Here is a 227,997-nt window from a genome sequence, read left to right as displayed (position 1 = left end):
TAGAGCAGGCCCAGGCCCATCGTGGTGCTGTCGGTGAGGGCGACGTCGGGTGCGTCGGCGCCCAGGTAGGCCGCGGCGGCCTCGCGCACCACCTGCTCCCTGTTCTCGCCGTGCAGGTAGGCGTCGGTGTCGGTGTCGAGGCCGCGCCGGTGCTCCTCGATCGCCCGCCGCACCTGGGCGGGATGGGCGGCGAGGACGTAGGCGGCGAACTGGGCGTAGGAGGGGTCGAGCGGGAACTGGGCCCGCACCGACTCCCAGCTGGCGGGGTCGAACGACGGAGGCCGTGACGCGGTGGGGGCGGCGGGTTCTTCGCCCGGGGTGCAGCCGGACAGCGCGGCCCCGGCTCCGGCCAGGAGTCCCGCGCCGAGCAGCCCTCGCCGCCCGACCCGAGGTCCGCGCTCGCCCATCTGGCACCCCTCGCCGTCGTCCCGCCCTGTGCCCCTTCCTATCGTGATCATGCCCGCCTGCCAAGAGGGCGCGGCGGATATTAAGATCTACAATGTAAAGGCGTCGGGCCGGGTCGAGAAGGATCGCACCGCTCGCGGACGCGACCTCCTCAGCTCTGCATGGCCGCGACCTGGCGGATCAGGTCGGAGACCCGGACGACGCCCATGCAGCGCCCCACCTCGTCGGTGACGACCAGGTCGTCGTAGACGCGCTCGGCGTCGCGGCCGGCGACCTGCATGGCGGCTATGGCGGGGGTGGTCCTGGGGACCGTGCGGGCGGGGTCGGCCAGTCGTCCGGCGGCCTTCCTGCCGTGCAGGGCGTGGCCGAAGCGCCCGGCGATCGACAGCAGGAAGCGACTGCGGTCGAGGCTGCCCTTCGGGCGCTGGTACTCGTCGACGAGGATCACGCTGGTGATGGACGGCTCGCTGCCGAAGGCGTCGATCACGGCCTCGGCGGTGGCGTCGTAGGGGAGGGTCACCGCGGGCAGCAGGAACTCGTGGACTCGGGGCCCGAGGACCAGCCGGGAGGACTCCTGCTCGACGACCGGGAGCGGTACGTGCACCCGCCCCGACGGGCCGGGGACCAGCAGAGGGCCCTGGGCCAGCCGCACCCCCCAGCCGCGGATCGCGGAGAGCTGCGCCTCGTCCCTCACCCCCGGGGCCAGCACGTGCGCCCCCGTCCCCCGCGCGAGCCTCGCCAGGCCTTCGCCGATCGCGGTGCGACGCGGGTCGTGGGGAACCTGGGCGATCAGGTCCGGTGAGATCACCGCCAGGTAGGGCGCCGCGTCGGCGACCAGGTCCAGCGGGACGTGCCCGGTGCCCAGGTCGCCGACCGCGATGAGGTAGCCGATGGCGCGCAGGCCGTCCAGCCCGGTGAGCAGGGAGCGGCGCTCGAACTGGGCGAAGTCGCCTCGTACGGTGAGGATCACCTCGCGGGGCCGCCGGCCTGAGGCGCGCAGGGCCTCGTGGAGCGGCGCGAGTGCGGCCGAGCCGCCGATCACCGCGGCCGCCGGCAGGGTGAGCACCAGGGGGAGCAGGATCTCGCTCGCGGCGACCTCGCGCACCGTCTGGACGGTCGAGGAGATGTTTCCGCGGCTTCCGCCGTCGGCCTGGAAGGCGATGACGCCTCCGGTGTCGAGATCGACGACAGGCGTGACACCCGTGCCTGCCGCGGAGGACTGCGGGACGGCTCGCGCTCTGGTGGTCACGTTCCGAGCATGGGGCATCCTTTAACGGTGCATAAGTAACGCACTGTGATGTTCACCGACTTTTCGCCGTTCGTTGGACTTGACCGGGGGGATCGTGTGTCCGGCGAGGTCGGCCGGTAGTGTCGCGTTCCATGACGTCGCGACCGGCCAAGGGGGGAGGCCGCTGGGTCTCCGTGGCGCCCGAACGCCTGAACCGCTGGATCGACGGCTTCGTCGACCGGCACGGTCCGCCGAGCGTGACGGCCTCGGCCTCCGTCGTACGCCTCGACGGCGCGGACGGCGCGGTCGCCGAGTGCCAGGTGCCGTTCCCTCCGCTCACCGGTGCCGGGGGTGGCCCGATCGCGCGCCTGGTCACCCACGTGCGCACCGAGCGCAGGATCGGTGTGTTGCTCGTACGGCTGGGCGGCCACGCGGCGGGCATCTTCCAGGGCGAGGAGCTGCTCTCCTCCAAGGTCGGCTCACGGCAGGTCCACGGGCGCAGCGCGGCGGGCGGCTGGTCACAGCGGCGCTTCGCCCGGCGCAGGGAGAAGCAGGTGGACCAGGCGCACGAGGCGGCGGCGGAGGTGGCGCTGCGCGTCCTCGGCCCGCACGTGGGTGAGCTGGAGGCCGTCGTGCTGGGCGGGGACCGGCGCGCGATGGACGCGTTGCGTCCCGACCGCAGGCTCGCCCCGGTCTTCGCGCTGGAGACCGAGCCCTTTCTGACGGTCCCCGATCCTCGGCTGGTGATCCTCAAGGACACCCCCGCCCAGTTCCGCGCGGTACGCATCAGGGTGAGCGACCCCCTCTGACCGGGCGGATGTGGCCGGGCGTGCTGCGAGGCGGGTGCGGTGAGCGGATCCCGCGTGAGCGGGCGTCGCGTGAGGGGACACTACGGGGGCCGTGAGGCGGGTGTGGTGACAGGGAGCAGGCGTGAGTGAGGGCGGGACCGGCTCTCGCGCGAGCCGGTCCCGCTTGAGCTGGACTCACGTAATCGTGGAGAAGCCGGCCGGTGCCGCGCCGTACACTGATCGGTATGCGCACTCCCGATTGACCGTCGTCCCCATGAAGGCGAGACGGCCGAGCCGAGAGCCGGGAGACACAGGGCGCGGCGGGTTCGGCCACAGTGATGTGAGCCTGTGTATTTCCTGCTGGGAGTGTTCTCCAACCATGATCGTAGCTTCTGACATCGAACTGCGGGCCGGGGCCCGGTTGCTCATCGAGGGCGCGTCCTTCCGGGTGAACCCCGGTGACAAGATCGGGCTCGTCGGCCGGAACGGGGCGGGGAAGACCACGCTGACCCGGGTCCTCGCCGGAGAGGGATCGCCCGCCTCGGGCACGGTCACCATCAGCGGCGAGGTCGGCTACCTGCCGCAGGACCCTCGTACGGGTGATCTGCACATCCTCGCCCGCGACCGCATCCTGTCGGCGCGGGGGCTCGATCAGGTGCTGCGTGAGCTGCGTGAGGCCGAGCTCGGCATGTCCTCGGCCGACGACCGCACGCGGGACCGCGCGGTCCGCGCCTACGGGCGCCTGGAGGACCGGCTGCACGTCCTGGGCGGATACGCCGCGGAGTCGGAGGCCGCCTCCATCGCCTCCAGTCTGGGGTTGCCCGACCGGGTGCTCGGCCAGCCGCTGGAGACCCTCTCCGGGGGGCAGCGCAGGCGGGTGGAACTGGCCAGGATCCTCTTCAGCGGGGCGGAGACTCTCCTGCTTGACGAGCCGACAAACCACCTAGATGCGGACTCAATCGGGTGGCTTCGTGATTTTTTACGATCTCACCAGGGCGGCTTGATCATTATCAGCCACGACGTCTCGCTTCTTGAAGCGACGGTAAACCGCGTCCTGCACCTCGACGCCAACCGCGCGGTGATCGACACCTACAACGTCGGCTGGAAGGCCTATCTGGCCCAGCGCGAGACCGACGAGAAGCGCAGGAGGCGTGAGCGGGCCAACGCCGAGAAGCAGGCCTCGGCCCTGATGTCGCAGGCCGACAAGATGCGGGCCAAGGCCACCAAGGCGAAGGCCGCGCAGGACATGCAGCGTCGTGCCGAGCGGCTGTTGTCGGGCCTGGAGGTGGAGCGGCGCGGCGACAAGGTCGCCAAGCTGCGCTTCCCTCAGCCGGCCCCGTGCGGGCGCACCCCGATCATGGCGGAGGGGCTGTCGAAGTCGTACGGCTCCCTGGAGGTCTTCACCGACGTCGACGCGGCCGTCGACAGGGGGAGCAGGGTCGTCATCCTGGGCCTGAACGGCGCGGGCAAGACCACTCTCCTGCGGATTCTCGGCGGCATCGAGGAGCCCGACACCGGTGCGGTCAAGCCGGGACACGGGCTCAAGCTGGGTTACTACGCGCAGGAGCACGAGACGATCGACCCCGAGCGCACCGTGCTGGAGAACATGCGCTCGGCCGGGGGAGAGCTTCCCGACGTGGAACTGCGCAAGGTTCTGGGCTCGTTCCTGTTCACCGGGGACGACGTGGACAAGCCCGCGAGGGTGCTGTCGGGCGGGGAGAAGACGCGGCTGGCGCTGGCCACGCTGGTGTTGTCCGCGGCGAACGTCCTCCTCCTCGACGAGCCCACGAACAACCTCGATCCGGCGAGCAGAGAGCAGGTTCTTTCGGCGCTAACGTCCTATTCTGGGGCAATTGTGCTTGTCACGCATGATGAGGGTGCTGTAGAGGCTCTACGACCCGATAGGGTGATCTTGCTGCCTGACGGAGTTGAAGACGCGTGGAGCGACGAATTTTCCGATCTTGTGGCACTTGCCTGATCTTAATTTGAGCGGGTACGGATCTTTTCCCGTGGAGTAGGTAGCCGATCTCGCTGAAATGACTGATCATGGCGTGTGTAACGCTGCGGAAGTCTGGCACTACAGGAGGTACTCGTGGCCGAGACTCTCAAGAAGGGCACCCGGGTTACCGGGGCCGACCGTGAAAAACTGGCCTCCGATCTCAAGAAGCGCTACAGCGCGGGTGAGAGCATCCGCGCCCTGGCCGCTTCGACCGGTAGGTCGTACGGGTTCATCCACCGCATCCTGAGCGAGTCCGGTGTGACTCTGCGCGGGCGCGGTGGCGCCACCCGAGGCAAGTCCAAGCGCTGACCCCGCCTCGGAACGCGCGACCGCAGCCGCCGTCCCCCACGCTGACGCCGCCCCCGCCCGATCCTGTAGAACCTCATTCTGGGGAATCGATAGGCTCGGGCGAGGCGGATACCGAAGGTGGGAGAACAGGCGATGGCGGAAGCGATGTTCGGGGGGAGTGCGGAGGAGATCTCTCTCGAGGAGGTCGGTCTGCGCTGCGAGGTGGACGGCGAGATCGCGACGATCACGCTGGACCGTCCTGAGAAGCGAAACGCTCAGACGTTCGCTACCTGGTCGGCTCTGGCTCATATCGGTGACGGCCTGCCGCAGCAGGTGAGGGTCGTCGTGATCAGAGGTGAGGGGCCGTCCTTCTCCGCGGGGATCGATCTGAGGATGTTCACACCGGAGGGAGTTCCTGGGCAGGGGGCGTTCGCGTCCTCCGCGACACTCGACGAGGCTTCTTTCGCCGAGCGGGTGGCGTTGGCCCAACGGGGTTTCCTCTGGCTGAGGCGTCCCGACATCGTCTCCGTGGCGGCCGTTCACGGCCACGCGATCGGTGCGGGATTCCAGCTCGCGCTCGCCTGTGACCTGCGGGTCCTGGCGGACGACGCCAAACTGTGCATGAAGGAGCCCGCCCTCGGGCTGGTTCCCGACCTGACCGGCACCAAGCCGCTGGTCGACCTGGTGGGCCTGTCCAGGGCTATCGAGATCTGTCTGACCGCCCGCGTCGTGGGGGCGCGGGAGGCGGCCAGGATCGGCTTGGCGGAGCTGGTCGTCGCGCCCGACGAGCTGACACAGGCCGTGCGCGACCTGACCGACGCGCTGCTGGCGACCGACCGCGACGCCGCGACGGCGACCAAGCGGCTGCTTCAGGGGGCTTCGGGGCGCACGCTGGCCGAACAGAGCGCGGCCGAGGCGCGCGAGCAGGCCAAGCGCGTCAAGGCGCTCTTCGGGTAGGCCGTCCCGCCCAGGGGGGCCGCGGGCGTCCGTCCCACGACGGTTCCCCGCCAGACCGGCGGTGCCCGTCTCGGGCCGAGGGCGCCCACCTTGGACTGTCGGTGCCCGTACCAAGCCGACGGTGCTCGTTCTGGGGGCCGCGGCGCCTGTCCCGAACCCGTGGCACCCGTCTTCGACTCGCCGCGCCCGTTCCACGTCGGGGCGCCCGCCGAAGGACGACGGTGTTCGCCCCGAGCTGACAGGGGAATGATCGCGCTTCTCCCGGTGCTCGCATCGGCAGAGGAGGCCGTATGGCGATGATGGGTGGGGGACTCGGTCCCCAGGCGATGTTCTCGTTCCGGCGTGACAGGTCGGTGACCAAGCAGCGTCTGGCACCGGGCACGGTCAGACGCATCGCCCGCTACGCGCGCCCCTTCTCGCGGCACATCTCCGCCTTCCTCGCGCTGGTCGTGGTCGGCTCGGTGATCGTGATCGCCAACCCGCTGCTGATGAAGGCGATCATCGACGACGGCATCATCCCCAAGCGCGAGGGGGTGGTGATCGCCCTCGCAGTGGTCATCGCGGGCCTGGCGGTCGCCGACGGCGCGCTCACCCTGGCCCAGCGCTGGTTCTCCGCACGAATCGGCGAGGGCCTCATCTACAACCTGCGCACCGAGGTCTTCGACCACGTCCAGCGCATGCCCGTGGCCTTCTTCACCCGCACCCAGACCGGTGCCCTCGTCTCCCGGCTCAACACCGACGTCATCGGCGCCCAGCGCGCGCTGACCAGCACCCTGTCGTCGGTGGTGTCCAACGTGGTCATGCTGGTGCTGGTCCTCGGCGCGATGCTGGTGCTCTCCTGGCAGATCACCCTCGTCGCCCTCGTGCTGTTACCGATCTTCATCTTTCCCGCGAAGTGGGTCGGCAGGAAGATGTCCGGGCTCACCCGCGAGCAGATGGAGCTCGACGCGGAGATGAGCACCATGATGACCGAGCGGTTCAACGTCGCCGGGGCCATGGTCGCCAAGCTGTACGGCCGCCCGGCCGACGAGGCCGCCGCCTTCGCGGGCAGGGCGGGGCGGGTGCGTGACGTCGGCGTCACCGTCGGCATGTACGGGACGGTCTTCCGCGTCGCGCTCGGCCTGGTCGCGGCGCTGGCCACCGCCCTGGTCTACGGCGTGGGAGGCGTGCTGGCCGTCTCCGACGTCTTCGAGATCGGCACCCTGGTGGCGCTCGCCGCCCTCCTGATGCGCCTGTACGGCCCCCTGACGAGCCTGTCGAACGTGCACGTGGACGTGATGACCGCGCTGGTGAGCTTCGACCGGGTCTTCGAGGTCCTCGACCTGAAGCCGATGATCGCCGAGAACCCCGACGCCCGGCCCGTTCCCGCCGGCCCGGCCTCCGTGGAGTTCGACGGCGTCCGGTTCGGATATCCGTCGGCCTCGGAGGTGTCGCTCGCCTCGCTGGAGGCGGTGGCCCGCCCCGACACCGGGCCGGGCCAGGAGGTGCTGCGCGGAGTCACCTTCACCGCCCACCCCGGCGAGATGGTCGCCCTGGTCGGCCCCTCGGGCGCGGGAAAGACCACCATCACGGGTCTGGTCTCGCGCCTCTACGACGTCGGCGAGGGCGCGGTCCGCGTCAACGGCCTGGACGTGCGCGACGCCACCCTGGCCTCTCTGCACGACACCGTGGGGGTCGTCACGCAGGACGCCCACCTGTTCCACGACACCATCGGGGCCAATCTCCGCTACGCCAGGCCGGAGGCGACCGACGAGGAGATCTGGGACGCCCTGCGCGCCGCCCAGATCTCCGACCTGGTCCTCGACCTCCCCGACGGCCTGGAGACCGTGGTCGGCGACCGTGGTCATCGGCTGTCCGGCGGCGAGAAGCAGCGGCTGGCCCTGGCGAGGCTGCTGCTCAAGGCGCCCAGCGTGGTCGTCCTCGACGAGGCCACCGCGCACCTCGACTCCGAGTCCGAGGCCGCGGTCCAGCAGGCGTTGAAGATCGCGCTGGCCGGACGCACCTCGCTGGTCATCGCCCACCGCCTGTCCACGATCCGCGAGGCGGACCAGATCCTGGTGGTCCAGGACGGCCAGGTGGTCGAGCGGGGCCGCCATGAGGAGCTTCTGGCCATGGGGGCGATCTACGCCGAGCTCTACCGGACCCAGTTCAGCCACACCTCCTGATGCCCGGCGCCGCGTCGCCGAGTGGATCTTCCGGTACAGATGGTGTTAGATCATAAGAACGTGGACGACCGGTTGAAACGCGATGACCTGACCGACGACGAGTGGGCACGGCTGGCGCCGTTGCTGCCCGCTCACGCCCGGCGGGGAAACCGGTGGGCCGATCACCGCACGATCATCGACGGGGTGTTCTTCCGTAGCAGGACCGGCTCTCCCTGGCGCAAGCTGCCGGAGGCCTACGGCAACTGGAAGACCGTCTACAACCGGCACCGCCGGTGGTCGGTGGACGGCACCTGGGAGACGATCCTGGACACGCTGCGGACCGGCGAGGGTGCCCCGACCTCCGGCACCTGTTCCACGGCCGTCGCGGTCCCCGTGCGCCGGCCGGGGGACATCCGGCCCGGCGCGACGTTCGAGATCCCGAACTGGTGACCGCGCCCCGAGGCCCGTGGCAACCGGCCGGACGGCGGCGACGGCAGGGGGCGGCCGTGCCCGGTCGCCGGCAGGAGAGGTTCGCCGCCGGAGTGCGCACGACGGCTCCGGCTCGCCCGGCGAGCCGGAGCCGTCCTCGGCCGGGGCCGACGTCAGGATGACGCGTAGCCCAGGCGGGTGAGCTCCTCGCGGGCGACCTTGGACACCAGTTCGGCGTCCTGGCCGCGCAGGCGGGTGCGCCAGACACCGACCTTCGGCACGCTCCTGCCCAGCAGGGCGATCTTCGGGACCCGCGTCTCCAGGAAGTGGCAGAGCCCGTCGAGGGACTCGGAGGGGGAGGAGACCAGATCCTCGTAGCGCAGGGTGAGCATCTGCTCCCGGGGCAGCTCCTGGTGGAGCGAGGCCGACAGCCGCACCGCGCTGCGCCAGCGCAGCGCGCACTTGCCCGCCGTGGGCATCGCCTTCCAGCGCTCGCGGTGCTCGCCGGAGTTGACGCCGAGGAAGGGGTTGGGAAACTCCGTCTCGTCGCTGAGCAGAGCCGGCTTGAACCACCTCAGGGACTCGGGGTCGGCCAGCATGTCGGCGGCCACGTCGCGGCCGTCCCTGATGAGCTGGACGAAGCGGGCGTCGGGGAAGGCCTGCAGCAGCACCGAGGCACTGTAGAGCAGGTCGGGGCTCGCGTCTCCGAAGCGGACCACGGAACCCGGGGCCGCGCAGGGGCCCGCCCCGGTCACGCCGCCCGCCTCCCGGCAGGTGGGCGGGCACTCCCCGCAGGCGCCGGGGACGATCTGCCAGGACTCGGCCAGGGCGTCGCGGAGCACGCGGGTCGCGCCCATGCCCCGTCCCGCGATCGAGGGCCGCCGGGCGAAGGCGTAGACGACGTGCGCCACCGCCGCCCGCCCCATGGTGACGTGGAACCCGGGGGAGCGTTTCAGGGCGCGGGCCAGCAGATCCGCGCCGGAGTGCGGGGCGGCGAGCACGAATACCGGCCTGCGGACCTTGATGCCGTTGACCACCAGGATGTGGGGCGGAGGTCGCATATGAAAGCCCAGTGTGGCACCGTTTGCGGAGTGAACGAACCGGCTGCCGGGATACCGGTCCCGCCTCCGCCTCGTCCCGGCGACACGGTGGCTGTGGTGGCCCCGTCCGGACCTCCCGATTCCGAGCGGCTGGCGCGCGGCGTTCGCGTCCTGGAAGGGCTCGGGCTGAAGGTCGTCATCGGCGCCCACACCCTCGACAGGGACCGCTACCTGGCGGGCTCCGACGCCGCCCGCGCCTCCGATCTGCTGGACGCCTGGTGCGATCCCGCGGTGAGCGCGGTGTTCTGCGCCCGCGGCGGTTACGGCGCGACCCGTCTCCTCGGTCACCTCGACTGGGACGCCATGCGGGCCGCCGGTCCCAAGGCGCTCGTCGGCTCCAGCGACATCACCGCCCTGCACAGCGCGTTCGCCGTGGAGCTGGGCCTCGCCTCCTGGTTCGGGCCGATGCCGGCCTGCTCCACGATCAGCGACCCCGAGGGACCCGAGCCTCGCACCTTCGAGAACTTCACGGCCGCGCTCGCCGGAGCCCCGCCGACGATCACCGGCGACCGGGTGATCGTTCCCGGCGACGTCACGGCGCCGGTCACCGGCGGCAACCTCAGCCTGCTGGCCGCGCTCTGCGGCACTCCGTACGCGCTGTCGGCGCGGGGCCGGATCGTCCTGCTGGAGGATGTCGCCGAGGCGCCGTACCGGATCGACAGGATGCTCGTCCAGCTGCTGCAGACCGGGGCACTCGACGGGGCCGCCGGGTTCGTCCTGGGGTCCTGGGTCGGCTGCGGCGACCCCTACCCGGTGCTGGAGGAGCTGCTCGCGCCGCTCGGGGTGCCCGTTGTCGCAGGGCTTCCGATAGGGCATGGAGAGCCACAGTTCTCTGTATTGCTCGGGGCACTTGGTGCTATTGATGCAAAATCGTGCTCTCTGGCCTACTCAACAGGGGGCGTCGGCAAGGCACTCTAGGTGCGAACCTAGGAGGAAACCGGCAGAGGGGGCGCACGCGTGAGATTGTTCCGGCGGCACCGTGACCGGCGGACCGAGACGCCGAGGCGTCCGGTCGAAGAGGTCGATCTCGACTCCCTGCTCGCCCTGGTCGCGGACAATCTCGGCTACGCCTGCTCCTTCGACCCCGGCGGCGGGACCCTCACGCTCACCGGCCCGCGCCGGGTCGTGGTGCGCCTGGCCGGGCTGCGCGCCGAGGCTCTCAGGCGTTCCCGCGAGGACTGGCCGGTGATCGTCTCCGCTTACCTATCGCACACCCTGGCCACGGTGGACGAGCCGTTCGACGCCTGCGACCTGGAGCAGGTACGCCCGCTGCTGCGCACCCGCATCCAGCTCGACGACGACCTGGATCCGGCCCGCGTGGTCGGGCGCCACCTCACCGCCGACCTGGTCGAGGTGCTCACCGTCGGTGACGGCGACGCCGGGCGCCCGGTCCGCCCCGAGGAGGTCGGCTGCTGGCCGATCGCCGCGGCCCAGGCCCTCGACCTGGCCCTGGAGAACGCGCGCGGGGACGAGCGGCTCTCGGTCACCGAGGGTGATCTCGGCGGGGTGGCCGTGCGCAGGCTCACCGGTCCCACCGAGGGCGCCGCCGCCCACCTCCGCAGGCTGGGCGACTACCTGCCGGTTCCCTCCGACGGGGTCCTCGTCGCCCTGCCCGACCCGGCGACGCTCATCGTCCACCCGGTCGAGGGCATCGGCGTGGTCCGCGCGATCGAGCGGCTTCGGCTGTTCGCCCAGCGGGAGTTCGACATGCGCGCCGGGGCGCTCAGCCCTCAGGTCTACTGGTGGCACGCCGGCCGTCTCTCCCTGATCAGAGCCGACCTGGTCAGTCAGGACGGGCAGACCCGGCTGGTGGTCGCGCCCCCGCCGGACTTCGCCCGCGTCATCGCCGCCTTGGCCGTCCGCCCCGACGGCGGCATCGGCGGCTGATCCCCGCGAAGACGGTCACCCGCGCCCGGCCCTTCGCGTTCCGGGGCCCTCTCGCGCCGCGGCGGACCGTGCGGGAGACGGAACCGGCGCGGTCGCGAGAGGATGGGGACGCGACCGCCCCGCCTTTCCGGTCCCCGAACGTTTCCTTTCGTGCTCCGACCGTCGTCGCCGGATGCGGAATGATGGGATCTGGATCTACGAACGCCGTCGGAACGCCGGTGTCGGGACGCGGAGACCCCGGGGTTGTCCGGTCCGCGCGGCGTGAACCCCCTCGCGCCGCTTGACCGCGACGTGAGGGGAGAGTCTCCGGTCGATCCGGCCGGGGAGGAGTTCAAAAGGAGTGGACATGGCGCAGTGGTGCCTCGGTGTCGATCTGGGGACGAGTTTCTCCGCCGGGGTGATAGCGGCGGAAGGACGCTTCGACGTCCTGGAAGTCGAGGGAGAGCGGCGCATTCCCTCCGCGGTCATGCTGGACGAGCGGGGGGCGCTCGTGGCGGGCAGGGTCGCCCAGCGGGGCATCGCGACCAATCCCGAGCGTGTCGAACGCAACCCGAAGCGCTATGTCGGCCGGAAGCGGATGTTGCTCGGAGGCGTCCCGGTGGACGTGGCCGACGCCCTCGCGGCGCTGCTCGAACCGTTCGTCAGTGAGGGGCGTCGGCGGTTCGACGGCGCCGACCCCGACTGCATCGCGCTCACCCACCCGGTGGCCTGGGGTGCCGACCGCAAGGCGGTGCTGCTGGCGGCGGCGAGGAAGGTCGTGAGCGGGGTGCGGATCGCGCTCATCGACGAGCCCGTGGCCTCGGCCCGATACTTCGCGTCCGCGGGGCGGGCGGTCGGCGGGTCGCGGCTCGCCGTCTACGACCTGGGCGGCGGCACGTTCGACGCGGCCGTCCTCACCGTGGACGGCGGTGACTTCGCGGTCGTCGGCGAGCCGGGGGGCAGCGACGAGATCGGCGGCGAGGGTTTCGACGAGCAGGTCTTCGCGTTCCTCGGCGCCCAGATCGAGCGGATCGACGCCGACTGGTGGCAGCAGGTGACGACCAACCCCGAACGTCGCTACGTCAGCTACGCCGCCGACCTGCTCAAGATGGCGAGGGAGGCGAAGGAGACGCTGTCGAAGTTCGACACCTCCTCCCACTACGTGGTGGGCATCAACGAGGACGTGCACATCACCAGGGCCGACCTGGAGGATCTCATCGGTGAGGACATCCGCAGGACGGTGGACATCCTCGACGAGACGATCCGTGGCGCCGGGGTCGAGATGGACGAGCTGGCCGCGGTGTTCATGACCGGCGGGCCCAGCAGGATGCCGCTGGTCCAGAAGGCCGTGCGTGAGCGCTTCGGCGAGCGGGTCAGGACCTACGACGACCCGAAGATCGTGGTCGCGTACGGCGCCGCGCAGCTGGCCTGGAAGCTCAAGGTCGAACACCGCGAGCCGGGCAAGGGCTCCGCTCCCGCCACCGGCGGCCATCCGGTCTCGCCCGCCACCGGCGGTCATCCGGTCCCTCCCGGTGCCGGGCGGCTCTCCGGCGCGGGGCAGCGGTCCTTCCCCGGCCAGGTGGCGGATTCCCCGGTCCTCGCGGGTGGCGCCGCCCTCGGGGCCGGGGGCAACCTGCCTGGCACGTCGGTCGCCGCCCCGGCCGCGGCGCAGCGGGCCTTCACCGGCCCGGCGAGCGGTGCCACCGGGGACCACCGGGTGCTCGCCGGCCCCGGGGGCAGCGCCACCGGCGGCCACCGGGCCGTCACCGGCTCGGCCGCGGGTACGGGGGGCACGCTGGGCGGGCCCACCGTCCAGGGGATCGAGAAGGTCATGGACGCCGTGCTCGAGGCGCGGGCCGAGGCGGGCCGGGTCTTCGTCCACCAGGCGTTCGAGAGCGGCCACCTGCTGCGCAGGCTCGACGGTACCGGGGGCCGCCACGACAGGGAGTTCCGCTTCGGCAGGCTCGTGGAGTGGGCCGCGTCCGGTGAAGGTGTCGTGGCCGTGGAACAGGTGGGGCCCGCGCAGGTGCTGGTCCGCACCCTCACCCCCGACCTGGCCGTTCGCGCCACCCACCCGGCACAGATGTGGGACGACCCGACCGTGATCGTTCACGGCCGTACGGCGTGGGTCTTCTTCAACTCCCGGCAGCCCGTCCCGGTCGACGCCACGATGGGCCTGCCCTGGGGGGAGACCGGCAGCCTGGCCGTGATCGAGCTCGACCTGGGCGGGACCTTCGCGTTCCAGGCCCCCCAGCCGCGCGAGCTGGGCCCGTACGCCCAGTGGTTCCTCAACGAGGACAACAGGCTGCGCCGGCTGCTCGACCAGGAGGCACCCAGCGGCAGCGAGCCGTCGCCCTCGGTGGGCGCGCCGGGCTGCACCGTGGTGCTCGGGCAGTTCAGCAGCAACAAGCCGATGTTCCAGAACAGGCACCAGGACTTCAGGCCGTGGCAGGTGCTGTGCCTGGTCGACCCCGGCGGTGTCGTGCGCCCGACGGTGCGCGAGCCGGGGCGGAGCTGGCTGCATCAAGTGGTCCTGCACCGGGGCAGGTGGTTCACCTCCGGCTCGGCGGGGCTGGAGGCCGACACCGCCGACGGCAGGACCAGGCTGATCATGCCGCGGCCCCGGGGCGGCGCGCTGCGCTGGTTCCCGGCGGGCGATCAGATCTACGCGGTCGGCACCGACCAGGTGAGCCCCGCGAGGGGCTGGTCGGTCGGTATCTTCGACCAGCGCTCCCAGACGCTGGAGTTCCTGATGGGCAAGCAGTCGGCGACCCTGGCCGGCCACCTCACCTCGCGGCATCGCTGGGAGCGCCCCAGGTTCGTCGCCGACGGCGACTCGATGTGGATGACCATGCTGGACGCGGGGCGCAGCAGGCTGCTGCACATCACCCCGGCGGGGGCGCGGGAGGTGCACCGCACGCCGGGGGTGTTCGAGCCGGTCGCCCGGGTTCCCACCGGCCTGCTCTGCCTGCACCGCCCCGCCGACGCGACCGGCGCCACCCGCGACCAGCCCGCCACCCTGGTGCACCTGCCGCTCTGATCGTTCGCGGCCCCCGGCCGGACGGGACGAAGACCGCCGCGGCGGCGTCGCCCGTCGTTCCGGCGGCCACCGGAACGACGGACGGACGGCGGGACGATCCCCGGCCGCGATCACGCGACCGGGAGATGCCCGGTCAGGTCGCGGCGGGCACCGGCCGTTCCGCGCCCAGGGCGGCCACCGCGGTGGCCAGTTCCTTGCGAAGCTCCTCGCCGCGCTTGGTGAGGGTGCCGATCGCGGCGATGCGATCCTCGCCCGACTTGCGAGCCTTGAGGCGCTCGGCGGCCGAGCGGGCGGAGGCGGACTTCAGCTCGGCCCGCCTGGTCTCCAGCTCCCTGCGGCGCCGTGCCAGGCTCTCGTCCGCGGTCTGCTCGACGCCCACCCGCCAGGTCGCCACCATCCGCTCCAGGTCGAGCGTCATCTCCCTGGCGACCACCGAGAACTGGTCGCGCAGTGCTCCCCTGATCGCCGCCTGGCTGCGCTGCACCTTCTCCATCGAGCGCCGCCCCATGAAGATGGCCGCCCCGATGGCCGGGGCGACGAGGATGAAGCCCACCGGGCCGAGCAGGGCCGTGGCGAATCCGCCCAGGGACAACCCGATCGAGGCCGAGGGCAGCACGTCGCGGACCAGATCCACACTGCCGGGGTCGTCCGCGGCGAGATCGCCCCTGACCTGGACCTGCGAGAGGCTGGGCATCGCGCGCCCGTCGGTGGCCAGGTCGACCGGGTCGAGGCCGAGATCGCGGGCGAAGGCGTCCAGCGTGGTCCTGGACAGCTTCTCCACGTCGTAGACGATCTGCGACCACGCCGCCTCCAGCGAGCGCTGCACGCTTTCCGGTAGTTCCGCCATGTACTGGTCGATCTGGGCCTGCTTTTTCAGCGTGGCGATCGTGTTCTCGTACGGCTGGCGGATCTCGGACACCCGCGCCGCCACGATGCCCGCCACCTCGCGCCCGAGGAAGGTGTTGGCCACCGCGCCCGCCCTGCGGCGCCCCGCCAGCTCGGCGAGCTCCGCCAGGCCGGCGTCCACCTCGGCGAGCCGGGCCGTGACGTCGCCCTCGTCGTCGGAGCCCGCGGCGACGTCGTCCTTCGCGCCGGTCGCGAGCGAGGCCAGCACCGACAGCGCGGCGGCGACCACCGTGGCGCCCCGCGCGGAGTCCCTGCCCTCGGCGAAGCCGCGCAGGTACCGCTCCAGCACGTCCATGCCACTGCGCGCCCGCAGCGTGTCGGCGCGCTCGGTGCGTCCCTCACGCCGCTTGGCCTCCGCGGCCTCGGCGAGCTTGGCGCTCACCGGGATCCACGGCGCCTCCAGGAGCGGGGCGAGCGTCGCCGCCCTGCGGGGGTCCGCCGCGATCGCCTCGTTGACGAAGGTCGCGAGGCGGGTCTTGTTCTCCTCCTGCAGAGCGCGCCAGTTGGCCGAGTCCTCCACCTTCGTCAGGACGAACGCGATCGCCTGGACCCGTTCGGCGGCCTCGGCGAGGAACTCCAGCTCGTGCCTGAGCACCGGCTGGTCCTGCGCGCTGAGCGTGAACAACAGCGCGTCGGCCCGTTGCAGCATGGCCACCGTCACCTGCCGGTGGCCCACCGTCAGGCTGTCCACGCCGGGGGTGTCGAGCAGCCGCAGACCGTCGAGCAGCGGGTTGTCGAGGGTGATGTCGACACTGACGACGTCGCGACGCTTGCCCGCGTCGCCGCGCATCGAGGCGTAGTCGGGGATCGACTCGATGGTGATCGGCATCTCGACCGGCCCCGCGTCGGTGCCGCGGTGCACGACGGCGGCGAGCCGGGGGCCGCGCCGCAGCGACAGGAAGCAGTTGGTGGCGACGTCGGCGTCGACGGGCAGCAGGTCGGGGTGGGACACCAGCGTGTTGAGCAGCCGGCTCTTGCCGCGCTTCTGTGCCCCGGCGACCACGATGTCGGTGCACTCGTCCTTCCATCGGCCCGCGCACGCGGCCAGCACCTCCGCGAGGTCCTTCCTGCCGCACTGCCCGGCCAGCGCGTGGACCTCGTTGGCGTAGCGCAGCAGCCTGGCCACGGGGCCTGCCGGGTCGGGGGTCGTCATGGTCGTGCTCTCCTGTCGGGGATGGTCGGGTGTCGCGGGGGATGGGCCGGGGCCGTACTCAGGAACCGTCGCCGTAGTGCGACCAGATGGTCTCGTACGCCTCGCACAGCGTCTCGGCCGCCCGCCGCTGCCGCAGGGAGAGCGGCCGGTGGGTGAGGGTGCGGAACCGGGCACTGAGGGCGGCGGCGTACCCCGCGACCTCGGCGCGCGGTGCCCCGGGCGGCGCCCCGAGCTGGGTGGCCAGCTCGGATCCGGAAAGGAGGAGTTCCAGGGCCCGCCGGTCGTCGGCGGGGACCATCGGGGAGGCCCGCAGCGCCTCGATCGCGGCGGGGTCCACCCGGACCACCGGGAGCGGTTCGGCGCCCCCGGCACTCGCGGAGGACGCCCGCCCGTCCCGCGCGGCCCCGTTCGACGCCTCCTCCAGAGCCGCCTCCTGTAGAGCCACCTCGTCCAGCGCCGCCGAGACGAGGTCCTCCAGGACGGTCAGCACGTCCCTGGCCCGGTGCCCGCCGGTCCTGCCCTCGCTCATCATGGCGAGGGTGCGCCAGCGCATCGCCGCCGCCGTGGCCGCGGCGGCGATCTCCGCGGCCGGGGCTCCCGCGGGCAGGCCCAGCTGTCCGGCGGGGTCGTCGTGGCGGGCGAGGCGCAGGAGCTCGGCGGTCATCTCCTCGTTCAGCACGAGCGCGCCGCGGCCGAGCGCCTCGGCGGCGGTGAAGATCCGCAGGCCGCCCAGGGAGGTCGCGATCGGCCGGTTCTCGTCGAGCTGGGCCGCCAGCGCGTCCAGGGTGGCGCGGTCGGCCCCCATCGCGGGTGTGCGGGCGATCGCGCGAAGCCGGGTGAGCGCGTCGAGTGCCTTCAGCTGGTCGGCGCGGCGGGCGAAGTGGGCGATGCCCGCGGCCACCGAGCCGGTCGCGGCCCGGCCGGCGGAGGAGTAGCCCGAGCGCTCCAGCAGGTGGGCGGAGAGCGCCTCGGGGTCGGCGGATCCGGTCGCGCGCACCGCGTCCACCGCGCTGGTGATGCCGTAGCGGTGCAGCCGCTCCACCAGCCGGTGCCGCACCTCGGCCGGTACGGGCAGTTCGGGCGCCGAGCGGAAGTCGTCCAGGTCCAGGAGGTAGTCCTCCAGGTCGTCCTCGTCGAGCCCGGCCAGCGCCGTGAGGGCCTCGGCCTCCTCGGCACCGAGCGGGCGGGCCCGCGCGGTCTCGGCGAGCAGGCCGATCACCGGGACCACGTCGAAGACGGAGGTGCGCAGGTCCGCGTACCCCTTGGCGGCCAGCCGCCTCGCGGTCGGCCACGGGTCGTCCTCGTCGCCGCGCCGGTCGATCTGGCCGAGCACGGCGAGGGTGTTGACACAACTCATTCCGCAGGCGTCGGTGAGCCCGCGGAACTCGGCGAGGGTGGTGTCGTCGAATTTCTGGACGTAACGCAGCACGTAGATCATCGCCTGCGCGCGGTCGTCCTCGTCTCCCGAGCCGAACAGCATGCTTCTGGCCGCCCGTTCGTTGGCGGCCGTCACCGTGTTCATACCGGGGGTGTCGACGATGGTGATCGTGCGTAGCGACGGCAGGTTCAGGGTGACCCGCAGGCGTCGGATCCCGGCCACGTCGACGCCGAACTCGGAGGGGAGCCGGTGCCCCGGCAGCAGCCGGGAGTGGGCCACCCCGCCGTCGGTGAGCTCGATCGTGATGTGGCCGTCGTCCTCGCCGTACTCGTACTGGGTGACCACGAAGGTGCACTCACCGGCGTCCACCGGGGCGACGGGCAGCCCGAGCAGCGCGTTCACCAGCGTCGACTTGCCGCTGCTCACCGCGCCCGCCACCGCGACCCGCAGCGGCGCGTCGAGGCCGGCGCGCACCTGCCCCACCCGCTCGCGCAGCTCGGCGCCGGAAAGCCTGGCCGAGGTGGTGTCGCACAGGCGGCGCAGCAGGTCCGCCGGTCCGGTGTTCACACCTCACCGTCCCGGCCGCCCGGCGTGTTCCCGCTCTCGGCGGGCGTCGCCCGGACCGGGAACGGGGGAGGGAACGCGGGTCGCGTCCTCATCGCAAGCCTTCCTCGTCGGCCCGCCCGTGTGACCCGGATCCGGGTCCCCTCTCGGTGAGATCACACGGGCTCGTGCCGTTCTCTTTCGGTCAGACGGTCGGGAAGGGGCCCACGGTCTCGGTGTAGTCGGCGACCCCGTCGCCGTTCAGGTCGACGCGGGTCTCGTCGATGTAGCCGTCGCCGTCGTGGTCGAGGTAGACGACGTCGGTGACGCCGTCACCGTCGATGTCGTAGCGCTCCTCGTCGGCGAGACCGTCACCGTCGACGTCGATCAGCTGGGCGTCGGTGCTCCCGTCGCCGTCGTAGTCGACCAGATCGGTGGTGGTCACGTCGAAATCGCTCATTGGTTCGTTCCTTTCCGGTGGTGTTACATCGGGTGAGAGTCACGATCGCACCGGATTGTTGCAGCCAGATCCCAGATTTCTTAGCAAATTTCCGAAAAGTCGGCTGTCCGTCACGACTTATTCGGAGCAAAAGGGATGAATTGGGATGAAAGGGCTTGAGGGGTGTCGGCTCAGCTGAGCGCGCGGGCGGCGTGGATCAGCGGAACGTGGCTGAACGCCTGTGGGAAGTTGCCGACCATCCGGCCGTATCGGGGGTCGTACTCCTCGGCGAGCAGGCCGACGTCGTTGCGCAGTGCCAGCAGGCGCTCGAACAACTCGACGGCCTCGTCCTTGCGGCCGATCATCGCCAGGGCCTCGGCCAGCCAGAAGCTGCACGCCAGGAACGCGCCCTCACCGCCGGGCAGGCCGTCCACGTCGTTGTCGGGGGAGACCGGGTAGCGCAGCACGAAGCCGTCGACCATCAGCTCGCGCTGGATCGCCTCCACCGTCCCGACCACGCGGGGGTCCTCAGGGGGCAGGAAGCCGACGATCGGGATGAGCAGCAGGGCCGCGTCCAGCTCCTGCGAGCCGTACGACTGGGTGAAGGTGCGGCGCACCGGATCGAAGCCCTTGTCGCAGATCTCGGCGTGGATGCGGTCGCGCAGCTCCTTCCAGCGCGCCAGCGGGGCGGACTTGCCGAAGGACTCCACCTGCTTGATCGCCCTGTCGACGGCGACCCAGCACATGACCTTGGAGTGGACGAAGTGCCTGCGCGGGCCGCGGACCTCCCACAGCCCCTCGTCCGCGTCCTCCCAGTGCTTCTCGACGTAGGCGATCAGCTCGTACTGGAGGGTCCACGCCCGGTGATCCGCCTCAAGGCCCGAGATGCGGGACAGGTGCAGGGAGTTCATCACCTCGCCGTAGACGTCCAGCTGGAGCTGGTCGACCGCGCCGTTGCCGATCCTGACCGGCCGGGAGTTCTCGTAGCCGGGCAGCCAGTCGAGCTCCTGCTCCGTCAGCCTGCGCTCCCCCGCGACGCCGTACATGATCTGCAGGTCCTGGGCGCGGCCCGCGATGGCCCGCAGCAACCAGGACCGCCACGCGCCCGCCTCCTCCAGGTATCCGGCGCCGATCAGGGCGTCCAGGGTCATGGTGGCGTCGCGCAGCCAGCAGTAGCGGTAGTCCCAGTTGCGGACGCCGCCGAGGTCCTCGGGCAGCGAGGTGGTCGGGGCGGCGACGATGCCGCCGGTGGGGGCGTACGTGAGCGCCTTGAGCGTGATGAGCGAGCGGACCACGGCCTCGCGCCACGGCCCCTGGTAGGTGCACCCCTCGACCCACTCGGCCCACAGCGAATCGGTCTCGGCCAGTTGCTCGTACGGGTCGATCTCGACGGGCCTGGGCTCGTGCGAGGGGTGCCAGGTGAAGACGAACGCCATGCTGTCGCCCTCGGAGACCTCGAACTTCGCCCGGTGGGCGTAGTCGCCGCCCTCCAGTGGGACGGGGGAGTGCAGCCACACGGAGTCGGGTCCGCCGATGGCCTGCAGGAGGCCGTCGCTGCGGCGCACCCAGGGCACGATGCGGCCGTAGTCGAAGCGGACGCGGATCTCTGTGGCCATCCGCACCGTCCCGGACACGCCCTCCACGATCCTCACCAGGTCGGGGTTGGTGTGCCGGGTGGGCATGAAATCGGTCACCCTGACCGTGCCGTCCGGGGTGTCCCACTCGCTTTCCAGGATGAGGGACTCGCCCCGGTAGCGGCGCCGGGTGGCGCGCGGCCGCTCGGCGTGCGCGGGACCGATCCACCACTGGCCGTTCTCCCTGTCGCCGAGCAGCGCCCCGAAGCAGGAGGGCGAGTCGAAGCGCGGCAGGCAAAGCCAGTCGATGGAGCCGTTCCGGCCGACCAGGGCCGCCGACTGCATGTCGCCGATGAGAGCGTAGTCCTCAATCCACATGCCTCGACGCTAATGCCTCCGCACGGTCTGTGGCGGCCTCCGGAGAAACCGGGCGCCCGGCCGCGTCCTGGGCATGAAGAACTGGGTCAGCGGCCCGATGGCGAGGGCGAAGACCAGCGTCCCCACCCCCACGGTCCCGCCGAGCAGCCAGCCCGCCACCAGCACGGTGACCTCGATGACGGTGCGCGCCAGGCGGATGGACAGGCCGAGACGGTTCAGTCCGGTCATCAGGCCGTCGCGTGGCCCGGGGCCGAGCCCGGCGCCGATGTAGAGGCCGGTCGCCGCGCCGGTGGCCACGACGGCGAGCAGGAGGTAGGTCCAGCGCACGGCGAGCGCGTCCGGGGTCGGTAGCAGCCACATGGCCGCGTCGGCGAACAGCCCGAGGAAGACGACGTTGCTGAGGGTGCCCACGCCCGGTCTCTGCCGCAGCGGGATCCACAGCAGCATGACCAGGGCGCCCACAATGATGATCCAGGTGCCGATCGAGAGGCCCATGTGAATGGAGAGCCCCTGATGGAAGACGTCCCAGGGGCTGCCGCCCAGCCGCGACTCGATCTGCAGGCCGACACCGACGCCGTAGAGGGCGAGGCCCGTGTACAGGCGGGTGAGCCGGTTGGGAAGGGAGGCGACGGTGGACAGGGAGAGTTCGCTCATGATGGCGTTAATCGTCCAGTCCACGTGGCCGGATTGAAAGGGCCAATTTCGAGAAGTGGTTTTATGATGGCCACCATGGACCGGTATCTCAGCGGTACCCAGCTCGCCCGCCTCCTCGCGATCGACCCCGCGGCCAGGCCGTACTACCGGGCCCTGGCCAGGACCGTGCGGTCGCTGGTCCTCGACGGGCGACTGCCCGTGCGGGTGCGCATGCCCGCCGAGCGGCACCTCGCCGAGGCCCTGGGCGTCAGCCGCACCACCGTGACCTCGGCCTACGACCTGCTCCGCGAGCAGGGATACCTGGAGAGCAGGCAGGGGGCGGGGAGCTGGACCGCGCTGCCCGACGCGGGTTCGCTGGGCGCCGACAACCCGTGGATCGCCGCCGTGGACGACGGGCTGCTGCCGCTGCACGCCGCGGCCCCGAGCGCGATCTCGTCGCTGCCCGACGCGATCGCCGCCGCCGCCGGCCAGTATCCCCGCTACACACTCGGCATGGGCTACGACCCGGTCGGGATCGCTCCGCTGCGCCAGGCGATCGCGGCCCGCTACACCGCGCGCGGGGTGGCCACCCGGCCCGAGCAGATCCTCGTCACCACCGGCGCCCAGCAGGCCATCCACCTGGTGACCGCGATGCTGCTCTCGCCGGGAGACCCGATGCTGCTGGAGTCGCCCACCTACCCGCACGTCATTGGCCTGGCCAGGATGCGCGGCGCCAGGATCGTCCCGGTCGGCGTGCCGGACGAGGGCTGGCGTGACCTGGACCTGCTGACCTGTGCGATGCGCCAGTCGGCCGCCCGCCTCGCGTACGTCATCCCCGACTTCCAGAACCCGACCGGGCATCTGATGGACGACACCGCGCGGGCGGCCCTGGCCGCCGCGGCGAGGCGGTACGGCACCACTCTGGTGGTCGACGAGAGCTGGGGCGAGCTCGCGATCGACAAGGGGCCCGAGGTCACGCCGCTGGCCGCTTTCGACACCGACGGCAGAGTGATCACCATCGGATCGGCGTCCAAGCTGTGGTGGGGCGGGTTGCGCATCGGCTGGATCCGCACCACCGCCGCCACGGTCCGTCACCTGGCGATGCTCCGCGCCTCCGTGGACATCGCGAGCCCTCTCTTCGAGCAACTGGTGGTGGCCGGATTGTTCGAGGACATCGAGGAGGCCAGGACCGAGCGGGCCCGTCTCCTCGGCGCCTCCAGGGACGTCCTGGCGGCGGAGCTGGCGGCGCGCATGCCCGACTGGAGCTTCACGTTGCCCGCGGGTGGCGGCTCCATCTGGGTGCGGCTCTCCGGCCCCACAGCCACCGCGCTCGCCGACGCGGCCGCCTGCCAGGGGGTTCGTCTCGCCCCCGGCCGGTGGTTCGGCGTGGACGGCACCCTGGAGGGGAGACTCCGCCTCCCCTTCACCCACCCACCTCAGGTCCTCGTCGAGGCGGTGCGGCGCATCGCCGAGGCCAGGATCAGGGGCGCGTACGGCACCCGGCCCGCCGAACCCCTCACTCCGGCCCTGTGAACGGCCCTGTGAATCCCCGCGAGGCGGCGAGTGGGCCGACGGGGCACTCTGCGGCAGGGCGGGGCGCGCGGCTCACTCCGAGGTGACGCCCCTGGCCAGCGGGGCCCGCAGTTTCAGCCGCATGGCCGCGATCCGCAGCCCGAAGGCGAGGAGTGCGGCGGACAGCGTGGCCGGCCAGCCGTGCAGGGCGAGGGTGTAGAGCGACGCCATCAGTGCCGAGCCGAGCATGGCGGGCACCGCGTACAACTGGCGGTCGTACAGCAGGGTGGGGATCTGCCCGGCGAGGATGTCGCGCAGGATGCCGCCGCCGACCGCGGTGGTGACCCCGAGCAGGACGGCGTGCAGCGGGGTGAGGCCGAAGTACATCGCCTTCTCGGTGCCGACCGCGCAGAACAGGCCGAGTCCCGCGGCGTCGAAGACGTTCACCGCGGGCATCACCCGCTCGACGTGCGGATGCCAGAAGAACACGATCACCGTGGCCACCAGGGGGACGACCACGTAGCCGACACTGGAGAAGGCCGCGGGCCGTACGTTCAGGATCAGGTCGCGCAGGATCCCGCCGCCCAGCGCGGTGATCTCGGCCAGCACGGCCATGCCCACCACGTCGAGCCGCCTGCGTACACCGACGAGGGCGCCCGAGAGGGCGAAGACGAAGATCCCGACGAGATCGAGCACCATATTCACAGATAAATCATCCCATGACCGGACATATGGGCTTTCCGTGGGATCGAAGGGGCCATCAGCGTGGCGGAGCCGTGCTCGGCGTCCGATGCTCGCGCATCATCGCATGCAGCCTGCCGGCGAACGCGAACAGCACCAGCGACGCCACGATGGAGATCGTGGCGAGGGTGAGGAAGTACGCGGGCTCCGACATGTGGTTCCTCAGCCGCCCCGTCTGCCCGCCCACCGCGTCGCCCACCGAGAAGGAGAGGAACCACAGCCCGAGCATCTGACTCTTGAACGCCTCGGGGGCGAGCTTGGTGGTGACCGAGAGCCCGACCGGGCTCAGCGCCAGCTCCCCGAAGACCTGGACGAGGTAGACCAGCACCAGCCACCACACCGAGATCCTCCCGGCCTGGGCCAGCATGGCGGCGAGAGCCATGATCATGAAGCTGAGGCCGTTGATGAGAAGTCCCAGGGAGAACTTGTGGGGAGCGGTCACCCGGTCTCCCAGCCGGACCCAGAGCGCCGCGAAGACCGGCACGAAGATCATGATGAACAACGGGTTGAACGCCTGGGTGGTCGCCGGGGTGATCGACAGGCCGAAGAGCGACAGGTCCGTGTTGTTCTGGGCGAAGAACAGCAGCACGGACGGGGCCAGATCGTAGATCATCCAGAAGACGGCGGCGGCGGCGAAGAGCCAGACGTAGGCCTTCATCCGGGAGCGCTCGTCGTCGGTCAGGTTGTGGCTGCCCAGCAGGATGTAGCCGAAGTAGAGGACCGGCACGGCCACGATGAGCAGCGTCATCACCAGGGCGAAGGTGTCGAGGCTGAAAGTGCCCGAGGCCACCCACGCGGCCAGGGCGCCACCCGCCACGAGGACGGCCGCGACGAGGGCGAGGGCGAAGTGCCGGCGCTCGCGCGAGGTCAGCCGGTGGCCGGGCCGCTCGCCCACGCCCATGAGGTGGCGCGCGCCCAGCACGTACTGGGTCAGGCCCAGGGCCATCCCGACCGCCGCCGCGCCGAAACCCAGATGCCAGCGGTCGCCCGTGGCGAGCCGGCCGACGACGATGGGGGCGACGAAGGCGCCGATGTTGATGCCGAGATAGAAGATCGAGAAGCCCGCGTCCCTGCGCGCGTCGTCGTTCGGGGGGTAGAGCTTGCCGACCATCGTGGAGATGTTGGGCTTCAGCAACCCCGTCCCGGCGATGATGAGGAGCAGGCCGAGCGCGACGAAGACGCCGCCGCTGACCGGGACGGCCATGCTGATGTGGCCGAACATGATGACGACGCCGCCCCACAGCACCGCCCTGCGGGCGCCGAGTATCCGGTCGGCGATCCACCCCCCGGGCAGGGCGACGAGATAGATGAGGGCGCCGTAGATGCCGATGATCGCCTGGGCGGTCTGCTGGGTCAGCCCGAGGCCGCCCGTGGCGGGGGAGGCGGCCATGAAGGTGGCGAGGATGGCCCGCAGGCCGTACCAGCTGAAGCGCTCCCACATCTCGGTGCCGAACAGCGTGGCGAGGCCGCGCGGGTGCCCGAAGAAGGTCTTCTCGCGAACTCGTCTCCCCGATGGCATGCGTCCCCCCGAACGTCATCGCGTGATCAGAGGCTAACTCTACGTACATCCCCTGCCCGCGCGGGAAAGACGGCGGTGCGACGGGGCGTTTCTTCTTTCTCGCAGGGGTTGTCCGAGGGGAACGGCGTGTGGTGCGATGCATGCCACTCGTGCAAGTGAACACTTTCAGGAGGCACGTCATGGCCGGTGTCCTTGAGGAGCGTGCGGCGATCGAGCGGGAGATCGCGGGCCGTACGGTCTGCGATCAGTTGAAGGAGGCGGCCGAGAGCAACCCCGACGCGCCGGCGTACTCCGACCCGGTGGAGGGGGGCTGGTCGACCCTGACATACTCCCAGGCCAGGCAGCGGGTCCTGGAGATCGCGGCCGGTTTCGCCGCCCTCGGGCTGGAGCCCGGCGAGGCGGTCGCGCTCATGATGGTCAACCGCAGCGAGCACGTGCTGGCGGACCTGGGCGCGGTGCACGCCGGTGGGGTGTCCTGCTCGGTCTACTCGACCTTCGCCCCGGAGCAGGTGGCCTTCGTGGCCGGTGACGTCGGGGCGAGGATCGCGGTGCTCGGCGGACCGGCCGACCTGGCCAGGTGGGAGCCGGTCCTGGACGAACTCCCCGGGCTGCGCAAGGTCATCGTGCTGGAGGGCGCCCCGGCCGGCGACCGCTTCCTCTCCTGGGACGACTTCCTCGCCCTCGGCCGCGAGACGCTCGCCGCCGACCCCGAGGCCGTCGACGCCCGCTGGCGGGCGGTGACCGCCGACGACGTTCTCACCGTCCTGTACACCTCGGGCACCACCGGCAACCCCAAGGGCGTGCCGCTCACCCACTCCAACGTGTTCTTCGAGGTCGTGGCCACCACCCGGATGGCCGACCTGCCCAACAACGGCACCCAGATCTCCTACCTCACCTACGCGCACATCGCCGAACGGGTGCTCAGCCTCTACCTGCCGCTCTTCAAGTTCTCCCACACCCACTTCTGCACCGACCTCACCCAGCTCGGCGCCACCCTCGGCCAGGTCAAGCCGGTGCTGTTCTTCGGCGTGCCACGCGTGTGGGAGAAGATGATGGCCCGCCTGCAGGCACTGCTGGCGACCCAGCCGGAGGAGCAGCAGGAGGGCGTGCGCGGGGCGATGGCCGCCGGGCTCGCCTACGTCGAGGCCAACCAGTACGGGCGCACCCCCTCGCCCGAGGTCCTGGCCGCCTACGAGCAGGCCGACGCCGCCCTGCTCTCGATCATCCGGTCGATGATCGGTTTCGACAACGCGGGCTGGCTCGCCACCGCGGCCGCGCCCATGCCGCTGGAGGTCCAGCGCTTCTTCGCCGGTCTCGGCCTGCGGATCCTGGACGTGTACGGCATGACCGAGACGACCGGCGCGTTCACCGCGAACGCCCCCGAGCGCTTCAAGCTCGGCACGGTCGGGCAGGCGGGTCCCGGCGTCGAGGTCAGGATCGCCGAGGACGGTGAGATCATCACCCGCAGCCCGGCCAACACCCGCGGCTACCTCGGGCGCCCCGAGGCCACCGCCGAACTCCTCGACGAGGACGGCTGGCTGCACACCGGAGACGTGGGCTCCATCGACGAGGACGGCTTCGTCAGCATCGTCGACCGCAAGAAGGAGCTCATCATCACCTCCGGGGGGGAGAACATCTCCCCGGCCAACATCGAGAACCACCTCAAGGAGCACCCGCTCATCGGCCAGGCCCTCGCCTACGGCGACAGCAGGCCGTACCCGGTGGCGATCCTCACCCTCGACGGCGAGGTGGCCCCGGGCTGGGCACAGGCCAACGGCATCTCGTTCACCACCCTGGCCGACCTCGCCGAGCACCCCGACGTCCTCAAGGCCGTCGAGGGCGCGATCGCCGCCGCCAACGAGAAGCTGGCCCGCGTCCAGCAGGTCAAGCGCTGGCGCCTGCTGCCGGTGGAGTGGACGGCCGAGAGCGCGGAGCTCACCCCGAGCCTGAAGCTCAAGCGCCGCGTCATCCACTCCAGGTACGCGGAGATCATCGACGGCATGTACGAGAGCTGATCGCGGGCCGTCCACGAGCCGCCCGGCGCCCGCCGTCGCCGGGCGCCGGGCACCCTCCCTCCCGGGCGCGGGGCCCTGCCGGAGAACGGTCACGGCGGCCGGTCCCCGCTTTGCCCAACGGGGCGTGTGTCCTCTACCTGCTTGTTACCGGCGGCCTCCTAGCGTCCTGATCATGACGATGAGAGTTCTTCTCGCCTCCCTGGCGGCCGGAGCAGCGACCCTGCCGGTACCGGCAGGAGCCCCGGTTGCGGCCGTCGAGGACCTGACGATCCGCTCGGTGACCTTGCGCCCCGCGACCCCGGTGGTCGGGCCCGCCGACTCCGTGCGCATGGTGATAGAGGTGGTGGCCCGGGGGGTCACCGGCCCCGAGGGGGTGAGGATCAAGGTCGAGCCCGGCGCGCCTCCCGCCTCGGCGCACACCTCCTTCCCCGTCACCGCGTCCCGCCCGGGGACGCCCGCGCGGCCGGGGCCCGGCCGGGGCCCTGCCCTCGCGCCCGGTCCGGTGCCCGGCCCGGCCTCCTCCGCCCGCCTCGCCCCCGGCGCGGCCGGGGCGACGAGCCAAGAGGGCGGCTCCCGCCCGGCAACGGGCTGGGAGACCTGGCGGTTCGCCCCGGAGAGGAGCCTGAACCGCTGGTACCCGGCGGGACCCTGGACGGTCTCGGTGACCGCCAAAGGCGCGGACGGCGCCGAGGTGACCGGGTACACGGGCTTCCTGCTGAAACGCCTGACCAGGTTCGGCGGGGTCGAGGCCGTCAGAGAGGGTTCGGGTGTACGGGTGACGGGCGTGCTGAACAGGGTCGATCCCCAGGGGGACCTCGACTACGCGCCCTTCCCCGGCCAGCCCGTGGAGATCCTGCACCGGCCGGGGGAGAAGGCCCAGTGGAAGAAGGTGGCCGGTGCCACGACCGACTCCCGGGGACATTTCACCAGGGCCGTGGGCGATCGCACGGGTGGTGAATGGCGGATCCGCTTCCAGGGCACGAACCACTACGCCCCGAGGCTGGGCATCGTCCACCAGGTCTCGCGCTAGGGGTGTCTCCCGTAGGCGCCGCACCGGTGAGGGTCAGGCCAGGGCGTGCACCGCCGCGCCGAACAGGGAGGGCATCCGCCGGGCGGCCGGGACGATGAGCCGTCCCGCCGTCCGGTACCTGCGGGTGCCCACCAGCGCCCCGGTGAGCAGCCGGTGGCGCCGGGACAGCCGCAACCAGGCGGCCTCGTACGATCCGGGGGTGCCGGCCCGCAGGCAGTCCACCAGCAACCGCGCGGACGTCAGCGCGAGCGACACCCCCTCCCCGGTGAGCGCGTCGACGTAGCCGGCCGCGTCGCCGACGAGCAGCACCCGCCCGGCCACCCGGGCGCGTACCCGCTGGCGTAGCGGCCCGGCCCCGCGCACCGGGGTCGCCGCCGGTCCCCGCAGTCGTTCCAGAAGTGCGGGGAAGTCCGCCAGGTGCTCCGGGTAGCCGCGCCGCCGCGAGCTCAGCACGGCGACGCCCACCAGGTTCTCGCCCACCGGCGTCACGTACGCCTCGCCGTCCGCCGCCCAGTGGACCTCGACGAAGTCCGTCCACGGCGCGACCGGGTAGTGCCGTCGCAGCCCGTACCTGCGCGGCCCGCGTCCCGGCAGCTCCAGCCCGAGCAGGGCGCGCAACGGGGAGTGCAGGCCGTCCGCGGCCACCAGCCATCGGGCACGCAGGCCCGCGGCCTCGACCCCGTCGCCGTCCTGCCGTACGCCGTCCACCTTGCCGGGCACGACCTGCACGCCCAGCTCCCGCGCACGCAGGGCCAGAGCGGCGTGCAGCGCGGTCCGCCGCACGCCCAGGCCGGACCCGTCGCGGAACGCCGCCTCCACCTCGTGCCGCCGGTCCAGGTAGCGGATGCCGCGCAGCGGCCTGCCCTCGACCCGAACTCCCAGCGCCCCCAGGGCGGCGGTCCCGCTGGGCATCAGCCCCTCACCGCACGCCTTGTCCACCGGGACGGCGCGGGGCTCGACGACGACCGCCTCCATCCCCGCCATGGCGGCGTGGATGGCGGTGGCGAGACCGGCCGGGCCTCCGCCCGCGATCAGGACGTCGATCACGTCGGTGTCCCGCCGGCGCCCGGCGGAGCGTCGGTGACCGGCGCGTCCTTCGACGGCCGGGTTCCCGCCCCGGTGGACAGCGCGGTGGACGGCGCGGTCAACGAGGTCGTGACGGGTGGCGCCGCGGCGAGTGAGGCCAGGGCGTCGTTCTCGCAGCGGATTCGCACCACCATCAGCGCGGCGTTGAGCACGGTGAACACCAGCGCGGTGACCCACGCGCTGTGCACCAGTGGCAGCGCGGCACCCTCGACGGCGACCGCGACGTAGTTGGGATGGCGCAGCCACCGCAGCCGGTAGGGGCCGCGCTCCACGAGCGTCAGGCCGGGCACGACGATGACCTGGGTGTTCCACTGCGGGCCCAGGGAGGTGATGCACCACCAGCGCAGGCCCTGCGCCGCGACCACCAGGACGACCATCGGCCAGCCGAGAGCGGGCACGAAGGGCCGGTCGGCGAGGCCCGCCTCCAACAGGCATCCGGCGAGCAGGCCGGTGTGCAGGACGACCATCCACGGGTAGTGTCCCTGCCCGGACATCACCCCGCCGCGCGCCATGCTCCAGCGCGCGTTGCGGCGGGCGACGACCAGCTCGGCGACGCGCTCCAGGCCGACGAGCAGCACGAGCAGTGGATACCAGGACGACAGATGCCAGGACATCGGGCTCCTACCAGCGCAGCAGTACGAGTTCTGAGCAGAAGCCGGGCCCCATCGCGAGGAGGAGCCCCGGCGTGCCCGGCGGCGGTGGCCGCAGGGCGAGCGTATCCCGCAGGACGTGCAGGACGGAGGACGAGGACAGGTTCCCGATCGCGGCGAGCGAGCGCCAGGTGAGGTCCAGCGCGTCCTCGGGAAGCCGCAGCGTCTCCGCCACCGCCTCCAGGACCTTCGGGCCGCCCGGGTGGCAGACCCACGCCGTCACGTCCTCGACCCGCAGGCCGTGGTCGCGCAGGAAGCCGTGCACGTCGTCCGCCAGATAGGTGCGCACCACGTCGGGGACGCTCGCGTCGAGCACCACCCGAAAGCCGGTGTCGCCGACGTGCCAGCCCATCACGTGCTCGGAATCGGGATACAGGTGGCTGCGCGAGGCCACCACCGTCGGTCCCGCCATCGCGACCGGCGCCTCGGGAACTCCGTACGAACCGGCGGGCTCGGGGAGCAGCCGGTGCGTCACGGGGGAGGACCTCACGAATCCCGAGACGGATCCCGAGGACGCCGACGGGATGGAAGGGCTGGACAGGGGGAGCCTGTGGTGCGGGGCGGGTGCGCTGTTCGGCGGAGATGACCCGGCGGGCCCGGCGGGCCGCGTCGTCGCGGACGCGCCGCCCGCCCCGGTGGCGCGGGAGGTCGCGGACGGCCCGGAACGCCGTGGCCGCCACCCGTCTCCGCAGGCCACCACGGCCGTCGCCCCGTCGCCGAACAGGGCGCTCGCGACCATGTTGGCGATGGAGTCGTCACCGCGCTGCAGGGTGAGGGAGCACAGCTCGACCGAGAGCAGCACCGCCAGGTGGTCCGGCCAGCCGCGCAGGTAGTCGTGGAGGCGGGCGACACCCGCGGCTCCCGCGACACAGCCCAGGCCGAAGACCGGCATCCGCTTGACGTCCGGGCGCAGCCCGAGCCGTCCGGCCAGCCGGGCGTCCACCGAGGGCGCCGCGACACCGGTCACCGAGGTGAAGAGAATCATGTCCACGTCCTCGGGGGCGGCCCCCGCGTCCTCCAGCGCCCCGCCCACCGCCTCGGCGCCGAGTTCCACGGCCGTCTCCACGAACGCGTCGTTGGCCGCACCGAAGCCGTCCAGCTTGGCGTACCGTTCGAGCGGCAGCGTCAGGTGCCGTGACTCCACCCGCGCGGAGGCGTGCAGCCTGTCGAGCAGCCGTCGGCTGGCCCCCTCGGGAAGGCACGCTCGCGCGAACGCGTCGGTGATCTCTGACTGGGAGTGGCGGTTCGGCGGGAGCGCACCGCGGACAGCGATGATTCGCGTCATTTATTGACCCCCGGCTCGCGAACAGCGGACACCTCCCTCTTGCCCACCTGCTGTGTACTGCATGCGTCACGAAGTCCTCTGTGCCCGTTTTCAAAGCGCTCAGGTACGGCAGGGAGTCGCGTTCGGGCTTCGTGAGGTTCCCGCCTACGATCGACGGGTGACGACGAGCGGTCCATCGCGCCTGGGTACCCGGCCGTTGCTCCGGGCCGTACGGGGGTTGTCGCTGGCCTGTCACCCGGGGCCGACCGTCGCGGTCACCGTCCTGGTGACCGCGCTGGCCGTCGCGAGCGGGCGCGACGCGGCCGGGTGCGTCCTGGTGGCGGCGGCCGTGTCGACGGGGCAACTCTCGATCGGCTGGTGCAACGACGCGGTCGACGCGGCGCGGGACGCCGCCGCTCACCGCACCGGCAAGCCGGTCGCCTCCGGCGCGGTGAGCGTCCGTACCGTGTGGGTCGCCGCCATCGCGGCGCTGGTGCTCTGCGTGCCGCTCTCCCTCGCCTCGGGGCCCGCCGCCGGCGCCGTCCACCTGGTCGGCGTCGCCGCGGCGTGGGCCTACGATCTCGGGCTCAAGGCGACCGCGCTGTCCTGGTTGCCGTACGCGGTGGGGTTCGGCTCGCTGCCGGGGTTCGTGACCCTGGGCCTGCCGGGACATCCGTGGCCCGCCTGGTGGGCGGTGACGGCCGCCGCGCTGCTCGGCTGCGGAGCGCACCTGGCCAACGTGCTGCCCGACATCCCCGCGGACCTCGCCGCCGGGGTGAGGGGCTGGCCGCAGAGACTCGGCGTCGCTCGCGTCCGCGTCCTGATCCCGGTGCCCCTGCTGGCCGCGACGGTCCTGCTCGTGCTGGGGCCCCCGGGCCCTCCGGGCGCGGGCGGCTGGGCCGCCCTGGCCGTGGCGGGGGCCCTCACCGCCGGAGGGCTGGCACTGGGCCGGGGCTCTTCACGCGTTCCCTTCGCCGCGGCGATCGCCGTCGCCGCGGTCGACGTCGTCCTGCTGCTCGCGCGCGGCACCGCCATCACCGCACTCTGACCGGCCCGCACCCGGCCCTCATCCGGCTCGTCGGCTCCCGGCAGGCTCGCGTCCTGGTCCGTTCCCGAAGAGGTCCGGCCGAGGCGACCGTCCCCCTCGCGGTTCAGCGAGTCGTCGCCGGTGGCGCGGACACCGGGTCGTCCCAGGAGATCCGGTAGTCGTGTATCCAGGCCAGCGCGTTCCTTCTGTCCACCTGCCGCATGATGGCGGGGAGCGTGAGGTCGCGGAGAAAGGCGCCGACGGCTCCCGGCGCCTTGCCGCTTCCGTTGCGTTTGCCGTGCGCCACGATCCGTTCCACCCTGGCCCGCCGCAGTCTCTCGAAGGCGGCGAACGCCTCAGGGGTGGCGGGGATGTCACGCAGGCACTTGGCCAGCACCACCGCGTCCTCGATCGCCATGGACGCCCCCTGGCCCGACGAGGGTGAGGCCGCGTGCGCGGCGTCACCCAGGATCACCATGCGTTCGTTGAACCACTTCGGCACGGTCGGGAGATCGTAGGTGTTCCAGCCGGCCGGAATGTCGTCCGTCGCGCCGATGATGTCGAGCATCGGCCCGGTGTCGTCCCTGAACAACTCCATCAGCATGGCGCGCCAGCGCTCGGGGGTGAGCGCCGCGAGTTCCTCGGCGGTGGGCTCGACAGGACTCGGAGGGTTGGCGAACCACCACACCTGCCCGTCCGGGTGGGGAAGGTAGCCGAAGAAGGCACGCCTGCCGAAGATGAAGTGGTTCGTTCCCGGTTCGCCCGGCACCTCGACGCCGTCCGCGAAGCCGCCCGTGTTCAGCAGTCCGACGTGCCGGGCGCGAGGTGCGCCGGGGTCGATGACGGTGCGGGTGCGCGAGCGGAGGCCGTCGGCGCCGACGAGCAGGTCGCCCTCGGCCGTGCCTCCGTCGGCGAAGACCGCCCGTACCCCGTCCGCGGTGACCGAGGCGTCGGTGAGGCGCTTGCCGTAGTGGATCCGCACGCCGCGCCGTACGGCCTCGTCGCGCAGCGCCAGGTAGAGGTCGGCGCGCCTCAGCGTCCGGCTGGGCTGCCGGGTGGAGGCGAGCGGCCTGCCTCGGCCGTTGAGCATCAGCATCCGCGAGGAGTCCATGCCCAGGTCGCGGACGAGGTCGTGCAGGTCGAGGAGGCGCAGGGCCTCGATCCCGTTGACCGCGAGTGTGAGGAAGACGCCCACGCCTTCCGATCCGCGGTCGTAGGCCTCGAAGACCTCGGAGTCCACCCCGGCACGCCGCAGGGCCATCGCCGTCACCGGCCCCGCGATGCCCCCGCCGATGATCAATGCTTTCTTAGTCATAAAATGACTATACATAGAATAACTATTGGATGGCGACCCCTACGATGTTCGCCATGTCTACGAGGCGATCTCCCCTGGCCATGGCGTTGCTCTCCCTGGTCGTCGAGGCGCCGATGCACGCGTACCAGATGCAGCGTCTGATCAGGGAGCGGCGCAAGGACGACGTGGTCAACGTGGCGCAGCGCAACAGCGTGTACCAGACCATCGACCGGCTGTTGCGCGACGGGCTCATCGCGGTCCGCGAGACCTCGCGCGAGGAGAACCGCCCGGAGCGGACCGTCTACGAGCCCACCGACGCGGGCCGCGACACGCTGCGGCGGTGGATGCGGACGATGCTCTCCGAGCGGGCCCGAGAGTTTCCCGAGTTTCCCGCCGCGCTCGCCTTCATGCTCGTGCTGCCGCCCGAGGAGGTCCGCGCCGCGCTCGAGGAGCGCCTGACCTCTCTGCGGGCGCGGCTGTCGGAGCTGGAGGCGGACCTGGCCGAGGGGGGGAGGTTCCTGCCCCGTGTCTTCCTGGTGGAGTCCGAGTATCAGCGGGTCGTGCTCGGGGCCGAACTCGACTATGTCCGCGGCCTCGTCGCCGACCTGCGCGCGGGCCTGCTCGACTGGGACTATCGCATGTAGTGCCGGAACCGGCGGGCATGCGGCCTCTTCGGCGCCTCTGCCGGAAAACACGTGCCCGTGGCCGGGGGAGTCTGCCCGGGTCCTTGCCGACGCCGTTCTCCTGGCCACATGTGGCCATCTCATTGCCGCCGGAAAAATGTGGTGGAAGTGTCGTGATTCCTCCGAAAAGTAACCGGGAGATCACCATGAGTCAATCCACGCACCTGACCCCCAAGCAGGCGCGGATGGCGGCCGTGCAGGCGGCGATCGGCAAGACGAAGATGAGCACGGCCAAGCTGTGGAACCCCTGGCCGCAGCTGCTGGACGACGACGTCGTCATCAAGAAGCTGGAGGTCTCGGCCGGTGGTGGGAACGTTCCAGAAATCATTCCCGACGGCCAGCAGTTCTCCGACCTCAAGCCCGTGCGCCTGCCGGCGATCGGCAGGGAGGCGGGACTCGGCGGGCCGGTGACCCAGTCCACGTTCGCCGAGGCGCGCGAGAAGATCAAGAGCAAGTACGTCGCGACCGGGCGGGCCAACTACCGCGGACTCGCCAGTGCCAACTGCACGCTCTTCGCCTGCTGCGTCATCGGGATGCTCGCGGACCAGCCCAAGCTGCTCGGCTCGGGCGTCAAGGTAGAGCTGGTCAACTTCCGCGACACCACAGGGGGCGCCGGCCACGCCTACGTCGTCGTGGGACGCGGTGAGGGCGATGTGGGCGACATCAAGTCCTACGGGTCCGACTGCTTCTTCGTCGACCAGTGGTACGCCCGCCACAAGAGCGGCACGCCGGGCGTCCAGGGAGTGAAGGACGCCGTTCCCGGTGAGTCTCCCAACCCCTTCTGGGACCTCGATTTCTACGCCTTCATGAGCGACGAGACCTCCCCGGTCGTGAAGCTCACCTTCACCAGCGACGAACTGCCCAAGCTCGGACTCTGACCCCCCGGGCGCGTCCCGCCGTCCCCGTCACCGATCGGGGCCGGCGGGCGCGGCCGTCACGTTCCTCGCCGGCCCGCCCGGCAGACGCCGGGTCCCGCCGGTCACCGGCGGGACCCAGGAGGCGCGGGGTCAGCCCTTGTAGTTGAACACCTGGCGCAGTGTGTGCTGGACCGTGACCAGATCCTCCTGGTCCGCCATCACCTGGTCGATCGGCTTGTACGCCTGTGGGTGCTCGTCCACCAGGGCGGCGGCGCGGTCCGCGTTCCAGGTGCGGCCGCGCATCGCCTCGGTGAGTGAGGCGGCCGTCAGCTCACGCTTCGCCCGGCTGCGCGACATCCTGCGGCCGGCTCCGTGTGAGCAGGAGTTGTAGGACATCGGGTTGCCGAGCCCGCGCACGATGTACGAGCGCGTCCCCATGGAGCCCGGGATCACGCCCTCGTCGCCCGTGTCGGCCTTGATGGCCCCCTTACGGGTGATCCACAGGTCCTTGCCCTCGTGTGTCTCCCGCTGTGTGAAGTTGTGATGGCAGTTGATCGTCCGAAGCCGCCGCCCCTTGCCGACGACCCGGAACAGGGCGTCGCCCAGCACCTTGTCCATCCGGGCACGCGAGGCCATGGCGTAGCGCTGGGACCACAGCATGTCCTCGATGTAGGCGGTGAACTCCGGTGTGTTCTGCACCAGGTAGGCCAGGTCGGGATCCTCCAGGCCGATCGCCTGCTTCCTCATCAGCTTCTTGGCGTCGACGATGTGCTTGGTCGCGAGCAGGTTGCCGATGCCGCGCGAGCCCGAGTGCAGCACCGTCCAGACCCGGTCACGTTCGTCGAGGCAGACCTCGACGAAGTGGTTACCGGAGCCGAGGGTGCCGAACTGCAGGGACACCTTCTTCTCCTGCTGGGAGGTGAGGTCGGTGTGCGGGCGGCCGAGGTCGCCGAGCGCGCGGTCCATGGACGGGTCGTCGTGGCCCTTGCCGACGCCGGCGGGAATCCGCCTCTCCACCAGCGGCATCAGCGCGTCGAGGGTGTCGGGGAGGTCGGCGGCGGTGAGCGTGGTCTCGGTCGCGACCATGCCGCAGCCGATGTCGACGCCGACGGCGGCCGGGATGATCGCTCCTTCGGTGGGGATCACCGATCCGACCGTCGCGCCGATGCCGACGTGCGCGTCGGGCATGAGGGCGACGTGTCCGGAGACGATCGGCAGACGGGCGGCGCGCGCAGCCTGCATGATCGTACCTTCGTCGATCTCGCTGGCCCACGACACCAGGTTCGGTGCGGGCTGGTTCGGCATCATGATCTCCTTGGTTGCGAGATCCAGTTTGCCCACGTTCCTCATGAGATCCCACCCATTTTATCGGGCGCCGTAAGTCATGATCGTGCGGCATGTCAGGAATCAACCGTCATATGGTGATGTTGGAACAACGAGGCCCGTTGGGGCCGGAAGAGAGGGCGGCCTTAAGCTGGTCCCCTGTTCCGGCAGGTGAGCGACTGATGAGAGGTGGCGTCCGGTGTTGCAGGATTCTTTCGGACGCGTGGCGACCGATCTGCGGGTGTCCCTCACCGACCGATGCAACCTGCGCTGCTCCTACTGCATGCCACCCGAGGGCCTCGAATGGCTGCAGAAACCCGACCTGCTGACCGCCGACGAGATCGTCAGGCTGGTCACCATCGGGGTGGAGCGACTCGGCATCACCGAGGTCCGCTACACCGGTGGCGAGCCGCTGCTCCGCCGCGAGCTGGTCGACATCGTGGCCCGCACCACCGCACTCGACCCCGCCCCGCAGGTCTCGCTCACCACCAACGGGATCGGGCTGAGCCGGCTGGCCGCCTCCCTGGCCGGCGCGGGTCTGCACCGGGTCAACGTCTCCCTCGACACCCTCGACCGCGAGACCTTCAAGAGGCTCGCCCACCGCGACCGCCTGTCCGACGTCCTCGAAGGGCTGGAGGCGGCCGACGCCGCCGGGCTGCGACCGGTCAAGGTGAACGCGGTGCTGATGCGCGGGATCAACGACCACGAGGCCGTGCCGCTGCTGCGTTACTGCCTGGAGCGGGGCTACGAGCTCCGGTTCATCGAGCAGATGCCGCTCGACGCCCAGCACGGCTGGCGCAGGGAGAACATGATCACGGCTGATGAGATCCTCGCCACGCTCAAGGCCGATGTCGCCCTCACCGACGCCGACTCGGCGGAGCGCGGCAGCGCCCCGGCCGAGCTGTTCCTCGTCGAGGGCGGCCCGGCCAGGGTAGGGGTGATCGGCTCGGTCACCCGTCCGTTCTGCGGTGCGTGCGACCGGGTACGGCTCACCGCCGACGGTCAGATCCGCAACTGCCTGTTCGCCACCGACGAGTCCGACCTGAGGGCCGCGATGCGCGCGGGTGCCGGTGACGACGAGATCGCCGAGCGCTGGCGATCCGCGGTCCGGATCAAGAAGGCCGGTCACGGCATCGACGATCCGACCTTCCTGCAGCCGTCCCGCCCGATGTCCGCCATCGGCGGCTGAGGTCCCCGCCACAGAAGACCCGGAGGTGTCCGATGACCGCCCGTCACGACGCCTGCATCCTGGCGGGCGGTCTCGCGCGAAGGCTCGGCGGCCGGGACAAGCCGGGCCTGCGCGTCTCCGGCCGCCCGCTGGTCGAGTCGGTGGCCGCCGCCGTGCCCGGCGCGGGACGGCTGATCGTCGTCGGGCCACCTCGCCCCGGACTGCCACACGCGATCTTCCGGCGTGAGGACCCGCCCGGTGGTGGCCCGGTCCCGGCGCTGCGAGCGGGCCTGGCCGAGGTGAACGCGCCATGGGTGGTGCTGCTCGCCGCCGATCTTCCGTTCCTGACCGGTGAGCACGTGCGGATGCTGCTGGACGCCGCAGGGGCGGGTGCCGCGGGGACGAGCGGGCCGGGGGCCGTGCTCATCGACGACGGCGGGCGCGAGCAGTGGCTCGCCGGGGTGTGGCACACGCGGAGCCTGGCGCGGGCGCTCGACCGCTACGAGGGGCGGTCGTTGCACGGGCTGCTCGCCCCGCTCCGCCCGGTCACGGTTCACCTCACCGGGCAGCCATGGTTCGATTGCGACACCATGGACGATCTACAGCGGGCCCGGACGGCGGAGCCGGGCCCCGGCGGAGCCGCGGATTCCGGTGACGGCCGCGAGAGCGACGACGGCATGGGACGGACGCGACCGCGGACGAGGAGCGAGAGTTGAACGTGCTGAAGGAATGGACCGCGCTGGTCTGCCAGGAGCTGGGCATCGACCCCGCGACGGTGGACCGCGACGAGGTGCTGGATCTGACCAGGGAGGTCGCCCACGGGGTGGCCCGGCCGGCCGCGCCGCTCACGGCCTATCTGCTCGGGGTGGCCCAGGGGGCGGGTACGGCGCCGCCGGACGTCGTGGAGAGACTGACCGCGCTGGCGCGCAGCTGGGAGCAGGCGACAACGGAGACACTGGGTGACAAATAGCGCCAAAGAAAAGGCGCTTCGTTGTTAAAGTCTGAGAAAAGGGCGACGCCGGGTGGTTACGGGGGCAAACCACCCGGCGTCGCTTCATCGGCGTTCCGACGGGGGCCCGGAACGCCGGCAACAGTGCCCCGACGGGGGACCAGGGCACTTGGCTAAAGCGTACACCTACTACCCTTGGAGTGCGTCAAGACTTAGTCACGACCCGATCTCGCGTCGGTGGCGTGGAATCTGGTTTTGTCCGGAATCTTCCACGTCAGGGGCATGCGGGACCCCGCGCGGCGGCCCATTGGCCCCGATCACGGCAACGTATGGTAAAAAGATCGCCCCGGCGAAGAGCAGCAGCCGGACGGGCATCGGGGCGGGCACCGTGAAGGCGAGGACCAGGCAGATCAGCCGGATCCCCATCTTGATGAAGTAACTCTTCTCGCGCCTGCCGATGTCGGCGCTCAACGAGGGTTGGGCGTCCGTCACCTGATGAACCACCGGACGTCTGCGCCATCCCTTCACGATTCCCAATCTAGGCCTCATATCGGCTGGGTGCGAACGGTCATGTAACCATGGCTTTCCGGGAAGAAGCAGAGGATGACAGATCGAACGTACCGGGTGACCGAGATAGTCGGCACTTCGGGGGAGAGCATCGAGGCCGCCGTACGCAATGGGGTCCGCCGGGCCTCCCGGACCCTGCGCCACCTCGACTGGTTCGAGGTGACCGAGATCAGGGGGCACATCGAGGAGGGGGAGATCGCCCACTTCCAGGTCGGCATGAAGATCGGGTTCCGCCTGGAGGACGACTGAGCCTGTACGGCGGCTGCCGAGCGACGCAGACTGCGTGATTGACCTCTTCTCCTCCCTGGAGGGAGGGGATTCCCCACGGTCACCCGTGAGGGTTCCTGTTTCGCCGCCGGTTGCCCGCGAGGAGGATTCCCCTTTGAGGTCTTACACCGGCTCCACAGGCGTTTTACCTCTCCGCCAGCCCGGCGGCGAGGATGTTCTTCGCGGCGTTGACGTCCCGGTCATGGACCGCGCCGCAGGCGCACACCCAATCGCGGACGCCCAGCGGCATGGACCGCTGGAGGGCGCCGCACGCCGAACACAGCTTGGACGAGGGGAAGAACCGGTCCACGACCAGCAACTCCCGCCCATACCAGGCCGCTTTGTACTCCAGCATCGAGCGCATCTGGCGCCAGGAGGCGTCGGAGACGGCGCGAGCCAGGCTGTGGTTTTTCACCATGTTGCGCACGGTGAGGTCTTCGATCACGACCGTTTGGTTCTCACGGACGAGACGAGTGGTGACCTTGTGCAGATGATCACGGCGACGGTCGGCGATGCGGGCATACACGCGGGCGAGGGCGAGTTTCGCCTTGGCCCGGTTCGCCGACCCCTTCTCCTTGCGGGAGAGGTTCCGCTGGGCCTTGGCGAGTTTGCGCCGGTCGGCCCGCTCATACTTGGGGTTGACGATCTTCTCTCCAGTCGACAGCGTCGCCAACGCCGTAATACCCGCGTCCACCCCGACCGCATTGGTCGTCGGGTCAAGCGGCCGGACGGTGTCTTCGCACAGGATGGAGACGAACCAGCGGCCCGCCGCGTCCTTCGACACCGTCACCGTGGACGGCTCGGCCCCTTCAGGCAGTGGACGCGACCACACGACGTTCAGCGGGTCGTTCGTCTTCGCGAGGGTGAGCTGCCCGTTCTGCCATCGGAAGGCGCTGCGGGTGTACTCGGCGCTGAGGCGGGACTTCTTGCGGGACTTGAACGCCGGATACTTCGCCCGTTTGGCGAAGAAGTTCGTGAACGCCGCCTGAAGGTGGCGCAATGCCTGCTGAAGCGGCACCGAGGAGACCTCGTTCAAAAACGCGAGGTCGTCGGTCTTCTTCCACAGCGTGAGCGCTGCCGACGACTCCACATAGGAGACGCGACGGCCTTCCAGCATGTAGGCGCGGGTGCGTTCTTCGAGGGCCTTGTTGTAGACCAGGCGCACGCAGCCGAACGTCCGGGCAAGCTCTTCGGCCTGCTCAGGGGTCGGGTGGAAGCGGAACTTGAACGCCCGCTTCACGATCTGCGCCACGTCTCACACTCTAAAGCAAGATCAGCTAAGAGTGGACGCGTATTCGATTCCGGGTCCGTGCGGCATCGTGCCGGGTTTCCTCTCCGGCCTGGAGGCCGGAGTATCCACGCGGGAGGTATTCGATGAAGGAGACTCGGGCCGCGCGGGCGGGAAGGCCGCCCGGCCCGGCGGGAACGGCGGTACGTGCCGCGCTGGCCGTCGCGCTGATCCTCCCGACCGGCTGCGCCGTCCCGGAGGGCGGTGTGCCCGCTGCCACCGGGGCCGTCTCGCCGACCACCTCCGTTACCGGCGCACCACCGGTCCCGTCCACCACCGGTGCCGGGCCGCGGACCGAGGCGGAAGGGGAACCGCTGCTGCGCCAGAGCGCCACCGACGTCGCGCGGACGATAGACAGCCTCCGCAGGATCGACGATCTACCGCTGTACGAGATGACCTTCCACGGCTCGTACGACCGCGAGGCCCTCCTCGGGGAGAAGGAGCTGGCGGGACGCGCCGACGGCTGGGCCTGCTCGCTGTTCGCCCTCGGTGGCGACCGGCCGCTGTTCGGCAGAAACTTCGACTGGGACCCCAACCCGGCGCTGATCGTGCACGCCGACCCGCCCGACGGCTACGCCTCGGTCTCCGTCGTCGACCTGTTCCATCTGATCGGAGGCTCCACCCCGCCGGACCTGTCCGCCGCGCCCGCCCGCCGCAGGATGGCCCACGCGGTGCTCGCCCCCTTCGATGGGGTGAACGAGAAGGGCCTGGCCATCGGCATGGCCACGTCGCCCGAGGGCGGGCTGCCCCCGGCTTCTCCCGACCGCCCCGACGTCGGCAGCGTGCGCGTTATCAGGATCATGCTCGACAAGGCGGCGACCGTGGACGAGGCGTTGGCGATCATGCGCCGTTACGACGTCGACTTCACGATCGGGCCGCAGGTCCACTACCTCATCGCCGACGCGGCGGGCAGATCGGCCGTCGTGGAGTACGCCGGGGGCAGGCTCAACGTGATCGACGACCGTATGCTCACCAACTTCGGCATGACCGGCACCTCCACCGCCCAACGCCGGGCCGACCCCCGCTACCGCGCGCTCGCCGAGGGACTGCCCGCCGCCCGCGACTGGCGCGACGCGATGGGCCTGCTTCGGAAGGTGGCCCAGGCCCACACCCGCTGGTCGGTCGTCTACGACCTCACCGACGCCACCGCCCGCGTGGTGGCGGGCCGGCGTTGGGACACGGTGCACACCGTCCCGCTCGTCCAGCGCTGAACGGCCCGCCCGGTACGGGAAGGTGCGGGGAGGGGGAGCCGGACCTAGCTGGCCTGGCTCACCGTCGACATGTTGAAGTCGGGCACCCGGATCGGAGGCATGATCGCGCGGTTGAAGTAGTCGCTCCACTCGCGCGGCAGGGTCTGCTCGGAGGCGCCGATCTCGCTGAGGCGGCGGAGCAGGTCCACCGGGCTCTCGTTGAAGCGGAAGTTGTTCACCTCGCCCACGACCTCGCCGTTCTCCACCAGGTAGACGCCGTCGCGGGTCAGGCCGGTCAGCAGCAGCGTCTGCGGGTCGACCTCGCGGATGTACCACAGGCAGGTGAGCAGCAGGCCGCGCTCGGTGGAGGCGATCATCTCCTCCAGAGACCGCCCGCCCTCGGGTCCCCGCATGATCAGGTTGTCGACGGCCGGGGTCACCGGCAGACCGGTCAGCTCGGCCGAGTGCCGGGTCTGCAGCAGGTTGGCCAGCCTGCCACCGGAGATCCAGTCGGTGGCGGCGAGCGGCAGCCCGTTGTCGAACACCGAGTTCTCCCGGCCGGAGGCGTGCGCCACCACGAACGGCGAGCACTCGACGCCCGGCGCCGACGGGTCGCTGTACAGGCGGATCGGCGACTCGGAGAGGACGTCGCCGACGCGGGTGCCGCCACCGGCCCTGGAGAAGACCGTACGGCCCTCCATCGCGTCGCGCGCTCCGGCCGTCCAGTACAGGTAGGTCATCAGGTCGGCGACGGCCGTCGGAGGCAGCAGCGTCTCGTACCGGCCCGCGGGCAACTCGACGCGGTTCTTCGCCCACTCCAGGCGCTGGGCGAGCGAGGCGTCCAGGGCCGCCACGTCGACGTCGGAGAAATCGCGGGTGGACACGCCGGTCCACGCCGAGCGCCGCATGTCGGAGGACTTGGCGTTGAGCTCCAGGCGGCCGGTGGGCTGGGTGTGCCGCAGCCGGGCGCCGGTCGAGGTGCCCACGAAGGTCGTCGTGACGGTGTGTTCGGCGAACCCGTACAGCCTGCGCCCGCCCGCCTCGGCCGTGGCGAAGGCCTCGCCCAGGGCGGGGGCGAAGGCGCCGAACACCCCGATCGAGGTCGGCTCGGCGGGGGCGTCCCAGTCGGCGGAGCGGGTGCCCTCCAGCAGCGGCCGGGCGTCCTCGGACGGCCGGGCGTCCTCCGCGGCGTGGTCGGCGGCGGCCACGACCTCGTCGAGCCCGTCGGGGCGGACCGCCGCCCGCGACACCACGCCCACACCGCGGCCCACGATGGAGATCACGGTCAGCTGTGAGGAACGGGACACACCGTTGGTGGTGAGGGTGTTGCCCGCGAAGCGCAGGTTGGCACTCGACCCCTCCTCCACGATCACGACGTTGTCGTCTGCCGTGGAGAGCTCAAGAACCCTCTCGATCATCTCCTGGGGAGTCATTCCGCTCCTCTCCTGCCGGACCGCACGGCCGACACCGTCTTCCGTCCGCTCGCCGCGCGTGCTCAACTGCCACTCTCCTGGACGGTGTTGAGGACGCGTACGCCGCGGAAGAGCGCCGACGGGCAACCGTGGCTGACCGGGGCGACCTGGCCAGGCTGCCCCTTGCCGCAGTTGAACGCCCCGCCCAGCACATACGTCTGCGGCCCGCCGACCGCCGCCATCGAGCGCCAGAAGTCGGTCGTCGTCGCCTGGTAGGCGACGTCGCGCAGCTGCCCGGCGAGCCTGCCGTTCTCGATCAGATAGAACCGCTCACCGGTGAACTGGAAGTTGTAGCGCTGCATGTCGATGGACCAGCTCTTGTCGCCCACCACGTAGATGCCCCGGTCGACGCCGGAGATCAGCTCCTCGGTGGTGGGGCCGTCGGGCGCCGGGCGCAGCGACACGTTGGCCATCCGCTGGATCGGGGTGTGGCCGGGGGAGGCGGCGAAGGCACAGCCGTTGGAAGCGCCCAGCCCTTTCAGCAGCGCCATCCTCCGGTCGAGCTGGTAGCCGACCAGGATGCCGTCGGAGACGATGTCGAACTCCCTGGTCGCCACCCCCTCGTCGTCGTAGCCGATCGTGGACAGGCCGTGCTCGACGGTGCGGTCACCGGTCACGTTCATCAGCTGCGAGCCGTACACCAGCGTGCCGAGCTGATCGAAGGTGGCGAAACTCGTCCCCGCGTACGCCGCCTCGTAGCCGAGGGCGCGGTCGAGCTCGGTGGCGTGCCCGACCGACTCGTGGATCGTCAGCCACAGGTTCGACGGGTCGATCACCAGGTCGTACGGTCCCGCCTCGACGGAGGGCGCCCGAAGCTTCTCCTCCAGCAACTCGGGGATGCGCGCCAGCTCCTTGGGGAAGTCCCAGCCGGTGCCGGTGAGGTATTCGTACCCCCGGCCGACGGGCGGGGCGAGCGTCCGCATCGAGTCGAAGCGGCCGTCCAGCACCCGCGTCGCCCTCAGCTGGGGATGGACGCGCACCCGCTGCTGCGTCGTGGAGGTCCCGGCCGTGTCGGCGTAGAACTTCTGCTCCTTGACCTGTGTCAGCGACGCCTGGACGTGGTCCACCCCGGGATCTCGCAGCAGGGCGCCCGACCAGTCGGCGAGCAGCGCCGCCTTGTCGCGCATCGGCACCTCGAACGGGTCGACCTGGTAGGAGGAGACCCAGGTGACGTCGGAGTGGACCGCCTCCGGCGCCAGCTCGACGGGCTCGCGGTTGACCGCCGCCGAGACGACCGCCACCTCCACCGCCTGCTCGGCGACCCTGACGGCCGCCTCGGGGCTGAGCTCGATGCCTCCGGCGAAGCCCCAGGTGCCGTCCTTGACGACCCGTACGGCGTAGCCGAGGGTGTCGGCGTCGATGGAGCCTTCCAGCGCCGCGTCGGAGAGGCGCAGGGTCTCCCCGCGGACGCGCTCCAGCCGGAAGTCGGCGTGCTCGGCGCCCAGGTCCCGGGCGCGCTGCAGGGCCGCGTCCGCGAGCCGGCGCAGAGGCAGGGCGAGGAAGTCGGAGTCGATCTGGCGCATGTCAACGATCCTAACCCTGTGATCTTGTCCTTCCCGGACAAGAGGGTTACCCTCCGGTAGCCGATACCGTCTGACCATGGCTCGATCTGTTCTCGTAACCGGCGGCAATCGCGGCATCGGCCTCGCGATCGCCCGCGAACTCGCTCAGGCAGGCGACGACGTCGCCGTGACCTACCGTTCCGGACAGCCTCCCGAGGGCCTCTTCGGCGTACGCTGCGACGTGACCAGCACGGCCGACGTGGACGCCGCCTTCGCGAAGGTCGAGGCCGAGTACGGTCCGGTCGAGGTGCTCGTCGCCAACGCGGGCATCACCAGGGACACGCTGCTGCCGATGATGAAGGAGGAGACCTTCACCGACGTCATCGACGCCAACCTGACCGGTTCCTACCGGGTCGCCAAGCGCGCCACCCGCGGCATGCTGCGGCTCAAGCGCGGGCGCATCGTGCTGATCTCCTCGGTGGTCGCCATGCTGGGCTCGGCGGGGCAGAGCAACTACGCCGCCTCCAAGGCCGGCATGATCGGCTTCGCCCGGTCGGCCGCCAGGGAGCTGGGCTCGCGCAACATCACCGTCAACGTGGTCGCCCCCGGCTTCGTGGAGACCGACATGACGGCCGAGCTGGACGAGGCGTACCAGGAGCAGATCCGTAAGAACATTCCCCTGGGCCGCTACGCCGCCCCGGAGGAGATAGCGCGCGTGGTCAGGTTCCTGGCCGGCGAGGACGCCGCCTACATCACGGGGGCCGTCATCCCCGTTGACGGCGGCCTTGGAATGGGGCACTGACGTGGGAATTCTCGAAGGCAAACGGCTTCTCGTCACCGGGGTGCTCACCGACGCCTCCATCGCCTTCTCGGTGGCCAAGCTGGCCCAGGAGGAGGGCGCGCAGATCGTGCTCACCGGGTTCGGCCGGCTCAGCCTGGTCGAGCGGATCGCGAGGCGACTGCCGGAGCCGCCTCCGGTGCTGGAGCTCGACGTCACCAACCCCGAGCACCTCGACTCCCTGGCGGAGCGGGTCGGCGAGCATCTCGGCGGCCTGGACGGGGTGGTGCACGCGATCGGCTTCGCGCCGCAGACCGCCCTGGGCGGCAACTTCCTGAACACCTCCTGGGAGGACGTGGCGACCGCGGTCCAGGTCTCCACGTACTCGTTCAAGTCGCTCGCGGTGGCCGCGCTCCCGCTCATGAAGGAGGGCGGCGCGATCGTCGGTCTCGACTTCGACGCCACCAAGGCATGGCCGGTGTACGACTGGATGGGCGTGGCCAAGGCCGGGCTTGAGTCCTGTTCCCGCTATCTGGCCCGCGATCTCGGCAAGCAGGGCATCCGGGTCAACCTCGTCGCCGCGGGCCCGATCAGGACCATGGCGGCCAAGAGCATCCCGGGCTTCGTCGAGTTCGAGGAGAGCTGGCCCGCCAAGGCCCCGATCGGCTGGGACATCAACGACCCGATCCCGGCGGCCAAGGCGTGTGTCGCCCTGCTGTCCGACTGGTTCCCCGCCACGACCGGTGAGATCGTCCACGTCGACGGCGGCGTCCACGCCATCGGAGGCTGAGTGCTTTCCGTCCCGGCGGTCGATGACCGGCCGGGGCGGTGCCGCCGTCGAGACGGCGGGGAACCGCTGCCCGGCCGCGTCCGGCTCCGTCGTGGCATGACGAGGTGAGCGGCGCGGGCCGGAACGCCGAGGGCGCCGAAGACGCCGAGAACTAGGCCACCCGCTGACGTCCCGGAGGGGCGGGCTCGAACGGTATCGACTCCCTGAACCTCCGCCTGCTGTACAGCAGGCGGACTGCGAGGATCGCCGCGACGAGCACCGCGGTGCTGAGCACGGTGCTCGCGGTGTCGGACGACCGGCTGGGCTTCACCGGCCGCTCGCCGGGCATCTGCCGCTGGAGTTTCTCCATCACCGGGGCGGGCCACAGCAGCTCCACCCTGGGCGCCTCGGCGTCGACCACGGGTGACGGCCTGGGAGCCATCGGCCCACCCACGTCGGTCGTGGGCCTGCCGACATCCGGGGAGAACGTCTCCGTCTTGGGGACCGCCCGGTCGGTCGGCGCGGGGACCGGGCTCTTGTGCGCGGGTGCGGCGTCCTCGTGCGGCGAAGGGCTCGCCGAAGTGGTCGGGGAGGGGGACGCCGAAGGGGTGGGGGTCGGTGACACCTTGGACGAGGCGTCCTGGTCGGGCTCCCCGGCAGAGGTGGTCGCCGACGTCTCCGCGCAGCCGGTGGAGGCCGCCGCGGACCGGCAGGCGTCGGTGCCCTGAGGCCGGGGCGTCCGTGCGTCACCGGAGGGCTCCTTCTTCTCCTGCGCGGTGGACGGCCTGTCCGGTGGGCTCTTGGACGCCGAGGCGGCCGGTGCCGGGGAGTTCGTCCCGGCGTCACTCCGGCCGGAGTCTCCGCGGGAGGACGGGGAGACGGCGTCCCCAACACGGCTTCCGAGGTCGTCGACACCTTTTTCCAGATCGTGGACGACGTCGCCCACACCGCCCTCGACCTTTTTCGTGACGCCGTCCACGACCCGGCAGACTCCGCCGGTCACGGGGCCGAGCGGCCCTGTGTGATCACAGTCGTCCACGCGCGGGACGGCGCTCGCCCGTGCGGCGCTCACGGGCGCGATCGCGGCCGCCGGGACCCCACCTCCCAGCGCCAGCGCCAGAACGCCTGCCGCCATCGCAGCTCGCACTCGTCTCCTTCACCCCGGGGCGGACATCGGCCATGGCGTCTCACCGACATCCGGGTGCCCCCGCCACCTGTTTGACAGTTTTGTAGGGAGGCCCGCTTTTTCCGCGGAAAGTTTCCATTCGGTATCGACTAGTGATACGCGAGACGAATTCTCGTTCGGTTCTCGCGGCGGACCGTCCTCGTCCCGGCCCTTCTCTCAGTCCGCGGACACGTCGTCGAGTGCCTCCCTGATCTCCACGGGCAGCGTCAGATCCTCGGCCTGGAGGACCCCGGACAGCTGCCCGTGGGTGCGGGCGCCGACGATGGCCGAGGACACCCCCGGCTGGTCGCGTACCCACGACAGGGCCACCGACAGCGGTGAGACGCCGAGCCCGTCGGCGGCGGTCGCCACCGACTCCACCACCCGCCGGCACCGCTCGTCGAGGTAGGGGGTGACGAAGTCGGCGAAGTGCGGGGTCGCGGCCCGGGAGTCGGCGGGGATGCCCGTACGGTACTTCCCGGTGAGGACTCCGCGCCCGAGAGGCGACCAGGCGAGCACCCCCGCGCCGACGTGCTCGGCGGCGGGGATCAGCTCGCGCTCGGCCTCCCTGGCCAGAAGTGAGTACTCGACCTGGGCGGCGACGATCGGCACCCTGCCGGGCACCGCCCGCTGCCCCACGGCCGCGGTCGCCAGCTGCCATCCCGCGTAGTCGCACACCCCGGCGTACGCGGCCCGCCCCGAGGACACGATGGCGTCCACGGCTGCCAGGGTCTCCTCCAGCGGGACGTCGGGATCGAAGGCGTGCAGCTGCCACAGGTCGACCTCGTTCACGCCCAGGCGGGTCAGGGAGGCGTCGATCGCGGCCACCAGGTGCTTCCTGGAGGCGTCGCGTGGCCTGCGCCCGGTCGGGGTGAGCACGGCCTTGGTGGACAGCACCAGCTCGGAACGCGGCACGGAGTCGCGCAGCAGCCGCCCGAGCAGCCGTTCGGCGTCGCCGCCCGTGTAGACGTCGGCGGTGTCGATGAGCGTGCCGCCGGCCTCGGCGAACGTGCGAAGCTGCGCCGCGGCCTCCTCGGCGCCGGTGTCGCGTCCCCACGTCATCGTCCCGAGTCCCAGGCGGGACACCGACAAGCCGCTCCGGCCCACATAGCGCTGCTCCATGATCCGGCCAGATTACCGCCCGGCCACTTAAAAGTAGTGGAGCGAGGACTGCAAGACTTGCCCGCGTGACGACCTTGTTGCTGGCCAGACACGGCCTTACCCACCTCACCGGCCCGGTCCTCGCGGGCTGGACCCCGGATGTCCACCTCAGCGACGCGGGACGGGCCCAGGCGGAGGCGCTCGCCGCGCGGCTCACCTCGCTGGAACTCGACGCGATCGTCTCCAGCCCGCTGGAACGCTGTCAGGAGACCGCGCAGGCGGTCGCCGAGGGGCGGCGGGAGGCGGAGGTGCTGACCGACGAGCGCTTCGGTGAGTGCCGCTACGGCGACTGGACGGGCCGCCCGATCGCCGAGCTCGCCAAGGATCCCCTCTGGCCGGTCGTGCAGGCCCACCCGAGCGCGGTGACGTTCCCCGGGGGAGAGTCCCTGGCCGCCGTCCAGCATCGCGCCGTGGCGGCCGTCAGGGAGTGGAACGAGCGCCTCGGCCCGAAGGCGGTCTATCTCGTCTGCAGCCACGGAGATGTGATCAAGGCCATCGTGGCCGACGCCATGGGGCTCCATCTGGACCAGTTCCAGCGGATAACCGCCGATCCGGCGTCGCTCACCGCCATTCGCTACACCCCCTTGCGTCCCTTCGTGCTCAGACTCAACGACCTGGGCGGAGATGTGACCGGATTACGCCTTCCGGAGGGTTCGGACGGTGCGGAGGGGGGAGAAAATCCCACCGGGAGCGATGCCGCAGTCGGCGGCGGATCCGGAACCACGTAGGGTCAGGCTATGCCGGTCTTCGACTACGATCCACCCGAGAGGTTCGTGGCCGGTGCCGTGGGGCAACCGGGTTCACGAGCCTTCTTCCTGCAGGCGCGAGGCCAGGGCAGGCTGACCACCGTGGCGCTGGAGAAGTTCCAGGTCGCGGCGCTGGCCGATCGTCTCGACGAGTTGCTCGACGAGGTGTTGCGGCGAGGTGAGGGCGGTGCCGCCGTCCCCTCCGTCGCCCCGGCCGCGTTGACGGACAACGCCCCCCTCGATGTGCCGATCAGCGAGGACTTCCGCGTCGGTGTCATGGCCCTGGCCTGGGACTCCGAGGCCGCCCAGGTGGTCATCGAGGCCAAGGAGGCCACCGCCGAGGATGAGGAGTTCGAGCCGTCCCCGCTCGTCGAGCCCACGGTGCTGCGCGTGCACATCAGTCCCGGCGCCGCGAGGGCCTTCACCAAGCGGGCCATGGCCCTCGTCGCCGCCGGTCGACCGCCCTGCCCGCTCTGCGCCCAACCTCTCGACGCCGAGGGGCATATCTGTGTGCGGCTCAACGGTTACCGGGGTAGTAGCGCTTCATCTGCTGGAGGAGGCGAATGAGTGCTGAGAGCGAGCCGACGCTGAGTGCGGCGCCGGCCGCGGGGCTGGACGACGAGACCGCGACGCGTCTGCTCCGTGACGGCCAACTGGATGTGGCGGGCCGCCTGGTCGAGGCAACCAACATGACGCTCTACTGTTCGGTCCGGCTCGGCGGGCTCGCGGCGGCCTGCGTGTACAAGCCGGTACGGGGCGAACGCCCCCTCTGGGACTTTCCCGACGGCACCCTGGCCGCCCGCGAGGTCGCCGCCTACGAGGTCTCCGCGGCGATCGGCTGGCGGATCGTGCCGCCCACCGTCTACCGCGACGGCCCCTTCGGCCCGGGAATGTGTCAGCTGTGGATCGACACCGACCCCGAGATCGACCTGATGGTGCTGATCCGCAGCCGCCAGCCCTCCCTGCGGCGGATGGCCGTCTTCGACGCGGTCGTCAACAACGCCGACCGGAAGGGAGGCCACCTGCTGCCGCTCGCCGACGGCCATGTCTACGGCGTCGATCACGGGGTCTCCTTCTCCGCTGAGGACAAGCTCCGCACCGTGCTCTGGCAGTGGCGCGGCAAGCCCTTGTCCCGCGAGGCGATGAACGCCCTGACCCGCCTTGAGGCCGACCTGGAGCAGGGCCGCCTCGGCCGCCGCCTCCGTGAGCTCCTCACCCTTCACGAGGTCGAGGCCACCTGGGCGCGGGTCCGCAGGCTCCTCGACACCGGCCTGCACCCCGTGCCCTCCAAGGACTGGCCCGCCATCCCCTGGCCGCCGATCTGAGAGGCCTTGTCGCCCTCGCGGGCGACGCCCGCGCCCTTGTCCTGTCGGCGGCCCTACCGCGGCCTTGCTGTGGGCTTTTCCTGTGGGCGCGTGACCCCGGTCCGAGCCCGCCTCCCGCGAGGGCGTAGCCTCCGGGCATGTGCACGGTTGTCGTCAGTATCGATCCGAGCGCCGAGATCCCCCTGATCGTGGTCGGGGTGCGCGACGAGTTCACCGCCCGCCCCTGGGTTCCCCCGGCCCGGCACTGGCCACAAAGCCGGCCCGGCCTGATCGGCGGGTGCGATCTCCTGGGAGGCGGCACCTGGCTGGCCGTCGACCCCGGGGCCCGGAGGGTCGGCGCCCTCCTCAACGGGCTCGGCCTGCTCGCTCCCGAGGAGACCCGCCGATCACGGGGCGACCTGGCTCTCCTGGCGGCCGCCGGAGACCGGCCGACGGAGGGCGAACTCGGGCACTATGACCCCTTCCACCTGCTACGCGCCGATCCCGGCGGGGCCCGGCTGTGGCACTGGGACGGGATCACCCTGAAGAGGGACGACCTTCCCCCGGGAACCCACATGATCGTCAACAGCGGATGGGAGCGCGGTGAGGAGAACGAGCGCGTGGCGTTCTTCCGCCCCCTGTTCGCCGGGGCGGGCCGCCCCTCGAAGCTCGACGGTCCATGGGATGAGTGGCGGGAACTCGCCACGGGAGCGGGCATCTCCTCCGAGGACCCTCGCACGATGATCGTCCATCACGAGCTGCCCGACGGACGGACCTTCGGCTCGGGGTCCGTCACCCTGCTGGCCCTGGCACCCGGCGGCGTGCGCTACGACTTCACCGCCGACCCTCGCGATCCCGGCGCCTTCCGCGAGATCCTCACGGAATGATCCGGTCGGCTTCCGGAGTTGAGGTGAGTGCCCCGTACACCCACCACCCCGCGCCAACCGGGGTGGTCTGTCTGCTGGATAGGCTGCATTTCATGAGATCGTGGTCTGAGCCGAAGGTTCCTCGGCTTCCCGGTGCCGGTGTCCCGCTGCGGCTGTTCGACACCGCCGCGCGAGAGGTCGGCCCCACAAAGCCGGGTCCCACGGCACGGATGTACGTCTGCGGCATCACGCCCTACGACGCCACCCATCTGGGCCACGCCAACACCTACCTCGCCTTCGACCTGGTCAATCGTGCCTGGCGCGACGCCGGTCATGAGGTGCACTACACCCAGAACGCCACAGACGTCGACGACCCCCTGCTCGAACGTGCGGGACGGACCGGCATCGACTGGCGTGACCTGGCCGAACGCGAGATCGAGCTGTTCCGGACCGACATGGAGGCGCTGCGCGTCCTCCCCCCGCGCGACTACGTCGCCGTGACCGAGGTGATCGACCAGGTCGCCGACCTGATCGTGTCGTTGCGTGACAAGGGCGCCACCTACGAGCTCGACGGCGACGTCTACTTCGACGTGGCCGCGGCCCCCAAGTTCGGCGCCGTCTCCGGTTACTCGGAGGAGCGCATGCTCGCCCTGTTCGGCGAGCGCGGGGGAGATCCGGACCGGCCGGGCAAGAAGCATCCGCTCGACTGGCTTCTCTGGCGCGCGGAGCGCCCGGGGGAGCCGTCCTGGCCCTCCCCCTTCGGCGTGGGCAGACCCGGCTGGCACATCGAGTGCACCGCGATCGCCCTGGCGAACCTGTCCAGTGGTTTCGACGTCGCGGGTGGCGGTTCCGACCTGATCTTCCCCCATCACGAGTGCGGCGCCCACGAGGGCCACGTGGCCTGCGGGGAGTGGCCGTTCGCGAGGGCGTACGTGCACGCGGGCATGGTCGCCCTGGACGGCGAGAAGATGTCCAAGTCGAAGGGCAATCTGATCTTCGTCTCCCGCCTGCGCCAGGAGACCGACCCGATGGCCATCCGGCTGGCCCTGCTGGCCCACCACTACCGTGCCGACTGGGAGTGGACCCCGGAGCAGCTGGCCTCGGCGGAGGTGCGGCTGGCGCGCTGGCGCTCGGCCGCGGGGCTGCAGACCGGCCCCGACGCCGACGTCGTGCTCGAAAGGGTACGCGCCCGGATCGCCGACGACCTGGACGCTCCCGGAGCCCTCGCGGCCGTCGACGACTGGGCCGAGCGGGCCCTGTCGGAGGGGGGCAGTGACCCGGACGCGCCGGTCCTGGTCAGGAAGACCGTGGACGCGCTGCTCGGGGTCGAACTCTAGGGGCCGGTGGTCGTCCGTGCCGGGCACTCCCGCTCCGGCCTAGGGGATGCCCGGTGACACGGGCATCTCCGGCACCAACGGGTCCCCGCGCTCGGAGGGCGGCCCAAGAGAGGTCCGGGCCCAAGAGACGACTGAGCCCGCACCGCGCGAGCGGTGCGGGCTCAGTCTGAAGCCTTTGAGGTCAAACCAGATCAGATGACCTGAACCTGGTCGGCCTGCGGGCCCTTCTGGCCCTGCGTGGTGACGAAGCTGACACGCTGGTTCTCCTCCAGGCTGCGGTAGCCGCCGGAGTTGATAGCCGAGTAGTGCACGAAGACATCGGCGGTGCCGTCATCCGGTGCGATGAATCCGAAGCCCTTTTCGGCATTGAACCACTTAACGGTGCCCTCAGACAAAACTACTTCTCCTCATTGGGAGCCTCACCGAACCACCAGGTCGGCGGCACGGGGCTGCGTTGCGGACCCTACCATGCACCCGCGGAAACCATCCGGAGAAACTGTGTAACGTCCGCTGTCGGCGGACTTCTCATAAGCACTTGAGATGATAAGGCTAAACTGAGAGCTACGACTGCAACCATGCGATCCTATCCGAGGTCGCAGTGATGCGCAAGTCACGAAATGGAGTCGAGGAAGCGCTCGCGATCCTCCTCGGGGAGGTGGTCGACGAAGAGGGTGCCCTCGAGGTGATCGGCCTCGTGCTGCAGGACGCGGGCGAGCATGCCCAGGGCGCGGACGGTGACGGGTTTGCCGAACATGTCACGGCCACGGGCGGTGACCATGTAGGAGCGTTCCAGCGGCCACCAGCGATCCGGCGCGGACAGGCAGGCCTCATCGGCCACGATCTTCCGATCGGACAGCTCAAGGCGCGGATTCACCAGATGGCCGGACTTGCCGTCCAGTTCGTAGACGACGACCCGCAAGGGGACGCCGATCTGCGGGGCGGCCAGTCCCGCGCGGCCCGTGCCGGCGCGCATCGTGGCCTGGAGTGACTTGACCAGGACGCGCAGCTCGCGGTCGAAGGTGGTCACCGGCTCGGACACCGTGCGGAGCACGGGATCGTCGAACAGTCGGATCGGCTGGACGGCCACGCGCACTCCCCGAAGCGGACGGACTGACGTCGAAGACGGTTCCCGCTGCCGCCCTGACTCAATCGTTACTCCGTCAGCCCTTCGTGTTTCCGGAATGTTGCGATGGTGCGACCTGTGCATTGCGTATTTCCATGGTTAGTTACACGTAACCGGCGCACCATCACAGATAGTAAATGTGCGTAATGCCGTCCTCTTAGATTTCGGGATCGAAGCCCCCGAAATCGCAGGAGGAACGAACGATGGCCAAGCCCTGGATCAGCGACTGGCGGCCCGACGACCCCGACTTCTGGCAAGGACAGGGCAGGAAGGTGGCCCGCAGGAACCTGGTCTTCTCCATCTTCGCCGAGCACCTCGGGTTCACGCTGTGGACCGTGTGGAGCATCGTGGCCGTGCAACTCGGCTCCTACGACTTCTCCACCGACCAGCTCTTCTGGATCGTCGCCCTGCCCAACCTGATCGGCTCCGCGCTGCGCATCCCGTACACCTTCGCCCCGGCCAGGTTCGGCGGCAGAAACTTCACCGTCGTCAGCGCCCTGCTCCTGCTCGTGCCCGCGGTGCTGCTCGCCGTCGCGGTCGGCAACCCCGCCACCCCCTACTGGGTGTTCCTGGTCATCGCGGCCACGGCGGGCCTGGGCGGCGGCAACTTCGCCTCCAGCATGGCCAACATCACCTACTTCTACCCCCAGGACAGGCAGGGCTCGGCGCTCGGGCTCAACGCGGCGGGCGGCAACATCGGGGTCAGCTCCGTGCAGCTCGTCATGCCCCTGGTGATCGGGGCGTTCGGCCTGGCCGCCGCGGGACTGTTCTGGGTCCCGTTCATCCTGGCCGCCGCGATCGGCGCCTACTTCTTCATGGACAACCTGACCTCCGCCAAGGCCAGTCCCGCGGACCAGCTGAAGGTCGCCGGCCGGGCCCAGACCTGGATCATGTCGGTCCTGTACATCGGCACCTTCGGTTCCTTCATCGGCTACTCCACCGCGTTCCCGCTGCTCATCAAGAGCCAGTTCCCCGAGCAGGCATCCCTGGTGGCGCTGGCCTTCATCGGCCCGCTGCTCGGCTCGCTGGTCCGCCCGATCGGGGGCTGGCTGTCGGACCGGCTCGGCGGGGCGCGGGTGACGCTTGTCAACTTCGCCGCGATGGCGGGCGCGGCGGCGCTGGTCTGGCAGGGCCTGTCCCAGCACGCCTTCGCGCTGTTCTTCTGCGCCTACATGCTCCTGGTCGCCACCACCGGCATCGGCAACGGCTCCACCTACCGGATGATCCCGGCGATCTTCCGGGCGAAGGCCGTGGCGGGTCTCGCGGCGGGTACCAAGGCCCACGAGGCCGCCGTGGCCGTCGGGAAGCGGGACGCCTCCGCCGCGATCGGGATCATCTCCGCGATCGGTGCCTTCGGTGGGTTCTTCATCAACCGTGGCTTCGGCAGCTCCATCGCCGCCACCGGGGGAGCGGGTGCCGCACTCGCCTCCTTCGCCGCCTTCTACCTGGTGTGCGCGGTCATCACCTGGGCCTGCTACCTGCGTACCGCAGGATCGGTGCCGAGCCTGGCGGCGGCGCGCGTGTGATCGCCGGCGTGACAGGTACCCGGTTTCGCTCACATCCGACACCGGTCCTGCCGACGGACAACTCACATCGGCCTCATCGCGTATGTGAACGCGGTTAGCGGCTTGTAGCACATCGGTAACAGGGGAGACCACGCCGTGAAACCACCTGAAAGCACCATCGGATCCATGCCGGTCTCACTTCCCCCCCAGACGCGTGTGAAGGCTGGGACGACGGCGTACCACCCCCACCGCGCTCCGCGGTACGGCAGAGACGCCGCGGCGGACGAGACCGTCACCGTCATCGCCTCACGTCAGGGCGCCCGCTCCTCGGGAGGGACGGCCGCGCCGCGGGCGGGGAAGAACGGCGCCACGACCGGCCCCGAGGGATCGGCGGACGACGGCGGAACGTACGGGAAGACGACAGCGGAGCGGACGGGAAAAGGAGCGCGGCCATGTCACGGCTTGTCGTGGTAGGACACGGACCCACATCGCACCGGCTGGTCGAGGCGCTGGTCGCCAAGGGCTTCGCGGGCGACATCACGGTGCTGGGGGAGGAGCCCCGGCCGGCGTACGACCGGGTGGCGCTCACCTCCTACCTGGCGGGCAGGAGCATCGAGGACCTCACCTATCCGACGCCGGAAGGGGTCGTGCTGCGGCTGTCGTCCAGGGTCGTGCGCATCGACAGGGAGGCGCGTGAGGTCACCACCGCCGACGGGCACCGAGAGCCGTACGACGTGCTGGTGCTGGCCACCGGTTCCAGCCCGTTCGTGCCGCCGGTGCCGGGCAGGGAGCTGGACGGCTGTTTCGTCTACCGCACGATCGACGACCTCGACGCGATCAGGCAGGCCGCCTCGGGCGCCACGAGCGGCGTCGTGATCGGCGGAGGGCTGCTGGGGCTGGAGGCCGCCGACGCGCTGCGGGGCCTGGGGCTGGCGACGCACGTCGTGGAGATGGGCGGCTGGCTCATGCCCCGGCAGGTCGACGAGGGCGGCGGCGCCGTCCTGCGCGGCCACGTGGAGGCGCTCGGCCTGAGCGTGCACACCGAGGCGGGGGCCAAGGAGATCGTCGCGGGCCCGGACGGGCGGGTCGCGGGCCTGGTTAAGCCGGACGGTGAGACCGTCGAGGCGCAGATCGTGGTCTTCTCCGCGGGCGTCAGGCCGCGCGACGAGCTGGCCAGGCAGGCGGGCCTGGAGGTCGGCGGACGCGGCGGGATCGCCGTGGACGACGGGATGCGCACCGGCGACCCGGCGATCTACGCGGTCGGCGAGTGCGCCCTGCACGAAGGGATGGTCTACGGGCTGGCGGGGCCCTGCTTCACGATGGCCGAGGTCGCCGCCGACCGCATCATGGGAGGCGAGGCGGTCTTCACCCGCGCCGACCTGTCGACCAAGCTCAAGCTGCTCGGTGTGGAGGTCGCCCAGTTCGGGGCGATGGAGGGCGCGCTGGACGTGACCTTCATGGACCCGGTGGGCGGGGTCTACCAGAAGTTGTTCGTCAGCGACGACGCCCGCACCCTGCTCGGCGGGATCTGCGTCGGCGACGCCACCCCGTACAACACCCTCAAGCCCTTCGTCGGCCGTGACCTGCCGGGTTCGCCGAGCGAGCTGCTGTTCACCGGCGGTCCGGCGAACATGGAGGTCCCCGACGACGCGCAGATCTGCTCGTGCAACAACGTCACCAAGGGGCAGGTGTGCGAGGCCATCGCCGAGCACGGTCTCACCGACGTCCCCGGCATCAAGGCGTGCACCCGCGCCGGCACCACCTGCGGCAGTTGCGTTCCGACGCTCAAGCAGATCCTCGTCTCCTCGGGCGTGGAGGTCTCCAAGGCACTGTGCGAGCACTTCGCGTACAGCAGGGCGGAGCTGTTCGACATCGTCCGGGTGCGTGGCATCACGACGTTCTCGTACCTCATCGCCGAGCACGGCACCGGGCGTGGCTGCGACGTGTGCAAGCCCGTCGTCGCCTCGATCCTCGCCTCGCTCGGCAACGGCCACATCCTCGACGGCGAGCAGGCCGCCCTGCAGGACACCAACGACCACTTCCTGGCCAACATCCAGCGCAACGGCACCTACTCGGTGGTGCCGCGCATCCCCGGCGGGGAGATCACCCCGGAGAGCCTCATCGTGATCGGCGAGGTGGCCCGCGACTTCGGTCTCTACACCAAGATCACCGGCGGGCAGCGGATCGACCTGTTCGGGGCACGAGTGGAGCAGCTCCCGCTGATCTGGAAGCGCCTGGTGGACGCGGGTTTCGAGTCCGGGCACGCGTACGGCAAGGCTTTGCGCACGGTGAAGTCCTGTGTCGGCTCGACCTGGTGCCGCTACGGGGTGCAGGACGCCGTGGGCATGGCCATCGCGCTGGAGCTGCGCTATCGGGGCCTGCGCTCACCGCACAAGCTGAAGTCGGCCGTCTCCGGCTGCGCCCGCGAGTGCGCCGAGGCCCGGGGCAAGGACTTCGGCGTCATCGCCACCGAGAAGGGCTGGAACCTCTACGTGGGCGGCAACGGCGGTTTCACCCCGCGCCACGCCGACCTGTTCGCCTCCGACCTGAGCACCGAGGAACTGGTCCGCGTCATCGACCGGTTCCTGATGTTCTACATCCGCACCGCCGACCGCCTGCAGCGCACCTCCGCCTGGCTGGAGGCTCAGGGCCTGGCCTACGTCAAGGAGGTCGTCCTGGACGACTCCCTCGGGATCTGCGCCGACCTGGAGGCCCAGATGGAGCGGCACGTGGCCGGTTACGCCGACGAGTGGCGTGCCACGATCGAGGACCCGGAGAAGCTGCGGCGGTTCGTCTCCTTCGTCAACGCCCCCGGGACCCCGGACCCGTCCATCGCCTTCGAGACCGAGCGCGACCAGGTGAAACCGGTCCTGATCCCGCTGGAGGTCGTCCGTTCCTGAGCGGTCCCGGACCGTTCTGAGCCATGCCCGCCCGTACCGTCACCGTCGCACCCCGAGGACCCGAGGAGAGGAGACCTTCACCGATGACAGCACTGAGAGAAGACCTGGAGACGACCCGCTGGACCCCGGTCTGCTCCTACACCGACCTGCTGCCCGAGCGCGGAGCGTGCGCGCTCGTCGGCGACAGGCAGATCGCGCTGTTCCGCGCCTTCGACGGCTCCCTGTTCGCGATCGGCAACCTCGATCCGTTCAGCGGCGCCCACGTCCTGTCCCGCGGGATCGTGGGCACCAGGGCCGGAGAGCCCGTGGTGGCCTCCCCCATGCACAAGCAGGTGTTCTCCCTCGTGACGGGGGTGTGCCTGGACGATCCCGCGGTGGCCGTGCCGACCTATCCGATCCGCGTCACCGGCGCGACGGTGGAGGTGGGCTCCGCGTGAGCGGGGGCGGGCGCGGAGCGGGCAGCGTGGAGTCGTGGACGGCCGGATACCGAGGAAACATCGAGCGAGGAGTGGTGAACGACAGATGAGCATGGCCGTTCTGGACAGTCCCATCGGCTCTCCCGAGACCGCGCCCGACGCGCTGGCCGGGTTCACGATCGGGGTCACCGCCACCCGGCGGCGCGAGGAGTTCTGCGCACTGCTGGAACGCAGGGGCGCCAGGGTGGTGCGCGCCCCGGCGATTCGGCTGGTTCCCCTGGCGGAGGACGCCGACCTGCTGGCCGCGACCCGTGCCAGTCTGTCGGCCCCGATCGACGACGTGGTGGTCACCACCGGCGTCGGCTTCCGCGGCTGGATGGCCGCGGCCGAGGGCTGGGGGCTGTCCAGCGACCTCTCCGAGCATCTGACCTCGGCCAGGCTGCTGACCCGCGGGCCCAAGGCGCGCGGAGCGGTCAGGGCGGCGGGTCTGATCGACCACTGGACCCCGCCCACGGAGTCGTGCGAGGAGGTCAAGCAGCACCTGCTCGCCCAGGACCTGCGCGGCCGCCGCATCGCCGTGCAACTGCACGGGGAGCCGCTGACCGGTTTCGTGACCGCGCTGCGCGAGGCGGGCGCGGAGGTCATCGAGGTGCCGGTCTACCGGTGGCTGCCCTACCGCGACGTCTCGCCGCTGCGGCGACTGGTCAGCCAGGCCATCTCCGGCGGGGTGGACGCGGTGGCCTTCACCAGTGCCCCGGCCGTACTGGCCATGCTCAACTCCGCTCGTGCCGACGGCCTGGAGGACGCACTGATCGCGGCCTTCGCCGGACCGGTCGTCGCCGCCTGCGTGGGCCCGGTCACCGCCGGGCCGCTGGAGGCGCGCGGGGTGCCCACCGTGCAGCCCGAGCGCTCCCGCCTGGGCACGCTGGCCCGTGCCCTCGCCAGGCACCTGCCCGAGCACAGTGTCACCCGTCTGGTCGCGGGCGGCCACCAGCTGGAGATTCGCGGCCACGCCGTCGCGGTGGACGGCGAGCTGAAGCCGCTGCCGCCGGCACCGATGGCGGTCCTCAAGCGCCTGGCGGACAAGCCGGGACACGTGGTGGCCCGTTCGGATCTGAGGACCGTGCTCCCCGGCGGTCCGTCGCGCGACTCGGCCGAACACGCGGTCGAGATGGCCATCACCCGGCTGCGCCGAGCCCTCGGCCCCGCGGGGATCGTCGAGACGGTCGTCAAGCGCGGCTACCGCCTGGCCTGTGACCGGGGCGAAGGCCTGTGACGACTCTGGTCCTGGCCGGGCACGGCACACGCAGTTCTGCTGGGGAGGAGACCCTGGCGGGCCTGCGGGACCTGGTGCGCGGGGGTCGCCGGGGCACACGTGTGGAGCAGGCGTTCCTGGAGATCAGCTCACCTCTGCTCGCCGACATGCTTCCCGGACTGCCCGGCCCCGTCGTGGTGGTCCCGCTGCTGCTGGCGGGCGGTTACCACGTCCACATCGACCTGCCCTCCGTGGTGGCCGCGGCCAGGCCGGACGCCGTGGTGGCGCCGCCGCTGGGGCCGCACCCGCTGCTCGCCGCCGTTCTCGCCCGGCGGCTGTCCGCCGCCGGGCTGAGGGCGGCCGACTCGGTGATCCTGGGGGCGGCGGGGTCGTCCGATCCCGCCGCGCTCGCCGACGTGCGGGCGGCGGCCCGGCTGCTGTCGGTCCGGCTCTCCCGTCCGGTCACCGCGGCCTTCGCCGCGACGGGCACCCCTTCGGTCGCCGAGGCCCTGGACCGGCTGCGCTCGGGACCCGCGCCGCGGATCGCGCTCGCCTCCTATCTCCTGGCCCCCGGCTTCTTCCAGGACCGCCTGGCGGCGTCCGGCGCCGACCTGGTCGCCGCGCCGCTGGGGGTGGACGCCGACCTGGCCGCGCTGGTGTGGGCCCGGTTCGACCAGGCCCGCCTGGCAGCGGCGGCCTCGAAAGGCGGCCAGACCCGCCGTGCGTCCGTGGCGGCGGGGGCCGGGGCACGCCAGGCAGCGCCGGAGCGCGAACGTCCCGGCTCAGGGGGTCACCTGGCGCCGGTGGTCCCGGGAGGCGATCAGTCTCGCTGGGGCTCCAGTCTCAGCTCCCGGACGATCTCCTCGGCGACCTCGTCACGTGACGGCAGGAAGTCGGGGCCGAGAAGTATCTCGTAGTAGGCGTGGCGGAAGCACCCGGCGAGCAGCAGCCTGGCGCTGGCGACCGGGACGACCCCGGGGGAGAGGCGCCCCGCCCGTTCCTCGGCCGCGAGATAGGTGGCGATCGGGATGATCTCGGACATCGGGTCGATGTCGCTGTCACGCATCGCCTCGCGGAACCGGACGGTGACCGAGGGGGAGGTGAAGGCGGGAAGCGCCGCCGACTGGACCTCGCAGTAGTAGTCGATGCCGGCTCGCGCGATGGGCAGAAGGTTCTCGCTCACCCGGCCCTTGCCGACCAGATACATCAGGTCGTCGAGAATGCGCCGCCAGACCGGGAGCCGATCCTGCAGCAGGGCGAGGAACATGTCGACGGCGTGCCCGGAGGCGGTGCCCCGGGAGCGCGGCTGCGAGGCGTCGCCGGCCTCCTCGCGTTTCATGAACGCGGCCAGCTCGAGGACGCGGAGCCGCGCGTCCTGCGCGTTCCCGCGCGGGTCGGCGGTCTTGTGGTAGGGGTCGATGTAGGGAGTCGCCATGGTCGCCCTAACGTGCGCAGTCACATGGACAGGTGGTCGTGGCAGTGATGCGTCGTTCGTCGGCCCCCCGCGGGAGGCCGTGTCCTTCCCGGCCGTGGAGTCGCCGACATCCGGTTTGCCGTTCGGCGTCCCCGAGGATCCGGGACGCGCCCGATCAGTGCTGTCGGCCCGGGCCTGACCCCAGGATCAACTGATCTCAACCTAGGCGAAAAAGGGCGGCCGGTGGTAACCGTACGCCGTGAGTTCAGCCGTCGGAGTCACGGTCGCGGCGGCGCAGATAGCGCTCGAACTCGGCGGCGATGGCGTCGCCGCTCGCCTCGGGCAGCTCGGCGGCGTCCTTGCGCTCCTCAAGCTCCTTGACGTACTCGGCGACCTCGCTGTCCTGGGAGGCGAGCTCGTCGACGCCGTGCTCCCAGGCCCGGGACTCCTCGGCCAGCTCGCCCAGCGGCATCGGGATGTCGAGCAGGTCCTCCATCCGGCTGAGCAGTGCCATGGTGGCCTTCGGGTTGGGCGGCTGGGCCACGTAGTGGGGCACCGAGGCCCACAGTGACACGGCGTGCAGCCCGGCGGCGCCCAGCGAGTGCTGGAGGACGCCGACGATGCCCGTCGGTCCCTCGTAGCGGCTCAGCTCCAGGTTGATCGCCCTGGCCAGGCCCTCGTCGGTCGCCGATCCCACGATCGGCACCGGGCGGGTGTGCGGCGAGTCGTTGAGCAGCGCGCCGAGCAGGACCGCGAGCTCGACTCCCAGCTCGCGGCAGACCAGCACGATCTCCTCGCAGAACGCGCGCCAGCGCATGTTGGGCTCGATGCCGCGCAGCAGCACCACGTCGCGGTCGACGCCCGGCGGCCTGGCCACCGACAGCTTGGTGGTCGGCCAGGTGATGGAGCGCGTCAGTCCCTCACCCATCTCGACGATCGGGCGGGTCATCTGGAAGTCGTAGTATTCCTCCGGGTCCAGGGAGACCAGCGGGGTCGCCTTCCACTCGTCCTCCAGGTGCGCGATCACTCCGCTCGAAGCCTCACCCGCGTCGTTCCACCCCTCGAACGCGGCGATCATCACCGGGTCGACGAGCTCGGGCAGACCTTCGATCTCGATCACGCGCCCCCTCCTTCTCACCTCACGCCCTACCCGGCTAAGCCTATGTGGTGAGGGGGCCTTCACGTCACCTTCCCGGCGCGGTGTGGACGATCAGGACGTTGCGGTCCGCGCGCCGTCACACGCCGAGCCTCGCCCGCTCGCGCGGACTCGGCCGGCTCCCAGGACTGTACGGTGGTTTTCGGTGTAACTCCTGATCAGGGAGATACACCTGATGAGTACCGTCATTCAGGCATCTGCCGACACAGACTTGGGGGAGGCCGCGGTGCGCGGGCTGGGCAGTGAGTCACACTGCCGACGACGCGGCCCGAACCGTGCACCCCATGCACGGCGAGGAGCCACAAGCTCGGCCATTCGGGGCCGAGAAGCTGACCGTATGAACCGGTGTGTGATCGGCCAGGAGGATTCACGGGAAATGGAAGCTGTTCTCTTCGACATGGACGGGCTTCTCGTCGACAGCGAGAAGATCTGGTTTCAGGTGGAGACCGAGGTGATGGAACGACTCGGCGGCGAGTGGGGGGAGGCCCACCAGGAGAACACGGTGGGCGGCTCCCTGGCGGTCACCGCGGCCTACATGCTGCGGGTCTCCGGTGGTGACGCCGACTGCGCCGAGGTGGAGACCTGGATGCTGGAGGGCATGATCGCCAAGCTCTCGGGCGGGGTGGAGATGATGCCCGGGGCCCTGGAACTGCTGGCGGAGGTGCGCGAGGAGGGCCTGGCCACCGCGCTGGTCACCTCCTCGGCCAGGCCGATCGCCGAGGCGTGCCTGAAGAGCATCGGCGAGCACAACTTCGACCACGTGGTCACCGCTGACCACGTCACCAGGACCAAGCCCCACCCCGAGCCCTACCTGACGGGGGCCCGGCTGCTGGGGGTCGATCCGGCCCGCTGCGTCGCCCTGGAGGATTCCCCGAACGGGGTGACGTCGGCCACCGCCGCGGGCTGCCGGGTGGTGGCGGTGCCGAGCGTGCTGCCGATTCCCTCCGCGCCCGGCCGCCTCGTCGTCGGCTCGCTGCTGGAGGTCGACGTGGCGGTCCTGCGTTCGCTCTCCCTCGGGGAGTCGCCCCTCGCCGAGTCACCCGCCCGCGGGTCCTCCGCCGCCGGTCCCGCCGACGGTTAGTCCCTCCACGAAGAACTCCTCGGCGGGTGGCCGGCAGGGCGGACGGCCACCCGGGGGACGGTCCGATGGGGGACGTCCCTGATCTTTCACGCGAGCCGGGCCGTATCCCTTAGGGGGTGATCCCTCCTCAGGAAGGAGGGCCCGTCCCGATTTGACGTGCCAGGATGGATATCCGGGTAAGCCGATATGAGGGGCGGTCCGCTGTGTCGTACGAACAGATCGCGTGGTTGCCGCTCTGCGCCGGGGTCACCGGTGTGGGGCTGGTACTGAGTTTCCTGCTGATGCGACGCCGGGGCGCCGCGGCGGGATTGCGTGCGGTGGCCTGGTCGCTGTTGCCCATCGCCGCCTACCTGACCGGCGCGCTGCCGACCGTGTGGCGGATCGGCACGGCGATCGGCGGGTTCCTCACCGGTCTGGTGTTCAACCCCGTGGTGTGGTCCGGGGTGGCGGTGACCGGGTTGTCCGTGCTGCTCTTCCTGGTCTCCGGTTTCATGCGTGGCCGCCGCCTCAAGGCCGCGGCGTCCGGGGCGTCTCCGGCGTCCCCGGCGTCCGCCACGGGCGCCCCGACGCGGAGCGAGGCCGTGACATCGGGTGTGCCCGGCGCGACGGCCGCCACGCAGCCGCTCCCCAAGCGCACGCCCGCGCCCTCGCCGGTCTCCCGGGCAGCCGGATCGAAGCCCGCGGCGAAGCCGGCCGCCGACGACGACTTCTCCGATATCGAGGACATCCTCAAGCGCCGCGGGATCGGGTGACGCTGGGTAACCGCCTCATTTCAATGTCACGAATCCGAGACAGAAGCGGAACGGCGTCCGGACATTACCTTCAAGATCAAAACGAATGAATTTCGCGTGAATCACAGTTGAGCCACATAGCGCCTCAGGGGACTGGTCAGCGCAGTTCAGCCCATAGATTCTGCCCTCGGGACCACTAATAACGGCCCGTAGACTAACGGCGCGCTACCCCGACCCGGGGAACGCGTTAACGGACGACGTCGTCTGGGATCCAGGGGGCCAACTGTATGACCGCACCGCTCGACGCCCCCGGCAAGGCCCCTGAGGTCCCGCCGGAGGCAGTGCTCGCGGGGGCGGGCGTGAAAGCCATCCAAGGCCGATCGCTCGGACAGATCGCATGGATGCGCCTGAAGCGCGACAAGGTCGCGCTTGTCGGCGCCGGCGTGGTCGTCCTGCTGATCCTCACCGCGATCTTCGCTCCGCTGATCGTGGACGTGTTCGGCCACCCGCCGAACGAGTTCCACCAGGAGATGATCGACACCTCCACCATGACCCCCCAGGGCGGTACGGGCATCAGCGGGGACTTCCTGTTCGGGGTGGAGCCGGTCAACGGCCGCGACCTTTTCAGCAGGGTGGTCTACGGAGCACGGATCTCGCTGCTGATCGCGGTCCTCGCCACCGTGCTCTCGGTGGTCATCGGCACCGTCATGGGAGTGATGGCCGGTTACTTCGGCGGCTGGGTCGACACCCTGATCAGCCGCACGATGGACGTCTTCCTCGCCTTCCCCCTCCTCGTCTTCGCGATGGCCCTGGTCGGTGTCCTCGGCCAGTTCGAGCAGAGCCTCGGCGTGACGGGCGACACGTTGCGCATCGGCCTGCTGATCTTCGTGATCGGCTTCTTCAACTGGCCCTACATCGGCAGGATCATCAGAGGCCAGACACTGTCACTGCGGGAACGCGAGTTCGTCGACGCCGCCCGCAGCCTGGGCGCACGCGGACCGTACATCCTGTTCCGGGAGATCCTGCCGAACCTGATCGCGCCGATCCTCATCTACGCGACGCTGCTCATTCCCACGAACGTCCTGTTCGAGGCCGCGCTCTCGTTCCTGGGAGTCGGCATCCAGGCGCCCACGGCGACCTGGGGAGGCATGCTCTCACAAGCGGTGAAGTTTTATAACGTGCCGCATTTCATGTTCTTCCCTGGCATGGCGATCTTTATCACGGTGCTGGCTTTCAACCTCTTCGGCGACGGGCTGCGCGATGCCCTGGACCCGAAAGCGTCCCGTTGACCTTCAACCTCCCGTTCTCCCGGATTAACAAGGGGTGCAAGTAAATGAACAAGAAATCCGCAGTGGCCTTCGCGGCCGCGGGTGCCGCTCTCTCCCTGGGGCTGTCCGCCTGCGGTGGCGGTGGCGGCAGCGAGACGAAGCCGGCCGACGGCTCGTCGGGCGCGCCGGCGGCCGCGGAGGCGTTCAACGCCGGACTCGAGGCGGTGTTCAACCCTTCCGACAAGAAGGGTGGCGTCCTGAAGATGGCGATCTCCGAGGACTGGGACTCGGTGGACCCCGGTGACACCTACTACGCGCTCTCCTGGAACCTCATCCGGATCTACGGCCGTTCGCTGGTGACCTACACCCCCGCCCCCGGCGCCGAGGGCCGCAAGCTCTCCCCGGACCTGGCCGAGAGCCTGGGCGAGTCGAGTGACGACGGCAAGACCTGGACCTACAAGCTTCGCGCCGGTCTGAAGTTCGAGGACGGCACGCCGATCACGTCCAAGGACGTCAAGTACGCGGTCCTGCGGTCCATGGACAAGGAGACCCTTGTCAACGGCCCCACGTACTTCAACGACTGGCTGGACCTGCCGAAGGACTTCAAGAGCGTCTACAAGACCCCGGACGTCAACACCGACTCCGCGATCGAGACGCCGGACGACCAGACGATCGTCTTCCACCTGAAGAAGGCCTACGGCGGCTTCGACAACTTCGCGGCGCTGCCCGGCACGATCCCGGTCCCCAAGGACAAGGACACCGGCGTCAAGTACCGCGAGCACGTGGTCGCCTCCGGCCCCTACAAGTTCGACAAGGTCGAGGCGGGCAAGCAGTACACCCTGGTCCGCAACGAGCACTGGGACCCGGCGACCGACCCGATCCGCAAGGCGCTGCCGGACAGCTACGAGATCTCCCTCGGCGTCAACGCCGACGACCTGGACAACCGGATCATCTCCGGTGACCTGCACATCGACCTCGCCGGCTCGGGCGTCCAGCCCGCCGCGCTCGGTCGCGTGCTGGGCGACCCGACGCTGAAGGCCCGGGCGGACAACCCCACCGGCGCCCGCACCTGGTACACCTCGATCATCTCCGACGTGGCCCCGCTGGACAACGTGGACTGCCGCAGGGCGGTCATCTTCGCCGCCGACCGGGTGGGTCTGCAGAACGCCTACGGCGGCGAGTTCGCCGGCGGTGACATCGCGACCGGTCTGATGCCGCCGTCGATCGGCGGCTGGAAGAAGCTGGACCTCTACCCGACCGGCACCGGCGACGTGGAGAAGGCCAAGGAGGCCCTCACCGCGTGCGGCAAGCCCGACGGTTTCGAGACCACCATGGCCTACCGCGCCGACCGTCCCAAGGAGAAGGCGACCGCCGAGTCGCTCCAGCAGGCGCTGGCCAAGGCCGGCATCAAGCTGACGCTCAAGGGTTACCCCACCGGTGACTACTTCGCGCTCTACGCCGGCAAGCCGGACTTCGTGAAGAAGAACGGCATCGGCCTGGCCACCAACGGCTGGGGCGCCGACTGGAACGACGGCTTCGGCTTCATGTCGCAGATCGTCGACAGCCGGACCATCCGTGAGTCGGGCGGTAACTACAACCTCAGCATCAAGGACAAGGAGATCGACGCGAAGATCGACCAGGTCTTCCAGGAGAGCGACGTCGCCAAGCGTGACGCGCTCTGGGGCGAGATCGACCAGAGGGTGATGGAGCAGGCCTACGTGCTGCCCTCGGTCTGGTCCAAGGGTGTCCTCGTCCGTCCCCAGGGCGCGACGAACGTCTTCGTCACCGGTGCGTTCGACATGTACGACTACCTGAACCTGGGTGTCCAGTAAGCGTCGGAAATCCAGTTCGGTTAGTCGAGTTCGGTTAGTCGAGGCTTGAAGGGGCCGGCCCGCGGGGCCGGCCCCTGGAGCCGGGGGGACTGTGGTCACTTACATCATCCGCCGCCTGGTCGGCGCGCTGCTCATGCTCGTCATCGTGAGCATGGTCACCTTCTCGATCTTCTTTGTGATTCCCCGCATCGCGGGCGCCACGGCCGAGGACTTCGCCAGCCGTTACATGGGCAGGTCCGCCGACTCGGAGATGATCGCGGTCACGGCGGAGAAGCTCGGGTTCAACGACCCGGTTCCCGTGCAGTACGGCCGCTGGATCTCGGGCGTCTTCGTCGGCTCGGAGTTCGACACGGGTGCCTCCATCGAGGAGTGCCCCGCCCCCTGTTTCGGCTACTCCTTCATCAGGCGGCAGCCGGTCTGGCCCGACCTGGTGGAACGCATCCCGGTGACCCTCTCGCTCGCCCTGGGCGCCTCGGTGATCTGGTTGTTCGGCGGCGTCGCGACAGGCGTGCTGTCCGCGCTGAGAAAAGGCACGATCTTCGACCGGGCGGCGATGAGCATCGCGCTCGCCGGCGTCTCTTTGCCGATCTTCTTCACCGGCATCGTCTCCCTCGTCGTCTTCAGCTACGGGTTGGGCATCACCGCGCCGGGCGGCAGTTTCACGCCGTTCTTCGAGAATCCAGCGCAGTGGGCCTACAACCTCCTCCTGCCATGGATCACACTCGCGTTCCTCTACGCCGCGTCCTACGCGCGTCTGACCAGGGCGGGAATGCTGGAGACCATGAGCGAGGACTACATTCGCACGGCCAGGGCCAAGGGCATGCAGGAGTCCAGGGTGGTCGTCAAGCACGGGCTGCGCGCCGCGCTGACACCCATTCTGACGATCTTCGGTCTGGACCTCGGCCTGCTGCTCGGTGGCGCGGTGCTCACCGAGAGCACGTTCTCCTTGAAGGGCATCGGCGACTACGCCGTCCAGGCCATCGTGACGAACGACCTTCCGAAGATCATGGGGGTCACCATGGTCGCGGCGCTCTTCGTCGTACTGGCCAGTCTGATCGTCGACCTGCTGTACGCGGTGGTCGACCCGAGGGTGAGGCTTGGATGAGCGCTCCGTCGAGCTTTCTCGAACTGAGGGACCTGCGGATCCACTTTCCGACGGACGACGGCCTCGTCAAGTCGGTCGACGGGCTCTCCTTCCAGCTGGAGCGCGGCAAGACGCTCGGCATCGTGGGCGAGTCCGGATCCGGCAAGAGCGTCACCTCGCTGGGCATCCTCGGCCTGCACAAGGGAGGCAGGGCGAAGATCTCCGGCGAGATCTGGCTGGACGGTGAGGAACTCGTCTCCGCCTCGGCCGACCACGTCAGGACGTTGCGCGGCAAGAAGATGGCGATGATCTTCCAGGATCCGCTCTCCGCGATGCACCCCTTCTACACGGTGGGCGCGCAGATCGTGGAGGCGTACCGGATCCACAATCAGGTCAGCAAGAGGGTCGCGCGCAAGCACGCCGTCGAGATGCTGGGCCGGGTGGGCATCCCGCAGCCGGACAGGCGCGTCGACAGCTATCCGCACGAGTTCTCCGGCGGCATGCGCCAGCGCGCGATGATCGCCATGGCGCTCTCCTGCGACCCGGAGCTCCTCATCGCGGACGAGCCGACCACGGCCCTCGACGTGACGGTACAGGCGCAGATCCTGGACCTGATGCGCGACCTGCAGCGCGACTTCAACGCCGCGCTGATCGTCATCACCCACGACCTGGGTGTCGTCGCGGAGCTGTCGGACGACATCCTGGTGATGTACGGCGGCAAGGGCATCGAGTACGGCACGTCGGAGAGCATCTTCGAGCGGCCGGAGCATCCCTACACCTGGGGCCTGCTGGGATCGATGCCGCGCCTGGACCGGGAGCGGACCGAACGGCTGCTGCCGATCAAGGGCACTCCGCCCTCTCTGATCAACGTGCCCGCCGGGTGTGCCTTCCACCCGCGCTGCGAATACGCCGACCGTACCGGCGGAAGGGCGAACACCGAGGTGCCCGAGCTGGTCGAGGGCGAGGGCGGCCATCTGGTCCGGTGCCACCTGCCCCGTGAGGTCAGGCGGGACATCTGGGAGAACGAGATCAAAGCGAACCTGGAGTCCTCGTGAGCGAGCGAGCCGACACACCCGTCGCCCAGGCCGTGCGTTCGACGAACGGAAAGTCTGTGACCGAGCCAATTCTGTCAGTGCAAGGGCTGGAGAAGCACTTCCCGGTGACCAAGGGCCTGCTCAAACGCCAGGTCGGTGCGGTCAAAGCGGTCGACGGGATCAGCTTCGACGTCTTCAAGGGGGAGACCCTCGGCCTGGTGGGCGAGTCCGGCTGCGGCAAGACCACGACGGGGCGCATGATCACCAGGCTCATCGAGCCGACCGGCGGGAAGATCGTCTTCGAGGGACACGACATCACCCACATGTCGCAGTCCAAGATCCGGCCGCTCCGGCGCGACGTGCAGATCATCTTCCAGGACCCCTACTCCTCGCTCAACCCCCGCCACACGGTCGGTGCCATCGTCGGCGCGCCGTTCCGCATCCAGGGGATCCAGACCGAGCAGGGCACCAAGAAGGCGGTCCAGGAGATCCTGGAGCTGGTCGGGCTCAACCCCGAGCACTACAACCGCTACCCGCACGAGTTCTCCGGCGGCCAGCGCCAGCGCATCGGCATCGCCCGCACGCTCGCGCTCAAGCCCAAGCTCATCATCGCCGACGAGCCGGTCTCCGCGCTGGACGTGTCGATCCAGGCGCAGGTGGTCAACCTCCTGGAGGACCTGCAGGACGAGCTCGGCCTGACCTATGTGGTCATCGCGCACGACCTGTCGGTGGTCCGGCACATCAGCGACCGGGTCGCGGTCATGTATCTCGGCAAGATCGTCGAGTTGGCCGACCGCAAGGCGCTGTACGAGTCGCCCATGCACCCGTACACCAACGCGCTGATGTCCGCGGTGCCCGTCCCGGACCCGGCCCGGCGCAGGGATCGCGAGCGCATCCGTCTCCAGGGCGACGTGCCCAGCCCGCTCAACCCGCCGCCCGCCTGCCGGTTCCACACCCGGTGCTGGAAGGCCCAGGAGATCTGCAAGAAGGTGGAACCACCGCTGGAGACGCTGGCTCCGGGACACCAGGTCGCCTGCCATTTCCCGGAGAACGCCCCCACGGAGCAGCCGCCCCTGCAGGCCGTCTCGACCTGACCGCACTCGCCCCGCTCCCCGTACGCCGCGCGGGCGGGTGCGTCGTGAGGGCGCCCCGGCGCCTTCGCGAGCGGGGCAGGGGCGCCCAAGGTCGGCGCGGGCGCGTGAGAGGCGTCAGGGAAGCGCGCCCGGCGTGATCAGGCCGGTCTCGTACGCCAGGACGACGGCCTGGACGCGGTCGCGCAGGCCCAGCTTGGTGAGGACGTTGCCGACATGGGTCTTCACCGTCGTCTCGCTCACCACCAGTTCGGCGGCGATCTCCGCGTTGGACATGCCCTTGGCGATCAACCGGAGCACCTCCAGCTCGCGCTCGGTCAGCCGGTCAAGGCGCGCAGGGGTCGACTGCTGGTGCATCGAGGGCAGGTGCGCGCCGAACTTGTCCAGCAGCCGCCTGGTGACGCTCGGCGCGACGATGGCGTCGCCCGCCGCCACCACCCGGATGGCCTGCACCAACTCCTCGGGCGGGACGTCCTTCAGCAGGAACCCGCTCGCCCCGGCGCGCAGCGCCTCCACGATGTACTCGTCGAGGTCGAAGGTCGTCAGCACCAGCACCCGCGGCACGTGCGCGCCCACGGTGGCCTCCCGCACGATCCTGCGGGTCGCCTCGATGCCGTCCACGCCAGGCATCCGGACGTCCATCAGCACCACGTCGGGCAGCAGCGCCCGCGACTGGTCCTGTGCCGCCTTGCCGTCTCCGGCCTCGCCGACCACGGTGAGATCGGCCTCGGCCTCCAGGATCAGGCGGAAGCCGGTGCGCAGCAGTGGCTGGTCGTCCACCAGCAGCACTCTGATCGTCATCACGTGTCCTTGAGGGGGAACCGGGCATTGACCTCGAATCCGCCCCCGTCGCGCGGGCCGATCCTCAGAAGTCCACCATAGAGGGCGACACGCTCGCGAATACCCGCCAATCCGTGCCCGGTCGCCTCCCCGTCCTCCGCACGCGCCCGCGGGCCGAGGCCGTCGTCCTCGACCTGGATGGCCAGCTCGCCCGGTTCGTGCCGCACCCTCACCCAGGCCCGTGCCTGCGGCCCCGCGTGCCGCAGGCTGTTGGTGAGGGCCTCCTGGACGAGTCTGTACGCGGCGAGGTCGACACCGGGAGGCAGCGTTCTCACCGTCCCTGCCGTCCCTGCCGTCCCTGCCGTTCTCACCGTCCCCGCCACCTCCGCCGCTCCTGCCGTCTCCGGGGCGGCCCGCTCGCCCTCGATGCACAGCTGCGTCCGCAGCCCCGCCTCGCGCATCTGGTCGACCAGGGCGGGTATCTCGCGCACCCCCGGCTGCGGGCTGCGCTCGACGAGGGCCCCCTCGGTCCTGAGCACGCCCACCATGCTGCGCATCTCCGCCATCGCCGTCCGGCCGAGCTCCTCGATCGCCGACAGCGCCTCTCTCGCCCCCTCTGGGTTGCCGGCCAGCACCCGGCGCGCCGCGGCGGCCTGGACGGTCATCACACTCACGTGGTGGGCGACCACATCGTGAAGCTCGCGGGCGATACGGGAGCGTTCCTCGGCCCTCGCCGCCCGGGTGTCGGCCTCCCTGACGCGTTCCATGCGCCGCGCCCGGTCACGCAGCTCCGCCTGGTAGGCCCGGCGCAGCAGCGCGTTCCGGCCCGCGATCCACAGGGAGACGGTGAAGACGGCCATCAGTAGATGGCTGCTCCACTCGCCGAGCCGGCCCCCCGCCGCCGCCGACAGGAGGTGACCGGCGAGGGCGAGCGCAGGGGCGCACAGACTGAGAGCCAGGCCGCGCCGGGCGGCGATCGTGTAGACCAGCACCAGGGTGACGAGCCAGAGCAGGGAGGGGTTGCGTCCCGTGGAGGCCAGCGTGACCTCGGCCACGCAGACCAGGAAGAGCATCAGGAACGGCCGGTGGCGGCGCAGCGCCACCGACAGGCAGCCCGCCACGATCAGGCCGAGACCCATCGCGTCCGGCTCCCTCAGACGGGCGGGATCGCCGAAGGCGTGGGCCACGTGGGCGAAGGGGACCGAGGCGGCGGCCAGCACTCCACCGAAGATCACGTCGGGAATCAGCGGGTGCCCGTGGAACCATGCCCGCAGGCTGCCGATGGTGTCGCGCACACAATCAATGTAGGCGCCCCTCCGCCGGTGCCACCCTGCCAGAGGTGGATATCACCCTCATCCCCACGAAGGACGGTGCCGATGGCGACGCTGGCGCGTCGCGGTGAGGCCGCTCTTGTCCGGCTCCTTCCCTCGGAGAACGAGATCGTTCGTTCCTCACGACCCCGTTCTCCTCACTCCAGTCCCCGGCGCGGCCTCACGGGTCGTCCCTCCAGGACAGATCACGGGCATGTCTGCGGGGATGTTTCCCGAGGCAGGTCGCGTTGGGGGGGGGGGCAAGCGTCATCACCGCGACGCGTAGTGTCGCGATCGGAACAGCCACTACAGTTCGTCGGTGGCCGCCCGCGAGATCTTGGCGGAGCGCCGGTTGCTGCGAACGGTGTCGCCCGGCTGCCGCTCGGGGACGGGCGGGGGAGTGCCGCCGAACTCCGGGCACAGGTCCTTGTAGCTGCACCAGTCGCACAACCTGCTGGGCCTGGAGCGCCACTCGCCGGTTTCCAGCGCGCGCTCGATCGCCTGCCACAGGGCCTGGACCTTGCGTTCGGTGGCCAGCAGGTCGGCTTCGTCGGGGGTGTAGCGCAGGACCTCACCTCCGCCCCCGAGGTACATCAGCTGGAGCATGCGGGGCACCGAGCCGCGCAACCGCCACAGGACCAGCGCGTAGAACTTCATCTGGAACAGCGCCTTGGCCTCGAAGGCGGGACCCGGGGCGCTGCCGGTCTTGTAGTCGACGACGCGGACCTCACCGGTGGGCGCCACGTCCAGCCGGTCGATGTAACCCCGCAGCATCAGACCGCTGCCGAGCACCGCCTCCACGTAGAGTTCCCGCTCCGCGGGCTCCAGACAGGTGGGGTCCTCAAGGGTGAAGTAACGCTCCAGCATGACGCGGGCCTGGGCCAGCCACTCGGCGCGGTCGTCGTCGCCGGTGAACATCCCGGCATAGGAGGGGTCCTCCTGCTGGAGCCTGTGCCATTGGGGCTCCAGCAGGTCGTGGGCCGCGGAGACCGTGCGCTGCGGGGCGGGAAGGTCGTACAGGCGTTCCAGCACCGAGTGGACCATCGTGCCCCGCACCGCGGCGGGCGACGGCGGCTCGGGAAGCCGGTCGATCACCCGGAAGCGGTAGAGCAGCGGGCACGTCATGAAGTCACCCGCGCGCGACGGCGACAGGGCTCCGACGATCGTGGGCTCGGTCGGTGACATGACCGCACTGTAGGTCACGGTGACGACAGTTTGTGCCCGAGGTGCCCCCGTGGCGCCTACCGGAGGCCCGATGGCGCGTACCATCGAGGACTGAGGGTGGATTGAACAAGGAAATGGTGAAGCAGCGGTGAGCAGCGACAGCCCACGCCAGGACAGTCCAGGGCTGCTGATGGGCCGCCCGTTCGGCATCCCGATCTACGTCTCGCCGACCTGGTTCATCGTGGCGGCGTTCATCACCTACTCGTTCCAGAGCGTGGTGGCCTACCGGCTGCCCGATCTGAGCATCCCGCTCACCTATGTCGTCGCGTTCGTCTTCGCGGTGCTGCTGTACGTCTCGGTGCTCCTGCACGAGCTGGCGCACTGCGTGGTGGCCAGGATGTACGGCCTGCCGGTACGGCGCATCACGCTCTACCTGCTCGGCGGCGTCTCGGAGATCGAGCGCGAGCCGGAGACCCCGGGCAGGGAGTTCATGGTGGCCTTCGCCGGGCCGCTGCTCTCGCTCGGGCTGGCCGCGATCGGATTCGCCGCCTCCTACGTCATCGACCCCGGCACGATCGCCGGCGTCCTGGTCTTCCAGCTCTGGCTCGCCAACCTGATGGTCGGGATCTTCAACCTGCTCCCGGGGCTGCCGCTCGACGGCGGGCGCATGCTGCGGGCCGGCGTCTGGAAGATCACCCGCAAGCCGCTCTCCGGCACGGTCGCGGCGGCCTGGGCGGGCCGGGTGCTGGCCGTCGCCCTGGTCGTACTGCCCGTCGGGCTGACGCTGGTGGCCGGGCAGGAACCGGGCCTGATGCTCATCTGGTCGCTGTTGCTCGCCGCCTTCATCTGGTTCGGCGCCACCCAGTCGCTGCGCGGCGCCCGCGTGCGGGCCCGGATCCCCGAGGTCAACGCCCGCGCCCTCGCCAGGCGGGCCATCGCGGTGACCGGCGACGTGCCGCTGGCCGAGGCCCTGCGGCGGGCCGGGGAGGCACAGGCGGGGGCGATGGTGGTGGTCGACCACGAGGGTCGTCCCACGGGCATCGTGAACGAGGTCGCGGTGGAGTCCACCCCGGAGAGCCGCCGCCCCTGGGTGACGGCGGGTTCGCTCGCGCGCAGCCTGGAGCCGTCGCTGGTGCTGGCCGCGGACCTGGAGGGCGAGCCGCTGATCGACGCCATGCGCGATGCTCCGGCCGGGGAGTATCTTCTGGTGGAGCGGGGCGGCGAGATCTTCGGCGTGCTCGCGACCTCGGACGTGAACCGCGTGTTCAGCGGGGTTTAAGCGAACCACAGGTGATTTACAGGCGTCTCACTGGATACTCGCCGAAGACAGGGGATGGCAGGAGAGGAACGTACCTGTTCGTCCCACTCGTCTTCGGCTCTCACCAGGACTAGGGTTTTGGCCAGCGAATGGGCTGGCCACGTAGCTTAAGGGACGTCAATTGGCACCCCCCCAAACACCGGCGCCTGCCGGTGATCTGACGCCGGATCTTCTCGGCGCCCCCGAATGGACCGACCAGATGGTCGCGGCCGCGGGCATCCCCATGTACGACATCCCCTTCCTGACGGTCGGTGGTGGCATGGGATCTTTTGTGACGCTCGACTACCTCAGGATCTACGGCGTTCCCACCTCGCAGATGCGGGTGGTGTCCAACATCGACCATCCGTGGCAGACCTACGAGTTCCTCACCAGATGCTCGCAGATCCCCCGGGGTGAGCGGATCCGCTCCGACTCCTCCTCCCGCCCGGACAACCTGTGGGGTTTCCCCTCCTACGCCCTGGAAGAGGCGTGGAAGGAGAAGAAGCCGTCATACCTGTGGCAGATCCTCACCGAGCCCCTCCTGAACGACTACTGGACCCCGCGCGCCGGCACCGTCTTCGAGAACCTCGAACGCGAGGCCAAGCGCATCAACTACTGGGACATGCTGGTCAAGGGGCAGGTGCGGATGGTCCGCCGCAGGGCGGGCGGCGGCTACTTCACCGTGGTCACCCCGCCCGACGGCGCGGCGCCGACCAAGCGCATCATCTTCCGGTCGCGCTTCGTGCACATCGCGATCGGCTACCCGGGCCTGAAGTTCCTGCCGGACCTGCAGGAGTTCCGCACCAAGCACGGTGACTACCAGCGCGTCGTCAACGCCTACGAGCCGCACGAGCAGGTCTACGAGTTCCTGAAGACCCGGCCGGGCACCGTGGTCATCCGCGGTGGCGGCATCGTCGCCTCCCGGGTGCTCCAGCGGCTGTTCGACGACCGGGAGCGACATAACCTGCAGACCCAGGTCATCCACATCTTCCGCACGTTCGTCAGCGGCTCCCACGGGCCGCACATCTGGTCGCGCCGCAAGGGCGGGGACGGCTGGGCCTACCAGGGCTTCAACTATCCCAAGTCGGTGTGGGGCGGCCAGCTCAAGGCGCAGATGCGCAAGCTGGAGGGCGCCGACCGTGCGAGGAAGTACAAGGAGATGGGCGGTACCAACACCCCCTACAGGCGGCGCTGGCAGGAGCAGATGCGGGCGGGCCGCAGCGGCGGCTACTACCACCCCGTGCAGGGCACCGTCGACCGCGTGGAGCAGAGCCACGACGGGCGGCTCGTCAGCTACGTGCGCAGCAGCGACGGCATCGTCCGCGAGCCGGTGTCCGACTACATCATCGACTGCACGGGTCTCGAGGCCGACATCGCCGAGCACCGGATCTTCGCGGACCTGCTCCAGCACGGCGGGGCGTTCCGCAACCCGGTGGGCCGGCTGGAGGTGGAGCGACACTTCGAGGTGAAGGGGACGGCCAACGGTGACGGTGCCCTCTACGCCTCGGGGTCGGCTACACTCGGCGGCTACTTCCCCGGCGTCGACACCTTCCTCGGCCTGCAGATCGCAGCACAGGAGATAGCGGACGACCTGGCGAAGCGAGGATTCGTCAAGAAGATGGGGCCGCTACGGTCGACCTCGCAGTGGTTCAAATGGGCCCGCAACTCGCCGGTGTAAGGAGTAGTTCTCGTGGTTCCGACCCTGCTGGGCCGTATTCAGACGCGCCTGCTCATGCTCGCCACCGTCGGCGTGGTCATCACCCTGCTGATCGTTCCGCTGCTCCCCGGTTCCGGGCCGCTCTCCGGCCGCTACGTCAACGGCCTCCTGGTCATCGCGGCGGTGGCCGTGCTGGGGGTCGTCTGGGAGCTGATATACCACTTCCTGATGCAGTTCAGATGGGAGAAGGACTGGCCGACTCTCTTCGGCCTGCTGACGCTCGTCCCCGAAGGTCTTGTGCTGTACTTTTTGCTACGGTCCGGTGCGGTTGATTTCATCGATCCGGTCCCACCGGCCGCCTTCTGGACGCATTTCACCGTCGTCTGGGTATGCATCTGGTTGGTGACGAACGGTCCCATGAGGGTGCCGTTCATCCGATGGCGTTTCCGGGGAGGGAGAGTTCTGTGACCGACCAGGGCTTCGGAGTGGTGCGTCCGCTTCCGGGCAACGGGCTGGTGGCCCACGAGGGTGGCCTGCTGCTGGTGTGCGACGCGGCCGAGGCCGTCGTTGAGGATCTGCTGGGAGCGCTGCGGGAGACCGCGGCCTCCGGCGGCGACGGCAGGGCGCTGGCCCGCCGCGTCGCCCAGATCCTCGCCGCCATGATGGGTGAGCCGGTGGCGTGCGCCGTCGCCGGCCCCGTCGGCGGGGGAGTGGCCGTCCTGGTCAGCGGCCCCGCGTTCGCGTCGGTGACCGGCGCGAACGGTGAGATCCAGCTCGCGGGGCGCGACGCGCTCACCTGGTCCGACCGGCTGGTTCCCGGCCCGGTGACCCGGGTGGAGCTGCGCCTGCCCGATGCGGAGGCCGCGCACCCGCTCTCCCGACTGGACGCCGGGGTGATCGTCGCGGGCGGGGTCTCGTGCGACCCGACCGAACCGGGCGCCGCCCCGCGTGCCGTGCCACGGGCGGAGTCCGCCGCCCCCCAGGGGCAGCACGTCCAGCAGGCACAGCACGCCGCCCCCCGGATGGAGCCCGCGGTCCCCGAATCCGTCCCGATGTCCGCGCCGCCCGAGCGGTCGGCACCTCCCGCGTGGTCGGCGTCTCCGGAGCCTCCGCCCTACCCCATGGGCCCGGCCGATCCCTACCCGCCGGTCGCCCCGCCCGCGGAGCCGCGGCGCGAGCCGCAGCCGCAGGGGTGGCACTCCGAGCCGATGCCGCAGGGCCCGCTCTCCTCTCCCGGTCACCCGGGTGTGCAGTCCGGCGGTCCCTCCACCGGGCCCGCTCCCGCGGTCGTCCACCACGAGGACATCGACACCGCCATGGCGAGCGGGATCGGCGGCGATCCCATCGACGTGCGCGACCAGCCGTTCGAGTACGAGTTGCTGACACCCGGGGGAGCGCAGCAGCCGGGAGGCGAACCCTCCGCCGCTCCCGCGCCCGGCCCGGCGGCCGAGCCCGAGGCGCGGCCGCTGGTCTACGGGGTCGACTGCAAGAACGACCATTTCAACGACCCTCGCGTTCCCTACTGCGCGGTCTGTGGCATCGCGCTGGTCCAGCGCACCCTCGTCCCCTACAAGGGACCGCGCCCGCCGCTGGGGGTGCTGCTCCTGGACGACGGCCTGACGCTGCGGCTCGACACCGACTATCTGGTGGGCCGTGACCCCGAGCGGGCTCCCGAGGTGGCGGACGGCTCGGTGCGCGCGGCCAAGGTCACCAGCCCCGACGGCTCGGTCTCCCGCCGTCACCTGCGGGTGGCGCTGGACGGCTGGGACGTCAACCTGGTCGATCTGGGGTCGGTCAACGGCACCCAGATCCAGCCGCCCGGTGACCCCAACTTCTACGACATCCCGCCGAACGAGCCGGTCGCGATCCTGCCCGGCACCACCGTGCGGATCGGCGTCTCACGCACCATGCGCTACGAGTCGCACCGCAACCGCTGAGGAGCACCCCTCGCCTTCTTCGGCGGCACGGCCGTGGGCCGTGCCGCCGATACGCGTTCAGGGGGGGCGGTCAGGAGCGTAAGGCGCTCCGAGCCCGGGGGCAGGATCGGCAGGGCAGGCGTCAGGGCTGCGGGATCGGGGGGCGCAGGGCGGAGACGGCCTCGGCCCAGTCGACGGGGTCGGGGTCCTGTTCGGCGCGAACCAGCAGATGAACGTCTTGGGGGACGTTCGCCGTGTCTGCGGCGACGACCAGCGCGCCCTCGGGGACCGGGCCCGAGGTGGCCTCCACCCCGAGCTTGGCCAGTCGCTGGGCCAGCGCCGAGGCCCGGTTCCCTCCGGTGACGACGAGGGGACGCCCCCGCAGTGTCGCGAGGCCGAGCGCCACGTGGGCGGCGGCGTCGCCACCCGAGCCGTGGTGCACCGCCACCGGCTCTGAGCCAGGCCCGGCCTGCTCGAACATGGACGGCGGCACGGGCATGGCCACGGTCACCACGCGGCAGGTGGCGCCGTCGCGCACATCGGCGTAGCCGGGGATGTCGGCGGGCAGCACCAGCAGGTCAGGATGGGCGCCGGAGACCAGCCCCGGCAGCTCGCCCGCCACGTCCGCGCTGAACCGGCTCACCACCCTGCTGTCCGAGCCGCGCTCGCGGGCCGTGGTGGCCAGTGTCTCCAACTCGTGAAGGGTCTCGGCCAGCTCGGCCAGCTCCGAGGAGAGGCCGCTGCCGACCTCCAGGCGTCCCGAGGGGTAGGGACGCAGGTGGCCCAGGACCACCTCGGATGGGGTCGACGGGGACGTCGAGAGTGCCAGGGCGGTGGCCAGGCCGACGAGCGGGGCCTGCTCGGCGGGGGGATCGGGTACGACCACCAGCACCCGGTGGGCGGCGGTCACCCCCAGGGCGGCGCGCTCGGCGTCGGCGATGTCGCGGGCCACCCGCCTGTCGGGGTAGAGCCTGCGCACCAGCGGACCGGTCATCGCGGTCGTGACGAGGGCCATGACCACCATCAGCGAGTACAGCTCGTCGTCGAGCACGCCCTTCTGCAGGCCGACGGTGAGGATGACGATCTCGGTGAGTCCTCGCGTGTTGAGCAGGGCCGCGAGCGTCCAGGACTGCCGTCCGGGCAGTCGCTGCGTCCGGGCCGCGGCGTAGGAGCCGAGCAGCTTGCCGCCGATCGCGACGGCCAGGATCGCGGCGAGCGTGCCGAGACTGGACAGGTCGAGCTCGCGCAGGTTGACGTTGAGCCCCGCCACCACGAAGAACATCGGCAACAGCAGCAGCACGGCGAGCTGCTCCAGCCGTTCCAGGATCTCGTGGTTGAGCCGCTCGGCTCCCTCGCGGGGCATCACCGCGCCGAACACGAACGCCCCGAAGATGAAGTGGACGTGCATCCACTCGGTGGCCCAGGCCGACCCGATCAGGCCGATGAGCACCAGCGAGAGCAGTCCGGGCGTGAGCCGCCCGGCCTTCTCGTACGCGGGCACCAGGCGGGCCAGCAGGGGCTTGACCACCAGGAACATCACCAGTGCGTACGGCAGGGCGAGCAGGACCTTCCACTGCCCTTCGGCCTCTCCCGCCCCGGCGATGCCCACGACCACCGCCAGAGCGGTCCAGGCGAGCACGTCGATGACGGCCGCGGAGGCGAGGGCGAGGCCGCCGAGCGTGATGCGCTGCATTCCCCGGTCGGTGAGGATCCTGGCCAGCACGGGGAACGCGGTGGCGGACATCGCCGCCCCCATGAACAGCACGAACGGCAGCGTCCTGTCGCGGCCCACGTGCTCGCCCGCGATGCTGAGCGCGAGCACGCACCCCAGGACGAAGGGCACCACGGTCGAGCCGAGCGCCACGGTCACCGCGATCCGGCCCTTGCCCCTGACCAGCTTCTGGTCCAGCTCCAGGCCGACGACGAACATGAACAGCACGAGGCCGACGTTGGCCAGCGCCTGCAGCGGGGGCCGCATCTCCGGCCCGAACAGCTGGTCACCGATGAGGGGGCCCAGCAGCGTGGGGCCCAGCAGGATGCCCGCCACGATCTCGCCGATGACCGGGGGTTGGCCGAGCTTTCTGGCCAGTGCTCCGAACAGCCGGGCCGCCGCCAGGACGATGACGAGGTCGAGCAGGAGCAGATCCATGTGCAGCACTTGCGAGCACGCTTTCCGTATGCAAAGAAAAGCCCCGAGAATGTCGAGGGCGACGTTACCGTGTGGGGGATGTCGCCGCGAACGTCGCGCGGGTATGGAGGGAGACCGTTGGTGGAAGGCATCGCCGATTACGAGTTCGTCCGGTCACTGGGGGCGGGCAACCACGGCGAGTTCTACTTGGCGAAGAGGCCGGAACGGTTGCCCGTCGAGGCGGACCTGGTCGCGGTGAAGGTGGTGGGCGGCACCGGGAGCGACGCGTTCCGCCGCGCCACGAGGGAGTTGAAGGCGTTCGCCGCGGTGCGTTCCCCGTACCTTGTGCGGCTCTACGACGCCGGCCAGCAGGGCGGGGTGTTCTACTACTCGATGGAATACCTGCCGGGTGGCTCGCTGGCGCGTCCCGCGGAGCGTCCCTCGCGTGAGCGGGTGCTGCGCGCGGTCGCCTGCGTGTCCCACGCGGCGCAGGCGCTGCACGAGGAGGGCATCGTTCACCGCGACATCCGTCCCGGCAACGTGCTGCTCACCGAGGACGGTGGCAAGCTCTCCGACCTCGGCCTGTCGCAGGTGCTGATGCCTGGTGCGACGGTGACCGGGATGGGGGACATCGGCTCGGTGGAGTTCACCGACCCCACGCTGCTGCAGGGGGAGACCCCCACCCCCGGGGGCGATGTGTGGTCGCTGGGCGCGACACTGCACTGGGCGGTGAGTGGCAACGGTCTTTACGGGGAGCTGCCCACCCACGACCCGCTGCTCACCCTGCGCAAGGTGTACAGCACGACGCCGTCGATCCACCCGAGCCTGGAACCGGAGCTGTCGGACCTGGTCCAGGCGTGCCTTGGCGACGCGGCCAAGCGGCCCACCGCCAGGGGAGTGGCCGACCGGCTCTACGCCCTGCTGGCCTGAGAGTCCCGCGGCCTTGGGAGGTCCGCGCCGGTCCGGGACGCTCCGCGGGTGCCGGCCCTGAGGGTTCCGGGCCGGTGGCTGTCCGGCCGCCCGGCGCGTTCTCCGGCGAGCGCGGTGGGCCTCGTCCGAGGATCGGGCGGGACCGTGAGGCCGCGCGGGCCTACCCGCCGGTGGGACGGAGGCGGTCGAGCTCGGCGTCGAGCATCCGTTCCAGGCGCGCGGCGTCGAGTCTGTCGGGATAGAGCAGGTGGTGCGCGCTCAGTCCGTCGACGAGGGCGAGCAGCCGCTCGGTGACGTCGTCGAGGTCGTCGGCGGTGGTGATCTCTCCGTCGGCGGCCGCCGCACCGAGCAGGCTGCGTACCAGGTAGCGCAGTTCCTCGGCCTCGGCGCGCTGCGCCTCCAGCATCGCCGGGCTGGTCAGGCTGCGGCTCCAGAAGCCGATCTCCAGCCCGCTCTCGCGGGCGCGCTCGTCGTCCAGCGGGAGGTTGTCGAGGAGGAGTTCGCGCAGCGCGGCCAGGCCGGTGAGACCGGTCAGCTTGCCGCGCAGGCGTTCCACGATGCGTCGGTGCGAGGAGCGCAGCGCCGACAGCATGATGTCGTCCTTGTCGGTGAAGTAGTGGGTGAGCACGCCGTTGGAGTAACCGGCCTCCCTGGCGATGGCCCGGGTCGTGGCGGCCTCGATGCCCTCGCGCAGGATGACGCGGCGCGCGGCCTCCACGACCTCTTCGCGGCGCTCGCCGTGATTGACGATCTTCGGCACCTCGCTCCTCCCTGAACGGATTCGTTGACATTTTAGTCGGTCGCCCGTCTATTATCCGCTGAAGACATGAGGAGGACTCGATATGACCGTCGTCACCCTCGGCGCGCACATCGTGGACGTGCTCGCCAGACCGGTGGAGTCGATCCCCGCCGGCCAGGACACCCACCTGCTGGAGCAGATCCGTGTCACCGCCGCGGGCGCCGCCGCCGCGACCGCCGTCGACCTGGCCGCGCTCGGTGTCCCGGTGGCCTCGGTGGGGGCGATCGGGGACGACGAGCTCGGCGACCTGCTCGTCATGATGATGGGGCGGCGCGGGGTCGACGTGACCGGGATCGTCCGCAGGCAGGGGGAGCAGACCGCCGCCTCGATCCTGCCGATCCGCCCCGACGGCGGGCGCCCGTCCTTCCACGTTCCCGGCGCGAACCTGGGGCTGTCCACCGCGGACGTCGCCCGTGAGACCGTCCTCGGCGCGCGGGTCGTGCACCTGGGCGGCATGGACGTCACCTGGGGCCTGTACGACCCCGCGTTCTTCGCGCTGCTGGACGAGGCGCGAGCGGCGGGCACGATCGTCACCATGGACCTGCTGTCCAACATGCCGGATCTCATGCAGGGGGTCCGCGTCTTCCTCCCGCATGTCGACTACCTCCTGCCCAACGAGGAGCAGGCACTGCTGATGAGCGGCGCCGGTGAGGCGGGGGATGTGGAGGAGGCCGCGAACGCACTGCTGGCGCAGGGGGCCTCGGCCGTCCTGGTCACGCTCGGCGCGGACGGGAGCCTGATCGCCGACGCGAAGGGCGTCACCCGCGTTCCCGCCCTCGACGTCCCCGTGGTCGACACCACCGGCTGCGGCGACGCCTACTGTGCCGGGTTCGTCGCGGGTCTGGTCGACGGCCGTGACGTGGCCGGTGCCGCGCGGCTCGGCACCGCGCTGGCCGCCCGGGTCGCCGGGGGCCTGGGCTCGGACGCGGGTCTGGACGGTGCGAGGGAGCTACGGGACGAGAAGTGACCCCGCCGTTCACGCACCCCGGCCCCGCGACCGTACGGACGGCGGGGTTCGGCCGCGGAGCCGCCGAACCCATCCAGACATGACCAGAGACGAAAGGACGGAGCATGTCCATCGACGCCAAACTCAGGGAGCGGGCCGCCAAGGTCGTCCCCGGCGGCATGTACGGCCATCTCAACGCGGCCCTGCACGGTCCCGCCTACCCGCAGTTCTTCGTCGGGGGAGAAGGATGCCGCCAACGTGACGCCGACGGACGTGAGTACGTCGATCTCATGTGCTCGTGGGGACCCGTCGTGCTCGGTCACCGTCATCCCGCCGTCGAGGGCGCCGTCGCCGCACAGCTCGCCGCGGGCGACTGCCTCAACGGTCCCGGTCCCGTCTACGTGGAGCTCGCCGAGCTGCTGGTGGAGACCGTCCCGCAGGCCGACTGGGTGATGTTCTCCAAGAACGGCACCGACGCCACCACCCAGGCACTGATGGTCGCCCGCGCCGCCACCGGCAGGACCAAGGTCCTCATGGCGCACGGCGCCTATCACGGGGCCGACCCGTGGTGCACGCCCAGCCCGGCGGGGACCACCCCCAACGAGCGTGCCGACCTGGTCGAGTTCACCTACAACGACCTCGCCAGTGTCGAGGCCGCCGCGGCCCAGGCGGAGGGCGACGTCGCCGCGATCATCGTGACGCCGTTCAAGCACGACTCGTTCGAGGACCAGGAACTCGTCGCCGCGGAGTTCGCCCGGGGGGTGCGGGCCCTGGCCGACCGGATCGGGGCCGCTCTGGTGATCGACGACGTGCGCGGGGGCTGGCGGATCGACCTGGGCGGTTCCTGGGAACCCCTGGGCGTGCGCCCCGATCTGTACGCCTTCAGCAAGGCCATGGCCAACGGCCACCCGATCGCGGCGGTCACCGGTGTGGACTCCCTGCGCGGGCCCGCCCAGACGCTCTACTCCACCGGCTCCTTCTGGTTCAACGCCGCCCCGATGGCCGCGGCCAAGGCCACGATCGAGACGTTGCGCGCCATCGACGGCATCGCCCTGATGGAGCGCGCGGGCACCCGCCTGCGTGAGGGCCTGGCCGCCCAGGCGGCCTCCCACGGCTTCACGGTCAACCAGACGGGGCCGGTGCAGATCCCGTGGCTCTCCTTCGAGGGCGACGCGACGCTGGACAAGGGCATGTTCTGGGCCGCGGCCTGCCTGGAGGAGGGGGTCTACCTCCACCCGTGGCACAACTGGTTCCTGTCCGCGGCCCACACCGACGCCGACATCGATCGGGCGCTCCAGGGCACCGACGCCGCCTACGCCAAGCTCAGGGCCCGCTTCGGCGCCGACTGAGACCCTGCCGGGGCTTCCTGATGGGCCGGATGTTTGGGATCGCCCGCGACCTCCGGGGCGGTGCACGGCCGGTGCCTGGAGTCGCGGGCGTGACGATCCGGCCCCGATCGACCCGCGGCGGACGATCACCGCGGGTCGATCGGGGCCGGCGCTCGGACGTCGTCCAGGCTAGCGCCGGACGTCGTCTCGCAGGCGAGACCACTGCAGGTCGTCCAGGCGTGTGCCGTCCGGGCCGGGCAGCATCCCACGCAGCAGCGCCTCGCGGGTGAAGCCCGCGCGCTCCAGCACGCGGTGCGAGGCGACGTTGCCGGGAGAGGTGCCCGCGATGATCCTGGCCAGGGGGGTGTGCTCGAAGACCCAGCCGACCAGCAGGTTCACCGCCCTGGTGGCGAAGCCCCTGCCACGGAACTCCGGTCGCAGGCTGTAGCCCGTCATCGCCTGCCCCAGCGGGGGGATCACCCCGGTGAGCTGGATGTCCCCGGCGAACGCGCCCGTCGCGGCGTCCAGGATCGCGACCTCGGCGCCCCTGCCCGCCAGCCAGTTCGCGCCCGCGGTACGGCAGCGCTCCTCGACCTTCTCGAATGTGGAGGGTTCGGAAGGGACGCTGTACCTCATGACGTCGGGAAGGTTCCGCAGCGCCAGGTAGTCGGCGGTGTCGGAGACGGTGAGCCGCCTGAGCCGTACGACCCCGTCGGTGAGGGATCCGCCGGGGAAGTCCGGCAGCAGGGGCGGCACGCGCTCGCCGGAGTCGCCGCGCAGGCGCGCGAAGCCCACCAGGTCGTGCCGGGTGCCGTCACGCTGTTCCTCGGCCCCACGCCGCACGCCCTCGTGGTGGAACCCCGCGGCGAGGGCGACCCGCTGGCTGGCCAGATTCTCCACGTTGGCGAGCAGTTCGACGCGCTCGACCCCGTGGCGGAACCCCCACGCGGTCAGCGCGGCGGTGGCGGCCGTGGCCACCCCGCGGTCCCGCACCCAGGGGGCGACCAGATAGCCGATCTCGATGCCCCCGCGAGGACGGGCCATGAGGCCGATGTTGCCCAGCCACTCGTCCGTCGTCGCGTCCGCGATCGCGAACGGGGCACCTCCTGTCTGCCACTCCTGGTGGCACCGCTCCATGTACTGGAGTGCGTCGTCCCGGGTGTACGGCACGGGGACGAGAGGGAGGAAGCGGACGATCTCCGGGTCGGCGCAGGCCCGGGTGATCGCCTCGGCGTCGGCCGGGGCGAGCGGCCTCAGGACAACAGGGCCGGCCGGAATCACATCATGGGAAAACACCCCATAACAGCTACCAGGTGCCCTCTTATGACGGCGAATCAATTTGCGGACGACCTACGCCCCCTCCGCCCTGCCCGCTCCCTTCTCCGATCTCTCCCGTCTCGCCCTCCCGGCGCCTCGGGGTTGGCACTCGTCCTGCCCGGGGGCCGTGTTCCGGACCGTCCGAGGACACCGCCGCGCGCCGATAACCTTGCGGTCATGGGTTTTCGCAGGCATGGGCCGTTTCAGGCCGGGGATCAGGTTCAGCTCACCGACCCCAAGAACAAGCGTCACACGGTGACGTTGAAGGAAGACGGCGTGTTTCACACGCACAAGGGCGGGATCCCGCACAGTGAGCTGATCGGCCGGCCTGAGGGCTCGGTGGTGCGTTCGTCCGGCGGCACCCAGTATCTGGCCTTCAGGCACCTCCTTCAGGACTACACGCTGTCCATGCCGCGAGGCGCGGCGGTGATCTATCCCAAGGACTCGGCCCAGATCGTGGCCATGGCCGACATCTTCCCCGGTGCCCGGGTGGTGGAGGCGGGTGTCGGTTCCGGCGCGCTCACCTGTTTCCTGCTGCGCGCCATCGGCTCCGAGGGCACCCTCACCTCCTACGAGCGGCGTCAGGACTTCGCCGAGGTCGCCACCAAGAACGTGGAGAAGTTCTACGGCGGTCCGATGAAGCAGTGGCGCCTGGTGGTCGGCGACTTCGTCGAGGCTCTGGACGAGAGCGATGTCGACCGGATCATCCTGGACATGCTCGCCCCGTGGGAATGTGTGGACGCCGCGGCCCGGGCACTCACGCCCGGCGGCGTGATCTGCTGTTATGTCGCGACCACGACCCAGCTCTCACGTACGGTCGAAACTCTGCGGGAGCACGGGAGTTTCACCGAGCCCCATGCGTGGGAGACCCTGGTTCGTGACTGGCATGTCGAGGGACTGGCCGTGCGGCCCGACCACAGGATGGTCGGCCACACCGGGTTTCTGGTCACGGCCCGTCGCATGGCCGACGGGGTGACGCCACCACCTCGACGTAGACGTCCGGCGAAGGGGGCACATGGCGAGGAGTCCGCGACTTCCACGTCTTCCGCCACATGATGACGATTCGGCCACGACGGTCCGTCTGAGCGTGACACGGGAGCAGACCTTCGTGTTCTTATACTTCTAGGACTAAAACCCCCAAAAGGGATTAATCACCACGCACTTAATGTAGTCATATGAACACCGCTCAGCCAGGTAAGGGACAGCCCTTAGATGGGTAGGGTTTTGAGTAGTCGGTCTCGACTGGGAAGGAGGTGACGCCGTGGCAGCTCGCGACGACGCTGAAGCTCGTGCCGCGCAGCGCGAACGGGAGGTCGCCGACCTCACAACACAGGTCTCCTTCCTGCAGGAGGAGATCACCGCGTTGCGTCGGAAGCTGACGGAGTCTCCCCGGCAGGCCAGGATTCTCGAAGAGCGTCTCCATGACGTGCAGGCGAACCTCGCGGCCGTAACCGGCCAGAACGAGCGTCTGGTGGCCACCCTCAAGGAGGCCAGAGACCAGATTGTCGCCCTGAAGGAGGAGGTAGACCGGCTGGCGCAACCGCCATCCGGGTTCGGTGTGTTCCTCGAAGCCAGAGAAGACGGCACGGTGGAGGTCTTCACCGGTGGCCGCAAACTCAGGGTGAACGTGAGCCCCGCGGTGGAGGTCGAGTCGCTGAAGCGTGGCCAGGAGGTCATGCTCAACGAGGCGCTCAACGTCGTCGAGGCCCTCGGCTTCGAGGACCTCGGTGAGATCGTGATGCTCAAGGAGCTCCTTGAGGACGGCCGGCGTGCGCTGGTGATCTCACACGCCGACGAGGAGCGGGTGGTGAAGCTCGCCGAGTCGCTGCTGGACCAGCCGATCCGGGCGGGTGACTCCCTGCTGCTCGAACCACGCTCGGGCTACGTCTACGAGCGCATCCCCAAGTCCGAGGTCGAGGAGCTCGTCCTGGAGGAGGTGCCCGACATCTCCTACGAGGAGATCGGCGGGCTCATGCGGCAGATCGAGCAGATCCGGGACGCCATCGAGCTCCCGTACCTGCACGCCGACCTCTTCCGTGAGCACAAGCTCCGCCCGCCCAAGGGTGTCCTGCTCTACGGGCCGCCCGGCTGCGGTAAGACCCTCATCGCGAAGGCCGTCGCCAACTCCCTGGCCAAGCAGGTCGCGGAGAAGACCGGCCAGTCCGGCAAGAGCTTCTTCCTCAACATCAAGGGTCCCGAGCTTCTCAACAAGTACGTCGGCGAGACCGAGCGGCACATCCGCCTGGTCTTCCAGCGGGCTCGCGAGAAGGCCTCCGAGGGGACCCCGGTGATCGTGTTCTTCGACGAGATGGACTCGATCTTCCGGACCCGAGGCTCGGGCGTCTCCTCCGACGTCGAGAACACCATCGTTCCCCAGCTCCTGTCGGAGATCGACGGTGTCGAGGGTCTGGAGAACGTCATCGTGATCGGCGCCTCCAACCGCGAGGACATGATCGACCCGGCGATCCTGCGGCCCGGCCGCCTGGACGTCAAGATCAAGATCGAGCGGCCGGACGCCGAGGCGGCCAAGGACATCTTCTCCAAGTACCTCATTCCGGAGCTCCCGCTCCACGCCGAGGATCTCTCCGAACACGGCTCCAACCGTCAGGAGACGATCTCCGGCATGATCCAGCGGGTCGTCGAGCGGATGTACACCGAGAGCGAGGAGAACCGCTTCCTCGAGGTGACCTACGCCAACGGCGACAAGGAGGTCCTGTACTTCAAGGACTTCAACTCCGGCGCGATGATCCAGAACATCGTCGACCGGGGCAAGAAGATGGCGATCAAGCAGTTCCTGGAGACCGGCCAGAAGGGCCTGCGGATCCAGCATCTGCTGGCGGCCTGCGTGGACGAGTTCTCCGAGAACGAGGACCTGCCCAACACCACCAACCCCGACGACTGGGCCCGCATCTCCGGCAAGAAGGGCGAGCGGATCGTCTACATCCGCACCCTCGTGACGGGCAAGCAGGGCACGGAGGCCGGACGCTCCATCGACACGGTGGCCAACACCGGTCAGTACCTGTAACCACGTGTGACCGGCGGCGCGGTTCCCCTCGTGGGGCCGCGCCGTCGGCGTCGCCGTGTCTGCCGCGACACACTCGACAGCCTGTGGCTTTTGTTGCGTTTAAACCTTTTTGTCCTCGGGGGGTCGGCTCTCCTTTCACAGCCGCCCCAGAAATGGCCGGAAATAGACAGCCGTCACGGGGAACCCGAATGATCGAGACGCCGTCCAAGTGGCGTGCGTGAACATTCCGGTCCGGCCGCCCGGTGAACGGCACGGGGTCTCGCGAGGCGCTTCGGGGAAGCGGCCGCCTCGCCGAACTCGATCTCCTGCGCTTCCTCGCCGCCATCGCGGTGCTCGCCTTCCACTACTTCATCGCCTTCGCCTCGGTGTGGGGCGACCGCCCTGCCGAACTGTTCCCGGCGATCTCCACCGTCTCCGGGCTCGGCATCCTCGGCGTCGAGCTGTTCTTCATGATCAGCGGGTTCGTGATCCTGATGAGCATCTGGGGGCGGAGCCTGGGGGCGTTCGCCCTCTCCCGGCTGGTGCGGCTCTACCCCGCCTACTGGGTCAGCGTGGCCGTCACCGCCGCGGTGTACGGGCTGACCGCCGCCACGGCCCTGGACCCCAAGCTCAGCCTCGGCGAGTACGGGATCAACCTCACGATGCTCCAGCGGGCCCTCGGCGTCTACGACGCCAACGGCGTCTACTGGTCGCTCTGGGTGGAACTCCGCTTCTACGTACTGATCTCGATCCTGGTGATCTTCGGGGTGACGCTCAACCGCTGCCTGGTCTTCATGGGCGTCTGGCTGCTGGCGGCCGGGTTCTTCGCCGGGAGCGACGAGGCGTGGGTCGAGCTCGTGGTCATGCCCAAGTACGCGGCGTACTTCGTCGGAGGCATGGCGTTCTTCCTGATGACGAGGTTCGGTCCCAGGCTCGTCCTGTGGTGCCTGGCCGGGATCAGCGGCGGCCTGGCCGTGAGCGCGGCGATCGACCGGGTGGCCGGGCGCGTCGAGAAGGTCGGCTACGCCGCGATGCCCGTGCCCGAGTGGGCCGTGGTCGCCACCGTGGTCGGTTTCTACGTGCTCATGGCCATGGTGGCGCTGGGATGGCTGGGATGGCTGCGCTGGCGCGGCCTGGTCGTCCTGGGCGCGCTCACCTACCCGCTCTACCTGTTCCACACCCCGGCCGCGGTCCTGATCGTCCCCGCGCTGCGGGACGTGCTGCCGCCCCCGCTGACCGCCCTGGTCACGGTGCTGGCCGCGACGGCGTTCTCCTATCTGGTGTACCGGGTGGCCGAGCGTCCGCTTCAGGAGTTCGTCAAATCCGTGCGGCGGAGAAGGGCCGCATCCCCGTCCCCGTCACAGCTCCCCGCGCTCTCCTCGATCCCCCTCGCAACGGGCGAAAAGGCTTCGGTGCCATAACTGTCCGACCACCGGGCATAGTGAAGGGTCTAGGGTCGGGAATAGATACCACGGAGAGAAACAGTCCCTGACGAACAGAGGGTGCGCATGACGGTACGGCGGGTGATGGGCATCGAGACCGAATACGGCATCTCCGTGCCCGGACAGCCGGGGGCCAACGCGATGGTGACCTCCTCTCAGGTCGTGAACGCCTATCTGGCGGCCTCGGCCGCCAGGGCACGGCGCGCGCGATGGGACTTCGAGGAGGAGAACCCGTTGCGGGACGCACGGGGGTTCGACCTCGCGCGGGAGGTGGCGGACCAGAGCCAGCTGACCGACGAGGACCTCGGCCTGGCGAACGTGATTCTCACCAACGGGGCCCGGTTGTACGTGGACCACGCCCATCCCGAATACTCCACACCCGAGTGCACCAATCCTCGGGCGGCGGTGATCTGGGACAAGGCGGGCGAACGGGTGATGCACGACGCGGCGGTTCGCGCCTCGGCGATGCCAGCCAACGCCCCGATCCAGCTCTACAAGAACAACACCGACAACAAGGGCGCCTCCTACGGCTGCCATGAGAACTACCTCATGCGCCGGGCCACCTCGTTCGCCGACATCGTCAGACACCTGACGCCGTTCTTCGTCTCCCGGCAGGTCGTCACCGGCGCGGGCAAGGTCGGCATCGGTCAGGACTCACGGGGCGAGGGTTTCCAGATCAGCCAGCGGGCCGACTTCTTCGAGGTCGAGGTGGGGCTGGAGACGACGCTCAAGCGGCCGATCATCAACACCCGGGACGAACCCCACGCCGACCCGGAGAAATACCGTCGCCTGCACGTCATCATCGGTGACGCCAACATGTCGGAGATCTCGACCTACCTGAAGCTGGGGTCCACCGCGCTCGTCCTGGCGATGATCGAGGATGGCTACTTCACCCGCGACCTCGCCGTGGACAACCCCGTCCAGGCCCTGCGCGCGGTCTCACACGACCCCACGCTCAAGTACGAGATCTCCATGCGCGACGGCCGCAAGCTGACGGCGGTGCAGCTCCAGATGGAATACCTGGAGCTCGCGCGCAAGTATGCCGAGGAGCGCAGCGCCAACGGCCTGGACGAGCCCACCAAGGACATCCTGGAGCGCTGGGAGTCGGTCCTCACCCGCCTGGCGGAGGATCCGATGCAGCTGTCCGGCGAGCTCGACTGGGTGGCCAAGCTGGAGCTTCTGGAGGGATACCGGACCCGTGACGGCCTTCCCTGGTCGCATCCGCGTCTGCAGCTCGTCGATCTCCAGTACTCCGACATCCGTCCCGACCGAGGGCTCTACAACCGGCTGGTCGCCCGGGGCCGCATGCAGCGCCTGGTGACCGAGGAGGAGGTCCAGAGGGCCATCGAGGTGCCGCCCAACGACACCCGGGCCTACTTCCGAGGCCGCTGCCTGAGCCAGTACAGCGAGTCGGTGGCCGCGGCCTCCTGGGACTCGGTCATCTTCGACATCCCCGGCCGTGAGTCGCTGCAGCGCGTCCCCACCCTTGAGCCGCTGCGCGGCACCAAGGCCCACGTGGGCGAGCTGTTCGACCGCTGCCGTACCGCCGCTGAGCTGGTGACGGCGCTCACCGGCGAGCAGTGACGTGCTGAGCGGGGCCTGAGAAGGGCCTGAGAGGGGGAGGTGGCCCGGCCGGGCCGCCTCCCCCTCTTCGCGCCTACCGGATCCCGTCAAACCGGACACCTGGATTGACGGGGGACGGAGATTCGGGATACGTTCCGGGTGCTTTGTGGCGGTGCGAGGGAAATCCGGTGAAATTCCGGTGCGGTCGCGCCACTGTAATCCGGCCCGCGAGGGCCGGGAGCCAGGTCACACTCGGCCGCCACCGACCTACGAAAAGGGACGCGTCAATCCCGGAGGAGGTGGCCGTGAGCCAGATCTCGGCACCGCACACCCAGCCCATCCCATGGCACTCGCTCACCCGCTGGCTGCTCGCCGTACCGGCGCTGCTGCTTCTCGCCTATCTGGTCACCTTCGACCAGGGGGCGATCTCCCAGGCGGGAAACTACCTGCACGAACTCATGCACGACGGACGTCACCTGCTCGGCGTACCGTGCCACTGAGCCGCAGGTGATCTCCAAACTCATCGTCCGGGGCCTCGTCGCCGGACTGCTCGCAGGGCTGCTCGCGGCCGTCTTCGCCTACACCGTCGGCGAACCACGCATCGACCAGGCCATCGCGCTCGAGGAGGCGGCCGCGGCCGCCTCCTCGGCCGAACCACACGACGACACCGGGACCGCCGCCCACTCCCACGACGACGAGGAGGAGGCCCTCGTCAGCAGGGACGGGCAGCGTTTCGGGCTCTTCCTCGCCCTCGGCCTGTACGGCCTGGCGATCGGGGGACTGTTCTCCCTCGTCTACGCGGCCGTACGCGGCCGGGCGGGACCTCGCTCGGAACCGGTGCTCGCGGTCACGCTCGCCGCCGCCGCGTTCACCTCCGTCGTCCTCATCCCTTTCATGAAATATCCCGCCAACCCACCGGCGGTCGGTGACCCGGAGACGATCGACCAGCGCACCGTGCTCTATCTGGTCGCCGTGGCCATCGGGATCCTCGCCGTCGCCGCCGGCACCGCCGCCCACCGCTACGCCTCGCGGAGTGAACCGTGGGTGCGCTGGCTGTCGGCGGGCGCCGCCTTCCTGGTCCCCGTCGTCGCGGCCTGGATCCTCCTGCCGGAGATCTCGGAGGTGCCCCAGGGCTTCCCCGCCGATCTCCTGTGGGACTTCCGGATCGCCTCGATAGGAACCCAGGCGGTCTTCTGGGCCGGTGTCGGCGCGCTGTTCGCCTTCGCCGCACGCAGGCGCGGCCCGGTGTGACGACCCCCTCGGGGGTCACCCGCCTGCTCCTGGTCTGCCACGCCTCCACCTCGGCGACGGCGCGGGCCGCGTTCCCCGTCGACGAACCACTCGACGAACGCGGCCTGCGCCGGGCCGAGAGGATGGCGCGGTACCTCGGCTGGGCAGACCCCGGTCCCGCGGCCTGCCCGGCCGAGCTGCGCTGCGTTCAGACGGCGGCGGCGCTCGGCCTGCGGGCGGAGCACGACCCGCTGCTCGCCGACTGCGACCACGGCCGCTGGAGTGGCATGACGCTCGGCGAGGTCGAGGCCGCGGAGCCCGAGGCGCTCGCCTCCTGGCTCGGCGATCCGGGCGCGGCGCCGCACGGCGGGGAGTCGATCACCGCGCTCCTCGCCAGGGTTTCCGGCTGGCTCGCCCTCCGTACTCCCGGCAGGGCCGTCGCGATCACCCATCCGGCGGTCATCCGTGCCGCGGTCGTCCACGTCCTCGGCGCCCCCGCCCGCTCCTTCTGGCGCGTCGACGTCGCGCCGCTGGCCCGGGTGGCACTCACCGGGCGCGGCGGGCGCTGGCGGCTCAGCCACCTCCCCTGACGGCGCGACCACCCGACGACGTGAACGCGATGAACATCCCGACGATGCGAAGGAGATCCCAAGGTGCGCAACCCCCGCTATCCCTTCACCGCGATCGTGGGGCTGGAGGACCTGAAACTCGCGCTGATCCTCAACGCGGTCTCCCCTCGCGTCGGGGGAGTACTGGTCAGAGGGGAGAAGGGCACCGCCAAGTCCACGATCGTGCGGGCGCTGGCCGCTCTCCTGCCGCCTGTCGAGGTGGTGACCGGTTGCCGGTTCTCCTGCGACCCCGCCGCCCTCGACCCCGGCTGTCCCGACGGGCCACACGGGTCACACGAGGCCCCCGAGGGACCGGCGGCCCGGTCCATCAGACCCGCCCGCCTGGTCGAGCTGCCCGTCGGCGCCTCCGAGGACCGCCTCGTCGGCTCCCTCGACATCGAGCGGGCCCTCACCGAGGGCGTGAAATCCTTCGAACCCGGTCTCCTCGCGGGCGCCCACCGGGGTGTCCTGTACGTCGACGAGGTCAACCTTCTCCACGACCACCTGGTGGACCTGCTGCTCGACGCCGCGGCCCTCGGCACCTGCTACGTCGAGCGCGAGGGGGTGTCGGTACGGCACGCCGCCCGGTTCCTGCTGGTCGGGACGATGAATCCCGAGGAGGGGGAGCTGCGCCCGCAACTGCTCGACCGCTTCGGGCTGACCGTTGAGGTAAGGGCCTCGCGGGAGGCGTCCCAGCGGGCGGAGGTGGTCCGGCGCCGTCTGGCCTTCGAGGCCGACCCCGCCGCGTTCGCCGCCGCCTGGTCGGACGAGGAGCGGGCGCTGGCCACGCGCATCGCCGAGGCCCGAGCCGGGGTCGCCCAGGTCGTCCTGCCGGAGGCGGCGTTGCTCAAGATCGCCACCGTCTGCGCGGGCTTCGAGGTGGACGGGCTCCGGGCCGACCTGGTCACCGCCGGCGCGGCGATCGCGCACGCCGCCTGGCAGGGCCGCACCTCCGTCACCGCCGACGACGTCCGGGAGGCGGCCAGGCTCGCGCTCCCGCACCGTCGTCGCCGTGACCCCTTCGACGCGCCCGGCCTGGACGAGTCCAAGCTCCAGGATCTCCTGGACAGGATCCCCGACGACCCCGGCCCCGATCCTGACGGCCCCCAGGGGCCGGACGACCCCGGCGGCCCCGATCCCGGCAGAGACGAGGGAGGCCCGGAACCCGTATCCGGCGGCTCCGAGGCCGGGGACGCCACCTCGGACGACCCGGGCGGCTCTGGAGGACACGACGGCGGGGACGCCTCCCCGCACGGGGCCGCCGACGCCCGGGACACCCTCGGCGCCGAGGCGGGGGAGGCTCAGGCCGCGAAACCCCGGGAACCGTCGGAGGCGACCGGGGGAGCACCGGCCCGCGAGCAGATCGTCGACGCCGAGCCCGGGAGCGGGAACAGACTGTTCACCGTCCCGGGCGTCGGTGCCGGAGCTCCCGGGCGCCGGTCACGCGCCAGGACACCCCTGGGTCGTACCACGGGCGCCAGGGTCCCCGAGGGCCGCACCGGCTCCCTCCACCTGCGGGCCACCATCGGCGCCGCCGCCCCGTACCAGGTCGCGCGGGGCAGGAACGGGCCAGGACTGCTGCTGCGCCGCGGCGATCTCAGGGAGGCGGTCCGCGAGGGCCGCGAGGGCAACCTGGTGCTGTTCGTCGTGGACGCGAGCGGTTCGATGGCCGCCAGGCAGCGCATGCGCGCGGTCAAGACAGCGGTGCTCGGCCTGCTCCTCGACGCCTACCAGCGCCGCGACAAGGTCGGGCTCGTCACCTTCCGCGGCGCCCGCGCCGACCTGGTCCTGCCGCCCACCTCCTCCGTCGAGGCCGGCGCGGCCCGGCTGCGCGAGCTTCCCACCGGAGGCCGGACCCCGCTGGCCGCCGGTCTGCTGCGGGCCGCCGAGGTGCTCAGGGTCGAACGCCTGCGCGACCCGTCCAGACGCCCGCTGGTGGTCCTGGTCACCGACGGGCGGACCACCTCGGGAACCGCCGAGGAGTCCCAGCGCGCGGCGGAACTGCTGGCCGGGGTGGCTGGCGTGGTGGTCGACTGCGAGGGCGGGCCCGTGCGCCTCGGCCTCGCCGCCTCCCTGGCGGCGAGGATGGGCGCGGAGACCGTACGCCTCGACGAACTCACCGACCTGGCCGGGATGGTCCGGGAGAGGCGCGGCGCCGCGTGACCGTGAAGGTCCGAGGCCGGTGAGTACGGCGAGAAGGCCGTACCAGATGACGGTGCCGGATGACAGTGACACGACAGTGAGGGGAGGGCGACGATGCCGCAGGGCAGACCCGTCAGCGTGCCCGAGGACGGCCTGACCACCAGACAGCGCCGCACCCGGCCGCTGCTGATCGTCCACACGGGACCGGGCAAGGGCAAGTCCACCGCGGCCTTCGGTCTGGCCCTGCGCGCCTGGAACCAGGGCTGGCCGATCGGGGTCTTCCAGTTCGTCAAGTCCGCCAAGTGGCGCATCGGAGAGGAGCGGGCGCTGCGGGTGCTCGGCGACTCCGGTGAGGGCGGGCCGGTCTCCTGGCACAAGATGGGCGAGGGCTGGTCCTGGATCCAGCGTCCCGGCAACGAGGAGGACCACGCCGCTGACGCCCGCGAGGGCTGGGAGCAGATCAGACGCGACCTCGCCGCCGAGACGTTCCGCCTGTACGTGCTGGATGAGTTCACGTACCCGATGAAGTGGGGCTGGATCGACGTCGAGGAGGTGGTCGAGACCCTGCGCGGACGGCCAGGAAGCCAGCACGTCGTCGTCACCGGCCGCGACGCCGACCCCCGGCTGCTCGCCGCCGCCGACCTCGTCACGGAGATGGGTAAGATCAAACACCCCATGGACGCGGGGCAGAAGGGGCAGAAGGGCATCGAATGGTAGCCCGGATCGTGATCGCGGCCCCCGCCTCAGGAGCGGGTAAGACGACCGTGGCGACCGGCCTGATGGCGGCCCTCGCCCGCCGGGGCATGGCGGTGTCCCCGCACAAGGTGGGGCCCGACTACATCGACCCCGGCTACCACGCCATGGCCACCGGCCGTCCCGGACGCAACCTCGACCCGTTCCTGACGGGGGAGGACCTCGTCGCCCCCCTCTTCCTGCACGGCGCGGCCGGGGCGGACATCGCGGTCGTCGAGGGCGTGATGGGCCTGTACGACGGCGCGGGCTCCACCGAGTTCGCCTCCACCGCGCACGTCGCCAGGCTGCTCGGGGCCCCGGTGGTCCTGGTCGTGGACGCCGCCAGGCAGAGCCGCTCCGTCGCGGCGCTGGTGCACGGGTTCGCCTCCTACGACACCCGGATCAGGCTCGGCGGAGTGATCCTCAACCGGGTCGGCTCCGAGCGGCACGAGGCCGTCTGCCGCGAGGCGCTCGCCGAGAGCGGCGTCCCCGTACTCGGGGCGATCCGTCGCAGCGACGCCGTCACCGCCCCCTCCAGGCACCTGGGCCTGGTTCCCGTCGCCGAGCGCCGCCCCCAGGCCGCCGGTGCCCTGGACGCCGTCGCGGACCTGGTCGCCGCCTCCTGCGACCTGGAGGAACTCCTGCGACTCGCCCGCGGCGCGCCGCCGCTGCCCGCCGTCCCGTGGACTCCCGGACCGCCCGCCGCTCCCGTCACGAGGATCGCGGTCGCCGGAGGGCGGGCCTTCACCTTCGGCTACACCGAGCAGGCCGAGCTGCTGGCGGCGGCGGGAGCCGAGATCGTCCCCTTCGACCCGCTCGTCGACGAGGCCCTCCCGGAGGGGACTCGCGGGATCGTGATCGGAGGCGGTTTCCCTGAGGTCCACGCGGCCGAGTTGTCGGCCAACGAGCCGCTGCGCGACCAGGTCGCCGCGTTCGAGGGGCCGATCTCGGCCGAGTGCGCGGGCCTGCTGTATCTCTCCAGGAGGCTGGACGGCAGGCCGATGTGCGGGCTCCTCGACGTCGAGGCCAGGATGACCGGGACCCTCACCCTCGGCTACCGCGACGCGGTGGCCGTCCGCGACTCGCCGCTCACCAGGGACGGCGAGCGCTACCGGGGCCACGAGTTCCACCGCACCACGGTCGAGCCCGTCCCCGACCGGCCGCTGTTCCGCTGGCGCGGTGGCGCCGACGGGTTCGCCGACGACCGGATCACCGCCTCCTACCTGCACCTGCACTGGGCCGGCAGTCCCCATCTGGCCTCCAGGTTCGTCGAGGCCTGCCGCCGGGTCCCGGCCGTCTGACAACCCCCCGCGGTTCGAGCCGGTTCGTGAGCCGGAAATCCCGGCATCCGACCTTCCCGTTACCTCCACCGGCCTTTATCCGCGGCCTTGTGTCCATTTATTCGAGAAGCGCGCTCCGCCGGACGGCCCGATTTCGCGAAACCCGGGATCGCCCGGCGGAAGAGGAGACGAAGGACGCTTTTCCCCGTTTCGAACACCGGGTGAAACGCCGCGAGATCCTAGGCGAAGGCGTCCGGTGGCAGCCTGGCCGCGGGCAACCGTGGCGGGGCCAGCGCCACCCCCTCCGTGTGGAGGATCGCCGACAGCATACGGCCGGCCTGCCCCATGCTGATGCGGGCAGCCGGGTCGCGCCGGAGCAGCCCTTCCAGGACGGGCCACAGCACTCCGGCCGGCGTCGCCGGATCCTCGTACCCACCGCCCACGGGAAGGCGCTGCGCCGGTGTGCGGGAGGTGGGGCGCGGAGGGCGGCCCTCCACCGCGAAGTACAGGCTCGCACCGAGCGACCACAGGTCGCTCGCCGGGGTCGGTGGACTGCCCCGCAGCCGCTCCGGCGCGACGAAGGAGGGGACATGGACGAACGGTACGGTCGTGGAGTCGCCCGGATCGCCGTGCAGTGCCGCGACGCCGAAGTCGGCCAGCACCACCCGGTCGCCGGTGAGCAGGATGTTGCGCGGATTGATGTCCCGATGCAGGACACCCGCCCCGTGCGCGTGGCGCAGCCCGCCCAGCAACTGGAAGCCGATCCACGCCGCCCAGTGGATCGGCAGGCGGCCCAGGTGCCGCACGGTCTCCTTGAGTGTGAGGGCCTCCAGCAACTCCATGACGATCCAGAGCCGCCCGTCCTCCTCGAGCAGGTCGTGCACGGAGATCACCGCCGGGTGGTTCAGCCTCCCGGCCGAGCGCGCCTCGCGCAGGGCCCACCGCCGTGCGTCGTGCATGTCCATCCCGTCCTCGGTGAACCGAGGCTGGATCTCCTTGATCGCCACGTTCCGCCTGAGCAGGGAGTCGTGGGCCCGCCACACCGTGCCCACACCGTCCCGCCCGATCGGCGAGGCCAGGTGATAGCGATCACCCAGTAAGCGTGCCTTCCTCGCACCTGTTCCCATGAATCACCTGCTGCACATAGAAGCCGGGCACCTCAGCTGATTCATATTTTCATCTGGAACGATGCACCGGGTGATTACCTAGGGTGATTCTCTGTAACGATTTAGGCGCGTGGGCTTGATGTCGTCTTATTTCACGTCCGTAAAACCCGTTTACGGATTCCGGAAAACCGTTCCCGAGGGTGGTGAAAGCGTTTCGGAAACGTTCGTGAACGGCCTCAGGCCGCACTGAAGCAGCGCACGTCCTCAAGCATCTTCGAGGTCCGCTCGGCGCTCAGCCGCGCTCGCGGATCCTTGCGCAGCAGCCCTCGCAGCACCGGCTCCAGGGCGCCCGCCCGCTTCGGCGCGCGCGGCGGTTCGCGCAGGGCCGCGACCAGCGCCGCCATCGAGTTCACCGTGCGGAACGGGGTCCTGCCCTCCACCGCCATGTACAGCGTCGCGCCGAACGACCACATGTCCGCCTCGCGGGTGCCGCCCCTGCCCTGCAACGCCTCCGGCGCGATGAAGGCCGGGGTGCCCCGGGTCGAGGTCGTCGCGGCCCCTTCCGGCGCGGCGAAGCCGAAGTCGGCCAGCACCACGCGATCGCCGGTCAGCATGATGTTGGCGGGTTTGATGTCGCGGTGGATCACCCCGCCGTCGTGCGCGTGCCGCAACGCCTCCAGCAGGCGGCACCCCATCGCCGCCACAAGATCCACCGGGAGCGGGCCCGCCTGCACGAGCGTGTCGTGCAGCGTCAGCGCCTCCAGGAACTCCATGACGATCCAGAGCCGCTCGGACTCCTCGGTGAGGTTGTGCACCGTCACGATGCCCCGGTGGCTCAGCCGCGCCGCCATGCGAGCCTCCCTGACCACCCGCCGCCGCTGCTCGGCCGCGGCGGGCCCGGGTGGCAGAAGTATCTCCTTGAGGGCCACCTCTCGCTCCAGAAGCAGGTCGTATGCACGCCAGACGACGCCGGTCGCCCCCTGTCCGACGCGTGAGACGAGCTTGTACCTGCGCGCGATGATGGTGCTCACCCCCCAATGATCGCAGTTTTCGGTCGCGAAGACCTACCTGGAACGTTCCCGATCTCCCTCGGGCGGTGAATTCGCCTGGATCCGGTGAGTGATGATGCTCACACGAACCGATGCGGGGCCATGGGGCGCTCGTGCGCGGACGCGGAGGCGCCGGCGGAGATCGAGGCGCCGCCGGGAGCGTCGCTGCGGGGTTCGTGGGGATTCGTAGAGGTTCAGAGGAGACCGATCCCCAGCATCAGCGTGCCCGCTCCCAGTGCCACCCCGCCCGCGGGGACCAGCCAGATCAGCCGGTTCGGTTTCGTGTCGGAGGGGCGTACGACGGACAGGAAGAAGCCCAGGGGCATCAGGATCGGCGCCGCCACGATCAGGATCCGCGTCAGGTCCTTCAGGCCGCCGGGCAGATCCGCGTGGTCGATGTAGAGCAGGGCGACGAGCGCGAGGAGCACCAGGACGCCCGCGTGTGCGTGGCCGGCCCGCCACAGGCCACGCCGCACCGGGTTGTCCAGGTAGCCGGGGATGCCGCGCATGATGTGCGCGAGCAGGGAGGCCCCGCCGAAGGCCACGGCGGGCACGGTGATGAGGAGTATTCCGGCTGTGCTCAGCGACGACGGTGACATGGGGCCCTCTTCTTTGGATAGTGGTGCTATCCGATTATTGGATAGAGATGCTATCCAGTCAAGGTGGGTGGATTTCACCTCGGGCCCCGGGGGGAGGTCCCCTGACGGAGGGAAGTTCGGCGCGGCCAGTACGGGCTCCCGCAAAGATCGCGGGATGATCCGCGCGCAATGTCGCCCGGTTCGGGGAAGATATGAATCAGATCCGTCCCCCAGGTGGAGGTGCCACACATGGCAAGCAAGGACACCGGCGGCCAGAAGCAGACCGGCCGGACCGACAAGGAAGTCGAGGAGACCGCCCCGGCGGAGACCTCCGACGTTCAGGAGCGTCACGAGAAGCTCTCCGACGACGTCGACGCGATCCTCGACGAGATCGACGAGGTGCTGGAGGAGAACGCAGAGGAGTTCGTGAGGAGTTACGTGCAGAAGGGCGGACAGTAGGTTCGTCCGTCGGAGTCAAAGGTCAGAGGTGAGGACGGATCCGGCGGGGAGCCGGGGGACCCGTTCTGACCGCGGGCCCGGCTCGGCTCCCGCCGGGCCCGGCTGGCGGGTGACGTGCGGCCGCACCCCGCCGGGAGCGCCCTGGTGGGTGCTCCGCCTCCGAGCGCCGCGAACACGCTGAGCCGACCAGGGGAGACCCCTCCGGGAATGCTCCCGGAGGGAATCGAGAGCCGTCCCACGGCCACCGCCCCGCCTCCCACGCGGGCCGGGCGGGCCTTCGCCATCTTCGCGCCCCCGTCGTGTTCGCCGTGCCCCGAGGGGGATCGGCGCGAGATCCGGTGACCGGAGCCGATCATCCGTAAAGATTCAAAAGCCCGGCGGAGTGTGGTTCGCGCTGAGCTGATCCAGGGAAGTGCAAGCAGCACGGCAAGATGAGTAAGGTCGGGCCTTAAAGGACCGCACCTTTGGAGGGAGTCGCGTGGGATCTCACAGGGACCTGCCCGCCGGCATGGTGAATCACATCTTTACCGACACCGGGAGCTCCTCGTTCACCGAGTTCGTCAGGTCCCATTCGCCGGACTTGCTGCCTGGCCGTAACGAGGTCCTGGGGACCTCGGTGGGCGATCACATCCCGCACGCCACCACGATCGTCGCGGCGATGTGCGCCGGTGGCGTGGTGATCGCGGGAGACCGCCGGGCGACCTCCGGCAACATCATCTCCCAGCGTGACATGGAGAAGGTGTTCCGCACCGACGACCACTCGGGCCTGGGCATCGCGGGGACGGCGAGCACGGGCATCGAGATGGCCCGCCTCTACCGGGTGGAGCTCGAACACTACGAGAAGCGCGAGGGCCGCACGCTCTCGGTGACGGGCAAGGCCAACCGGCTCGCCACGATGATCCGCGGCAACCTGCCGATGGCGATGCAGGGGCTCGTGGTCGTCCCGCTCTTCGCCGCCTACGACCCCGATGTCGACGGTGGCCGCATCTTCAGCTACGACGTGGGCGGCGGTCCCTACGAACAGCACCACTACCACTCGATCGGATCCGGTTCGATCTTCGCGCGAGGTGCTCTGAAGAAGCTCTACCGCGAGGGTGCCTCCCCCGAGGAGACCGTGCTGACGCTGATCCACGCACTCTACGACGCGGCCGACGACGACTCGGCGACCGGCGGCCCCGACATCACCCGCAAGATCTGGCCCATCGTCGCGGTGATCACCGCCGACGGATACCGTCGGCTTCCCGACGAGGAGGTCGGAGAGCTCGTCCGGGTCGTGGTCGAGTCCCGGGCCGACCACCCCGACGGCCCCACCGCCCCGCTGCGCTAACACGAGAGGATCACCCCAGGTGTCCATGCCTTTTGGATATGTCTCGCCCGAGCAGCAGATGCGGGACAAGGCGGATTACGCGCGCAAGGGGATCGCGCGGGGCCGTAGCGTCGTCGTCCTGCAGTACGAGGACGGCATCCTGTTCGTCGCTCCCAACCCGTCCCGCGCCCTGCACAAGATCAGCGAGATCTACGACAAGATCGGGTTCGCCGCGGTCGGCCGCTACAACGAGTTCGAGGCCCTGCGCCTCGGCGGCATCCGATACGCCGACATCAACGGCTACACCTACGCCCGCGACGACGTCACCGCCCGTGGCCTGGCCAACCTCTACGCGCAGAACCTCGGCCAGATCTTCACCGAGTCGCTGAAGCCGTTCGAGGTGGAGATCGTGGTCGCCGAGGTCGGTGACTCCTCCGACGAGGACCACATCTACCGGCTGACCTTCGACGGCTCGGTCTTCGACGAGGCGGGGCTGGTGGCCATGGGCGGCCAGGCCGAGACGGTGGCGGCCCGTCTCAAGGAGCGCTACCGCGACGGCCTGTCGCTGACCGAGGCGCTGGAGGCGGCGCTGTTCGCGCTGACCGAGCCGGGAGGCGAGCGCTTCCCCGCGAACCAGCTGGAGGTGGCGGTGCTCGACCGCAACCGCCCGCACCGCAAGTTCCTGCGGCTCAACGGCCCCAGGCTGGAGCGACTGCTGGCCGAAGGTGCCCCCGTGGCCGGGGGCGAGAAGACGGCAGGGGGCGAGAACCCCCTCTCCGCCCCCGAGACGCCGGGCGCCCCGCCGACCGCGCCCGACGGCGACATCGACACCGGATCCAGCGGCTGACCGCGTCCGCGGGCGACGCCGGTGCCGCGCCGGGTGGTCTGACCGCACGGCGTGGGGGTGCCGTCCTCTGCAGGACGGCACCCCCACGCCGGAAGGCAGGTCTTCTCCTGCGGGACGCCTGAGAACGGTGGCAGCACGGTCCCCGCGCCGGACGGGCCGGTCAGCGGCACCCCGTGGTCCGTGTCGCGAAAAAGCCCGGCGCGGGCAAGTGGCGCTCCGGCGCCGGACGACACCTCACGACACCCCGCGACACCCGTTCCGCCTCGCCGGGAACACAGCTTCCGGCGAGGCGGGAACGGGTGTCGCTGCGGTGTGTCCTGGATCACATCGTCTCCGGACAACCGGCCCCGCTCCACGCTGGTCACACTCCGTGTGAACAACACCTCCCGGATCCGGACCGGATCCGCCCCTCATATGACCGCCCTCGCGGCTCCTCGACGGCCCGGTGTGGCGCTGGCCCTGCTCGCGGCCGTGGCGCTGGCCTCAGGCTGCGCCGCGGAGTCCTCCTCCGCCCCCCTGCCGGTCGCGTCCTCCTCCGCGCCCGCTCCCTCGACGGGCGCGCCGACCCCCACCCCGGGCTCCGCCGCGGCCGTCCCCGAGCTCTTCGGTACCGAGTTCCAGGCGGCTCCGGAACACGACTGGAGCAAGGGGCGTCCGCCGCCCTTCGAGGGCGTCCTGAGGGGCTGGCTCACCGACGTGGACGACAACGGGGTGGCCGAGTACCGGCCGATCCGCTTCGTCCAGCGTGGTGGCGAGGACGGTCACTTCGACGGCCCCGAGGAAGGTGACGTGGTCCGCTACCTGGCGCCCATCGCCGAGGACGTACTGTTTCTCGCCGACAGCGGCTGCGACAACACGACGCAGACCTACGACAAGGCCACCAACCTCGGCACCGAGAGCTGCACCCGTCAGACGTTGATCGACAACGTCAGGGAGGCCGCCTCGCTGACCGGGGTCGAGGGCCTCCACCGGCCGGCCCTGATCACCACGGAGAACGGCAGGATCACCAAGGTTGTCGAGATCTTCTGGCAGGGCGGAGGCTGATCGAGGCCGTCGATCCCGGCGCCTTCGCGCCACCCGCGCCCGGCGGGAACCGGGCGCGGGGCGCGTCCGCGCTTAGGCGCTCACAGCCTGGGGCATAAGCCGTACGACCGAAAACCCCATGATCCCTCCCACGAGAGGGGTTCGGCGAATAGTGTGAGGCAATGGATCGTCGCATCTTCGGGCTTGAGAACGAGTACGGCGTCACCTGCACGTTCAGGGGGCAGCGGCGGCTGTCACCCGACGAGGTAGCGCGTTATCTATTCCGCCGCGTCGTCTCCTGGGGCCGATCGAGCAACGTCTTCCTCCGCAACGGGGCGCGCCTGTATCTGGACGTGGGGAGCCACCCCGAGTACGCCACCCCCGAGTGTGACAACGTCGTGGAGCTCGTCACCCACGACAAGGCGGGCGAGCGCATTCTGGAGGGCCTCCTCGTCGACGCGGAGAAACGCCTCCGTGAGGAGGGGATCGCCGGCGACATCTACCTGTTCAAGAACAACACCGACTCGGCGGGCAACTCCTACGGCTGCCACGAGAACTATCTGGTCGGCCGGCACGGCGAGTTCGGCCGCCTGGCGGACGTGCTGATCCCGTTCCTGGTCACCCGGCAGATCATCTGCGGGGCGGGCAAGGTGCTGCAGACCCCGCGTGGAGCGGTCTACTGCGTCTCCCAGCGGGCCGAGCACATCTGGGAGGGCGTCTCCAGCGCCACCACCCGGTCGCGTCCGATCATCAACACCCGTGACGAGCCGCACGCCGACGCCGAGCGGTTCCGCCGCCTGCACGTCATCGTCGGCGACTCGAACATGAGCGAGACGACCATGCTGCTCAAGGTCGGCGCGACCGACCTGGTGCTCCGCATGATCGAGGCGGGCACCGTGATGCGCGACCTGTCCCTGGAGAACCCGATCCGGGCCATCAGGGAGGTCTCCCACGACATGACCGGGCGGCGGCGGGTGCGGCTGGCCAACGGCCGGGAGGCGTCCTCGCTGGAGATCCAGGAGGAATACCTCTCCAAGGCCCGTGACTTCGTCGACCGCCGCGGCGGCGACGAGGTCAGCCACCGGGTGCTGGAGCTGTGGGAGCGCACGCTCAACGCGGTCGAGACCGGCAGCCTCGACAAGGTCGCCCGCGAGATCGACTGGGTGACCAAGTACCAGCTGATCGAGCGCTACCGCCAGAAGTACGACCTGCCGCTGTCGAGCCCCAGGGTGGCTCAGCTCGACCTCGCCTACCACGACGTGCACCGCCGCCGTGGCCTGTTCTACCTGCTGCAGAAGCGCGGTGCGGTGGAGCGGGTGGCCTCCGACCTGAAGATCTTCGAGGCCAAGTCGGTGCCGCCGCAGACCACCCGGGCCCGGCTGCGCGGTGAGTTCATCCGCAAGGCGCAGGAGAAGCGCCGCGACTTCACCGTCGACTGGGTGCACCTGAAGCTCAACGATCAGGCGCAGCGCACCGTGCTGTGCAAGGACCCCTTCCGTAGCGTCGACGAGAGGGTGGACAAGCTCATCGCCGGGATGTGACGGTCATACTTCGGCAAGCTCGTTCCCGGCCTTACCTCCTCCGTACGCCGGGACGGGTAATGTGGCGCGAACCTGACGTCTGCTTGAGGGATACCTATGCGCCGCCGCAGCATGGCCGTACTGGCCGCAGTGCCTTTGATATTCGCCGCAGCATGCGGCTCCGACGGAGGCGCGGCCACCGGCGCCTCCAGTTCCGCCAGCGCGGGGGAGGTCACCGAGCTGCAGGTGACCGGGCAGGCGGGCGCCAAGCCGACCGTCGCGTTCCCGCCGAAGGTCGTCGAGACCTCCTCCTACAAGGTGCTCACCCCCGGCACCACGGGGGAGGCCGCCAAGCCCGGCGCCAGCGTCATCGCCAACTTCACCGTCTTCACCTGGGACGGCAAGGAGAACAAGCTCGCCGGCTCGACCTACGACGAGGGCGGGCCGCAGGTCATCACGCTCAACGAGCAGGTCCCGGAGATCCTCCGCAAGGGCTTCGCCGAGACCAAGGGCGGCGGCAGGTTCATGTCGGTCGTCGCCAAGGACGCGCTGCCCGCCGAGCAGCAGGCGCAGGCCCCTCCCGGCCAGTCGCAGGTCTTCGTGGTCGACGTCGTGGGCGTCCCCCAGGAGAAGGCCGCCAAGGGCACCGCGACCGACCCCGGTCTCGACGGTGTCACGGTGGAGAATCCGGCCGGCGACGCCGCGCCGAAGCTCACCACCAAGACCAAGAAGAAGGCTCCCAAGGAGCTCGTCGCCAAGACCGTGATCCAGGGCACGGGCCCCGAGGTCAAGTCCGGCCAGTCGATCCTGGTCCAGTACGCCGGGAAGATCTGGGGATCGGACGCCGAGTTCGACAGCAGCTGGTCCCGCGGCGCCCAGCCGATCATGTTCCAGATCGGCACCGGCAAGGTCATCAAGGGCTGGGACCAGGGTCTGGTCGGTGTCCCGGTCGGCAGCCGGGTGCTGCTGAGCATCCCGCCGGACCTCGGTTACGGCAAGGAGGGCTCCGGCGACAAGATCAAGGGCACCGACACCCTGGTCTTCCTGGTCGACGTGCTGGGCGCCTACTGACGATTACACCGGTCGGCCATCGCGCCGAGGCGAACTTTCGTTCCTAAGCCCGGCCGTGCCAGCGCACGGCCGGGCTTCGCGCTTCCCGAACCACTCCTGCGGATTCGGGATCGCCGGTTCAGGAGCATGCTCTCCGGCCGATGAAGGATTTTCTAGCGGAGCGCTGGGGCGGGACCGCCCTCGCCCCTGAAAGCCAGGGCGCGTCCCTGGCCGGTACCCCGGTCGCTCGTCGGCATTGCTGGGCCCACCTCGCGCGACAGGGGTGAAATCGCATATCGCGAAACAGCGGCGTGCCTACCGAATCAAATTTTCGGTGTTAATGGGGTGGCATGATCGCTCATTCTGATCGTATAGTCGCATAAATGACCGTGTTTATCGTGGCATGCCGTCCTTCTTCGGGAGGGGCCCTTGCTGGCAGTGGTGGGCGAGTGACTCTGCGTTGAGCCGACAGATTCTAGTGTTCACGAACAGAAATGATGCGCACAGCGACATAATCATCAGCAGGCTGAATGAGATGCGTCAAAGCGTGGTTAGGCTGAACACCGATGACGTTCCTCAGAAAACGCTGATCGAGCTTCGCCTGGATTCGAAGAGCTGGACCGGTGGTATTCGGCTTGGTGGTGGGCGGGTCGTCGAGCTCTCCGAATTGAAATCCGCCCTGGTCCGGCGGCCGGAGGGTTATGTCTTTCCGTACCATCTGGACTCGGTTTCGCGGAGATTCGCCGACGCAGAGACCCGGCACACCATGGGAGGGCTGTGGGAGTCGGTCGACTGCTACTGGATGAGTCGGCCAGACGTGATCCGCGCGGCCGGCTGGAAGCCCGAGCAGCTGCAGAGGGCAGCACGCATGGGCTTCGAGGTGCCACGCACGCTCATAGCAACCGATCCCGACGCGGTTCGTGAATTCTATGAGGCATGTTCCGGCCGGATCGTCTTCAAGAGCATGACCGGCCCTGCGGCGCTTGCCTCGGCCGCGAGGGCCGGGGAGAGCCCGAAGGAGGTCGACTTCGCGGCGCGGGTTGTCACGGAGGAGGATCTGTCTCGCCTTGAGGCGATAAGAATAAGCCCTTGCCTCTTCCAGGAGCACATTCCCAAGAGCTACGAGATACGGGCCACGGTCATCGGCGACGAGATCTTCGCGGCCGAGATCCATTCCCAGGAGTCTTCCGAGACCAGTGTGGACTTCAGGCAGGCGAGGATAACGATCCCCTACCGCAGGGCCGTGCTCCCGGAGAGCGTGGAGACCCGCTGCCTGGAGTTCGTGCACAGCTACGGACTCACTTTTGGTGCGCTCGACCTCGTCGTCACTCCGGACGGCAGGTTCGTGTTCCTGGAGAACAATCCGGTCGGACAGTTCATGTTCGTCGAGAGAAAGGTGCCCGAGTTGCGTATGACCGACGCTCTGGTGGCGTGCCTGGCCCGCAGGACCGGTGCCCTTTGACGCCCTGCTCCAGAAGCCGACCCTCGCGAAGCGGGCGGGGATCACAGACGTGAATGTGCTCTCTGACCCCTACGTGCTCCTGTTCTGCCGTGTTCTTACAAGCCTGGTCTTCGCCGTCTCGCTCGTCGGCAAGGCGGCTGACGTCACGTCGTTCCGCGTCGCCATCCGGTCGCTGGTGCCGATCCGTGGGAACGCCGTGTGGCTGGTGCTGTGCCTGGTGTTCCTGGCTGAGCTTGGCGTCGTCGTGCTCATGCTGATCGCCGGAGACCTCCTGGTTCTCGGGTTCGCGCTGGCGGCGCTCCTGTTGGGGGTCTTCACGACCGCCCTGGTTGTCTCCCTCGCGCAGGGCAGGCAGGTTTCGTGCAACTGCTTCGGCAAGAGCAAGGAGCAGGTCACAGGGTTCGATGTGGCGCGAAACACGATCCTGATCATCGTCGCCGCGCTTTCCGCGCTCTTTCTGGCGGGCTCGCCGACCCCTCGTGCCGGATTCGAGCCTCTGGAACTCCTCACGGTCACGGTGATGAGCGGGACGACCCTCGCGTTCCTTCTTCACCTTCGCGACGTCTCGCTCGTCGTCTTCCCCCGCTCCGCACCGAAAGACAGGGAGGAGAGGGCTTGAGTACCGAGACCCTCGTCCTGCTGCTGTGGATTGCCGTGTTCGCTAACTCCTTCCTGCTCTTCCGGGTGATCAGGAAGCTCAGGCCGTTGTTCGAGCCCCCGAAGGAGCTTCCGGAGATCCCCTCCCTCCCGTTGGACGCTCCCGCGCCCCCGTTCGACGCCGAATCGATAGACGGTGCGATCCTCTCCCTCGGGGACCTGGCCGAGTCGTCCGTCGCCCTGGTCTTCGTCTCGCAGGATTGTGCGGGCTGCCGTGCCCATTTTCCGAACCTGGAGAAGATAAACCGGATCGCGAAGGTCTCGGGGACGAGGATGGTCCTGGTCGGATTCACCGATTCGTTCTCCCAGCGTGAGGCCCACGACGTCCTCAGGGCCAGGCACCAGATCACCGCGGACATCGTGATCGTCGCGCGAAAGCACGTGCTGCGCCGTCTGTACAACCCGCGGGGGGCGACGCCCTTTTTCTACCACGTTGAGGATGGCGTGGTCCGGAGGAAGGGAGCGCTCGACACGGAGAACTGGGCGGAGATGGTCAAGTACTGGCAGGCCCTGGCCAGGAGCCAGGGGAGTACGGGCCGGTAGCCGTGGCCCGAGACACGAACGCGCCCGATCGCTCGCCAGCGTAAACCGGTGGGAAACGATCGGGCGCGTTCTGCTCGCTTGGTCACCGCATCGTGGTGATCACGGTGGTGAATGGCGGCCGGTCAACGTCGAGCGTCTGCCGGAGAGTCCGGCGCCAAATTCGACGTTAAAGGTTCGCTTGAAAGAGCAGTAAATCAGCACCAGTCGCCGAAAAAAACGTCAAAACACTGGTACCAGCTGAAGTTGCTGTTCGAGCAGAGACAGATCTCGGCCTGCTCATTCGACCGCCCAACCCAAAGCTGTTGCTCTTCGTCGTACTCTCCCGTGATTGCGGGAGGATCGAGAACCTGCTGTGCGCCAGAGGAGGCTGTGTTGAGGGCGAAAGGAATTTCCAATTGTCACTCCTCGTTTGAGGCTGGCAAGCAAACGGGTTTAGTATTACACGGTCGATCCATGTCGTGCAAGGAAGTCGAATGTCCTAAACAGGATGGGGTGCTGATTTTCTGAAAAATAAGATCCCTTTTTGGGCATGCCGAAAATGCGCCATGTCAGCGCTGGGTTGTTGGAAGTGTGCGGAGAGTGTTTGATGTTGGGATTGCGCTTTCGTCAAGTCGGTCCGGGGTTTCCCGAGTGTGGGGTGCGGGATGCGCCGGATTTCTCCCCTAAATCCGTTGCCTATAATCCGGGCTGTGAGTGGCGACGATCTCGACACGGTGGCGATACTGCACGACCCGGTGCGCCGGGCCGTCTACGACTACGTGGCCTTCCAGCGTCACGACGTGGGACGCAACGAGGCGGCAGAGGCGGTGGGGGTGCAGCGGACCCTGGCGGCCTTCCACCTCGACAGGCTCGTCGAGGCGGGCCTGCTCGAGAGCGGGTTCCGGCGGCTGACGGAGCGGACGGGGCCCGGCAGCGGCAGGCCGGCGAAGGTCTATCGCAGGGCGCGGGGGGAGTGGCAGGTCAACGTGCCCGCCAGGGACTACCGGACCCTCGCCCTGGTGCTGGCGGAGGCGGTGGAGTCGCTCGGCGGGGATGAGAGGGCCGAGCAGGTCGCCCGGCGTGCGGGGGCCCGGTTCGCCGAGCAGGGGGAGGATCTCGCCGGTGTGCTGCGGCGGCGCGGATACGAGCCCTACGAGGAGGACGGCCGGGTGCGGCTGCGCAACTGCCCGTTCCACGTGCCCGCCGAGGAGCATCCGCTGCTGGTCTGCTCGGTGAATTTGGGATTGTGCCGGGGGATGCTCGACGCGCTCGGTCAGGACGCCTCGACGGCCAGGCTGGACCCACGGCCCGGGGAGTGCTGCGTCGCCTTTTCTAAAAATAATGAAGATTGACATAGAAGGACCGTGGATGATCTGCTGTGCCCATGCACCTGGCCCAGATGAACGTCGCCCACATGCGCGCGCCCAAGGACTCCCCCGAACTCGCCTCCTTCATGGCGGGCCTCGAACCTCTCAACCGGCTGGCCGAGGCCGACCCCGGCTTCGTGTGGCGCCTCAAGGGGGGTGACGGTCCCGAGGACACGGTCGAGCACATGTACGGCGACCACCTGCTGATCAACTACTCCGTGTGGCGGTCGCGCGACGCGCTGTGGGAGTACGTCTACCGCAGCGACCACCTGGCGTTCCTGCAGCGGCGCAGGGAGTGGTTCCTGCGCATCGCGCAGCCGTACTCGGTGATGTGGTGGATCCCCGAGGGGTACGAGCCGACCCTTCCCGAGGGGATGGAGCGCCTGGAGAGGCTGAGGGCCGAAGGCCCCACCCCGGAGGCCTTCACCTTTAAAAACTTCTACGACAGCAGCGAGGCCGCGTGGCGCCCGGCGGCGGCCGAGGCGAGGAAGTAGGCGAGGTCCTCGTCCAGACCCCGGCCCATCGTGGACAGGCGCACCGGAGATCCCTGGAGCGCCTCGTACAGACCGTCCACCGCCACCTCGACCAGCTCGTGGCGGGCGGCGAGCGGGCGTGACTGCTCGGCCACCCGCCTGCCGAAGTCGCCGGGCAGCACGGGCACGGCGACGTGGGCCGGGGTGAGCGCCACCCGGCCGTAGGCGGTGAGCGAGTGGTGCGAGACCCCGATGTGGCGCTCGCGCAGATCGCCCTCGCTGACCCGCAGCGCCGCCACCGGGCGGCCTCCCAGGACGGCGGCGGCGTTGACCGCCTCGCCGGCCGAGACTCCGGAGAAACCCCAGCGGGTGCCGCTGCCCAGATTGCCCGGTCCCTGGGTGACGATCGCGACGTCGGCCTCCAGGACGTGCCTGGCCGCCAGCAGACCCGTGTGCGGGGTCACCGCCTCCACGTCGCCGCCGAACGCCTGGCCCACGGTGACGACCCCGCACAGCCAGCCGGTCTCCCGCAGCCGTGCGCACGACATGGAGAACCAGGCGGGCAGCGCGCCGCCGTCGAGCATCACGTAGGCGACCCTGAGGGGTCTGCCGCGCTCCGGGCCATCGGTTTTCTGAGTTTCGCCAGGCTGCGGGGGGTTTTGGTCGTACAGGCCGCAGAGGATCGCGGGCAGGGCCGAGTGCAGGTCGGCGACGATCACCGGCATGCCGTCCACGGAGTCCGCGTCGCGCAGGACCTCGTGGAAGGGCGAATCCTGCTCGTCCGCGCCGAGGACGGTGGCCTGCAACGGGGTGTAGCGTGCCTTCACCAGGTGTCCGGGGCCTTGAGGATCTTGTGGCAAACGGTCGGGGACAGCCACCACCATGGCGTAACCTCCCGTACCGAGACCCATCGCGAGCGCGGTCGTGTTGAGCAGCACCACGTCACCGGGCTCGGGACGTCCCACCAGGGCCGGGTAGGCGAGCGCGCGCGCCTCACCGTCCTCGGTGGTCACGTCGAGTTCCACCGCCCCCGGCCATTCGCGCCGGATCCGTACGACCTCGCCCCTGCGCCATCTGATCACGGGGGAAGGGTAGCGTCACTCGAACAGGAAGGAGGCCGGATGTCGCGCCGGAAGACCGAGCGGCTGCTCAATCTCGTGATCTGCCTGCTGGCCACGCGGCGGCCGCTCAGTGCCGAGCACATCCGCCAGGCGGTGCCCGGTTACGACGCCGACAACGACGAGGCCTTCCAGCGGATGTTCGAGCGGGACAAGAACGAGCTGCGGGAGATAGGCATCCCGATCGAGGTCCACAAGGACCCGTGGGAGGAGGATCCCGGATACCGGATCGTCCGCTCGGCGTACGAGCTGCCGGAGATCACCCTGGAGCCCGACGAGGCCGCCGTGGTCGGCCTGGCGGCACAGGTGTGGCAGCGGGCCAGCTTGGCCGAGGCGGCCAGCGGGGCCCTGCTGAAGCTGCGCGCGGGGGGCGTGCAGACCGACGAGGCCCACGGGGTGCTCGGCGGCGCGCTGGAGCTGCGCGTCGACACCCAGGACCCGTCCTTTCCCGCGCTGTGGGAGGCCGTGCGCGACCGGCGCGCGGTCCGCTTCGCCTACCGGGCGGCGGCGAGCCAGAACGTGCTGACCCGCACGGTGGAGCCGTGGGGCGTCGTCAGCCGCCGGGGCCGCTGGTACATGGTCGGCCACGACCGCGACCGGGAGGCGCCGAGGGTCTTCCGGCTCAGCCGCATCAGCGGGCCGGTCACCACCCTCGGCCGCCCGGGTTCGGTGGTGGTGCCCGAGGACGTCGACATCAAGTCCATGGTCGTCTACAGCGACGCCGCCGTGCGCGAGCGCACCGCCCTCATCCGGGTCAGGCGGGACACCTGCCAGGGGCTGCGCCAGGTGGCGAAGGCGGTGCGGCCCGCCGGCGAGGACTGGGACGAGCTGGACGTCGACTTCACCGACCCCGGCAGGCTGGCCGGATGGATCGTGGGTTTCGCCGCGGACGCGGAGGTCGTCGGACCCCCGGACGCCCGTGACGCGGTCATCTGCCGCCTGAAGGGAGCTCTCGCGTGAGCACGGCCGACCGCCTGCCCAGGCTGCTTGCACTGGTGCCCTACCTGATGTCGCACCCCGGGGCACAGGTGCCCGAGGTCGCGAAGATCTTCGGGCTGAGCGAGAAGCAGCTCATCGACGACCTGCAGCTGGTGTGGATGTGCGGGCTGCCCGGCCACACCCCCGGCGACCTGATCGACGTGTCGTGGGACGGCGGGGAGATCGTCATCGACAACGCCGAGACCATCGCCCGCCCGCTGCGGCTGGGCGTGGACGAGGCCAGTGCCCTGCTGGTCGCCCTGCGCCTGCTCGCCGAGATGCCGGAGTTCGGGGAGCGCGACGCGCTGGCCCGGGTCATCGCCAAGTTCGAGCGGGCCTCGGGCGAGGGCGCCGCGGCGGTCAGCAGCCAGGTCGCGGTGGAGGTCGACGCCGCGCCCGACGCGCTGCCCATCGTCAACGAGGCGCTGCGGCGCGGCAGACGGCTGTCGCTGCGCTACTACGTGCCGGGACGCGATGAGATCACCCCGCGTGAGGTCGATCCGATGCGCCTGGTCGTCGTGGACGGCCGCCCCTACCTGTCGGGCTGGTGTTACCGGGCCGAGGCGGTCCGGCTGTTCCGGCTGGACCGGATGCTCTCCGTCGACGTGCTCGACGTGCCCGCCGACCCGCCTGCGGACGCCGTGGCCGACGAGGTGACGCCCGGGGTGTTCCGGCCCTCGCCGACCGACGAGCTGGTGGAGCTCGAACTCACCCCCGCGGGCCGCTGGGTCGCCGAGTACTACCCGTGCGAGCGGGTCACCGAGCTCGGCGAGGGCCGTGTGCGGGTGGCCCTGCGGGCCAGGGACCAGGGCTGGCTGGTACGCCTGGCGCTGCGTCTCGGGGACACCGGCAGGGTGGTCTCGCCCGCCTCGCTGGACGAGAGCGTCCGGGCCGCGGCCACCGCCGCGCTGAATCGTTATGAGTCGCTTTCCTGACGTACGAAGCCGGAGTCTCCCGACATGAGCTGGATCATCGCCGCGGTCTCACTCGCCTTCGGAGGGCTTGCCCTGCTGGGTTTCCTCGCCGTTCGCGTGCTGCGCGCGGCCGCCGCGCTGAGCCGTGAGGTCGATCGGACGGAGGGGAGACTGGAGCCCGTTCGGGTCCTGTTCGGCGAGCGTACGGCGATCGCGCGGGGCCAAAGGGATGAGTCTGTCGCCGGGGGAGCGTACGATCGGAGGCAAAGACCGCACGTCGCCCGGCGTAAGGATGTGTAATGCCCAACCTCGGACCCACTGAGCTGATCATCATCGGCCTGATCCTGGTGCTGCTCTTCGGTGCCAAGAAGCTGCCGGAAGCCGCCCGCGGGCTCGGCCGGTCGCTGCGCATCTTCAAGTCGGAGACCGCCAAGCTCCGCGACGAGGACGACGCGGAGACCGCGACCGCCACGGTCGTCCAGGCGCAGCCCCAGCCCGCCGCCCCGGCGCCGCAGTCGATCCCGGCGGCGACGCAGCCTCCGGCTCCCGCGCTGAGCGTCGAGGAGGAGGCCCGCCGCCTCGAGGAGCAGGCCGCCCGGCTGCGCGCCCAGGCCGGAGCGCCCAAGCAGCAGTGATCGGCGGTAGCCTGAAGATCTAACCCCATCACTCGACTCGTCACCCCAGGATTCGCGAATGGCGCTGCTGAAGTGGCCCAAATCGGGCCGGAATGGGGCGGCGCCGTCGCCCGCAGAGGCGGGCGACGGTCGCATGCCGCTCATGGAGCACCTGCGCGAGCTGCGTAACCGGCTGGTCATCGCCCTGCTCGGCCTGGTCGCCGGCACCATCGTCGGTTTCATCTTCTTCGATCCGATCTGGCAGTTCGTGTCGGCGCCCTACTGTGGGCTCCCGCAGGCGCAGGAGCTGCGGTCCGGGCAGTGCACGATGCTGATCCTCGGCGTCTTCGACTCCTTCTTCGTGAACCTCAAGGTCGCCGCGATGTTCGGCCTCGTGGTCTCCTCGCCGATCTGGCTCTGGCAGATCTGGGGCTTCGTCACCCCGGGTCTGTACCGCAACGAGAAGCGCTACTCGTTCCTGTTCATGGCGCTGGCCGTCCCGCTCTTCCTCGCGGGCGCCGCTCTGGCCTACTTCGTGATGGACAAGGGCCTGTCGATCCTGCTGAGCTTCGCTCCGCCGGGTACGGTGGTCGGCCTCACGATCGACGAGTACCTCAGCTACGCGCTGATCATGATCATCGTGTTCGGCATCTCCTTCGAGTTGCCGCTGCTCATGGTGTTTCTGAACATCATCGGGGTGCTGCCGCGCTCGCTGGTGTCCAAGCACCGCCGCATGGTCATCTTCCTCATGTTCGTCTTCGCCGCCCTGGCAACCCCGAGCACCGACCCGTTCTCGATGATCGCCCTGGCTATCCCGATGGTGCTGCTGTTCGGCCTGGCCGAGGGCTTCATGTATCTCAGGGAGAAGAGACAGTCCAAGGGTGAGGACTTCTCCCACCTCTCCGACGACGAGGCCTCCTCGCTCGACGACGACGTCTCGCCCGTGGGTGCCGTGACCCCGGTCGACGATCCGGCTCCTATCGATTCGAGAACGACCGACCCCGATCCCGGCAAATAGCGGATAAGTTCCGGTCTGTGCCCGCAGAGATCGCAGTCCTCGTCAACCCCGCCGCCCGCGGCGGCCGTTCCCGGGGGCTGCTCTCCCCGGTGCTCGACCGCCTGCGGCAGGGTGGACGCGAGGTCTCGGTGATCCTCGGAGACTCCGCCTCCGACGCGCTGGAACGCGCCTGCACGGCCGTTGCCGAGGAGCCGGAGGCGCTGGTGGCCTTCGGCGGCGACGGCCTGGTCCACCTCGCCGTCCAGGCGGCCGCGGGCAGCGGCGTACCACTGGGCGTCATCCCCGTGGGCACGGGCAACGACATCGCCGCCGCGCTCGGCATCCCGCTGAAGGCGCCGCTCGCCGCGGCCGACACCGTGTTGCGCGGGCGGGTGCGCACGGTCGACGCCGTGAAGGCGGGCGAGGACGAGTGGTTCGCCGGGGTGCTGGCCTGTGGCTTCGACTCCCGGGTCAACGAGCGGGCCAACACCATGACCTGGCCGCCGGGTATGGCGAGATATCTTGTCGCCCTCGCCGAGGAGTTGCGCTCCTTCCGGCCCATCCCGTTCAGGATCGGCCTGGACGACGAGATCGTCGAGCGTGAGGCGATGCTTGTCGCGGTCGGCAACACCCGTTCCTACGGCGCGGGCATGCGCGTGTGTCCCGGCGCGGTCCCCGACGACGGCCTGCTGGACGTGACGATCCTCGGGGCCATCCCCAAGATGGAGTTCCTGCGCACCTTCCCCCGCGTCTACCGGGGCTCCCACGGCGCCCATCCCGCCGTCACCATGCTCCGCGCCCGCCGGGTGACCCTGGAGGCCCAAGGAGTGATCGCCTACGCCGACGGCGAGCGGATCGGCCCCACCCCGCTGACATGCGAGATCGTCCCCGGCGCGCTGGCGGTCCTCGTCTAGGGCCGCCGACGTACGCCGACGGTCCTGGACGAGGACCGTGCGGCGCCGCCCGGACGGCCCGCCGGGGTGGCCCGCGCGATCGACGGGATCCGGGGAGAAGGGGGACGGGCCGGAATCCCGATATCGGTAGGCTGGAGCCATGACGACCCCAGCGGAACGATACGCTGCCTTCCGTCAGAGCCAGGCCGAGAGCGGGCCGGCGCTGACCTCGTTCCGCGGTCTTTACGACTTCGAGCTGGACGACTTCCAGCTCGACGCCTGCCGGGCCCTGGAGGCCGGTGACGGAGTCCTCGTGGCGGCGCCCACCGGCTCGGGCAAGACCGTCGTGGGCGAGTTCGCGGTGCATCTCGCCCTGCGCGAGGGCCGCAAGTGCTTCTACACCACCCCGATCAAGGCGCTGTCCAACCAGAAGTACAACGACCTGGTCAAGCGATACGGCATCGACAAGGTGGGCCTGCTCACCGGCGACAACAGCGTCAACGGCGAGGCTCCCATCGTCGTCATGACGACCGAGGTGCTGCGCAACATGCTCTACGCCGGGTCCTCCACCCTGGCGGGGCTCGGTTTCGTGGTCATGGACGAGGTCCACTACCTCGCCGACCGGTTCCGCGGCGCGGTCTGGGAGGAAGTGATCATCCACCTGCCCGAGTCGGTGCGCCTGGTCGCCCTGTCGGCCACGGTCAGCAACGCCGAGGAGTTCGGCGAGTGGATGGGAGAGGTCCGCGGCGACACCAGCGTCATCGTCGACGAGCACCGCCCGGTCCCGCTCTGGCAGCACATGCTCGTCGGCAGCCGCCTCTACGACCTGTTCGTCACCGGAGACGACGACCGGCGCCCGCAGATCAACCCCAACCTCCTGCGCATCGCCAAGGACGAGGAGCGCCAGGCGTACGGCAGGGGGCGCCGCGGCTACTCACGTCCTCGCAGGAACGGTCCGCCGGACCGTGCCGCGGCCATCGAGCGCCTGGACGCCGACGCCCTGCTGCCCGCGATCACGTTCATCTTCTCCAGGGCGGGCTGCGACGCCGCCGTCATGCAGTGCCTGCATGACGGCATCCGGCTCACCACCGACGCCGAGCGTCACGAGATCCGGCAGATCGTCGACGAGCGCACCGCGCACCTGCCCGACGAGGACCTGGGTGTGCTCGGCTACCTGGAGTGGCGCGACGCCCTGGAGCGCGGCCTGGCCGCCCACCACGCTGGGATGCTCCCCGCCTTCAAGGAGGTCGTCGAGGAACTGTTCACCCGGGGCCTGGTCAAGGCCGTGTTCGCCACCGAGACGCTCGCGCTGGGCATCAACATGCCCGCCCGCTCCGTGGTGATCGAGAAACTCGACAAGTGGAACGGCGAGACCCACGCCGACCTCACCCCCGGCGAGTACACCCAGCTCACCGGACGGGCCGGGCGCCGAGGCATCGACGTGGAGGGCCACGCGGTCGTCCAGTGGCAGCCGGGCACCGACCCGCTCCAGGTCGCCGGCCTGGCCAGCACCCGCACCTACCCGCTGCGCTCCAGCTTCCGTCCCTCCTACAACATGGCCGTCAACCTCGTCGGCCAGGTGGGCAGGGAGCGGGCCAGGACCCTCCTGGAGTCCTCGTTCGCGCAGTTCCAGGCCGACCGGGCCGTGGTGGGCATCGCCAAGCAGGTGCGCCGAGCGGAGGAGGCCCTGGAGGGCTACCGCCAGGCGATGACCTGCCATCTGGGCGACTTCGAGGAGTACGCCGCGATGCGCAGGGCCCTGTCCGACCGGGAGGCCGAGCTGTCGCGCCGGCGCGGCGCGGCCCGCAGGACGCAGGCGCTGCGCTCGCTGGAGGCGCTCAAGCCGGGTGACATCATCAGGGTGCCCGGCGGGCGCAGGGCCGGTCTGGCCGTCGTCCTCGACCCCGGCCTCAACTCCCGGGGAGAGGGGCCCTCCCCGCTGGTGCTGACCATCGGCAAGCAGGTCAAGAAGCTGTCACCGGCCGACTTTCCCGTCCCGGTCGAGCCGGTCGAGCACCTGCGCATCCCGAAGAACTTCAACGCCCGCTCGCCCAAGGAGCGGGCCAACCTGGTCTCCTCGGTGCACGCCAAGATCGGCGACCGTGACTTCGGCAAGCCCGTGCGGGCACGCGACCACGCCGCGGAGGACGACGAGATCAACCGGCTGCGCACCGAGATCCGCCGGCATCCCTGTCACGGGTGTGACGAGCGCGAGGACCACGCCCGCTGGGCCGAGCGCTACTACAAGCTGCTCCGCGAGACCGAGGGCCTGCGCCGCAGGGTCGAGGGCCGCTCCCACGTCATCGCCCGCACCTTCGACAAGGTCTGCGGGGTGCTCGACCAGCTCGGCTACCTCGAGGGTGAGAGCGTCACCGCGGAGGGCCGCCGCCTGGCCCAGCTCTACACCGAGCTGGACCTGCTGACCGCCGAGTGCCTGCGCGCGGGACTCTGGAACAACCTGGACCCGGCCGAGCTGGCCGCGTGCGTGTCGTCGCTGGTCTTCGAGTCGCGGCAGGCCGACGACGCCCGCCAGCCCAGGATCCCCGGGGGAGCGGCTCAGAAGACGCTGGCGGACATGGTGCGCCTGTGGGGTGAGCTGGAGTCGATCGAGAGCGACCACGGCCTGTCGTTCATCAGGGAGCCCGACTTCGGCTTCGCCTGGGCGGCCTTCCGCTGGGCCAAGGGTCACAGCCTGGACGCCGTGCTCCGTGACGGCGTGCCCGGCGCGGAACTGGCCGCGGGAGACTTCGTCCGCTGGACCAAGCAGCTGCTCGACCTCCTCGGTCAGATCTCCGACGCGGCCCCGGCGGGGAGCAAGGTGAAGCAGACCGCGGGCAAGTCGATGGACGCCCTGCGGCGCGGGGTGGTGGCCTACTCGTCCCTGACCTGAGCTCCTGCCGCCGACCTGTTTCCCTCCTTTCCGGCCTCTCCGGCGGACCTCCGCGGCCGGAAACCCGCCGCGGAGGCCCGGTGGAGAGCTTCGCGGGATCTCGGTCGAGTCCGGGAACGGGTCAGGCCAGGCTGAAGCGGACCTCGCGGGTGGCCGGGTCGGCGCGTGTCAGCCGCACGCGTACGGACTCTCCCAGCGGGAGCCCCTCGCCGTCGCAGCGGGCCACCACCGCGGGGTCGGTGACCTGCACCTGACCCCACGGCCGGTCCTCGGCCACGTCGATCACCACGGCGTCGAACGTCTGGCCCACCCGCTCGCGCAGGACGAATGCCTCCACCAGGTCCACGCACGCCCGCTCGACGCCGCCCGCGCGGCGCCCGGTGGCATGCATGATCTCCGGCAGTTCGCCCATGGTCCGCTGGATCTCCTGGGGCACCGGCTCGCCCGCCGCGATGGCCAGGCAGATCTCCGTGGCGTAGCGGTCGATGAGGCGGCGCAGCGGAGCGGTCACGTGCGCGTACGGTGCCCCCACGGCGGCGTGCTCCGCCTGCGCGGGCGGCTCGCCGTTGAAGGCGACGTATCCGGCGCCGCGCAGCAGCACCGTCGACTCCTGCAGGAACGCGGCCTGCTCGGGGATCCTTGGGTCGAGGGAGTGGACGACGTCGCCGTACCCGGCACCCTCGGGCCAGGGCACGCCCAGCGCGGCGGCCACCCGGCGGACCTGGGTGATCCTCTCGGCGGGGGCGGGCGGGAGCACCCGCAGCAGGCCGATCTCGGCGTCCAGCATCATGGAGGCGGCGGCCATGCCCGTCAGCAGCGAGAGTTGCGCGTTCCACGCCTCGGCGGCGAGCGGGGCGCGGAACTCGACCCGGTAGCCGTTCTTCTCCGGGACGACCTCCTGGTCGGGGGTGGGCAGCGTCACGCCGCCCCTGGCCCGCTCTTGGGCGAGTCTGAGCCGGCCGATCTCGGCCAGCAGCCGAAGAGTGCCGTCGGCGGTGCCGGTGTCGACCGCGGCCTGCGCGTAGTCGTAGTCGAGCCGCTCGCGGCTGCGTACCAGTGCCCTGCTCACGTCCGCGCCGACGATCAGGCCCTCGGCGTCCAGGTCGACGCACCACAGCGCGGCGGGCCGGGTCACCCCCGGCAGCAGGCTGGCGGCACCCTCTGACAGGACGGGCGGATGCAGCGGCACGCGCCCGTCGGGCAGGTAGACCGTCTCGCCGCGGAGGCGGGCCTCGGCGTCGATCGCGCCACCGGGCCTGACGAACGCCCCGACGTCGGCGATGGCGTACCAGACGCGGTAGCCGCCGGACCGCTCCTCCAGGTGCACGGCCTGGTCGAGGTCCATCGCGCCCGGAGGGTCGATGGTGATCAGGGGCAGGTCGGTACGGTCCAGCCGGGGCAGGGCGGGCACCTCGGCGACCCACTCGGCCTCGTCGATCACCGCCCGGGGAAATCCGTCGGGCAGTTTCATCTCACGGCGGATCCGCTCGAAACCGTCGCCGAGCCGTGGATGGGCCCTTTCGGGCACCAGGATGCTCTTGTGAGGCACAGGGAGCAACCTACCGGCTCGCGGCGGACTGCTCACCGGCCGGTCGGGGCGACGGTGATCGGCACGGCGGAAGAGCAGGTCGGAGGCGGGAAGGCGGGGGATGAGCCGTCAGAGCGCCGAGGTCAGGCGCTCCAGCGGCCCGGACAGGCCGTAGCGCTCACTCAGGGCCGCGAGCGCCTCCGGATCACGGGGCTTGGCGGGAAGCGCGATGTCCGCCTCGGGAAGGGGGACGTCGCGGGCGACCCGGACCACCTCGGGGGCCACCCGCAGGTAGTCGCGGGCCGCCGACAGCCTGGCGCGCTGCCCGGCGGTCAGGTCGCCGCCTCCCTCGCCCCCGTCGAGGGCCCGCAGCAGCGCCTCCAGCGAGCCGAACCGGGTGATCAGGGCCGCGGCGGTCTTGTCGCCCACCCCCGGCACGCCCGGCAGCCCGTCGCTGGGGTCGCCGCGCAGGGTGGCGAAGTCGGCGTACGAGCGGCCCGGGACACCGTATTTCTCGGTGACGGCGGCCTCGTCGACCAGCTGGAGGTTCTTGACCCCCCTCGCGGTGTAGAGGATCCGGACCGGCCGGGAGTCGTCGACCAGCTGGAACAGGTCGCGGTCGCCGGTGACGACGTCGACCTGACCGCTCGCGCGCGTGGTGAACGTGCCCATCACATCGTCGGCCTCGTAGCCGGGAACACCGACGAGGGCGATGCCCACCGCGTCGAGCACCCGCTCGATCACCGGCACCTGCGGGGCGAGCGTGTCGGGAGTCTCCTCGGCACCGCCCTCGACGAGCCGATGGGTCTTGTACGTCGGGATGGCCGCCACCCGGAAGGCCGGGCGCCAGTCGGCGTCCATGCAGGCGACGAGTTCGGTGGGGGAGTGCCGCCGGACCAACATGGCGATCATGTCGATGACGCCGCGTACCGCGTTGACGGGCATCCCGTCGGGGGCGGTCATCGACTCGGGGATGCCGTAGAAGGCGCGGTAGTACAGCGAGGGGGTGTCAAGGAGCATCAGGCCGGGCATGGCGACCATTTAACCAATCAGCCGAGCACTCCGATCGCCAGAACGCAGGTGTCGTCCTCGGGGTTGGGGCCGCCGATCACCTCGATGAGCCGGTCGAGCCCGTTGTCCGGGTCTCCTCGCAGCAGGGCCGCGGCCTCCATGGTCAGCGCGAGTCCCTCGTCGATGTCGCGGGTGCGCCGCTCCACCAGCCCGTCGGTGAACAGCAGCAGGAGGTCACCCTCCCGCAGCTCGACCCCGGCCGTCTCGTACGGTTCGTCAGGGGTGGCGCCCAGCAGCACCCCGGCGGGCGGGTCGAGCTGGGTGGCCGTCCCCTCACGGACCAGGATCGGCGCGGGGTGCCCCGCCTGCCCCCAGGTGAACGTCCTGGTGTCCGGGTCGAGATGGCCGACGACCGCGGTCGCCGTCGTCTCGGGCATCCGGTGCAGCACGAGGTCGTTGAGCCAGGCGAGCAGCCTGGCGGGGGAGTGGCCGGTCATCGCGAGGCCGATCAGGGCGTGGCGCAGCTGGGCCATCTGGGAGATCGCGGGCATCCCGTGTCCGGACACGTCGCCGATGGCGAGCAGCACCCTGCCGTCGGCGAGGGGAACGGCGTCGTACCAGTCGCCGCCCAGGCCGGGGTCGATCCCGGCCGCGACGTAGCGGACCGCGATGCGCGCGTGCGGCAGGTCGATGCTGTCTCCCAGGCCCGGCATGATCGCCTCGCGCAGGGTCACGCTCATGTCGTGCTCCTCCGCGACCTGCTCACGGATCCGCAGCAGCTTGCTGCGCGACTCCGACATGATCCGCTCGGCGCGGCGGCGGCCGGTGATGTCCTGGACGACGCCGTGCACGCTGAGATGCCCGTCGCTCACGACGGGGTCGAGCGCGGCGCGCAGGTGGCGCAGCTCACCGCGGCGGCGGATGCGGAACTCGGCCTCCCCGGCCTGGGCCCGGTGCACGACGGACCACAGCAGCCGGTCGAGGTCGGGCCGGTCGGCCGCCTCGACGTGACCGACCAGGTCACGCAGGTGGATCGGGCCGTCGCCGGGGGCGCGGCCGAATATGGTGTACGCCTGATCGGACCAGGTGGACTCTCCGGTCTGGAGATCCCACTCGGCCCAGCCCATCTCACCCATGCGCTCCGCGTGCGCGAGGCGTGCGGTGAGGAGGTGTCGCTCAACGGCCATGTGCTCGTCCGGTTCACCGCGTGACCGCTGTGCCGTCTCAGCGGCGGTCGATGAGGCCGGACCGGTCACCTGGTCGTTTCGTGGGTGGAGGGGTGGCTGGTGGCCGCCCACTACGCCGACCATGTAGCTCGCTCTCGATGTGTGGCTTTATGGATACTTTGCCAACAAAGTGTGATCGTACTTCAACAGATTGTAGTGGTGAGGCTGCTCTCGTGCCTTCCTTTCCCTGACTTTCGGTTCCGGGGCGGGGCCCGGATGCGTCGCCGTTCCGCCGGGGATTAGATTGGTCGGCGTGACGACGGAGCCCTCTGATCTCTATCCCGTGACCCGCCTGGCCGCCGTCCGCGAGGCGACCGCCGCCGCCGGGCTCGACGCGCTGCTGCTCACGCCAGGCCCCGACCTTCGCTACGTGACCGGTTACGAGGCGCTGCCGCTGGAGCGGCTCACCTGCCTGGTGCTGCCGGCCGAGGGCGAGGCGTTCCTGATGGTGCCCCGCCTGGAGCTGCCGGCGGCCGAGCGCTCCCCGGCGTCGCGGCTCGGCGTCGAGTTCGTCCCGTGGGACGAGACCGACGATCCGTACGCGGTCGTCGGCCGGCGGCTGGGCCCGGTCCGCAAGGTCGGCCTCGCCGACCGGATGTGGGCGATGCAGTCGTTGCGCCTGCGCGACGCGATCCCCGGGGCCGAGCAGGTGCTCGCCGGGACCGTCCTGCGCGGGCTGAGGATGCGCAAGACCCCGGCAGAGGTGGCGGCGCTGCGCAGGGCGGGGGCCGCGATCGACGCCGTCCACGCCCAGGTGCCCGGTTTCCTGCGGGCGGGCAGGACCGAGCGCGAGATCGGCAGGGACATCACCGAGGCGATCCTCGCGACCGGTCACTCCACCGTCGACTTCGTCATCGTCGGCTCAGGGCCCAACGGCGCCAGCCCGCACCACGAGCTGTCGGACCGCGTCGTGCGGGAGCGCGAGCCGATCGTGGTCGACATCGGGGGCCAGATGCCCGACGGCTACTGCTCGGACTCCACGCGCGTCTACGCCGTCGGCGAGCCTCCGGCGGGCTTCCTGAAGTACTACGAGGTGCTCAGGCGCGCTCAGCAGGCCGCCTGCGACGCCGTACGCCCCGGGGTGCCGTGCGAGGCGGTCGACGCCGCCGCGCGAGAGGTGATCACGGCCGAGGGCTACGGCGAGTACTTCATCCACCGCACCGGTCACGGCATTGGCCTGGAGACCCACGAGGAGCCCTACATCGTCACGGGCAACGCCGAGCCGCTGGCGCCCGGCTTCGCCTTCTCCGTCGAGCCGGGCATCTACCTGCCGGGAGCCCACGGCGCCCGCATCGAGGACATCCTCGTCTGCACCGACGAGGGTGGCGAGCGGGTCAACCACCGCCCGCGCGAGCTGGTGGTCGTCTAGGGCGGAGCGGTCCGCGCGCCGGTGACCGGCCGCACGGTCCCGGCGGCGGTCCGAACCGGGAGCGTGTCGGCCCCCGGCCGGGACGCCGGGTCAGAGCCCGTAGGTCTCCAGCAGCCGCAGCCAGATCTCGCTGGCCGTGGGGAAGGACGGGACCGCGTGCCAGAGCCGCTCCAGGGGCACCTCGGCGACGACGGCGATCGTCGCCGAGTGCAGCATCTCGCCCACCGCCGGACCGGCGAAGGTCACCCCGAGAAGCACGCGGCGCCGCTCGTCCACGACGGCCTTGGCCCTGCCCCGGTAGCCGTCACCCTGCAGATAGGCCCCCGTCACTCTGCCCAGGTCGTACTCGACCGCGCGGACGTCGAACCCCTCGGCGCGGGCCTGCGCCTCGGTCCGGCCGACCGAGCACACCTGCGGGTCGGTGAAGACCACCTGCGGCGCGCCGTACACGTCCGCCACGTCGCGCAGGCCCGGCAGGTCGTCGGTTTCGCCCTTGGCCCGCGCCGCGATGACGTCGCCGCACACCCGTGCCTGGTACTTGCCCATGTGGGTGAGCAGGGCGCGGCCGTTGACGTCGCCCACCGCGTACAGCCAGTCGCCGGGGACGCCGGTCGCGCGCATGCTGTCGTCGACCTCCACCGAGCGCCCGGCCTCCAGGCCGACGGTCTCCATGCCGAGGTCGCCGGTCGCCGGACGCCTGCCGGTGGCCACGAGCAGTTCGTCGGCCTCGACGGGCGGGCCCTCGGACAGGTGGACGGTCACCGGCCCCCCGGGCGTGGGCCGCTCGACCTTCGTCACCTGGACGCCCGTGCGCACCGTGATGCCCGCCTCGGCGAACGACTCGGCCACCAGCTCACCCGCGAAAGGCTCCATCCTGCCGAGCAGCCCGCCGCGCGCCAGCACCGTCGTCTCCCGGGCGCCGAGCCCGTGCATGGCCTGGGCCATCTCGCAGGCCACCACGCCGCCGCCCAGCACGACCAGCCGTCCGGGAACGCTCGTCGCGGCCGTCACCTCGTGGCTCGTCCACGGTGACGCCTCCGCCAGGCCGGGAATCGGCGGGACGGCCGCGCCGCTGCCGGTGGCCAGCACGACCGCCCGCCGGGCGGTCAGCGTGCGGACCGAGCCGTCCTTCGCGGTGACCGCGACCCGTTTGGGACCGTCCAGCCGCCCGTGCCCGCGGACGAACTCCGCCGGCACGCTCTTGATCCACTCGGCCTGGCCGCCGTCGTCGAGGTGGGACACCGCCTCGTCGCGCCGGGCGAGCACGGCGGCGGTGTCGATCGGGCCCAGCGTCAGGCCGGGCACCCGGGAGACCTCGGCGACCAGCTCCACCGGGCGCAGCAGCGCCTTGCTGGGGACGCACGCCCAGTAGGAACACTCGCCACCGGCCAGGTTCCTCTCGACGATCGCGGCGGTCAGTCCTCCCTTGACCGCGCGGTCGGCGACGTTCTCGCCCGCGGGGCCCGCGCCCACAACCACCACGTCGAACTCGTCCGACACGACTTACCTCCCAGAGAGAACCGGCCCATCGACCGCGCGCCGCCTCCGGCGACGCCGGTCGTACCAGCTTCGCACCCCTCGGCCGGAGTCACGCCTTCAGGACCGTGGCGGGTCGCCTTCGTGCGCGGGCCGTCCAGCCTTTCCCCGGCTTTTCCGCTTTCGGCCCTGTCCTCCGTTCCGGTCGTTCCAGGTAGATCAGGGGGATGTGTGAAAAGCGGGGGTCAGCGGCGGCGCCCGCGCGCCTTGAGGGGGGTGAGGGGCAGCTCTGGGGCGGGCAGCGGGGCGGCTCCCGTGCCGGGCACCGTGCCGAACCCCTCGCCCTCCATCCACTCCCGCCGGAACCCGGCGATCTCCTCGTGGCTGCGGCCGACGAAGTTCCACCACATGACGATCCGCTCCTCGAACGGCTCGCCGCCGAGGAGCAGCAGCCGCCCGGGCACCTCGGCGCTCACGGCCAGCTCCGAGCGCCCGCTGCCCAGGTAGAGCAGCGGGCCGGGGGCGAGATCCGTCTCGCCGACCCGTACCGTGCCGGACAGGGCCAGCGCGGCGTACTCGAAGCCGGGACGGAGCGGGACCGAGGTCCCGGCGCCCGCCTCCAGCGTCATCTCCGCCCCGACCAGCGGGGTGTGGACCGTCGCCGGGGAGGTGACACCGCCCAGCTCGCCCATGATGACGGTCACCGTGACGCCCGGCGACGACGCCGCGGTCAGCGTGGGCAGCGCCGGGTGGTGCTCGAAGGCCGGGGCGGTCTCGCGGGCGGCGGCGGGGAGCGCCACCCACAGCTGGACCCCGTGCAGCACGGCCTCGGCCGGCGACTCCTCGGCGTGGGAGATGGCCCGCCCGGCGGTCATCAGGTTGAGCTGGCCCGGCCTGATCAGCTGCTCGCTGCCGAGGCTGTCGCGGTGCAGGACCTCGCCCTCCACGAGCCAGCTGACGGTCTGCAGGCCGGTGTGCGGGTGCGGGGGAACGTGCATCGTCGCCCGCTCGGGACCGTAGTGGTCGACGAAGCACCACGCGCCGACCATCCTGACGTCCCGGTTCGGCAGGGTCCTGGTGACCTTCATCGCCCGGGGCCCGCCCAGCACCACGTCCCGGCCGGTCAGCAACTCGTTCACCGGTTTCGCCGACACGTCCGCGAGGCCGCCGCAGGCCGACTCCCGCGGATCCGTTTCCAGGTTGCTCATTGTGCGAATGTACGGTGCGATCCGGTCCCGCCGGGCACGGGGTGGCACAATCCCCGGGTGGGGATCATGTGCGTGGTCGGCGTCCGGTTCCGGTATCTTTCGTCCACCCCAACGGTCGCCCACCGCTCCGGTGGGACGGACATCGCGTGAAGTGAGAGGCCGCATGACCACCGAGACACCTCCGAGCGGATCTCGCAAAAGCCGCTGGAGCGCGCAGACGTGGTTCAACGTCGTGCTGCTCGCCATGACCCTGTTGCTCGGGCTGTCGGCGATCATCGGCGCCACGGTCCTGCGGAACGCGGCGGCCGCGTCCACCAGGCTGATCGATCACATCTCGGTGGGCAGGATCCAGGCCGAACGCCTGCAGGCGACCCTGCTGAACCAGGAGACCGGGGTACGGGGCTTCGTCCTCACCGGCAAGGAGGAGTTCCTGCAGCCGTACCTGGACGGGCGGCGCGACGAGCTCGCCGTGTCGGCGCAGATCGGGCGGCTGGCGCCGGGCGCGGAACCGCTGCGCGCGCTCCAGGAGGTGGAACGGCTGGCCGCCGAGTGGCGGACCCGCTACGCGGAACCGATGATCGCCAAGGTCAGGGACGAGAGTCCCAAGAGCGTGAGCGCCGAGCAGTCGGAGGAGAGCAAGCGCTCCTTCGACGCCGTCAGAAAGGCGATCGACGTCCAGAACACCGCCTGGGGCCAGGCGAGGCAGTCGGCCCGTGCCGATCTGGAGGCCGCCCACGCGGTCAGGGACGCCACTTTCTTCGGCATCCTGGCCGCTTTCCTGATCACCATCATCACGGTGGCGGTGTTGCTGAAGATCGCGGTGTTCGGCCCTCTGGCCCGGCTGCGCGAGGCCTCCCGCAGGGTCACCATGGGGGACTTCGCGCACCACGTGGACACCGGCGGCCCCGCCGACCTCGCGGAGCTGGCCGACGACATGGAGGCGATGCGCGGGCGTATCGTCAACGAACTGGAGGAGGCACGCGGCTCCCGGCTGCGGATCGCCGCCCAGGCCGAGGAGCTGAAGCGCTCCAACGCGGAGCTGGAGCAGTTCGCCTACGTGGCCTCACACGACCTGCAGGAGCCGCTGCGGAAGATCGCCTCCTTCTGTCAGATGCTCCAGCAGCGGTACGCCTCCCAGCTCGACGAGAGGGCCAACACCTACATCGACTTCGCCGTGGACGGCGCCAAGCGCATGCAGGTGCTCATCAACGAGCTGCTGACCTTCTCCCGGGTGGGCCGGATCACCAGGGAACCCGTCGAGATGGACCTGAACGACGTGATCGACAGGGCTCTGTCCAACCTCTCCGCGGCGGTGGAGGAGTCAGGGGCCGAGATCGAGGTCGGTGAGCTGCCCGCGGTCGTCGGTGACCGGACCCAGTTCGTGATGCTCTGGCAGAACCTGATCGGTAACTCCCTGAAGTTCCGCGACCCCGACCGCGCGCCCCGGGTCACGATCGAGTCCGAGCGGATCGACGGGGAGGTGCGGATGACCGTCACCGACAACGGCATCGGCATCTCGCCCACCTTCGCAGAAAAGATCTTCATCATCTTCCAGAGGCTGCACCAGCGGGACGCCTACGAGGGCACGGGGATCGGCCTGGCGCTCTGCAGGAAGATCGTGGAGCAGCACGGCGGCACGATCAGGCTGGACACCGAGTACGACGAGGGCGCCCGCTTCGTCATCACGTTCCCCGCCGAGGCCGTCGCGCCGGAGCGGCAGGAGGACTCTTCGGAGATCGCGGTTGGGACCGTGCCGTGACACGCGGACGGCGCGCGCCGATCCGAATGCCGTTACCGTTTACCGGATGGAGGAGATCGACCGCCGTATCGTCACATTGCTGGCCAGGGATGGCCGGATGAGCTTCACCGATCTCGCCAGGGAGACCGGGCTCTCGGTGTCGGCGGTGCACCAGCGGGTGCGCCGGCTGGAGAAGCGCGGGGTGCTGCGCGGGTACGCCGCGTTGGTCGACTACGACGCCATCGGGCTCCCGCTCACCGCGTTCGTCTCCATCAAGCCGATCGACCCGGCCGCCGCCGACGACGCGCCGGAGCGGCTGGCCCACCTGAGCGCCGTCGAGGCCTGTCACAGTGTGGCCGGGGACGAGAGCTACATCCTCAAGGTGCGGGTGGCCTCGCCCATCGCGCTTGAGGAGTTGCTGAACCAGATCCGCACCGCCGCCAACGTCTCCACCCGCACGACGGTCGTGCTCAGCACGCCGTACGAGCATCGTGCCCCTGAGCCGGCGGGTCAGGACGAAGGGAAGCCCGAGGAGCGCGCCTGACCTTTCCCAGGGGCGGGGTCGTCCCGGACGGGCTCGTCCTCTCGTGTGATGAGGGGGCGCCGGGGGTTCTTCCGGGCGCGCTGACCGGTTTCGCTCTCCTGTTGGGGGGTTGCTCCTGATTTGCCGGGGTGAGGCAATTGATTCAAGCTGGACGGGTGCCTCCCAGAAAGATCATCATCGACTGCGACCCGGGAATCGACGACGCGCTGGCGCTCGTCCTCGCCCACGGGAGCCCTGAGCTGGAGATCCTGGGGATCACCACGGTCGGCGGCAACGTCGAACTGGCCAGGACCACCGACAACGCGCTGCGGCTCCGCGAGTTCCTCGGGTTCGGCGAGGTGCCGGTCGTCGCGGGCAGCGCGGGTGCCCTTCTGCGCCCCCGGGTGGACGCGGCGGGCGTGCACGGAGGCTCGGGCCTCGGGAACGCGCTGCTGCCCGCGGCGTCGCTCCCGCCGGCCGCCGGGCACGCGGCCGATTTCATCATCGAGACGCTCAGGGCCGACCCTGGCGAGGTGACCCTGGTCGCGATCGGCCCGCTGACCAACGTGGCGCTCGCCGTACTCAGGGAGCCCGCGATCGTGAACTGGGCGCGCGGGCTCACGATCCTCGGCGGGTCCTACACCAGGGGCAACTTCTCTCCCGCGGCCGAGTTCAACATCGCCGCCGACCCCGAGGCCGCCGCGATCGTCTTCGGCGCGGGCTGGACGGTGACCATGATCGGTCTCGACGTGAGCCGCGGCGCCGTGACCACGGAGGCGGTGGCGGAGCGCATGGCGACGATGGGCAGGCTCGGCACCGACCTGCTCCTGCCGTGCGTGCGGTTCTACGGCATGATCACCGCCGAGGACGGCCCCGCGATCCACGACGCCTGCGCGATCGCCCACCTGATCGATCCGTCACTCATCACCCTGGAACCCGCCGTCGTGGACGTCGAGACGGCGGGCCGCTTCACCGCGGGGATGACCGTGACCGACTTCGCCCTCCGGGGCCGCGTTCCCAACGCCCTGGTCGGCACCTCCCTCGACGTGGGCCGCTTCTGGGACCTGCTGCTGACCGTCTACGCCGGAGTCGCCGAGTCCATCGAGTCCTGAGGCCGCTTTGGAGGGGCGGAGCCTCAGGGCAGGGCGTGGAAGTGGGCCCGAAGGCGGGCCCTGGCCTCCTCGGTGGCGCCGAGGGCGTCCAGACCCAGCAGGGCGGCGCCCATGACGGGTGCGACGTCGGAGACGATCGGCCTGGCCAGCGGGGCGCGCTCGGCGAAGCCTCGCTCCAGCAGCTCGCTCATCAGCGGGTCGCGGGCGGTGAGGACGCCTCCGCCCAGGACCACCTCCGTCGGGACGGAGAGCAGGTCCAGGCGTCGCATCGCGACCACCGCGAGCACGACCACCTCCTCGGCCATCCGCGTCACCAGCGATCGGGCCACCGCGTCCCCCCGGTTCGCGACCGCCATCAGCGCCGGGACCAGCTCGCTAAGCCTGCCGTGGGGCACCTCGCCGAAGTGGATGGCGAGTGACACCTCCTCGACGGTCCGGGTGCCGAAGTGCTCGCGGACCACGACGGCCAGCGCGCTGGCCGGGCCCCGGCCGTCCTCGGCGCGCACGGCGTGCCAGAGCGTCTCCTCGCCGAGGCCGAGACCGCCACCCCAGTCGCCGGTGATCCGTCCCAGCGCGGGGTATCTCGCCACCTCCCCCGAGGGGGAGACCGCGACCGCGTTCACCCCCGCGCCGCAGACCACGGCCACCCCCGCGGGCCCGGAGGCCCCGGCGCGCAGCAGCGCGAAGGTGTCGTTGCCGACGCTCGCCCGCCTGCCGTACCCCCGGGAGAGGATCTCCGCGCACAGCGCCTCCTCCTCGACGGGCAGGTCCGCGCCCGCCACGTAGGCGGCCACGTGGTCGGCGTACGGTGTGACCGTTCCCGGTCCGAGTACGGAGCGCACGGTGTCGCCGATCACGTCGATCGCGACGCCCACCCCCGTGGTCTGCGGCTGGAAGGCGCCGCCGCGTCCGGTGGCGAGGACCGAGCCGTCCTCCGCGACCAGCGCGACGTCGGTCTTGCTGTTGCCGCCGTCGACCGCCAGGACCGTTCTCACGCGGTCGCCCAGGACAGGTGCCCGCGGTTGGCCTCGACCAGGCGCCTGGCCAGGTCGCCGGAGAGCGAGGCCTGGCCGATCAGCGGGTGGGCGAGCAGCGCGTCGGCGACGCGGTCCTCGCCTCCGTGCAGCGCGGCCTCGAGCGCCAGCGTCTCGTACGCCGTGACGTGGGCGACGAGCCCGGTGAAGAGGGGCTCCACCGGGTCGACGGGCAGTGCGGCCGCGCCCGCCGAGGTGATCGTGGCCGGTACCTCGATGACCGCCTCGTCGGGCAGGAACGGCAGCGTGCCGTCGTTGCGCAGGTTGACCACCTGGGTGTCGCCGCGGTCGCCGGTCAGCGAGGCGATCAGCGCCACCGCCGCCTCGGAGTAGAAGGCCCCGCCGCGTTTGCCCAGCAGTTCGGGCTTGGTGTCCACCGCGGGGTCGTCGTACAGCTCGAGCAGCGCCGTCTCCATCGCCGAGACCTCGGCCGCGCGCGACGGTCTGCCGCGTTGCTCCTCCACCACCAGGTCGTGCTCGTAGAAGTAGCGCAGATAGTAGGAGGGCACCACGCCCAGGCGGCGGATGAGCGCGGCGGGCAGGCCGACGTCCCCGCCGATCTCCTCGGCGTGGCTCTCCAGCAGCCTGGGCAGCACGTCCACCCCGTCCAGGTGGACGGCCCGCTCCCAGGTGAGGTGGTTCAGACCGACATGGCCCAGCGAGATCCTCGCGGGGGCGACGCCCAGGGTGGCGGCGAAGCGACGCTGGAAGCCGATGGCCACGTTGCACAGGCCGATGGCCCGATGCCCCGCCTCCAGCAGTGCCCTGGTGACGATGCCGACCGGATTGGTGAAGTCGACGATCCAGGCGCCGGGCGCGTGCCTTCTGACCTTCTCCGCGATGTCCAGCACCACCGGCACCGTGCGCAGCGCCTTGGCCAGCCCACCGGCACCGGTCGTCTCCTGACCGACGCAGCCGCATTCCAGCGGCAGCGTCTCGTCCACGTCGCGCGCCGCCTGGCCGCCGACGCGCAGCTGCAGCAGGACCGCGTGCGCTCCGGTGACGCCCTCCTCGACCGAGGAGGTCGCGACGACCGTGGCCGGATGCCCGGCCCGCGCCAGCATCCGGCGCGCCATGCCGGACACCGACCTCAGCCGCCGGGCGTCCGGGTCGACCAGCGCTATCTCACTCAGCGGCAGCTCGTCGCGCAGCCGGGCGAAACCGTCGATCAGCTCCGGCGTGTACGTCGAACCGCCTCCGACAACGGCGAGTTTCACCCTCTTGCTCCTGTCAGCGTGACGCTCTCGATGAGGACCTGTTGGGCGAGGAGGAACACGACGATCACCGGGGCCGTGACGAGCAGGGGTGTCACCCCGGTGAGGTTCCACCGCACACCGCGCGGTGCTCGCGAGGACACCGGCCAGGGAAAGAGCGTGTGGTTCTTTTTCTCCGTGAGGGGGGTCGGGGCGAAGGTGGGAAGGCGTCGGTGCACGACGGCTGCCTCCTGAGGGCGGTGGATCCGGGGGGCGTTCTCGGGGAGTTTCGTGCGAGTCGGGGAAGGGCGGCCGAGGCCGGGAAGGGTCAGGAGGGGACGGTTGAGCCGAAGACCTCGTCACGGGCGGTCGCGAGGGCGAGGTCGAGCGCGCCGGCGAGGACGGGGTTGCCCTCGACGGTCGACAGCAGCAGCGGGGGCCGGGGGATGGTGAGCGCGTGGAGTTCGTGCTCGACGAGTTCGCGCAGGGTGTCGCCACCGGAGAGGAGGGTTCCGCCGGTCAGCACGATGATCTCGGGGTCGACGACCGAGGTGATCGAGGCCAGTCCGACGGCCAGCCGGGAGGCGATGTCGCGCAGCCCGGCGCGGGCGTCGTCGGCACGCCTGCCGGTGGAGGTGGAGGCCCGCACGGCGTTCAGCACCGCCTGCGTGGGCGTGGTGCCGCGCACGCCGTACGATCTGAGGATCTTGAGTACCGCCGGGCCGCCGGTCAGGGCCTGGTAGCCGTGGTTGGCGTAGCGGCCGGTGTCCCTGGCGGTCGGGGCGCCGGGGGTGGGCATGTAGCCGACCTCCCCGGCACCGCCGGTGGCGCCCCGGTGCAGCCGGCCGCCGAGGACCAGTGCGGCGCCCAGGCCCTCGTCGGCCCAGAGCAGCACGAAGTCGGCGTGCCCGCGGGCCACGCCGTGCGCCTGCTCGGCCTGGGCGACGAGGTTGACGTTGTTCTCCACGGAGACCGGCACGCCGAGGCCGTCGCCGAGGGTGCGGACCAGGTCGGGGATGTGCCAGCCGGGCATGTCCTTGCTGGTGGCGTACGCCATCTTCCCCGTACCGGGGTCGATCGTGCCCTGCACGCCGATGACCACGCGCCGCAGCGCCGCGGGGGCGTTCGCGCCCTCCAGCGCGGCACGGACCCGCTCCAGCGCGTCGCCGCCGGAGCGGCCGGGGCTGGGCAGACGGTGCTCGCCGGTCACGGTGCCGGTGATGTCGGCGACCCTGACGTCGATGCCCGCGCGCGTGACGTCCAGCGCGGCGACGTGCGCGGCGGCGGGGTTGAGCCGGTAGACCTCGGCGGTGCGGCCGGGCAGCCCTTCGCGGATGCCGTCGAGCACGACCAGGCCCGCCTCCTGCAGGCGGATGAGGAGCTGCGAGGCGGTGGGCTTGGACAGGCCGGTGAGGACGCCGATCTCCGGGCGGGTCAGCGGGCCGCGCTCCAGCAGCGCTTGCAGGGCGGCGCGGTCGTTGATCGCGCGCAGCAGGCTGGGGGTGCCGGGCGTCGGCTGGGTCACTGGTCCTCCGCGTACGTCCTCGCGTCCACCTGCGCGGCGAAGTTAGGAAAGTTTCCTAACTTCGAGTGAATGTAAGGAGCCCCGCGGATTCTCGTCAAGCAGGCAGGGGAGGCCGCAATCAAGCTGTGATGACGGCGGGACGGGTAAACTTCTCGACGGACCTGCTAGGGTGATGGTTTGTCATAACAACCAGTGCAATGGCCCGGAGTATCCCATTACTAGTAACGATAATGGAGCGACGGCAACCCGTCAAATCGAGCTGGCCAGGGAGCAGGAGTACGTTTCCCGCCTTTATGCCCGGCTTGATCTGCTGCGCGAGCGCACTCAGCGACAGCTGGACAGCGTTCTCGCGCAGGGCGGAAGTGGCGGCACGCACCAGAACCGCTCCGAGCGCGACAGCTTCGCGGGGATGTACGCCGAACGCCTGGGCCGTCTGTGGGCGGTCGAGAACGGCCTGTGCTTCGGCCGGCTCGACAACGCCGACGACACCTCGCTCTACATAGGTCGCATCGGCATGGCCGACGACGACCAGCGCCGGATGCTGATCGACTGGCGGGCGCCGGTGGCGCAGCCCTTCTACGGCGCCACCCCCGCGGCCTCGATGGGCGTCACCCGGCGCAGGCACCTGCAGACCAAGGGCCGTACGGTGATCGGGATCGACGACGACCTCCTCGACCTCGACAGCCTCACCGAGGAGGACGTGGCCACCCTCAACGGGGAGGCCGCGCTGCTGGCCTCCCTCGGGGCCAGGCGCACCGGCCGGATGCGTGACATCGTGGCCACCATCCAGTCGGAACAGGACCGCATCATCCGCTCCGACCTCAACGGGGTGCTGGTCGTGCAGGGTGGTCCCGGCACGGGCAAGACCGTGGTCGCGCTGCACCGCGCCGCCTACCTCCTCTACACCCACCGGGAGAAACTGGCCCGCAGGGGCGTGCTCATCCTCGGTCCGAACCTGACCTTCCTGCGCTACATCGAGCAGGTGCTGCCCTCCCTGGGCGAGACCGACGTGCTGCTGTCGACCGTCTCCGAGCTGTACCCGGGAGTCGTCCCCCGCCGCAGGGAACGTGCGGAGGTGGCCGCGGTCAAGGGGGACGTCCGGATGGCCCAGGTCGTCGCGCGGGCCGTGCGCGAGCGGCAGCGGGTGCCGCGCAAGCCGATCGAGATCAAGCTCGACCGCTACACCCTCAAGCTGGAGGGGAACGTCCTGGAGGCCGCCCGCAGCCGGGCGGCCCGCTCCAAGAGGGCGCACAACGAGGCCCGCGCGGTCTTCGTCCGCCACCTGCTCAACGCGCTCGCCCGGCAGGCCGCCAGGCAGCTCGGCAAGGGGATGATCGACGACGACGAGCTGGCCGACATCCGTGAGGACCTCCGCACCGAGCGGCCCGTCAAGGCGGCGCTGAACCGGCTGTGGCCCTACGTCACCCCGCAGCAGCTCCTGATCGGCCTGTTCACCTCCCGCGAGCGCCTCGACCACGCCGCGGCGGAGTTCGGCGCGGCCGAGCGCGAGCTGATGCTGCGCGAGCCGCCCCGCAAGGGGGAGGACTGGTGGTCGGAGTCCGACGTGCCGCTCCTGGACGAGGCCGCCGAGTTGCTCGGCGACATCGACCCCGCCGTGCTGCGGGCCGGAGCGTGGATGGCCGAGGAGGAACAGGCCGCGCAGCGCGCCGCCGCGCTCGACGAACGACAGCACCAGCTCGCCTACGCCAAGGAGGTCCTGGAGCTGACCGGGCTGTCCGACATCATGGACGCGGAGAAGTTCGCCGCCCGTCACCTCGGTGACGACGTCTTCCTGACCACCGCCGAGCGCGCGGCGGCCGACCGCACCTGGGCCTTCGGGCACGTCATCGTCGACGAGGCGCAGGAGCTGTCGCCGATGGACTGGCGCATGCTGATGCGCCGCTGCCCGACGCGGTCGATGACGATCGTCGGCGACCTGGCCCAGACCGGTTCGTCGGCCGGAGCGCGCTCCTGGGGCCGGGTCCTGGATCCGTACGTGGCGGGACGCTGGCGTGAGGAGACCCTCAGCGTCAACTACCGCACCCCGGCCGAGCTGATGGCCGTGGCCGCCGATGTGCTCACCCTGGTGGATCCGGCGCTGAGCGCCCCGGCCTCGGTGCGGGAGACGGGGGCGCGGCCGTGGGCGGCCTCCCCGACGGACTCCCTCGCCGAGGTCGTCAAGGCCGAGGTCGTCGAGGGCGGACGGCTCGTCGTGATCGTTCCCGAGTCGCGCGCCGAGGAGTTCGGGGCGATCGTGGTCCGCTCCGTCGACGGCGCGGTGGCCGGACCGGGAGCGGCGGCCCTGGACGCGCAGGTGGCGGTGCTGACCGTCGCCGAGGCCAAGGGGCTGGAGTTCGACGCGGTCGTCGTGGTCGAACCGGAGCTGATCCTGGACGAGTCCCCACGCGGGGCGAGCGATCTTTACGTGGCGTTGACCCGCGCCACCCAGCGGCTTGGCGTCGTGCACGACGGCCCGCTTCCCGGTGCCCTCGCTCGACTTGAGCGACATCGGATCACATGAGAGCATTGACGGCTCTCGTCGATCATGTCCCAGCTGCGAAAACTTGATGTTTCCGCTGTTAGTGACACGGTTGACATCTGCGCTGGGCTCGGTAGTTTGCTGCCCAGTCCAGCACGGGACTGGCCGGTCGGCCGCTTTTCGACATCGCCGTCTCCTGCGCCCGTGACGGGGGTCTTCCCCGTCCGTACAGCCAGGCGCAGGGACGGCAGTCCGTCGAGGCGGGGCACTCCTTCCGGGCGGGGGGTTGGACCCAGGAGGGGTCCGGGCACCCAGTAGACAACGGCAATCCGCGCTCGCCGCCGACGGGACGGAACCGGTCCGAAGGGTCGTCCGGGCCCTCTTCCCGCTCCCGTGCGAGCGCCGCAAGCGTCGGGGCGGCCCGGGGTGTCGATCGACACCCCGGGCTGCCCCGTTGCCGCGTCTGGAGTCCGCTTATCGGGGTTTTGCTGGGTTTGAAGTGCTTTGGTGTTGTTTCTGATTAATGTGGCGGAGAATTTTTGGGGGCGTGCCTGCTGGGCGGTAGCGTTCCGGCTAGCAAGACCGGTCAGGAAGGCCAGACGTCACCCGCCGCACGACATCGCAAGGAGCCTCGCCCGTGGTGCAGGACAAGACGGCCGCTCCGGTACCGGAGCGGCCCGTGCAGGGCGTTCCCGCGGGAGGTGCGGCGGCCGGTTCCGTGACCGGCTCGGTGACCGGTCCCGCGAGGAGGGCGACCACCGGCCCGGCGGACGGCCCGGCGGACGGTGCCGCGGCCGTGCCGGCGGACGGTTCGGTGGACGGTTCGGTGGACGGTGTCGCGGGCGGCCCGCTCGGCGCGGAGGTTTCGTCCCCCGGCTCGCGCCTGGTGCCGCTCGCCCGGGCCGCGGGCGCGGTGGCCGGTGGCCTGCTGATGTTCCTCGCCTTCCCGCCGCTCGGGCTCTGGTTCCTCGCGCCGCTCGGCATGGCCTCGGCGATCCTGGCCGTACGTGGCACCCGCCCGCGCCGGGGCACCTGGCTCGGCCTCCTCACCGGTCTCGCCCTGCTGCTGCCCGCTCTGCACTGGGTGAGCCCGATCGGCACCGACGCCTGGCTGGGGCTGGTCGCCATGGAGAGCGCCTTCTACGCCGCGTGGGGGACGGGCGTCGCGGTGGTGACCCGGTTGCGTCTGTGGCCGCTGTGGGGCGCCGCGCTCTGGGTGGCGGCCGAGTGGGCGCGGGGGCAGTTCCCCTTCGGCGGATTTCCCTGGGCGCGAGTGGCCTTCAGCCAGGGAGAGTCGATCTTCACCCCGTACGCCGCGCTCGGCGGGGCGCCGCTGGTGAGCTTCGCGGTGGCTTTGTGCGGTGGCCTGCTCGCCCTGGCGGTGCTGCGCTTTTTCCCGGCCGCGGCCCCGGCCCCAACCACGGACCCCGCTCCGGCCACGGCCCCGGCCCCAAGCACGGCCTCGGCTCAGGTCCCGGCCTCGGACGAGTCCCAAGGTTCGCTCTCGCGCACGGACCGGCTCCCGGCCTCGGCCGAGGTTCCGCCCGAGTCCTCCGGTTCTCCCGTGGTTCCCGGCTCCCGCCGTGCCCGGGGCCCGCGCTGGGGGCGGGCACTGGCCCTGCCGCTCGCCGGGGCGTTGGCCGTGCCGGTCGCGGCCCTCGCCGTTCCCCGGTACGGCGACGAGGGCAGGAGCGTGACCGTCGGCGTCATCCAGGGCAACGTTCCCGGCCGTGGCATGCACCCGCTGGGCGACGAGCCCGCCGTGGTCCTCGGCAACCACACCCGGATGCTCCACCAGATGGCACGGGAGGTGCGAGAGGGCAGGACACCCCGTCCCGACCTGGTCGTGCTGCCGGAGAACTCCACCGACATCGACCCGTTGCGCAACGAGTTCGCCCGGAGCGAGATCGACGCGGCGGTCAAGGACATCGGGGTGCCCGTCCTGGTCGGCGCCGTGGTCGGGATCGGGGAGAACAACCGGGCGACCCGCAGCATCGTCTGGGATCCGGTCACCGGCCCCGGCGCCCACTACGACAAGCAGCAGCTGGTCCCCTTCGGGGAGTTCACCCCGCTCCAGGGCCTCGTGCTCGCCCTGTTCGAGCGGGCCTCCCTGGTCGGCAAGCAGTCGGTGGCGGGCACCCGCGACGGCGACCTCAGGCTGGGGCCGGTGACCGTCGGCGCGATCAACTGCTACGAGGTGGCCTTCGACGGCATCGTGGGCGACACCGCCAGGACGGGTGCCACGCCGCTGGTGGTGCAGACCAACAACGCCACCTACGCCCTGACCAACCTGCCGTCGCAGCAACTCGCCATGTCCCAGTTGCGGGCCGTGGAGCACAATCGGGCTGTGATCACTTCCGCAATTACTGGTATATCGGCATATGTGACCCCGAATGGTTCGATCGCCTGGCGCACCGGCGAGCTGGTTCCCGCCATGAACGTCCTGACCGTTCCGGTCAGGACCGCGCAGACCATCGCCACACGCGTGGGTGCGCTGCCCGAGTGGGCCTTGATACTTGCGGGTGCGGGTGCGGTGGCCACCGCCTGGCGGCGCCGGACGCCCGGTGCGGGGCACCTCGCGAACCGGGAGGACGATCAGCAGGTGGGAGACGCGTGATGGAGCGGATGCTTGGTCGGGTGCTCGTCATCGTCCCGACGTACAACGAGCGGGAGAACCTGCCGCTGATCACCCGGCGGCTGCGCGAGGCCGTCCCCGACGCCCACCTCCTGATCGCGGACGACGACAGCCCCGACGGCACGGGAGCGATCGCCGACAAGCTGGCGGCCGACGACGACCACGTCCACGTGCTGCACCGGCCGGGGGGCAAGCAGGGGTTGGGCGCCGCCTACATCGCGGGTTTCCGCTGGGGTCTTGAGGAGGGGTTCGGCGTTCTCGTGGAGATAGACGCCGACGGATCCCACCAGCCGGAAGAGCTGCCCAAGCTGCTGGACGCGCTGGCCGAGGGGGCCGATCTGGCGATCGGCTCCCGGTGGGTGCCCGGCGGCAAGGTCGTCAACTGGCCGGTCTCGCGGGAGTTCCTGTCACGCGGCGCGAACGTCTACACCCGGCTGATGCTGGGCCTCCCGGTCCGGGACGCCACGGCGGGCTTCCGCGCCTACCGTGCCTCGGCCCTGGAGAAGATCAGCCTGCACGACGTCGAGTCGCGGGGCTACTGCTTCCAGGTGGACCTGACCCTGCGCACGGCTCGCGGCGGGATGCGCGTCACCGAGGTGCCCATCACCTTCGTGGAGCGCACCGTCGGGGCGAGCAAGATGAGCCGCGGCATCGTGGTCGAGGCACTGTGGCGGGTCACCGTCTGGGGTGTCACCGGTCTGCCCGCCCGCCTGCGCCGCCGCCGAGGTCGCTGACCCCTGGCCCCGCGGTGGTGCGTCCGGCCGATCCTGGCCGCCCGCGCCTTCCGTGAGGCCGCCCCCGGCTCGGAAGGGAGCACCGTCCTGAGAGTCGGCTGAGGACCTGAGGACCTGAGGACCTGAGGAAACCGTCCACGCTGAGCGAACGCGGAACGCGCCGCCGCTTCGGGACGTTGTTCATGTCGTACGGCTGTCGCACGAGTTGAGGCGAAAAATGCGCATTCTGCTGTTCCTGACCTTTCTCGTGGTGCCGTTCCTCGAGATATGGGTGCTCATCCAGGTCGGTCAGCTCATCGGCGGGTGGCCCACGGTGGCCCTCCTGCTCGCCGGCAGCCTGCTCGGCGCCTGGATCGTGCGCCGCGAGGGCCGCCGGGCCTGGCGCAGACTCCAGGAGGCGCTGCAGAGCGGCCGGGCACCCGAGCGCGAGCTCGCCGGTGGCGGGCTGACCCTCGTGGGCGGCATGCTGCTGATCGCTCCGGGATTCCTCTCGGACGTCCTCGGTCTCCTGTGCCTGCTGCCGTTCACCCGGCCGATGGTCCGCGGGCTCGGATCCTGGCTTCTCGCCCGCCGGATCCGCACCCTCGTCGAGAGGAACGCGGGTGGTGCCGGGCTCGGCTCGCCGTTCGGCGCGGGTTCGCCCTTCGACGTGTTGCGCGACGGCGGGAGGCCCCCGGGTTCCGGGCCGGTCGTCCACGGCGAGGTCATCCGCGACGAGCCGGGGGACGCGGGAGGCCCAGGCGGGACCAAGGACTCCGACCGGGGGATCATCGGTCGCTGAGCGCGGCCAGGCGGCGCAGCGAGAGCCGGAACAGGGCCGCGTTCAGCGGTTTGATCACCCGCCAGCCGAGCCGCCCGGCCGCGCCGAACGGCACGTCGAGGTCCTCCTCCCAGACGATCGTGCTGCCGCCGCCCTCGCGGGGCAGCACGCGGAAAACCCCGGTGCCGCGCACCAGCCGTCCGGTGTGGCGGACTCCCACGCTCCTCGGCGGATCCCACTCGGTGATCTCCATGGTGTCGAGGAACCCGGCCGGTCCCACCCCGGTGAAGGCCTCCAGACGGCTCCCGGCGCCGCGACCGTCTCCGGCGGTGACGCGCGCCCGGGTCAGGACCATCCACTCGTGGTGCCTCGGCCAGTCGGTCAGGACCGAGAACACCTGCTCGGGCCGGGCGTGCGCGTCCACGGAGACGCTGATGTGGGAACGGGTCATCCACGGTTCCTTCCCCGTCTCCGCCGGCCGACCCTCCGGACACCTCGCCGTGCCCCCGTGCCCGTGAGATCCTGCCGTGGACGATGACGGGCGCCGACGAAGGTGCTGGAGGAATCTCGCTTTTTTTCTTTTCAGGTCAGGATTCAGTGTGACTGCGGACCGTGAGAGGGCGAAGACGTGACGCACGGCGCGCCCGGGACGGTTCGCGGCGGGAAGAACGACACCGGGAGAGCGTGGAGAGGGGCGGGTTCGCGATGACCGCGTTCGCACAGGGAGCCGACCTGGTCGAGGTCAGGCCGGTCGGCTGGGACGATGCGGCGGCCGTGGCGCTCCGCGGAGCGATGACGGAGGAGATGGACGCCCGCTACGCCGACCTGCTCGCCGTCATCGGCCTCGTGCCCGATGGCATGAACGTCGAGCCGGAGACCGTCGCCTACACCGGGGTCGCCTACGTGGCGGAAGGCGTCGCGGTCGGGCACGTGGCGTTGCGCAGGCTGGGTGGCGACCTGGAGCTCAAGCGGATGTTCGTGACCCCGTCCCATCGGGGTACCCGCGTGGCGCGGGCCCTGCTGGCCGCCGCCGAGGACGCCGCCCGCGCGCTGGGCGCGCCCCGGGTCGTCCTGCAGTCCGGTCCCCGCCAGCCGGACGCGGTGAGGATGTACGAGCGGGAGGGCTACACGCCCGTCCCGGTCTTCCCGCCCTACGACCGTCTCCCGGGCTCCCTCTGCTTCCAGAAGCCTCTTTGATCTGCCCTCTCGCTCGCGGCGAAGGGCGGTTCTCCTGGGTGCCGGGGCCGCGCCGGGCCGGTCGCCCGGACACGGGTTCGCCGGCCCGGCCGAGGGGACGGCCGGACCGGCGAGGTGCTCGCGGGGTCTAGGACGCCGCGTGCTCGGGACTGTCGACGTAGATCCGGCCGAAGTCGACCGCCGGGGCGAATCCGGCGAAATTGCGCTGGACCTCGGCTTTCTCCGCCGCGTTCGGGTTCGCGTTGGTGCAACTCGTACCCGCGCTCGCGCCGGACATCAGGTCCGTGCACCGGCCGGTACGCCGGTCGGGCAGGCCCAGGATGTGGCCGATCTCGTGGGTGGCGATCCGCAGTGGGTTGTGACCCTCCGCGGTCGCCTGCCGGCCCATCCACACGGTTCCGCGGCCCAGACTGGTGGGCTGCGCACGGGGCCAGCCGTTGTCGGCGAGCACCACGAAGTCCGCGGGGCTGCCGGCCACCAGTCGTACGTTCGAGACGCTGGAGTTCCAGATCTGGGCCGCCTGGTCGACGGCGGATCGGAACTCCGCGGCCCTGCTCGCGTCATACCTGAGCACGCGAACCGCTGCCGTGCGGGCGTCCGCCGCGTGGGCGGGCGCGGCCTGGGCGGGGGTGACCGTCACCAGGAAGGCCAGCCCCAGGATGAGGGCGACGCCGGAGCGAATGATCCTTGACATTTCTGGCGGGCCTCCTCGGCCATCGGGGGGTTGCTCACGGGGAGCAGGCTGGTGAGGAGGCGAGATCAGCCGGTGACGAGTGTCAGCCCATACGCCGAGAGGATCTCGTTGACCGGCTGGTGGTAGGTGGTACCGCCGATGGAGCAGTTGCCCGAGCCGCCGGAGGTGACGCCCTGTGCCTGGTTACCGGAGATGAAGGAGCCGCCGGAGTCGCCTGGCTGGGCGCACGCGCTGGTGCGGGTCAGGCCGCTCACCGTGCCCTGCGCGTAGGTGACGCTCGCGTTGTGCTGCTGGATGGTGCCGCAGCGCCAGCCCGTGGTGGAGCCGGAGCGGCAGATCGAGGAGCCGACCGAGGCCTGGGTGGAGCCGCGGACGACCACGTTGGCGCCGCCGGAGCCGCGGACCCAGGGCCGCGGGGTGTGACCGGGGGTGGCGACCCAGGCGTAGTCGTTACCGGGGAACGACGAGCCCTGGAAGGTGCCGGACGGGCTGGTGGTGGCGTTGCCCGCCCTGCCGCAGTGACCGGCGGTCACGAAGCCGGGGGTGCTGCCCCGCCACACGGAGAAGCCGATGCTGCAGCGGCTGCCGCCGATGTAGTAGGCGTTGCCGCCGATGATGTCGATGAAGGGCTCGGGCTTCTCGGCGGAGAGCGTCACCTTCACGACGCCCTTGTCCACGCCCGCGGCCGCGGCGAGGGCCTCGCCCGCGGCCTGGTCGCCGGTGAGGATGACGACGCTGTTGGTCGTGACGTCGACGTACCAGAGGGAGGCGCCGGCCTTCGCCTCCGCCGACGCACCGTCGAGCTTGGCCTTGACGGCCTCGAGGTCGGCGAGGGAGCGGCTGACGACCACGGGCTGCGCGCCCTTGGCCTTGATGGCGGCCGCGGCGGAGGCGTCGGTGGTGGCCACGGAGAGCTGGGAGGCGTCGCCGTTGAGCCAGGCGCCGCCGTACTTGGCGCCCAGTTCCCGGGTCAGGGCGGATTCCGAGGCGGCCGCGCGGTGCTCGTTGGCCAGGCGCTGGACGGCCTGCTCGGCGGTGAGGCCGAGGTCGCGCTGGAGAGCCTCGAGCATCGCGGCCGGAGGCTGGGGGGCGGGGGCAGGGGGGGCGGTTGTCGCGACGGCGGGCGACACGGTGGCGACCAGGTACAGAGCCACGGTGGCGGCTCCAGCCAGAAGAGTACCTCGACGTAACATGCACACTCCTTGTGAGGGGTGATGTCAAGGTATTGGTGAGAAGCATGCGGGGGGATCTCCCAAAAAATCCCTATCGCGATGTTATGGGGGCTTGATCACCTTCGGGTCTGGGGTGAGGTGGAGGGTACGGTGCTCGCGAACACCTTCCTCCCGGAGAGGTGATGCGACCGAAACGGTTCAGGAATATGGCCGAAACGGCGGGGAGTGATGGACGATCAGGTGCTTCCCCTACTCGCGCGGCCGGGGGGAACTCTGAAAGACTGGTCACCGCGCCTTCGGCGCACAGGTGCCGGTTCTCGACAGTTACCAACAGTGACCAAACGGAGCAGCGTCAATGACTTGTTCTGTGCATCCGGAACTCGCGAGGACGCATCGCCGCGCCGCACGTGCGGCCGATCGGTGGAGAGGGGCCCTCACGACGCCCGTTCCCCTCCTCTCCCGGGCACGCCCCGCGCGGGCCGTCGTCCAGGCCGCTCACCATCCGGCCGTCACCGCCCGGATGCCACAGAAGGACACGCACCATGACTGACGAAGCCGCCGTCACCGACGCCGGGAGCGAGGAGACGGCGACGTTGCCGCGCCGCAGCGACGCGCTGCGATGCCCGCACACCGAGGGCGACGAGCGCCGTTGCGTCCTGCCTCCCGACCACGATCTGGACCACGTCTACCCGCACCAGAAGGCTCCCGCCCTGTGCGCGGGTGAGTGACGGGCGGTCGAACGGCCGGCAGGGAAACGGCCCGCGGGCGCGGAGAGGTCCGGCGGCGCCGTCCCCGGTGACCTCCCGGCGGGAGGCCCTCTCGGAAACAGGCGTCCCTCAGTGTTCTTCGGCGTCGCCCGGCGTCCCCCAGCTTCAGAGGACGCCGATCGCCTCGGCGGCGGTCACGGCCGCGCGGACGGCCTGCGCCGGGTCGCCCTCGTGGTACCGCCGCTCGCTGGGCTCGATGTTGTCGAGAAACTCCTGATAGCGGACCGCGTACGCGAGGTGCTGCAGAGGTTCGGCCAGGAGCAGCGCGCGGGCCGGGTCGCAGCCGGGGACGGCCGCGGCCCACGTCTCGCACCAGGCTTCCGCGGCCGCTTCCCAGAGGTCGCCGGGCAGGAAGTCACGGGGGCGCAGGCCGTCGAGGACGGGGTGGCCGTAGTGGCTGTCGGCGAGGTCCAGCACGACGGTGCCGCGCGGTCCCGCCATCCAGTTGCCCGGATGGAAGTCGCCGTGCACCAGCGTGCACGGCAGGCCGCATGACTCCAGCGAGGCGGCGAGCGACGGCAGACGACCGGCGAGCCGGTGGGCGAGGCGCAACTCCCCGGTGTTCAGGTCGTCGGCCGCCTCACCGTCGAGCAGTCCGCCCACCAGCGCGGCCAGAACCGAGGGGGTGCGGTCGGGAAGTCCGTCGGGTGGCGCGCACCCGTGTTCGGCGAGGGCCGCCTGTGCCCTCGCCAGGCGGCTCACCGCCTCGACGACGATCTCCCGCGACGCCCCGTGACAGTCGCCGCCGGGCACGTGCTCCAGGAGCACCCGCCGGTTCGGGGTGTCGGCCGCCACGATCGCGGGCACCAGGCCGGGATCCTGCGCCGCGAGCATCCCGATCGCGCGGGCCTCGTCGGAGGCGAACCCAGGAGTGATCTTCAGCCAGACCGGTCCCGGGCGCGTGGGGATGCGGAACAACCCCGCCAGGTTCCAGGTCCTCACCTGCCGGACGGGACCCTCGGCGGGTCTGCCCGCCTCACGCAGCGCGGCCTGGGCCCAGGCCAGTGCCTCGCGCACTCCGGACGCCTTCGCCCACTCCGCCCGGTGCGCCACGGGGCCGGCCAGGTCTCCCGGGACCGGCCTGCCGGTCACGTCCGGAGCGCCGGGCCGGAGGTCGGCCGGACCGGCCGCGGGACGGTCCAGAGCCTCGACGTGATAGGTCGTGTGACCGTCGCGAGGGCCATCGCGAGGGCCGCCGCCGTTCTCGACGTCGACCAGGCGCAGTACCACCACGGGCGTGCCGAGCACGCCCTCCAGATGGGTCACGACCGAACCGACCTCGGCCCACCAGGGTTCGGCCACGGGGAACGGGCCCACGGTTCCCAGCCATTCGGTGCCCGACGTCACGAGGACGCTCACCGTGCGGCCCGATGTTTCGCTCACGAGGGCAGTGTGCCCGCGGGGAAGCGGCCGGTGCCATGGGTTTTCCCCGGGGCCGAGGCGGAGGAGGACGAGGGACGGCACTGCCGGGCCCGGGTGGCCGGTCCTCGGTCAGTGCCCGGAGCCGTGGTCGTCGAAGAGGGAGGGCTCGTGCCGCCGGGCCGGCCGCGCGTGGGGCTCCATCGACCCCGCGGGCCGGGTGTTCTCGCTCGGGCGATCGCGCCGCAGTTGGGACAGGAGTCTCGCGTCCTCGCGCATCTCCTCTTCCGAGGGGGACAGGAAGATCGCCAAGAGCAGGCCGAGGCTGAGCATGCTGATCCCGACGAGCAGGGGCAGCATGAAGTCCATTCCCTGTGCCCCGCTCGTCGGGGCGGAGGTGTCGTGCAACTCGACCCCGATGGCGAACATACCGGTGTAGTGCATCCCGTTCACCGCGAAGCCCATCAGCAGGGCGGCGCCGGTGGTGGCGAGTGCCCCGCGCACGCGCACGCTGAACCAGAGTGCCACCGTCGCCGCGACCACCGCGATGATCAGCGACAGTCCGACCAGGAGGGGGTCGTAGCTCACGTGTGCGGACATGTTCATGGCCGCCATGCCCAGATAGTGCATTCCGGCCACGCCCAGGCCGGTCAGCAAACCGCCGGCGAGGAGCGCGCCGGTGCTGTTCTCCCGGTGCGAGACCAGGAACAGGCCGGCGCCGACGACGACGATCGCGAGCAGTGCGGACGCGACGGTGAGCGGGACGTCGTAGCGGATCGACGTGCCCATGACGTCGAAGCCCATCATCGCGATGAAGTGCATCACCCAGATGCCGGTCCCGCCGATGGACAGGGCCGCGCCGCCGAGCCAGAGCGCGCGTGAGCTGCCCTCCGCCCCTCGGGCCCGCGCGGCGAACAGCAGTCCCAGCAGGGATCCGGTGCTCGACATGATGTACGAGGCGACCGGCGTGACGAGCCCGTAGGCGAAATGGTCGATGGGGGACATGACGAACTCCTGGCATGCGGGAGGGCAATGGAACGTGCCAGGACGGGGTCAGGCCGGGCTGGCGTGCGGGGGTAATGGAACGTGCCAGGACGGAGTCGGGCCGAGCTGGCGTGCGGGAGTGGTCGTGGGATGGCCATGAGGTGGCCGTGGGGTGGTTCGGGCAGTGACTGGTTGATCGGCCAATCACTACGAGGGGAGCTCACCTTACAGTTCTTCGGTTGCGCATGGCCATAATGGGGTGATTACGAATGTCTAAACCAAGCACGCGGTGACTGTCTCACTCACTTGACGTGAACATCCCAGGAGAGGAGGCGGGCCGATGAGCAGGCTCGCCGGTCGAGGACAGAAGACGCCACCGCCTCCGGTATGGCCGGAGGACCGCTACGAGGTGGTCTGCGAGCGTGACGAGCCGCACGGCGGCACCCACGACCGCTATCACTTCCCGAAGTACGCGGTGAACTCGGCGCGCAGCCTGGAGACGGCAGGGCTCGCCAGGAGGGTGCGCGTGGTCAGGCTGTCCGACGGGGTAGTGATCTACGACCGCGTCAACGGCGTCGACCTGCCCGCCGACGAGTGGTGATGGCCACCCTCGGGCGGAGGCGTAAGGGGGCCCGGGTGCCAAGGTCGGAGGGCGCCGGGCCCCGTGGGGACGGACGGGTCACCGGGCCCTGGACCGTCGAGATCAGACGGTTCCAGGGCTCGGGCCGTCGGAGTCAGGGGGTGGGAGGCTCGGAGGGATAAGGGCTCTCGCCGTCCCGGATCGCCGCGAGCATCCGTGCCGCGTACGCCTGCACAGCCTTGTGCAGGCCGTGGCCGAAACTCACGCGGGCCACCCCGAGGGCCGCGAGCTCGCCGATGGACGGTGTGCCGGGACGGAACAGGATGTTGATCGGTCCGTCGATCCCCTCGACCAGCGCGCGAACGGCCTCCGCCTCGGCCACGAAGATCGGATAGACGCAGTCGGCGCCCGCCTCCAGGTAACCGCGCCCCCGCCGCACCGATTCGGTCAGCCGCTCCTCGGGGCTTCCCGGCCCCTGCATGTAGGCGTCGACTCGGGCGTTGATCACCAGGTCCACGCCCGCGTCGGTCGCGGCACTCCTGACGGCGGAGAGGAAGGCGATCTGCTCGTCGACGTCGATCATCGCGCCCGTACGGGGGTCGGAGTCCTCCAGGTTGCAGCCTGACGCCCCCGCGGCGATGAGCCGCTCGACCAGCTCCGCGGGCTCAAGCCGGTAGCCGCGCTCCATGTCGGCGGTGACGGGCAGGCCGACCGAGCGGCTGATCCTGGCGATCGCGGCCAGCATCTCCTCGACCGGGGTCTCCTCGCCGTCGTCGTAGCCGAGCACCGGGGCGATCGCGGCGCTGCCGGTGGCGATCACCGGGAAGCCCGCCGCCTCGACCGCACGGGCCGACGCGGCGTCCCAGACGTTGGGCACTACCAGCGGACGGCCGGGTACGTGCAGCGCCCGTAGCGCCGTGGCTTTCTCATGGGCCGTCGTCGGCGCGGAACCGCCGGTGTCCTCACTGGTGGAAATGGTCATGGAAGCGACCCTAGCCGGGAAGTGGATCGATCTTAAGCACCAATTCCCAACCAGCCGGTTAGGCCACTTCGCCTCGTTCACCGCATGGAAGAGCCGGACGACCCTCGAGGCGGGGACGCTCTTTCCGAGCGGGAGGGTGAGGCTCTTGGAAGCCTCGGGGCGAGTGGGGGAAGCGACGGTCAGGGGGAGAGGCCGGGGACGGGAAAGAACGGACCCCCGGCCCTCGCGGGGCCGGGGGTCGCCAACTCTCCGAATTCGGTCAGGCGCTCTTGCGGCGCTGGGCGCGTAGAATCGCCAGGCGCTCGTTGAGCACCTCCTCCAGGTCCTCGATCGTGCGGCGCTCCAGCAGCATGTCCCAGTGCGTTCGCGGGGGCTTGGCCTTCTTGGCCTCCGGCTGCTCGCCGTCCACCCGGAGGGCGGTCGCGCCGCACATGCGGCACTCCCAGGTCGCCGGGATCTCTGCTTCAGCGGCAAGCGGAACGTCGAATCGATGGCCCTTCGGGCAGGTGTAGGACACCTCTTGGCGCGGGGCCAGATCGGTGTTGCGGTCGTTCTCGTAGCTGGTCGCCCCGAGTCTGGTGCCGCGTAGCGCACGCTCGCCCATGTCTGAATGCCTCCTGAGGGCCCCGTCGTGAGGGGTTCGTCTCCCACGGCGTACAACGCTTGGTACCGTGTGTGGATTCCCACAGACAGGGTGATCCAATCGCACGTTCTTGACCCGGTCTGCGAAGGACCCTTTTTTCTGGGGTTCTCAGATGCGTTCCGGCACCTGGTTTCCGGCCGCTCTGATGGCCTTGGGCAGGTTGATGAGGGCGAGCAGCACGAATCCGAGCACGAAGAAGATCACCAAAGAGATGATTCCCAGGCGATAGCTGTCGGTCAGCTGGAGCGCCAGGCCGAGGGTGAACGAGCCGAGGAACGTCGAGCCCTTGTCGCTGATCTCGTACAGGCTGTAGTACTCCGCCTCCTTGCCCTTCGGGATCACGTGGGAGAACAGCGATCGCGACAGGGCCTGTGTCCCGCCCATCACGATCGCGATGGCGAATCCCAGCGCGAAGAAGGGCAGGGCCGCGCCCTTGGGCAGGAAGTAGGCCACGGCCACCACGGCGATCCAGGCGATCAGCGCGGCCAGCACGACCCGCTTGGCCCCGTACGAGGCGGCGAGCCTGCCGAGCAGCAGGGCGCCGAAGAAGGCGACGAACTGCACCATCAGGATCGCGGCGATCCGTACGGTCTGATCCAGTCCGAGTTCTTTGTCGGCGTAGGTGGCCGAGAAGGAGATGACGGTCTGCACGCCGTCGTTGTAGATCAGATAGGCGACGAGGAAACCCAGGGTGAGCGGGTAGCGCCGCAGCTCCCTGATCGTGCGGCCCAGCTGCCGGAAGCTGCCGGTCATGGCCTGGCCCACGTTCTCCGCGCCCGAGGGGAGCGCCCGCCGGTTGCGCAGCCGCAGCAGCGGGATGATCGTGAACCCGCCCCACCACAGGCCCGCGGACGACAGGGCGATGCGCACGGCCTCGCCCTCGGTGATGCCGAAGTACTCGTGATAGAGGAACAGAGCCAGGTGGACGGCGAGCAGCAGGCCGCCGCCGAGATAGCCGAAGCCCCAGCCCCTGGCGGAGACCTTGTCGCGCTCGTCCGCCGTGGCGATCTCCGGCAGGAACGAGTTGTAGATCACGAACGCGGCGGCGAAGGCGACGCTGGACACCAAAAACAGCGCGCCGCCCAGCAGGTAGCGTCCGTCGGCGACGAACCAGAAGCAGACGGTCGCGCCGGCGCCGAGGTAGGCGAAGAGACCGAGGAGCTCCTTCTTCCTGCCGGTGTGGTCGGCCAGCGCGCCCACGACGGGCATCAGGATGATCTGCAGGATGGCCGCACAGCCCACCACGAAGGAGTAGTAGGCGCTGGGCCGCACGTCGAACCCGATCACGTCCACGTACGGGCGTCCCTGGGCGGCGGTCTCCGCGATCGTCGTCAGGTACGGGCCGAGGAAGACCGTCAGGATGGTGGTCGGGAAGGCGGAGTTCGCCCAGTCGTAGAAGTACCAGCCGCGCTGCTCGCGGCGGCGGGACTGGGGGGAGTCCTCGACGACCTGTTCTGAGGTCATGGGCGGTCCTCGGTCTTTCGGGGGGAGGGGGGGAGGCGGGGAGAGGAGAGGGGAAACAGGGGATCGCGGGGATACGGCTTACGCGGCGAGACGGCCCGGATACCACTGGCCGCGAGACTCCAGCACGCCGCGCAGCCCTGAGATGTTGTCGGTCATCAGCCCGTCCACGCCGAGGTCGAGCAGGCGTTCCATCACCCCGGTGTCGTTGACGGTCCACACGTGGATCTGCATGCCGAGCGCGTGCGCCGTGCGGATCAGGGCGGGCGTGGTGATCCGCAGGCCGCGGAAGCCGACCGGCACCTGCGCGCACGGCACCCCGGCGCGGGCCAGGCGGGCGAGCAGGCGGCCGTAGCCGGAGGTGGAGGCGGCGGCGCGCAGGGTCGCCACGCCGCGCGGGCCGAGCGATGAGCACACGTCGCGGCCGATCGCGGCACGGGCCCTGGCGAGCCGCTCCTCCGAGAAGGAGGTGAGGCAGATCCGGTCGTGGGAGGCGGTCCGCCTGACCGCGGCGGCGAGCGGCGCGATGGCCGCCGACTCCTTGACGTCGATGTTGAAGCGCGCCTCGGGCCACGAGCCCAGCAGGTCCTCCATCAGCGGGATCTCGTCCACGCCGCCGATCCGCGCCTCGCGCACCAGCCGGTACGGCAGTCCGGCGATCCTGCCCCTGCGGTCGGTCACCCGGTCCAGGGTGTGGTCGTGGAAGGCGAGCAGCACGCCGTCGGAGGTGGCGTGCGCGTCGGTCTCCAGATACGTGTAACCGAGTTCGACGGCCCGCTCGAAGGCGGGGAAGGTGTTCTCCCTGCCCTCGGCGGCACCACCCCTGTGCGCGAAGGGCAGCGGGCCGGGATGGTCGAGGAAGGCGTAACGGCGTTGCACGTGCAGGAGTATGCCCCCTGCGGGCCGGGCGCGTCATCGCGGGCAGGTGAACGTTTGGATCACAAGGCCCTGAACGGGAGGGGACGGGCAGAGCGGGACGGAGGGCGTGACAGCGGCCGCCCGGCGCCGACCTGACCCGGGGCAAGGCTTTGCCCTGGCCTGCCTATCGCCGTGGATGATGGAAAAACACCTGGTTGTCCACGGGGTGTCTCGCCGTTACGCCCGGTTTTTCCTTCTTCGGGGGCAGGTGGCGTCGAGGCCCTGGTTGTGAGAACGGAGGCCGCGCATGAGCACGGGAAGCACTCCCGGACGCCTGGCGCGCGTGGGCGTCTTCCTCGACGATCGCCTCGGCGCGGCGACGTTCCTCAAGCGGAACATGCGGAAGATCTTTCCCGACCACTGGACGTTCCTGCTGGGCGAGATCGCTCTCTACTCGTTCGTCATCCTGCTGCTGACCGGCACGTTCCTGACGTTCTTCTTCAAGCCCGGCATGAACGAGGTCGTCTACAACGGCTCCTACTCGCCGCTCAGGGGCGTCACGATGTCCGAGGCGTACGCCTCCTCGCTGGACCTCAGCTTCGACGTGCGCGGCGGCCTGCTGATGCGGCAGATGCACCACTGGGCGGCCCTGCTGTTCATCGGCGGCATGATGATCCACATGCTGCGGGTGTTCTTCAACGGCGCCTACCGCAAGCCGCGCGAGCTGAACTGGCTGATCGGCGTCGCCCTGCTGGCTCTCGCACTGTTCGAGGGCCTGACCGGCTACTCCCTGCTCGACGACCTGCTCTCCGGTGCCGGCTTGAGGATCACCGCCGGTGTGGCGCAGTCGCTGCCGGTGGTGGGCACCTGGCTCAGCTTCTTCCTCATCGGCGGCGAGTATCCCGGCCAGGACGTCATCGCGCGCTTCTACTCGATCCACATCCTGCTCATCCCGGCCGTACTGCTGGCACTCATCACCGCCCACCTGATCCTGACGTGGGTGCTGAAGCACACGCAGATGCCGGGCAAGGGCCGCACCAACGACAACGTGGTGGGCGCGCCGACCTACCCCTCCTTCATGATCAAATCAGGCGCCTACTTCATGTTCACCTTCGGCGTCGTCGCGCTGCTCGGCACCTTCGCCCAGATCAACCCCGTCTGGCTGTACGGCCCCTACGTGCCGTCCGACATCTCGGCGGGCACCCAGCCCGACTTCTACCTGGCGCTCCTGGACGGCTCGCTGCGCCTGATGCCCTCCTGGGAGATCAACTTCCTGGGCTTCACGCTGCCGATGAGCGTGCTGATCCCGGCGCTGGTCCCTCTGGGGATCATCCTGACGGGCCTGGCGCTCTATCCGTTCGTCGAGCAGTGGGTCACCGGGGACCGCCGCGAGCACCACATCGTGGACCGTCCCCGCAACAACCCGCACCGCACCGCGATCGGCGTGTCGGCGGTCACGTTCTACGGCGTCCTGTGGCTGATGGCCTCCAACGACGTGATCGCCTCGGTCTTCCACCTCTCGCTGAACAAGATGATCTACATTGGCCGGGTCCTGGTCTTCCTCGGCCCGGCACTGGCGTACCTCGTCACCTACCGGATCTGCGTGGGGCTGCAGCGCCGCGACGCCGACGCCCTCGGTCACGGCGTGGAGACCGGTGTGATCAAGCGCCGGCCCACGGGTGAGTACTTCGAGGTCCACGTCCCCTCCCTCGAATCCATCGAGGCCCAGGTCCGAGGCAAGGAGCCGGTCCCGATCCTCGAAGGGGCGGCCGAGGAGGGCGGCGGGGACGGCGGCCCGCCGCGCGGAGGGAAGCACCACCCGCTGCGTGAACTCCGCGCCAGGATGAGCAGGGCGTACGGCGGCGAGAAGGTCCCGCTCGGCGACGGGGATCACGGCGGTCACGACGGTCACGACGGGCGTGAAGGGCGTGAGGGGAGCGGCGGGCACGACGGGCGCGACCGCGCCGGGCGCGCGGCCGTCGGCCGCGGAACGGAGGAGAAGAGGTCGCCGTGACCGGCCGGGGCGGTCGCTCCTCGGGCGGCACCTCGCCCGTCGAGGGCCGTCACTCCTCGGCGGGCACCTTGCCCGACCACTCCTGGCGGCGGGCCTCCGCGATCGCGATCGCCGCCGCCACCGCGACGTTGAACGACCCGACCCGGCCGACCTGAGGGATGTAGCAGACGCCGTCGGCGGCCTCCAGCAGCGCGGGGGAGCAGCCGTGGTCCTCGCTGCCCACCACCAGGCACACGTCGCCGTCGAGCCTGGCCTCGGACAGAGGCACCGCGTCGCCGGTGAGTTCCACCGCCACCACGGCGAACCCGTCCTCCTTCGCCGCCCGTACGGCCTCCAGGACGGGGACCGGCTCCTCCCAGGCCACCAGCCTGTCGGTGCCCAACGCGGTCTTCTGCGCCTTGGGGTTGGTCGGCGGGGTGGCGTTGCCCGCCAGCCAGATCCGCTCCACACCGAAGGCGGCGGCCGTGCGGAAGATGGAGCCGATGTTGAAAGGGCCGGTCACCGACTCCAGGATCAGAGCCAGCCGCCCTTCGGTGTTCCTCCGCCAGGTGCGGTTGAGGCGTTTGACATCGGTCGGGCGCAGTTGCCTGCGCGGATTCGCCGTCATCGGTCGTTCACTGTTTCTCGTCGTTCCTCGTTCGTTCCGGGTTCGTTCAGAGTTCGTTCAGGGGTCGTTCCGCGCTCGGTCCGCGGTGACCGTGTCTCGTCGTGTCTCACCACTTCAGGGCCGCTCAGTGCCGCTCAGTCGCCACCCGGTGCCATCCGGTGTCGGGAGTCCTCGGCGCCTCTGGTGCCCGCCGGAGAACGGCCGCTCACGGCGCGGGGTCCGTCCCCGGGCGCGCCTCCACCCGGAGGATCCGGTACGAGGAGCGGGAGGCCACGCGCTCGGTGGGCCAGCCCCGCTCGTTCAGCCAGCGCTGCAGGGAGTCGGAGCCCAGGTGTTTCTGGACGACCAGGTGGGCGACGCCGTCGGGGGTGAGACGCGACAGCCAGCGGGTCAGCATCTCGTGCATCGCGGCCTTGCCGATGCGGATCGCGGGGTTGGACCAGATGGCGGAGAAGCGCACCTGCGGAGGGACCTCGTCGACATGCATCGACCTTACTTTGTCAAGGGAGGCGGCCCTGGCGTTTCTCGCGCACAGCTCGACCGACCTGCGGTTGACGTCCACCGCCCAGACCGTCGCCTCCGGGGCACGCGAGGCCATCGTCAGCGCGATCGGCCCGTAGCCGCAGCCCAGGTCGAGCAGGTCACCGCTCGGTGGGGGAGGCGGGACGCTCTCCAGCAGGATCCGGGTGCCCTGGTCGACACGCTCGGCGGAGAACACCCCGCTGTCGGTCTCCAGCTTCAGATGAAGGTCGGGGAGCACGAGCGTGACCGAGCCGGGACGGCCCGCGGTCTCCGGACGCTCCTCGAAGTAATGTGCCACGTCGTAGAACGTTACCAACGGCGGGGACCGGCTCAGGGCGGCCACGACGCCGAAGGCGCGGGACCACCCCGTACACCCGCCCCGCTCCCGGCCGGTCGGCGGAGACGGGAGCGCCCGCCCTCACCCGCCGCCCCAGCCGTACGTCCGCCCCGACGTGTGAGATCAGGGGATCCGCGACCCCAGCAGCAAGGCCACTCCGGCGGTCACCAGCCCGGCCAGGATCGCCGCCACCACGAACCACTGGGTGATCTCCTGGTTGACCGTCCGGTAACCCAGCGAGGTGCCGATCTGCTCGTACACCTGCCGCAACTGGCTGCCCGACTCCGCCTCGTAGGCCCGGCCGCCGGTGCCGTCCGACAGGGTCTGCAGGGTGGCCTTGTTCACCGGCACGTTCACGTCGCGGCCGTCGATCGAGACCGTGCCGTCCTGGGTGCCGTAGGCGATCGTGGAGACCGGCACCCGTGAGTTCATCGCCGTCTCGATCGCCTCAGCCACCGAGCGGCCCGAGGTGTTGTCGCCGTCGGACAACAGCACGATCGCGGCCGGAGGCGGGTCGGTCACCGCCTGCTGGTCGAAGGAGCGCAGCGACTCCAGGGAGCTGAAGACCGCCTCGCCGATCGCGGTGCCCGCCCGGGTGCTGAGATTGCCGAGGGAGGTGCTGACCGCCTGGTGGTCGGTGGTGGGTGAGATCACGACCGAGGCGGAGCGGGCGAAGGCGACCAGCCCGACGTTGAACCGCTCCGGCAGGTCGGCGACGAACTTCTGGGCGGCCTCCTTGGCCGCGGTGATCCGGTTCGGCTGGACGTCGCCGGCCTCCATCGAGAGCGAGACGTCCAGCGCGATGATGATCGTCGCGCGGTCGCGGGGGATGCGTACCGAGTCGGCGGGGCGGGCCGCCCCCACGATCAGGAGGCTCATCATGACGAGGAACAGCGCGGGGGCCACATGCCGCCGCCAGCCGGGCCCCGCGGGGGACACCAGCGCCAGCAGAGGCAGGTTGGTGAACCGCAGCGCGTAGCGGCGCCGGGCGAACTGGGCGGCCACGTAGCCGGCCACGAGCAGCGCCAGCGCGGCGAACAGCCACAGCCAGACCGGAGAGAGGAAGGTCACCGGGTCGCTCCCGATCTTGGGGGCCGATGGGTCAGGTGTGCCATACGGCGCTGCCGCAGCACGAACTGGGCGATGTCGAACACCCAGTCGCGGTCGGTGCGCAGCACCAGGTGGGCTACCCCGCAGCGGCGCAGCGCCATCCGGTTGGTCATCCGCTGCGCGGCGGCGGCCTCCGCGTACGCGTGGCGGACCTTGGGGGTGAGCTGGATCTGGCGGTTCCTGCCCGTCTCGGGGTCGGTCATGGTGACCAGCCCCACCGGTGGCAGCTCCAGCTCGCGAGGGTCGATCACTTCGACGGCCAGCACCTGGTGGTGGGCGGCCAACCGGCGGATCGGCCGCTCCCAGGGCAGCTCCAGGCCGGGATCGAGGGTGGGCTCGGGGTCGAGGAAGTCGGAGACGATCACTCGAAGACCGCGCCGCCGCCGCGCCGAGGCGAGGATCTCGATCGCCTCGGCCAGGTCCGGGGCATCGGCGACGGCACGGCCCCTCGGGGCGTCCATCAGCGAGTGCAGCAGGCCGTACAGGGCCGGGCGGCCGCTCCTGGCGGGCATCCGGTGGACGTACTCCTCGTGCAGGACGTAGGTGCCGAAGCGGTTTCCGATCCGGCCGGACAGGAAGCCGATCGCCCCGACGGCGGCCACGACCAGATCCCGCTTCTCCATGTCGGCGGTGCCGAAGTCCATGCTGGGCGACAGGTCCGCCAGGGCCCAGGTCTCCAGTTCTCGGTCGGCGATCAGGTCGCGCACGTGCGGGACGGTCGTGCGCGCGGTCACCGCCCAGTCCATCCGCCGGATGTCGTCCTCGCCGGGCACGTAGACCCGGCTGTCGCCGAACTCGCTGCCCGGACCGGGCAGGAGCCCCTGGTGGGCCCCCTGCAGCAGCCCGTCCAGGCGCCGGACGATGGTGAGCTCCAGCCGCCGCAACGCCTGCTCGGCTGTGTTTGTTTGCGACGCTTCGCGTCGCGGTGAGGCCGCTCTTACCCGGCTCCTTCCCTCGTCGCTCATCCGCTTCGCTCCTTCGCTCCTCAGTCCAGTCCCCGGCGCGGCCTCACGGCCCTCTTCGGTCCAGCCCTCCTGGGCCTTACAGCCTTTTTCCGGGGGGTTACCGGGGGCCCTGGTTCCAGACGACCAGGGGGGGTGGTACCGCGGCGAGGATCTGGCGGACCACCTCCTCGGGGTCGATCCCGTCGGCCAGGGCGTCGAAGGTGAGCATCAGCCGGTGGGACATCACGTCCACCGCCACGTCGCGCACGTCGTCGGGGAGCAGGTAGTCACGGCCGCGCAGCAGCGCCAGGCCGCGGCCCGCGGCGACCAGGCCGAGGGTGGCCCGAGGGCTGACGCCGATCTCGATGTTCTCCTGCAGCTCGGCCAGGCCGTAGTCGGCGGGGGAGCGGGTGGCCATCACAAGCCTGACCACGTAGTCGGCGACGAGCTGATGGACCGACACCTGGTCGGCCATGGACTGCAGCGCGGCCAGCCGCGCGGGGTCGAGCACCGCTCTGGGGGTCGGCGGTGTCACGCTCATCCGGTGCAGGATCTCCAGCTCCTCATGGGCGCTGGGGTGGCTGACGCGGACCTTGAACAGGAACCGGTCGCGCTGGACCTCGGGGAGGGGGTAGACGCCCTCGGATTCGATCGGGTTCTGGGTGGCCAGCACGATGAACGGCTTCGGCAGGGAGTGGGTCTCCCCGGCCAGGGTCACCTGCCGCTCGGCCATGACCTCCAGCAGCGCCGACTGCACCTTCGCCGGGGCCCGGTTGATCTCGTCGGCGAGCAGGAAGTTGACGAAAACCGGGCCGAGCTCGACATCGAAGGCCTCGCGGGAGGGGTGGTACACCCGGGTTCCCACGATGTCGCTGGGGACCAGGTCGGGAGTGAACTGGATGCGGGCGAACTCCCCGCCGACCACCGTGGCCAGGGTCGAGGCCGCCAGGGTCTTGGCCACCCCGGGCACGCCCTCCAGCAGGCAGTGACCTCGGGCGAGGAGTGCCACGAGCAGCCGCTCCACCATGTGTTCCTGCCCGACGATGACCCGCCGGACCTCGGCCAGGGCGTCGCGCAGCAATCCGGTGTCGGTCTCGCGCGGCAGTTCTTCGGCGACGGTCATGTCGGTATTCCATCAAATGAAGTGGCGGCTCGCACGGCGGGCTCGCTCCGTATTTCCTGACAGTGCCCGCATAGGGCCCGCATAGGGCCCGCAGCGGGACCCGGCGGGTTCGTGTGCCGGTCCTGCCGCAGGTCCGGCGGGTTCCGTTCGGAGTCCCGTCGGGTGGTCGATCCCGGTCCCCGTGAAGCGTGGTGTGATCGGCGGGGTGTGCTTTCATGTCAGACGTGGCCACTCCACTCCAGTACGGTGATCCGCCCCAGTTGGGGCCCTTCGTCGTGCAGGCCCGTCTGCGCGTGGGACCCGCGGGTCTGGTCTACCTCGGGTTGGCGCCCGATGGCCGGGCCGTCTCGGTCGCGGTGCTGACCAAGGGGGCGGCGCTCGACCCGGCGGCCCGTGACCGTTTCGTCACCGGGGTCCGCGAAGCGACGGCGAGCCGTTCCGGCGTACGGGGCTGGATGGCCTGGGCGACGCGCACGCGTACCGCCGTGGCCGATGCGGTCCCGCAGGTGCTGGCGATGGACGGTGGGAGCGCCCCGTGGGTGGCCACGCCGTATGAGCCGGACCGGGCGGGGGCGGAGCGGTTCCTCGAGGCGGTGCTGGTCAGCGGCACGCTGATCGGTGAGCAGCACGGCCCTGACTTCGCGCCGCACTGGGTGGGTGACCGCTCCCCGGCGCTGCCACCGCCGCCCAAGGGCGCGCCGCCGCCGACCGAGACCCGCCGGTCCGTGATCATCGCGGGGGTCGTGCTGACCGTGCTGCTCGTGCTGCTGGCCGTGATGGTCTGGCTTCTGTTGCGCAGGGAAGACGATTCCGAGCCGCTGCCGAGGCCGCTGCCGCCCACGGTGTTCGTCCCGACCCCGCCGCCGGTCCCGGCGACACCCGAGCCCGGCGAGCCCACGCCGTCACCGTCGCCGAGCCAGAGCGGGACCGGAACGCCAGGGCCGGATCGGGGCGACGAGAACGAGGGCGAGCCGATCTAGGGAGGCCCATCCGGGGATGTCCGGCGGACTCGGGCCGGATGCGCCCGTCGAGCTTGAAGCGAGCCGGATGGGTGTCCGGACGGAGAGATCGCTCGGGTCTTTCTCCTGGTGAGTGACCGTCTGGGCACGTTCGTCGCGGATGTCGACGGCGTATCCCGGTGAGGCGGGGCGTCGAGTCCGAAGCGAGCCGGTGGACGTCCTCACGGGGGTTTTCTCTCGTTCTAGTACTCCCTTACGAGTACTCATATTTGACTATGTCGCCTACTCGTGTTTGAGTAGTCGCATGAGTAGTACGCGACTGTTCATCCTGGGGGCGCTGGCTCGCCGGGGACCGATGCACGGTCATCAGATCCGGCAGAGCGCGCAGACGGACCGGACCGAGTTGTGGACCGACATCAAGGTCGGCTCCCTGTACGGGGCGCTGCACCGCATGGAGGCCGAGGGGGTGATCGAGACGGTGCGCACCGAGCAGCAGGGCAACCTCCCGGCGCGGACCGTCTACGCGATCACCGAGGACGGCGCGCTGGAGCTGGAGTCGCTGCGTGAGGCGGCCCTGCGTGACACCCGGCTGCGGCCCGATCCCGTGGACCTCGCTCTTCAGCTCAGCGCCGACATGGGCGAGCGGGAGCTGAGGGCCGTCATCGAGGACCGGCATCGCAGGCTCACCGCCGAGCTCCAGAGCTGGCAGCGGCTGAGGGAGGCGGCCACCCCCCACCTGCGCGGCCTCGAACCGCTCGGCTTCGACCACACCCTCATCCGCCTGCGGGCGGAGATCACGTGGCACGAGACGCTGCTTGAGGAACTGCCCCGGCTTCTCGGCGCCACCGGTGGATCCCCGGAACCGCCCTCCGATGCCACCCCCGACGAAGACGAAGGAGGAGCCTGACATGCCCGCCGAACCACTCGACGTCCTCGTCGTCGGAGGTGGCATAGGAGGGCTGGCGCTGGCTCAGGCACTACTGCCCTCAGGGGTGAACGTCCAGGTCTACGAGCGTGCGCGCGAGGCCGCCGACTGGGTGCAGGGCTACCGCATCCACATGAACCAGATCGGCAGCAGGGCCCTGCACCGCTGCCTGCCGCGCCCGCTGTGGGAGGCGTTCCTCGCCACCTCGGGCCACCCCGGCCCCGGCTTCGGCTTCCACACCCACCGGCTGCGCGAGCTCGTGTTCGTGGAGGAGAGCGTGATGACCGGCGGGGCCGCCGATCCCTCCGGAGGCCAGTACGCCGTCAGCCGCACCACCCTGCGCAGGCTCCTGCTCGCCGGTCTGGAGGGCGTCGTCCACCACGGTAAGACGTTCCAGCGCTACGAGACGAGACCGGATGGCAGGGTCACCGCCTTCTTCGCCGACGGCACCTCGGCCACCGGTGATGTGCTGGTCGGCGCGGACGGCGCCGACTCGCGCGTACGCGGGCAGTATCTGCCGGGGGCCCGTCGCGTCGACACCGGCGCGCTCGCGATCGGCGCCAGGTTGCCGCTGGACGACCGGGTTCGTGGGTGGCTGCCACGAAACCTTGCCGACGGGCTCAATCTCATCCTGCCGCCGAGCGGGAGCGCGATGTTCACCGCGGCCTTCAACGGCAGGCGCAGGGCGGAGAGCCTCCTCGCCCAGGGGAGCGGCCTCGGTTTCGTCCGCGGAGCCGGGCCGGCCGCCGGGGAAGGGGATGGGGCCGGTCTGGAGACCGATCTCGCCGGGTTCGGGCTCGACCTGAGGGCTCTGGCCGACGATCTTCAGGACTACGTGCTGTGGGCCTTCGTCGCCCCTCGTGGGATCTATCCGGCAGGGACCGCGGACCTCGACGGTGGCGGGCTCAGGGATCTGGCCGGGACGATGACCTCCGGCTGGCATCCCGCCCTGCGCCGCCTGGTCGCCGAGGCCGATCCGGCCAGCGTCCGGTTGATGCCGTTCAAGACCTCCGTCCCCGTCGGCCGCTGGCCCACGACGACGGTGACACTGCTCGGGGACGCCATCCACAACATGACCCCCGCGATGGGCTTCGGCGCCAACACGGCGCTGCGCGACGCCGCGCTGCTGGCGAGCAGGCTGGTGGCGTTCCAACGGGGTCGGGGCACCCTGGCGGAGGCCGTCGGCGGCTACGAGGCCCGGATGCGTGAGTACGGCTTCGGAGCCGTCCGCACCTCCGCGAGATTCACGAATTTCATGATCTCCCGTAGTCCTCTCGTCCGGCACGGCGCGAAGACCTGGTTCCGCCTGTGTGACGCCCTGCCGCCGGTCAGGCGGATGAGTTTCGGGCACCTGTGGACCGACGGCGCGACCGGGGAAGGGTAGGCGCGGCCAGGGGCACAGGGGCATCGCGCGGGGGACGCTCAGGGGCGCGCCCCCCGTAAACCGCCGCCCTTTTTCGTGAAGATTTTTTCCTTTGTCGCTATAAAGCGCCTTATGTCGGATAAGGAGCCCGTGTGTCGGTATGTACTTGGCACGCCGAAGCGACCGCGGCAGGGAAAGGAAACGTTGTCATGACGGATGTGTCGAGCATGGGCCCCCAGTCGGGTGATGACCGCCCGGTCCTGACCAACCGTCAGGGGCACCAGGTCTACGACAACCAGAACCAGCGCACGGTCGGCGCGAGGGGCCCGGCCACGCTGGAGAACTACCAGTTCCTGGAGAAGATCAGCCACTTCGACCGCGAGCGCATCCCCGAGCGGGTGGTTCACGCCCGGGGGGTGACCACTTACGGCCACTTCGAGGCCTACGGCAAGCTCGGCGACGAGCCGATCAGCCGCTACACCAGGGCGAGGCTCTTCCAGGAGGCGGGCAAGCGGACCGACGTGGCCGTGCGCTTCTCCACGGTGATCGGCGGCAGGGACTCCTCGGAGGCCGCCCGCGACCCCCGCGGGTTCGCGGTGAAGTTCTACACCGAGGACGGCAACTGGGACCTCGTCGGCAACAACCTGGGGGTCTTCTTCATCAGGGACGCCATCAAGTTCCCCGACGTGATCCACGCGCTCAAGCCGGACCCGGTGACGTTCAGGCAGGAGCCGGGACGGATCTTCGACTTCATGTCGCAGACGCCGGAGAGCATGCACATGATCGTCAACCTGTTCAGCCCACGCGGCATCCCCTCCGACTACCGGCATATGCAGGGATTCGGGGTCAACACCTACAAGTGGGTGAACGCCCAGGGCGAGACCCACCTGGTCAAGTATCACTGGATGCCCAAGCAGGGCGTGCGCAGCATGACCGAGGAGGACGCCGCCGTCGTCCAGGGGCAGGATCTCGGGCATGCCACCAAGGACCTGCACGAGGCGATCAACCGCGGCGACTTCCCCGAGTGGGAGCTGCTGGTGCAGATCATGAGCGACGACGACCACCCCGAGCTGGACTTCGATCCGCTGGACGACACCAAGGTGTGGCCCGAGAACGAGTTCCCGCCCATGCCGGTCGGCAAGATGGTCCTCAATCGCAACGTGGCCAACAATTTCGCCGAGAACGAGCAGATCTCCTTCGGCACCGGGGTTCTGGTCGACGGGCTCGACTTCTCCGACGACAAGATGCTGGTGGGCCGTACGTTCTCCTACAGCGACACCCAGCGCTACCGCGTGGGGCCCAACTACCTGCAGCTGCCGGTCAACCAGGCCAAGAACGCCGAGGTGCGCACCAACCAGCGCGACGGCCTGATGACCTATCACGTCGACGGGCAGGGCGAGAACCCGCACGTCAACTACGAGCCGTCGATCACCGGAGGGCTCAGGGAGGGGCAGAGCCCCGCCCACGACGAGCAGGGCCCGCTCATCTCGGGCCGGGTGACCCGTAAGCGCATCCCGCGTACCAACGACTACACGCAGGCGGGCCAGCGCTACCTGCTGATGGAGGAGTGGGAGCGCGACGACCTCGTGCGGAACTTCGTCGACCTGATCTCCCAGGCCTCGCGCCCGGTTCAGGAGCGCATGGTCTGGCATTTCCTGATGGTCGAGGACGATCTCGGCCTCAGGGTCGGGGAGGGGCTCGGGATCAGCCCCGACGACGTCTCCCATCTGGAGCCGCTGGCGAGCCAGGACCTGAGTGACGAGGACCGTGAGCGGATGTCCAAACTGGGCAAGAACGGGCCCCGCCCGGTGGAGGGTATGAAGATGACCCACTGCGTGCCCAACGAGCGGGCGCGGGCGGAGCGTTAGCGAACCGCCGCCGGGCCGGAGCGAACCGTACTCCGGCCCGGCGGCGGAAGGCGTGGGCCGGTGCTCGGGGACGGCGTCCCGCGGGCGCGGGGAGATGATCCATCCGCCCCGGAAGCCCGCCGACCAGGACCTTCAGCCAGGGAGAGATCCTCGGTCAAGAAGGCCCGATTTTTCCACTTAAAAGGTATGAATGCCATTACAGCGGGCACGCGATTCTCAATCCGAGACGCCGACATCTGAGCCGTTCCCACTCCCAATTGGATCGCCATGCCTGTTAAGAGCAACGTCATTCCGATCATCCACTGGTCTCGCCGTTCGTCCTGTCTCAGCGAGGACCCCGAACTGTTCTTTCCCGTGTCCTATGAGGGGCCGGGCCGTGAGCAGTACGAGCGCGCCAGGGCGGTGTGCCGCCTGTGCCCGGTGCGCGGGCGTTGCCTGGAGTACGCGTTGAACACCCAGCAGATGTACGGCGTGTGGGGAGGCACCACCCCGGAGGAGCGCAGGGCCACCATGACCAGGGCGAAGCGGCAGGTCAGGTAGCGCGGCCTTCCTTGTCAACGGGCCCGTCGGCGCCGCCCGCCCGGCGCACGGTCCGGTCCGCCCGGAGCCGACCGGTTCACCGCGGCCTCCCCGGGCTCACGGCGCCCTGGGGGTCCTCGGCCTCGCCACGATCTCCGGATTCGCCGACGAGGGCGCGGAAACGGGCGGCGTTGCGCTGGGAGTTGTCCGCGCAGCAGTTGTTGAAGAGCACATGGGTGATCTCGGCGCCCTCCGCGAGCTTCTTCACCCTCGCCGCCCAGCGGGCGAGCTCCTCCTCCGAGTACAGGTACGCGAAGCGCTCGTCGACGTTCTTGCTGGTCCACTTGTCGGAATGCCCGTGCATCCGTACCACGGCGAGGTCGGAGGTCGCGGCGAGGACCGGCGGGACCGACGAGGCGTGCCCCTGAGGCATGTCGACCCCCACGTACGCGAGGTCGTGCCCGGCGAGAAAGGCGAGGGTGTCCTCACGGTTCTCCTCGCTCATCCAGGTGCGGTCACGGAACTCGACACTGACGCGCATCGGTGCGCAGCGCCGGGCGCATTCCAGGATGTGGCGCCTGTTGCCCTCCCCGATCGGGAACCACGGCGGGAACTGGAAGAGCACCGCCCCCAGCTTGCCGGCCTCGTGCAGCGGGCCCAGCGCGTCGAGGAAGCGCCGCCAGACCTCGTCCAGGATCTCCGGTGGCACGTCCTTCGGGTAGAGGTTGCGCCCCTGTGGCGCGCCGAGGCTCTCCCGCAGGTCCTTGTAGAGGGAGGCGGGCCGGGTGGGGTGCCCGGTGAGCATGGAGAACGCCTTGATGTCGAAGGTGAAGCCGGCGGGGGTGCGGTCGCGCCAGGCCTCCACGGTGCTCCGCGACGGCGGATGGTAGTAGGTGGCGTCCACCTCGACGACCGGGAACCGCGTCGCGTAGTAGGCGAGGCGTTTCGCCGGGGTGGAGGCGTCCTCGGGATACCAGCCGGACTCCAGCAGTGAGCGGTGGGTCCACGAGGCCGTGCCCACACAGATCCTGCCCATGTTCCCGTCCTCCCTGACAGACCCGGCGCGTCTCCCGCTCCCGGTGTTCCTCCGCCCGGTGACGGCTCCCGGCCGGGGGCGGGGCCGTCGCGGCGCCGGGTTCTACGGCCTCCCGCCGACGCCGCCGGCGAGTTCGCCCAGACGTGCGGGACCTCCGGTGCGCGGCGACAGCGGCGGGGTGTCCATGCCCTCCGCGCTTCGCAGCCCTTCGAACAGCTCCCTCATCGCGTCCACCGCCGTGTGGCGCGGCTGCCAGCCCAGTTCGGTGCGGGCACGGCCGGTGTCCATGATCGGCATCCTGAGCACCAGATCGACCAGGTCGGGCGAGGCGGGGATCAGCCTCAGCCGCCAGGCCGCGGCGACGGTGCTCCTGAGCGCCCAGCCCGAGACGGGCACCAGCCGGGCACCGAGCAGCTCGGCCAGCACCGAGGGCTCGATCACCGGGTCGGCGGCGATGTTGAAGGCCCCCGACACCGGCCGGGTGACCGCGAGCCGGTAGGCCTCGCCGACATCGTCGCCGTGGACCGTCTGGAAGCGGAGTTCGGGGGTGTCGGGCACGAACGGGATCAGGCCCGGCCGTACCAGCCGCTGCGGCACGAACGGCCCGCCGAACAGGCGCCGCTGCCCGACCGCCGCCTCCCGCTTGAAGATGAAGCCCGGCCTCAGCCGCACGACCCTGATGTCCGGGTGGTCGCGCTCGAACAGGTCGAGCACCCGCTCCACGTAGGCCTTCTCCCGGCCGTAGGCGGCGCCGGGCCAGCCGTGGGTCGGCCAGTCCTCGGTGACCGTCAGGTCCTTGGGCGCCGAGGAGTAGGCGCCCACCGAGGAGGCGTGCACGAGCGCGGAGACACCCGCCCGCGCGGCGGCGTCGAAGACCCTGATGCTGCCCAGGACGTTGTTCCGCCAGGTCGTCACGGGGTCGCGGGTGGGCTGGAACAGCCACGCCAGATGGACGACCGCGTCGGCCCCCTCCAGGTGCGGCGCCAGGTCGCCGTCGGCGACGTCCACGGTCCGCCAGGTGGTCTTGGGAGGGTCCCACTCCGGTCGCCTGCGGGCCAGGCCCACGATGGATGTGACATTCCGATCGGCCGCGAGGGCGGACACCACGCTCGTGCCCACGTTTCCCGTCGCGCCCACCACTGCTACTCGCATGCCTACCGGGTGCCCCGGGAGGGGGCGGCGAATCCCCTCCCGGTGACCGCTTTGCCGTACGGGGAGCTGATCCGGCGCTGGGTGACCGTCGCGCCGGACCGGTGGGGGATCCGTCGCCCGCGCGATGCCGGACGCGGCGGGCACGACATCGAGCCGCCACGGGTGTCCGTCAGGGTCCCCATCGCCCCCGTCGCCCTGCCCGAGATGCCCGCCGTGCCCGTCCTACGCGGGCGCGAGGCCGGGGTCAGCGCCGGGGGGACGGCCAGGGGTTGGGACGGCAGCCGTGCAGGGACTTGGTCTGCTGGAGCATCACCGGTGCCCGCCGGCCGCGCCCCGGGCAGGACACGTGGCCGTGGCCGAGACCGTGGCCGACCTCGTGGCTGATCACGTACTCGCGGTAGGAGGCCACGTCGCGGCCGTAGCCGCGCGCCCCGCTGTTCCAGCGGACCGCGTTGATGACCGCGCGCTCGCCGTTCCAGCAGGAGAGTATGCCGTTGGTCCGCATCGGCAGGCATCGCCTGTCGGTCGTCCGCGGGCTGCTCAGGGAGACCCTGATGCTCGCCGGGCCGCGGGGCACCCGCTTGAACCGGTATCCCCAGCCGCGCCGGTCGTTGAGGATCCGGTGCACCTCGGCGGCGAACTCCTCCGCCTCGAACGGCAGGCCGCGCTCGACCTCCACGATGTACCGGATCACCTTGCCCTTCCTCCCCTTGGGAGGGGCGGCCTCGCCGGGGGCGACGGCGTAGCGGCCCTTGGCCGCCCGGGGCACCTTCATCCTCAGCGGCTGCTGGCGGCCGTTGGCGAGCAGGAGCGGCTCCTTGGCGGGTGACAGGGGCGCGGCCGTGTCCTGCGGCTGAGGCGGCGGGGTCGGCGTCTGGGGAACCACCGGTATGCCGGGCGGGGCGGCGTCGGGGGGAGGTGCGGGCCTGTCGGGAACGGGGTCGAGGCTACCGCTCAGCACCGTGGCCCCACCGGCTGTGAACGTGACCACGATGCTCAGCGCGAGAAGCAACAGAACGGTCTTAGGGTCACGTCTCTTTTCGTTCCTGGACATAGACCGTAAACCCTATTGCCCCTTGGAGGTAACTCATCAAATCAGGAGCAAATCCATCATATGCAGCCAGCGCAGGGGCATTTCGCGGCATGCCAACGGCGACCGCACGCATGCGGTCGCCGTTGGATCAAAGGGGAGCGGACTCAGCGGGGTCCGCGTGGACTCGACAGACGGATCGCCGCCGGCACCGCGGCCCGGCCCTGGACGGGACGGGATCTCACCGGCCCGAGGCGATCAACTTCCTGGCCTCTCCCGGATCGTCGGTGGCCAGGGCGAGCCGGGCGTTCTCGCGGCACCGCTCCAGGGAGTGGGCGGCGAGACTCTCCCGTACCGCGGGGACACCGGGCGCGGACATCGACAGGCTGGTGACCCCCAGCCCGACCAGGACCGTCGCCAGGAGCGGGTCGGCCGCAGCCTCGCCGCACACGCCGACCGGCTTGCCAGCCGCCTGTCCGGCCGCCGCGCAGTCGGCGATCAGCTGGAGCAGTGCGGCCTGCCACGGGTCGAGCAGGTCGGCGAGTTCCCCGTGCTGACGGTCGGAGGCGAAGGTGTACTGGCTCAGGTCGTTGGTGCCGATGCTCAGGAAGTCGAGCTCCTCCAGCAGGCGTCCGGCGCGCAGCGCGGCGGCCGGAACCTCGATCATCGCCCCGACCCGCGCGATGCCCCGGGCGCGTGCCCGCGCGGCGAAGTCGGCGGCCTCGGCCACCGTCGTCACCATCGGTGCCATCACCCACGCTTCGGCCCCGGTCGCGCGGGCGGCCTCGGCGATGGCGTCGAGCTGGGTGTCGAGCACCTCCGGCCTGACCCGGGAGACCCGAAGTCCCCGGATGCCCAGCGCGGGGTTGGTCTCCTCGGCCAGTCCGAGGAACGGCAGCGGTTTGTCCGTGCCCGCGTCGAGGGTGCGGACCACGACGTGCCCGCCGCCGGGTGCGGCACGGAGGACCGCGGCATAGGCGGCCACCTGCTCCTCGTAGGTCGGCTCCTCGCGCCGGTCCAGGAAGAGGAACTCCGTGCGGAACAGCCCCACCCCCTCGGCGTCGAATCCCCCGGCCCCCTCCGCGGAAGGGGTGTGGCCCGAGGGGGTGAGGTCGGCCGCCGAGCCGACGTTGAGCAGCAGCTTGACCGGGTGGCCGTCGGAGGTCCGCCCGGGGCCACGGCTGGTGGCCTTCCTGAGGCGGTCTTCCTCGGCCCGGCGCTGGACCGCGGTGGCGGCCTCCTCGCCGATGCCGACCTCCACCTCGCCCAGCTGGCCGTCGACCGAGATCCACGTTCCCTCGCCGATGTCGTCGGCTCCCCGGCAGGCGACCACGGCGGGCAGGCCGCGGGCGCGGGCGAGGATGGCGGTGTGGCTCGTCGGGCCGCCCTTCTCGGTGACGAGGGCGAGAACGGACCCGGGATCCAGGTTCACCGTGTCGGCGGGGGAGAGATCCCCGGCGACCAGGACGAACGGGTGGCCGGGGTCGGGCACCCCGGGGACGGGCAGGCCCAGCACCGCCGCCACGGCCCGGTTGCGGATGTCGTCGAGGTCCGCGGCGCGTTCGGCGAAGTAGCCGCCCGCCTCCAGCAGTGCGCGCCGGTGATGGGCGCAGGCCTCGTCGACGGCGTGCGCGGCGTTCCGGCCCGACCTGACGCTCGTCTCCACGGACTCGTGCAGGCCGGGGTCGTCGGCGATGAAGGACTGCGCCTCCAGGATCGCCTTCGCGTCGGCGTCGGGCGCCTTCTCCGCGCGCGCCGCCAGCTCCGCGGCCGTGGCCCGCAGCGCGTCCAGCGCCAGAGCGAGCTCGGCGTCGGCGTCGGTGACGGGGGAGGGTGCGGGCAACTCCGGCGGACCCGCCATCCGGCAGACCCGTCCGGCGGCCCGGCCCGGGCTCACGCCCAGGCCGTTGAGCGTCTCAGCCACGGGAGTTCTCTTCGGCGTCGAGGTCACGGGCGAGCAGTTCGGCGAGGGAGTCGAGCGCCTCGTCGGCTCCCGCTCCCTCCGCCTCGAGCGTGACCTCCGTGCCGTGCGTGGCGCCCAGTGCCAGTACGGCGAGCATGCTGTTGGCCGGTACGGGTTTGCCCTCTCCGACACGGATGCGGACGGGCACCCCCTGCTTGCCCGCGGCCTGCACGAAGATCTTCGCGGGCCGGGCGTGAAGGCCCGTGCTTGAGGCGACGACCACTGTCCTCTCCGGCATCTCCGGTTCTCCTTCTGCGCTTTGTGCGCGTTCTGCGAGTGGTGCGAGCTTGACGGGCCTGTGCCGGTTGTGTGCCGGGCCCCTCCCACCTGGTCCGGTGGGAGGGGCCCGGCGGGCCGGCACCGGTCAGGGTTCGATGGTCACCTTGATGGCCTCGCCCCTGCTGACGATGTCGATGCCCTCAAGGACCTCCGTGAGCGGCAGCCGATGCGTGATCAGGTCGGCGACCGGCACCGAGCCGTCGGCGATCAGCCGCAGAGCCTGGGCGTTGTGCGCCGGGCTCGACCCGTTGGCGCCGACGATGGTCAGCTCCCGGTAGTGGACCAGGTTGGAGTCGCACCGGATGATCGGGTTGTCCTTGGGCAGGCCGCCGAAGAAGCTGATCCGCCCCTGGCGGGCGACCATCTGCAGCGCCTGCTCCTGGGCCGCGCCAGCGGCGGCGGCGGTGATGACGACGTCGGCCCCCCTGCCCTCGGTCAGTTTGAGCACCTGCTCGACGACGTCCTCACCGTGGACGACCGCGTCCGGGTGGACCAGCTTGGCGGCCATCTCCAGCCGCCCGGCGTTGATATCGACGAGGAAGACGCGTGCCGCGCCCCGCGCCCGGGCCAGCCGCACGTGCAGGCAGCCGATCGGGCCGGAGCCCATGATCACCACGTCGTCGCCCTCGCCCACGCGGGCCAGCTCCTGGCCGTTGAGCACGCAGGCCAGCGGCTCGGCCACCGACGCCTCGGCGAAACCGATCTCGTCGGGAATGCGGTTGACGCCGTTGACCGCGAGGACCTTCGCCGGGATGATCATGTACTCGGCGAAACCACCGTCGTAGTGGTAGCCCATCGACTCCTGGTTCGGGCAGACGGTCATCCGGCCCCGGCGGCACTCCGGGCACGTACCGCAGGGGATCGCGGCGATCACCTGCACCCGGTCACCCGGGGCCCACTCGCCGGCGTCGACGGCCTCGACCACCTCGCCGGCGATCTCGTGCCCCATCACCCTGGGCGGATGGATGTGGTGGTGGCCGTGCTTGAGGATCTTCGCGTCGGTGCCGCAGGTCGAGCAGTTGCGCACGCGTATCTTGATCTCGCCTGGTCCGGTGACGGGTTCCGGCGCCTCCTCGACGCGGATGTCGCCGGGGGCGTAGAAACGGGCGACCTTCACTGTGCTTCGTCCTCTTCGTTCGGTTGCAGCAGCCGGACCACCTCGGCGACTTCCGTCGCCTCGCGAAGGGCCCGGGCCTGGTCGGGATCCATCAGGATCTGGGCGAGTTCGGCGAGCAGCCGCACGTGGCCGTCACCCTTGGCGGCGATGCCGATGCACACTGTCACCTGCTCGCCGTCCCAGTCGACGCCCTCGGGGAAGCGCACGAAGCTGATGGCGTCGTACAGGACCGCGTCCTTGCCGGCCAGGGTGCCGTGCGGGATGGCGACCCCCTCGCCGACGTAGGTGGAGATCGACCGCTCCCGTTCGAGCATGGTGTCGATGTACTCGCTCTCCACCGCGCCGACGGCGAGCAGGGCCTCTCCGCACTGCAGGATCGCGTCGTCCCGGCTGGCGGCCGAGGCCGCCAGCCGGATGGCGCGTGGGTCCAGCGGCAACGGTGCCGTCTCAGGCATTGACGGTGCCGCCGCTCTTGATCGTGCTGACCAGCTTGGTCACCGCGGGGTCTCCGATGAAGACCTGGAACGGGATCAGCACCTTGTCCGGGGCTCCGGCCCGGGCCCGGCTCGCCAGTCCGGCGTGGCAGAGCACCACGTCGGCGTCGGCGGGGATCGTGTTGACCGGGGTGTGCTCCACCGCGATGTTCTGCGGCTTCAGCTGCTTACGGAGCTGGCTGGCGAGCATGACGCTGCTGCCCATTCCCGCGTCGCAGGCGACGACGATCTTGTGGATGTCCTTGCTCTCGATGCTGGCCATCGATTAGGCCTCCTTGACGGTGGGTGCGGTCTGCGGCTCTTCGACGCTCTCCCCACTCTCCTCACTGTCGTCCTTGCCGCGCCCGAAGCCGAGGAGCGCCGCCGCGACGGCGAAGGAGACGAGCGTGGCGGCGGCGACGCCGGCGATGGTGCCGAACAGTCCACCCCTGGGGGTCACCGCGAGGAAGGCGAAGATGCTGCCGGGCGACGGCGTGGCCACCAGCCCGGCCCCGGTCATGAGGAAGACCAGGACGCCCGTGGCGCCACCGGCGATGACCGCGAGGATCAGCCGGGGCTTCATGAGCACGTAGGGGAAGTAGATCTCGTGGATGCCGCCGAAGAAGTGGATGATGATCGCGGCGGGGGTGCTGGGACGCAGCGCGCGGGGGCCGAAGAACATGAAGGCGAGCAGCAGGCCGAGGCCGGGGCCGGGGTTCGACTCCAGCATGAACAGGATCGACTTGCCGTCCTCGGCCGCCTGGGCGATGCCCAGCGGGCCCATCACGCCGTGGTTGATGGCGTTGTTGAGGAAGAGCACCTTGGCGGGCTCGATGACGATCGAGGCGATCGGCAGCAGGTTGTTGTTGATCAGCCAGGCGACCGCGTCACTCGCGACCGCGGTGATCGAGGCGACGACGGGGCCGATGGCCTTGAGTCCGACCAGGGCCATGGCGCCGCCGATGATGCCGGCGCTGAAGTTGTCCACCAGCATCTCGAAGCCGGCCTTGACGCGGTCGGCGATGAGTCCGTCGAACAGCTTCAGGAGGTACGCGGTGAGCGGACCGATGATCATCGCGCCGAGGAACATCGGGCTTTCCGCACCGGCGACGATGCCCATGGTGGCGACGGCGCCGACCACGGCGCCGCGCTGGCCGTGGACCATCCGACCGCCGGTGTAGCCGATCAGGACCGGCAGCAGCGTCGTGACGATCGGCCCGACCAGGGTGGCGAAGTCCTCGTTGGGCAGCCAGCCGGTGGGGATGAACAGGGCGGTGATCAGGCCCCAGGCGATGAACGCGCCGATGTTCGGCATGATCATCCCGGCGAGGTATCCGCCGAAACGCTGAATAACTGCTCGCGCCCCGGTTCCTGTGACAGTTGGGGTGTATTCACTCATGTGGTTCTGCTCCTTCCGGGGCGGTCGGCGGTTAGGCCGACCTGGGGGGTGGATCTGTGCCGCTGTCAGCCCTCGGGCCGCAGCGGCAGGGTGGGATCGGCTCCGGTGACGCTCACGTCGTCACGATGGATGTGGTGTGGGGATGGCATCCGGCTTCCCGGTAGCCCGACCGCGGCGGTCGCCCAGGCCAGCGCCTCCACCAGCGCGCGCTCGCCTCGCGCCCCGCCCGCGAGGAAGCCCGCGAGCATGGCGTCGCCGGCACCGACGGTGCTGCGTGGTTCGGCCACCGGGCACTGGCCGTGCCAGATCTGGTCGTCCTGCAGCAGGATCGCGCCGTCGGCGCCCAGACTGGCCAGGACGGTGCCCGCGCCTCGCGCCCGCAGGTTCTCCGCGGCCTTGATGGCGTCGCCCAGGGACGAGATGACGATCCCTGTGGCCTCGGCAAGCTCCTCCCGGTTGGGTTTGACCAGGGCGGGAGCCTCGGCGAGCGCCGAGACGAACGCGGGTCCGCTGGTGTCGACCGCGACGTTGATGCCCGCGCCGCTGAACCGCTCGCACAGGCGGGCGTAGACGTCGGCGGGCACCTCGGGCGGGAGGCTGCCCGAGGCGACCACCCAGTCCGCGGAGCTGGCCGCGCCGAGCACCGCCTCGGCGATGGTGTCGAGTTCGGTCGGCGACAGGGCCGTTCCCGGTTCGTTGATCTTGGTGACCGTGCCGTCGGGCTCGGCCAGTGCGACATTGGACCGGGTGGCCCCGCCGACGGGGACGGTGATCATCTCGATGCCCTCGGCCGAGAGCAGGCTCACCAGTCGGCGGCCCTCGTCGCCGCCGAAGGGGACGACCGCGCACGAGCGGACCTGGTTGGCCAGCAGCGCGCGGGAGACGTTGACGCCCTTGCCGCCGGGGTCGAGGTGGGTGGCGGCGGCGCGGATGACGGCCCCGCGGGTCATCGACCCGACCTCGATCGTGCGGTCCAGGCTGGGGTTGAGGGTCAAAGTGACGATCATGCCGGGACCACCTTGGTCGTACGGTTCCGGCGGGTGCCGAGGGGGGCGGGGACGGTCACCTGCGAGGTCCTGGCGGTGAGCGAGGGGGAGGGGAGGATCACGCCCGGATCACCTCCGGGCCCGCTGCGGCCATCTCGGCCGCGACCCCGGAATCGAGCCCGGTGTCACTGATCACCACGTCGATCTCCTGGATCGAGGCGAAACGCGCCAGGTAGGTGTTGGGGAACTTGGTGTGGTCGGCGAGCAACACGCACCGCTGCGCCGCGTCGATCATCGCCCGCTTGATGGCGGCCTCGGCCGGGTCGGGTGTCGTCAGCCCCTTGGCCACCGAGCAGCCGTTGGCGGCCATGAACGCCACGTCCACGTGCAGGTCGGCGAGAGGGCGCAGTGCCCAGTCGTCGACGGTGGCCAGGGTCCGCCCGCGGACCCGGCCGCCCAGCATGATCACCGTCAGGTTGGGGCGGGTGGCCATCGCCGTCGCCAGCGGCGGTGAGTTCACGATCACGGTCAGCTCCCGATCGACCGGAAGTGCCTGCACCAGCCTGCCGGTGGTCGAACCGGCGTCGATGATGATCGCGCCGTCGTCGGGGAGCTCGGCGAGCGCCGCCTTCGCGATGCGTTCCTTTTCCGCGATCATCACCTCGTCGCGGGCGGCCAGCTCGGGCTCGAACCCCAGCCGCTCGACCAGGATCGCTCCGCCGTGCACGCGTCGCAGCATCCCGGAGCGCTCCAGCGCGGTCAGGTCGCGCCGGATGGTCTCCGTGGTGACGGCGAACTCCTCCGCCAGCGTCACCACGTCCACCCGTCCGACGGCCCGCGCCCGGCGCAGAATCTCCTGTTGCCGCTCCTCGGCGTACATGCTGTTGATTCACCACCGTTTCCGTGTTGTTTCAGCTTTATTTACACCCGAATGTGTTGGAACGTCAATGGGCTACCTCCCGGCTAACACAGCATGACCATAAAAAAACCCAGGTATTTACCGGTAAACCGAGGGGTCGGGCGGGGGTGGGGTCACGGTTTGGCCCATATTTGGGAACACGTTGGAATCACTGTGGCTCTTGGTGTGAAGTGAGGCCGATCCGGGCTCCGCCCGGCGGCGAAGTGAGGAGCGCCGCGGGCTCTTCCCGTGCGAAAGACGCGTCTCAGGAGGGATCCGGGGAGGTTCGAGGAGCTCCGGGGATCTTCGGGAAGGACGGGGAACGCCCCGGACTTCCCGGCGGATGGGAGTCCGGGGCCATCACGGGGGTTCTGTCGCGGGAAGTGCCTCAGCCGGTCGCGGGAAGTGCCTCAGCCGGGAAACGAGATGTGGGCGGGCGGCACGTGGGCGGCCAGCCAGACGCCGTTGGCGCTGACCCGGAACTCGTGACCCGCCCGGTGCATCTCTCCCGCGCGGACGACCAGCACGACCGGCCTGCCCCGGCGCGCGCCCACCCGGGTCGCGGTCTCCCGGTCGGGGGAAAGGTGCACGGCGTGCCGGTCCATCGGACGCAGGCCCTCCCGCCGGATGGCGCCCACGTGTGCGTCCACCGTGCCGTGAAAGAGGATCTCGGGCGGTTCGACCACGGGAAGGTCCAGATCGACGTCGACCGTGTGGCCCTGGTTGGCGCGGATCCGATCGCCCTCGATGCTGAAGCGCCGCTTGTCGTTGCCCGCGACCACCCGTGCGAGCTCCTCACGGGTGATCGCGAAACCGTGCCGCGCGGCGGCGGCCAGCAGGGCTTCGATGTCCACCCAGCCCTGCGGGCCGAGGACGAGCCCGATGCGCTCTGGCTGGTGCCTGAGGTGCTGGGAGAGATATTTGGAGACTCGAACCAGCCGCTTGTCGTCCATGGATACGGGTCTCCGGGTGGGGTGGGCTCAGCCGTCGGCGGCCCAGCCGTGGGTGCGCTTGAGGACGGCGGCCACGCGGGCGAAGCGCGCGCCGTCGAGGATGGAGCCCTCGCGCCGGATGTCGCCCTCGGCGAGACTGAAGATCCGATCCAGGCGCAGGTAGGAGACCCGGTTCTCCCGGTCCCACTGGCCGGGGCCGAGCTCCAGGTAGTCGTCGGGGTCGCCGCCGGCCCGGCTGGTCAGCATCAGTGCGAGCAGCTTGCGCCCGTGGCGGCCGACGACCAGCAGGGGCCGGTCCTTGCCCCGGTTCGGATCCTCCTCGTAGGGGACCCATGCCCAGACGATCTCGCCGGGGTCGGCGAGCCCGTCGAGGTCGGGGGAGTAGTGCAGGGTCGCGGTTCGGTCGACGCGGTGGACCTCGCTGACCGCGCCTCGGGCCGGTCGGGGGTCCTCGCCAAGATCACGCACGCACACAGCTTAACGGCAGACTCCGGCCGCTTCCAAGGGGGCACCCGGAGCCGGTGGCGGGAAAGCGCGCCGCCCGCCGGCCGCGATGCCGGCGGGCGGCCGAGGTCCCGGTGGGCGGGTGCCCTCATCCTGGACCTGGTGCGAAGACGGCTCAGCCGCCGCTCTTGCGCCGGAAGGAGCGCTTGGCCGCAGCCGGGCCGTGAGCACCGTGGATCTTCGAGGAGTTCTTCCCCTTGCCCCCGGAGCCCGCGTCCGCCTGGGCGAGCTTCTTGCGCTCCAGTGCCTCGCGGAACTTGCGCTTCAGCTCGTCGTCGGAACTCTCGGAACCTTCGGGTTCCGGCGTGACGTCAGACATTACAGACCTCCTGATCTATCGGGCGGTCCAACCCCGACCAACAGGATCATCATCCTCTCATCCGGACCCCTTCGGCGTGCAGGCCCCTGGCTTCGGCTCTGAGAGGAAGGGCATTGTGCCGCGAGCTCCGCCGGCGCACGGGTCAGTGCATTCCCAGCGCCATCATCAGCAGCAGGCCGGCGAGGTGGCCGACGACCACGAAGACGATCACGAAGACGAAGACGAACTTGGCCGGGCCGTGCTCGAAGTGCCGGCCCTCCTTGAGGGTGGGACGCTTGGCCTGGCGCTCGGCGATCCGCTCCTCGATCGGCCTGCTGTGAAACATGGGGGTCCTTTGCTCACCGATGGTTGGGGCGATAATCGTTTGTGTACCAATTATCGTACTATGTCGCTTGGAGGCGCACGTGAGTGACATGGCCGATCCCCTGAGCCTGGACCGTCAGGTGTGCTTCGCCCTGGCGATCGCCTCGCGCAACGTCATCGGTCTCTACCGGCCCCTGCTGGAGCCGATGGGGCTCACCCATCCCCAGTATCTGGTCATGCTCGCCCTCTGGGAGCGGGCACCGCTCTCGGTCAAGGAGCTGAGCGAGCTACTGAGACTCGACCCCGGTACGCTGTCCCCGCTGCTGAAGCGTCTCGAGGCCGTCGGTTACATCCGGAGGCGGCGTGACAGCCAGGACCAGCGTGTCCTGGCCGTCTCGCTCACACCGGAGGGCAGCGGGCTACGGGGCGAGGCGGAGAAGGTTCCGCCGGCGATCGTCAAGCGTCTGGGGATGACCGTGGAGGAGCTCCAGGAGCTCCACCGGTCGCTGACACGGCTGATCGCCGCGGCGGACGGCGCGGCATCACCGACTCACGAAGAGTCACAGGACAGGGAGAGGAAAGGCTCATGGCCGGAAGTCACGGGGGAAGCCCCAAGTCGTGGTTCGCGGTGATCGTCATCCTGCTGGGGTTCACCGTGGGGGGCGTCGCCCTGTGCCTCGGCCCCAACTGGACGTTCTTCTGGGTGGGGGCCGGGATCGTCGCGGTGGGCGGTGTGATCGCCCTGATGGTCGACATCTTCTCCGACGTCATCATCGACGCGCCCCGCGTGCCGATGGACCAGAGCAACGGCTGATCGGGCCTCCTGCGGCGCCTCCCCACCCGGCGGGATCTCAAGTGATCCGGTAGAGCAGCTCGGGTCGTCCGAGTCCGCCGTACTGGGGGACCCGGTGCGTGATCCCGTTCTCCGTCAGATGCTCCAGGTAGCGGCGGGCGGTCACCCGGGAGACGCCGATCGCCGCCCCGGCGGTCTGAGCCGACAGGCCGCCGGGCGCCTTGCGCAGCTCCGCCAGCACGGCGTCGAGCGTGGCCTGCGTCATCCCCTTGGGAAGGAGGCTCTGCGTCGGACCCCGCAGTGCCGCCAGCGCGCGGTCCACCTCGCCCTGACCGTTCGCCTCTCCCATGCCCTCCACCGAGGACCGGAACTCCGCGTAGCGGACGAGCTTCTCGTTCAGCGAGGCGAAGGTGAACGGCTTGAGCAGATACTGGGCCACGCCGACGGAGACCGCCGACCTGACCACCGACAGGTCCCGCGCCGAGGTGACCGCGATGACGTCCGACATCACGCCCGCAGCCCGCAGTGCCCGGCACACCTCCAGCCCGTGCATGTCCGGCAGGTAGAGGTCGAGCAGGATGAGATCGACGGGATGTCGCCGCAGGAAGCGCAACGCGTCGCCACCGGACCTGACCACCGCCTCCACCCTGAAGCCGGGCACCCGCTCCACGAAGACCCGGTTCGCCTCGGCGGTGATCTCCTCGTCCTCGACGACCAGTACCGAGATCATGAGACGCCCTTCCCTCGCAGTGGCAGCCGCACGGTGAACACCGCGCCCGTCCCGCTCTCCGCCGTCCTTCCGGCGTCCCGCTCGTTCTCGCCCGCGAGCGCGCGGACGGTTTTCGCGGCCGGGTCCGGCTCGCCGGTCCCGCCGACCTCGATCGTCCCGCCCATGCGGCGGACCGCCTGACCGACCATGGCCAGGCCGAGGCCGCGGCCGTCGCCCTTGGTGGTCCAGCCCCGGCGGAAGGCATCCCGAGCCGTCGCCGGGTCGAGGCCCTGGCCGCTGTCCGCCACGCTGATCACGAAGGTCGTCTCGTCGGCGCGCAGCCGCACCTCCACCCGCGCGGGCCCGGTGCCCGACATGGCCGCGTCCGCCGCATTGTCTATCAGGTTGCCGACGATCGTCACCAGGTCGCGGGTGTCCAGGCCGAGGTCGTCGAGCTCGCTGTCCGGCGTGATCGCCAGCTCCACTCCCCGTTCCCCGGCCTCGGCGCTCTTGCCCAGCAACAGCGCGGCGAGTACGGGTTCGCGCACGGCGCCCACCACCCGGTCGGTGAGCTGCTGCGCGGCCTTGATCTCCTCGGTCGCGAACGCCACCGCCTGCTCGGCGCGGCCCAGCTCGACGAGGGTGATGACCGTGTGCAGCCGGTTCGCCGACTCGTGCGCGGCGGCCCGCAGGGAGTCGGCGAAGCCGCGCTCGGCGTCGAGCTGCCCGGTCAGGGACTGCAGCTCCGTGTGGTCGCGAAGGGTGACCACGGTGCCGAGCGAGCGGTTGCCGGAGCGGACCACCGCGACGTTCACCACCAGCGTCCGCTCTCCGGTCATGTGGATCTCGTCGCTACGGTTCTCACCCGCCGAGAGGCGCTCGCTCAGCGAGAGGGGAAGGCCCAGCCGGCCGATGTGCCTGCCGCTCACCTCGCCCGTCAGGCCCAGGAGTTCCCTGGCGCCGTCGTTGCAGAGCGTCACCGTGCCCGCCTCGTCGACGAGCAGCAGCCCTTCCCGTACGGCGTGCAGGATCGCGTCGTGGTACTCGTACATCCGGCTCAGCTCGGCGGGGCCCATCCCGTGGGTCTGGCGGCGCAGCCGGGCACCGACCAGGTAGGTGCCCGCTCCGCCGACGGACAGGCCGAGCAGACCGGTCAGCGCGGCGCCGGCGATCTGCCCGCGGAGCCTGACGCTGATCTTGCTGATGGTGATGCCCGCGCTGACCAGGGCCTTCACCTCGCCGCGGGCGTCGCGGACCGGGGCGACGGCACGGACCGAGGGGCCGAGCGTGCCGGTGTAGGTCTCGGTGAACACCTGTCCCGCGAGGGCGGGCGCGGTGTGGCCGAGGAAGCGGTGGCCGATCCTGGCCGGGTCGGGATGCGTGTAGCGCACGCCGTCGAGACTCATGATCGTGACGAAGTCGACCCCCGTCTCCCGTCTCACCCGTTCCGCGTACGGCTGCAGGGCCGCGGAGTCGCCCAGGTGGGTGAGGACGGAGGGGGAGTCGGCCACGCTGATGGTCACCGCCCTGGCGGTGCCTACGGCCTCCTCGACGAGCAGGTCACGCACCTGCAGGAACGCCAGCAGAGCGCCACCGGCCACGGTGACGCCTACCACGACGATCTGGAGCACCAGCATCTGCCGGGCGAGGCTCCAGTCGCGCATGCGTCTGGGAAATTTCCGCAAGTTCACGAACGAAATGTACGCAAGGGTGACTCAGATCACAGGCCCGGACCATAGTCGCTCGACCGGACTTTCCTTCTAGCGCGGTGGAGCACGCATGAGCGCGGCCCGAGATAGAACACACTACCTGTACATAGCCGTCATCCTCGCTGTGATCGCCGGCATCGCGATCGGCTTCGCGGCTCCCGACGCCGGCATCGCACTGAAGCCGCTCGGCGCCGCCTTCGTCGCCCTGATCAAGATGATGATCAGCCCGATCATCTTCTGCACCATCGTCCTCGGCGTCGGATCGGTCACCAAGGCCGCCAAGGTCGGCAGGGTCGGAGGCCTCGCGCTCGGCTACTTCGTCGCGATGTCGACCGTCGCGCTGGGCATCGGCCTGCTCGTGGGCAACCTGGTCGACCCCGGCCACGGCCTGCAGCTCACCGACGAACTGCGCAAGGCCGCCGAGGCGGAGGCGGTCAAGGGCGGTGAGACCGACACGACCACGTTCCTGCTCGGGATCATCCCCACCACGCTGGTGTCGGCGTTCACCGGGGGGCAGGTGCTGCAGACCCTCCTCGTCGCGCTGCTCGCCGGGTTCGCCCTGCAGGCGATGGGCGAGCGCGCCAAGCCCATCCTGAACGGCATCACGCACATCCAGCGGCTCGTCTTCCGTATCCTCGCCATGATCATGTGGGCCGCCCCGGTCGGCGCCTTCGGCGCGATAGCCGCGGTCGTCGGAGCCACCGGCATGGACGCGCTCAGGAGCCTCGGCGTCATCATGCTCGCCTTCTACCTGACCTGCGTGCTCTTCGTGTTCGTCATCCTCGGGCCGATGCTCTGGCTCGTGGCGCGCGTCGGGCTGTTCCCGCTGCTGCGCTATCTCGGCAGGGAGTTCCTGCTGATCCTGTCGACCTCGTCGTCGGAGTCGGCCCTGCCCCGCCTGATCGCCAAGATGGAGCACCTCGGCGTGAGCAAGCCCGTCGTCGGCATCACCGTGCCGACCGGGTACTCCTTCAACCTGGACGGCACCGCCATCTACCTCACCATGGCCACGCTGTTCGTCGCGAGCGCCACCGGTGCCCCGCTCGCCTTCGGTGAGCAGGTCTCCCTGCTGGTGTTCATGATCATCGCGTCGAAGGGCGCGGCCGGGGTCACCGGTGCGGGTCTGGCCACCCTCGCGGGCGGCCTGCAGTCCCACCGCCCCGACCTGGTCGACGGCGTCGGCCTCATCGTCGGCATCGACCGCTTCATGTCCGAGGCGCGGGCGCTGACCAACTTCGCGGGCAACGCGGTCGCCACCGTCCTGATCGGCACCTGGACGGGAGAGTTCGACCGGCAGCGCGCGGCCGAGGTCCTGGCGGGCAGGGCGCCGTTCGACGAGACGACCCTCCTCGACGACGACAACGAGGGTGAGGACGCCTCGCCGCCCTCGCCGTCCTCCGCGCGCCCGGACGACCAGGCCCTGACCCCGGCGTAGCCGGCGTAACGACGGGCGACCCTCCGAAGGGCGCACGGGCCGGTGGTGGACGCTCTGCTCGGGGGAGCGACCGCCACCGGCCCGTACGTGTGAGGACGCGCCTGTCGAAGTGATCGCCGTCGGCCGGTTCCCGCGGATCCGGCGGCGTTGACACCCTTGTCACGTCGTCCTAGTTTGAGCAGGCTCAGACGACTGATCACGAAATCGAAGGGGAGCGGTGGATGGCCGTCATCGATGCCCACCAGCACTTCTGGAATCTGGAGACGGGCTCCTACCCCTGGCTGACGCCGGAGGCGGGGCCGCTCTACCGCACCTTCGCCCCCGAGGAACTCGTCCCGCAGCTCGCCGCCGCCGGTGTGCAGCGGACCGTGCTGGTCCAGGCCGCCGACACCTACGCCGACACCGACGCGATGCTGGCGCAGGCGGACGCCCACGACTTCATCGCCGCCGTGGTGGGGTGGGTGCCGCTGAACCGGCCGGACGAGGCGGCGGAGGCGCTGGAGCGTTACGGCAGGCATCCGAGGTTCGCCGGGGTGAGGCACCTCATCCACGACGACCCCGACCCCGACTGGGTCGTCCAGGACACGGTGATCGAGAGTCTGGGCCTGCTCGCCGCGGCGGGGCTGCCGTTCGACGTGGTCGCCGTGCTGCCCAGGCACCTGGAGCACGTGCCGTTCCTCGCCGAGCGCGTCCCCGGGCTGCGGCTGGTCATCGACCACCTGTCCAAGCCGCCGATCAGGGAGAAGGGGTGGGAGCCGTGGGCGTCGCTGATCGCCCGCGCCGCCGAGCACCCCAATGTGTACGGCAAGGTGTCCGGTCTCAACACCGCCGCCGATCCGGAGACCTGGACCGCCGAGGACCTCCGCCCCTACGTCGACCACGCGCTTGAGGTGTTCGGCCCCGAGCGGCTGATGTTCGGCAGCGACTGGCCGGTGGCCGTCCTCGCGGGCGACTACGCCAAGGTCTGGCAGGAGACCGGCGTGCTGCTCTCGGGGCTCGACGAGGCCGCCAGGCAGGCGATCCTCGGCGGTACCGCGGCGCGCTTCTACGGCATCGAGCCCTGATCGGCCCTCGCTCTTTCCTGACCCCCTTCTGCCCGCTTCGCGCCCCGCGTTCCTCCCGGCCCCTTTCTGACGGAGGGTCCTCGGCGGCGCCGCGAGCGCGGGTTGACGCGCGCCCTCGGACTCAGGCCGACGCGCGCAGGAAGCCGATGCTTGCCGCGAGGCCGCGAATGTCGACGCCGAGGCCGCGCAGGATGGAGACGGAGGCGTTCGAGCCGTCGGCCAGCAGGCCCTTCAGTAGTTCCTCGCCGCCCACCTCGGAGTCGGTGCCTCGGGTGTGCAGGGCGACCTCGACGACCTTCCGTGCCCTGGCCGTGAGGAGCAGGTCACCGGCCGGGCCGCTGAGTGTCACGTTCAGCGGGCGGAGCCTGGAGCGCGTCAGCCGCCACGCCAGGGGATCCTCTCTCCGGGGCGGGAGGCGCCGCCTGACCTCGTCCAGGTCGACGCCGATGGCGGCGAGCAGCGCGCGGTCGCCCGCCAGGCCCCTCGCGGTCTCACGGTTCCGGATCTCCGCCCCGACCGTCTCGGGGGTGACCGTGAGACCCGTCACCGGCCAGGACTTGGCCAGAGCGAGCAGGAACATGTCCTCGTCGAGCGTGGTGCGGCCGTGGTCGAGCGCCAGTAGTCCGGCGCGGACCGTGGTCCGCCGGGCCTCGGGGGTGAATCTCGCGAACATCGTCAGCTCCCGCCCTCGGTGATTCGGTGTGCGTGCTTGCGGTGTGCCGTCTGCCGCCTGACGCCGAGCGCGGCGGCGATGACCTCCCAGGAGGAACCCTGGTTCCTGGCCTCGATGACGTGCGCGGCCTCAAGCTCCTCCAGAAGCCTGCGCAGCGCCGCCACGGCCGCCAGTGCCACCACCGGATCCTTGCCGTCGACGGCCTCGGCGAACTCGTTCAACGATCCCATGCTGTCAGCATAAGCTGACATATTCGTTGTTGTCAGCATTTGCTGACAACATTCCGGAGCCTCGCCGCGTTCCGGCAGCGGACGCGCTAGCGTGCGAGGGTGGACAAGATCTTCACCGTTGAGGAGGCGCGGGCGCTCATGCCCGTGCTGCTGGAGCGGGCCGCCGCGTTCGTGGCGATGCGGGGGGAGTTGGCGGAGCTCGCGCACGAGCTCCGCAGCACCGGGACGTCGCAGGCCGGTGGCCTGGCGGAGGCGAAGGCATTCGAGGCCAGGCTGGAGGAGATCCTCGGCTGGTTCGAGGAGCGGGGTATCGAGGTCAAGGGCGTCGCGCCCCTGCTGGTCGACTTCCCCTCGGTGCTCGACGGGGTGCGGGTGCGGCTGTGCTGGCTGGAAGGGGACCGCGAGCTGGTGTGGTACCACCGAGAAGAACTCGGCTTCGCCGGTCGCAGACCCCTTCCCTGACCACGTTCCCCGGAGGGTCGGGGGTCTGACTACTCGACCACCAGGTTGACCGGGATGTTGCCCCGGGTGGCGTTGGAGTAGGGGCAGACCTGGTGGGCGGCCTCCACGAGGGCGGTGCCGGCCTCCCCGTGCAACTCGTCGGGCAGCTCGACGCGCAGCGTCACGGCGAGCGCGAAGCCCTCACCCTCGGGGACGAGGCCCACCTCGGCGGTCACCGAGGCCTCGGACACGTCGGCCTTCCGCCTCCTGCCGATCAGCTGGAGCGCGCTGGCGAAGCAGGCGGCGTATCCGGCCGCGAACAACTGCTCGGGATTGGTGCCCTCGCCGGAACCGCCCAGCTCCTTCGGTGGTGCGAGGGTCACGTCGAGGCGCTTGTCGGACGAGACCGCCCGTCCCTCTCTGCCGTTGGCGGTGGCGATGGCCGTGTAGATCGTACTCATCGTGATCCCTTCTCGGTTTCGGACAACTTAATTGTGCACAATTAAGTTGATAACAGTCAAGGTCGGTATAATCGAGACGTGAAGATCACCGTCGAGAATCTGGTCTGCTTCGACGTGCACGCCGCCTCTCGCGCCCTGGACGCCGTCTACCGCAGGGTGCTGGGCGAGCTCGGCCTGACCTACCCGCAGTACCTGGTCATGATGGTGCTCTGGGAGCGCGAGCCGGTGACGGTCAAGGAGCTCGGCGTGAGGCTGCGGCTCGACTCGGGCACCCTGTCCCCGCTGCTGAAGAGGCTGGAGGCGGCCGGCCTGGTGCGTCGCGAGCGCAGCACGGAGGACGAACGATCGGTGCTGGTGCGGCTCACCGACGAGGGTGGCAGGCTGGGGGAGCGGGCGTGCGACGTCCCCGCCCGGATCTTCGAGGCCGCCGGTCTCGCCCCCGTCGAGGTCCTGGACCTGCAGCGGACCCTGCGCCGTCTCGTCGCCTCCCTCGACGAGTCGGCGCGATGACCACGGCCGACGACGTACGCCGCGTCGCCCTGGCGCTGCCCAGGACCGAGGAGAGAATCGTCAGGGACCGGGCGACCTTCCGGGTGGGCCGGATCGTCTACGCCGCGATCTCGCCGGACGAGACCTCGATGGGTTTCGCCTTCCCCAAGGAGGAGCGGGCCGCGCTGGTGGCGGCCGAGCCGGAGAAGTTCCACATGCCCCGGCCCTCCGACGAGCGTTACCACTGGGTGCGGGTGTGGCTCGCGGCGATCGACGAAGCCGAGACGCGCGAGATCGTCGAGGAGGCGTGGCGGATGGTCGCCCCCAAAAGGCTCGCGGCCGCTCATCTCGGAGAGCCGGTGATCAGGAAGTCCCGCTGAGGTGGACCTCCCGGGCCAGCTTCGTCGTCTGGGCGGTGGAGCGCTGCCAGGTGCTTCCCGCGGGGTGGGCGGTCAGCAGGACCACGATCCAGCGCTCCTTGGGGCCGACGAGCCCTGTGGTGTGCAGGACCGGGCGTCCCAGGTCGGGGACCGGCCCTGAGCGGGCGGGGACGACCCGTGCGGTGACCATGGACTCGGTGGAGGTGGAGGTCGCGGGGTGGGTGGCGGACGCGGGGGCCGCCGAGGCCGAAGGCAGGGGGGTGGGAGCGGTCGCCGGGCGGCAGCGGATCGGGGGCGTGGAGCCGTACCCCGACCAGCCCTGTTTGACCGCCCACGGCCCGCGCACCGCGCGGGGGATGCCGAAGTACTGGTCGAAACCGTCGGAGCCGCACTGCCCCGACCTGCGCAGGTGGCCCAGGATCAGGCCGCCGACCTTGGGGTCGGCCTGGTCGAGCAGGTAGCGGTAGGTCGTGGCGACGTCCATCGCGCTGAGTGAGGTGTAGCCCCAGAAGCCCGGTTTGTCGGCCGGCGGGGGAGCGGTGTCGGTGAGCCGCAGCTTGCGCGCCATCCGCTGGACGATCTTTCCCTGACCGCCCCGGGTCCAGAAGGACGTCGCGGCACCGTCGTCGCTCACTCGCAGCATGGCCTTCAGCAGCGCGAGGTCCCGCTGGGGAACGCTCTTGCGCGACTCCAGGTAGTCGATCGCGATGAGGATCTTCACCACCGACGCCGATCGGAACCTCCGGTGCGCGTTGCGGTACTCGGTCACCTTCGCCGTCTGCCGGTCGAAGACCACGTACCCGGCCGTCACCCCCGGTGGGATGTTCGGCTTGCCGGGGGCGGCGGCCGAGGCCGGAGTGGTGGTGGCGATGAGCGGGAGGGCCATCGCGAGAGCTGCCAGAAAACGCGTCACGGGACAAATGCCTACCAGATCCCGATGTCGACGTCAGGAAGACGTCCGCGATGGGCTGACTCCCGAGATATAACCAACTAAACATGTAGAGATTAAGGGGTTTGGTGTTATTGTCGTCGCATGTCGGCAGTTCCCCTGCATCTCGCCGTCGCATTCGACGGCGCCGGATGGCACCCCGCGGCCTGGCGTGACCCCGCCGCCTCCCCGAAAGCCCTGTTCACCGCCGCCTACTGGGCCGCCCTGGTGGCCGAGGCCGAGCACGGCCTCCTCGATTTCGTCACCATCGAGGACTCCTTCGCCCTGCAGACCACGCTCCTGGACGGGCACGACGGCCGCACCGACCAGGTGCGCGGGCGTCTCGACGCCGCCCTCGTCGCCTCCAGGATCGCCCCGCTGACGAGCAGGATCGGGCTGGTGCCCACGGTCACCACCACGCACACCGAGCCCTTCCACGTCGCGAGCTCCATCGCCACCCTCGACTACGTCAGCTCCGGGCGGGCCGGATGGCGCGCACAGATCTCCGGGCGCCACACCGAGGCCGCCCACTTCGGCCGCCGGGAGGTTCCCGTGCTGACGAAGGAGAGCCTCGGCGACATCGACAGGGCACCCCTGGTGCGGGAACTGTTCGGTGACGCCGCCGAAGCCGTCGAGGCGGTGCGGCGTCTGTGGGACAGCTGGGAGGACGACGCGGTCATCCGCGACGTGGCCACCGGCCGATTCGTCGACCGCGACAGACTCCACTACGTCGACTTCGAGGGCGAGCACTTCACCGTGAAGGGGCCCTCCATCGTGCCGCGACCGCCCCAGGGGCAGCCGCTCGTCACCACACTGGCACACTCCCGGCTGCCGTACGAGTTCGCCGCGCGCGGCGCCGACATCGTCCACGTCACGCCGCACGACACCGAGCAGGCGCGGGCCATCGTGGCGGAGGTGCGCGAGGTCGCGGAAGAGGTGCGCGACCCGGACACCGAGAGACTGAAGATCTTCGCGGACCTCGTCGTGTTCCTGGGAGAGGACGGGAGCGACGCCCGCGAGCGCGGTGCCCGGCTCGACGAGCTAGACGGTGCCGCCTACACCTCCGACGCCGCGATCTTCACCGGCACGCCCGGCGAGCTCGCCGACCTCCTGCTGGAATGGCGCGCGGCCGGCCTGGAGGGTTTCAGGCTGCGGCCCGCCGTGCTGCCGACCGACCTGAACGCGATCACGCGCGGCCTGGTGCCCGAGCTCCAGGGACGCGGCGCCTTCCGCCGCGCGTACGAGGCCGACACCCTCCGCGGTCATCTCCACCTGCCCCGACCCGCCGGCCGCTACGCAGGGAGCCGACGATGAAGCAGATCATCCTCGCCGCCCACTTCCCGGGCGTGAACAACCACACGGTCTGGAGCGATCCCGCCTCGGGCAGCCAGATCGACTTCGCCTCCTTCGCCCACCTGGCGCGGACCGCCGAGCGCGGGAAGTTCGACTTCTTCTTCCTCGCCGACGGGCAGCGGCTCCGCGAACAGCGCGGGAAGATCCACGACCTCGACGTGGTCGGCCGCCCCGACTCGCTCACCGTGCTCTCCGGTCTGGCCGCGGTCACCGACCACCTCGGCCTGGCCGGGACGATCAACGCCACCTTCAACGAGCCGTACGAGCTCGCCCGCAAGCTCGCCACCCTCGACCACCTGTCCGGAGGCCGGGCCGGGTGGAACGTCGTCACCTCCTCCGACGCCTTCACCGGGGAGAACTTCCGCCGGGGCGGTTTCCTGGAGTACGCGCGGCGCTACGAGCGAGCCGAGGAGTTCGTGCGGACCGTCAACGAACTCTGGGACTCCTGGGCGGCCGACGACCTCGTCGCCGACCCGGCGGCCGGCACGTTCGCCAGGCCGGACGCGGGGGAGTTCGCCCACCGGGGTACCCACTTCGACATCGGCGGCCACTTCACCGTGCCGCGCAGCCCGCAGGGCCGTCCGCTGACCATCCAGGCGGGCGACTCCGAGGGCGGCAGGGCCTTCGCGGCGGCCACCGCCGACGCGATCTTCTCCCGGCACAGCCGGCTCCAGGAGGGGCAGGCCTTCTACCGGGACATCAAGTCAAGGCTGGCCGCGCACGGCCGGTCGCCCGACTCCCTGAAGATCCTTCCCGGTGCCACGTTCGCGCTCGGCGACACCGACGCCGAGGCACAGGAGAACGCCGACCACATCCGCCGCCAGCAGGTCAGCCCGCAGACCGCGATCCTGCTGCTGGAGCAACTGTGGAACCGTGACCTGTCGGCCTACGACCCCGAGGGACCGCTGCCCGAGATCGACCCTGACGTCTCCGAGGACTCGATCATCAAGGGCCGGACCCGGTTGTCCCGCGATCCGCTCAAGACGGCGGCGGAGTGGCGGGCCCTGGCCGAGTCCAAGAAGCTCGGTATCCGCGACCTGATCATCGAGGTGACCGGCAGGCAGTCCTTCATCGGCTCGCCCTCGCGCGTCGCCGAGGAGATCAACGAGTTCGTGCAGAACGACGCCTCCGACGGGTTCATCCTGGTGCCGCACCTCACCCCCGGCGGCCTGGACGCCTTCGTCGACACGGTCGTCCCCCTGCTGCAGGAGCGCGGGGTCTTCCGTGCCGAGTACGAGACCACCACGCTGCGCGGTCACCTGGGCCTGGAGAACGAACGATGAAATTTCTGGCGATCACCCTGATTGTCCATGGCCCCGACCCCATCACCGGTGAGCTCAAGTCGACCAACGCGCGCCTGCGCGAGGTCGTCGAGAACGCCGTGCTGGCCGAGGAGCTCGGGTTCGACGGTTTCGGCGTCGGGGAGCGGCACGAGCGCCCGTTCATCTCCTCGTCCCCGCCGGTCGTGCTCAGCCACATCGCGGCCAGGACGTCGACGATCAGGCTGTTCACCGCGGTCACCACGCTGAGCCTGCTGGACCCCGTACGGGCTTACGAGGACTACGCCACCCTCGACCACCTCTCCGACGGCCGCCTGGAACTCATCATCGGCAAGGGCAACGGCGCCGCGCAGGCCCAGTTGTTCCACGTGACCGGCGAAGACCAGTGGGAGCGCAACCGGGAGGGCTACGAGCTGTTCCGCCGCCTGTGGCGGGAGGACAAGGTCACCTGGTCGGGGAGGTTCCGGCCGTCCCTGACCGACGCGGAGACCTGGCCGCGCCCGCTGCAGCGCCCCGTCCGCGTCTGGCACGGCAGCGCCACCAGCAAGGAGTCGGTGGAGCTCGCCGCCCTGTACGGCGACCCGCTCTTCTCCGCCAACGTCAGCAACCCGGTCGAGCCGTACGCCGAGCTGGTCCGCCACTACCGGGAACGCTGGGAGTTCCACGGTCACGACCCCGCCGACGCCCTGGTGGGCGCGGGCACCGCGGGCTACTACGCGACCAGGAGGTCCCAGGACGCGATCGACACCTACCGGCCGATCTTCAACGCGAGGCTGGAGCTGTTCAGGAAGGTCGGGGTGGACCCGGTCTTCCACACCCTGGAGGACGCGATCGAGCGCAGCTCGATCCTGGTCGGCAGCCCGCAGCAGATCATCGACAAGGTCCACCGCTACCACGAGCGGCTCGGGCACGAGGTCATGCACCTGCACGCCGACGCGGACGGCCTCACCGACAAGCAGCACCGGACGGCCCTGGAACTCTTCCAGAGCGACATCGCCCCCGTGCTGCGCGCGGAGATCCCCAGCAGGCCGTTCCCCGGCCAGGTGGGCTCCGAGCCGGGGAGTCCGGGGCCCGGGAGTCCGGGCACGGAAAGCCCACGACACGAGAGCCCGGCCTCCGAGGCTTCCCGCCCCGAGGGCCCGACCTCCGGGAACTCACAGCGTGAGGAGGTGCGGTCATGACCGCCCTGTCGATCCTCGACCTCGCTCCCATCCCCTCCGGTGGCACCGCCGGCGAGGCGCTGCGCAACACCCTGGACCTGGCCCGGCGGGCCGAGGAGTTCGGCTACCTCCGCTACTGGGTGGCCGAGCACCACCTCGCGCCCGGTGTCGCCAGTGCCGCCCCCGCCGTGCTCATCGGCCTGGTGGCCGCCGCGACCAGCACGATCAGGGTCGGCTCGGGAGCCGTCCAGGTCGGTCACCAGACCGCGCTGTCGGTGGTCGAGCAGTTCGGTCTCGTCGACGCGCTCTACCCGGGCCGTATCGACCTCGGCCTGGGCCGGTCGGGTCAGCGCGGGGCCGAACTTCGCGCGAGCGTCGAGTTCTCGGAATCGGAGAAGACCCCGCCTCCGCCGACGCCCGCCAGGGTCGTGGACGGGCTGCTCATCCCCGAGCCCTTCTCCTTCACGGCGCTGGTGAAGTCGCCGCTGTTCTCGCTGTACGGCGCGTTGCTGCAGCAGCCGGGTGCGCGAAGCCCCGACTTCGCCGACCAGGTCGACGAGATCGCGGCTCTGCTGGCCGGGACGTACCGTTCCCCCGAGGGGGTGGCCGCGCACGCCGTGCCGGGCGAGGGCGCGGACCTGAGCCTGTGGATCCTGGGCAGCAGCGGCGGGCAGAGCGCCCAGGTGGCGGGGGAGCGGGGACTGCCGTTCGCGGCGAACTACCACGTCAGCCCGTCCGGGGTGCTGGACGCCGCGCAGGCGTATCGGGAGGCGTTCAAGCCCTCGGAGGTGCTCGGCGAGCCCTACCTGATCGTCTCGGCCGACGTCGTCGTGGCGGAGGACGACGAGACGGCGAGGGAGCTCGCCGTCTCGTACGGGCTCTGGGTCCGCAGTATCCGCAACGGCACCGGGGCGATCCCGTTCCCGACTCCGGCCGAGGCCGCCGCCCACGAGTGGACGCAGGAGGACATCGCACTGGTCGCCGACCGGATCGCCACCCAGTTCGTCGGCTCTCCGCGGACCGTCGCGGAGAAGCTGCGCGTGCTGCGCGACGTCACCGGCGCCGACGAGTTGCTCATCACCACCATCACCCACGACCACGCCGACCGGGTCCGCTCCTACGAGTTGCTCGCCGCGGAATGGGAAGGAGGCGTCGTCACGGACTGAGCCCGTGTCATCCACGTCATCTCCGGCACCCGGCGGTCACCGCCGGGTGCCGGAGCTTTTCCGGGAGTCTTCTGTGAGCAGATCTGCAGCGTCTCATTGATGCCTAGCGTCCTAGTGACCAGCACGTTTGCGCTTTGTAGTCGCTTGAGTCGCGTAGGTACGGTCCCCGCCATGTTGATGGCGTTCTTCTCTTCTGCCACCTGGGAGTCGTGGGGGCTATCGAGCCAACCGGTCATCCCGGACCGGATGCCGATCTTGCTTGACGACGACCTTATCTTCGAGGACTCGGCTGGCCCTCGCGTCACGACCGTGATCAACAGGTGGGCCCAGGAACTCCCGGCGAACGGCTGCCCGGCCCCGAACTCCCGGGAAACCTACGTTCGCGTTGTGCGGGACGGGACGCTCTTCCTGGCCGACCGGGGCATCCAACTCTTCAGCAGCCGCAACGAGTTGCGACATGGTCTGAGCACCTACGCGGTACACCGCGCGTGCGGTCCGCTGAAGGAACGGTTCGCCGCATCCACCTGGAACCAGCACATGAGCATCCTGTCTCTGTTCTATGGGTGGGCCGAGGGCGAAGAGCTCACGACTGCGGTGCCGTTCACCTACAAGCAGGCCGTCACGGCGTATGGCGACCAGGTGCGCCCGCAGTCGGTGAACCTCTCCAAGCGAGGGATGCCAAAGCCCCACGTGACGATGGGTTCGGTCCGCGATGGAGCCAGCAGGGGTGCCCGCTGGTCGTTGTCGGGTTTGGCCCTTGGTCACTCTTGGGATCGTGGCTGTGCAAGTCCGTGATGAGCTCGACGACCAAGCGTCGGCCGTCATGGCGAACAGATCGTCGTCACTCGCTTCCAGCCGCTTCAGCAGCTTGCCCGGGCGTGGGGATCACCCTCATGTACCGGGCGACAGAGGTCGTGCAGTACATGAGGATGCCGCCCGCAAGACGAGATCCGGCCCTTAGTCCTGCACGGGGTCGGGGCAGCTTCTCTCCGGCAGTTCCCCGGAGAGGGCTGTGCGTTCGTCGGCCGTGAGCTCCCGGCCAACGACACCGCAGAGGTGTTCCTTCCAGAGCCTGGGGTCGATTCGGAAGAGTGTCAACATGCTTCCGGGGCTGGACGGGTCGTCCAGATCACCCTTCACCGGCATGCTCAGCAGGGTCCTGCCGTCTTTGGTGGCGTCCAGGAATCGCTGGATCTTCGAGAACACGAAGGTGTCCCGATGCTCGGGATCGTCGGCCCGGAGACGGACCATTGTGCTCTCGTAGGCGAGGAAGAGTCCGGATCCGCCAGAGGACCCCATGGTCCAGCGATGCGGCTCGAGCGGTCCGAACGGCCCCAGCACCTTTCTCGGCGGTGCCCCCTTCTCCACGGACCAGATTTCGACGATCCTGCCGATGGTGAGCACCGCCATGTAGCGCGTGTCCGGCAGGTACTTCGCAGTGAGCAGGTCCTCGGCGAGGCGGATGCGTTGTTTCCTGTCCTCCCTTCCCGTGCGCAGGTCGATGGTGTGTACGTAGGGCTCTCCCTGCACACTCACCGTGACATATGCCGGGTCCGGATGGCCCCCCATGGTGAAGAACGGGGCCTCGGCGCTACTGAGCCCGAGGCTGGGAAGTTTCACGGCGGACGAGAGTCGGCGCCCTTGTTGTGCGTCCCAGTACTCGAGAACCGAACCTGACAAGGTGACCACCCTGTCGTCGCTCTGGAACATGATGCCGATCGTGCCCGGTTTTCCGGTCGCCTCGTCGAGGGGCGGCGCGGACACGGCGAATTGGCTGAGTCGACGCAGGGAGGGCAGGGCGCGGACCGTGATCCTGTTGTGGTCCGAGACATCCGCCACCAGGGTTTCCTCCTTGTCGGTGACAAGGGGCTGCTCCTCGGTGGGCGGTGTTCCGGGAGTCTCGGCCTGGGCTAGCGTGCGGGCCCCGGGCCTCGTCTCCACGATGCGGAGCGCTTTGCCGCCGTCGCTGCGGACCAGCATCCGGTCACCGTCACCGAGCAGCACCGGATACCCGTGTGCCGGCCTGGAGGGACCGACGGACATGCTGACGCCCGTGACCGTGCGGCCCTCGGCGAACGGCATCACGGTTTCCGACCCGGACGTCAGGAGGGGCAGGCGTTCGACGCCGATCGAAGTGGAGAGTTGCTGACGGGGCGTCAGCCGTTCGGGCGCCGCGTCACCGTGGATCGCGATACGGGACCAGTCACCCGAGTCGGCCCCTTGGACGACGAAGTAGCGGCTGGTGGTGTCGAACTCCGGTTTCTGGCAGGACAACTGTTTGAGCCCTTGGCCGCGGAGGATTCTGCCGTCCGACACCCGGATGGCTTGGTAAAGGCGGACGTTCTTCCCCTTCTTCTGGCAGACGACAGCCGTTCTCCCATCCCAGGAGACCTCGGGAATGGAGTAGAAGTCATGGGCCAGTTCACGGACAGACCCGGTGGCGACATCGATGGCCAGCAGAGAGGAGCGCTCTCCCCCTCCCGATTCGAATTTGAGACCCTTCCACGCGACCAGGGTTCCGCTGTCCGCGCCGAACCAGATCCAGCGCACGTCGGTGATGGACCCCGGTACTTCGTGAGGACGGCCGCTGGAGAGATCCCACACCAGGAGGGGCAGTCCTTCGGACATCTGGGAGGCCTCCACCAGGAACCGCGAGTCGGGAGAGAACCTGGATCTTTTGACTGCGAGGATGGCGCCTTCCTTGTTCCGTGCCTGTGCGTGCCGGAGCAGGTGGGCCGGGCCTGCCAGGTGCTTCCCGGAAGTGGTCACTTCGTGCCAGGCGAGGAGCCCGTCGGCTTCGCGTAGGTAGGCGATTCTCCGGCCGTCGCCGCTCACCTGAGGGTTGCGGACTCTTCCGCGCAGCCGCAGGTTCTCCTGTCGCACTCGTCCGTCGTCGGAGCGGAGGAACAGGGTCGCGCGGCCGCCCACGGTGGTTACCAGGGTCACCTTGCCGTCCGCGCTCATACTCGCCTGGTCGATGTTGGAATCCAGTCCGGACAGGACCCAACTTGCCTTCATCATTTCCGAGTACCGTCGCATCAACGCGTTGCGGGCCTCCTGCGTCGGGGAGGTGTCGTAGCCCGCGATTGCGGCCAGAGCGGCCTGGGCAGGGTTGGTCTCGGCCAGTTCGTCCGCCTGCACTGCCAGCGTCCTGGACCGGCCTTCCGCTGCCCGTTCCCTGCTCACCTGGGACGCCTGGGCGAAGAAGACGCTCAATGTGGCGATGATTGCCATAGCGAGGCTGCCGGCCGCCCATGCCCATCGGATGCGCCTCTGCCAGGCACGGCGCTGTTGTTCCAACGCGCGGCGTCTCCGGTCTGCGAGATCGAGGAAGTCGGTCTCAGCCGCCGCCAGTTCGTCGGCGCGCCCCGCGAGGCGGCTCTCGAGAGAGGCGAGATGGGCACCTCGTGGCAGGAGCTCGTCGGCACAGCCTTCTCTCTCCCAGCGTTCCCGGTCATGCTGCAACTCCGTGCGCGCGGCGAGGAAGTCCCGGTCCTCGCGCACCACTTCGGACAGAGTAGGCCAGGCCGTGATGAGGGCCTCATGGGCGAGTTCCACACTCTCCGGCACTCCGGCCCCGCCGTGGAGCACCAGCAGACGCTCGTCCTTCCCGGCGAACAGCACGGCCAGGCGCCAGCGCTGCTCGCCGGCCTCCGCACGGGTCAGCACCCGCCGCAGTGCGGGTGCGCCGCTGCCCGGCACCACTCGCACCAGTCCGGCGAGGAGCCGTCGCGCGTGCGTGATGGTTTCCGTGGGGTCAGGGGTCTCCGGGGTGTCTGCGGGGTCCGGGGAGCCGGTCTCGGTCACGGACAGGACGTATTTCCGCCATGCCTCCTCCGCGTGCCTGCGCAGTGCGCCGGAGACGCCGCCGGCCCTCTCGTACGCGTCGACCCTAAGGCGGCCGCCCGACTGTTCCTCCCACAGGTGCCGCAGGACGAAGGAGAGCAGGGGGAGGGCACCGGGCTCGCTGCCGGCGTCCTCGAGGATGCGGCGGGCCAGCCCCGGTTCATAGGAGACGCCGGGGACGCGGTCCACGGGGCAGGTGATGACGGCGTGCAGCTGCTCCCGGGTCATCGGGGTCAGCGGCAGGAGGGCTCCCCGTTTCAGCACCGGGCCGAGGTGCTCGTGGCTGAGGACTGCGTCAATGAAGTCGGCGCGCAGAGTGAGCAGCACCCGCATCCCGGCGGTGCGTCGGGCGGGGAAAAGTACCGACAAGAGGGCCGTGAGGTCCCCCTCGGGCAGGTCGAGAAGAGCCTCGGCCTGGTCCAGTACGACGAGGAGGTCGGTGGTGGCACTGCCGGTGAGCCGGTGGACGGTGTCTGCGAGGCCCGCCCCGGTCAGCCAGGTCACGACCCGCTCGACGCCGATGGCGCGCGGGGGCCCGAACCGTTCCTGGCGTGCCAGTTCGAGGAGCTCGACCGCCAGGGCGCCCACCGGACGGGAGGTGCGGCCGCAGTTGACGACCACCACCTCGTGGCCGGCACGGCGCATCACGGGCGCCACCCCCGCGAGGGCGAGAGAGGATTTGCCGCACCCGGAGGGCCCGCACAAGGTCACCGCCGCGTGGTCACCGCGCAGTGCCCTGACCACGGTCTCCGTGTCCTCCCCACGACCGAAGAAGACATCGGCGTCCTCCTCGCGGAAGGGCTCCAGGCCACGGAAAGGCGTCGGGACCAGGAACGCCTCGGCGAGAGCAGGGATCTCGTCGGCGAGTGCCCCGAGATGCAGCATGTACGCCTGCTGGTCGTCGCGTGCCGGCTCCGCGGCCACGATCATGCCGACGACGGCGCCGAGGGCGTTGTCCCAGACCGGGCTGCCGCTGAACCCGCCGGTGACACGGACCGTCTGGCCATCGGCCCGGGACAGCTGTACCCAGCCCTTCCCAGCAGGGCCGAGGAGACTGCCCCGCTGCCACACGGGCCGGTCGGAGGCCCCGGTGAAGCCTACGATGCGGGACCCGTGTTCCCACAGGCGCCGGGACAGGCTGGTGGGCAGCGGCCTCGCCCCCGGTGCCGGTGCGAGTAGACGAAGCACGGCCACATCGCCGCCCCGGTCCTCCCGGATCGGCACCCAGTGCGCCACCTCTGCTTCGATGTCATACCCCGGGACTCCCGGCCCTGCGAGGAGCGGCAGATCGAGGGCGACACGGGCGCCGACAAGCACCTCGGCGTCGCGGGGCTTCCCGAGCGCGTCGCACACCACATGGGCGCAGGTGAGGACCAGCCCGTCGCCGACGAGGAATCCGGTACCGGCAGAGTCGCCGTGCCCGTCACGGAGGCGGACCGTCCCGGCGGCGAGGATGGTGTCGGCGTCCTCGTGTTCGCCGTGCCCGGCCCCGGCCCCGGTTCGGCCGGATTCGTCCTGGTCGTACACAGGGCCTCCTCGGAACGGTAAGGAGAGCGGGAGGGGGCTGGCAATGCGCAGACGGATCCCGGCCTGACCCGCGCGACTCAGCCGCTGGAGGCGGGGCCACCCGCCGGGCCTCGGCCCGCGGCATCCGGGCCGGGCTCGGTTTCCGGCACCGCGTCCGAACCGGCGGGGCTGCTGTGCCAGGTGAGGCTGACGGAGAAGTTGGCCTCCGCAGAGGAGCCCGCGATGAGGACCTTCGCGTCGGCGGAGAGCGACATGCCGAATTCCAGGGTCGCCTCGTCAGGCGACCGGAGCATGCCACGGCAGCGGCCGACGAAGGCGTCCGCGACCGGCCGTACGACATCCAGCATCTGTTCCAGGGACTGCTCGGCCCGGATGATGGCACGGCTGCCGCGTCCGACGCGCACGACGTCCTCTTCGCGGTTGTTCACCTGCACTCGTACGACCTCGCCGCCGCTCCCCAGCGGCACTTCGACTGTGTACAGGGCTTGACCTTCAGACAGCGGCATGATGCTCCCGGGTCGTGAACTGAGCCTCTGGGCACCTGAGTTAGGCGGCTCGTAAGGTGCAGGAGAGACTATCGGGGATGTGCACCGGGAGTCACAGGGATGATCGGGGTGGTGTGTTGGCGTCCCGTTGCCCATGCCCAGGATCGGCCGCCGTCCCGTCCAGGCGGAAGCAGCTCCGTGTGCCGCAGTGCACATCCCGCGACGCGAAGGTCATGTGCCGCTTCCTCGCCCAGCTCGTCAGGCACTTCGACCGGAAGGTGCATCTCACCGGGGACCGACACTCGGTCCCCCAATCGTTCCAGCTGACGTAGCACTCCCACGCAGACGTGATCTCACTCACTCAGCCGTACAGGAGAATGAGACAACATGCCTCGCTGTATCGCGACACAGCAGGGACTCCCGACCCTCGCGTAAAGAGACGTGACCTGCGGGGGACACAGTATCTGCCGACACAACGGTCCCGGTGGGAGGTGTCGATAATGGACCGCGGGCTCCGACATCCTCGGTGAGGCGTTCGCACCGAGGGCGTCCGAGATTCGCCGACGGACGAGAACCGAAGAACCGGGTTCGGCGAGGAGTATCTCGTCATCCTGTGGCGATGAGATGTCCGGAAACGACAGGAGCGACAGGAGAAGGAGAAGCGTATGTTCCGGCAGACCAAGGCGTTCAGTGGATTCGCGATGGATGACATCGAGGTGGCAAGGAAGTTCTACGCCGAGAGCCTCGGACTGGAGGTGTCCGAGCAACACGGCATGTTGACCCTGCACCTCGCCGGGGGTGGAAACGTGCTGGTCTATCCGAAGGAGAACCACATCCCGGCCTCGTACACCATCCTCAACTTTCCGGTGGACGACATCGACGCCACCGTCGACAAGCTGGTGGAGCGTGGCGTGATCTTCGAACGGTACGCGGGACTCCCGCAGGACGACAGAGGTGTCATGCGCAAGGAGGGCCCCTTCATCGCGTGGTTCAAGGATCCGGCGGGCAACGTCCTGTCCGTGCTCCAGGAAAGGTGAGCGGTTGAGCGGTTCAGGGAATAATCGCGCCCGGCCCGCCGGGACGGCGGGCCGGGCACGACCTCAGGCGCGTTTGGCGATGGCGGTGATGAAGGGCTGGACGAGCCGCGCGGCGAGCGGGCCGAACGCGGCGAGGATGAGAACGTACGTGGCGGCGAGCGGTCCCAGGTCGGGATGGACCCCGGCGGCCACCGCGAGTCCGGCGATCACGATGTTGAACTCGCCCCGGGGGATGAGCGCGATACCGGCCCGCGCCTGTCCGGCGTTGGCGATGCCCGCCCGGCGGGCGGCGTAGGCGCCGGTGAGCAGTTTCGTGATCATGCTGATCAGGGCGAGCAACGCGGCGAGCCCGGCGACCGGCAGGATCTTGGTCGGGTCGGTCTGCAGGCCGAAGAAGACGAAGAACACCGCGGCGAACAGGTCGCGGAGCGGGGTGAGCAGCGCCTGCGCGTCCTCGGCCAGCTCACCCGAGAGCGCGATCCCGACGAGGAAGGCGCCGACCGCGGCCGAGACCTGCAGCTGCTGCGCCACTCCGGCGACCAGCAGCGCGAGGCCGACGACCTTCAGCAGCAGCACCTCGGAGTTGGGGCTGGAGACGAAGGCCTCGATGAACCTGCCGTAGCGGAGCGCGACCAGCAGCACGACGCTCACCGTGGCGAGCGCGATCGCCACGGTGATAGCGCCACCGGCGAAGCTCACCCCGGCCAGCACCGCGGTGAGGATCGGCAGGTAGATGGCCATCGTCAGGTCTTCGAAGACCAGCAGCGACAGCACCACCGGTGTCTCGCGGTTACCGATCCATCCCAGGTCGGACAGCACCTTCGCGGTGATGCCCGAGGAGGTCGCGTACGTGACGCCGGCCATGGCGATGGCGGCCACCGGACCCCAGCCGAGCAGCAGCGCGGCGATCGCGCCCGGAGCCGCGTTGAGCACCAGGTCGACGACGCCCGCTCGCGCGTTGCCCTTCAGGCTCGTCACGAGCTCGTCGGCGTTGTACTCCAGGCCGAGGGTGAGCAACAGCAGGATCACGCCGAGCTCGGCGCCGACCGCGATGAACTCCTCGCTGGTGGCGAGGGGCAGGATGCCGCCGGTGCCGAAGGCGAGGCCCGCGATGAGATAGAGGGGGATGGGGGATATGCCTGCTTTTAGGGCTAGTGCTCCGAGGATGCCGAGCCCGAGAAGGACAGCGCCGAGCTCAAGGAAAAGGATCGCTGTGTGCACCCGGCGTCCTACCCGCCGGAAAGGATATCGGAGACGGCGGAGGTGCTCTCCGGGCTGCCCACCACGACCACCACGTCGCCCCGGGACAGCATGAAGTCGGGGGCGGGGCTGGCGAAGACCTGACCTTCGCGCACCACGGCCACGATGGAGGCGCCGGTGCGGGTGCGCACGCGCGCGTCACCCATCGGCCGGCCCGCGTACGGGGAGGCGGGCGGGATCGGCAGCTGCATGCTGACCAGACCCTCGACCTCGCGGTGCAGATCGTTGAGGCGCTGCACGATGCGCGGGGCGCCGAGCAACTCGGCGAGCGCGTCGGCCTCCTCGTCGTTCAGCTTGATGGTCTCGCACGCGCGATCAGGATCGTCGGGGTCGTATATCACCAGGTCACGGCGGCCGGTGCGGTGAGTGACGATCCCGATGCGCCTGCCTGAGCGCGTGGTGAACTCGTGTCGCAGTCCTATCCCAGGCAGTGCCGTCTGCTCGACCTCCACCGTGCCAGCTCCTCCGCGTGCGCATGCGTTCTTCCTTTACGGAAAACCTACCAATTCGGGGGCCCTCGACGTACCGGCGGCCTCGGGGCTGGCGACGCACCGGTGGCAATAACATGTATTACCGATTGACTTTATGGGTTATTTGACGCACGATGGGCGGGAACCCAGCCCTCAGCCGTGAGTGAGGTCTTCCGTGTCCGCTCCCGCCGTCGGCGCTGCTCAGGAGAACCCCTCGTGACTCCTCTTCCGAGGCCCGGAGGCACTCGATGAAGTTCCACTGGTTCCTGCCCACCGCCGGTGACAGCCGGGTCCTCACCGGGGGCGGCCACGGCCTCGCCAGAGGTCACGGCCGCTCCGAGGCGGCGGCGTTCCGCTCGCCGGACATCGAATACCTGGCGCAGGTCGCCCGCTCCGCCGAGCAACTCGGCTTCGAGGCGGTCCTCACCCCGACCGGCACCTGGTGCGAGGACGCCTGGCTGGTCACCGCCGCGCTGACCAGGGAGACCGAGCGGCTGAAGTTTCTCGTCGCGTTCCGGCCGGGCTTCATGTCCCCGACGCTGGCCGCGCAGATGGCCTCCACCTACCAGCGGCTCTCGCGTGGCAGGCTCCTGCTCAACGTGGTGACCGGCGGGGAGACCGTCGAACAGGCCAGGTTCGGTGACCACCTGTCCAAGGACGAACGCTACGAGCGCACCGACGAGTTCCTCTCGATCGTGCGCGGAGCGTGGAGTGGCACCCCGTACGACTTCGACGGCACGCACTACCGCGTCGAGGGCGCGATGGTCTCCGAGACGCCGGCCCCCGTCCCGGAGATCTACTTCGGCGGCTCCTCGCAGGCGGCGGGACCGGTCGCGGCCAGGCACGTGGACGTCTACCTCACCTGGGGCGAGCCCCCGGAACAGGTCGCGAGGAAGATCGAGTGGATTCGCGGGCTGGCCGAGGAGCAGGGCCGCAAGCTCCGCTTCGGCATCCGGCTGCACGTGATCACCCGCGACACCGAACGCGACGCCTGGGCGGAGGCCGAGCGGCTGCTGGCCGCCATCGACCCGGCCGACATCGTCTCGGCCAGGAAGCTGCTGGGCCGCAGCGAGTCGGTCGGCCAGAAACGCATGCTGGAACTGCACGAGGGCTTCACCGGTGGCAGCGCCCGCGACCTGGAGATCCACCCGAACCTCTGGGCCGGGGTCGGTCTTGTCAGAGGCGGCGCCGGGACCGCGCTGGTGGGCAGCCACTCCCAGGTCGCCGAGCGGATCGAGGAGTACGCCTCGCTCGGCATCGAGGAGTTCGTCCTGTCCGGCTACCCCCATTTGGAGGAGTCGTACTGGTTTGGTGAGAACGTGCTTCCCCGGTTCGCCGCCGCGCCCGTGTCGAGGTGAGCGCGAGGGCGGTCGTCGCCGGGTTCGCCGACCGGGGCCTGTTTCGCCGGAACGCGACCGGCCGGAAGCGGCCTGGCTGAAACCGGCCCGGTCGAACCCCGGCCTGGCCGAGCCTCGCCTGGGCGGTGATCGGCCGGGACCCGTTCGGTGAGGACTTGTTCGAGCGGGTCAGGTGCGGTCCGGCGGGTCGCCAGGTCGCTGTGTGGAGCGGTGGCGCCTGCGGTAGGCGCGTTGCTGGCAGGCCCGCGAGCAGTAGGCCCGCGGGCGGCCCGCCTCGGCCCGGTCCAGGCTCGTTCCGCACATCACACACGAGGCTCTTTCGTCACGCATTGCATCACGCTCACGAATCAGGGCCTCGACGCCGTCCAGCACGCGCCGCAGGCCGAACTCGAAGGAATCCTCCGGCTCGTCGTAACCGCCCGCCTCCCAGATGTGGGTCAGCGTGGGATAGCGGTGGAGGTTCTCGTACAGGGACGCCCTGGCGCCCCACCACTCCTCCTCGGAGACCCCGGTGTGCCGCTCGACCCTGGCGATCTCCGCGGCCCTCGCCGCCTCGCTGTCCACGAACCGGCCGACGAGGCCCACCACGGCGACCATCTCGGCGGGCTTCAGGCCGCTCTTCGCCACGGTGCTGAGCGCGTACTCGAAGTTGGCGACGGAGTTCGGTCCTGGGATGTGCCGGCTGCCGCGCGCCCCGGCCAGCCAGGGGTGGCGCAGGCGCAGGGCCCAGCCGCGCCGCGCCCACCCCTCGAGCGCCTCGCGCCACCCATATGCCGTGCTCGCCGAGGTTCCCGCCGCCGCGGCGCCCCCGCCCGCCTCGCCCGGCGCCGCTTCCGCCGTGTCCGCCTCGCCTGACGTGCTCCCCGTGTCACCCGCCTCCTGACCCGGTGCGCCACCCGTGCCCGGCGCGGCACCCGGCGTGGTGTCGGCCAGCACCGCGTCGCACATCAACTCGACGAGCTGCGCCTTTCCCGGTACGTGCCGGTAGAGCGACATGCTGGTGAAGCCGAGCCGTTCGCCGACCCGGCGCATCGACAGCGCCTCGATCCCGTCGGCATCGGCGATCTCGACGGCCGCGCGCACGATCGCGTCGACGCTCAGCCCCTGTCTCGGCACGGGCGGCTTTCGCCACAGCAGTTCGACCGTCCGGTCGGGACCCTCCTCGACGGCCACCCCGTCCTCCTTCCGGCTTGACGCTTAGACCAAATATCTGTTTATGCTGTATAACGCTGTTTACATTATAAACGAGGAGTGTTCCTTGAGTGAGCTCTACGTCTCCCCGTCCGGCGACGACGCCTGGCCCGGCACCCAAAGACAACCCCTCGCGAGCCTCGCCCGCGCCCGTGACCTGGCACGCGGCACCGGCGCCGGCACCGTGGTCAACCTGCTGGCGGGCACCCACAGGCTCACCGAAACCTTCCGGCTCACCGAGGCCGACTCGGGCGTGACCTACCGGGCCGCAGGCGAGGCCGTCATCAGCGGGGGCAGGGTGATCACCGGTTGGCAGGAGCGGGACGGCGTGTGGCTGGCCGAGGTCGGCGACCTCGACACCCGGCAGCTCCACGTCGACGGACGCAGGGCCGAACGGGCCGCGATCGACGCGATTCCCGGGAACGTCACCAGAACCGACACGGGTTACGTCACCGACAGCACGGCCCCACAGGGCTGGGAAAACCCCGGCGACGTCGAGTTCGTCCTGCGCGGTGTCTACCCGTGGACCGAGGCCCGCCTCGGTGTCGCCGCCGTCGAGGGTGACGAGCACTCGACCGTCATCACCATGGCCCAGCCCGCCTTCGGCTGGGCGATCGACCTCTACAACTCGGTCGTCCCGTGGGCGGGCATCGAATTCCACGGCCCCGGCCTGCCGACCCGGGTGGAGAACGGCGTGGGCTTCCTGACCGAGCCAGGCACCTTCGCCCTCGACAGGTCCCGCCCCGGCCGCCACGTCCTGCGCTACCGGCCGCGTCCCGGCGAGGATCCCGGGCGGACGGAGGTCGTCGCACCCGTGCTGGAGGAGTTGGTCAACGTCACCGGCGCCCGTGACGTCGCCTTCCTGGGCATCACCTTCGCCGACGCCACCTGGATGCGACCGAGCCGCCCCGAAGGGTTCCTGCACTACCACGGCACCGGCTACTACGACGGCGGCCCCATCGAGAAGGTGTCGTTCGGCGAGGGGGCGTGGGTGACGGTCCCCGGGAAGTCGCTGGAGATCCCCGCGAACGTCGTGTTCGAGGGCGCGGGAGACGTCTCGGTCGAAGACTGCCGTTTCACCGGGCTGGGCGCCACGGCCCTGCGGTTCTCCGGCGACAGCACCGGCATCCTGGTGCGAGGCAACGTGTTCGAGGGCGTCTGCGGCGGCGGGATCTCGATCAGCGGGAGCCGTGGCGCCACGGTCGAGAACAACTGGATCCACGACATCGGCCTGGAGTACTCCGGCTCGCCCGGCATCGCGGTGAGCGCGAGCGAGGACGCCACGATCGCGCACAACCAGGTGAACGACGTCCCGCACTGCGGCATCGTGGCCGGCGTCGGCAAGAGCACCCGCGTCCTGCGCAACCTCACCTTCAACACGCTGAAGGTGCTGGCCGACGGCGGCGGCATTTACCTGTCGGGCCCGCAGGGCGACTCCCACGACAACGGCGCGGTGATCCGAGGCAACATCGTGCGCGACACGCTCACGCCTTACAACTTCGCGCTCTACACCGACTACGGCGCCGCCTGGGTCACCGTCGAGGACAACGCCGTCCAGCGCGCCGACAACACCGCCACCCTGCAGGCATGGCCACCGCTGGAGAATGTCGTCTTCCGGGGCAACGTCTGGGACGCCGACCCCGTGGGCTGGGACGACCCACCGCAGGGCGTCACACTGGAGGACAACGCGACACTCACCGACGAGAAGGACTTCGAGGTCCGTACGGCGGAGATCGCCGCGCGGGCCGGCCTGGAGCCCGGCTACGCCCACCTGCTGGGCCGGTGACCGCCGGGAGACCGTGAGGGGACAGGCGGCGTGCGAGGCGCGGGGGTCGGCCGGACAGGTTCGGGAGGACCGGCCTCGTTCTCCTGAGGCCGCCGAGGGGTTCCTCAGGGCGAGGCGGTGGACATCTCGGCGACGAGGGAGTGGGCCAGGAGTCGCAGGCCGCGGGCGAACTGGTCGTCCGACGGCAGCGTCGTCAGCTCTTCCGACAGGTCGACCACGGTGGGAAACCGGTCGGCGGGCAGGCCGGCGTAGAAGTGACGGCGCCGGCGGCGTAGCTCCTCGGCGTCCTCCCCGCCCGAGTGCCCCCACACCCGGGGAGCCTGGTAGCTGGAGAAGCCGAGCGCGTAGGTGATGAGCAACCCGTACGCCTGGACGGTGAGCCGGTCGGACAGCCCCGCCGCGCGCAGCAGGGCGAGCACTCCCTCCATCGACCCCGCGAGTGAGGCGTGGCTCGTGTTGACCCGTGTCGACAGCAGGCGCACCACGCACGGATGGGTCCGCATCATGTCGCGGAAGGCCATGCCGCAGGCGACCAGCAGGGCCTCGGGGTCGCCCGGATCGACCTGCGGGAGCCGGATACGGCCGAGGACGTCGTCCGCCATCGCGTCGAGGATCTCGTCCTTGCTGCGGAAATAGCTGTACAACGTCATGGTGCCGACGCCGAGCTCGGTGGCGAGCCGTCGTATGGTCAGCGTGTCGAGGCTTTCGATGTCACCGATACGGACCGCGGCGTCGACGATCTGCTGACGGGTCAGCGCGCGGCCGGCCTCCCGGCCGCGCGTACCCCCTCGTGCGATCATCGGTGTCCCTCCGTCGTTGCCTCGGTACGCGGCACATTACCGCGCACGACATACCCGATCGAGAATCACCGGGATCACCGTTTGTTGTCCAGGGCCTCCGTCGGCTGGACCTTCGGGGAACTCCGCTCGACCAGGCGGCGCCAGGCGGTGATCGACAGGTCAGGCCGGTAGAGCTTCTCCGGGGGGGCGTCCATCACGTCGACCATCCAGGCGTCCTGGGCGGTGAACTGGCCGTGGAACAGCCAGCGGACCGCGGCCAGATACTTGAGCTTGAACGCCTGCGCCTTCAGGCCGGTCTCGAAGCGCACCATGAGCTGCACGTACCGCACGTGGTCCTCGTCGACGGGCACGTACCACTCGTAGTGGATGAAGTTCGGGTAGGCCACGCGCAGGATGCCGGGCAACCTGATCGAGACGAAGCCCGGCAGGTCCAGTGACGCGATGACCGGGTTGACGTCCTTCGCCTTGCCGGGGGCGTCGGGCAGCGGCATCCGCTTCCACCAGCGCTTGTTGGTCCACAGGCCGAGGCCGGGCATCTCGGCCTCCCAGTGCACCTCCTCCTGCACCCGGACGATCCACTTGTCGCGGTTGACGACCTTGGTCTTGTTCCAGGCGGGCATCACCTTGAACAGTCGCCACAGCGCGGTGTTGTGCAGGTATTTCGCGTGCCCCTCGTCGAAGCCGTTCTCGGCGGCGAAGCGCCAGTTGCCCTTGCGCACCTCGGTGCGGCCACCGAGGACGAAGGAGTTGTCGCGCAGTTCCTCGGGCAGGTCGTCGTCGAGGGGATGCGGCTCGCCGTCGCCGATGTAGACCCAGACGAGGCCGAAGCGCTGCTCGACGGGGTAGGTGCGCACCGAGACGCGCCCGCGGATGGGGGACTCGGGGCCGTCGGTGAGGACCCCGCAGAGCTTGCCGTCGGAGAGGTCGTAGGTCCAGCCGTGGTACGGGCAGCTGATCGTGCCGGGAAACTGCCGGCGGCCGAGCGAGAGCGGAACGCCGCGGTGCGGACAGCGGTCGTGCAGGGCGTGGATTTTGCCGTCCTGCCGGACGAGCACGACCCGCTCGCCCAGGAGCGTGACGGGGACCGGCTTGCGGCCGATCTGTTCCTCCCACAGGACCGGGTACCAGTGGTCGCGGAACCCGAGGGAGGCGCTCTCGTAGATCGGCCAGGACGACCAGTCCTGGCCCGGGGGCTGCCGCTCCGGCCTGGCGCCGGTGGATTCCGCCGGGTTGCTGCGCGTGGTCAATCTGGCCTCCGTGCTCAGGTGTCGGCTGACGATGTCCCCGCCTGACGGTGACGGCTCATGTGGACAATGTCTCGTACATTGTACGAAGCGCTGACCATTGTCAATACCCGCTTCTCCTTGACCTCGTGCTTAGCACCGTACATAGTACGAGCACGCAAGCACGCCGCTGGGGACACGATGGGAGACGGTCGATGGACGAGGGCGGGACCACGATGGACCTGCTGGTGCGGACGATGACCCTGGAGTCCGAGGGGGTGCTCTCGGTGATCCTCGAAGACCCGGGCGGCGGCCCGCTGCCGGGGTGGGAGCAGGGCGCCCACCTGGAGCTGGAGCTCGGCGGCCTGCCGCGGCACTACTCGCTCTGCGGAACGCCGGAAGACTCCCTGAGGTACCGGATCGCGGTGCTGCGCGACCCGGACAGCCGGGGCGGGTCCGCCCACGTGCACGAGAGGCTGCGGCCCGGTGATCTGGTCACGGTACGCGGCCCCCGCAACCGCTTCCCGCTGGTGACCGCCGAGCGGTACCTGTTCGTCGCCGGGGGGATCGGCATCACCCCCCTGCTTCCCATGATCGCCGCCGTCGAGGCCGCCGGTGTTCCGTGGCGGCTCGCCTACGGAGGGCGGCGGCGCGCGTCGATGGCGTTCCGGGCGGAGCTGGCCGCCTACGGGGACGCCGTCACGCTGCTTCCCGAGGACGAGCTGGGCCGGATGGACCTCAAGGCGCTGCTCGGGACGCCGGACGCGGCCACCGCCGTGTACTGCTGCGGCCCCGAAGGGCTGCTGGCGGCGGTCGAGGAGGCGTGCGCGGCCTGGCCGGAGGGCAGCCTGCACGTCGAGCGCTTCGCCGCCGCGCCACGCGCGGAGACCGACGCCGGTGCGGAGCGGGAGTTCGAGGTGGAGTGCCGGCAGTCGGGCGTCGTGGTGACGGTGCCGCGGGATCAGCCCATCATCGACGCGCTGGAGGCGGCGGGCGTCTGGGTGGCGAGTGCCTGCCGTGAGGGCATCTGCGGCAGCTGCGAGACCAAGGTCGTCGAGGGTGAGCCCGACCATCGCGACTCGCTGCTCACCGCCCAGGAGCGGGCCTCGGGCACCACGATGATGCCCTGCGTCTCGCGCGCGTTCTCCGGCCGTCTCGTGCTCGATCTCTGATCACTTCGTGCTGGGTCTCCGGCGCCCCCGCCAGGTAAACATTGCGTTTCGGACATGACCAAAAAGAAGAATGTCATTGACCGGAGTGCAAAGTAGTGTACATAGTACGCAAACTGCTTGCCTGTGATTCTGTCGGCAGATGCCTGGTCCGGAACCGTACGGTCCCGGCCCGGTGTCCCTCCTCCGGGTCAACGAGCCGGTTCGAGTCCACTCGCTACGGAGTTCTGTGATGTCCGAAGAAGATTCAGCGCCGGCCGCCGAGCCGCAGCCACCGCCCTCCGACGCCCCCGCGACGGTGTGGGAGCGTCGGCGGTACTCGGTCGGTGGGCTCGGTCTGCACGTGCGCTCGGCCGGGACCGGCACGCCGACGGTGTTCCTGCACGGAGGCGGACCCGGCTGTTCGGCGTGGACCGACTTCGCCCCGGTCGTGGACGCGCTCACCCCCGGTCGCAGGTTGATCCTCGTCGACCTTCCGCAGTACGGCGACTCGGACAAACCACCGATCACGGCTCCCCTGTTCGGTTTCCACGCCGCCCACGTGCGCGGGCTGCTCGACACGCTCGGCGTGACGCGCGCCGACTTCGTGTGCCAGTCGCTCGGCGGCGGAGTGGCCCTGCGCCTGGCCGCCGACCATCCCGAGTCGGTCGGCCGTCTCGTCGTCACCGGCAGCCGGCCGACGGCCCGGCCCGCTCCCGGGGCGGGAGACGCGCGAGGCCCCCGCCTGCGCGAGGACTACTACGGCGGTGTGGGCCCGACCCGCGCGAAGATGCGCGAGCTCATCGCCCGCTACGAGTGGACCGATCCATCCGGGGTGCCGGAGGAGACGGTGGCGGAGCGCTACCGCAACAGCGTCGATCCCGGCGCGCTCGCCCTCGGCACCGCGACCGAGGCCCGCGGTGCCGCCGAGGACCTGGGCCCCGACCTGGCACGGGTGACCTCGCCCGTCCTGCTGCTGTGGGGGGAACACGACGCCTTCGCCGGTCTGGACTACGCGCGACACCTTCTGGGGCTGCTCGCCGACGCCCGGCTGGAGGTCGTACCCGGGACCGCGCACCACCCGCAGGAGGAGCGCCCCGCCGAGTACGCGGAGCGGGCCGCGGCGTTCCTGACCTCCCTTCCCGACCGTGAGTCTCACCCGCGCTCTTCGACCGTGCCCCCCGTGCTGCCCCCCGCACCCGCCGTGCCGATTCCTGGAGGTAACTGAATGCGACGCCCTGTCCTGATCACCGTGATGCTGCTCACCGCGGTACTGGGAATCCCGCGGGTGCGCCGTGCCCTGAGAGCCTGGCTGATCCGGGCGACCGGTACGGCCCTGTACACGGAGCGCGGGCGATGATCCCGCCGATCCAGCCAGCCCTCACGGACGTGGGAGGTGGGCGGTGACCTCCCCCTCCACCACCCCGGCGGTGCGCGCGATCGGGATCACCAAGAGGTTCGGCGCGTTCACCGCGCTGAGCGAGGTCGATCTCGGCCTGGCCGCCGGTGAGGTCCACGGCCTGATCGGTTCCAACGGGGCGGGCAAGTCGACCCTGATCAAGGTGTTGTGCGGTGCGATCACGCCCGACGAGGGAACGCTGGCCGTCGCGGGCGACCCCGTCTCCTTCACCCTGCCCGCCCAGGCCGAGCGGGCGGGCATCACCGTCATCCACCAGGAGACGCAGCTCTTTCCCGATCTGTCGGTGGCCGACAACGTGGTGATCTCCCGCCCCAACCTGAGGGGAGCGGCGGGACTGAGCCTGCGGGACCGTCGCGCCGACCGCGCCGAGGCGGCGCGTCTGCTGGAGTCCCTCGGCCTCACGATCGATCCCGGCCGTCTCGCGGGCACCCTCGACCTGGCCGAGAAGAAGCTGCTGCAGGTGGCCCGCGCGCTGCGCTCGGAGCCCAGGCTGCTCATCCTGGACGAACCCACCGCGGCCCTGGAGGCCAGGCAGGCCCGAAGGATCACCACGCTGATCCGCGGCCTGGCCGCCGACGGCCTCGCCATCCTGTTCGTCAGTCACAACCTGGACGAGGTCCTCGAAAGCTGCGACCGGATCACGGCCCTGCGCGACGGCCGGATCGTCGCCCGGCTCGCCGGGGGTGAGGCCACCCCGCACCTTCTCGCCGAGCTGGTCGCGGGACAGCAGCTCGCCAACGCCCCCGACCGCGCTCCCCACGAGGCGGGCGACCCGCTGGTCGAGGCCGAGCTGGGCGGTGCGGACATCGCCCCGGCCGCGATCACGCTGCGCCATCGCGAGGTCGTGACGCTGACCGGCCTGCTCGGCTCCGGTGCCGGGCGGTACGCGCGGATGCTCTCCGGCGCGACGCGGCCGGACAGCGGCGGCGTGCGGATCGCCGGCAGGCTCCTGCGCCCGCACAACCGCAGGCAGGCGGTGGCCGCCGCGGTCGGCTTCGTCCCCGAGGAGCGCAAACGGGACGGCATCCAGCCGATGCTGAGCGTGGAGCGCAACATCGCGCTCGGAGACATCCGCAGGTTCAGCCGGTTCGGGATGCTCGACCGGCGGAAGATCCGCCGCACGGCCGAGCGGCTCATCGAGGACCTGGACGTCCGCCCGGCCGACCCGGCCTTCCAGGCGGGCCTGATGTCGGGCGGCAACCAGCAGAAGGTCCTCATCGCCCGCTGGCTGGCGGCGGGGGCACGGGTGCTCATCGTCGAGGAGCCGACCCACGGCATCGACATCGGTGCCAAGCAGAACGTGATGCACCAGCTCCGCCGCTTCGCGGACGAGCGCGGCTGCGTCGTCGTCGTGGCTCTGGAGAGCGACGAGTTCCGTTCCATCACCGATCGGTTCGTGGCGTTCCGGCGCGGCCGGCTGGTCGCGGAACTGGCGGGAAACGCCCCCCACGCCGACCTGATGGCGGCGTGTCTGGGCACAAACTCGGAAGGTCGTGAATCGTGACCGGGAACCCGGTATCCGCCACGCGGGCCGCGCGACGCGGCCGTCCCCGCCCGGCGCTGGAGGACGCGTTCATCCCGCTGCTGCTCGTGGCTCTCGTCGTCGTACTGACGATGTCCACGAGCTCCTTTCTCAGCAAGGGGAACATCCTCAACGTCCTGACCGCGATGGCGATCCTCGCGATCGTCTCGTTCGGCCAGACGTTCGTGATCGCTGGAGGCGGTTTCGACCTGTCCATCGGCGCGCAGGTGGCGCTGCACGGGGTGGTGGCCGCGCTGGTGATGGCCGCGACCCAGAACATCCTGCTGGGGCTGCTCGCCGCGGCCGTCACCGGGGTGCTGTTCGGCCTGCTCAACGGTCTCCTGGTGATCTGGCTCAGGGTCCATCCGTTCATGATCACGCTGGGCACCTCGGTGGTGGCCACCGGCGTGACGCTGATCGCCTCGAACTCGGAGTCCGTCGGCGGTCTGCCCCCCTCGATCGCGGGCTTCGGCGTCGGCCGTCCGCTGGGCGTCCCCTGGATCGTCTGGCTGATGGTGGCCTGTTTCGCGATCTCCCTGTTCCTGCTCAGCGTGAGCCCTTTCGGCCTGCGGGTGCTGTCGACCGGCGGTAACCGTGAGGCGGCCAGGCTGGCCGGGCTGCGGGTCGACCGCACCACCGTGATGACCTTCGTCATCGCCGGGGTGTTCGCGGCCGTCGCAGGTGCGGCCATCACCGCCCGCCTGCAGTCGGCCCAGCCGACCGTCGGTGGCGAACTGGAGCTCTTCTCGGTCGCCGCGGTGGTGCTGGGGGGCAGCGCACTGCACGGCGGAAAGGCCTCGATGTGGCGCACGCTGCTCGGCGTGCTCGTCATCTCGGTCATCCAGAACGGGCTCAACCTGCTCGGAGTCGGTGACGCCTGGCAGGCGGTCGCCGTCGGGCTCGTCTTCATCCTCGCCATGTCGGCGGAGCTGCTGCGCCGCCTCTCACCGGTCAGGAGGTCACGCCCGGCCGAGCCGCCCTCCGCAGGAAAGCCCGACGCGGCGAGGGGCACCCCCGCCGCCGTCTGATCCTTCGCCCACCCTCTGACCAGACGTCCCGCCCTCCTCACCCCCGTACCACGCCGGCCGATCCTCACGGCTGAGACCTCGCCGGCCGACCGAACCCCCTGGAGGGGACCATGAAATTCCGGAAGACACCCGTTGTGGCCCTCGCGCTCTGCGCGGGCCTCGCCACCGCCTGTTCCGCCTCGGCGTCCGACCCGGCCACCGAAGGGGCGACCAAGGCCGACGCCAGGACCATCGGCGTCAGCTTCGCCGCTCCCCGCATCGCCCTGTACGCCGGAATCCAGAAGGGCATCGAGGCCGAGGCCGAGAAGCTCGGCGTCAAGGTGATCTTCACCGACGCGAACGGCGACCCGCTCAAGCAGGCGAACGACATCAACGACCTGATCGCCAAGGGTGTCGACGGCATCCTCGTCTCGGCGATCGACGCCAAGGCGGTCGTGACGCCCCTCGCCGACGCCAAGGCCGCGAGCATCCCGGTGATGACCGTCGCCCGCGACGTCGCGGACCCCTCCAGCCGGGCGGCCTTCATCGGCAACGACTGGGGCAAGTCCGGCACCGAGATCGCCGAGTGGACGTGCAAGAACGTCGGCAAGGGCAAGATCATCATGATCAAGGGCCCCTCGGCCGCGCCGTACGTGCAGGAGATGACCAAGGCGTACAAGGAGGTCGTCGGATCGGCCGCCTGCCCGGACATGAGCGTCGCGCACGAGGTCAACCTGAACGAGATGACCACGGAGAAGGGGCTGGAGGCGACGAAGGCCTCCCTGTCGGCCGTGCCCGACGCCGCCGTCGTGTACGCCAACCTCGACGACTTCGTCGGCGGTGTGATCCAGGCCGTCAACGAGGCGGGACTGACCGGCAAGGTCACCGTGACCGGCTTCGACGGCATCCCGTCCACGCTGGAGATGGTCCGCAAGGGACAGCTCGGGTTCGAGATCGGCCTGCAGCCGCAGAAGTGGGGGGCCAAGTCCCTGCAGAGCATGGTCGACAAGCTCGACGGCAAGGAGGTCCCCGACATGGTGACCATCGAGACCCTGCCGTTCGACAAGACCAACGCCGACCAGCTCACCGAGGCCGACCTGGAGTAGCGGCGGCCCATGACGGCGCGGCCTCCTCACGAAGACCCCACGAAAGGCGCGAAAGGAGTTTCGATGGACAGCTTCACAGTCAACGGCGCGGCCCGGACCGTGCGTACGGCGCCGGGGACGACACTGGCCTCGCTTCTCCGCGACCAGTTCGGGCTGACCTCGGTCAAGCTCGCCTGCGAGCGGGGTGAGTGCGGTACGTGCACGGTGCTGGTGGGCGGCCGGCCGCGCCTGTCGTGCGTCACCCTGGCCGCTCTCGTGGACGAGGAGGTGACCACCGCCGAGGGGCTCGCGGAGGAGAGCGCCGACCTGCGCGCGGCCTTCGCCGACCGGGGCGCCTTCCAGTGCGGCTTCTGCACCCCCGGCCACGTCGTGCACGCCACGGCCCTGCTCAGGGGCGGCCTGCCCGCCGCACCCGAGCGGGCGGCGCGACACGTCCGCCGAGAGCTGTCGGGCAACATCTGCAGGTGCACCGGCTACACCGCGATCGTCGAGGCCGTGTGCGAGACGGCCCGGCGTCGCGCCGCCGTAAAAGAAACCGTGGAAGGCGCCGTAAAAGACGTCGCGGAAGACGCCGTGGAACAGGAGCGGGCATGAGTGGCCCCCACGGCCCCGCCGGCCCCGAGGACACCCAGGTCGGCCGCCGCGCCCGGCCGCTGGACTGGCAGGAGCGGACGCTCGGCAGGACCCGCTACACCGCCGACCTGAAAGAACCCGCGCACCTGCACGCCGCGGTTCTGCGCTCGCCCGTGCCGTACGCGCGGGTCACCGGCCTCGACGTCACCGACGCGCTCGGGATGCCCGGCGTGCGGGCCGTCGTCACCGCCGCCGACTTCGCGCCGGGCATCACCTACATACACCGCGGCGGCCACATGTCCGACCGGCCTCCGCTGGCGGACGGGGTGGTCAGGTTCGTCGGGCAGGAGATCGCCGCGGTGGCGGCCGACACCCCGGACCAGGCACGCCGGGCGGTCGCGGCGATCCGTCTGCGGCTGCGACCGCTGCGCGCGCCGCTCACCGTGGCCGAGGCGCTGCGGCCGGGTGCCCGCACCCTGCACGAGCGACCGGTCGAGCCGAACGTGGCCACCCGGTGGAACAGCACCTGGGGAGATCCGGCGGCGGGCATCGCCGCGGCGACGGTCATGACCGAAGGAGACTTCGTCTACCCGAGCGTCGTGCACGCCTGCATGGAACCCAACACCACGCTCGCCCGCTGGGACTCCGAACGCGAGGTCATGGAACTGTGGACCTCCACCCACGCGCCGTACTTCGTCGTCAAGGAGGTCGCCCACCTGCTCGGCCTGGAGCGTGAGCAGGTGATCTGCCGCGAGGTGGCCACCGGCGGCAGCTTCGGCTCGAAGTCCAAGGCCTCCGAACACGAGGTGCTGGCCGCCGCCCTGGCCCGCAAGAGCGGACGGCCGGTGCTGCTGGCACTGACCCGCGAGGAGGAGTTCGCAGCCAACAAGCCGCGGCACCGCTTCGAGACGCGGCTGCGCACCTACGCCGACGCCGAGGGAAGGCTGCGCGCCTTCGAGACCGAGGTCAACGTCGACAACGGCGCGTACTCGCACATGGGCTCCTCGGTGATGCGCGTCGGGGTGATCACGCTCGGCTCCGTCTACCGGGTGGAGGGCGTCCGCTTCGACGCGCGGCTGGTGGACACCGCGACCCAGCCCGGCGGCCAGTACCGCGGGTACGGCACGCCGCAGGTGGCCCTGGCCATGGAGAGCCAGATCGACGAGATCGCCGAGAAGCTCGGCATGGATCCCATCGACATCCGCAGGCTCAACGCGGTCGAGCCGTACACCGAGACGCTGTGCGGATACCGGCTCACCACGAGCGCGCTGGTGGAGTGCCTGGACGCGGTCCGCGCCGAGCTCGACTGGGACGCCAAACGCGCGCGCAGGACACCGGGGCGCGGACTCGGCGTCTCGTGCGCGGCTCACGGCTCGGGCGCCTACGCCTACGAGTTCGCCAACCTGAGCGAGGCCGCCGTCGACGTCTTCGAGAACGGGCGCGCCCGGGTACGGTTCGGCGGTTCGGATGCCGGTACCGGCCAGAACACGATCCTGGCGCAGATCACCGCGCAGGAGCTCGGCCTGCCGCTGGATCGGGTGGACGTGCTGTCCATGGACGGCGAGCTGACCCCGCTCGACCTCGGCGCGTGGTCCTCGCGCGCCACCCACATGTCCGGGATGGCGACCGGCGAGGCGGCCGCGGCCGTCGCCGAACGGCTGCGTGAGCTGGCCGCGGAGAAGCTGGGACGCGCCCCCGATGAGGTCGAGCTGCGCGACGGCTCCGCGCACGCGGGCGGCGAGGAGGTCACGATCGCCGACCTGGTACGGCTCGACGGTGACGTCCTGACCCGTCAGAGCCACTACCGGGTGGACGGCACGGAGATGATCGCCCCAGGTGAGGACCGGGCGAACCTGTCTCCCACCTACTCCTTCGCGGCGCACGGCGCCGAGGTCGAGGTCGACCGGCGGACGGGAAAGGTGACCGTCGTCGACTACGTCGCCGCCCACGACGTCGGGCGGGCGATCAACCCGACCATGGTCGAAGGCCAGATCATCGGCGGCGCGGTGCACGGCATCGGCGGGGCACTGGGCGAGGAGGTCGTCCGGACGGACGGCAGGGTGGCCAACCCCGCCTTCGTCAACTACGCGCTGCCCCGGGCGGCCGACGTCCCGCCGATCAGGCCCGTCATCGTCGAGGGCCACGACGACGCGGGCCCCTACGGCGCCAAGAGCGTCGGCGAGATCCCGATCATCCCGCCCGGCGCGGCCATCGCCAACGCGGTCTACGACGCGGTCGGCGTCCGCGTCAGGGAACTGCCGATCACCCCGGACAAGATCCTGACGGCACTCGCCGCCAAGGAGGGCCGCCGGCGTGACCACTGGCTGTGGCGGCGGCCGGGCCGCTGGTGGATCGCGTTGCTGCGGGCGCTGTACCCCAGGGGCGTCCACACCCTGCTGGACCGCTGGGGCACCAGGTTCGGGCCCTACGGCAGGCTCGACGACAAGGTGGGCCCGGCCCCGGAGATCGGCGAGGTGCGCAGGCCCGAGTCGGTGGCCGAGGCGTGCGCCGCGCTGAGCGAGGGCGCCCTCGCGTACGGCGGCGGCAGCGACGTGCTGCCGAGCCGCCGCCAGCGGCTGATCGCCCCCGCCGTGCTGGTGTCGACGGCCAGGATCCCCGCCATGCGCGGCATCACCGGCACGCCGGGCGGCGTCGTCATCGGCGGCGCCGTCACCCTCGCGGAGGTGGCCGAGAAGCTGGGAGAGCGGCTGCCCGCGCTGAAAGAGGCGATCGAGACCATCGCCTCCCCCCAGCTCCGCGCCGCGGCGACCGTCGCGGGAAACCTGCTGCAGGCCAAGCGCTGCTGGTTCTTCCGCAACGACTTCCCCTGCTACAAGCGCAACGGCGCGAGCAGCCCGTGCTACGCGATCCTCGGCGACCACCGCTTCCAGCACGCCGCCGTGGACGGGCACCGCTGCCAGGCGGTCACCCCGTCCGACCTGGCGACGGTGCTGATCGCGCTCGACGCCGTGGCCGAGATCGCCGACGGCCGCAGCACCCGGACGGTGCCGCTGGCGAAGCTGTACACGGGGCCGGGGGAGACGAGCCTGAAGGAGGGCGAGCTCCTGGTCTCGGTCACCGTCCCCGAGGAGGCCGGACGCGCCTGCGTGTTCGAGAAGCTCTCCCTGTGGGAGGGGGACTTCGCGGTCGCCTCGGTCGCGATCTCCACCAGGGCCGTGCCCGGGGAGCCGATCACCCGCTGGCGGGACACCCGGGTCGTGTTCGGCGCGCTCGCCCCCACCCCGTGGCGTCCGCGCGACGTCGAGCGCGCGCTGGACGGCACGGAGGCGGGAGCCGATGCCGCGGTGCGCCTGCGCGAGATCGTGGACGACCGGCTCACCCGCCACGCGCACCCGCTCCCGAACAACGGCTGGAAGCTCGACGCCGCAGCCGGGCTCGCCGAGAAGGCGGCCGAGCGGCTGCTGGACACCCCCCGATGACGACCGGTTCAGACGCGGCGGGACATCCCGCCCGAGAGAGGGCGAGGCCGTTGACCTCACCCAGGGAGATTCGATGATCGTGAGTGATCCGCGAGGCGGGCCCCTGCCCGACACCGCCCTCGACGAGCGGCGGCTGGAGTGGGTGAGGGCCGCCGAGGCCGTCCTCGACACCGACAGGCTCGCCGAGATCGTCATGGGCATGACCGACATCGCCAGCCCGACCGGCGAGGAGGCCGAACTGGCCCGGTGGCTCACCACGACGATGGCCGGCTCCGGCCTGGAGGCCGCCTACCAGCCCGTCGACGACACGCAGGGAAACGCCGTGGGACGGCTGCGCGGCGACGGCAGCGGGCCGGACCTGCTGCTCTACGCTCCCATCGACACGCTGACCGTGGGCGAGGAGTCCGAGGACGTCCCGTGGGTGGGTGACACCCTCCGCCACGACCTGCGTCCCGAGGCTGTGCGGCAGGGCCCGTACGTCATCGGTCTGGGCGCCAGCAACCCCAAGGGGCACGGTGCCTGCCTCGTCGCCGCGGCCGAGGCGCTGAGGCGGGCGGGCGTGCCGCTGCGCGGTGACGTGATCGTCGGGCTCGGAGCGGGGGGCATGCCCACCAACAAGCGCACCGCCCCCCACGCCCGCCGCTACAACGCGGGTCAGGGCAACGGCTGCTCCTTCATGCTCGAACAGGGCGTCTGGGCCGACTTCGCGCTGCTGGCCAAGCCCGGCTGGGCCGTGGCCTGGGAGGAGGTCGGCCTGTGCTGGTTCGAGGTGCGGGTGCGCGGCAGCTACGCCTACGTCGGCAGCCGTCACCGCATCGACTACCGCAACGCGATCCTCGGGGCCGGCGTCGTCGCCGCCGAGCTGGAGTCGTGGTTCGCCGAGTACACGGCCCGCCACACGCATGACACGGTCGCGCCGCAGGGCAACATCGGCGCCATCGAGGGCGGCTGGATGCGGATGCCGGCCGTGGCGCCCGCCCTGTGCCGGTTCATGGTCGACCTCCGTACCAGCCCTCGCAGCACGCCCGCGAGCGTCAGGCGCGAGTTCGGCGCGGCCGTGGAGCGGATCAGAGCCGCCTTTCCCGAGCTGGAGGTGGAGTGGGACATGGTCCTGTCCATCCCCGGTACCGCGACACCCGCCGACGACTGGATCGTCCGCTCGGCGGTGGAGGCGTGGGAGGCGGAGGAGGGCCGGCCGCACGAGCCGATCCTGGCCAACAGCGGGGCCACCGACGCCAACATCCTGCGGGGCCGGGGACTGCCGACCGCGCGCATCGGCATGACCAGGGTCGGGCCCGAGGGACCGCTGCCGGTGGACTTCCCCTCGGGAATGAACGTGGCCGACCTGCGCGAGATGCGCAGGCTGACCCGCCACGTGATCCGCACCGTCGTCAACACCTGCACGCGCACCCGAGAAGAAGTGGGTATCACCGCATGAGTCGCATCGTCCTGGGCGTCGGCGCCTCACACAGCACGCTCATGAACACCAACTGGGACGAGGTCGCCCACCGCGACGACGCCCGCCGTTTCCGGGCCGGCCTGAACGAGGCGCGCGAGCTCGTCGAGGCGGCCAGGCCCGACGCGGTGGTGGTCATCGGGTCGAACCACTTCCGGGGCTTCTTCCTCGACCTGATGCCGGCCTTCACCGTGGGGGTCGCCGAGTGCGTCGGCAGCGGCGAGTCCGGCACCCCCGGCGGCCCGCTCCCCGTCGACACCGACCTCGCCAGGAAGCTGATGTGGTCGCTGTCGGCCGCGGACTTCGACGCCGCGTTCTCACTGCGGCTTCAGGTCGACCACGGCATCACCCACGCCCTGCAGTACCTGCTGCCCGACCTCGACGTGCCCATGGTGCCGGTCGTCATGAACATGTTCGCCCCGCCGCTGCCCTCGCTCGCGCGCTGCGACGCCTTCGGCGCCGTGCTGCGCCGGGCGATCGAGTCCGACGGACAGGACAAGCGGGTCCTCGTGGTCGCCTCCGGCGGGCTCTCGCACCGCCTGCCGTGGCCCAAGTGGTTCTCGGCGATGTCGGACGACGACCGCTTCCTCGTCGAGGCGTGGCTGAACGGCCGCGACTCCTGGAAGGACTACGAGGTGCGGCGCAGGCAGATCATCAGAGCCGCAGAGGCGGACATCAACCCCGAGTTCGACCGCCGCTTCCTCGAACTCCTCATGGCGGGCGACCTGTCGGAGATCGTCGCCAAGGACAGCGCGGAGATCGAGGAGGAGGCGGGGAACGGGGCACAGGAGATCCGCAGCTGGGTGGCGATGTCCAGGGCCGTCGGGGCCGCCAAGGGGCGCGTCCTCGCCTACGAGCCGATCGACACCTGGATCACCGGTATGGCGGTCGCGGTGCTCGATCCGCTCCCCGAAGCCTGACCTCCCTCCTGTCCCGGCCCGGACGACGTCCGAGCACGTCGTACCGGCACACCAGAACCGTGTTCCGAAGAAAGGCATGAAGCAGATGAGTATCTGGACCGATCTGACCGGTGTGGAGCACACCCTTCGATACGTGGACGCCGGAGGTCTCAGGACCCGGGCGCTCCAGGCAGGTACGGGCGAGCCCGTGGTTTTCCTGCACGGCACCAGCGGCCACCTGGAAGCGTTCATCCGCAACCTCCCGGCACACGTGGCCGGTGGTTACGCCTGCCACGCCATCGACATGGTCGGCCACGGCTACACCGACGGCATCGACGAGCCCTACCGCATCCCCCGCTACGTGGAGCACGTGCTCGCCTACCTGGACGCCATCGGCGCCGAGCGGGCCCACTTCGTGGGGGAGTCGCTGGGCGGCTGGGTGGCGGGGCGCCTCGCCGCCGACCACCCCGAGCGGGTCGGCAGGCTCACCCTGGTCGCCCCCGGCGGTACGGTGGCCAACCCCGAGGTGATGGCACGGATCAAGACCAGCACCCGCCTGGCCGTGGAGACCGACGACATCGACCTGACCCGCAAGCGGCTCCACCTGCTGATGCACAACCCGGCCAAGGACGTCTCCGAGGAGCTCGTCCAGGTCAGGCATGACATCTACCACCGCCCCGACTTCGTCAAGCGGGTCGACAACCTGCTGTGCCTGCAGGAGATGGACAACCGCCGCGAGGACCTGCTCAGTCCCGAGCAGATGGCGCGCATCACCGCCCCGACCCTGATCGTGTGGGGTGCGCAGAACCCGTTCGGTGACATCCCCGAGGCGCATCGCATGAACGCGAGCATCCCCGGCTCCCGGCTGGAGATCTTCGGTGAGTGCGGCCACTGGCCCCAGCACGAGCACTCGGAGCGGTTCAACGAACTCAACCTGGCCTTCCTCGGGGAGAACGCGTGAGCGCCGGTACGGTGCCGCGCCTGGGCATCCGGCTTCCGCCCTGCGACCGGGTCGACCGGATCGCCGACGCGGCCGCCCACGCCGAGCGGCTCGGGTTCGACAACGTGTGGCTGCCCGACTCCCAGCTGCTGTGGCGCGACGTCTTCACCGCGCTCACGGCGGTGGCCCTTCGCACCGAGCGCGTCGGCCTCGGCAGCGCGGTCACCAACCTGGTCACCCGGCACCCCGCGGTGGTGGCCTCGGCCGCCCGCAGCATCGCCGAACTGGCCCCCGGCCGCTTCCACCTGGGCGTGGGCGTGGGCAACAGCTCGGTGGGACCGGTCGGCCTGCGCTCCAGCACCAGGGCCGAGCTGACCGAACACCTGGCGCAGGTCCGCGCGTTGCTGCGCGGCGAGGAGTGGGACTACGGCTCCGCGCGCTCACGCCTGCGCGATCCGGGCCCCGCCGTGCCCATCCATCTGGCCGCCAGCGGCCCGAAGAACCTGCGGTACGCGGGTGAGGCCGCGGACGGGGTGATCCTGCTCAGCGGGATCGCCCCGGCCAACCTGGCCGACAGCCTCGACCGGGTCTGGGAGGGGGCACGCTTGGCGGGCCGCGACCCGGCGGACATCCAGGTCACCGCCTCCGCCTACTGCCATGTCACCGACGACGTCGAGCGGGACGCCCGGATCCTCAAGCCCGTGTGCGCGACCATCGCCCGCTACGGAGGCCGTACCTCGCTCGCGCTCGCCGGGATCGAGGTGGACGTGCCCGAGCGGTTCGACGAGGGGGAGGTCTACCCGGACCTGATCCACGCCGAGGACTGGGACCTGGCCGTGGAGGTGGCGGGCCGCTGGGTCAGCGACGAGGCGGCCGTGCGGTTCGCGCAGGCGTTCTGCCTGTTCGGCACGACCGGCGAGATCGGCGCCCGGCTCGCCGAGCTCGGCGAGCTCGGCGTCACCGGCCTGCTGGTGCAGCACGTCGGCTCCTACTCGCTGCCGTACGAGCTGATGGACGCCCTGGGCGACGTGCTCGCCGCATCCGGAAGCCGCGCGTGAACGACGGGACGCGGGAGGTGCCGCTGGCCGAGGCGATACTCGACCGGGCGGAGGCCGTCGCCGTGGACGCGGACGCGACGCTGCTCGGCCGGGCGGCCGAGCACGTGCTCGACACCACGGCCTGCGTCGTCGCCGGAGCCGACCACCCCACCGCGCGGCGGCTCCGCGCGGCGGGCGGTCTCCGGTGGGAACGGGAGGGACGCGAGGAGGGGGAGGCGGATCGCCCGGCCGGCGGTGCCGAGGCCCGGGGGCTCCGTGAGACGGTCTCCTGCGAGGCGACCCTGCGTGAGGCGGTGCTGGCGGGGGTCACCCGGGCGCACGTGGACGAGTTCGACGCCATCCACACCGCCTCGGCGACCCTGCCCGCGGCCGTGGTGATCCCCCCGGCCGTGCTCGTCGCGACGGCCCTGCGCCGCGGCGGTGACGAACTGCTCCGCGCCGTGATCGCCGGGTACGAGGCGGTGGCCGAGGTCGGCACGAGGTTCGGCGGCCCGGCCCTGTACGCCGACCGGTGGTGGCCCGGCGCGCTGTTCGGTCCCGTCGGCACCGCCGTCGCGCTCGCCCGGCTGTACCGGCTGTCGAGAGAGCGTACGCTCGCCGCGATCGGCCTGGCGGCGGGCGGCATGGCCGGTCTGCTGCCGCCGGAGCGTCTGGGCGACGCGCACTACGTCGCCCTCGGCAGGTCGGCCTGTACGGGCCTGGACGCGGTACGGTTCGCCGCGGCGGGCATGGAGGTCGATCCTCGCCTGCTGGAGGGCGCCGTCGCCGCCACGCTGCGCAGGCGACCGGCCGAGGCGGGTTCACGGACGCCGCATCTGCTGGGGTGCTCGCTGAAGGCCTATCCCTGCGCCCGACCGCTGCACGCCGCGGTGAGCGCGCTGGAGGACCTCGTCGCCGAGGGGCTGCGTCCCGAGACGGTGACCGGGGTCAGGATCGGGCTGCCCCCCGCCGCGCTCCGGTTCGTCACCGTCGACCCGCGCCCCGCCGACCCGGCCGCCGCGGCGGCGAGCGCCCCGTTCGTGGTGGCCGCCGCCTTGAGCGGAGATATCCGAAATATCGCCATATTCAGGAGTGCTGGTGCCGTGTCCGGAACGGGAGAGACCGCACCTGTGATCTCCGATACGGTGGACGACTCCGGAGCGGGACTTCACGTCGCGATCGAGGCGGGAGAGGTCGTGGGAGCCGCCTATCCGCGTCACTGGGGCGCCGAGGTCACGGTGACGACGTCCACCGGCGGGTCGTACCGGCGGGTGGTGCTGGATCCGCCGGGTGACCCGGCGCTGCCGATGACGCGCGACCAGCTGACGGCCAAGGCGGAGCGGCTGCTGCGAGGGCGTGAGGGAGCCGCGCGGCACATCGCCGACTGCCTGGCACTGGAGCGGGCGACGGACGTGGCGCGACTGCGTCTGCTGCCCGCGGGACTGTGAAACGATCTGAGAGTGAGAGCCTTGGAAGACGGTTTGACGGCACGCGACACCGGTGCGGGGACGCGCAACGGGGAGGAGGCGTCCGAGGGAGGCGTCCGTAAGAGCGAGCGGGCGCTCACCGCCGACCACATCCTGCGCGCCGCCATCGAGATCGGCGACCACGAGGGCCTGCACGCCCTCACCATGCGCAGGCTCGCCGCCAAGCTGGGCTTCAGCACGATGGCGCTGTACCGGCACTTCAAGAACAAGGACGAGATCCTGGACGGCATGGCCGACCTCGTCCTGGGCAACCTCAGCCTGCCCGAGGAGGTCGGCCGCGACCCCGAGACCGTTATACGCGACCTGGCCGACGCACTGCTCGGGATGATGCGCTCCCACCCGAGCGTGATCCACCTGCTGTCGACCCGCGCGACGACCAGCCGGACCTCGCTGAGCGGAGCGTTCGAGCGCGTGCTCGAACGCCTGCGCGCCACCGGGCTGTCGGCCGACCTGTCGGTGCGGGTCTACGGGGCGCTCATGACCTACACCATCGGCTTCGCCTCCTACCAGCTGCCACGCCCCTGGGGCGGGAGCGGCGAGGACGCCCGCGAACTCAGACGCCAGCGCGGCCACTTCTACGCCTCGCTGCCGGCGGACGAGTTCCCCCACATGGTGGAGCTGTCCGGGCTGCTCGTCGACCTGCCGCACAACTCGCAGTTCCAGGTCGGGCTGGAGTTCATGCTCGGCGGCATACTGGCCGCGCACAACGGCGGCGCCTCCGCACCTGAGGCGGGCGACGACGGCTCCGTGGCGGCCGACCGGCAGAAACGGTAACCGCAGCTGACCGCCTGACCGCCTGCCCCGGCCCCCGTTGGGCGTCCGCGTACCCGAGACATGTCCGGGTGGCGCGGGTCGGCACGGGCATGCGCGCGAGCGCCCTTGGGGAAGCCTTGGGAGCGGGATGGGCGTGAAGGCGACCCGGGCGCGGTACTAAACCGGATAGTCCCCGATCCCGCGTACGGGAACGGGGACCGCGTCATGTCCGACTCATGAGCACAGAAGATCGTGACGAGGACCTGGCGGCCCGCCGCCGGTCGGACGCACCGTACCGCCGCGCGGCGACCCAGCAGACCACCGGGCGACAGGCCCCGGCGACGGCTCGCCGAGCCCGGGGCCGGCCCGAGCCTCAGGAGGCTTCAACCATGGAAATGCCCGCGGTCAACGAGTGCCAGGTCGAGGCGTGCGCGTACAACACCGCGCACAGCTGCCACGCCCTCGCCATCACGGTCGGCAACAGCAGCCACGCCGAGTGCGAGACCTTCTTCAAGGTCCCTTCGAAGGGGGGCGACCCGACCCACACCGGCCGCGTCGGCGCCTGCAAGATGGCCGACTGCCAGCACAACATCCAGTACGAGTGCCAGGCGTCGGGCATCGTCGTCGGCTACGCGCAGCAGGACATCGACTGCCTCACCTACGCGCCCGCCTGACACCGGGCGGCCCGGATCAGAACGACGGCAGGGCCGGGCCGAGCCGTTCGGCGATGAGACGCACCTCGTCGTGGAGGGCGCGCAGTTCACCGGCCGTCGGGTTGAGCTCGTAGCCGTGGTAATGGCAGGCGGCGCTGAGCGCGGCCCACGCTCCGGAGACACGCCGGGCGATGCTCTCATCGACGTACCGCGTCAGGCAGAGCACCTGGGTCCGCATGCGGCACCGCTCCACCCCGGGTTGGGCGCGGTGCCAGAAGTCGTGCATGCACGACTCCAGCGCCTTCCTGAGCAGGAAGGCGGTCGTCCGAGACCATGGCCCGTGAGCTTCCCCCAGTAGTCCGGACACCGGCGGTGTGCCATCAGGTTCCAGGGTCCGGCGGCTGGTGGCGCCCCCCTCCTTGTTGGCCTTGTTCGGCGCCCAGCCGTTTCGCCACCGCTTGCCGGTGCGATAGTTGATCCCGACGATCCGGCATGCCTCTTGGCTGCTGAAACCTTGACCCGTGAGCCGGAAGTATTCCTCCCGCTCACGGGTCAGCTTCATGCGCCCTTGAGGTGACCGGATTTCGCGGATCTCGGAGTCCATCGCGCTCCCCGAGCTTGGGTGTTGCGACGACCGCTAGAAGGGGAGCTGGCTGGTCAAGGCTTATCCTCCGAAGGAATGATGTCGACCCGTTGACGGGTTTCTTTGTCGATCACAGCCCGTCCAGCCAGCGGAGCTCTCAGCTTCAGCTCCACGGGGTACCGGTATCCAATGTCCGGGTGGTATCCATTCTCCCAGGGCCATGACCCGCAGTTGTCATCCACTTGAATACCGAGGATCACTTGGGACGGAGTCTCGGATACTTCCGTGTCCTTCACCTGCTGGCAGAATTCGCCTTCCGCGTCAGGTGGGCGGAAGGTCAGGTTGACGGTCAAGGTTCGCTCGTCCGTGGACAAGGATGCGAGGTGAACCTGCTCCCATTTGGGTGTGCATGCCGCCAAGATCGGTATCGCGGAGGCGATGACAAGTGCCCTGGAGAAGGTACGGAATCGCGGAAGAGGCATGGTTTATGGGTCAGGTCTCTCTGTTGCTCTTACGACGGCAGTTTACGCTTCATCACATCGCCACCATACGCCTGGCGGACGGAGTTGATGTCAGTGAAGAACTCGTCGCAGTCACCGATGAGAGGCGTGTTGGCTGAGGAGTGGATTCCCTTCGCTACCACATAGCCGCTGGTCCGGTCGATGATGTAGACAGCCCCTCCAGAGTCGCCGCTGTCAGTGCAGGCTGAAGGATGCGTACCCTTTACAACATTCTCGATCCTGCCGTCGTTGACACGAATGCCGGTGTTGGGGTCGGTAACCTTCCAGTTGCAAGTTTGTCCGGTCTTCATGCCTCCGACACAGTACAGGTCGCCCAGCCCGGAGCGGCGATGGAAACTGCCCTTGACGGAACGCTTGCTCGTGGAGTTGACACTTCCGACGAAGATGGAGGCTGTCGGCTGGATGCCTGGCTTCGTTACCTCTATGAGTGCGCTGTCGCCGAGAAGCGCGCTCTGGCCCGGTATGGGCACGGTACCCTCGCCATAGAGATGTGTGCCCAGTACACGGCGCCCATAGGAAAATATGCCCGCAGTGTAATTGTCCAGGCAGTGCCCGGCGGTTATCAGCCGCTTGCCAGCGGGAAGCGACCATGCGAAGCCCATGGTGCAGGGTCTGCTCTGATCGGTGAGATACGCTCCCGCGCCATTGATGTACCCGTCGTTGTCGTTTAGCCGACTGTCTTGACGTTGTGCGTGGACAGCGTTGGGATCGAGCCGGATCACGACGGTGTTGGTGCCATAACGTTGGGCGAGAGCCAGTCGCATCTCGGTCGATACAGTGTTGGCGGTGAGGAGAACCTGGTTGTGCTCAGGCCAGACACTGGCGGACACGATGCGGTCTGCGCCGGGCACCTGGCTGGTATCCGCCTCCAATATTTCGCTTACGATCGTCGACAGTTGGGCCGAACTCCTGGTGACATCAGGGACTTGCGGGGCGAAGGTGTAGTCCTCGGCCTCGCCCACTGGGACTTCGCTGTCCTCGTTGGTGTCATCCCCCTCGTATGTGCCGGGGACGGTCCAGTCCGTACCCCTGAGGTCGAGGTAGGCAGTACCGGTGAGAGCGGCGGAGCCGATGGCTCGGCCGTCGGTGGTGGCTGCGGGCACGATGACCTGGCCGGTTACCATGTCGGCGTACGGGGTGGCGAGTGCGCCGGAATTGGCTTCAACGCGATCATGCGCTCCGCTCAGCGCATGCGCGAGAGGTTCAGCCATCTGCAGGGCGTCGCTGCGCCAGTTCGCGGGGGTCTGGATGACCTCCACGCCGTCCGGGCCGGCCGGGTACAGGACGGTTGGTCCGCCGATGGGGTCGAATATCGCGGTGATCTTGGGAGGGTTGTTGAAGTCGGTGTCTTCGGACGCGGGGAAGACTCGGTAGTTGTTGCTTGCGCGCTCGGTTGGGGACATGAGGACCAGGCCGTAGTTCCCGACGTCGCCAGCCCATTGGCGAGCCATGGCGGTGATATCCCAGTTCATCGGAGCGGGATTACAAGATCCCGAGCGGATGCTGCTGGTGTTGGTGACGGCGTTTTCGGTGGTGTTGGTCGGCTGCATGGACCAGGTGACGGTAGAGGGGCTCCATGCGCTGGTGACTCGGCGTACCTGGATCCCGTCGCCCACCGTGGTGCCACAGCTGGGGCCGTCGATGTTGAGCAGGGACAGGGTCACGTTGCTGATCTGCTGCCCAACCAGGGACGACATGTCAAACTTCAGGTAGGCGCGGGCCTTACTGCCGTCCGAGTGTGTGCCTGCTCCTAGGGTGCTGCCATCGCCGTTTGGAGAGTCAGGGAGGACGCTCCAGACGTCTGCGTCGGCGGTGGGGGTGACGCTGAACGCAGACTGGATGGTCACCGGATAAGTGGTGTCCGGATCGGTCAGGAAGTCAGCGTCAGGTTTGATGAGCAGGGTCTGCTGCCCGTTGTCGGTGCTTATTTTGACGTCCACGGCGCCGTGGACGTCGTCGCGGTCCTTCGGCGTTGCCTTGTCGTGCAGGGTGGGCCTGGGGGCGACAGCGACGTGCAAGCCGTCCTTGTTGATCATGCGTAGTCGACCATCGGCCGCTTCACGCAGGCTGAGCCCGTTGCCCTGCACCGGGATCTTGAGCTCGGGAGCCTTGGCCGGGCGGTCTCGCAGGACCACGTCGTACCGGAAGCCGGTGGGCAGTGCGGTGACCACCAGGTCGGCGCCGGGCCCGGCCGCGTCGGTGTAAACGGCTCGGCTGCCGCTCAGGGTGGGCTTTGCCAGTTCGGTGGGCCACGACAGGGTCAGAGACTGCTCAGGGGTTGGGGCGAACGTGGTGACCGGGCTGGTGCCGGGTTTCGCCGACAGGGACAACTCTCCCTTGATGACCTTGGGCTTCACGACGCCGTTCTGCTCGACCAGGGTGGGGTCGATCCACGCCCAATCGCCACGCTGCTTGACGCGAACGGGCCTTGACCAGATCTCCGTGGTCACGTGGCCGTCGGGGTGTTTCCAGTACCGGGCGGTCTCTGTCGCCGCGCCCAGCAGTTCAACGGGTGCTTTCGGTGAGCCGGCTTGGGGGGACGTGATGGGGGCGGGGTCGGCTGAGGCTGCTGGAGTGACGGTGGCTACGAGGAGGGGTGTGATCAGCAGCCCGGCGGCGACTCCTTTCAAGAAACGGTTCCGGCCATGAAAGACCGATGGAGGGGTGGAGGAATTTTGCACAAAAGCTCCGATCTATGAAAAAGATCATCTGGCGCATGAAATCTAACAATCGCTCAACTTTGAGTCAATTGATCTATGTCAATACGCTAAGTGAGGGCTTTTGGCTTCTTGTGCACATTCATCGCATGTGCAGGGTGGCCGAAATTTGACGAAAGCTACGAGAATCCTGCCTATTTGCCCGCTTTGCTCATCGATGTTCGAACCGAATCCCGTACCGCAACGAGGTGTTCTACTTCGCCGTTACAGATGTCGGCCAAAGAAGCGTGCCCTTTTCTGTCACCTTCCGGCGTATCTCTTCGGCGACTGGTTCTTTCTAGTGGCCCGTCTCCGAACGTTGACCGGGTATCGCCATCGGATGACCGGCCTCTCCAGACCTGGTTTTCCCGGCAAGGTTGTGTGACGGCCCACTAGTACGGCAGCCGCCATTCGTTAGTTGAGCTGGGTGTATTCGGTGGCCAGTCGGGCACGGCGGTGGAACCATCGGGCGCGGGCTTGATGACGG

The 227,997-nt window shown here is 70.4% G+C and carries 210 protein-coding genes, 1 pseudogene and 1 riboswitch (1 of these 212 only partly in view); of the genes and pseudogenes, 121 read left to right on the top strand and 90 right to left on the bottom strand.

Annotated features, from left to right (window positions below; translation table 11 throughout):
* A protein-coding gene (locus ACFY3V_RS21515) for an aminotransferase class V-fold PLP-dependent enzyme (RefSeq protein WP_389775597.1) crosses the window boundary here: on the bottom strand, window positions 1–407 show its beginning. 922 nt of this gene lie to the left of the window's left edge; 407 of the gene's 1,329 nt are visible here — the first part of the coding sequence; it begins with the start codon at window positions 405–407; its stop codon lies beyond the left edge, outside the window.
* Window positions 408–556: 149 nt separating this feature from the next.
* Window positions 557–1,654, bottom strand: a complete 1,098-nt coding sequence (locus tag ACFY3V_RS21510; protein WP_362897303.1) for an EAL domain-containing protein — start codon at window positions 1,652–1,654, stop codon at window positions 557–559.
* Between the two features lie 131 nt (window positions 1,655–1,785).
* Between ACFY3V_RS21510 and ACFY3V_RS21505 the strand changes: the two genes are divergently transcribed.
* The 6 genes and pseudogenes from ACFY3V_RS21505 to ACFY3V_RS21480 form a co-directional block, all read left to right on the top strand.
* Window positions 1,786–2,442, top strand: coding sequence for an acVLRF1 family peptidyl-tRNA hydrolase (locus tag ACFY3V_RS21505; RefSeq protein WP_350947721.1), 657 nt, complete (start codon window positions 1,786–1,788; stop codon window positions 2,440–2,442).
* A gap of 358 nt (window positions 2,443–2,800) precedes the next feature.
* Window positions 2,801–4,399 (top strand): ABC-F family ATP-binding cassette domain-containing protein, encoded by a 1,599-nt coding sequence (locus ACFY3V_RS21500; protein ID WP_362897301.1) that lies wholly within the window; start codon window positions 2,801–2,803, stop codon window positions 4,397–4,399.
* A gap of 114 nt (window positions 4,400–4,513) precedes the next feature.
* A complete protein-coding gene (locus tag ACFY3V_RS21495; RefSeq protein WP_030904785.1) occupies window positions 4,514–4,729 on the top strand; it encodes a helix-turn-helix domain-containing protein in 216 nt (71 codons plus the stop codon).
* Window positions 4,730–4,861: 132 nt separating this feature from the next.
* Window positions 4,862–5,665: an enoyl-CoA hydratase/isomerase family protein gene (locus tag ACFY3V_RS21490; RefSeq protein ID WP_389775591.1), complete on the top strand. Its 804-nt coding sequence runs from the start codon at window positions 4,862–4,864 to the stop codon at window positions 5,663–5,665.
* Between the two features lie 290 nt (window positions 5,666–5,955).
* Window positions 5,956–7,830, top strand: coding sequence for an ABC transporter ATP-binding protein (locus ACFY3V_RS21485; protein WP_362897300.1), 1,875 nt, complete (start codon window positions 5,956–5,958; stop codon window positions 7,828–7,830).
* Between the two features lie 39 nt (window positions 7,831–7,869).
* A pseudogene (locus ACFY3V_RS21480) lies at window positions 7,870–8,148 on the top strand (transposase); the annotation flags it as partial.
* A gap of 263 nt (window positions 8,149–8,411) precedes the next feature.
* Here ACFY3V_RS21480 and ACFY3V_RS21475 read toward each other — a convergent pair.
* Window positions 8,412–9,299 carry a sulfotransferase family protein gene (locus tag ACFY3V_RS21475; protein ID WP_389775587.1) on the bottom strand — a complete coding sequence of 296 codons (888 nt, stop codon included), beginning with the start codon at window positions 9,297–9,299 and terminating at the stop codon, window positions 8,412–8,414.
* 30 nt (window positions 9,300–9,329) lie between these two features.
* Here ACFY3V_RS21475 and ACFY3V_RS21470 point away from each other — a divergent pair, with 30 nt between their 5' ends.
* From ACFY3V_RS21470 to ACFY3V_RS21460, 3 genes are all read left to right on the top strand, one after another.
* The gene (locus ACFY3V_RS21470; RefSeq protein ID WP_350947715.1) at window positions 9,330–10,256 is read left to right on the top strand and encodes an LD-carboxypeptidase; all 927 of its coding nucleotides are present in this window, start codon (window positions 9,330–9,332) and stop codon (window positions 10,254–10,256) included.
* Between the two features lie 39 nt (window positions 10,257–10,295).
* On the top strand, window positions 10,296–11,225 hold the full coding sequence (locus ACFY3V_RS21465; protein ID WP_362897297.1) for a hypothetical protein: 930 nt from the start codon (window positions 10,296–10,298) through the stop codon (window positions 11,223–11,225).
* Between the two features lie 346 nt (window positions 11,226–11,571).
* A complete protein-coding gene (locus tag ACFY3V_RS21460) occupies window positions 11,572–14,244 on the top strand; it encodes an Hsp70 family protein (protein ID WP_362897296.1) in 2,673 nt (890 codons plus the stop codon).
* Window positions 14,245–14,377: 133 nt separating this feature from the next.
* On the opposite strand, the gene ACFY3V_RS21455 is transcribed toward ACFY3V_RS21460, so the two are convergent.
* From ACFY3V_RS21455 to ACFY3V_RS21435, 5 genes are all read right to left on the bottom strand, one after another.
* Window positions 14,378–16,303 carry a dynamin family protein gene (locus ACFY3V_RS21455; RefSeq protein WP_362897295.1) on the bottom strand — a complete coding sequence of 642 codons (1,926 nt, stop codon included), beginning with the start codon at window positions 16,301–16,303 and terminating at the stop codon, window positions 14,378–14,380.
* A gap of 58 nt (window positions 16,304–16,361) precedes the next feature.
* A complete protein-coding gene (locus ACFY3V_RS21450; RefSeq protein WP_362897294.1) occupies window positions 16,362–18,248 on the bottom strand; it encodes a dynamin family protein in 1,887 nt (628 codons plus the stop codon).
* A gap of 181 nt (window positions 18,249–18,429) precedes the next feature.
* Window positions 18,430–18,684, bottom strand: a complete 255-nt coding sequence (locus tag ACFY3V_RS21445) for a hypothetical protein (RefSeq protein WP_362514121.1) — start codon at window positions 18,682–18,684, stop codon at window positions 18,430–18,432.
* Window positions 18,685–18,854: 170 nt separating this feature from the next.
* Window positions 18,855–20,615: a glycoside hydrolase family 15 protein gene (locus ACFY3V_RS21440; RefSeq protein WP_350947709.1), complete on the bottom strand. Its 1,761-nt coding sequence runs from the start codon at window positions 20,613–20,615 to the stop codon at window positions 18,855–18,857.
* Between the two features lie 9 nt (window positions 20,616–20,624).
* Complete coding sequence (locus tag ACFY3V_RS21435; RefSeq protein ID WP_362897394.1) at window positions 20,625–21,269, bottom strand: hypothetical protein; 645 nt, start codon at window positions 21,267–21,269, stop codon at window positions 20,625–20,627.
* Window positions 21,270–21,344: 75 nt separating this feature from the next.
* Between ACFY3V_RS21435 and ACFY3V_RS21430 the strand changes: the two genes are divergently transcribed.
* A complete protein-coding gene (locus ACFY3V_RS21430; RefSeq protein WP_389775579.1) occupies window positions 21,345–22,781 on the top strand; it encodes a PLP-dependent aminotransferase family protein in 1,437 nt (478 codons plus the stop codon).
* Window positions 22,782–22,853: 72 nt separating this feature from the next.
* On the opposite strand, the gene ACFY3V_RS21425 is transcribed toward ACFY3V_RS21430, so the two are convergent.
* A complete protein-coding gene (locus ACFY3V_RS21425) occupies window positions 22,854–23,459 on the bottom strand; it encodes a trimeric intracellular cation channel family protein (RefSeq protein ID WP_350947707.1) in 606 nt (201 codons plus the stop codon).
* Window positions 23,460–23,520: 61 nt separating this feature from the next.
* On the bottom strand, window positions 23,521–25,020 hold the full coding sequence (locus ACFY3V_RS21420) for a peptide MFS transporter (RefSeq protein ID WP_389775576.1): 1,500 nt from the start codon (window positions 25,018–25,020) through the stop codon (window positions 23,521–23,523).
* A 179-nt stretch (window positions 25,021–25,199) separates the two neighbouring features.
* Between ACFY3V_RS21420 and ACFY3V_RS21415 the strand changes: the two genes are divergently transcribed.
* Window positions 25,200–27,035: an AMP-dependent synthetase/ligase gene (locus tag ACFY3V_RS21415; RefSeq protein ID WP_362897291.1), complete on the top strand. Its 1,836-nt coding sequence runs from the start codon at window positions 25,200–25,202 to the stop codon at window positions 27,033–27,035.
* Between the two features lie 172 nt (window positions 27,036–27,207).
* Complete coding sequence (locus ACFY3V_RS21410; RefSeq protein ID WP_389775573.1) at window positions 27,208–28,065, top strand: hypothetical protein; 858 nt, start codon at window positions 27,208–27,210, stop codon at window positions 28,063–28,065.
* Between the two features lie 33 nt (window positions 28,066–28,098).
* Here the strand turns inward: ACFY3V_RS21410 and ACFY3V_RS21405 are convergent, their stop codons facing one another.
* The 3 genes from ACFY3V_RS21405 to ACFY3V_RS21395 are packed head-to-tail and all read right to left on the bottom strand — an operon-like array spanning window position 28,099 to window position 31,086.
* Window positions 28,099–29,112 carry an NAD(P)/FAD-dependent oxidoreductase gene (locus tag ACFY3V_RS21405; RefSeq protein ID WP_389775570.1) on the bottom strand — a complete coding sequence of 338 codons (1,014 nt, stop codon included), beginning with the start codon at window positions 29,110–29,112 and terminating at the stop codon, window positions 28,099–28,101.
* Window positions 29,109–29,765 (bottom strand): isoprenylcysteine carboxyl methyltransferase family protein, encoded by a 657-nt coding sequence (locus ACFY3V_RS21400; RefSeq protein WP_389775567.1) that lies wholly within the window; start codon window positions 29,763–29,765, stop codon window positions 29,109–29,111. The genes ACFY3V_RS21405 and ACFY3V_RS21400 overlap by 4 nt, the downstream gene beginning before the upstream one ends.
* A gap of 7 nt (window positions 29,766–29,772) precedes the next feature.
* Window positions 29,773–31,086 carry a 3-oxoacyl-[acyl-carrier-protein] synthase III C-terminal domain-containing protein gene (locus ACFY3V_RS21395; RefSeq protein ID WP_362922704.1) on the bottom strand — a complete coding sequence of 438 codons (1,314 nt, stop codon included), beginning with the start codon at window positions 31,084–31,086 and terminating at the stop codon, window positions 29,773–29,775.
* Window positions 31,087–31,243: 157 nt separating this feature from the next.
* Between ACFY3V_RS21395 and ACFY3V_RS21390 the strand changes: the two genes are divergently transcribed.
* Entirely contained in the window at window positions 31,244–32,113 is an 870-nt protein-coding gene (locus ACFY3V_RS21390; protein ID WP_362922702.1) for a UbiA family prenyltransferase, read from the top strand.
* 103 nt (window positions 32,114–32,216) lie between these two features.
* Here the strand turns inward: ACFY3V_RS21390 and ACFY3V_RS21385 are convergent, their stop codons facing one another.
* Window positions 32,217–33,407: an NAD(P)/FAD-dependent oxidoreductase gene (locus ACFY3V_RS21385; RefSeq protein ID WP_350947699.1), complete on the bottom strand. Its 1,191-nt coding sequence runs from the start codon at window positions 33,405–33,407 to the stop codon at window positions 32,217–32,219.
* Between the two features lie 53 nt (window positions 33,408–33,460).
* On the opposite strand from ACFY3V_RS21385, the gene ACFY3V_RS21380 reads away from it, so the two are divergent.
* Window positions 33,461–34,030 carry a PadR family transcriptional regulator gene (locus ACFY3V_RS21380; RefSeq protein ID WP_389775562.1) on the top strand — a complete coding sequence of 190 codons (570 nt, stop codon included), beginning with the start codon at window positions 33,461–33,463 and terminating at the stop codon, window positions 34,028–34,030.
* A gap of 185 nt (window positions 34,031–34,215) precedes the next feature.
* Window positions 34,216–34,947 carry a hypothetical protein gene (locus ACFY3V_RS21375; protein ID WP_350947697.1) on the top strand — a complete coding sequence of 244 codons (732 nt, stop codon included), beginning with the start codon at window positions 34,216–34,218 and terminating at the stop codon, window positions 34,945–34,947.
* A gap of 129 nt (window positions 34,948–35,076) precedes the next feature.
* Here the strand turns inward: ACFY3V_RS21375 and ACFY3V_RS21370 are convergent, their stop codons facing one another.
* Entirely contained in the window at window positions 35,077–36,267 is a 1,191-nt protein-coding gene (locus ACFY3V_RS21370; RefSeq protein ID WP_350947696.1) for an RtcB family protein, read from the bottom strand.
* A 181-nt stretch (window positions 36,268–36,448) separates the two neighbouring features.
* Here ACFY3V_RS21370 and moaA point away from each other — a divergent pair, with 181 nt between their 5' ends.
* The 3 genes from moaA to ACFY3V_RS21355 are packed head-to-tail and all read left to right on the top strand — an operon-like array spanning window position 36,449 to window position 38,387.
* Window positions 36,449–37,438, top strand: coding sequence for a GTP 3',8-cyclase MoaA (gene moaA / locus ACFY3V_RS21365; RefSeq protein WP_362897282.1), 990 nt, complete (start codon window positions 36,449–36,451; stop codon window positions 37,436–37,438).
* Between the two features lie 32 nt (window positions 37,439–37,470).
* The gene (locus tag ACFY3V_RS21360) at window positions 37,471–38,133 is read left to right on the top strand and encodes a molybdenum cofactor guanylyltransferase (RefSeq protein ID WP_389775557.1); all 663 of its coding nucleotides are present in this window, start codon (window positions 37,471–37,473) and stop codon (window positions 38,131–38,133) included.
* Between the two features lie 2 nt (window positions 38,134–38,135).
* The gene (locus tag ACFY3V_RS21355) at window positions 38,136–38,387 is read left to right on the top strand and encodes a DUF6457 domain-containing protein (protein WP_389775744.1); all 252 of its coding nucleotides are present in this window, start codon (window positions 38,136–38,138) and stop codon (window positions 38,385–38,387) included.
* A 195-nt stretch (window positions 38,388–38,582) separates the two neighbouring features.
* Here ACFY3V_RS21355 and ACFY3V_RS21350 read toward each other — a convergent pair whose 3' ends face one another.
* A complete protein-coding gene (locus ACFY3V_RS21350; protein WP_350947692.1) occupies window positions 38,583–38,894 on the bottom strand; it encodes a DUF3099 domain-containing protein in 312 nt (103 codons plus the stop codon).
* A 75-nt stretch (window positions 38,895–38,969) separates the two neighbouring features.
* Between ACFY3V_RS21350 and ACFY3V_RS21345 the strand changes: the two genes are divergently transcribed.
* Window positions 38,970–39,182, top strand: coding sequence for a dodecin (locus tag ACFY3V_RS21345; protein ID WP_350947691.1), 213 nt, complete (start codon window positions 38,970–38,972; stop codon window positions 39,180–39,182).
* Window positions 39,183–39,345: 163 nt separating this feature from the next.
* Here ACFY3V_RS21345 and ACFY3V_RS21340 read toward each other — a convergent pair whose 3' ends face one another.
* On the bottom strand, window positions 39,346–40,452 hold the full coding sequence (locus ACFY3V_RS21340; RefSeq protein WP_389775553.1) for an RNA-guided endonuclease InsQ/TnpB family protein: 1,107 nt from the start codon (window positions 40,450–40,452) through the stop codon (window positions 39,346–39,348).
* 122 nt (window positions 40,453–40,574) lie between these two features.
* Here ACFY3V_RS21340 and ACFY3V_RS21335 point away from each other — a divergent pair, with 122 nt between their 5' ends.
* Window positions 40,575–41,699, top strand: a complete 1,125-nt coding sequence (locus ACFY3V_RS21335; RefSeq protein ID WP_389775550.1) for a linear amide C-N hydrolase — start codon at window positions 40,575–40,577, stop codon at window positions 41,697–41,699.
* 44 nt (window positions 41,700–41,743) lie between these two features.
* Here the strand turns inward: ACFY3V_RS21335 and ACFY3V_RS21330 are convergent, their stop codons facing one another.
* On the bottom strand, window positions 41,744–43,111 hold the full coding sequence (locus tag ACFY3V_RS21330; protein WP_362897277.1) for a metallopeptidase TldD-related protein: 1,368 nt from the start codon (window positions 43,109–43,111) through the stop codon (window positions 41,744–41,746).
* A 62-nt stretch (window positions 43,112–43,173) separates the two neighbouring features.
* Complete coding sequence (locus ACFY3V_RS21325; RefSeq protein WP_350947688.1) at window positions 43,174–44,673, bottom strand: TldD/PmbA family protein; 1,500 nt, start codon at window positions 44,671–44,673, stop codon at window positions 43,174–43,176.
* Window positions 44,674–44,749: 76 nt separating this feature from the next.
* On the opposite strand from ACFY3V_RS21325, the gene ACFY3V_RS21320 reads away from it, so the two are divergent.
* On the top strand, window positions 44,750–45,454 hold the full coding sequence (locus ACFY3V_RS21320; protein ID WP_350947687.1) for a beta-ketoacyl-ACP reductase: 705 nt from the start codon (window positions 44,750–44,752) through the stop codon (window positions 45,452–45,454).
* 1 nt (window position 45,455) lies between these two features.
* Entirely contained in the window at window positions 45,456–46,220 is a 765-nt protein-coding gene (gene fabI / locus ACFY3V_RS21315; RefSeq protein WP_350947686.1) for an enoyl-ACP reductase FabI, read from the top strand.
* 151 nt (window positions 46,221–46,371) lie between these two features.
* Here fabI and ACFY3V_RS21310 read toward each other — a convergent pair whose 3' ends face one another.
* On the bottom strand, window positions 46,372–47,346 hold the full coding sequence (locus tag ACFY3V_RS21310; protein WP_362897276.1) for a hypothetical protein: 975 nt from the start codon (window positions 47,344–47,346) through the stop codon (window positions 46,372–46,374).
* 195 nt (window positions 47,347–47,541) lie between these two features.
* Window positions 47,542–48,486 (bottom strand): aldo/keto reductase, encoded by a 945-nt coding sequence (locus tag ACFY3V_RS21305; RefSeq protein WP_362897275.1) that lies wholly within the window; start codon window positions 48,484–48,486, stop codon window positions 47,542–47,544.
* A gap of 65 nt (window positions 48,487–48,551) precedes the next feature.
* Between ACFY3V_RS21305 and ACFY3V_RS21300 the strand changes: the two genes are divergently transcribed.
* The 5 genes from ACFY3V_RS21300 to mshC all read left to right on the top strand — a co-directional run bounded on the left by ACFY3V_RS21300 (window position 48,552) and on the right by mshC (window position 52,778).
* Window positions 48,552–49,253 (top strand): histidine phosphatase family protein, encoded by a 702-nt coding sequence (locus tag ACFY3V_RS21300; RefSeq protein ID WP_362897274.1) that lies wholly within the window; start codon window positions 48,552–48,554, stop codon window positions 49,251–49,253.
* 9 nt (window positions 49,254–49,262) lie between these two features.
* The gene (locus tag ACFY3V_RS21295) at window positions 49,263–49,838 is read left to right on the top strand and encodes a DUF3090 domain-containing protein (RefSeq protein WP_362897273.1); all 576 of its coding nucleotides are present in this window, start codon (window positions 49,263–49,265) and stop codon (window positions 49,836–49,838) included.
* Window positions 49,835–50,596: an SCO1664 family protein gene (locus ACFY3V_RS21290; protein WP_350947681.1), complete on the top strand. Its 762-nt coding sequence runs from the start codon at window positions 49,835–49,837 to the stop codon at window positions 50,594–50,596. Before ACFY3V_RS21295 ends, ACFY3V_RS21290 begins: the two co-directional genes overlap by 4 nt.
* Window positions 50,597–50,733: 137 nt before the next feature.
* The gene (locus ACFY3V_RS21285; RefSeq protein ID WP_362897272.1) at window positions 50,734–51,462 is read left to right on the top strand and encodes an NRDE family protein; all 729 of its coding nucleotides are present in this window, start codon (window positions 50,734–50,736) and stop codon (window positions 51,460–51,462) included.
* A 92-nt stretch (window positions 51,463–51,554) separates the two neighbouring features.
* The gene (mshC, locus tag ACFY3V_RS21280) at window positions 51,555–52,778 is read left to right on the top strand and encodes a cysteine--1-D-myo-inosityl 2-amino-2-deoxy-alpha-D-glucopyranoside ligase (RefSeq protein WP_362897271.1); all 1,224 of its coding nucleotides are present in this window, start codon (window positions 51,555–51,557) and stop codon (window positions 52,776–52,778) included.
* Window positions 52,779–52,969: 191 nt separating this feature from the next.
* On the opposite strand, the gene ACFY3V_RS21275 is transcribed toward mshC, so the two are convergent.
* Window positions 52,970–53,173: a cold-shock protein gene (locus ACFY3V_RS21275; RefSeq protein ID WP_344903117.1), complete on the bottom strand. Its 204-nt coding sequence runs from the start codon at window positions 53,171–53,173 to the stop codon at window positions 52,970–52,972.
* Between the two features lie 215 nt (window positions 53,174–53,388).
* On the bottom strand, window positions 53,389–53,865 hold the full coding sequence (gene def, locus ACFY3V_RS21270; RefSeq protein ID WP_362897270.1) for a peptide deformylase: 477 nt from the start codon (window positions 53,863–53,865) through the stop codon (window positions 53,389–53,391).
* A 239-nt stretch (window positions 53,866–54,104) separates the two neighbouring features.
* On the opposite strand from def, the gene ACFY3V_RS21265 reads away from it, so the two are divergent.
* The 5 genes from ACFY3V_RS21265 to ACFY3V_RS21245 all read left to right on the top strand — a co-directional run bounded on the left by ACFY3V_RS21265 (window position 54,105) and on the right by ACFY3V_RS21245 (window position 60,894).
* Window positions 54,105–55,427: an MFS transporter gene (locus tag ACFY3V_RS21265; RefSeq protein ID WP_362897269.1), complete on the top strand. Its 1,323-nt coding sequence runs from the start codon at window positions 54,105–54,107 to the stop codon at window positions 55,425–55,427.
* 431 nt (window positions 55,428–55,858) lie between these two features.
* On the top strand, window positions 55,859–58,306 hold the full coding sequence (nirB, locus tag ACFY3V_RS21260) for a nitrite reductase large subunit NirB (RefSeq protein ID WP_389775537.1): 2,448 nt from the start codon (window positions 55,859–55,861) through the stop codon (window positions 58,304–58,306).
* A gap of 83 nt (window positions 58,307–58,389) precedes the next feature.
* A complete protein-coding gene (gene nirD / locus ACFY3V_RS21255; RefSeq protein WP_350947675.1) occupies window positions 58,390–58,743 on the top strand; it encodes a nitrite reductase small subunit NirD in 354 nt (117 codons plus the stop codon).
* Window positions 58,744–58,828: 85 nt separating this feature from the next.
* Window positions 58,829–59,998: a uroporphyrinogen-III synthase gene (locus tag ACFY3V_RS21250; protein ID WP_350947674.1), complete on the top strand. Its 1,170-nt coding sequence runs from the start codon at window positions 58,829–58,831 to the stop codon at window positions 59,996–59,998.
* Window positions 59,995–60,894 (top strand): sirohydrochlorin chelatase, encoded by a 900-nt coding sequence (locus ACFY3V_RS21245; protein ID WP_350947673.1) that lies wholly within the window; start codon window positions 59,995–59,997, stop codon window positions 60,892–60,894. Before ACFY3V_RS21250 ends, ACFY3V_RS21245 begins: the two co-directional genes overlap by 4 nt.
* Here the strand turns inward: ACFY3V_RS21245 and ACFY3V_RS21240 are convergent.
* Window positions 60,798–61,412, bottom strand: coding sequence for a hypothetical protein (locus ACFY3V_RS21240; protein WP_362897267.1), 615 nt, complete (start codon window positions 61,410–61,412; stop codon window positions 60,798–60,800). The two genes, ACFY3V_RS21245 and ACFY3V_RS21240, sit on opposite strands and share 97 nt — an antisense overlap.
* Window positions 61,413–61,656: 244 nt before the next feature.
* On the bottom strand, window positions 61,657–62,511 hold the full coding sequence (locus tag ACFY3V_RS21235; protein WP_350947671.1) for a PAC2 family protein: 855 nt from the start codon (window positions 62,509–62,511) through the stop codon (window positions 61,657–61,659).
* 412 nt (window positions 62,512–62,923) lie between these two features.
* On the opposite strand from ACFY3V_RS21235, the gene ACFY3V_RS21230 reads away from it, so the two are divergent.
* From ACFY3V_RS21230 to ACFY3V_RS21200, 7 genes are all read left to right on the top strand, one after another.
* Window positions 62,924–63,628 carry an HAD family phosphatase gene (locus ACFY3V_RS21230; protein WP_350947670.1) on the top strand — a complete coding sequence of 235 codons (705 nt, stop codon included), beginning with the start codon at window positions 62,924–62,926 and terminating at the stop codon, window positions 63,626–63,628.
* A 203-nt stretch (window positions 63,629–63,831) separates the two neighbouring features.
* The gene (locus tag ACFY3V_RS21225; protein ID WP_389775529.1) at window positions 63,832–64,380 is read left to right on the top strand and encodes a cellulose synthase; all 549 of its coding nucleotides are present in this window, start codon (window positions 63,832–63,834) and stop codon (window positions 64,378–64,380) included.
* Window positions 64,381–64,646: 266 nt separating this feature from the next.
* Window positions 64,647–65,648: an ABC transporter permease gene (locus ACFY3V_RS21220; protein ID WP_362897264.1), complete on the top strand. Its 1,002-nt coding sequence runs from the start codon at window positions 64,647–64,649 to the stop codon at window positions 65,646–65,648.
* 44 nt (window positions 65,649–65,692) lie between these two features.
* A complete protein-coding gene (locus tag ACFY3V_RS21215) occupies window positions 65,693–67,459 on the top strand; it encodes an ABC transporter substrate-binding protein (RefSeq protein ID WP_362897263.1) in 1,767 nt (588 codons plus the stop codon).
* Window positions 67,460–67,550: 91 nt separating this feature from the next.
* Window positions 67,551–68,564: an ABC transporter permease gene (locus tag ACFY3V_RS21210; protein WP_362897262.1), complete on the top strand. Its 1,014-nt coding sequence runs from the start codon at window positions 67,551–67,553 to the stop codon at window positions 68,562–68,564.
* Complete coding sequence (locus tag ACFY3V_RS21205; protein WP_362897261.1) at window positions 68,561–69,598, top strand: ABC transporter ATP-binding protein; 1,038 nt, start codon at window positions 68,561–68,563, stop codon at window positions 69,596–69,598. Before ACFY3V_RS21210 ends, ACFY3V_RS21205 begins: the two co-directional genes overlap by 4 nt.
* Before the next feature lie 56 nt (window positions 69,599–69,654).
* Window positions 69,655–70,671: an ABC transporter ATP-binding protein gene (locus ACFY3V_RS21200; RefSeq protein ID WP_389775522.1), complete on the top strand. Its 1,017-nt coding sequence runs from the start codon at window positions 69,655–69,657 to the stop codon at window positions 70,669–70,671.
* Window positions 70,672–70,785: 114 nt separating this feature from the next.
* Here ACFY3V_RS21200 and ACFY3V_RS21195 read toward each other — a convergent pair whose 3' ends face one another.
* From ACFY3V_RS21195 to ACFY3V_RS21185, 3 genes are all read right to left on the bottom strand, one after another.
* The gene (locus tag ACFY3V_RS21195) at window positions 70,786–71,469 is read right to left on the bottom strand and encodes a response regulator transcription factor (protein ID WP_350947663.1); all 684 of its coding nucleotides are present in this window, start codon (window positions 71,467–71,469) and stop codon (window positions 70,786–70,788) included.
* On the bottom strand, window positions 71,469–72,743 hold the full coding sequence (locus ACFY3V_RS21190; RefSeq protein WP_389775518.1) for a sensor histidine kinase: 1,275 nt from the start codon (window positions 72,741–72,743) through the stop codon (window positions 71,469–71,471). The genes ACFY3V_RS21195 and ACFY3V_RS21190 overlap by 1 nt, the downstream gene beginning before the upstream one ends.
* A 321-nt stretch (window positions 72,744–73,064) precedes the next feature.
* The gene (locus tag ACFY3V_RS21185; RefSeq protein ID WP_362514319.1) at window positions 73,065–73,943 is read right to left on the bottom strand and encodes a RecB family exonuclease; all 879 of its coding nucleotides are present in this window, start codon (window positions 73,941–73,943) and stop codon (window positions 73,065–73,067) included.
* Window positions 73,944–74,112: 169 nt separating this feature from the next.
* On the opposite strand from ACFY3V_RS21185, the gene ACFY3V_RS21180 reads away from it, so the two are divergent.
* The 4 genes from ACFY3V_RS21180 (at window position 74,113) to ACFY3V_RS21165 (ending at window position 78,813) form a co-directional block, all read left to right on the top strand.
* A complete protein-coding gene (locus tag ACFY3V_RS21180; protein ID WP_362897393.1) occupies window positions 74,113–75,201 on the top strand; it encodes a site-2 protease family protein in 1,089 nt (362 codons plus the stop codon).
* 160 nt (window positions 75,202–75,361) lie between these two features.
* Window positions 75,362–76,897 (top strand): hypothetical protein, encoded by a 1,536-nt coding sequence (locus ACFY3V_RS21175; RefSeq protein WP_362897258.1) that lies wholly within the window; start codon window positions 75,362–75,364, stop codon window positions 76,895–76,897.
* 12 nt (window positions 76,898–76,909) lie between these two features.
* Window positions 76,910–77,344: a hypothetical protein gene (locus ACFY3V_RS21170; RefSeq protein WP_350947659.1), complete on the top strand. Its 435-nt coding sequence runs from the start codon at window positions 76,910–76,912 to the stop codon at window positions 77,342–77,344.
* Window positions 77,341–78,813, top strand: a complete 1,473-nt coding sequence (locus ACFY3V_RS21165) for an FHA domain-containing protein (RefSeq protein ID WP_362897257.1) — start codon at window positions 77,341–77,343, stop codon at window positions 78,811–78,813. The genes ACFY3V_RS21170 and ACFY3V_RS21165 overlap by 4 nt, the downstream gene beginning before the upstream one ends.
* Before the next feature lie 121 nt (window positions 78,814–78,934).
* On the opposite strand, the gene ACFY3V_RS21160 is transcribed toward ACFY3V_RS21165, so the two are convergent.
* Window positions 78,935–80,941, bottom strand: coding sequence for a cation:proton antiporter (locus ACFY3V_RS21160; RefSeq protein ID WP_362897392.1), 2,007 nt, complete (start codon window positions 80,939–80,941; stop codon window positions 78,935–78,937).
* 120 nt (window positions 80,942–81,061) lie between these two features.
* On the opposite strand from ACFY3V_RS21160, the gene ACFY3V_RS21155 reads away from it, so the two are divergent.
* Window positions 81,062–81,850, top strand: coding sequence for a serine/threonine-protein kinase (locus ACFY3V_RS21155; protein WP_362897256.1), 789 nt, complete (start codon window positions 81,062–81,064; stop codon window positions 81,848–81,850).
* A gap of 160 nt (window positions 81,851–82,010) precedes the next feature.
* Here the strand turns inward: ACFY3V_RS21155 and ACFY3V_RS21150 are convergent, their stop codons facing one another.
* Entirely contained in the window at window positions 82,011–82,610 is a 600-nt protein-coding gene (locus ACFY3V_RS21150) for a TetR/AcrR family transcriptional regulator (protein WP_362897255.1), read from the bottom strand.
* An 82-nt stretch (window positions 82,611–82,692) separates the two neighbouring features.
* Between ACFY3V_RS21150 and ACFY3V_RS21145 the strand changes: the two genes are divergently transcribed.
* Window positions 82,693–83,616, top strand: coding sequence for a PfkB family carbohydrate kinase (locus ACFY3V_RS21145; protein ID WP_350947655.1), 924 nt, complete (start codon window positions 82,693–82,695; stop codon window positions 83,614–83,616).
* A gap of 104 nt (window positions 83,617–83,720) precedes the next feature.
* Window positions 83,721–84,944, top strand: a complete 1,224-nt coding sequence (locus tag ACFY3V_RS21140) for an aminotransferase class III-fold pyridoxal phosphate-dependent enzyme (RefSeq protein ID WP_362514341.1) — start codon at window positions 83,721–83,723, stop codon at window positions 84,942–84,944.
* Between the two features lie 168 nt (window positions 84,945–85,112).
* Here ACFY3V_RS21140 and ACFY3V_RS21135 read toward each other — a convergent pair whose 3' ends face one another.
* Entirely contained in the window at window positions 85,113–86,219 is a 1,107-nt protein-coding gene (locus ACFY3V_RS21135; RefSeq protein WP_389775509.1) for a GNAT family N-acetyltransferase, read from the bottom strand.
* A gap of 198 nt (window positions 86,220–86,417) precedes the next feature.
* Between ACFY3V_RS21135 and ACFY3V_RS21130 the strand changes: the two genes are divergently transcribed.
* The 10 genes from ACFY3V_RS21130 to ACFY3V_RS21085 all read left to right on the top strand — a co-directional run bounded on the left by ACFY3V_RS21130 (window position 86,418) and on the right by ACFY3V_RS21085 (window position 98,262).
* Entirely contained in the window at window positions 86,418–87,296 is an 879-nt protein-coding gene (locus ACFY3V_RS21130; RefSeq protein WP_350948291.1) for a tRNA (adenine-N1)-methyltransferase, read from the top strand.
* Window positions 87,297–87,501: 205 nt separating this feature from the next.
* Complete coding sequence (gene arc, locus ACFY3V_RS21125; RefSeq protein WP_362514351.1) at window positions 87,502–89,265, top strand: proteasome ATPase; 1,764 nt, start codon at window positions 87,502–87,504, stop codon at window positions 89,263–89,265.
* 242 nt (window positions 89,266–89,507) lie between these two features.
* Window positions 89,508–90,665: an acyltransferase gene (locus tag ACFY3V_RS21120; RefSeq protein ID WP_362897252.1), complete on the top strand. Its 1,158-nt coding sequence runs from the start codon at window positions 89,508–89,510 to the stop codon at window positions 90,663–90,665.
* 87 nt (window positions 90,666–90,752) lie between these two features.
* Window positions 90,753–92,270 carry a depupylase/deamidase Dop gene (dop, locus tag ACFY3V_RS21115; protein WP_350948294.1) on the top strand — a complete coding sequence of 506 codons (1,518 nt, stop codon included), beginning with the start codon at window positions 90,753–90,755 and terminating at the stop codon, window positions 92,268–92,270.
* Window positions 92,271–92,389: 119 nt separating this feature from the next.
* Window positions 92,390–92,520, top strand: a riboswitch (cobalamin riboswitch).
* 34 nt (window positions 92,521–92,554) lie between these two features.
* Window positions 92,555–92,749 carry a CbtB-domain containing protein gene (locus tag ACFY3V_RS21110; RefSeq protein ID WP_350948295.1) on the top strand — a complete coding sequence of 65 codons (195 nt, stop codon included), beginning with the start codon at window positions 92,555–92,557 and terminating at the stop codon, window positions 92,747–92,749.
* 7 nt (window positions 92,750–92,756) lie between these two features.
* Window positions 92,757–93,500: a CbtA family protein gene (locus ACFY3V_RS21105; RefSeq protein ID WP_389775503.1), complete on the top strand. Its 744-nt coding sequence runs from the start codon at window positions 92,757–92,759 to the stop codon at window positions 93,498–93,500.
* A complete protein-coding gene (locus ACFY3V_RS21100) occupies window positions 93,497–94,069 on the top strand; it encodes a histidine phosphatase family protein (protein WP_362897250.1) in 573 nt (190 codons plus the stop codon). The genes ACFY3V_RS21105 and ACFY3V_RS21100 overlap by 4 nt, the downstream gene beginning before the upstream one ends.
* Before the next feature lie 63 nt (window positions 94,070–94,132).
* A complete protein-coding gene (locus ACFY3V_RS21095) occupies window positions 94,133–96,250 on the top strand; it encodes a VWA domain-containing protein (RefSeq protein WP_362897249.1) in 2,118 nt (705 codons plus the stop codon).
* Window positions 96,251–96,343: 93 nt separating this feature from the next.
* Window positions 96,344–96,946: a cob(I)yrinic acid a,c-diamide adenosyltransferase gene (gene cobO, locus ACFY3V_RS21090; protein ID WP_362897248.1), complete on the top strand. Its 603-nt coding sequence runs from the start codon at window positions 96,344–96,346 to the stop codon at window positions 96,944–96,946.
* Window positions 96,940–98,262: a cobyrinate a,c-diamide synthase gene (locus tag ACFY3V_RS21085; RefSeq protein WP_389775498.1), complete on the top strand. Its 1,323-nt coding sequence runs from the start codon at window positions 96,940–96,942 to the stop codon at window positions 98,260–98,262. The genes cobO and ACFY3V_RS21085 overlap by 7 nt, the downstream gene beginning before the upstream one ends.
* A 218-nt stretch (window positions 98,263–98,480) precedes the next feature.
* On the opposite strand, the gene ACFY3V_RS21080 is transcribed toward ACFY3V_RS21085, so the two are convergent.
* The 3 genes from ACFY3V_RS21080 to ACFY3V_RS21070 form a co-directional block, all read right to left on the bottom strand.
* The gene (locus ACFY3V_RS21080) at window positions 98,481–99,368 is read right to left on the bottom strand and encodes a serine/threonine-protein kinase (protein WP_362897246.1); all 888 of its coding nucleotides are present in this window, start codon (window positions 99,366–99,368) and stop codon (window positions 98,481–98,483) included.
* A 215-nt stretch (window positions 99,369–99,583) separates the two neighbouring features.
* A complete protein-coding gene (locus ACFY3V_RS21075; protein ID WP_350948302.1) occupies window positions 99,584–100,378 on the bottom strand; it encodes a serine/threonine-protein kinase in 795 nt (264 codons plus the stop codon).
* Window positions 100,379–100,590: 212 nt separating this feature from the next.
* On the bottom strand, window positions 100,591–100,995 hold the full coding sequence (locus ACFY3V_RS21070; protein ID WP_389775494.1) for a hypothetical protein: 405 nt from the start codon (window positions 100,993–100,995) through the stop codon (window positions 100,591–100,593).
* Between the two features lie 228 nt (window positions 100,996–101,223).
* On the opposite strand from ACFY3V_RS21070, the gene ACFY3V_RS21065 reads away from it, so the two are divergent.
* From ACFY3V_RS21065 to ACFY3V_RS21025, 9 genes are all read left to right on the top strand, one after another.
* Entirely contained in the window at window positions 101,224–101,433 is a 210-nt protein-coding gene (locus ACFY3V_RS21065; RefSeq protein WP_329079325.1) for a ubiquitin-like protein Pup, read from the top strand.
* A gap of 508 nt (window positions 101,434–101,941) precedes the next feature.
* The gene (gene prcB / locus ACFY3V_RS21060; RefSeq protein ID WP_362897391.1) at window positions 101,942–102,760 is read left to right on the top strand and encodes a proteasome subunit beta; all 819 of its coding nucleotides are present in this window, start codon (window positions 101,942–101,944) and stop codon (window positions 102,758–102,760) included.
* Window positions 102,761–102,785: 25 nt separating this feature from the next.
* Window positions 102,786–103,586, top strand: a complete 801-nt coding sequence (gene prcA, locus ACFY3V_RS21055; RefSeq protein WP_350948304.1) for a proteasome subunit alpha — start codon at window positions 102,786–102,788, stop codon at window positions 103,584–103,586.
* Window positions 103,587–104,000: 414 nt separating this feature from the next.
* Window positions 104,001–104,630, top strand: a complete 630-nt coding sequence (locus ACFY3V_RS21050) for a hypothetical protein (protein WP_362897244.1) — start codon at window positions 104,001–104,003, stop codon at window positions 104,628–104,630.
* Between the two features lie 161 nt (window positions 104,631–104,791).
* Window positions 104,792–106,150: a Pup--protein ligase gene (gene pafA, locus ACFY3V_RS21045; protein ID WP_350948306.1), complete on the top strand. Its 1,359-nt coding sequence runs from the start codon at window positions 104,792–104,794 to the stop codon at window positions 106,148–106,150.
* Window positions 106,151–106,246: 96 nt separating this feature from the next.
* A complete protein-coding gene (locus ACFY3V_RS21040; RefSeq protein WP_362897243.1) occupies window positions 106,247–107,200 on the top strand; it encodes an FKBP-type peptidyl-prolyl cis-trans isomerase in 954 nt (317 codons plus the stop codon).
* A gap of 439 nt (window positions 107,201–107,639) precedes the next feature.
* Window positions 107,640–108,641 (top strand): MvdC/MvdD family ATP grasp protein, encoded by a 1,002-nt coding sequence (locus ACFY3V_RS21035; RefSeq protein ID WP_389775487.1) that lies wholly within the window; start codon window positions 107,640–107,642, stop codon window positions 108,639–108,641.
* Window positions 108,631–109,260, top strand: a complete 630-nt coding sequence (locus tag ACFY3V_RS21030) for a MauE/DoxX family redox-associated membrane protein (protein WP_389775484.1) — start codon at window positions 108,631–108,633, stop codon at window positions 109,258–109,260. The genes ACFY3V_RS21035 and ACFY3V_RS21030 overlap by 11 nt, the downstream gene beginning before the upstream one ends.
* A complete protein-coding gene (locus ACFY3V_RS21025; protein ID WP_389775481.1) occupies window positions 109,257–109,841 on the top strand; it encodes a peroxiredoxin family protein in 585 nt (194 codons plus the stop codon). Before ACFY3V_RS21030 ends, ACFY3V_RS21025 begins: the two co-directional genes overlap by 4 nt.
* 194 nt (window positions 109,842–110,035) lie before the next feature.
* Here the strand turns inward: ACFY3V_RS21025 and ACFY3V_RS21020 are convergent, their stop codons facing one another.
* Complete coding sequence (locus ACFY3V_RS21020; protein WP_389775478.1) at window positions 110,036–110,236, bottom strand: hypothetical protein; 201 nt, start codon at window positions 110,234–110,236, stop codon at window positions 110,036–110,038.
* Between the two features lie 294 nt (window positions 110,237–110,530).
* On the opposite strand from ACFY3V_RS21020, the gene ACFY3V_RS21015 reads away from it, so the two are divergent.
* Both ACFY3V_RS21015 and ACFY3V_RS21010 read left to right on the top strand, forming a co-directional pair.
* Window positions 110,531–111,172, top strand: a complete 642-nt coding sequence (locus ACFY3V_RS21015) for a transcriptional regulator (protein ID WP_350948308.1) — start codon at window positions 110,531–110,533, stop codon at window positions 111,170–111,172.
* 32 nt (window positions 111,173–111,204) lie between these two features.
* Window positions 111,205–111,681: a DUF3291 domain-containing protein gene (locus ACFY3V_RS21010; protein WP_389775739.1), complete on the top strand. Its 477-nt coding sequence runs from the start codon at window positions 111,205–111,207 to the stop codon at window positions 111,679–111,681.
* Here the strand turns inward: ACFY3V_RS21010 and ACFY3V_RS21005 are convergent.
* A complete protein-coding gene (locus ACFY3V_RS21005; protein ID WP_389775475.1) occupies window positions 111,627–112,742 on the bottom strand; it encodes a DUF3866 family protein in 1,116 nt (371 codons plus the stop codon). The two genes, ACFY3V_RS21010 and ACFY3V_RS21005, sit on opposite strands and share 55 nt — an antisense overlap.
* A 39-nt stretch (window positions 112,743–112,781) precedes the next feature.
* Between ACFY3V_RS21005 and ACFY3V_RS21000 the strand changes: the two genes are divergently transcribed.
* From ACFY3V_RS21000 to ACFY3V_RS20970, 7 genes are all read left to right on the top strand, one after another.
* Complete coding sequence (locus ACFY3V_RS21000; protein WP_350948310.1) at window positions 112,782–113,738, top strand: WYL domain-containing protein; 957 nt, start codon at window positions 112,782–112,784, stop codon at window positions 113,736–113,738.
* Window positions 113,735–114,691, top strand: coding sequence for a helix-turn-helix transcriptional regulator (locus tag ACFY3V_RS20995; protein WP_389775471.1), 957 nt, complete (start codon window positions 113,735–113,737; stop codon window positions 114,689–114,691). Before ACFY3V_RS21000 ends, ACFY3V_RS20995 begins: the two co-directional genes overlap by 4 nt.
* A gap of 24 nt (window positions 114,692–114,715) precedes the next feature.
* Complete coding sequence (locus ACFY3V_RS20990) at window positions 114,716–114,970, top strand: hypothetical protein (protein ID WP_362897240.1); 255 nt, start codon at window positions 114,716–114,718, stop codon at window positions 114,968–114,970.
* A complete protein-coding gene (tatA, locus tag ACFY3V_RS20985) occupies window positions 114,970–115,305 on the top strand; it encodes a Sec-independent protein translocase subunit TatA (protein ID WP_386208072.1) in 336 nt (111 codons plus the stop codon). The genes ACFY3V_RS20990 and tatA overlap by 1 nt, the downstream gene beginning before the upstream one ends.
* A gap of 58 nt (window positions 115,306–115,363) precedes the next feature.
* Window positions 115,364–116,302, top strand: coding sequence for a twin-arginine translocase subunit TatC (tatC, locus tag ACFY3V_RS20980; RefSeq protein WP_389775467.1), 939 nt, complete (start codon window positions 115,364–115,366; stop codon window positions 116,300–116,302).
* Window positions 116,303–116,319: 17 nt separating this feature from the next.
* Window positions 116,320–117,195, top strand: coding sequence for a YegS/Rv2252/BmrU family lipid kinase (locus tag ACFY3V_RS20975; RefSeq protein WP_362897238.1), 876 nt, complete (start codon window positions 116,320–116,322; stop codon window positions 117,193–117,195).
* Between the two features lie 139 nt (window positions 117,196–117,334).
* Window positions 117,335–120,064 (top strand): DEAD/DEAH box helicase, encoded by a 2,730-nt coding sequence (locus ACFY3V_RS20970; RefSeq protein WP_389775463.1) that lies wholly within the window; start codon window positions 117,335–117,337, stop codon window positions 120,062–120,064.
* 121 nt (window positions 120,065–120,185) lie between these two features.
* Here ACFY3V_RS20970 and ACFY3V_RS20965 read toward each other — a convergent pair whose 3' ends face one another.
* From ACFY3V_RS20965 to ACFY3V_RS20955, 3 genes are all read right to left on the bottom strand, one after another.
* Complete coding sequence (locus tag ACFY3V_RS20965) at window positions 120,186–121,613, bottom strand: RNB domain-containing ribonuclease (protein WP_389775460.1); 1,428 nt, start codon at window positions 121,611–121,613, stop codon at window positions 120,186–120,188.
* Between the two features lie 108 nt (window positions 121,614–121,721).
* Window positions 121,722–122,624 carry a 5'-3' exonuclease H3TH domain-containing protein gene (locus ACFY3V_RS20960; RefSeq protein ID WP_362897235.1) on the bottom strand — a complete coding sequence of 301 codons (903 nt, stop codon included), beginning with the start codon at window positions 122,622–122,624 and terminating at the stop codon, window positions 121,722–121,724.
* A gap of 17 nt (window positions 122,625–122,641) precedes the next feature.
* A complete protein-coding gene (locus ACFY3V_RS20955; protein WP_362897234.1) occupies window positions 122,642–123,790 on the bottom strand; it encodes a SpoIIE family protein phosphatase in 1,149 nt (382 codons plus the stop codon).
* A gap of 292 nt (window positions 123,791–124,082) precedes the next feature.
* Here ACFY3V_RS20955 and ACFY3V_RS20950 point away from each other — a divergent pair, with 292 nt between their 5' ends.
* Complete coding sequence (locus ACFY3V_RS20950) at window positions 124,083–125,198, top strand: M24 family metallopeptidase (RefSeq protein WP_389775455.1); 1,116 nt, start codon at window positions 124,083–124,085, stop codon at window positions 125,196–125,198.
* 90 nt (window positions 125,199–125,288) lie between these two features.
* Here the strand turns inward: ACFY3V_RS20950 and ACFY3V_RS20945 are convergent, their stop codons facing one another.
* The gene (locus ACFY3V_RS20945; RefSeq protein WP_389775452.1) at window positions 125,289–126,698 is read right to left on the bottom strand and encodes a dihydrolipoyl dehydrogenase family protein; all 1,410 of its coding nucleotides are present in this window, start codon (window positions 126,696–126,698) and stop codon (window positions 125,289–125,291) included.
* 221 nt (window positions 126,699–126,919) lie between these two features.
* Window positions 126,920–127,882, bottom strand: a complete 963-nt coding sequence (locus ACFY3V_RS20940; protein WP_389775449.1) for a pirin family protein — start codon at window positions 127,880–127,882, stop codon at window positions 126,920–126,922.
* Between the two features lie 163 nt (window positions 127,883–128,045).
* On the opposite strand from ACFY3V_RS20940, the gene ACFY3V_RS20935 reads away from it, so the two are divergent.
* The 3 genes from ACFY3V_RS20935 to ACFY3V_RS20925 all read left to right on the top strand — a co-directional run bounded on the left by ACFY3V_RS20935 (window position 128,046) and on the right by ACFY3V_RS20925 (window position 131,255).
* Window positions 128,046–129,641, top strand: coding sequence for an ATP-binding protein (locus tag ACFY3V_RS20935; protein ID WP_362897230.1), 1,596 nt, complete (start codon window positions 128,046–128,048; stop codon window positions 129,639–129,641).
* Between the two features lie 46 nt (window positions 129,642–129,687).
* On the top strand, window positions 129,688–130,164 hold the full coding sequence (locus ACFY3V_RS20930; protein ID WP_362897229.1) for an Lrp/AsnC family transcriptional regulator: 477 nt from the start codon (window positions 129,688–129,690) through the stop codon (window positions 130,162–130,164).
* A 155-nt stretch (window positions 130,165–130,319) separates the two neighbouring features.
* On the top strand, window positions 130,320–131,255 hold the full coding sequence (locus ACFY3V_RS20925) for a nucleoside hydrolase (RefSeq protein ID WP_362897228.1): 936 nt from the start codon (window positions 130,320–130,322) through the stop codon (window positions 131,253–131,255).
* Window positions 131,256–131,278: 23 nt separating this feature from the next.
* On the opposite strand, the gene ACFY3V_RS20920 is transcribed toward ACFY3V_RS20925, so the two are convergent.
* The 4 genes from ACFY3V_RS20920 to ACFY3V_RS20905 all read right to left on the bottom strand — a co-directional run bounded on the left by ACFY3V_RS20920 (window position 131,279) and on the right by ACFY3V_RS20905 (window position 135,007).
* Entirely contained in the window at window positions 131,279–132,250 is a 972-nt protein-coding gene (locus ACFY3V_RS20920; RefSeq protein ID WP_362897227.1) for a BadF/BadG/BcrA/BcrD ATPase family protein, read from the bottom strand.
* Window positions 132,247–133,506 carry a 6-phospho-beta-glucosidase gene (locus ACFY3V_RS20915; protein ID WP_362897226.1) on the bottom strand — a complete coding sequence of 420 codons (1,260 nt, stop codon included), beginning with the start codon at window positions 133,504–133,506 and terminating at the stop codon, window positions 132,247–132,249. Before ACFY3V_RS20915 ends, ACFY3V_RS20920 begins: the two co-directional genes overlap by 4 nt.
* Window positions 133,503–133,721 (bottom strand): hypothetical protein, encoded by a 219-nt coding sequence (locus ACFY3V_RS20910; RefSeq protein ID WP_362897225.1) that lies wholly within the window; start codon window positions 133,719–133,721, stop codon window positions 133,503–133,505. Before ACFY3V_RS20910 ends, ACFY3V_RS20915 begins: the two co-directional genes overlap by 4 nt.
* Before the next feature lie 89 nt (window positions 133,722–133,810).
* Entirely contained in the window at window positions 133,811–135,007 is a 1,197-nt protein-coding gene (locus ACFY3V_RS20905) for an ROK family transcriptional regulator (protein WP_362897224.1), read from the bottom strand.
* Window positions 135,008–135,179: 172 nt separating this feature from the next.
* Here ACFY3V_RS20905 and ACFY3V_RS20900 point away from each other — a divergent pair, with 172 nt between their 5' ends.
* From ACFY3V_RS20900 to ACFY3V_RS20885, 4 genes are all read left to right on the top strand, one after another.
* A complete protein-coding gene (locus ACFY3V_RS20900; RefSeq protein ID WP_350948457.1) occupies window positions 135,180–137,528 on the top strand; it encodes an ATP-binding domain-containing protein in 2,349 nt (782 codons plus the stop codon).
* Between the two features lie 595 nt (window positions 137,529–138,123).
* Window positions 138,124–140,103 carry an apolipoprotein N-acyltransferase gene (gene lnt, locus ACFY3V_RS20895; RefSeq protein ID WP_389775441.1) on the top strand — a complete coding sequence of 660 codons (1,980 nt, stop codon included), beginning with the start codon at window positions 138,124–138,126 and terminating at the stop codon, window positions 140,101–140,103.
* Window positions 140,103–140,855, top strand: a complete 753-nt coding sequence (locus tag ACFY3V_RS20890) for a polyprenol monophosphomannose synthase (RefSeq protein WP_350948330.1) — start codon at window positions 140,103–140,105, stop codon at window positions 140,853–140,855. The genes lnt and ACFY3V_RS20890 overlap by 1 nt, the downstream gene beginning before the upstream one ends.
* A 217-nt stretch (window positions 140,856–141,072) precedes the next feature.
* On the top strand, window positions 141,073–141,636 hold the full coding sequence (locus ACFY3V_RS20885) for an FxsA family protein (RefSeq protein ID WP_362897222.1): 564 nt from the start codon (window positions 141,073–141,075) through the stop codon (window positions 141,634–141,636).
* Here the strand turns inward: ACFY3V_RS20885 and ACFY3V_RS20880 are convergent.
* Window positions 141,623–142,066, bottom strand: coding sequence for an SRPBCC family protein (locus tag ACFY3V_RS20880; protein WP_350948332.1), 444 nt, complete (start codon window positions 142,064–142,066; stop codon window positions 141,623–141,625). The genes ACFY3V_RS20885 and ACFY3V_RS20880 overlap by 14 nt on opposite strands.
* A gap of 254 nt (window positions 142,067–142,320) precedes the next feature.
* Between ACFY3V_RS20880 and ACFY3V_RS20875 the strand changes: the two genes are divergently transcribed.
* On the top strand, window positions 142,321–142,812 hold the full coding sequence (locus ACFY3V_RS20875; protein ID WP_389775436.1) for a GNAT family N-acetyltransferase: 492 nt from the start codon (window positions 142,321–142,323) through the stop codon (window positions 142,810–142,812).
* 127 nt (window positions 142,813–142,939) lie between these two features.
* Here ACFY3V_RS20875 and ACFY3V_RS20870 read toward each other — a convergent pair whose 3' ends face one another.
* Together ACFY3V_RS20870 and ACFY3V_RS20865 are read right to left on the bottom strand one after the other, a co-directional pair.
* Window positions 142,940–143,506: a snapalysin family zinc-dependent metalloprotease gene (locus ACFY3V_RS20870; RefSeq protein WP_362897221.1), complete on the bottom strand. Its 567-nt coding sequence runs from the start codon at window positions 143,504–143,506 to the stop codon at window positions 142,940–142,942.
* A gap of 65 nt (window positions 143,507–143,571) precedes the next feature.
* Window positions 143,572–144,699, bottom strand: a complete 1,128-nt coding sequence (locus ACFY3V_RS20865; RefSeq protein WP_389775433.1) for a S1 family peptidase — start codon at window positions 144,697–144,699, stop codon at window positions 143,572–143,574.
* A gap of 521 nt (window positions 144,700–145,220) precedes the next feature.
* On the opposite strand from ACFY3V_RS20865, the gene ACFY3V_RS20860 reads away from it, so the two are divergent.
* Window positions 145,221–145,406 (top strand): hypothetical protein, encoded by a 186-nt coding sequence (locus ACFY3V_RS20860; protein WP_350948336.1) that lies wholly within the window; start codon window positions 145,221–145,223, stop codon window positions 145,404–145,406.
* A 144-nt stretch (window positions 145,407–145,550) separates the two neighbouring features.
* Here ACFY3V_RS20860 and ACFY3V_RS20855 read toward each other — a convergent pair whose 3' ends face one another.
* The gene (locus ACFY3V_RS20855; RefSeq protein WP_362897219.1) at window positions 145,551–146,828 is read right to left on the bottom strand and encodes an aminoglycoside phosphotransferase family protein; all 1,278 of its coding nucleotides are present in this window, start codon (window positions 146,826–146,828) and stop codon (window positions 145,551–145,553) included.
* 108 nt (window positions 146,829–146,936) lie between these two features.
* Window positions 146,937–147,809: an MHYT domain-containing protein gene (locus ACFY3V_RS20850; protein WP_389775428.1), complete on the bottom strand. Its 873-nt coding sequence runs from the start codon at window positions 147,807–147,809 to the stop codon at window positions 146,937–146,939.
* 319 nt (window positions 147,810–148,128) lie between these two features.
* Between ACFY3V_RS20850 and ACFY3V_RS20845 the strand changes: the two genes are divergently transcribed.
* Window positions 148,129–148,389, top strand: a complete 261-nt coding sequence (locus ACFY3V_RS20845; protein ID WP_350948339.1) for a hypothetical protein — start codon at window positions 148,129–148,131, stop codon at window positions 148,387–148,389.
* Between the two features lie 133 nt (window positions 148,390–148,522).
* On the opposite strand, the gene ACFY3V_RS20840 is transcribed toward ACFY3V_RS20845, so the two are convergent.
* From ACFY3V_RS20840 to ACFY3V_RS20825, 4 genes are all read right to left on the bottom strand, one after another.
* The gene (locus ACFY3V_RS20840; protein ID WP_389775424.1) at window positions 148,523–149,350 is read right to left on the bottom strand and encodes an isocitrate lyase/phosphoenolpyruvate mutase family protein; all 828 of its coding nucleotides are present in this window, start codon (window positions 149,348–149,350) and stop codon (window positions 148,523–148,525) included.
* Between the two features lie 259 nt (window positions 149,351–149,609).
* Window positions 149,610–149,954, bottom strand: coding sequence for an RNA polymerase-binding protein RbpA (locus tag ACFY3V_RS20835; RefSeq protein WP_350948341.1), 345 nt, complete (start codon window positions 149,952–149,954; stop codon window positions 149,610–149,612).
* A 147-nt stretch (window positions 149,955–150,101) separates the two neighbouring features.
* The gene (locus ACFY3V_RS20830; RefSeq protein ID WP_362897217.1) at window positions 150,102–151,457 is read right to left on the bottom strand and encodes an MFS transporter; all 1,356 of its coding nucleotides are present in this window, start codon (window positions 151,455–151,457) and stop codon (window positions 150,102–150,104) included.
* Window positions 151,458–151,535: 78 nt separating this feature from the next.
* Window positions 151,536–152,333 carry a glycerophosphodiester phosphodiesterase family protein gene (locus tag ACFY3V_RS20825; protein WP_350948343.1) on the bottom strand — a complete coding sequence of 266 codons (798 nt, stop codon included), beginning with the start codon at window positions 152,331–152,333 and terminating at the stop codon, window positions 151,536–151,538.
* A 286-nt stretch (window positions 152,334–152,619) separates the two neighbouring features.
* On the opposite strand from ACFY3V_RS20825, the gene ACFY3V_RS20820 reads away from it, so the two are divergent.
* Window positions 152,620–154,326 carry a cytochrome bc complex cytochrome b subunit gene (locus ACFY3V_RS20820; protein ID WP_389775419.1) on the top strand — a complete coding sequence of 569 codons (1,707 nt, stop codon included), beginning with the start codon at window positions 152,620–152,622 and terminating at the stop codon, window positions 154,324–154,326.
* A gap of 49 nt (window positions 154,327–154,375) precedes the next feature.
* Here the strand turns inward: ACFY3V_RS20820 and ACFY3V_RS20815 are convergent, their stop codons facing one another.
* The 5 genes from ACFY3V_RS20815 to ACFY3V_RS20795 all read right to left on the bottom strand — a co-directional run bounded on the left by ACFY3V_RS20815 (window position 154,376) and on the right by ACFY3V_RS20795 (window position 158,969).
* Window positions 154,376–154,933: a TrmH family RNA methyltransferase gene (locus ACFY3V_RS20815; protein ID WP_350948345.1), complete on the bottom strand. Its 558-nt coding sequence runs from the start codon at window positions 154,931–154,933 to the stop codon at window positions 154,376–154,378.
* A 205-nt stretch (window positions 154,934–155,138) separates the two neighbouring features.
* Window positions 155,139–155,753, bottom strand: a complete 615-nt coding sequence (locus ACFY3V_RS20810) for a methyltransferase (RefSeq protein ID WP_350948346.1) — start codon at window positions 155,751–155,753, stop codon at window positions 155,139–155,141.
* A gap of 162 nt (window positions 155,754–155,915) precedes the next feature.
* A complete protein-coding gene (locus tag ACFY3V_RS20805) occupies window positions 155,916–156,863 on the bottom strand; it encodes a VWA domain-containing protein (RefSeq protein WP_362897214.1) in 948 nt (315 codons plus the stop codon).
* On the bottom strand, window positions 156,860–157,867 hold the full coding sequence (locus ACFY3V_RS20800) for a DUF58 domain-containing protein (protein ID WP_389775414.1): 1,008 nt from the start codon (window positions 157,865–157,867) through the stop codon (window positions 156,860–156,862). The genes ACFY3V_RS20805 and ACFY3V_RS20800 overlap by 4 nt, the downstream gene beginning before the upstream one ends.
* Before the next feature lie 97 nt (window positions 157,868–157,964).
* Window positions 157,965–158,969, bottom strand: a complete 1,005-nt coding sequence (locus tag ACFY3V_RS20795; protein WP_350948349.1) for a MoxR family ATPase — start codon at window positions 158,967–158,969, stop codon at window positions 157,965–157,967.
* Between the two features lie 215 nt (window positions 158,970–159,184).
* Here ACFY3V_RS20795 and ACFY3V_RS20790 point away from each other — a divergent pair, with 215 nt between their 5' ends.
* The 5 genes from ACFY3V_RS20790 to ACFY3V_RS20770 all read left to right on the top strand — a co-directional run bounded on the left by ACFY3V_RS20790 (window position 159,185) and on the right by ACFY3V_RS20770 (window position 164,624).
* Window positions 159,185–159,949, top strand: a complete 765-nt coding sequence (locus ACFY3V_RS20790; protein WP_362897212.1) for a hypothetical protein — start codon at window positions 159,185–159,187, stop codon at window positions 159,947–159,949.
* A 283-nt stretch (window positions 159,950–160,232) separates the two neighbouring features.
* Entirely contained in the window at window positions 160,233–160,835 is a 603-nt protein-coding gene (locus ACFY3V_RS20785; RefSeq protein ID WP_389775410.1) for a PadR family transcriptional regulator, read from the top strand.
* A 1-nt stretch (window position 160,836) separates the two neighbouring features.
* Window positions 160,837–162,237 carry an FAD-dependent monooxygenase gene (locus ACFY3V_RS20780; protein ID WP_362897210.1) on the top strand — a complete coding sequence of 467 codons (1,401 nt, stop codon included), beginning with the start codon at window positions 160,837–160,839 and terminating at the stop codon, window positions 162,235–162,237.
* Between the two features lie 188 nt (window positions 162,238–162,425).
* Window positions 162,426–164,084: a catalase gene (locus ACFY3V_RS20775; RefSeq protein WP_389775405.1), complete on the top strand. Its 1,659-nt coding sequence runs from the start codon at window positions 162,426–162,428 to the stop codon at window positions 164,082–164,084.
* A gap of 267 nt (window positions 164,085–164,351) precedes the next feature.
* The gene (locus tag ACFY3V_RS20770; protein ID WP_350948354.1) at window positions 164,352–164,624 is read left to right on the top strand and encodes a WhiB family transcriptional regulator; all 273 of its coding nucleotides are present in this window, start codon (window positions 164,352–164,354) and stop codon (window positions 164,622–164,624) included.
* A gap of 76 nt (window positions 164,625–164,700) precedes the next feature.
* Here ACFY3V_RS20770 and ACFY3V_RS20765 read toward each other — a convergent pair whose 3' ends face one another.
* The 15 genes from ACFY3V_RS20765 to ACFY3V_RS20695 form a co-directional block, all read right to left on the bottom strand.
* A complete protein-coding gene (locus tag ACFY3V_RS20765) occupies window positions 164,701–165,639 on the bottom strand; it encodes a DUF72 domain-containing protein (protein WP_362897208.1) in 939 nt (312 codons plus the stop codon).
* Window positions 165,640–165,741: 102 nt separating this feature from the next.
* Complete coding sequence (locus tag ACFY3V_RS20760) at window positions 165,742–166,791, bottom strand: NAD-dependent epimerase/dehydratase family protein (RefSeq protein ID WP_389775402.1); 1,050 nt, start codon at window positions 166,789–166,791, stop codon at window positions 165,742–165,744.
* 244 nt (window positions 166,792–167,035) lie between these two features.
* On the bottom strand, window positions 167,036–167,803 hold the full coding sequence (locus ACFY3V_RS20755; RefSeq protein ID WP_362897206.1) for a DUF3152 domain-containing protein: 768 nt from the start codon (window positions 167,801–167,803) through the stop codon (window positions 167,036–167,038).
* Between the two features lie 259 nt (window positions 167,804–168,062).
* Entirely contained in the window at window positions 168,063–169,745 is a 1,683-nt protein-coding gene (gene ptsP, locus ACFY3V_RS20750; protein WP_362897205.1) for a phosphoenolpyruvate--protein phosphotransferase, read from the bottom strand.
* On the bottom strand, window positions 169,738–170,022 hold the full coding sequence (locus ACFY3V_RS20745; RefSeq protein ID WP_350948358.1) for an HPr family phosphocarrier protein: 285 nt from the start codon (window positions 170,020–170,022) through the stop codon (window positions 169,738–169,740). Before ACFY3V_RS20745 ends, ptsP begins: the two co-directional genes overlap by 8 nt.
* 126 nt (window positions 170,023–170,148) lie before the next feature.
* The gene (locus ACFY3V_RS20740) at window positions 170,149–171,180 is read right to left on the bottom strand and encodes a zinc-dependent dehydrogenase (protein ID WP_350948359.1); all 1,032 of its coding nucleotides are present in this window, start codon (window positions 171,178–171,180) and stop codon (window positions 170,149–170,151) included.
* The gene (locus ACFY3V_RS20735; RefSeq protein WP_362897204.1) at window positions 171,177–171,635 is read right to left on the bottom strand and encodes a PTS sugar transporter subunit IIA; all 459 of its coding nucleotides are present in this window, start codon (window positions 171,633–171,635) and stop codon (window positions 171,177–171,179) included. Before ACFY3V_RS20735 ends, ACFY3V_RS20740 begins: the two co-directional genes overlap by 4 nt.
* Window positions 171,628–171,936 carry a PTS lactose transporter subunit IIB gene (locus ACFY3V_RS20730; RefSeq protein ID WP_350948361.1) on the bottom strand — a complete coding sequence of 103 codons (309 nt, stop codon included), beginning with the start codon at window positions 171,934–171,936 and terminating at the stop codon, window positions 171,628–171,630. Before ACFY3V_RS20730 ends, ACFY3V_RS20735 begins: the two co-directional genes overlap by 8 nt.
* A gap of 3 nt (window positions 171,937–171,939) precedes the next feature.
* Window positions 171,940–173,052 carry a PTS mannitol transporter subunit IICB gene (locus ACFY3V_RS20725; RefSeq protein WP_362897203.1) on the bottom strand — a complete coding sequence of 371 codons (1,113 nt, stop codon included), beginning with the start codon at window positions 173,050–173,052 and terminating at the stop codon, window positions 171,940–171,942.
* 65 nt (window positions 173,053–173,117) lie between these two features.
* Window positions 173,118–174,059, bottom strand: coding sequence for a 1-phosphofructokinase (gene pfkB, locus ACFY3V_RS20720; protein ID WP_350948363.1), 942 nt, complete (start codon window positions 174,057–174,059; stop codon window positions 173,118–173,120).
* A gap of 97 nt (window positions 174,060–174,156) precedes the next feature.
* The gene (locus ACFY3V_RS20715; protein ID WP_350948364.1) at window positions 174,157–174,918 is read right to left on the bottom strand and encodes a DeoR/GlpR family DNA-binding transcription regulator; all 762 of its coding nucleotides are present in this window, start codon (window positions 174,916–174,918) and stop codon (window positions 174,157–174,159) included.
* 428 nt (window positions 174,919–175,346) lie between these two features.
* On the bottom strand, window positions 175,347–175,889 hold the full coding sequence (locus ACFY3V_RS20710; RefSeq protein ID WP_389775394.1) for an RNA 2'-phosphotransferase: 543 nt from the start codon (window positions 175,887–175,889) through the stop codon (window positions 175,347–175,349).
* A gap of 27 nt (window positions 175,890–175,916) precedes the next feature.
* Window positions 175,917–176,357, bottom strand: coding sequence for a type II toxin-antitoxin system PemK/MazF family toxin (locus ACFY3V_RS20705; RefSeq protein WP_350948366.1), 441 nt, complete (start codon window positions 176,355–176,357; stop codon window positions 175,917–175,919).
* Between the two features lie 151 nt (window positions 176,358–176,508).
* The gene (locus ACFY3V_RS20700) at window positions 176,509–176,712 is read right to left on the bottom strand and encodes a DUF5302 domain-containing protein (RefSeq protein ID WP_350967627.1); all 204 of its coding nucleotides are present in this window, start codon (window positions 176,710–176,712) and stop codon (window positions 176,509–176,511) included.
* A 142-nt stretch (window positions 176,713–176,854) separates the two neighbouring features.
* The gene (locus tag ACFY3V_RS20695; RefSeq protein ID WP_350948368.1) at window positions 176,855–177,037 is read right to left on the bottom strand and encodes a hypothetical protein; all 183 of its coding nucleotides are present in this window, start codon (window positions 177,035–177,037) and stop codon (window positions 176,855–176,857) included.
* 88 nt (window positions 177,038–177,125) lie between these two features.
* Between ACFY3V_RS20695 and ACFY3V_RS20690 the strand changes: the two genes are divergently transcribed.
* Window positions 177,126–177,647, top strand: coding sequence for a MarR family winged helix-turn-helix transcriptional regulator (locus ACFY3V_RS20690; protein ID WP_350948458.1), 522 nt, complete (start codon window positions 177,126–177,128; stop codon window positions 177,645–177,647).
* A complete protein-coding gene (locus ACFY3V_RS20685; RefSeq protein WP_350948369.1) occupies window positions 177,602–177,829 on the top strand; it encodes an HGxxPAAW family protein in 228 nt (75 codons plus the stop codon). Before ACFY3V_RS20690 ends, ACFY3V_RS20685 begins: the two co-directional genes overlap by 46 nt.
* Window positions 177,830–177,866: 37 nt before the next feature.
* On the opposite strand, the gene ACFY3V_RS20680 is transcribed toward ACFY3V_RS20685, so the two are convergent.
* Together ACFY3V_RS20680 and ACFY3V_RS20675 are read right to left on the bottom strand one after the other, a co-directional pair.
* Window positions 177,867–178,538 carry a response regulator gene (locus ACFY3V_RS20680; protein ID WP_389775388.1) on the bottom strand — a complete coding sequence of 224 codons (672 nt, stop codon included), beginning with the start codon at window positions 178,536–178,538 and terminating at the stop codon, window positions 177,867–177,869.
* The gene (locus ACFY3V_RS20675; RefSeq protein WP_389775384.1) at window positions 178,535–180,208 is read right to left on the bottom strand and encodes an ATP-binding protein; all 1,674 of its coding nucleotides are present in this window, start codon (window positions 180,206–180,208) and stop codon (window positions 178,535–178,537) included. The genes ACFY3V_RS20680 and ACFY3V_RS20675 overlap by 4 nt, the downstream gene beginning before the upstream one ends.
* An 88-nt stretch (window positions 180,209–180,296) precedes the next feature.
* Between ACFY3V_RS20675 and ACFY3V_RS20670 the strand changes: the two genes are divergently transcribed.
* Window positions 180,297–181,661: a cation:dicarboxylate symporter family transporter gene (locus ACFY3V_RS20670; RefSeq protein ID WP_362897199.1), complete on the top strand. Its 1,365-nt coding sequence runs from the start codon at window positions 180,297–180,299 to the stop codon at window positions 181,659–181,661.
* Window positions 181,662–181,882: 221 nt separating this feature from the next.
* Window positions 181,883–182,725: an amidohydrolase family protein gene (locus ACFY3V_RS20665; protein ID WP_362897198.1), complete on the top strand. Its 843-nt coding sequence runs from the start codon at window positions 181,883–181,885 to the stop codon at window positions 182,723–182,725.
* Between the two features lie 121 nt (window positions 182,726–182,846).
* Here ACFY3V_RS20665 and ACFY3V_RS20660 read toward each other — a convergent pair whose 3' ends face one another.
* Window positions 182,847–183,398 carry a Clp protease N-terminal domain-containing protein gene (locus ACFY3V_RS20660; protein ID WP_362897197.1) on the bottom strand — a complete coding sequence of 184 codons (552 nt, stop codon included), beginning with the start codon at window positions 183,396–183,398 and terminating at the stop codon, window positions 182,847–182,849.
* A 2-nt stretch (window positions 183,399–183,400) separates the two neighbouring features.
* Complete coding sequence (locus ACFY3V_RS20655) at window positions 183,401–183,628, bottom strand: helix-turn-helix domain-containing protein (protein ID WP_350948375.1); 228 nt, start codon at window positions 183,626–183,628, stop codon at window positions 183,401–183,403.
* 99 nt (window positions 183,629–183,727) lie between these two features.
* Between ACFY3V_RS20655 and ACFY3V_RS20650 the strand changes: the two genes are divergently transcribed.
* Window positions 183,728–184,090, top strand: coding sequence for a DUF2203 domain-containing protein (locus ACFY3V_RS20650; RefSeq protein WP_350948376.1), 363 nt, complete (start codon window positions 183,728–183,730; stop codon window positions 184,088–184,090).
* A gap of 29 nt (window positions 184,091–184,119) precedes the next feature.
* On the opposite strand, the gene ACFY3V_RS20645 is transcribed toward ACFY3V_RS20650, so the two are convergent.
* Complete coding sequence (locus tag ACFY3V_RS20645; protein ID WP_350948377.1) at window positions 184,120–184,530, bottom strand: organic hydroperoxide resistance protein; 411 nt, start codon at window positions 184,528–184,530, stop codon at window positions 184,120–184,122.
* A gap of 78 nt (window positions 184,531–184,608) precedes the next feature.
* On the opposite strand from ACFY3V_RS20645, the gene ACFY3V_RS20640 reads away from it, so the two are divergent.
* Window positions 184,609–185,040: a MarR family transcriptional regulator gene (locus ACFY3V_RS20640; protein WP_350948378.1), complete on the top strand. Its 432-nt coding sequence runs from the start codon at window positions 184,609–184,611 to the stop codon at window positions 185,038–185,040.
* Window positions 185,037–185,399: an MmcQ/YjbR family DNA-binding protein gene (locus ACFY3V_RS20635; RefSeq protein WP_362897196.1), complete on the top strand. Its 363-nt coding sequence runs from the start codon at window positions 185,037–185,039 to the stop codon at window positions 185,397–185,399. Before ACFY3V_RS20640 ends, ACFY3V_RS20635 begins: the two co-directional genes overlap by 4 nt.
* Here the strand turns inward: ACFY3V_RS20635 and ACFY3V_RS20630 are convergent.
* Entirely contained in the window at window positions 185,383–186,312 is a 930-nt protein-coding gene (locus ACFY3V_RS20630; RefSeq protein WP_362897195.1) for a hypothetical protein, read from the bottom strand. The two genes, ACFY3V_RS20635 and ACFY3V_RS20630, sit on opposite strands and share 17 nt — an antisense overlap.
* A gap of 120 nt (window positions 186,313–186,432) precedes the next feature.
* Here ACFY3V_RS20630 and ACFY3V_RS20625 point away from each other — a divergent pair, with 120 nt between their 5' ends.
* The 5 genes from ACFY3V_RS20625 to ACFY3V_RS20605 all read left to right on the top strand — a co-directional run bounded on the left by ACFY3V_RS20625 (window position 186,433) and on the right by ACFY3V_RS20605 (window position 192,081).
* Window positions 186,433–187,641, top strand: coding sequence for an LLM class flavin-dependent oxidoreductase (locus tag ACFY3V_RS20625; RefSeq protein ID WP_389775375.1), 1,209 nt, complete (start codon window positions 186,433–186,435; stop codon window positions 187,639–187,641).
* A complete protein-coding gene (locus tag ACFY3V_RS20620; protein ID WP_389775372.1) occupies window positions 187,638–188,963 on the top strand; it encodes an NtaA/DmoA family FMN-dependent monooxygenase in 1,326 nt (441 codons plus the stop codon). Before ACFY3V_RS20625 ends, ACFY3V_RS20620 begins: the two co-directional genes overlap by 4 nt.
* The gene (locus ACFY3V_RS20615; RefSeq protein WP_389775369.1) at window positions 188,960–190,141 is read left to right on the top strand and encodes an LLM class flavin-dependent oxidoreductase; all 1,182 of its coding nucleotides are present in this window, start codon (window positions 188,960–188,962) and stop codon (window positions 190,139–190,141) included. Before ACFY3V_RS20620 ends, ACFY3V_RS20615 begins: the two co-directional genes overlap by 4 nt.
* Complete coding sequence (locus ACFY3V_RS20610) at window positions 190,138–191,286, top strand: LLM class flavin-dependent oxidoreductase (protein ID WP_389775366.1); 1,149 nt, start codon at window positions 190,138–190,140, stop codon at window positions 191,284–191,286. The genes ACFY3V_RS20615 and ACFY3V_RS20610 overlap by 4 nt, the downstream gene beginning before the upstream one ends.
* A gap of 171 nt (window positions 191,287–191,457) precedes the next feature.
* Window positions 191,458–192,081 (top strand): hypothetical protein, encoded by a 624-nt coding sequence (locus ACFY3V_RS20605; RefSeq protein WP_389775363.1) that lies wholly within the window; start codon window positions 191,458–191,460, stop codon window positions 192,079–192,081.
* 162 nt (window positions 192,082–192,243) lie between these two features.
* Here the strand turns inward: ACFY3V_RS20605 and ACFY3V_RS20600 are convergent, their stop codons facing one another.
* Window positions 192,244–196,659 carry a trypsin-like peptidase domain-containing protein gene (locus tag ACFY3V_RS20600; protein WP_389775360.1) on the bottom strand — a complete coding sequence of 1,472 codons (4,416 nt, stop codon included), beginning with the start codon at window positions 196,657–196,659 and terminating at the stop codon, window positions 192,244–192,246.
* Window positions 196,660–196,736: 77 nt separating this feature from the next.
* On the bottom strand, window positions 196,737–197,126 hold the full coding sequence (locus tag ACFY3V_RS20595) for a CU044_2847 family protein (protein ID WP_389775358.1): 390 nt from the start codon (window positions 197,124–197,126) through the stop codon (window positions 196,737–196,739).
* A 683-nt stretch (window positions 197,127–197,809) separates the two neighbouring features.
* Here ACFY3V_RS20595 and ACFY3V_RS20590 point away from each other — a divergent pair.
* Window positions 197,810–198,181: a VOC family protein gene (locus ACFY3V_RS20590; RefSeq protein WP_389775355.1), complete on the top strand. Its 372-nt coding sequence runs from the start codon at window positions 197,810–197,812 to the stop codon at window positions 198,179–198,181.
* A gap of 63 nt (window positions 198,182–198,244) precedes the next feature.
* Here the strand turns inward: ACFY3V_RS20590 and ACFY3V_RS20585 are convergent, their stop codons facing one another.
* Together ACFY3V_RS20585 and ACFY3V_RS20580 are read right to left on the bottom strand one after the other, a co-directional pair.
* Entirely contained in the window at window positions 198,245–199,402 is a 1,158-nt protein-coding gene (locus tag ACFY3V_RS20585; protein ID WP_350948385.1) for a cation:proton antiporter, read from the bottom strand.
* 8 nt (window positions 199,403–199,410) lie between these two features.
* Window positions 199,411–199,893 (bottom strand): cation:proton antiporter regulatory subunit, encoded by a 483-nt coding sequence (locus tag ACFY3V_RS20580; protein WP_350948386.1) that lies wholly within the window; start codon window positions 199,891–199,893, stop codon window positions 199,411–199,413.
* Between the two features lie 266 nt (window positions 199,894–200,159).
* On the opposite strand from ACFY3V_RS20580, the gene ACFY3V_RS20575 reads away from it, so the two are divergent.
* Entirely contained in the window at window positions 200,160–201,269 is a 1,110-nt protein-coding gene (locus ACFY3V_RS20575) for an LLM class flavin-dependent oxidoreductase (RefSeq protein ID WP_389775351.1), read from the top strand.
* 168 nt (window positions 201,270–201,437) lie between these two features.
* On the opposite strand, the gene ACFY3V_RS20570 is transcribed toward ACFY3V_RS20575, so the two are convergent.
* Window positions 201,438–202,442, bottom strand: a complete 1,005-nt coding sequence (locus ACFY3V_RS20570; protein WP_389775348.1) for a TetR/AcrR family transcriptional regulator — start codon at window positions 202,440–202,442, stop codon at window positions 201,438–201,440.
* 85 nt (window positions 202,443–202,527) lie between these two features.
* Between ACFY3V_RS20570 and ACFY3V_RS20565 the strand changes: the two genes are divergently transcribed.
* Window positions 202,528–204,246: a right-handed parallel beta-helix repeat-containing protein gene (locus ACFY3V_RS20565; RefSeq protein ID WP_389775346.1), complete on the top strand. Its 1,719-nt coding sequence runs from the start codon at window positions 202,528–202,530 to the stop codon at window positions 204,244–204,246.
* Between the two features lie 104 nt (window positions 204,247–204,350).
* On the opposite strand, the gene ACFY3V_RS20560 is transcribed toward ACFY3V_RS20565, so the two are convergent.
* Entirely contained in the window at window positions 204,351–205,046 is a 696-nt protein-coding gene (locus ACFY3V_RS20560; protein ID WP_362897185.1) for a TetR/AcrR family transcriptional regulator C-terminal domain-containing protein, read from the bottom strand.
* Between the two features lie 74 nt (window positions 205,047–205,120).
* A complete protein-coding gene (locus ACFY3V_RS20555; RefSeq protein WP_362897184.1) occupies window positions 205,121–206,293 on the bottom strand; it encodes a Rieske 2Fe-2S domain-containing protein in 1,173 nt (390 codons plus the stop codon).
* Window positions 206,294–206,484: 191 nt separating this feature from the next.
* Between ACFY3V_RS20555 and ACFY3V_RS20550 the strand changes: the two genes are divergently transcribed.
* The 15 genes from ACFY3V_RS20550 to ACFY3V_RS20480 all read left to right on the top strand — a co-directional run bounded on the left by ACFY3V_RS20550 (window position 206,485) and on the right by ACFY3V_RS20480 (window position 223,731).
* The gene (locus tag ACFY3V_RS20550) at window positions 206,485–207,441 is read left to right on the top strand and encodes a PDR/VanB family oxidoreductase (protein WP_389775341.1); all 957 of its coding nucleotides are present in this window, start codon (window positions 206,485–206,487) and stop codon (window positions 207,439–207,441) included.
* A 229-nt stretch (window positions 207,442–207,670) separates the two neighbouring features.
* Window positions 207,671–208,645, top strand: coding sequence for an alpha/beta hydrolase (locus ACFY3V_RS20545; protein WP_362897182.1), 975 nt, complete (start codon window positions 207,671–207,673; stop codon window positions 208,643–208,645).
* On the top strand, window positions 208,646–208,777 hold the full coding sequence (locus tag ACFY3V_RS20540; protein WP_362897181.1) for a hypothetical protein: 132 nt from the start codon (window positions 208,646–208,648) through the stop codon (window positions 208,775–208,777).
* Between the two features lie 43 nt (window positions 208,778–208,820).
* Window positions 208,821–210,341, top strand: a complete 1,521-nt coding sequence (locus ACFY3V_RS20535) for a sugar ABC transporter ATP-binding protein (RefSeq protein WP_362897180.1) — start codon at window positions 208,821–208,823, stop codon at window positions 210,339–210,341.
* Window positions 210,338–211,387 carry an ABC transporter permease gene (locus ACFY3V_RS20530; protein ID WP_362897179.1) on the top strand — a complete coding sequence of 350 codons (1,050 nt, stop codon included), beginning with the start codon at window positions 210,338–210,340 and terminating at the stop codon, window positions 211,385–211,387. The genes ACFY3V_RS20535 and ACFY3V_RS20530 overlap by 4 nt, the downstream gene beginning before the upstream one ends.
* A gap of 110 nt (window positions 211,388–211,497) precedes the next feature.
* On the top strand, window positions 211,498–212,472 hold the full coding sequence (locus ACFY3V_RS20525) for a substrate-binding domain-containing protein (protein WP_362897178.1): 975 nt from the start codon (window positions 211,498–211,500) through the stop codon (window positions 212,470–212,472).
* Window positions 212,473–212,535: 63 nt separating this feature from the next.
* Window positions 212,536–213,066 (top strand): (2Fe-2S)-binding protein, encoded by a 531-nt coding sequence (locus ACFY3V_RS20520; protein ID WP_362897177.1) that lies wholly within the window; start codon window positions 212,536–212,538, stop codon window positions 213,064–213,066.
* The gene (locus tag ACFY3V_RS20515) at window positions 213,063–216,485 is read left to right on the top strand and encodes a molybdopterin cofactor-binding domain-containing protein (RefSeq protein WP_389775333.1); all 3,423 of its coding nucleotides are present in this window, start codon (window positions 213,063–213,065) and stop codon (window positions 216,483–216,485) included. The genes ACFY3V_RS20520 and ACFY3V_RS20515 overlap by 4 nt, the downstream gene beginning before the upstream one ends.
* Window positions 216,486–216,564: 79 nt before the next feature.
* Window positions 216,565–217,923: a M20 family metallopeptidase gene (locus ACFY3V_RS20510; protein WP_389775330.1), complete on the top strand. Its 1,359-nt coding sequence runs from the start codon at window positions 216,565–216,567 to the stop codon at window positions 217,921–217,923.
* Window positions 217,920–218,861: an AmmeMemoRadiSam system protein B gene (gene amrB / locus ACFY3V_RS20505; RefSeq protein WP_362897173.1), complete on the top strand. Its 942-nt coding sequence runs from the start codon at window positions 217,920–217,922 to the stop codon at window positions 218,859–218,861. The genes ACFY3V_RS20510 and amrB overlap by 4 nt, the downstream gene beginning before the upstream one ends.
* A gap of 76 nt (window positions 218,862–218,937) precedes the next feature.
* Window positions 218,938–219,801, top strand: a complete 864-nt coding sequence (locus ACFY3V_RS20500) for an alpha/beta fold hydrolase (protein ID WP_362897172.1) — start codon at window positions 218,938–218,940, stop codon at window positions 219,799–219,801.
* Entirely contained in the window at window positions 219,798–220,838 is a 1,041-nt protein-coding gene (locus ACFY3V_RS20495; RefSeq protein WP_362897171.1) for an LLM class flavin-dependent oxidoreductase, read from the top strand. Before ACFY3V_RS20500 ends, ACFY3V_RS20495 begins: the two co-directional genes overlap by 4 nt.
* Window positions 220,835–222,265, top strand: a complete 1,431-nt coding sequence (locus ACFY3V_RS20490) for an MmgE/PrpD family protein (RefSeq protein ID WP_389775325.1) — start codon at window positions 220,835–220,837, stop codon at window positions 222,263–222,265. Before ACFY3V_RS20495 ends, ACFY3V_RS20490 begins: the two co-directional genes overlap by 4 nt.
* A gap of 12 nt (window positions 222,266–222,277) precedes the next feature.
* Window positions 222,278–223,078, top strand: a complete 801-nt coding sequence (locus ACFY3V_RS20485) for a TetR/AcrR family transcriptional regulator (RefSeq protein WP_362897169.1) — start codon at window positions 222,278–222,280, stop codon at window positions 223,076–223,078.
* 368 nt (window positions 223,079–223,446) lie between these two features.
* Window positions 223,447–223,731 carry a DUF1540 domain-containing protein gene (locus ACFY3V_RS20480; RefSeq protein ID WP_350948393.1) on the top strand — a complete coding sequence of 95 codons (285 nt, stop codon included), beginning with the start codon at window positions 223,447–223,449 and terminating at the stop codon, window positions 223,729–223,731.
* Between the two features lie 16 nt (window positions 223,732–223,747).
* Here the strand turns inward: ACFY3V_RS20480 and ACFY3V_RS20475 are convergent, their stop codons facing one another.
* The 3 genes from ACFY3V_RS20475 to ACFY3V_RS20465 all read right to left on the bottom strand — a co-directional run bounded on the left by ACFY3V_RS20475 (window position 223,748) and on the right by ACFY3V_RS20465 (window position 227,264).
* On the bottom strand, window positions 223,748–224,272 hold the full coding sequence (locus ACFY3V_RS20475; RefSeq protein ID WP_362897167.1) for a hypothetical protein: 525 nt from the start codon (window positions 224,270–224,272) through the stop codon (window positions 223,748–223,750).
* Window positions 224,273–224,367: 95 nt separating this feature from the next.
* Complete coding sequence (locus tag ACFY3V_RS20470; protein WP_362897166.1) at window positions 224,368–224,646, bottom strand: hypothetical protein; 279 nt, start codon at window positions 224,644–224,646, stop codon at window positions 224,368–224,370.
* A gap of 158 nt (window positions 224,647–224,804) precedes the next feature.
* Window positions 224,805–227,264 (bottom strand): DNRLRE domain-containing protein, encoded by a 2,460-nt coding sequence (locus tag ACFY3V_RS20465; RefSeq protein WP_389775319.1) that lies wholly within the window; start codon window positions 227,262–227,264, stop codon window positions 224,805–224,807.
* Window positions 227,265–227,997: the final 733 nt, after the last annotated feature.

It is taken from the genome of Streptosporangium sp. NPDC000095 (assembly GCF_042899335.1).
Taxonomy (GTDB): Bacteria; Actinomycetota; Actinomycetes; order Streptosporangiales; family Streptosporangiaceae; genus Streptosporangium.
This window is presented reverse-complemented; position numbering and strand designations above follow the sequence as displayed.

Bases quoted from the DNA above. Each gene is read 5' to 3' on its own strand.
- ACFY3V_RS21505 (WP_350947721.1), top strand. From the start codon at position 1,786: ATGACGTCGCGACCGGCCAAGGGGGGAGGCCGCTGGGTCTCCGTGGCG.
- ACFY3V_RS21500 (WP_362897301.1), top strand. From the start codon at position 2,801: ATGATCGTAGCTTCTGACATCGAACTGCGGGCCGGGGCCCGGTTGCTC.
- ACFY3V_RS21490 (WP_389775591.1), top strand. From the start codon at position 4,862: ATGGCGGAAGCGATGTTCGGGGGGAGTGCGGAGGAGATCTCTCTCGAG.
- ACFY3V_RS21485 (WP_362897300.1), top strand. From the start codon at position 5,956: ATGGCGATGATGGGTGGGGGACTCGGTCCCCAGGCGATGTTCTCGTTC.
- ACFY3V_RS21475 (WP_389775587.1), bottom strand. From the start codon at position 9,299: ATGCGACCTCCGCCCCACATCCTGGTGGTCAACGGCATCAAGGTCCGC.
- ACFY3V_RS21460 (WP_362897296.1), top strand. From the start codon at position 11,572: ATGGCGCAGTGGTGCCTCGGTGTCGATCTGGGGACGAGTTTCTCCGCC.
- ACFY3V_RS21455 (WP_362897295.1), bottom strand. From the start codon at position 16,303: ATGACGACCCCCGACCCGGCAGGCCCCGTGGCCAGGCTGCTGCGCTAC.
- ACFY3V_RS21445 (WP_362514121.1), bottom strand. From the start codon at position 18,684: ATGAGCGATTTCGACGTGACCACCACCGATCTGGTCGACTACGACGGC.
- ACFY3V_RS21440 (WP_350947709.1), bottom strand. From the start codon at position 20,615: ATGTGGATTGAGGACTACGCTCTCATCGGCGACATGCAGTCGGCGGCC.
- ACFY3V_RS21435 (WP_362897394.1), bottom strand. From the start codon at position 21,269: ATGAGCGAACTCTCCCTGTCCACCGTCGCCTCCCTTCCCAACCGGCTC.
- ACFY3V_RS21430 (WP_389775579.1), top strand. From the start codon at position 21,345: ATGGACCGGTATCTCAGCGGTACCCAGCTCGCCCGCCTCCTCGCGATC.
- ACFY3V_RS21425 (WP_350947707.1), bottom strand. From the start codon at position 23,459: ATGGTGCTCGATCTCGTCGGGATCTTCGTCTTCGCCCTCTCGGGCGCC.
- ACFY3V_RS21420 (WP_389775576.1), bottom strand. From the start codon at position 25,020: ATGCCATCGGGGAGACGAGTTCGCGAGAAGACCTTCTTCGGGCACCCG.
- ACFY3V_RS21415 (WP_362897291.1), top strand. From the start codon at position 25,200: ATGGCCGGTGTCCTTGAGGAGCGTGCGGCGATCGAGCGGGAGATCGCG.
- ACFY3V_RS21410 (WP_389775573.1), top strand. From the start codon at position 27,208: ATGACGATGAGAGTTCTTCTCGCCTCCCTGGCGGCCGGAGCAGCGACC.
- ACFY3V_RS21400 (WP_389775567.1), bottom strand. From the start codon at position 29,765: ATGTCCTGGCATCTGTCGTCCTGGTATCCACTGCTCGTGCTGCTCGTC.
- ACFY3V_RS21395 (WP_362922704.1), bottom strand. From the start codon at position 31,086: ATGACGCGAATCATCGCTGTCCGCGGTGCGCTCCCGCCGAACCGCCAC.
- ACFY3V_RS21385 (WP_350947699.1), bottom strand. From the start codon at position 33,407: ATGACTAAGAAAGCATTGATCATCGGCGGGGGCATCGCGGGGCCGGTG.
- ACFY3V_RS21380 (WP_389775562.1), top strand. From the start codon at position 33,461: ATGTCTACGAGGCGATCTCCCCTGGCCATGGCGTTGCTCTCCCTGGTC.
- ACFY3V_RS21375 (WP_350947697.1), top strand. From the start codon at position 34,216: ATGAGTCAATCCACGCACCTGACCCCCAAGCAGGCGCGGATGGCGGCC.
- ACFY3V_RS21360 (WP_389775557.1), top strand. From the start codon at position 37,471: ATGACCGCCCGTCACGACGCCTGCATCCTGGCGGGCGGTCTCGCGCGA.
- ACFY3V_RS21345 (WP_350947691.1), top strand. From the start codon at position 38,970: ATGACAGATCGAACGTACCGGGTGACCGAGATAGTCGGCACTTCGGGG.
- ACFY3V_RS21335 (WP_389775550.1), top strand. From the start codon at position 40,575: ATGAAGGAGACTCGGGCCGCGCGGGCGGGAAGGCCGCCCGGCCCGGCG.
- ACFY3V_RS21330 (WP_362897277.1), bottom strand. From the start codon at position 43,111: ATGACTCCCCAGGAGATGATCGAGAGGGTTCTTGAGCTCTCCACGGCA.
- ACFY3V_RS21325 (WP_350947688.1), bottom strand. From the start codon at position 44,673: ATGCGCCAGATCGACTCCGACTTCCTCGCCCTGCCTCTGCGCCGGCTC.
- ACFY3V_RS21320 (WP_350947687.1), top strand. From the start codon at position 44,750: ATGGCTCGATCTGTTCTCGTAACCGGCGGCAATCGCGGCATCGGCCTC.
- ACFY3V_RS21305 (WP_362897275.1), bottom strand. From the start codon at position 48,486: ATGGAGCAGCGCTATGTGGGCCGGAGCGGCTTGTCGGTGTCCCGCCTG.
- ACFY3V_RS21295 (WP_362897273.1), top strand. From the start codon at position 49,263: ATGCCGGTCTTCGACTACGATCCACCCGAGAGGTTCGTGGCCGGTGCC.
- ACFY3V_RS21290 (WP_350947681.1), top strand. From the start codon at position 49,835: ATGAGTGCTGAGAGCGAGCCGACGCTGAGTGCGGCGCCGGCCGCGGGG.
- ACFY3V_RS21285 (WP_362897272.1), top strand. From the start codon at position 50,734: ATGTGCACGGTTGTCGTCAGTATCGATCCGAGCGCCGAGATCCCCCTG.
- mshC (WP_362897271.1), top strand. From the start codon at position 51,555: ATGAGATCGTGGTCTGAGCCGAAGGTTCCTCGGCTTCCCGGTGCCGGT.
- ACFY3V_RS21265 (WP_362897269.1), top strand. From the start codon at position 54,105: ATGGCCAAGCCCTGGATCAGCGACTGGCGGCCCGACGACCCCGACTTC.
- nirB (WP_389775537.1), top strand. From the start codon at position 55,859: ATGTCACGGCTTGTCGTGGTAGGACACGGACCCACATCGCACCGGCTG.
- nirD (WP_350947675.1), top strand. From the start codon at position 58,390: ATGACAGCACTGAGAGAAGACCTGGAGACGACCCGCTGGACCCCGGTC.
- ACFY3V_RS21250 (WP_350947674.1), top strand. From the start codon at position 58,829: ATGAGCATGGCCGTTCTGGACAGTCCCATCGGCTCTCCCGAGACCGCG.
- ACFY3V_RS21240 (WP_362897267.1), bottom strand. From the start codon at position 61,412: ATGGCGACTCCCTACATCGACCCCTACCACAAGACCGCCGACCCGCGC.
- ACFY3V_RS21230 (WP_350947670.1), top strand. From the start codon at position 62,924: ATGGAAGCTGTTCTCTTCGACATGGACGGGCTTCTCGTCGACAGCGAG.
- ACFY3V_RS21220 (WP_362897264.1), top strand. From the start codon at position 64,647: ATGACCGCACCGCTCGACGCCCCCGGCAAGGCCCCTGAGGTCCCGCCG.
- ACFY3V_RS21215 (WP_362897263.1), top strand. From the start codon at position 65,693: ATGAACAAGAAATCCGCAGTGGCCTTCGCGGCCGCGGGTGCCGCTCTC.
- ACFY3V_RS21205 (WP_362897261.1), top strand. From the start codon at position 68,561: ATGAGCGCTCCGTCGAGCTTTCTCGAACTGAGGGACCTGCGGATCCAC.
- ACFY3V_RS21195 (WP_350947663.1), bottom strand. From the start codon at position 71,469: ATGACGATCAGAGTGCTGCTGGTGGACGACCAGCCACTGCTGCGCACC.
- ACFY3V_RS21185 (WP_362514319.1), bottom strand. From the start codon at position 73,943: ATGTCACCGACCGAGCCCACGATCGTCGGAGCCCTGTCGCCGTCGCGC.
- ACFY3V_RS21180 (WP_362897393.1), top strand. From the start codon at position 74,113: ATGGGCCGCCCGTTCGGCATCCCGATCTACGTCTCGCCGACCTGGTTC.
- ACFY3V_RS21160 (WP_362897392.1), bottom strand. From the start codon at position 80,941: ATGGATCTGCTCCTGCTCGACCTCGTCATCGTCCTGGCGGCGGCCCGG.
- ACFY3V_RS21145 (WP_350947655.1), top strand. From the start codon at position 82,693: ATGACCGTCGTCACCCTCGGCGCGCACATCGTGGACGTGCTCGCCAGA.
- ACFY3V_RS21140 (WP_362514341.1), top strand. From the start codon at position 83,721: ATGTCCATCGACGCCAAACTCAGGGAGCGGGCCGCCAAGGTCGTCCCC.
- ACFY3V_RS21130 (WP_350948291.1), top strand. From the start codon at position 86,418: ATGGGTTTTCGCAGGCATGGGCCGTTTCAGGCCGGGGATCAGGTTCAG.
- dop (WP_350948294.1), top strand. From the start codon at position 90,753: ATGACGGTACGGCGGGTGATGGGCATCGAGACCGAATACGGCATCTCC.
- cobO (WP_362897248.1), top strand. From the start codon at position 96,344: ATGCCGCAGGGCAGACCCGTCAGCGTGCCCGAGGACGGCCTGACCACC.
- ACFY3V_RS21085 (WP_389775498.1), top strand. From the start codon at position 96,940: ATGGTAGCCCGGATCGTGATCGCGGCCCCCGCCTCAGGAGCGGGTAAG.
- ACFY3V_RS21080 (WP_362897246.1), bottom strand. From the start codon at position 99,368: ATGGGAACAGGTGCGAGGAAGGCACGCTTACTGGGTGATCGCTATCAC.
- ACFY3V_RS21070 (WP_389775494.1), bottom strand. From the start codon at position 100,995: ATGTCACCGTCGTCGCTGAGCACAGCCGGAATACTCCTCATCACCGTG.
- ACFY3V_RS21065 (WP_329079325.1), top strand. From the start codon at position 101,224: ATGGCAAGCAAGGACACCGGCGGCCAGAAGCAGACCGGCCGGACCGAC.
- prcB (WP_362897391.1), top strand. From the start codon at position 101,942: ATGGTGAATCACATCTTTACCGACACCGGGAGCTCCTCGTTCACCGAG.
- prcA (WP_350948304.1), top strand. From the start codon at position 102,786: ATGCCTTTTGGATATGTCTCGCCCGAGCAGCAGATGCGGGACAAGGCG.
- ACFY3V_RS21050 (WP_362897244.1), top strand. From the start codon at position 104,001: ATGACCGCCCTCGCGGCTCCTCGACGGCCCGGTGTGGCGCTGGCCCTG.
- pafA (WP_350948306.1), top strand. From the start codon at position 104,792: ATGGATCGTCGCATCTTCGGGCTTGAGAACGAGTACGGCGTCACCTGC.
- ACFY3V_RS21040 (WP_362897243.1), top strand. From the start codon at position 106,247: ATGCGCCGCCGCAGCATGGCCGTACTGGCCGCAGTGCCTTTGATATTC.
- ACFY3V_RS21010 (WP_389775739.1), top strand. From the start codon at position 111,205: ATGCACCTGGCCCAGATGAACGTCGCCCACATGCGCGCGCCCAAGGAC.
- ACFY3V_RS21000 (WP_350948310.1), top strand. From the start codon at position 112,782: ATGTCGCGCCGGAAGACCGAGCGGCTGCTCAATCTCGTGATCTGCCTG.
- ACFY3V_RS20990 (WP_362897240.1), top strand. From the start codon at position 114,716: ATGAGCTGGATCATCGCCGCGGTCTCACTCGCCTTCGGAGGGCTTGCC.
- tatA (WP_386208072.1), top strand. From the start codon at position 114,970: ATGCCCAACCTCGGACCCACTGAGCTGATCATCATCGGCCTGATCCTG.
- tatC (WP_389775467.1), top strand. From the start codon at position 115,364: ATGGCGCTGCTGAAGTGGCCCAAATCGGGCCGGAATGGGGCGGCGCCG.
- ACFY3V_RS20970 (WP_389775463.1), top strand. From the start codon at position 117,335: ATGACGACCCCAGCGGAACGATACGCTGCCTTCCGTCAGAGCCAGGCC.
- ACFY3V_RS20960 (WP_362897235.1), bottom strand. From the start codon at position 122,624: ATGCCCGGCCTGATGCTCCTTGACACCCCCTCGCTGTACTACCGCGCC.
- ACFY3V_RS20955 (WP_362897234.1), bottom strand. From the start codon at position 123,790: ATGGCCGTTGAGCGACACCTCCTCACCGCACGCCTCGCGCACGCGGAG.
- ACFY3V_RS20940 (WP_389775449.1), bottom strand. From the start codon at position 127,882: ATGAGCAACCTGGAAACGGATCCGCGGGAGTCGGCCTGCGGCGGCCTC.
- ACFY3V_RS20935 (WP_362897230.1), top strand. From the start codon at position 128,046: ATGACCACCGAGACACCTCCGAGCGGATCTCGCAAAAGCCGCTGGAGC.
- ACFY3V_RS20930 (WP_362897229.1), top strand. From the start codon at position 129,688: ATGGAGGAGATCGACCGCCGTATCGTCACATTGCTGGCCAGGGATGGC.
- ACFY3V_RS20900 (WP_350948457.1), top strand. From the start codon at position 135,180: ATGGTTTGTCATAACAACCAGTGCAATGGCCCGGAGTATCCCATTACT.
- ACFY3V_RS20890 (WP_350948330.1), top strand. From the start codon at position 140,103: ATGGAGCGGATGCTTGGTCGGGTGCTCGTCATCGTCCCGACGTACAAC.
- ACFY3V_RS20885 (WP_362897222.1), top strand. From the start codon at position 141,073: ATGCGCATTCTGCTGTTCCTGACCTTTCTCGTGGTGCCGTTCCTCGAG.
- ACFY3V_RS20880 (WP_350948332.1), bottom strand. From the start codon at position 142,066: ATGACCCGTTCCCACATCAGCGTCTCCGTGGACGCGCACGCCCGGCCC.
- ACFY3V_RS20875 (WP_389775436.1), top strand. From the start codon at position 142,321: ATGACCGCGTTCGCACAGGGAGCCGACCTGGTCGAGGTCAGGCCGGTC.
- ACFY3V_RS20870 (WP_362897221.1), bottom strand. From the start codon at position 143,506: ATGTCAAGGATCATTCGCTCCGGCGTCGCCCTCATCCTGGGGCTGGCC.
- ACFY3V_RS20865 (WP_389775433.1), bottom strand. From the start codon at position 144,699: ATGTTACGTCGAGGTACTCTTCTGGCTGGAGCCGCCACCGTGGCTCTG.
- ACFY3V_RS20860 (WP_350948336.1), top strand. From the start codon at position 145,221: ATGACTGACGAAGCCGCCGTCACCGACGCCGGGAGCGAGGAGACGGCG.
- ACFY3V_RS20850 (WP_389775428.1), bottom strand. From the start codon at position 147,809: ATGTCCCCCATCGACCATTTCGCCTACGGGCTCGTCACGCCGGTCGCC.
- ACFY3V_RS20845 (WP_350948339.1), top strand. From the start codon at position 148,129: ATGAGCAGGCTCGCCGGTCGAGGACAGAAGACGCCACCGCCTCCGGTA.
- ACFY3V_RS20840 (WP_389775424.1), bottom strand. From the start codon at position 149,350: ATGACCATTTCCACCAGTGAGGACACCGGCGGTTCCGCGCCGACGACG.
- ACFY3V_RS20835 (WP_350948341.1), bottom strand. From the start codon at position 149,954: ATGGGCGAGCGTGCGCTACGCGGCACCAGACTCGGGGCGACCAGCTAC.
- ACFY3V_RS20830 (WP_362897217.1), bottom strand. From the start codon at position 151,457: ATGACCTCAGAACAGGTCGTCGAGGACTCCCCCCAGTCCCGCCGCCGC.
- ACFY3V_RS20820 (WP_389775419.1), top strand. From the start codon at position 152,620: ATGAGCACGGGAAGCACTCCCGGACGCCTGGCGCGCGTGGGCGTCTTC.
- ACFY3V_RS20815 (WP_350948345.1), bottom strand. From the start codon at position 154,933: ATGACGGCGAATCCGCGCAGGCAACTGCGCCCGACCGATGTCAAACGC.
- ACFY3V_RS20800 (WP_389775414.1), bottom strand. From the start codon at position 157,867: ATGAGCGACGAGGGAAGGAGCCGGGTAAGAGCGGCCTCACCGCGACGC.
- ACFY3V_RS20795 (WP_350948349.1), bottom strand. From the start codon at position 158,969: ATGACCGTCGCCGAAGAACTGCCGCGCGAGACCGACACCGGATTGCTG.
- ACFY3V_RS20790 (WP_362897212.1), top strand. From the start codon at position 159,185: ATGTCAGACGTGGCCACTCCACTCCAGTACGGTGATCCGCCCCAGTTG.
- ACFY3V_RS20785 (WP_389775410.1), top strand. From the start codon at position 160,233: ATGAGTAGTACGCGACTGTTCATCCTGGGGGCGCTGGCTCGCCGGGGA.
- ACFY3V_RS20780 (WP_362897210.1), top strand. From the start codon at position 160,837: ATGCCCGCCGAACCACTCGACGTCCTCGTCGTCGGAGGTGGCATAGGA.
- ACFY3V_RS20775 (WP_389775405.1), top strand. From the start codon at position 162,426: ATGACGGATGTGTCGAGCATGGGCCCCCAGTCGGGTGATGACCGCCCG.
- ACFY3V_RS20770 (WP_350948354.1), top strand. From the start codon at position 164,352: ATGCCTGTTAAGAGCAACGTCATTCCGATCATCCACTGGTCTCGCCGT.
- ACFY3V_RS20765 (WP_362897208.1), bottom strand. From the start codon at position 165,639: ATGGGCAGGATCTGTGTGGGCACGGCCTCGTGGACCCACCGCTCACTG.
- ACFY3V_RS20760 (WP_389775402.1), bottom strand. From the start codon at position 166,791: ATGCGAGTAGCAGTGGTGGGCGCGACGGGAAACGTGGGCACGAGCGTG.
- ACFY3V_RS20745 (WP_350948358.1), bottom strand. From the start codon at position 170,022: ATGCCGGAGAGGACAGTGGTCGTCGCCTCAAGCACGGGCCTTCACGCC.
- ACFY3V_RS20735 (WP_362897204.1), bottom strand. From the start codon at position 171,635: ATGCCTGAGACGGCACCGTTGCCGCTGGACCCACGCGCCATCCGGCTG.
- ACFY3V_RS20730 (WP_350948361.1), bottom strand. From the start codon at position 171,936: ATGGCCAGCATCGAGAGCAAGGACATCCACAAGATCGTCGTCGCCTGC.
- ACFY3V_RS20725 (WP_362897203.1), bottom strand. From the start codon at position 173,052: ATGAGTGAATACACCCCAACTGTCACAGGAACCGGGGCGCGAGCAGTT.
- pfkB (WP_350948363.1), bottom strand. From the start codon at position 174,059: ATGATCGTCACTTTGACCCTCAACCCCAGCCTGGACCGCACGATCGAG.
- ACFY3V_RS20715 (WP_350948364.1), bottom strand. From the start codon at position 174,918: ATGTACGCCGAGGAGCGGCAACAGGAGATTCTGCGCCGGGCGCGGGCC.
- ACFY3V_RS20710 (WP_389775394.1), bottom strand. From the start codon at position 175,889: ATGGACGACAAGCGGCTGGTTCGAGTCTCCAAATATCTCTCCCAGCAC.
- ACFY3V_RS20700 (WP_350967627.1), bottom strand. From the start codon at position 176,712: ATGTCTGACGTCACGCCGGAACCCGAAGGTTCCGAGAGTTCCGACGAC.
- ACFY3V_RS20695 (WP_350948368.1), bottom strand. From the start codon at position 177,037: ATGTTTCACAGCAGGCCGATCGAGGAGCGGATCGCCGAGCGCCAGGCC.
- ACFY3V_RS20690 (WP_350948458.1), top strand. From the start codon at position 177,126: ATGGCCGATCCCCTGAGCCTGGACCGTCAGGTGTGCTTCGCCCTGGCG.
- ACFY3V_RS20685 (WP_350948369.1), top strand. From the start codon at position 177,602: ATGGCCGGAAGTCACGGGGGAAGCCCCAAGTCGTGGTTCGCGGTGATC.
- ACFY3V_RS20680 (WP_389775388.1), bottom strand. From the start codon at position 178,538: ATGATCTCGGTACTGGTCGTCGAGGACGAGGAGATCACCGCCGAGGCG.
- ACFY3V_RS20670 (WP_362897199.1), top strand. From the start codon at position 180,297: ATGAGCGCGGCCCGAGATAGAACACACTACCTGTACATAGCCGTCATC.
- ACFY3V_RS20665 (WP_362897198.1), top strand. From the start codon at position 181,883: ATGGCCGTCATCGATGCCCACCAGCACTTCTGGAATCTGGAGACGGGC.
- ACFY3V_RS20660 (WP_362897197.1), bottom strand. From the start codon at position 183,398: ATGTTCGCGAGATTCACCCCCGAGGCCCGGCGGACCACGGTCCGCGCC.
- ACFY3V_RS20655 (WP_350948375.1), bottom strand. From the start codon at position 183,628: ATGGGATCGTTGAACGAGTTCGCCGAGGCCGTCGACGGCAAGGATCCG.
- ACFY3V_RS20645 (WP_350948377.1), bottom strand. From the start codon at position 184,530: ATGAGTACGATCTACACGGCCATCGCCACCGCCAACGGCAGAGAGGGA.
- ACFY3V_RS20635 (WP_362897196.1), top strand. From the start codon at position 185,037: ATGACCACGGCCGACGACGTACGCCGCGTCGCCCTGGCGCTGCCCAGG.
- ACFY3V_RS20625 (WP_389775375.1), top strand. From the start codon at position 186,433: ATGTCGGCAGTTCCCCTGCATCTCGCCGTCGCATTCGACGGCGCCGGA.
- ACFY3V_RS20620 (WP_389775372.1), top strand. From the start codon at position 187,638: ATGAAGCAGATCATCCTCGCCGCCCACTTCCCGGGCGTGAACAACCAC.
- ACFY3V_RS20615 (WP_389775369.1), top strand. From the start codon at position 188,960: ATGAAATTTCTGGCGATCACCCTGATTGTCCATGGCCCCGACCCCATC.
- ACFY3V_RS20610 (WP_389775366.1), top strand. From the start codon at position 190,138: ATGACCGCCCTGTCGATCCTCGACCTCGCTCCCATCCCCTCCGGTGGC.
- ACFY3V_RS20605 (WP_389775363.1), top strand. From the start codon at position 191,458: ATGTTGATGGCGTTCTTCTCTTCTGCCACCTGGGAGTCGTGGGGGCTA.
- ACFY3V_RS20590 (WP_389775355.1), top strand. From the start codon at position 197,810: ATGTTCCGGCAGACCAAGGCGTTCAGTGGATTCGCGATGGATGACATC.
- ACFY3V_RS20575 (WP_389775351.1), top strand. From the start codon at position 200,160: ATGAAGTTCCACTGGTTCCTGCCCACCGCCGGTGACAGCCGGGTCCTC.
- ACFY3V_RS20560 (WP_362897185.1), bottom strand. From the start codon at position 205,046: ATGATCGCACGAGGGGGTACGCGCGGCCGGGAGGCCGGCCGCGCGCTG.
- ACFY3V_RS20550 (WP_389775341.1), top strand. From the start codon at position 206,485: ATGGACGAGGGCGGGACCACGATGGACCTGCTGGTGCGGACGATGACC.
- ACFY3V_RS20545 (WP_362897182.1), top strand. From the start codon at position 207,671: ATGTCCGAAGAAGATTCAGCGCCGGCCGCCGAGCCGCAGCCACCGCCC.
- ACFY3V_RS20540 (WP_362897181.1), top strand. From the start codon at position 208,646: ATGCGACGCCCTGTCCTGATCACCGTGATGCTGCTCACCGCGGTACTG.
- ACFY3V_RS20525 (WP_362897178.1), top strand. From the start codon at position 211,498: ATGAAATTCCGGAAGACACCCGTTGTGGCCCTCGCGCTCTGCGCGGGC.
- ACFY3V_RS20520 (WP_362897177.1), top strand. From the start codon at position 212,536: ATGGACAGCTTCACAGTCAACGGCGCGGCCCGGACCGTGCGTACGGCG.
- ACFY3V_RS20515 (WP_389775333.1), top strand. From the start codon at position 213,063: ATGAGTGGCCCCCACGGCCCCGCCGGCCCCGAGGACACCCAGGTCGGC.
- amrB (WP_362897173.1), top strand. From the start codon at position 217,920: ATGAGTCGCATCGTCCTGGGCGTCGGCGCCTCACACAGCACGCTCATG.
- ACFY3V_RS20500 (WP_362897172.1), top strand. From the start codon at position 218,938: ATGAAGCAGATGAGTATCTGGACCGATCTGACCGGTGTGGAGCACACC.
- ACFY3V_RS20480 (WP_350948393.1), top strand. From the start codon at position 223,447: ATGGAAATGCCCGCGGTCAACGAGTGCCAGGTCGAGGCGTGCGCGTAC.
- ACFY3V_RS20475 (WP_362897167.1), bottom strand. From the start codon at position 224,272: ATGAAGCTGACCCGTGAGCGGGAGGAATACTTCCGGCTCACGGGTCAA.